This window comes from Paenibacillus thiaminolyticus, assembly GCF_007066085.1.
Taxonomy (GTDB): domain Bacteria; phylum Bacillota; class Bacilli; order Paenibacillales; family Paenibacillaceae; genus Paenibacillus_B; species Paenibacillus_B thiaminolyticus.
Genome location: NZ_CP041405.1, coordinates 5602843 through 5833528 on the forward strand (window position 1 = coordinate 5602843; position 230686 = coordinate 5833528).

Annotated in this window: 161 protein-coding genes, 1 pseudogene, 2 CRISPR repeat arrays and 1 other annotated feature (2 of these 165 running past the window's edge); of the genes and pseudogenes, 135 read left to right on the plus strand and 27 right to left on the minus strand. The window is 55.1% G+C overall.

Annotated features, from left to right (window positions below; all coding sequences use genetic code 11):
- Together FLT43_RS24890 and ilvD are read right to left on the minus strand one after the other, a co-directional pair.
- Positions 1-21, minus strand: partial view of a hypothetical protein gene (locus tag FLT43_RS24890; RefSeq protein ID WP_127510916.1) — the beginning only. Its footprint begins 375 nt before the window's first position; only the first 21 of its 396 coding nucleotides appear in the window; the start codon lies at positions 19-21; its stop codon lies off the left edge, out of view.
- Between the two features lie 193 nt (positions 22-214).
- Entirely contained in the window at positions 215-1903 is a 1689-nt protein-coding gene (gene ilvD / locus FLT43_RS24895; protein WP_087441585.1) for a dihydroxy-acid dehydratase, read from the minus strand.
- Between the two features lie 293 nt (positions 1904-2196).
- Between ilvD and FLT43_RS24900 the strand changes: the two genes are divergently transcribed.
- Positions 2197-3414 carry an alanine racemase gene (locus FLT43_RS24900; protein WP_087441584.1) on the plus strand — a complete coding sequence of 406 codons (1218 nt, stop codon included), beginning with the start codon at positions 2197-2199 and terminating at the stop codon, positions 3412-3414.
- Positions 3411-4721, plus strand: coding sequence for a D-arabinono-1,4-lactone oxidase (locus FLT43_RS24905; protein ID WP_087441583.1), 1311 nt, complete (start codon positions 3411-3413; stop codon positions 4719-4721). Before FLT43_RS24900 ends, FLT43_RS24905 begins: the two co-directional genes overlap by 4 nt.
- Before the next feature lie 50 nt (positions 4722-4771).
- On the opposite strand, the gene FLT43_RS24910 is transcribed toward FLT43_RS24905, so the two are convergent.
- The gene (locus FLT43_RS24910) at positions 4772-5866 is read right to left on the minus strand and encodes an acyltransferase family protein (RefSeq protein ID WP_087441582.1); all 1095 of its coding nucleotides are present in this window, start codon (positions 5864-5866) and stop codon (positions 4772-4774) included.
- Between the two features lie 258 nt (positions 5867-6124).
- Between FLT43_RS24910 and FLT43_RS24915 the strand changes: the two genes are divergently transcribed.
- The 7 genes from FLT43_RS24915 to FLT43_RS24945 all read left to right on the plus strand — a co-directional run bounded on the left by FLT43_RS24915 (position 6125) and on the right by FLT43_RS24945 (position 15198).
- The gene (locus FLT43_RS24915) at positions 6125-6880 is read left to right on the plus strand and encodes a YwiC-like family protein (protein WP_087441581.1); all 756 of its coding nucleotides are present in this window, start codon (positions 6125-6127) and stop codon (positions 6878-6880) included.
- Positions 6881-7012: 132 nt separating this feature from the next.
- A complete protein-coding gene (locus FLT43_RS24920; RefSeq protein WP_087441580.1) occupies positions 7013-7978 on the plus strand; it encodes a sugar kinase in 966 nt (321 codons plus the stop codon).
- 95 nt (positions 7979-8073) lie between these two features.
- Positions 8074-8751 (plus strand): bifunctional 2-keto-4-hydroxyglutarate aldolase/2-keto-3-deoxy-6-phosphogluconate aldolase, encoded by a 678-nt coding sequence (locus FLT43_RS24925; protein WP_087441680.1) that lies wholly within the window; start codon positions 8074-8076, stop codon positions 8749-8751.
- A gap of 479 nt (positions 8752-9230) precedes the next feature.
- Positions 9231-10247, plus strand: a complete 1017-nt coding sequence (locus tag FLT43_RS24930; protein WP_087441578.1) for a 2-oxoacid:acceptor oxidoreductase family protein — start codon at positions 9231-9233, stop codon at positions 10245-10247.
- A gap of 172 nt (positions 10248-10419) precedes the next feature.
- Positions 10420-12699, plus strand: a complete 2280-nt coding sequence (locus FLT43_RS24935) for a thiamine pyrophosphate-dependent enzyme (protein WP_174818178.1) — start codon at positions 10420-10422, stop codon at positions 12697-12699.
- A gap of 213 nt (positions 12700-12912) precedes the next feature.
- A complete protein-coding gene (locus FLT43_RS24940; protein ID WP_087441576.1) occupies positions 12913-13701 on the plus strand; it encodes an NAD-dependent protein deacylase in 789 nt (262 codons plus the stop codon).
- 6 nt (positions 13702-13707) lie between these two features.
- Positions 13708-15198 carry an FGGY-family carbohydrate kinase gene (locus FLT43_RS24945; RefSeq protein ID WP_087441575.1) on the plus strand — a complete coding sequence of 497 codons (1491 nt, stop codon included), beginning with the start codon at positions 13708-13710 and terminating at the stop codon, positions 15196-15198.
- Between the two features lie 405 nt (positions 15199-15603).
- Here FLT43_RS24945 and FLT43_RS24950 read toward each other — a convergent pair whose 3' ends face one another.
- The gene (locus FLT43_RS24950) at positions 15604-16554 is read right to left on the minus strand and encodes an AraC family transcriptional regulator (protein ID WP_087441573.1); all 951 of its coding nucleotides are present in this window, start codon (positions 16552-16554) and stop codon (positions 15604-15606) included.
- A gap of 241 nt (positions 16555-16795) precedes the next feature.
- On the opposite strand from FLT43_RS24950, the gene FLT43_RS24955 reads away from it, so the two are divergent.
- The 11 genes from FLT43_RS24955 to FLT43_RS25000 all read left to right on the plus strand — a co-directional run bounded on the left by FLT43_RS24955 (position 16796) and on the right by FLT43_RS25000 (position 29212).
- Positions 16796-17995, plus strand: a complete 1200-nt coding sequence (locus FLT43_RS24955; protein ID WP_087441572.1) for a galactokinase — start codon at positions 16796-16798, stop codon at positions 17993-17995.
- Between the two features lie 3 nt (positions 17996-17998).
- Positions 17999-18985 carry a UDP-glucose 4-epimerase GalE gene (gene galE, locus FLT43_RS24960; RefSeq protein WP_087441571.1) on the plus strand — a complete coding sequence of 329 codons (987 nt, stop codon included), beginning with the start codon at positions 17999-18001 and terminating at the stop codon, positions 18983-18985.
- 14 nt (positions 18986-18999) lie between these two features.
- Positions 19000-20688: a UDP-glucose--hexose-1-phosphate uridylyltransferase gene (locus FLT43_RS24965; protein ID WP_087441570.1), complete on the plus strand. Its 1689-nt coding sequence runs from the start codon at positions 19000-19002 to the stop codon at positions 20686-20688.
- Positions 20689-20878: 190 nt separating this feature from the next.
- On the plus strand, positions 20879-21790 hold the full coding sequence (locus FLT43_RS24970) for a hypothetical protein (protein ID WP_087441569.1): 912 nt from the start codon (positions 20879-20881) through the stop codon (positions 21788-21790).
- 354 nt (positions 21791-22144) lie between these two features.
- Positions 22145-23578, plus strand: a complete 1434-nt coding sequence (locus tag FLT43_RS24975; protein WP_087441567.1) for an NAD-dependent malic enzyme — start codon at positions 22145-22147, stop codon at positions 23576-23578.
- Positions 23579-23999: 421 nt separating this feature from the next.
- A complete protein-coding gene (locus FLT43_RS24980; protein ID WP_087441566.1) occupies positions 24000-25034 on the plus strand; it encodes an ABC transporter substrate-binding protein in 1035 nt (344 codons plus the stop codon).
- 42 nt (positions 25035-25076) lie between these two features.
- On the plus strand, positions 25077-26012 hold the full coding sequence (locus FLT43_RS24985; protein ID WP_244194114.1) for an ABC transporter permease: 936 nt from the start codon (positions 25077-25079) through the stop codon (positions 26010-26012).
- Positions 25987-26784, plus strand: a complete 798-nt coding sequence (locus tag FLT43_RS24990) for an ABC transporter ATP-binding protein (RefSeq protein WP_087441565.1) — start codon at positions 25987-25989, stop codon at positions 26782-26784. The genes FLT43_RS24985 and FLT43_RS24990 overlap by 26 nt, the downstream gene beginning before the upstream one ends.
- Before the next feature lie 100 nt (positions 26785-26884).
- Entirely contained in the window at positions 26885-28654 is a 1770-nt protein-coding gene (locus FLT43_RS24995) for a methyl-accepting chemotaxis protein (protein WP_087441564.1), read from the plus strand.
- Positions 28655-28721: 67 nt separating this feature from the next.
- On the plus strand, positions 28722-28850 hold the full coding sequence (locus FLT43_RS30600; RefSeq protein ID WP_255321578.1) for a hypothetical protein: 129 nt from the start codon (positions 28722-28724) through the stop codon (positions 28848-28850).
- 176 nt (positions 28851-29026) lie between these two features.
- Entirely contained in the window at positions 29027-29212 is a 186-nt protein-coding gene (locus tag FLT43_RS25000; protein ID WP_087441562.1) for a DUF2524 domain-containing protein, read from the plus strand.
- Positions 29213-29275: 63 nt separating this feature from the next.
- On the opposite strand, the gene FLT43_RS25005 is transcribed toward FLT43_RS25000, so the two are convergent.
- From FLT43_RS25005 to FLT43_RS25015, 3 genes are all read right to left on the minus strand, one after another.
- Positions 29276-31390 (minus strand): ABC transporter ATP-binding protein, encoded by a 2115-nt coding sequence (locus FLT43_RS25005; RefSeq protein WP_087441561.1) that lies wholly within the window; start codon positions 31388-31390, stop codon positions 29276-29278.
- Between the two features lie 56 nt (positions 31391-31446).
- Positions 31447-33183 (minus strand): ABC transporter ATP-binding protein, encoded by a 1737-nt coding sequence (locus FLT43_RS25010; protein WP_087441560.1) that lies wholly within the window; start codon positions 33181-33183, stop codon positions 31447-31449.
- 636 nt (positions 33184-33819) lie between these two features.
- Positions 33820-34263 carry a DUF441 domain-containing protein gene (locus FLT43_RS25015; protein ID WP_087441678.1) on the minus strand — a complete coding sequence of 148 codons (444 nt, stop codon included), beginning with the start codon at positions 34261-34263 and terminating at the stop codon, positions 33820-33822.
- A gap of 116 nt (positions 34264-34379) precedes the next feature.
- Here FLT43_RS25015 and pcp point away from each other — a divergent pair, with 116 nt between their 5' ends.
- Positions 34380-35036, plus strand: coding sequence for a pyroglutamyl-peptidase I (gene pcp / locus FLT43_RS25020; protein ID WP_087441559.1), 657 nt, complete (start codon positions 34380-34382; stop codon positions 35034-35036).
- 115 nt (positions 35037-35151) lie between these two features.
- Here pcp and FLT43_RS25025 read toward each other — a convergent pair whose 3' ends face one another.
- From FLT43_RS25025 to FLT43_RS25035, 3 genes are read right to left on the minus strand one after another with little or no spacing between them, the layout of a single operon-like run.
- Positions 35152-36087, minus strand: coding sequence for a glycine betaine ABC transporter substrate-binding protein (locus tag FLT43_RS25025; RefSeq protein ID WP_164776368.1), 936 nt, complete (start codon positions 36085-36087; stop codon positions 35152-35154).
- Between the two features lie 5 nt (positions 36088-36092).
- On the minus strand, positions 36093-36932 hold the full coding sequence (locus FLT43_RS25030) for an ABC transporter permease (protein ID WP_087441558.1): 840 nt from the start codon (positions 36930-36932) through the stop codon (positions 36093-36095).
- Positions 36913-38184, minus strand: coding sequence for a quaternary amine ABC transporter ATP-binding protein (locus FLT43_RS25035; RefSeq protein WP_087441557.1), 1272 nt, complete (start codon positions 38182-38184; stop codon positions 36913-36915). Before FLT43_RS25035 ends, FLT43_RS25030 begins: the two co-directional genes overlap by 20 nt.
- A 359-nt stretch (positions 38185-38543) precedes the next feature.
- On the opposite strand from FLT43_RS25035, the gene FLT43_RS25040 reads away from it, so the two are divergent.
- The 8 genes from FLT43_RS25040 (at position 38544) to FLT43_RS25085 (ending at position 48984) form a co-directional block, all read left to right on the plus strand.
- Positions 38544-39110 (plus strand): GbsR/MarR family transcriptional regulator, encoded by a 567-nt coding sequence (locus tag FLT43_RS25040; RefSeq protein ID WP_087441556.1) that lies wholly within the window; start codon positions 38544-38546, stop codon positions 39108-39110.
- Positions 39111-40113: 1003 nt separating this feature from the next.
- Complete coding sequence (locus FLT43_RS25055) at positions 40114-42552, plus strand: helix-turn-helix domain-containing protein (RefSeq protein ID WP_244194113.1); 2439 nt, start codon at positions 40114-40116, stop codon at positions 42550-42552.
- 188 nt (positions 42553-42740) lie between these two features.
- Positions 42741-43661 carry an ABC transporter permease gene (locus FLT43_RS25060; protein ID WP_087441555.1) on the plus strand — a complete coding sequence of 307 codons (921 nt, stop codon included), beginning with the start codon at positions 42741-42743 and terminating at the stop codon, positions 43659-43661.
- 14 nt (positions 43662-43675) lie between these two features.
- Positions 43676-44536, plus strand: a complete 861-nt coding sequence (locus FLT43_RS25065; protein WP_087441554.1) for a carbohydrate ABC transporter permease — start codon at positions 43676-43678, stop codon at positions 44534-44536.
- A 102-nt stretch (positions 44537-44638) separates the two neighbouring features.
- Complete coding sequence (locus FLT43_RS25070; protein WP_087441553.1) at positions 44639-46201, plus strand: extracellular solute-binding protein; 1563 nt, start codon at positions 44639-44641, stop codon at positions 46199-46201.
- A gap of 41 nt (positions 46202-46242) precedes the next feature.
- Positions 46243-47307, plus strand: coding sequence for an amidohydrolase family protein (locus FLT43_RS25075; RefSeq protein ID WP_087441552.1), 1065 nt, complete (start codon positions 46243-46245; stop codon positions 47305-47307).
- 16 nt (positions 47308-47323) lie between these two features.
- A complete protein-coding gene (locus FLT43_RS25080) occupies positions 47324-47680 on the plus strand; it encodes a Rieske (2Fe-2S) protein (RefSeq protein WP_087441551.1) in 357 nt (118 codons plus the stop codon).
- Positions 47681-47793: 113 nt separating this feature from the next.
- Positions 47794-48984 carry a GntR family transcriptional regulator gene (locus tag FLT43_RS25085; protein WP_087441550.1) on the plus strand — a complete coding sequence of 397 codons (1191 nt, stop codon included), beginning with the start codon at positions 47794-47796 and terminating at the stop codon, positions 48982-48984.
- 66 nt (positions 48985-49050) lie between these two features.
- Here FLT43_RS25085 and trhA read toward each other — a convergent pair whose 3' ends face one another.
- Positions 49051-49692: a PAQR family membrane homeostasis protein TrhA gene (gene trhA, locus FLT43_RS25090; RefSeq protein ID WP_087441549.1), complete on the minus strand. Its 642-nt coding sequence runs from the start codon at positions 49690-49692 to the stop codon at positions 49051-49053.
- A 173-nt stretch (positions 49693-49865) separates the two neighbouring features.
- Between trhA and FLT43_RS25095 the strand changes: the two genes are divergently transcribed.
- Positions 49866-50108, plus strand: a complete 243-nt coding sequence (locus FLT43_RS25095; protein WP_143797165.1) for a hypothetical protein — start codon at positions 49866-49868, stop codon at positions 50106-50108.
- 294 nt (positions 50109-50402) lie between these two features.
- On the plus strand, positions 50403-51167 hold the full coding sequence (locus tag FLT43_RS25105) for a DUF3891 family protein (protein WP_087441547.1): 765 nt from the start codon (positions 50403-50405) through the stop codon (positions 51165-51167).
- A gap of 139 nt (positions 51168-51306) precedes the next feature.
- On the opposite strand, the gene FLT43_RS25110 is transcribed toward FLT43_RS25105, so the two are convergent.
- A complete protein-coding gene (locus FLT43_RS25110) occupies positions 51307-51930 on the minus strand; it encodes a hypothetical protein (protein ID WP_087441546.1) in 624 nt (207 codons plus the stop codon).
- A gap of 412 nt (positions 51931-52342) precedes the next feature.
- On the opposite strand from FLT43_RS25110, the gene FLT43_RS25115 reads away from it, so the two are divergent.
- The 3 genes from FLT43_RS25115 to FLT43_RS25125 all read left to right on the plus strand — a co-directional run bounded on the left by FLT43_RS25115 (position 52343) and on the right by FLT43_RS25125 (position 56418).
- Positions 52343-53230: a fructose bisphosphate aldolase gene (locus tag FLT43_RS25115; protein ID WP_087441545.1), complete on the plus strand. Its 888-nt coding sequence runs from the start codon at positions 52343-52345 to the stop codon at positions 53228-53230.
- 418 nt (positions 53231-53648) lie between these two features.
- Entirely contained in the window at positions 53649-55133 is a 1485-nt protein-coding gene (locus FLT43_RS25120; protein ID WP_087441544.1) for an Lsa family ABC-F type ribosomal protection protein, read from the plus strand.
- Between the two features lie 253 nt (positions 55134-55386).
- Positions 55387-56418, plus strand: a complete 1032-nt coding sequence (locus FLT43_RS25125; protein ID WP_087441543.1) for a Cfr family 23S rRNA (adenine(2503)-C(8))-methyltransferase — start codon at positions 55387-55389, stop codon at positions 56416-56418.
- A gap of 87 nt (positions 56419-56505) precedes the next feature.
- Here the strand turns inward: FLT43_RS25125 and FLT43_RS30925 are convergent, their stop codons facing one another.
- The gene (locus tag FLT43_RS30925) at positions 56506-56631 is read right to left on the minus strand and encodes an Arm DNA-binding domain-containing protein (RefSeq protein ID WP_087441675.1); all 126 of its coding nucleotides are present in this window, start codon (positions 56629-56631) and stop codon (positions 56506-56508) included.
- A 408-nt stretch (positions 56632-57039) separates the two neighbouring features.
- On the opposite strand from FLT43_RS30925, the gene FLT43_RS25135 reads away from it, so the two are divergent.
- The 4 genes from FLT43_RS25135 to FLT43_RS25150 all read left to right on the plus strand — a co-directional run bounded on the left by FLT43_RS25135 (position 57040) and on the right by FLT43_RS25150 (position 59829).
- Positions 57040-57993, plus strand: a complete 954-nt coding sequence (locus tag FLT43_RS25135; RefSeq protein ID WP_244194112.1) for an ABC transporter ATP-binding protein — start codon at positions 57040-57042, stop codon at positions 57991-57993.
- Positions 57974-58732 carry an ABC transporter permease subunit gene (locus FLT43_RS25140; protein ID WP_087441542.1) on the plus strand — a complete coding sequence of 253 codons (759 nt, stop codon included), beginning with the start codon at positions 57974-57976 and terminating at the stop codon, positions 58730-58732. Before FLT43_RS25135 ends, FLT43_RS25140 begins: the two co-directional genes overlap by 20 nt.
- A gap of 105 nt (positions 58733-58837) precedes the next feature.
- A complete protein-coding gene (locus tag FLT43_RS25145; protein WP_087441541.1) occupies positions 58838-59437 on the plus strand; it encodes an acyl-CoA-like ligand-binding transcription factor in 600 nt (199 codons plus the stop codon).
- Positions 59438-59586: 149 nt separating this feature from the next.
- On the plus strand, positions 59587-59829 hold the full coding sequence (locus FLT43_RS25150) for a DUF4318 domain-containing protein (protein WP_087441540.1): 243 nt from the start codon (positions 59587-59589) through the stop codon (positions 59827-59829).
- A gap of 78 nt (positions 59830-59907) precedes the next feature.
- On the opposite strand, the gene FLT43_RS25155 is transcribed toward FLT43_RS25150, so the two are convergent.
- Positions 59908-60879, minus strand: a complete 972-nt coding sequence (locus FLT43_RS25155) for an alpha/beta fold hydrolase (RefSeq protein WP_087441539.1) — start codon at positions 60877-60879, stop codon at positions 59908-59910.
- Positions 60880-60998: 119 nt separating this feature from the next.
- Here FLT43_RS25155 and FLT43_RS25160 point away from each other — a divergent pair, with 119 nt between their 5' ends.
- The 16 genes from FLT43_RS25160 (at position 60999) to FLT43_RS30605 (ending at position 78785) form a co-directional block, all read left to right on the plus strand.
- Positions 60999-61421, plus strand: a complete 423-nt coding sequence (locus FLT43_RS25160; RefSeq protein ID WP_087441673.1) for a VOC family protein — start codon at positions 60999-61001, stop codon at positions 61419-61421.
- On the plus strand, positions 61418-61705 hold the full coding sequence (locus FLT43_RS25165) for a hypothetical protein (protein WP_087441538.1): 288 nt from the start codon (positions 61418-61420) through the stop codon (positions 61703-61705). Before FLT43_RS25160 ends, FLT43_RS25165 begins: the two co-directional genes overlap by 4 nt.
- 367 nt (positions 61706-62072) lie before the next feature.
- A complete protein-coding gene (locus FLT43_RS25170) occupies positions 62073-63275 on the plus strand; it encodes an IS256 family transposase (protein WP_115057717.1) in 1203 nt (400 codons plus the stop codon).
- A 685-nt stretch (positions 63276-63960) separates the two neighbouring features.
- Complete coding sequence (locus FLT43_RS25175; RefSeq protein WP_087440155.1) at positions 63961-64698, plus strand: hypothetical protein; 738 nt, start codon at positions 63961-63963, stop codon at positions 64696-64698.
- A gap of 12 nt (positions 64699-64710) precedes the next feature.
- Entirely contained in the window at positions 64711-66399 is a 1689-nt protein-coding gene (locus FLT43_RS25180) for a substrate-binding and vWA domain-containing protein (protein ID WP_244193992.1), read from the plus strand.
- A 22-nt stretch (positions 66400-66421) separates the two neighbouring features.
- The gene (locus FLT43_RS25185; RefSeq protein WP_087440156.1) at positions 66422-67561 is read left to right on the plus strand and encodes a toxic anion resistance protein; all 1140 of its coding nucleotides are present in this window, start codon (positions 66422-66424) and stop codon (positions 67559-67561) included.
- A gap of 237 nt (positions 67562-67798) precedes the next feature.
- Positions 67799-69394, plus strand: a complete 1596-nt coding sequence (gene pckA / locus FLT43_RS25190; RefSeq protein WP_373994914.1) for a phosphoenolpyruvate carboxykinase (ATP) — start codon at positions 67799-67801, stop codon at positions 69392-69394.
- 213 nt (positions 69395-69607) lie between these two features.
- Positions 69608-71152: a hypothetical protein gene (locus tag FLT43_RS25195; RefSeq protein WP_087440157.1), complete on the plus strand. Its 1545-nt coding sequence runs from the start codon at positions 69608-69610 to the stop codon at positions 71150-71152.
- Positions 71149-73086, plus strand: a complete 1938-nt coding sequence (locus tag FLT43_RS25200) for a TOMM precursor leader peptide-binding protein (RefSeq protein ID WP_174818244.1) — start codon at positions 71149-71151, stop codon at positions 73084-73086. Before FLT43_RS25195 ends, FLT43_RS25200 begins: the two co-directional genes overlap by 4 nt.
- A 536-nt stretch (positions 73087-73622) precedes the next feature.
- Entirely contained in the window at positions 73623-74252 is a 630-nt protein-coding gene (locus FLT43_RS25210) for a pyridoxamine 5'-phosphate oxidase family protein (RefSeq protein WP_087440159.1), read from the plus strand.
- A gap of 241 nt (positions 74253-74493) precedes the next feature.
- Positions 74494-75606 (plus strand): HAMP domain-containing sensor histidine kinase, encoded by a 1113-nt coding sequence (locus FLT43_RS25215; protein ID WP_164776679.1) that lies wholly within the window; start codon positions 74494-74496, stop codon positions 75604-75606.
- A 139-nt stretch (positions 75607-75745) separates the two neighbouring features.
- Entirely contained in the window at positions 75746-76408 is a 663-nt protein-coding gene (locus FLT43_RS25220; RefSeq protein ID WP_087440160.1) for a TetR/AcrR family transcriptional regulator, read from the plus strand.
- A gap of 136 nt (positions 76409-76544) precedes the next feature.
- Positions 76545-77291, plus strand: a complete 747-nt coding sequence (locus tag FLT43_RS25225; protein WP_087440161.1) for an SDR family NAD(P)-dependent oxidoreductase — start codon at positions 76545-76547, stop codon at positions 77289-77291.
- A gap of 174 nt (positions 77292-77465) precedes the next feature.
- Complete coding sequence (locus tag FLT43_RS29795; protein WP_221936163.1) at positions 77466-77672, plus strand: hypothetical protein; 207 nt, start codon at positions 77466-77468, stop codon at positions 77670-77672.
- On the plus strand, positions 77648-78223 hold the full coding sequence (locus FLT43_RS29800) for a transposase (RefSeq protein WP_221936167.1): 576 nt from the start codon (positions 77648-77650) through the stop codon (positions 78221-78223). Before FLT43_RS29795 ends, FLT43_RS29800 begins: the two co-directional genes overlap by 25 nt.
- Before the next feature lie 52 nt (positions 78224-78275).
- Positions 78276-78785, plus strand: a complete 510-nt coding sequence (locus FLT43_RS30605) for a transposase (protein WP_340162468.1) — start codon at positions 78276-78278, stop codon at positions 78783-78785.
- A 220-nt stretch (positions 78786-79005) separates the two neighbouring features.
- Here FLT43_RS30605 and FLT43_RS25235 read toward each other — a convergent pair whose 3' ends face one another.
- On the minus strand, positions 79006-80001 hold the full coding sequence (locus FLT43_RS25235; protein ID WP_087441997.1) for a linear amide C-N hydrolase: 996 nt from the start codon (positions 79999-80001) through the stop codon (positions 79006-79008).
- A complete protein-coding gene (locus tag FLT43_RS25240; protein WP_087441998.1) occupies positions 80001-80492 on the minus strand; it encodes a hypothetical protein in 492 nt (163 codons plus the stop codon). Before FLT43_RS25240 ends, FLT43_RS25235 begins: the two co-directional genes overlap by 1 nt.
- Before the next feature lie 221 nt (positions 80493-80713).
- Here FLT43_RS25240 and FLT43_RS25245 point away from each other — a divergent pair, with 221 nt between their 5' ends.
- From FLT43_RS25245 to FLT43_RS25265, 5 genes are all read left to right on the plus strand, one after another.
- On the plus strand, positions 80714-81238 hold the full coding sequence (locus tag FLT43_RS25245) for a hypothetical protein (RefSeq protein ID WP_087441999.1): 525 nt from the start codon (positions 80714-80716) through the stop codon (positions 81236-81238).
- Positions 81239-81352: 114 nt separating this feature from the next.
- A complete protein-coding gene (locus tag FLT43_RS25250) occupies positions 81353-81793 on the plus strand; it encodes an Rrf2 family transcriptional regulator (RefSeq protein WP_087442000.1) in 441 nt (146 codons plus the stop codon).
- 280 nt (positions 81794-82073) lie between these two features.
- Positions 82074-83819, plus strand: a complete 1746-nt coding sequence (locus tag FLT43_RS25255) for a methyl-accepting chemotaxis protein (protein WP_087442001.1) — start codon at positions 82074-82076, stop codon at positions 83817-83819.
- Between the two features lie 206 nt (positions 83820-84025).
- A complete protein-coding gene (locus FLT43_RS25260) occupies positions 84026-84814 on the plus strand; it encodes an alpha/beta hydrolase (RefSeq protein ID WP_087442002.1) in 789 nt (262 codons plus the stop codon).
- 69 nt (positions 84815-84883) lie between these two features.
- The gene (locus FLT43_RS25265; RefSeq protein WP_255321649.1) at positions 84884-85033 is read left to right on the plus strand and encodes an EAL domain-containing protein; all 150 of its coding nucleotides are present in this window, start codon (positions 84884-84886) and stop codon (positions 85031-85033) included.
- 95 nt (positions 85034-85128) lie between these two features.
- Here FLT43_RS25265 and FLT43_RS25270 read toward each other — a convergent pair whose 3' ends face one another.
- Complete coding sequence (locus FLT43_RS25270) at positions 85129-88161, minus strand: TPM domain-containing protein (RefSeq protein WP_087442003.1); 3033 nt, start codon at positions 88159-88161, stop codon at positions 85129-85131.
- Positions 88162-88357: 196 nt separating this feature from the next.
- Between FLT43_RS25270 and FLT43_RS25275 the strand changes: the two genes are divergently transcribed.
- The 4 genes from FLT43_RS25275 to FLT43_RS25290 all read left to right on the plus strand — a co-directional run bounded on the left by FLT43_RS25275 (position 88358) and on the right by FLT43_RS25290 (position 93489).
- The gene (locus FLT43_RS25275; protein ID WP_087442004.1) at positions 88358-89461 is read left to right on the plus strand and encodes a C45 family autoproteolytic acyltransferase/hydrolase; all 1104 of its coding nucleotides are present in this window, start codon (positions 88358-88360) and stop codon (positions 89459-89461) included.
- Between the two features lie 192 nt (positions 89462-89653).
- Complete coding sequence (locus FLT43_RS25280; protein ID WP_087442005.1) at positions 89654-90550, plus strand: GyrI-like domain-containing protein; 897 nt, start codon at positions 89654-89656, stop codon at positions 90548-90550.
- A 559-nt stretch (positions 90551-91109) separates the two neighbouring features.
- On the plus strand, positions 91110-92066 hold the full coding sequence (locus FLT43_RS25285) for a 3'-5' exoribonuclease YhaM family protein (protein WP_087442006.1): 957 nt from the start codon (positions 91110-91112) through the stop codon (positions 92064-92066).
- Between the two features lie 172 nt (positions 92067-92238).
- Entirely contained in the window at positions 92239-93489 is a 1251-nt protein-coding gene (locus FLT43_RS25290; RefSeq protein WP_244194157.1) for an NRAMP family divalent metal transporter, read from the plus strand.
- Between the two features lie 1189 nt (positions 93490-94678).
- Here FLT43_RS25290 and FLT43_RS25295 read toward each other — a convergent pair.
- Both FLT43_RS25295 and FLT43_RS25300 read right to left on the minus strand, forming a co-directional pair.
- Positions 94679-95094, minus strand: a pseudogene (locus FLT43_RS25295) (transposase); the annotation flags it as partial.
- A 731-nt stretch (positions 95095-95825) separates the two neighbouring features.
- Entirely contained in the window at positions 95826-96578 is a 753-nt protein-coding gene (locus FLT43_RS25300; protein ID WP_087442007.1) for an IclR family transcriptional regulator, read from the minus strand.
- A gap of 235 nt (positions 96579-96813) precedes the next feature.
- On the opposite strand from FLT43_RS25300, the gene FLT43_RS25305 reads away from it, so the two are divergent.
- The 8 genes from FLT43_RS25305 (at position 96814) to FLT43_RS25340 (ending at position 146212) form a co-directional block, all read left to right on the plus strand.
- Positions 96814-97908 (plus strand): ABC transporter substrate-binding protein, encoded by a 1095-nt coding sequence (locus FLT43_RS25305; protein WP_087442207.1) that lies wholly within the window; start codon positions 96814-96816, stop codon positions 97906-97908.
- Between the two features lie 33 nt (positions 97909-97941).
- Complete coding sequence (locus FLT43_RS25310) at positions 97942-99051, plus strand: ABC transporter ATP-binding protein (RefSeq protein WP_087442008.1); 1110 nt, start codon at positions 97942-97944, stop codon at positions 99049-99051.
- Positions 99052-99054: 3 nt separating this feature from the next.
- Positions 99055-99915 carry an ABC transporter permease gene (locus FLT43_RS25315; RefSeq protein ID WP_087442009.1) on the plus strand — a complete coding sequence of 287 codons (861 nt, stop codon included), beginning with the start codon at positions 99055-99057 and terminating at the stop codon, positions 99913-99915.
- A complete protein-coding gene (locus FLT43_RS25320; RefSeq protein WP_087442010.1) occupies positions 99912-100730 on the plus strand; it encodes an ABC transporter permease in 819 nt (272 codons plus the stop codon). The genes FLT43_RS25315 and FLT43_RS25320 overlap by 4 nt, the downstream gene beginning before the upstream one ends.
- 16 nt (positions 100731-100746) lie before the next feature.
- The gene (locus FLT43_RS25325) at positions 100747-101883 is read left to right on the plus strand and encodes a M20 family metallopeptidase (RefSeq protein ID WP_087442011.1); all 1137 of its coding nucleotides are present in this window, start codon (positions 100747-100749) and stop codon (positions 101881-101883) included.
- 400 nt (positions 101884-102283) lie between these two features.
- Positions 102284-103339 carry a monodechloroaminopyrrolnitrin synthase PrnB family protein gene (locus FLT43_RS25330; RefSeq protein WP_087442012.1) on the plus strand — a complete coding sequence of 352 codons (1056 nt, stop codon included), beginning with the start codon at positions 102284-102286 and terminating at the stop codon, positions 103337-103339.
- Positions 103340-103528: 189 nt separating this feature from the next.
- Entirely contained in the window at positions 103529-145060 is a 41532-nt protein-coding gene (locus FLT43_RS25335) for a non-ribosomal peptide synthetase (protein ID WP_143797166.1), read from the plus strand.
- A gap of 252 nt (positions 145061-145312) precedes the next feature.
- Complete coding sequence (locus tag FLT43_RS25340) at positions 145313-146212, plus strand: chitosanase (protein WP_087442015.1); 900 nt, start codon at positions 145313-145315, stop codon at positions 146210-146212.
- Positions 146213-146285: 73 nt separating this feature from the next.
- Here the strand turns inward: FLT43_RS25340 and FLT43_RS25345 are convergent, their stop codons facing one another.
- On the minus strand, positions 146286-147197 hold the full coding sequence (locus FLT43_RS25345; protein WP_087442016.1) for an SDR family oxidoreductase: 912 nt from the start codon (positions 147195-147197) through the stop codon (positions 146286-146288).
- Between the two features lie 292 nt (positions 147198-147489).
- Between FLT43_RS25345 and FLT43_RS25350 the strand changes: the two genes are divergently transcribed.
- Entirely contained in the window at positions 147490-148113 is a 624-nt protein-coding gene (locus tag FLT43_RS25350) for an RDD family protein (RefSeq protein ID WP_244194150.1), read from the plus strand.
- Positions 148114-148213: 100 nt separating this feature from the next.
- The gene (locus tag FLT43_RS25355; RefSeq protein ID WP_087442017.1) at positions 148214-149323 is read left to right on the plus strand and encodes a DUF6155 family protein; all 1110 of its coding nucleotides are present in this window, start codon (positions 148214-148216) and stop codon (positions 149321-149323) included.
- 404 nt (positions 149324-149727) lie between these two features.
- Here FLT43_RS25355 and FLT43_RS25360 read toward each other — a convergent pair whose 3' ends face one another.
- Both FLT43_RS25360 and FLT43_RS25365 read right to left on the minus strand, forming a co-directional pair.
- Positions 149728-150120 carry a hypothetical protein gene (locus FLT43_RS25360; RefSeq protein WP_087442018.1) on the minus strand — a complete coding sequence of 131 codons (393 nt, stop codon included), beginning with the start codon at positions 150118-150120 and terminating at the stop codon, positions 149728-149730.
- 714 nt (positions 150121-150834) lie between these two features.
- A complete protein-coding gene (locus tag FLT43_RS25365; protein ID WP_087442209.1) occupies positions 150835-151620 on the minus strand; it encodes a DeoR/GlpR family DNA-binding transcription regulator in 786 nt (261 codons plus the stop codon).
- A gap of 336 nt (positions 151621-151956) precedes the next feature.
- On the opposite strand from FLT43_RS25365, the gene FLT43_RS25370 reads away from it, so the two are divergent.
- The 25 genes from FLT43_RS25370 to sigK all read left to right on the plus strand — a co-directional run bounded on the left by FLT43_RS25370 (position 151957) and on the right by sigK (position 183785).
- Complete coding sequence (locus tag FLT43_RS25370; protein WP_244194159.1) at positions 151957-153378, plus strand: ABC transporter substrate-binding protein; 1422 nt, start codon at positions 151957-151959, stop codon at positions 153376-153378.
- Positions 153379-153448: 70 nt separating this feature from the next.
- Positions 153449-154414, plus strand: coding sequence for a carbohydrate ABC transporter permease (locus FLT43_RS25375; protein ID WP_087442020.1), 966 nt, complete (start codon positions 153449-153451; stop codon positions 154412-154414).
- Between the two features lie 10 nt (positions 154415-154424).
- Positions 154425-155246 (plus strand): carbohydrate ABC transporter permease, encoded by an 822-nt coding sequence (locus FLT43_RS25380; protein ID WP_087442021.1) that lies wholly within the window; start codon positions 154425-154427, stop codon positions 155244-155246.
- A gap of 23 nt (positions 155247-155269) precedes the next feature.
- The gene (locus FLT43_RS25385) at positions 155270-156418 is read left to right on the plus strand and encodes an ABC transporter ATP-binding protein (RefSeq protein WP_087442022.1); all 1149 of its coding nucleotides are present in this window, start codon (positions 155270-155272) and stop codon (positions 156416-156418) included.
- Positions 156399-157496, plus strand: coding sequence for an ABC transporter ATP-binding protein (locus FLT43_RS25390; protein ID WP_087442023.1), 1098 nt, complete (start codon positions 156399-156401; stop codon positions 157494-157496). The genes FLT43_RS25385 and FLT43_RS25390 overlap by 20 nt, the downstream gene beginning before the upstream one ends.
- 49 nt (positions 157497-157545) lie before the next feature.
- Positions 157546-158652, plus strand: coding sequence for an MDR/zinc-dependent alcohol dehydrogenase-like family protein (locus FLT43_RS25395; protein WP_087442210.1), 1107 nt, complete (start codon positions 157546-157548; stop codon positions 158650-158652).
- A gap of 55 nt (positions 158653-158707) precedes the next feature.
- Positions 158708-159172, plus strand: a complete 465-nt coding sequence (gene rpiB, locus FLT43_RS25400) for a ribose 5-phosphate isomerase B (protein ID WP_087442024.1) — start codon at positions 158708-158710, stop codon at positions 159170-159172.
- Positions 159169-160173 (plus strand): dihydroxyacetone kinase subunit DhaK, encoded by a 1005-nt coding sequence (locus tag FLT43_RS25405; RefSeq protein WP_087442025.1) that lies wholly within the window; start codon positions 159169-159171, stop codon positions 160171-160173. The genes rpiB and FLT43_RS25405 overlap by 4 nt, the downstream gene beginning before the upstream one ends.
- A 12-nt stretch (positions 160174-160185) precedes the next feature.
- Positions 160186-160836 carry a dihydroxyacetone kinase subunit DhaL gene (gene dhaL / locus FLT43_RS25410; RefSeq protein WP_087442026.1) on the plus strand — a complete coding sequence of 217 codons (651 nt, stop codon included), beginning with the start codon at positions 160186-160188 and terminating at the stop codon, positions 160834-160836.
- Between the two features lie 33 nt (positions 160837-160869).
- Positions 160870-161832, plus strand: coding sequence for a class II fructose-bisphosphatase (gene glpX, locus FLT43_RS25415; RefSeq protein ID WP_087442027.1), 963 nt, complete (start codon positions 160870-160872; stop codon positions 161830-161832).
- 56 nt (positions 161833-161888) lie between these two features.
- Positions 161889-163913, plus strand: coding sequence for a transketolase (tkt, locus tag FLT43_RS25420; RefSeq protein ID WP_244194151.1), 2025 nt, complete (start codon positions 161889-161891; stop codon positions 163911-163913).
- Positions 163914-164065: 152 nt separating this feature from the next.
- A complete protein-coding gene (pxpB, locus tag FLT43_RS25425) occupies positions 164066-164773 on the plus strand; it encodes a 5-oxoprolinase subunit PxpB (RefSeq protein ID WP_164776323.1) in 708 nt (235 codons plus the stop codon).
- Positions 164770-165747 carry a 5-oxoprolinase subunit C family protein gene (locus FLT43_RS25430; protein WP_087442030.1) on the plus strand — a complete coding sequence of 326 codons (978 nt, stop codon included), beginning with the start codon at positions 164770-164772 and terminating at the stop codon, positions 165745-165747. Before pxpB ends, FLT43_RS25430 begins: the two co-directional genes overlap by 4 nt.
- A gap of 11 nt (positions 165748-165758) precedes the next feature.
- Entirely contained in the window at positions 165759-166517 is a 759-nt protein-coding gene (gene pxpA, locus FLT43_RS25435; protein ID WP_087442031.1) for a 5-oxoprolinase subunit PxpA, read from the plus strand.
- Positions 166518-167033: 516 nt separating this feature from the next.
- A CRISPR array of direct repeats spans positions 167034-168720; the repeat unit is 32 nt; unit sequence GTCGCATCCTACGCGGATGCGTGGATTGAAAT.
- Positions 168721-168950: 230 nt separating this feature from the next.
- Complete coding sequence (locus FLT43_RS25440; protein WP_164776315.1) at positions 168951-169460, plus strand: PH domain-containing protein; 510 nt, start codon at positions 168951-168953, stop codon at positions 169458-169460.
- Positions 169444-170922 (plus strand): PH domain-containing protein, encoded by a 1479-nt coding sequence (locus FLT43_RS25445; RefSeq protein WP_087442033.1) that lies wholly within the window; start codon positions 169444-169446, stop codon positions 170920-170922. The genes FLT43_RS25440 and FLT43_RS25445 overlap by 17 nt, the downstream gene beginning before the upstream one ends.
- Positions 170923-171021: 99 nt before the next feature.
- Positions 171022-171978, plus strand: a complete 957-nt coding sequence (locus FLT43_RS25450; protein ID WP_087442034.1) for a helix-turn-helix transcriptional regulator — start codon at positions 171022-171024, stop codon at positions 171976-171978.
- Between the two features lie 90 nt (positions 171979-172068).
- A complete protein-coding gene (locus FLT43_RS25455) occupies positions 172069-174549 on the plus strand; it encodes a CRISPR-associated helicase/endonuclease Cas3 (protein WP_087442035.1) in 2481 nt (826 codons plus the stop codon).
- 252 nt (positions 174550-174801) lie between these two features.
- Entirely contained in the window at positions 174802-175521 is a 720-nt protein-coding gene (gene cas5c / locus FLT43_RS25460; protein WP_087442211.1) for a type I-C CRISPR-associated protein Cas5c, read from the plus strand.
- Positions 175518-177437, plus strand: a complete 1920-nt coding sequence (cas8c, locus tag FLT43_RS25465; RefSeq protein WP_087442036.1) for a type I-C CRISPR-associated protein Cas8c/Csd1 — start codon at positions 175518-175520, stop codon at positions 177435-177437. Before cas5c ends, cas8c begins: the two co-directional genes overlap by 4 nt.
- Positions 177434-178297 (plus strand): type I-C CRISPR-associated protein Cas7/Csd2, encoded by an 864-nt coding sequence (gene cas7c, locus FLT43_RS25470; protein WP_087442037.1) that lies wholly within the window; start codon positions 177434-177436, stop codon positions 178295-178297. Before cas8c ends, cas7c begins: the two co-directional genes overlap by 4 nt.
- Entirely contained in the window at positions 178287-178958 is a 672-nt protein-coding gene (cas4, locus tag FLT43_RS25475; protein WP_087442038.1) for a CRISPR-associated protein Cas4, read from the plus strand. The genes cas7c and cas4 overlap by 11 nt, the downstream gene beginning before the upstream one ends.
- Positions 178942-179973 (plus strand): type I-C CRISPR-associated endonuclease Cas1c, encoded by a 1032-nt coding sequence (gene cas1c / locus FLT43_RS25480; protein ID WP_087442039.1) that lies wholly within the window; start codon positions 178942-178944, stop codon positions 179971-179973. Before cas4 ends, cas1c begins: the two co-directional genes overlap by 17 nt.
- 9 nt (positions 179974-179982) lie before the next feature.
- Positions 179983-180273 (plus strand): CRISPR-associated endonuclease Cas2, encoded by a 291-nt coding sequence (cas2, locus tag FLT43_RS25485; protein WP_087442040.1) that lies wholly within the window; start codon positions 179983-179985, stop codon positions 180271-180273.
- Positions 180274-180461: 188 nt separating this feature from the next.
- Positions 180462-182733: direct repeats of the CRISPR family, unit length 32 nt; unit sequence GTCGCATCCTACGCGGATGCGTGGATTGAAAT.
- 344 nt (positions 182734-183077) lie between these two features.
- Positions 183078-183785, plus strand: coding sequence for an RNA polymerase sporulation sigma factor SigK (gene sigK / locus FLT43_RS25490; protein WP_087442041.1), 708 nt, complete (start codon positions 183078-183080; stop codon positions 183783-183785).
- A gap of 113 nt (positions 183786-183898) precedes the next feature.
- Here the strand turns inward: sigK and FLT43_RS25495 are convergent, their stop codons facing one another.
- Positions 183899-184096 (minus strand): DUF2188 domain-containing protein, encoded by a 198-nt coding sequence (locus tag FLT43_RS25495; protein WP_244194152.1) that lies wholly within the window; start codon positions 184094-184096, stop codon positions 183899-183901.
- Between the two features lie 148 nt (positions 184097-184244).
- Between FLT43_RS25495 and FLT43_RS25500 the strand changes: the two genes are divergently transcribed.
- The 17 genes from FLT43_RS25500 to leuS all read left to right on the plus strand — a co-directional run bounded on the left by FLT43_RS25500 (position 184245) and on the right by leuS (position 201451).
- Positions 184245-184907, plus strand: coding sequence for a carbohydrate-binding family 9-like protein (locus tag FLT43_RS25500; protein ID WP_244194153.1), 663 nt, complete (start codon positions 184245-184247; stop codon positions 184905-184907).
- Between the two features lie 410 nt (positions 184908-185317).
- Positions 185318-185830 (plus strand): stage V sporulation protein AC, encoded by a 513-nt coding sequence (gene spoVAC / locus FLT43_RS25505; protein WP_087442043.1) that lies wholly within the window; start codon positions 185318-185320, stop codon positions 185828-185830.
- A gap of 36 nt (positions 185831-185866) precedes the next feature.
- Positions 185867-186892, plus strand: a complete 1026-nt coding sequence (gene spoVAD / locus FLT43_RS25510) for a stage V sporulation protein AD (protein ID WP_087442044.1) — start codon at positions 185867-185869, stop codon at positions 186890-186892.
- Positions 186889-187239 carry a stage V sporulation protein AE gene (gene spoVAE / locus FLT43_RS25515; protein WP_087442045.1) on the plus strand — a complete coding sequence of 117 codons (351 nt, stop codon included), beginning with the start codon at positions 186889-186891 and terminating at the stop codon, positions 187237-187239. The genes spoVAD and spoVAE overlap by 4 nt, the downstream gene beginning before the upstream one ends.
- Positions 187240-187459: 220 nt before the next feature.
- Positions 187460-188416, plus strand: a complete 957-nt coding sequence (locus tag FLT43_RS25520) for an AAA family ATPase (RefSeq protein WP_087442046.1) — start codon at positions 187460-187462, stop codon at positions 188414-188416.
- A gap of 1 nt (position 188417) precedes the next feature.
- A complete protein-coding gene (locus FLT43_RS25525; protein WP_087442047.1) occupies positions 188418-189677 on the plus strand; it encodes a DUF58 domain-containing protein in 1260 nt (419 codons plus the stop codon).
- Positions 189668-191926: a transglutaminase TgpA family protein gene (locus FLT43_RS25530; protein ID WP_087442048.1), complete on the plus strand. Its 2259-nt coding sequence runs from the start codon at positions 189668-189670 to the stop codon at positions 191924-191926. The genes FLT43_RS25525 and FLT43_RS25530 overlap by 10 nt, the downstream gene beginning before the upstream one ends.
- Before the next feature lie 144 nt (positions 191927-192070).
- Positions 192071-192595 (plus strand): YqeG family HAD IIIA-type phosphatase, encoded by a 525-nt coding sequence (locus FLT43_RS25535; protein ID WP_174818163.1) that lies wholly within the window; start codon positions 192071-192073, stop codon positions 192593-192595.
- A complete protein-coding gene (yqeH, locus tag FLT43_RS25540; protein WP_087442050.1) occupies positions 192592-193710 on the plus strand; it encodes a ribosome biogenesis GTPase YqeH in 1119 nt (372 codons plus the stop codon). The genes FLT43_RS25535 and yqeH overlap by 4 nt, the downstream gene beginning before the upstream one ends.
- A 27-nt stretch (positions 193711-193737) precedes the next feature.
- Positions 193738-194631: a shikimate dehydrogenase gene (gene aroE, locus FLT43_RS25545; protein WP_087442051.1), complete on the plus strand. Its 894-nt coding sequence runs from the start codon at positions 193738-193740 to the stop codon at positions 194629-194631.
- A gap of 51 nt (positions 194632-194682) precedes the next feature.
- Entirely contained in the window at positions 194683-194973 is a 291-nt protein-coding gene (gene yhbY / locus FLT43_RS25550) for a ribosome assembly RNA-binding protein YhbY (protein ID WP_087442052.1), read from the plus strand.
- Between the two features lie 17 nt (positions 194974-194990).
- Positions 194991-195599, plus strand: coding sequence for a nicotinate-nucleotide adenylyltransferase (locus tag FLT43_RS25555; protein ID WP_087442053.1), 609 nt, complete (start codon positions 194991-194993; stop codon positions 195597-195599).
- Positions 195571-196146 (plus strand): bis(5'-nucleosyl)-tetraphosphatase (symmetrical) YqeK, encoded by a 576-nt coding sequence (yqeK, locus tag FLT43_RS25560; RefSeq protein WP_087442054.1) that lies wholly within the window; start codon positions 195571-195573, stop codon positions 196144-196146. The genes FLT43_RS25555 and yqeK overlap by 29 nt, the downstream gene beginning before the upstream one ends.
- Before the next feature lie 87 nt (positions 196147-196233).
- Positions 196234-196581, plus strand: a complete 348-nt coding sequence (gene rsfS / locus FLT43_RS25565) for a ribosome silencing factor (protein ID WP_087442055.1) — start codon at positions 196234-196236, stop codon at positions 196579-196581.
- Entirely contained in the window at positions 196578-197534 is a 957-nt protein-coding gene (locus FLT43_RS25570; RefSeq protein ID WP_087442056.1) for a CvfB family protein, read from the plus strand. Before rsfS ends, FLT43_RS25570 begins: the two co-directional genes overlap by 4 nt.
- 86 nt (positions 197535-197620) lie before the next feature.
- A complete protein-coding gene (locus tag FLT43_RS25575; protein WP_087442212.1) occupies positions 197621-198382 on the plus strand; it encodes a class I SAM-dependent DNA methyltransferase in 762 nt (253 codons plus the stop codon).
- Between the two features lie 110 nt (positions 198383-198492).
- Positions 198493-198721: a binding site (T-box leader), on the plus strand.
- 288 nt (positions 198722-199009) lie between these two features.
- Entirely contained in the window at positions 199010-201451 is a 2442-nt protein-coding gene (leuS, locus tag FLT43_RS25580; protein ID WP_087442057.1) for a leucine--tRNA ligase, read from the plus strand.
- 4 nt (positions 201452-201455) lie between these two features.
- On the opposite strand, the gene comER is transcribed toward leuS, so the two are convergent.
- Positions 201456-202301 (minus strand): late competence protein ComER, encoded by an 846-nt coding sequence (comER, locus tag FLT43_RS25585; RefSeq protein ID WP_255321571.1) that lies wholly within the window; start codon positions 202299-202301, stop codon positions 201456-201458.
- Between the two features lie 114 nt (positions 202302-202415).
- Between comER and FLT43_RS25590 the strand changes: the two genes are divergently transcribed.
- The 6 genes from FLT43_RS25590 (at position 202416) to holA (ending at position 209937) form a co-directional block, all read left to right on the plus strand.
- Entirely contained in the window at positions 202416-203066 is a 651-nt protein-coding gene (locus tag FLT43_RS25590; RefSeq protein ID WP_087442059.1) for a ComEA family DNA-binding protein, read from the plus strand.
- A 113-nt stretch (positions 203067-203179) separates the two neighbouring features.
- A complete protein-coding gene (locus FLT43_RS25595; protein WP_087442060.1) occupies positions 203180-203698 on the plus strand; it encodes a deoxycytidylate deaminase in 519 nt (172 codons plus the stop codon).
- 224 nt (positions 203699-203922) lie between these two features.
- Entirely contained in the window at positions 203923-206535 is a 2613-nt protein-coding gene (locus tag FLT43_RS25600; protein WP_087442061.1) for a ComEC/Rec2 family competence protein, read from the plus strand.
- Positions 206536-206749: 214 nt separating this feature from the next.
- Positions 206750-207295: an RNA polymerase sigma factor gene (locus FLT43_RS25605; RefSeq protein WP_006676277.1), complete on the plus strand. Its 546-nt coding sequence runs from the start codon at positions 206750-206752 to the stop codon at positions 207293-207295.
- Positions 207292-208590, plus strand: coding sequence for an anti-sigma factor family protein (locus tag FLT43_RS25610; RefSeq protein WP_087442062.1), 1299 nt, complete (start codon positions 207292-207294; stop codon positions 208588-208590). The genes FLT43_RS25605 and FLT43_RS25610 overlap by 4 nt, the downstream gene beginning before the upstream one ends.
- Before the next feature lie 300 nt (positions 208591-208890).
- Positions 208891-209937 (plus strand): DNA polymerase III subunit delta, encoded by a 1047-nt coding sequence (holA, locus tag FLT43_RS25615; protein WP_087442063.1) that lies wholly within the window; start codon positions 208891-208893, stop codon positions 209935-209937.
- A gap of 88 nt (positions 209938-210025) precedes the next feature.
- Here holA and rpsT read toward each other — a convergent pair whose 3' ends face one another.
- Positions 210026-210298 carry a 30S ribosomal protein S20 gene (rpsT, locus tag FLT43_RS25620; protein ID WP_087442064.1) on the minus strand — a complete coding sequence of 91 codons (273 nt, stop codon included), beginning with the start codon at positions 210296-210298 and terminating at the stop codon, positions 210026-210028.
- Positions 210299-210540: 242 nt separating this feature from the next.
- Between rpsT and gpr the strand changes: the two genes are divergently transcribed.
- Complete coding sequence (gene gpr / locus FLT43_RS25625; RefSeq protein WP_087442065.1) at positions 210541-211542, plus strand: GPR endopeptidase; 1002 nt, start codon at positions 210541-210543, stop codon at positions 211540-211542.
- 987 nt (positions 211543-212529) lie between these two features.
- Here the strand turns inward: gpr and FLT43_RS25630 are convergent.
- On the minus strand, positions 212530-213600 hold the full coding sequence (locus tag FLT43_RS25630) for a M23 family metallopeptidase (RefSeq protein WP_087442066.1): 1071 nt from the start codon (positions 213598-213600) through the stop codon (positions 212530-212532).
- 238 nt (positions 213601-213838) lie between these two features.
- Here FLT43_RS25630 and FLT43_RS25635 point away from each other — a divergent pair, with 238 nt between their 5' ends.
- The 6 genes from FLT43_RS25635 (at position 213839) to hemW (ending at position 221475) form a co-directional block, all read left to right on the plus strand.
- Positions 213839-214603, plus strand: coding sequence for a response regulator transcription factor (locus tag FLT43_RS25635; protein WP_174818162.1), 765 nt, complete (start codon positions 213839-213841; stop codon positions 214601-214603).
- A complete protein-coding gene (locus FLT43_RS25640; RefSeq protein ID WP_087442067.1) occupies positions 214600-216363 on the plus strand; it encodes a sensor histidine kinase in 1764 nt (587 codons plus the stop codon). Before FLT43_RS25635 ends, FLT43_RS25640 begins: the two co-directional genes overlap by 4 nt.
- Positions 216364-216456: 93 nt before the next feature.
- Positions 216457-217764, plus strand: a complete 1308-nt coding sequence (locus FLT43_RS25645; RefSeq protein WP_087442068.1) for a stage II sporulation protein P — start codon at positions 216457-216459, stop codon at positions 217762-217764.
- Between the two features lie 60 nt (positions 217765-217824).
- Complete coding sequence (locus FLT43_RS25650; RefSeq protein WP_087442069.1) at positions 217825-218235, plus strand: translation initiation factor 2; 411 nt, start codon at positions 217825-217827, stop codon at positions 218233-218235.
- A 132-nt stretch (positions 218236-218367) separates the two neighbouring features.
- Positions 218368-220188, plus strand: a complete 1821-nt coding sequence (gene lepA / locus FLT43_RS25655) for a translation elongation factor 4 (protein WP_087442070.1) — start codon at positions 218368-218370, stop codon at positions 220186-220188.
- A gap of 75 nt (positions 220189-220263) precedes the next feature.
- On the plus strand, positions 220264-221475 hold the full coding sequence (gene hemW, locus FLT43_RS25660) for a radical SAM family heme chaperone HemW (RefSeq protein WP_087442071.1): 1212 nt from the start codon (positions 220264-220266) through the stop codon (positions 221473-221475).
- Between the two features lie 119 nt (positions 221476-221594).
- Here the strand turns inward: hemW and FLT43_RS25665 are convergent, their stop codons facing one another.
- A complete protein-coding gene (locus FLT43_RS25665; RefSeq protein ID WP_087442072.1) occupies positions 221595-221777 on the minus strand; it encodes a hypothetical protein in 183 nt (60 codons plus the stop codon).
- A gap of 261 nt (positions 221778-222038) precedes the next feature.
- On the opposite strand from FLT43_RS25665, the gene FLT43_RS25670 reads away from it, so the two are divergent.
- From FLT43_RS25670 to FLT43_RS25700, 7 genes are all read left to right on the plus strand, one after another.
- The gene (locus FLT43_RS25670; RefSeq protein WP_087442073.1) at positions 222039-222500 is read left to right on the plus strand and encodes an N-acetyltransferase; all 462 of its coding nucleotides are present in this window, start codon (positions 222039-222041) and stop codon (positions 222498-222500) included.
- Between the two features lie 102 nt (positions 222501-222602).
- Entirely contained in the window at positions 222603-223631 is a 1029-nt protein-coding gene (hrcA, locus tag FLT43_RS25675; RefSeq protein WP_087442074.1) for a heat-inducible transcriptional repressor HrcA, read from the plus strand.
- A 17-nt stretch (positions 223632-223648) separates the two neighbouring features.
- The gene (locus FLT43_RS25680) at positions 223649-225232 is read left to right on the plus strand and encodes a TCP-1/cpn60 chaperonin family protein (RefSeq protein WP_087442075.1); all 1584 of its coding nucleotides are present in this window, start codon (positions 223649-223651) and stop codon (positions 225230-225232) included.
- An 82-nt stretch (positions 225233-225314) separates the two neighbouring features.
- Entirely contained in the window at positions 225315-225884 is a 570-nt protein-coding gene (grpE, locus tag FLT43_RS25685) for a nucleotide exchange factor GrpE (RefSeq protein ID WP_255321565.1), read from the plus strand.
- Positions 225885-225959: 75 nt separating this feature from the next.
- Complete coding sequence (dnaK, locus tag FLT43_RS25690; RefSeq protein ID WP_087442076.1) at positions 225960-227795, plus strand: molecular chaperone DnaK; 1836 nt, start codon at positions 225960-225962, stop codon at positions 227793-227795.
- A 185-nt stretch (positions 227796-227980) separates the two neighbouring features.
- Positions 227981-229105 (plus strand): molecular chaperone DnaJ, encoded by a 1125-nt coding sequence (dnaJ, locus tag FLT43_RS25695; protein WP_087442077.1) that lies wholly within the window; start codon positions 227981-227983, stop codon positions 229103-229105.
- 243 nt (positions 229106-229348) lie between these two features.
- Positions 229349-230686, plus strand: the 5' portion of a protein-coding gene (locus FLT43_RS25700) for an ABC transporter ATP-binding protein (RefSeq protein WP_087442078.1). The gene runs 432 nt beyond the window's last position; only the first 1338 of its 1770 coding nucleotides appear in the window; the start codon lies at positions 229349-229351; the stop codon falls past the right edge of the window.

A 230686-nucleotide genomic window follows, 5' to 3' on the forward strand; every position in this document is an offset into this window, starting at 1 on the left:
AAGTACATTATTTTCAGCCATTCTTATCTTTAATCTATTGGAAAGTCTGAAATTGATGCAGTTTTGCAGGAACTCCTGTAACGGAGTCCACGTCAGAAAGGAAAACTGTATATTTACAGTATTTTCACAACGCTGAGGCGTGAGAAGCAGGCATGTGGGGCTGTCTCGCTGCAGCTAAAAACTGCTTATAAGACAGCCCCTCGATTTCTAGGGATTAAATTTTGAGAATGCCGCCTTGGCTGGCATTCGTTACGAGCTTGGAGTAGCGGGCCAGATAGCCGGTCTTCACCTTCGGCTCGAACGGCTTCCATGCCGCGCGGCGCTGCTCGAGCACCTCGTCCGGCACCTGCAGCTCGATTTTGCGGTTCGTCAGATCGAGCTCAATGATGTCGCCGTCTTCCACGAACGCAATCGGACCTCCTTCGGCTGCTTCCGGCGAGATATGGCCGATGCTGATGCCGCGGGACGCTCCGGAGAAGCGGCCGTCGGTGATGAGGCCGACCTTGGCGCCGAGACCCATGCCGACGATCTGCGATGTCGGGGCGAGCATCTCCGGCATGCCGGGACCACCCTTCGGCCCTTCGTAGCGGATAACGACGACATGGCCTTCCTTCACCTTGCCGTTCGCGATTCCGGCCAGGGCCTCGTCCTGGGAATCGAAGCAGATAGCCGGGCCGACATGGCGTCCGCCTACCGATGGATCGACGGCGCCGACCTTGACGATAGCGCCTTCCGGTGCCAGATTGCCGAACAATACGGCCAATCCGCCTTGTTCGCTGTGAGGATTGGCCAAGGTGTGGATGACATCGGTATCCACGATATCGCAGCCGGCGACATTCTCGCGCAGCGTCTGGCCAGTCACGGTGATGCACTCGCCGTGAAGGGCGCCTTCCTTCTTGAACAGTTCATTCAAGACAGCACTGACGCCGCCTGCGTTGTGCACATCTTCAATATGATAATCGGAAGCCGGCGCTACCTTGGCCAGATGAGGCACCCGGGCCGCCACTTCGTTAATCCGCTCGATCGGGTATTCGAATCCGGCTTCCCGCGCGATAGCGAGCGTATGCAGGACCGTATTGGTCGAGCCGCCCATCGCCATGTCGAGCGCGAAGGCGTTATCGATAGCTTCCATCGTGACGATATCACGCGGCTTGATGTCCTGCTCGATAATGCTCATCAGCTGACGCGCCGACTGACGTACGAATTCCCGGCGTTCCGGGGATACGGCGAGAATGGTGCCGTTGCCCGGCAAGGCGATGCCAAGCGCTTCCGCCAGGCAGTTCATCGAGTTCGCGGTGAACATGCCCGAACAGGAGCCGCAGGTTGGGCAGCCGTACTGCTCCAGCTCCATCAATCCCTTGTCGTCAATCTTGCCTGCTTGATAGGCGCCGACGCCCTCGAACACACTGGACAAGGAGATCGAACGGCCGGAAGAGTCCTTGCCCGCCTTCATCGGACCGCCGCTGACGAACATCGTCGGAATGTTGACGCGCAGCGCGCCCATAATCATACCCGGCGTAATCTTGTCGCAGTTCGGAATGCAGACCATGCCGTCGAACCAGTGGGCGGAGACGACCGTCTCTACCGAATCGGCGATAATCTCGCGGCTTGGCAGCGAGTACCGCATGCCGATATGGCCCATCGCAATCCCGTCGTCGACCCCGATTGTATTGAATTCGAACGGCACGCCGCCCGCTTCCCGGATCGCTTCCTTGACAATCTTGCCGAATTCCTGCAAATGGACGTGGCCGGGAATGATGTCGATATACGAATTGCATACTGCAATGAACGGCTTGTCAAAATCCTCTTCCTTCACGCCCGCTGCACGCAGCAGACTGCGGTGAGGCGCACGATCGAAGCCTTTCTTAATCATGTCTGAGCGCATTTTCTTTTTGGCTGTCATTCTGTGTGAACCTCCATCTCTTGCTACCCGACTGCCGGGATTGGAATGATACCTCTCATAAGTGCTTGAGTATTTCTATAGAGTCTATCACAACTGCCTTTCTTTTTCTAGCGGTTTAAAGCGTCACTGATCGTTAGCGGCCGAGCCGGAGCGGGTTCGGGATGAAGCGCCGTCGCTGCCGGAAAACCTCTTACAAAGAGAAAAAAAAGAGAGAATCGTTGGCCGTCTCCCGGAATATATTAGCGGTAACTTGAGTTGGCCCGGCGGCAAGCTGAGGAAAAGGGGGAGAGAGCATGGACCGTTCCGTACGCGCCGGCAGCTATCGCGACGGGAACCGGGAAGCGGCCCGAGCGGCCGCCTCCGGCACGCCGTTGGCCTGCCTCGATCTGGATGCGCTGGAGCATAATGCGGGCCTGGTGCTTGACCTGAGCGGACAGAAGCCGATACGTCTGGCGACCAAATCGCTGCGCTGCGTTCAGGCGGTCAAGCATCTATTGGCGCTGCATCCCTGCTTCCAGGGCGTCATGTGCTACCATCCGCGGGAAGCCGCCGCTCTCCTGGAGGCGGGCATCTCCGACGTGCTGATGGGATACCCGACGCTAGACCGGCCGGCCTTGGCCCGCTTGGCCGGATTGCGCCGCCAAGGGAAGGAGATCGTCCTGATGGCGGATGACGACAGCCAACTGCGGGCCGCCGAGCAAGCCGCCCGCGAGCAGCAGATCTGCTTCGATATCTGTCTCGATATCGACATGTCCTCCGCGTTCGGCGGCCTGCACTTCGGCGTGCGCCGTTCGCCGCTGCGGAGCGAAGCTTCCGTGCTGGAGCTGGCGGACGCGATCCGCCGTTCCCCGCATCTGCAGCTGTCCGGCGTGATGGGCTATGAAGCGCAGCTGGCGGGCTTTCCCGATGCGAAGCCCGGGCAGAAGCTGATGAGTGCCGCCATCCGCTACCTGAAGCGGCGGTCCGAGGCGGAGGTGGCGGCGCGCCGGGCGGCGATCGTCCGCGTGCTTCGCCGTGAAGGCCACGAGCTCCGCTTCGTGAACGGGGGAGGCAGCGGCAGCCTGCGCTTCACGGCGTCCGATGAGTCCGTGACGGAGCTGACGGCTGGCTCGGCGTTCTATGCGCCGGCGTTGTTCGACGGCTATGCGGATCTGCCGTTGCAGCCGGCAGCCGTCTTCGCCCTGCCGGTGGTGAGGGTGGCTGCGCCCGGCATTTATACCTGCTTCGGCGGAGGCTATCCCGCATCCGGCGAAGCAGGGGCGGACCGGCTGCCGCAGCCGTTCTGGCCCCCCGGCGGGCAGCTCCTGCCGCGGGAAGGCGCGGGGGAGGTGCAGACGCCCGTCCGCTACCCGGAAGGTGCCGAGCCGCTCCGGCCGGGCGATCTGATCTGGTTCCGGCATGCGAAGGCTGGGGAGCTGGCGGAGCGGTTCCGCGAGTTCATCGCCGTCAAGCAGGGAGCCTGCCTCGGGACATGGGCTACATATCGCGGAGAAGGGTGGTGCTTCGGATGAAGCCGTGGCGCAATTGGGCAGGCAATGTCCGTTGCGAGCCGGAACGGTGGTGGGAGCCGGAGGGAGAAGCGGATGTGGCGGAGCTGCTCAGGGAAGCGCAGCGGCAAGGCCGCAGGGTGCGTATCGTCGGCTCCGGCCATTCGTTCACTCCGCTCGGGGAGACGGAGGAATGGATCGTGCGGCTGCCGCGGATGACCGGTCTGGTGCAGCTGGACGAGAGCGCCCGCACGGTGACGGTGCGGGCCGGCATGACGCTGCGCGAATTAGGCGGACGGCTGCTTGAGCGGGGCTGGGCGATGGAGAATCTAGGCGACATCGACCGGCAGACGATCGGGGGCGCGGTTGGGACGGGGACGCATGGAACGGGAAGCGGCTTCGGAAGCCTGTCCACCCAGGTGACCGCGATCCGTGCCGTTCTGGGGAACGGCAGCATCGCCGAAGTTAGCGAAGGAGATACGGGAGAGAAAAGGGAGCTTTTCAAGGCGATGCAGGTCTCCTTCGGGACGATCGGCATCATGACCGAGCTGACACTGCGGATCGTTCCCGCGGAGCGGATGCGGCTCGCCAGCTTCCGCTCGACCTTGGAAGAGACGCTGGAGAGGCTGGAGGAATACCGGGGCGGGAACCGCCATTTTGAATTTTTCTGGTTCCCTTATTCCAGCGGGACGCAGGTGAAGACGATTAATCCGACCGACGCGCCGGCATCGAAGCGCGGCCGATGGAAGGAGTGGAGCGCCTACGCTGTGGAGAACGGCCTGTTCTGGGGGATGTCGGAAGCATGCCGCATCGCTCCGCGGCTCAGCGGCGGCATCAGCCGCCTGTCGGCGCGCTTCGTGCCGGTCAGCGACGAGGTCGGCCGGGGAGCTCGCTTGTTCGTGACGCCAAGGCATGTCAAGTTCATGGAAATGGAGTACAGCGTGCCGGCCGCCGCGATGCGGCCCGTCCTGCTGGAGATGAAGCGGCTGTTGGAGCGGCGGCGGCATTCCGTCCATTTTCCGATCGAATGCCGATATGTCAAGGGGGATGATATTTGGCTGTCGCCCGCCTACGGCCGGGACTCGGCCTACATCGCGCTTCATATGTATAAAGGGATGCCTTACGAGCCGTATTTCCGCGATATGGAGCAGATTCTGCTCGCTTATGACGGGCGGCCGCATTGGGGCAAATGGCATTCCCGGACCGCTTCGCAGCTCGTTGGCATGTATCCGAAGTGGAAGGATGCCGCCCGCATCAGAGAAGCGGCGGATCCGCGCGGCGTGCTGCTGAACCGGTATGTGGCGCGCCTGATCTCGCCAAGCGCCCGGTAACATGAGAACAGCGCCCCGCTTCAAGCGTACGGGGCGCTGTTGATAAAAGGTTAACCCTGCTTCATGCCGCGATGGAACACCGACATGCGGTGCCATCCGCCGAGACCGTTCCAATGCGGTTCGATAATCGGGCGGCATAGCGACCGTACGGCGGGCTGCGCCAGCAGCACGGTGCAGGCAAGCGAAGCCGCAATCAGCAGAACGGCCTGCGGGCCGGTCGTAATATAATGGTACAGTCCGGAGACGACAAGCAGCCGGATAATGAGGCCATGGAGCAAGAACACGTACAGCGTTCGCCGCCCCAATCCGGTAATCCAACCGGTATGGAGAGGCACCCAGGCCAAAAATGCGACCGATGCGACAATCTCCAGCGCGTATATGAACAGGCGCATCCCGATGGCATACCATGGGGATTGCTCCAGCCATCCGAGCTCGCGGAACGTCATATGGTTCATCAGCCATTCCGGATGGAGCACGTTCGGCCATAGAAGAAGCACAATCAGCAATCCGACGGACAAGCCTGCGGCCAGCTTCCGGTAGCGGGAAGCGGCGAACCGCTGAATGGCGTCGTCGCGGAAGACGTATCCGAACGCGAAGAATGGTAGATAGACCAGCGTCCGGGATAGACCGAGCCACGCTCCGTCTATTGGCAGAAATCCCGCGGCAATACCGATGATGGCCGCCAGGATGACCGGATGGCGAACCTGCCAGCGGTTGAACAGCATCAGGATGGCGCGCCAGATCAAATGTCCGATCAAGAACCACAACAGCAGGTACGGAATAAAGAACGAGTGCTTCATTCCCGGAACGTGGAACAGCGTGACATCGAGCAGCGAATATAATGATTGAAAAATGACATACTGGATGCCGATTTGCTTCATCACGGCCCAGCCTGCACGGCCGTTCAGATTGCTGCGGGCGAAATAGCCCGTGACGAAGACAAACAACGGCATATGAAACGTAAAAATCCAAACGAACAAGCTTTTCAACTCGGGCATGGTGCCGATGAGCGGCTCAATCGCATTGGCGATAAACACGCATACAATGAGCATGAACCGCAAATTCAATCCGAAGGTCTCTCCACTCCTTAAGGACACGGCCGACTTCAACCCGGAGGAGGCTTGATTCCACCTGCGCTCCTGCATTGTCCTTCCCTCCTACAACTCCTGCCGCGCATCGATTTGTCTATGTTGGCTGCGGCTTTATATTTACGATGTAAACGTACCATAGCGCCGTTTTCGGGATTGTGATTTACGTCACATAAAACAGGATGAAAGCGTCGTCCACTTTTGACAGAATGGCGAAAGTTCCTGCCCAAGCTTAGACAGCGCCCGTCAATTCAAGTAACATACAGTACAGATGCAGATTGAAGCAACATTTCTTTCAAGGGGGAGACAGGAACGATGTCGAAGGAACATCCCAACCGCAGAGCGAAGCTTCTGCGGGCTTATATTCCGAATCAGCACGGAGCGTGGGCGATGCTCATCATTCCGTTCGCGGCGGGCATGTTCGCCAGCAAGCCGCAAGCCATTCACGCCTGGATCGGAATCGCCTGGCTGGCCGCCTATTGCGGATCGTTCGCCGGCCTGCAGTGGATCAAGACCGGACGGGCCAGCGTATATCGAGGCCCGGTGATTATATACGGAGCCGCATGCGCGCTCGCCGGGAGCGCCGTATTGGTGATGCGGCCGGATATATGGTGGATGGGCGCCGTCATGGTTCCGCTGCTGCTGCTGAACGCGGCGTTCGCCAAGCGCAATCGGGAACGCCATCTCCTCAATGATTTTTTGGCCGTCCTCCAATTTTGCTGGATGCTCCCGATTGCTTACGAGGCAGGCGGGGGAACGGATTGGAGCCTGGCCTGGCGGGCCTTTGCCGCTTGCTTGCTCTATTTCGCCGGAACGATTTTTTATGTAAAGACGATGATTCGCGAGAAAGGGAGCCGGCTGTACTACGGCTTGTCTGTCGGCGTCCATATCGTGGCTGCGGCAGCCGTGGGCCTCATGCTTCCCCTCTGGGCGGGCCTCCCGTTCGTGGCGCTGTTCCTGCGCGCGGTCTGGATGCCTGGCCAGAAGGTAACGATCAAGCAGGTCGGTATTGCGGAGATCGTCTTCAGCATCGTGACGGCGATTCCGCTAATCGCTGTCATCACTCCGTAGCCTGTCATATCCGTTCCTTAATTAATGGTTCATGGCAGGTTTGCCATACCGTCGGCCGTTGACGGTATGGCAGACAACGGATTAAGATAGAGGACAAAGCTTCATGGCAGACCAGAAGGAGGAAACGGCAGAATGAAAGCGTTGTCAGGAAATGCCCCGGAGGTTGTCACGTTCGGCGAAGCGATGGCCTTGTTCAGCTCCGCAGACACGAGGGGCTTGGAATATGCGCAGACGGTAATGAAATCGTTCGGGGGAGCGGAGAGCAATGTGGCCATCGGGCTGGCCCGCCTCGGACACCGGGCCGGCTGGTGCGGCCGCCTGGGCCGGGATCCGCTCGGCCGGCATATCGTCAAGGCGATTCGCGGCGAAGGTGTGGATGTCTCCCGTGTCGAGATGGCGCCGGATGCGCCGACCGGACTGATGATGCGCGAGCTGATCGCCGGGAAATCATCCGTCTATTATTACCGCGCCGGCTCCGCGGCAAGCCGCATGACGCCGGGGCATCTGGACAAGGACTATATCCGCTCGGCCCGGCTGCTTCATGTAACCGGGATTACTTGCGCCTTGAGCGACAGCTGCGCCGAGACCGTCTATGAAGCGGTCGCCATCGCGAAGGCCGCCGGGGTGAAGGTAAGCTTCGATCCGAATCTGCGGCTGAAGCTGTGGACGATTGAAGCCGCCCGGGAGAAGCTGCTGCCGCTGGCGCGCCAGGCGGACTATTTCCTGCCGGGCCTGGACGAATTGAAGCTGCTGTACGGCACAGAGGATGAGCAAGGCATCTTCCGGTGCTTGTCCGAATTGCCCGGAGTCAGTATCGTCAAGGGCGGACCGGGCAAGAATTATGTAGTGCAGGGCAGTCTGATAGACAAGGTTCCGTACGAGCTGGTGGAGCATGCCGTCGATACGGTCGGCGCCGGCGATGCCTTCTGTGCCGGATTCCTGTCTGGCATGCTGCAGGGGGCTGATGCCGTGGAGGCGGTTCGTCTCGGCAATATTACCGGCGCGATGGTCGTGCAGGCGTTCGGAGATTGGGAGGCTTTGCCGACGGCCGAGCAGCTGCAGGCGGTATTGAACCAGGCGGTGCATATCGAACGGTAGAGGGCCGCCGCGGGACCGCAGTCCGTGATCGCCATGCGGGCTCATGTCCCGGAAGCATAGACGCCGTAGAGGGCGAAGAAGGGAGAATCATCATGATGGATAAGATTAGAGTGATTCAGCAAATTCAAGAGCATGGCGTCGTCGCCGTACTGCGGGGAGACTCTCCGGATGAAGTGGTGGAGATGGCTGGACAAGCCATCGAGGGCGGCATCCGCATTATCGAGGTGACGATGACCGTTCCCCATGCGCTTCATGCGATAGAGCAGCTGCGGAGAATGTATTCCTCGAAGTCCTCCAGCAGCGACCGCTTCGCGGTCATCGGCGCTGGCACTGTGCTGGAGCCGGTTACGGCCCGTTCCAGTATTTTGGCTGGGGCCGAGTTCGTCGTCGGTCCGTCGCTCCATCCCGAGACGATCACGATGTGCAATCTGTATCGCGTGCCCGTGCTGCCGGGCGTCATGACGATCGCGGAGGTGCAGCGCGCGCTCGAGCTGGGGGTTGACGTGGTGAAGCTGTTCCCGGGCAACCTGTATGATCCGTCCATCATTAAGACGATCAGAGGCCCGCTGCCGCAGGCGAACCTGATGCCGACCGGCGGCGTCGATGTTAACAATCTGGGCGATTGGATCCGGGCGGGCGCGTTTGCCGTCGGGATCGGATCGGATTTGACCAAGGAAGCGAAGGCGTCGGGCGATCTTGCTCTCGTTCGCCGCAAAGCAGAACAGTATATGGAGGCATTCCGCCGCGCGAAGGAGCAGATCGCCCGCGGATAAGCGAATCCCCTGTCTGTCCGGTACCGTTGGAATCCGGGCGGAGAGGGGTTTTTTATGTATGGCTTCGGCTCCCCATTCCCCCTCTTGGCAAGCGCCTCTCATCCGGCTCAGTCATAGAACGTTCATCGCCTGGAGGCATATGGCGTCCGCCTGCCGCATACAATATGACACCCGCGATATATCAGTCTGCATGTACATACGGAAGAGGGCATCAATGTGTCGGATGCGCCTCTCTTCTGTGTACTTTTTTCCTGTCACAAGATGTCCATTCGGCTTCCGGCCGCCTGTGATCAATATCATACCTGCCGGCCGGCTTCCCATATAACCTGTATTCAACCACGTCATATTCAGACCGGTTACGAGATTAGCCAGCAGGAGGTCTGTCCCGCAAGACAGGCCGTCCTCATCCGATTCTGGCCCCGTCCCCTGGCGTGTTTCGCCTAGCAGCTGGAGCGGGGGAAAGGAGATGAAGCATTTCAATGGTCAACCTGCCCAAAGTCAATGAGCTCGGATTTTATGAAATTCGCTTGGAATCGATTGGAGGCCTGGGCGCGAATCTGGCCGGCAAAATGCTGGCCGAAGCCGGCGTCACGGGAAGCGGCTTGAATGGCGTCAGCTTTTCCTCCTACGGCTCCGAGAAGAAAGGATCTCCCGTTAAAGCGCATATCCGCTTCTGCCAGCCCGAGACCCGCATCCGGGATACGACTCCTGTCGAACGGCCTCATATTGTCGGCATATTCCACGAAGCCCTTGCGAAAACGGTCCATGTCACGAACGGAATCTACCCTGACAGCCTGGTGCTGGTCAATTCCTCGTCCGATCCGGCGCGTCTGAAGGAAAAGCTTCGCCTTCCTTGCGGCACGATCGCGGTAGTCGACGCGATCGGCATCGCCTTGGAGGAAGGGAACCGGGTCAACATGGCGATGCTGGGCGCCCTGTTCCGCCTGTGCGACTTCCTGGATGCGGAGCATATGAAGGGCGTCATCCGCAAATCGCTGGAATCGAAGTACCCGCAAGCGGTTCAGCCTGCGCTTAATACGTTCCAGCGCGGGTACGACGAGGTCGTCTTCCAGACATTCGCGCTGCCGGAAGGAGAGACTCTCCCCGGGCCGGTCCGCTGGGATACGCCGACGCTGGGGTATGAGACTCAGCCGATCGGCGGGACGGTCATCAATCCGGGCAACTCCGTGCTGAAGGATCTGAGCATTTCCCGCGCGGGAATGATGCCGCATTTCTTCGAGGATAAATGCATTCATTGCGCCGCCTGCGACAATGTATGCCCCGACTTTTGCTTCGTCTGGGAGGAGAAGCCGGACAAAAAAGGCCGGCTCCATATGTTCCTGCAAGGAATCGATTATCAATATTGCAAGGGCTGCCTGAAGTGCGTCTACGCGTGTCCGACCGAAGCGCTGTCAAGCGAACGGGAAGAGGAAGGGTATGCGGACGCCCATCGAATGCCGCACCGGTTCGCGTTCGTGGATACAGCACAGCAGTAACCGGCAGGACGGCGTGCAGGCAGGCGATTCGCATCGGGCGCGCCTGCTTCCGCCGGAGCGGGCGGCTTCCAGAATGGCCATGCCGATGGTAGACGCTTGCTGGAGCCGCCCACGACAGTATGAATGGTAAGGGGGAAGAGAATCCGTGGCAATCGAGTATGATAAGGACGCCATGCCATCCCGCGTGGAGCAGCGCATGGTATACGAATCGGGCAATGAGATGGCCGCTTATGCCGCCCATCAGATCAACTATCACATCATGGGATATTATCCGATCTCGCCGTCTACGGAGGTCGCCCAGTTCCTGGACTTAATGAAGGCGGGCGGGAAGCATGATATTAAGCTGATCCCGGCCGACGGCGAGCATGGCTCCGCCGGGATCTGCTATGGCGCGTCGACGGCCGGAGGACGGGTATTCAACGCGACGAGCGCCAACGGCTACCTGTACATGCTGGAGCAGATGCCCGTCCAATCGGGGACGCGCTTCCCGATGGTATTGAATCTGGTCTGCCGTTCGGTCTCCGGACCGCTTAACATCCACGGCGACCATTCCGATCTGTATTTCGCCCTCAACACAGGCTGGCCGATCCTGCTCTGCCGGGATCCGCAGGCTGTCTATGATATGAATATTATGGCGATTAAGCTGGCCGAGGATCCGGAGGTGCGGCTGCCGGTGATGGTCGCGTTCGACGGGTATTTCACTTCGCATCAGAAGCGGCGCGTTCAGACCTTCGCCCGCCGCGAGGACGTGCAGCGGTTCATCGGCGAGCAGCCGGTGAGGGGGTTCGCCGATACGCTGGATCGGAACCATCCGATCACCGTCGGCCCGTATATGAACGAGCCGGATTATATCAATAACTGCTATCAGCAGTCGATGGCGATGTACAAGGCCGGAGAGGTGTTCGATCGCATCCGCCGGGAATATGCGGAGCTGACCGGACGCGATTATCCGGTGCTCGATCTGTACCGGATGGAAGACGCGGAGGTTGCCGTCTTCCTGCTCAATTCCGCGGCCGAGATTATTAAGGACGTCGTCGATCAACTGCGGGAGCAGGGCATCAAGGCGGGCGCCGTCTCGCCGAATATGATCCGCCCGTTCCCGGCGAAGGAGATCGCCGCCGCACTGGCCGGCGTCAAGGCGGTGACTGTCGGCGACCGCGCCGATTCGTACGGCGGCCATGGCGGCAATATGGTGAACGAGGTGAAGGCGGCGCTCTTCACGCACGGCAACCGCGATACGCTCGTCATCAGCCGCATTTACGGCCTGGGCGGCAAAGATTTCTATGCCGAGGACGGGCAGGCGATGTTCCAATGCGCGATGGACGCGGCTGCGGCCGGCGCGGTCGCGCAGCCATTCGATTATATCGGCCATACGCCGGGCGACCCGGACGCCGCGCCGAAGCGCGTGCTGGAGCCGATGAAGTATGAGGAGTTGAATTCCGGCCTCATTACGGTGAAGCAGGATGAGGAGACGCGCAAGCTGAACGTACGGATTCCGCCGCTGCGGCAGCTGACGAAGAAGCCGAAGCGGATTGCGCCGGGTCACGGGGCATGTCCGGGCTGCGGCATCTTTTCGGGGCTGGAGCTCTTTTTCAAAGGGATCGAAGGGGACATTGTCGCTCTCTTCCATACCGGCTGCGCGATGGTCGTAACGACGGGCTATCCGTATTCCTCGCATAAAGCGACCTATATTCATAACCTGTTCCAGAACGGGGCTGCTACGCTGTCCGGGGTCGTCGAGATGTTCTGGGAGCGCAAGCGCCGCGGCGAGCTGGACGAATTGAATCTGCCGGACGACTTCACGTTCGTCATGATCACCGGGGACGGCGGTATGGATATCGGCATGGGGCCGGCCATCGGAGCCGCGCTGCGCAATCATAAAATGATCATTCTCGAATATGACAATGAAGGCTACATGAATACCGGAGCCCAGCTGTCCTATTCGACGCCGATCGGGCACCGGACCTCTACCTCCAATGTCGGCAAGGCGCAGACGGGGAAGATGTTCCACCACAAAGATACGGCGCAAATTATGGCCGCGACCCATATTCCTTATGTGTTCACGGGAAGCGAGGCTTTCCCTCAGGACCTGCTGAAGAAAGCGGCCAAAGCCCAGTGGTACGCCCGCAACGAAGGGCTCGTGTACGGGAAGATTCTCATTACGTGCCCGCTCAACTGGCTGTCCGAGGATCGGATGGGCGCGCAGATCGTCCAGGCGGCCGTCGATTCCTGCTTCTTCCCGTTGTATGAAGTGGAGCGGGGCGTCACGACGCTTACGTACGACCCGGAGGAGAAGAACAAAAAAATTCCGCTCCTCGACTGGCTCACGATGATGGGCAAGACGAAGCATCTGGCGAAGCCGGAGAACGAGGAGCTGCTGGGCGTGTTCGAGCGGGAGGTCGAACGGCGCTGGAGCGTGCTGCGGGCGAAGCATGCGCATCCTGATTTGTAAGCAGGAAGAAGGTTAGGTTGGGCGACAGAAATATAGATACAGAGACAGGGCGGGCTTCCGGAAGGAGGCTTCGCCCTGTTGCGGTTGGTCCGCCTTTCCCGTTCAGAAGGGCGGAGGCCTCTCTTGGTTCGGGGAGACCCGTTCCTTTTCCTCCCGTCTTCGTTCAGCTATACTGGAGAGGATGAAGAATACGTGAGGGGGGCCGATGCAAAAATGAAGATGGACATGTTGGATGCGGACGGCCAAGCCCATGCCGCCGAGCTGGCAGACCGGCTGGGCCGCAGCCGTTATACTGTATTTTTTGGCGGGGCCGGGACTTCGACGGAGAGCGGAATCCCTGATTTTCGCTCTGACCGGGGGCTGTTCTCGGCAGGAGAAGCGGAAGCGTTCGCGTATCCGCCGGAAATGATATTAAGCCGCTCCTTCTTTGAGCGGGATCCGGTGACCTTTTACCGCTATTACCGGGCGAAGATGCTGCACCCCGGCGCAGAGCCGAACGGCGCGCACCGGACGCTGGCCAAGCTGGAAGAGGACGGGATCGTCAAGGCGGTCGTCACGCAAAATATTGACGGGCTTCACCAAGCGGCAGGCAGCCGCGAGGTGCTCGAGCTGCACGGTTCGGTGCACCGGAACCGCTGCATGGCATGCGGGGCGGAGCATGATCTCCCCCTCGTCGCGGAGAGCCAGGATCCGATTCCGCATTGTCCGGGCTGCGGGGGCATGGTGAAGCCGGATGTGGTGTTGTATGAAGAGGCGCTGGATGAAGAGGTTATCAACCGCGCCGTGGAGCATATCCGGCGGGCCGACCTGCTGATCGTGGGCGGCACCTCGCTGAATGTCATGCCGGCGGCCAGCTTCGTCCGGCTCGCCTCCGGGGCGGATATCGTCATTGCGAACCGGACGCCGACGAGCATGGACTATCGCGCGGCCGCCGTGTACCGGGAGCCGATGGGTGCGTTGTTCGAGGCCGCATACGACATCCTGTCTCAACGAAAGGGGTAAGGCATCATGTGGATGATGGGAATCGACCTGGGCACGACGAACCGCAAGGTCGGCCTATATGAAGATAACGGACGGCTTGTCGCCAAGACGAGCCGTCCGACCTTGACGGAGGACAGCGGGGAAGGCTATGTCGTCTATCAGCCGGAGGCGATGTGGAACGATGTCGCCGAGATGATTCGCGAGCTGACGGACGTGCATGCGGACAAGCCGGTATCCTACATCGGCATCACGAGCATGGCGGAGAGCGGTCTGCTCGTCAACCGGCGCACCGGGGAGGTACAATCCCCGCTGCTGCCTTGGTTCGAGACATGCTCGGCGCCGCAAGCGGAGCGCATCCGGAAGGAGGGCACCCCGTTGGAGCTGTTCCAGCGGACCGGGCTGCATCTGTCGTTCAAGCACGGTCTCGCGAAGCTGCTCTGGCTTCAGGACCGGGACCCGGCGATGCTGCAGGACGCGGTCTGGCTGTCCGTCTCCGGCTATGTCGCTTACCGGCTGGCCGGGGCGATGGCCTTCGATCCGTCGCTCGCCACGCGCACCTTCGCCTACGATATGCGGCAGAATAGCTGGGACGAGCACTGGATTCGCGGCTTCGGCCTCGATCCGGCGATCTTCCCGGACGTGCTGCCGAGCGGCGCGACGCTCGGAACGGTCCATCCGGATCTGGCTGACCGGCTCGGGCTGAGCGGCGGCACGAAGGTCGCCATCGGCGGGCATGACCATGTCTGTGCGGCGCTGGCGGTAGGAGCCATCGAGCCGGGCGATGTGTATGTCTCGATGGGGACGGCCGAGACCCTGGTCGGCACGATGGCGATGCAGCCGCTCGGCCAGGCGGAGTTCGAGACCGGCCTCTCGTACGGCTGTCACGTCGTGCCGGGCTGCGGCTTCTGGATGGGCGGCAACGCCTCCTCCGGCGGGGCGGTCGAATGGATTCGCCGTCTGCTGGCTGATGAGGCGCTTGCCTATGAGCAGATTCAGGAGCTGACCGCCGGCATTAACGACGGGCCGGGCGAAGTCATGTTCTTCCCGTATTTGTCGGGCAGCGGAGCGCCGCATCCGAATTCGAAGACGAGGGCGGCCTTCATCGGCCTGGAGAAATCGCACGGCAAGGCGGAGCTGCTGCGGGCCGTGCTGGAAGGGACCGCCTATCAGCTCGAAATGATCCGGCAGAGCGCCGAGCGCACATCTGCCCATCCGATTCGGCGGATGAACGCGGTCGGCGGCGGCACGCAGCTGCCGGCCTGGCTGCAGATGAAGGCGGACATCGCGCACAGCACGCTGCTCGTGCCGCCGATTGAGGAAGCGACGATGCTGGGGGCGGCCTGCGCGGCGGCGCTGGGCGGCGGTCACTTCGGGAGCGCGGCCGAGGTGCGCCAGGCGCTGCAGAGCCGCGGCTTGAAGGCGTACGAGCCGGACGCTGAGCGGCATGAGCGGTACCGTCAGGCCTATGAAGGGTTGTATGTGCCGATGGCGGCGCATTTGCGCAGTCTGAATAGATAATGCGTTATGGAACGAGAGCCGCAGCCGCGGAGGATGATTTTGCCGCGGGCTGCGGCGTTTTTGCGCGTGGACAAGCGTTGGGGAGCAGGCCAGGCTTGGGAGAAGGTTCGATGCGGGATCTGAACGGGAGGATGGAAGGTACGGGATTGGAGATTAGGTGTGCGGCAGACAAGTCTTTTTATTACATTCTCCTCCTCAGTCAGGCAAGCAGGCACAGGGTTGCCGCTTTTTGCATGACTATCCCCTCTGGTCAGGGGCCGCGAGTTGGCCAGTGGATTCCTGACGGAGCGGGGGAGTGAGGATGGAACGCAGGGGGAAGGCAGTTCAAGCAGGGGCACGGGGAACATGGTGTCTGGGACAAGTGGAGCCGACGGCTTACGGCTTGTCCCTGGACACTGACGGAGCCTACCCCCGCGAGCTGTTCCCGGAGTCTCCCGGCGGGGAGAACTTGGACCGGTACGCCGTTGGCGATTGGTCATAGAAGCGGCGGAACTGCCGGGAGAAATAGAGCGCATCCGGGATGCCGACGGAGGCGGCAATCTGTTCGATAGTCAGATCCGCGCGCTCGCGCAGAAGCTGGCGGCCTTTGTCGATCCGCAGCTTCAGCAGGTAGGTCACCGGCGTCATCTCGGTCACGCGCTTGAAGATGCGGGACAGATACGCCCGGCTGTAGCCGAGGCTGTCCGCGATCTGCTCGATGGACAGCGGATAGGCGTATTGGGTGGACATCATGTGAATCATCTGCCGCACGGTATGCTCGATCTCGGACTCGGGCTTCAGCCGCTGCCCGGCTTCAGGTCCGGCCTGGCGGTCCGCATAAGCCGACAGGATGAGATGGAGGCAGCCGAGGGCCGTCAGATGGGCGGAGGGCCGCCGCAGCTGGAACGACGCGCGGATGCGCTCCATCCATTCCGGCGCCTCCGAGTCAGGCCCGGCATGGACGATCGGATTCGCGGAGGCGAACCCGGCGGCGCTCACCAGATCGGCCGCCCCTTCTCCCTGGAACGCAATCCAGCGGTAGTGCCAGGGCTTATCCGCATCGGAAGCGTAGCTGATGAGGCGGTTCGGCGTGATGAGGAAGGCGTCGCCCGGTCCCAGCTCGTACGTAACGCCTTCGCTCGTGAACGTTCCGTACCCGCCCATTACGTGATGAAGCAAATAGTAATCGACCAGCTTCGGGCCGAGCTTATGAGACGGCCGGGTCTGGCTCTCGCCGGAAAACAAAACATGAAGGCCTCCGCAACCGGCTAACATCGGGTTAGAGGCGACGGTGTATGTCTCTGGCGCGGCCGCTCCCGTCACCTCCGCGGCGGAGACCGGTTGACCCGATCGGTCTGGGGCAGCATGGTCTGTCATGACATGTCCTCCTTCTTGAAGTTCATCCAACCTTCTCGGCGCTGACAACCAACCTTTGTGAACACGTGCTATAAGCATTATATCACAGTCCATGATGGAGGTCATATTTATCCATATCATGCGCACATCATTATATTACATGCCCGGCTCGGATTGAGTATGCTTGTAACAGAACGGCATATTGTCCACAAGCGAAGCAAAACGCAAATAAAAATGCAAACATATGGAGGAGGTCGTCGTCATGGACGCTCGGCAATTGGCGGCTCATTTTGAGGTACAATATGGAAGTGGTGAGGGAGAGGTTCGTTTTTTCCATGCTCCAGGTCGTGTAAACCTTATCGGCGAGCATATTGATTATAACGGAGGGTATGTGCTTCCGGCAGCGCTGGAGTTCGGCACGACACTGCTGATCCGTCCGCGGTCCGATCGGATGATCCGGCTGTCTTCCACGAATTTCCCATATCAATTGACGGTAGCGGCCGATGAGGCGGCCAATGCCAAGACCGGGGAATGGACCGATTATCCCGTCGGGGTCATGGTGGAGCTGGCGAAGGCGGGACGGGCGTTGAGCCGGGGCTATGATATTTTGGTGCATGGCGATATTCCGAACGGAGCGGGGTTATCCTCCTCGGCATCGCTCGAGGTCGCCGCGGCCTATGCGCTGCTGACGCTGGAAGGCCACTCGATCGACCGGACGGATATCGCGAAGCTGTCGCAGCGGGCGGAGAACCGGTTCGTCGGTGTCAACTGCGGCATTATGGACCAGTTCGCCGTCGCGAACGGCAAGCAGGACCATGCGATTCTGCTGATGTGCGACACGCTTGAATTCAAGCATGTTCCGTTCCGGACGGAAGGCTACAAGCTGGTTATCGGCAATACGAACAAGCGGCGCGGGCTCGTCGATTCCAAATATAATGAACGCAGGGCGCAATGCGATGAGGCCGTGCGGGAGCTGCGGCAGGCGTTCCCTGAACTGGAGCTGCTCGCTCAGCTGGACGCCGCGCGCTATGAAGCGAATAAGCATTTCATTCAGGATGAGGCGGTACGCAAGCGGGCCGCGCATGTCATCGCGGAGAACGAGCGGGTGCTGCAGTCGGTCGAGGCGCTGCAGCAGCATGAATTGGAGCGGTTCGGCCAGCTTATGATCGCATCGCATGAATCATTGCGGGATCTGTACGAGGTCAGCTGCGAAGAGCTGGATGTAATGGTTGAGGAGGCGCTTCGCATCGAAGGCACGGCCGGCTCGCGGATGACGGGGGCCGGATTCGGCGGCTGCACCGTCTCGCTCGTGAAGGAGAGCGCCGTCCCGCGCTTCATCGAGCAGGTCGGAGAGGCGTATCAGCGGCGCATCGGCTTGACGGCGGAATTCTATGTATGCAGCGTCGGCGACGGCGTGAAGGAACAGGACTGCAGCAACAAGCTGGCAGCGGAGGGGGAATAAGCGATGGCAGTACTGGTTACAGGCGGGGCAGGTTATATTGGCTCCCATACGGTGGCGGAATTGCTGGATCGCGGCGAAGAGGTCGTCGTCGTCGATTCATTGGAGACGGGTCATGCGGACGCGGTTCTCGGCGGCACGCTCCATGTCGGGGATATTCGAGATAAGGCCTTCTTGGAAGGCGTGTTCCAACAGCATAAGTTCGATGCGGTCATTCATTTCGCCGCGTACTCGCTCGTCGGAGAGAGCATGAGCAATCCGGCCAAATATTATGATAACAATGTGCACGGCACGCTGGTGCTGCTGGAGGTGATGCAGCAGTTCGGCGTGAAGCGGATTGTCTTTTCTTCCACGGCCGCCACGTATGGCGAGCCCGAACGGACGCCAATCGAGGAGACCTTCGCGACGAATCCGACGAATGTGTACGGAGAGACGAAGCTGACGATGGAGCGCATGATGCGCTGGTTCGACGAGGTGCATGGCATCCGCTACGTCTCGCTGCGCTACTTCAATGCCGCTGGCGCACATGAGAGCGGACGCATCGGGGAAGACCACCAGCCGGAGACGCATCTCGTGCCGATTGTGCTGGAGACGGCCCTGGGCAAGCGCAGTGAGATTGCGGTCTTCGGCAGCGATTATCCGACGCATGACGGCACATGTATTCGCGACTATATTCACGTCAGCGATTTGGCGGACGCGCATTTGCTTGCTGTCGGCTATTTGCGCAAGGACGGGGCGAGCGAGATTTTCAATCTGGGCAGCGGCAACGGCTTCTCGGTTCTCGAGGTGATCCGGACGGCGCAGCGGGTGACCGGTCTGACGATTCCGACGGCGCTGCGCGATCGCCGGGCAGGCGATCCGGCAGTCTTGATCGCGTCCGCCGGCAAGGCGAAGGCCGTGCTCGGCTGGCAGCCGAAGCGGGATAATATGGAGATGATTATTGAGAGCGCCTGGCGCTGGCATCAGGCTCATCCGGACGGATACGCCAAATAGAGGGGGAGGACATCATGGCGAACGATCAACGAGCAGGGAAGGCAGCATCGGAGCAACTGGATGAAGGACGCACGGCACTACGGCCGGATGCGCCGACGCTTCCGGATGGATGGCGAACGGCAGAACGTACGGATACGGCGCGCATGGCGGAGCTGATCGAGAAGCTGGTTCGCTACGCGCGGAACCGGAATATGCTCGGAACGTTGGACATGACGTATGCGCGCAATCAGTTGCTGGAGCTGTTCCGGTTAGACGAGCCATGTGAAGGATATTTGGCCCCGGAGTGGAGCGGTGTTCCGGATGAACCGCAGGAGCTGCTGGAGGCGCTGCTGGATATGGCGGCCGCAAGCGGACTGCTGCCGGACAATACGACGACCTGGCGGGATCTGCTGGACGCCAAGGTGATGGGGTTGCTTATGCCGCGCCCGTCGGAGACGGAGGCCCGGTTCCGGAAGCTGTGGGCCGAGCAGGGGATTGCCGCCGCGACGGACGACTTCTATGCCTTGAACAAGGACAGCAATTATATACGGATGGATCGCATTCGGAAAAATGAGTATTGGCTGCATCCGAGCGAATTCGGCGAGATGGAGATGACGATCAACCTGTCCAAGCCGGAGAAGACGCCCCAGGAGATCGCTCAGGCCGGGCAGGCCGCGGCCGCCGATTATCCGAAATGTCTGCTGTGCGCGGACAATGTCGGCTATGCGGGCCGGGTCAATCATCCGGCGCGCCAAAATTTGCGGATTATTCCGCTGGAACTGAACGGTGAAGCATGGTTTTTCCAATACTCTCCTTATGTTTACTATAATGAGCACAGCATCGTGTTCCGAAGAGAGCATGTGCCGATGAAGCTGACCCGGGACACGTTCGCGCGGCTGCTGGCGTTCACCGAGCAGTTCCCGCATTATTTCATCGGCTCGAACGCCGACCTTCCGATCGTGGGCGGATCGATTCTGAGCCATGATCATTTCCAGGCGGGGCGGCATACGTTCCCGATCGAGAAGGCGCCGACAGGACAAGCGCATGTTCATGCGGCGCATCCGGGTGTCCGCGTCGGGGTGGTCGACTGGCCGATGTCCGTTCTCCGCCTGACGGCGGACGATCGCGAAGCGCTGCTGAATACTGCCGACGATCTGTACCGGTTCTGGCAAGGCTACAGTGATGAGCAAGCCGGGATCCTCGCCTGGACGGAAGGCCCCGGCGGACAGACGCGGCATAATACGGTTACGCCAATCGTCCGCCGCCGGGGGGAGCGGTATGAGATGGATCTCGTACTGCGCAATAACCGGACGGATGAGACGCATCCGGAAGGCATTTTCCATCCGCATCGCCATCTTCATCATATCAAGAAAGAAAATATCGGTCTGATTGAAGTCATGGGATTGGCGATTCTTCCCGGACGGCTGCTGGCGGAGACCGGAGCGATTGCCAGGCTGCTGGCCGGGCGGGAAGATCGGGAGGCGGAGCGCGCAAGCTTGACGGATCAGGATCCGCTCAAGCCGCATGCCGCATGGATTGACGAGCTGGTCGGCCGGTATGGAACCCGGCTGGACGAAGCGGAAGCGAACCGGGTGATCCGCCATGATATCGGCTGCAAGTTCGCAGAAATTCTTGGCCATGCCGGCGTCTTCAAGCGGGATCGCGCGGGGCGCGAGGCTTGCGCCCGCTTCCTCGCGCAGGCTGGGTTCAAGGCGCAGGGCTGAGACGGCTCTGCCGTCTGGCCGGAACGGAGCACGCGCTTCCAAGCGTGCCGGAATAGGTGCGGATATGTGCGACATAGAGAGATATATTTGCTATAGGGATGTATGGTGATATGGAGATGTATGGTGATATAGAGATGTACGGTGATATAGAGATATAGTCGAGATATAGAACAGGCCAGGAGGTCCATCGATGACACAAGTGCAGATCGGCGTCATTTCCCATGAGCGGTGGGGAGAGAGCTTGAAGCTGGAGAACGGGATGTATACCGTTATCGTTCCGCTCGGCTTCGGCATCCGGATTATGCATCTAAGCCTTATGGGCGGCGAGAACGTCTTTTTCGAGGATACGGAAGGAGCGGTTCAGCAACAGGGCGAGGAATTCGCGGCGCTGGGCGGGGAAGGCTGGAAGCTGCGCGGCGGGCATCGGCTGTGGGCGAGCCCGGAGGTATACCCGCGCACCTATGGCCCGGATGATAAGCCGATTCAATATGTCCTTACCGGGCACGGAGTGAAGCTGCTCGCTCCCGTGGAGCCGTGGACGCAGACGGCCAAGGAAATCGAGATCCAATTCCGCGATGATCAGATTGAGGTCATTCACCGGATAGTCAATCATGGACCATGGCCGATTGAACTGGCACCGTGGGCGCTGTCTGTCATGGCTCCGGGCGGAACCGCCTATGTGCCGCAGACGAAGCGGGAGACCGGATTTCTCCCGAACCGGAACTTCGCGCTGTGGCCGTACACGAAGATGAATGACGAGCGTGTCGATTGGGGCGGTGATGTCATTCAGGTCCGCCAATGCGCCGATATCGAGCGGGCATTCAAGTTCGGCATACACAACGAGGAAGGCTGGGCGGCCTATGCCGTGAACGGCACCGTGTTCGAAAAACGCTATGAACCGCAGCAAGAAGCGGTTTATCCCGACTTCGGATGCTCCTTCGAGCTGTATACGAACGACAAAATTTTGGAGCTGGAGACGCTGGGCCCGCTTGCAGTGTTGGCGCCTGGCGGACAGGCCGTTCACAAGGAGATATGGAAGCTTGCGCCATGCACGGATATCGAACAATATCTCCACACGAAATTGATAGAATCGAAATCTTAAATTTTTCATAATCTTAGGGTCTCTGCCAAAAGAAAGCCCTGTCCTGCACGACTCAAAGCCGCTGCGGGGCAGGGTTTTTGCCTATTTATGAACGGCTAGCGGATATTTCGCGTCCGCCGATGGAAAGGGTTTCACAAGTGAGCGGGTTTATGTTATTAATAGAGAGGGACGTCAAAATGGAAAACCCTCTCAATGCGGCGGGATGCCGATGGGAGCCGATTGTGGACGTTCCGGGGGATGGTGCGCTGTCCGGCGGGCTGGGCGGAACAAAGACTTTGCCTTGGCCGGGGCCCGATGGGACAAGCTGTATCGAGAACCCGCCAATAACGCAGCACTTTCAGGGAGTGTGGATGAATGGCTAAATCGTTAGGATCCAGTACGAACATTATTATTCGCTTGGAAATTGACAAAAATGTGTGCACCTTCGCGCAAATTGCCGCCGCCATTGGCGAGAGCGGCGGCGATATCGTCGCCATCGACGTCATTCGCGGCACGCCGGTATCCACAGTCCGAGATATTACAGTCAATGTATATGACGGCAGTGTCGGCGATCGGGTCGTGAAGCGTCTGAAGCAGCTGCAAGGCGTGAAAGTCGTGAACGTCTCCGATCAGACGTTCCTGCTCCACCTCGGGGGCAAAATCGAGATGCAGCCCAAGGTCCCGATCCGGAACCGCGACGACTTGTCCCGGGTCTATACGCCGGGCGTGGCGCGGGTATGCATGGCCATCCATGAAGATCCGTCCAGCGCGTTCACGCTGACAATCAAACGGGATACCGTGGCGGTTGTCTCCGATGGAACCGCTGTGCTCGGTCTGGGCGATATCGGACCGATGGCGGCGATGCCGGTCATGGAAGGCAAGGCGATGCTGTTCAAGCAATTGGCGAACGTCGACGCGTTCCCGATCTGTCTGGACACGCAGGATACGGATGAGATCGTGCGGACGATTCAGGCGATTGCCCCGGCCTTCGGCGGCATTAATCTGGAGGACATCTCGGCGCCGCGCTGCTTCGAGATCGAACAGCGGCTGAAGGAGAATCTCGATATTCCGGTCTTCCATGACGATCAGCATGGAACCGCTGTCGTCCTGCTGGCCGGTCTGCTTAATGCGCTGAAGATTGTGAACAAGAAGCTGGAGGATTGCAAAATCGTCCTGTGCGGGATCGGCGCGGCGGGCATGGCCTGCACCGATATATTGCTCGCGGCAGGCGCGAAGAATATTATCGGCGTCGATCGCCACGGAGCGCTGGTCCGCGGCGTGCAGTACGAGAACGAGGCATGGAACGGCTACGCCGCCAAGACGAATCCGAACGGAGAGGAGGGCGGCATTCAGGATGTCATCACAGGGGCGGATGTGTTCATCGGCGTCTCGGGTCCTGGCGTGCTGAAGCGGGAGCATGTGGAGACGATGAACGCAGATCCCATTATCTTCGCGATGGCGAACCCGATGCCGGAGATCGATCCGGACGAGATCGAGGATATTGCCCGCATCATTGCAACGGGCCGTTCCGATTATCCGAACCAGATTAACAACGTGCTCTGCTTCCCGGGCCTGTTCCGCGGACTGCTGGATTGCCGCGCATCCAAAGTGACTTATAACATGAAGCTGGCGGCCGCTCAGGCGATTGCCGAGGTCGTCTCTGAAGAAGAACTCAATGAAATGTATATTATTCCGAGCGTATTCAACCCGCTTGTCGTGACGAAGGTACGGGACGCCGTTGTCAATGCCGCCTATGAGGACGGCGTGGCGCGCCGCCGCGATTATCGGGAAAATACAGTTAAGCAGTAGCCGCTGACAGATGTTGGTGGACGGTGAGCTAGCCTCCCTCGCCCGATCGTCTGCGATTGTAAGCCTGGCAGACAGCCATCTTCTCTTCGTTTACGGAGAAGGTGGCTTTTTTGGATCTAGTCGATGAAATGGTTTCCAACCGCGTTTTATTTGCGAAAAGTATTGACGTCGGCGAATAACCAGTTAAAATATGCCTAAGGCACTTTGCTGTTTTCTCGCTTTTATGCAGTAAACAGTCTATGCACTAATCAGTTTATACGTTAACGAAATATCAGACAAGCGCATAAACGCATTCCATGGGTGAACTTTCTTTTCGAAGAAAGACGAATCGCAAAAACGAAAAAAGTGAACGAGCAAAACGAAAAAAGTGAACGAGCAAAACAAAGAAAGTAAACAAGCAAAACGAGAGGGGATCGAACAGATGAGAGCAAAACGTCATGTCATGCTGGCATGTGCGCTGGCATTGGTGCTGCTGATGCTGAACGCATGCGGAAATCAGGCGCCGGGGGAAGGCACAGCAGAGCAAGGAGATACGGGCAGCGCGGGGAAAAAGGTGAAGATCGGGGTGACCCAGGTCGTGAACCATGCCTCTCTCGATGAAGCGTACAAAGGCTTCGTGCAAGCGTTGAAGGACAATGGCTATACGGAAGGGGACAACCTGGTCATCGATTATCAGAATGCCCAGGGCGATAATACGAACGCGGCGACCATCGCGCAGAAGTTCGCCACGAGCGGGGTCGATCTTGTGCTGGGCATCGGCACGTCTGTCTCCCAGGCTGCAGCGAAGGAAGTGAAGGACGTGCCTGTCCTGTTCACCGCAGTGACCGATCCGGTCGGCGCCGGTCTGGTCCAGAGCATGGAGAAGCCGGGCGCAAATGTAACCGGGACGACGGATCTGCATCCGGAGGCCGTCTCGCGTTTGATGGAATTTATTAAGGAGCAGGTGAATGGCGTTACGGCGGTGGGTATTTTGGCCAATGAAGGCGAACAGAACACGGTCGTGAACGTGCAGAAGGCGGAAGAGGCGTTGACCGCTCTCGGCTTGAAGGCCGTTAAGGCACCCGTGACGAACAGCTCGGAAGTGAAGCAGGCGGCTGAATCGCTTATCGGCAAGGTGCAGGCCATCTATGTTCCGTCCGACAATACGGTTGTAAGCGGCCTCGGGGCTGTCGTCGGCGTGGCGAATGAGAATAAGATTCCGCTATTCGTCGCGGAGAAGGATTCGGTCAAGAACGGCGGTGTCGCTTCCTTCGGCTTCGAATATTACGATCTTGGTTACACGACCGGCAAAATGGCCGTCGATATGCTGAAGAACGGCAAGAAGCCGGAAGACACGCCGGTGCAAATTCCGGAATCTCTTGATCTGGCGCTGAATGTGAAGGCGGCGGAAGCGCAAGGCTTCGCCGTAACCGATGATCTGAAGAAGCAAGTGAAGCCGGACAACCTCTTCGAATAGAGAAGTGAAGGAACAAGACTAAACAGAAGAGGAGGAGTCATAGTGAGCGGATTTATGCTGGCGATGCAAAAATCGGTAGAGCTCGGCGTGCTGTACGCCTTGATGGCGCTCGGCGTCTACTTGACGTTTCGCATTTTGGATTTCCCTGACTTGACCGTAGACGGAAGCTTCACGACAGGCGCAGCGATAGCGGCCCTGTGCATTACATCGGATATCTCGCCTTGGATAGGAACGGCACTGGCCTTCCTCGGCGGCGGGCTCGCCGGCATGATGACCGGCATCATTCATACGAAAGGGAAGATTAATCCGCTGTTATCGGGCATTCTGATGATGATCGCCCTCCACTCTATCAATTTGCGGATTATGGGCAAGGCGAACATCGGCTTAATGAACAGCGATACGCTGCTTACGCCGATTACCGGAGGCTTCCTGTTCCTGATCGTCATGGGGCTGTTCGCGGTGCTGGTGAAGCTGGCCCTGGACTGGTTCCTGCGGACGGAGGTCGGCCTATCCTTGCGCGCTACCGGCAACAATCCGCGCATGATTCGCAGCTTCGGCGTGCACACCGATACGACGATTGTCGCCGGGGTCAGCCTTTCGAACGCGCTCGTCGCGTTATCCGGCGCGCTGGTCGCCCAGTATCAGGGCTTCGCCGATATTCAATCGGGCGTCGGGATGATTGTCGTCGGACTGGCGTCGGTTATTATCGGGGAAGCGATTTTCGGCCACCGCACAATCGCCCGCGCGACGTTCGCGGTGCTGCTGGGCGCCGTGCTGTACCGGGTTATCGTCGCTATCGCGCTGCAGCTGCAAATGAATGCGACGGATCTGAAGCTGTTTACCGCTCTCATCGTCATTGTGGCGCTAACCGTGCCGAAGATGCGGCGCTCCGCGAATCAGCGCACAATGAGCCGCCAGCGGGCGATGCAATTGGCGAAAGGAGGACAGAGCGATGCTGCAAGTGAATCAGGTCAGTAAATATTTCAATCTGAATACCCCTGACGAGAAAGCGGCGCTTACCGATATCCGGCTGCATCTGAATCCTGGAGACTTCGTGACCGTTATCGGAAGCAACGGTGCCGGTAAATCGACGCTGATGAACATCATCTCCGGCATGCTGATCCCGGATGCCGGCACGGTTCACATTGAAGAGCATGATGTCACGCTGATGTCTGAGCATCGCCGCAGCCGCTGGATTGGCCGCGTATTCCAGGACCCGATGGCCGGCACGGCTCCGGATATGACCATCGAGGAGAATCTGGCCATTGCGGCGAAGCGGATGGGAGGCCGCGGGCTGAGACCCGGGGTGAACCGGAAGCGCAAGGCATGGTTCGCAGAAGAGCTGTCCCGGCTGGGCATCGGGCTTGAGAACCGGCTGAACGCGAAGGTCGGCCTGCTCTCGGGCGGCGAACGGCAAGCGTTGAGCCTGCTAATGGCCACCTTCACGAAGCCGAGCATTCTGCTGCTCGATGAGCATACGGCGGCGCTCGATCCGTCCCGGGCGGAATGGATTACCCGCCTGACGGACGAGATCGTGCGGGAGAATTCGCTAACCACCCTGATGGTGACCCACAATATGGAGCAGGCGATCCGGCTGGGCAACCGGCTCATCATGATGGACAAAGGCAGCATCGTGCTGGATGTCCCGGCTGCATCCAAGCAGTCGCTCACGGTAGATAAGCTGCTGCGGGAGTTCGAACGGATTCGCGGAGAGAAATTTGTCGATGATCGCGTTGTTTTAGGAGGATAATTTCCTGTAATTCCATCACGAAATGCCAAAAATATGATACAATCCATGAGGGTTCTTAGAAACGACAACAAGAACAAATTGTCGAAAAGAGGGGAACGTCATGAATTGGTTCAATCGCAGTATGATTCCGAGAATGATCGCTGTATTGTTTGTATTGATTATGACAATCAGCGGCCTTTTCATTTTCCGCGAGTATTACAGCGAGAAGTCGCTCTATATGGATTTCCTGCATCAACGGCAGGAGCTCATCGCAGAAATGAAGCTCGATGACATGATGGGCGCGATCAAACAGGCATCGAGCATGGTCCAAAACAAACCGATCAACGAGGAAATGACAGACTCGCTTTTCCGAATGCTGCGCGGCCGCATGAATAAGATCGCGGGCGACGACGTTATTAATGCTTTTCTGATCATTAAGGAGAATGAGGCGAAGGACGGAGCGCCAGCCTTCCGTATTCTACAAGCGAATGATAACCTGGAGTCGCTGGGGTACAAGCCGAACACGGCATACGACATGCCAGCGGCTATCCAGGACGCCTTTCTTAAGCTGACCACAGAAGACAATACGATAATGACCGATGAATTCGATATGGGCGATGCGGTCTATATTACCGGCTTAACGGAGATTAGAGACGATCTTGGCCATAGCATGGCCTACTTGGTTACCGATTATGATTATTCCATCATCAAAGGAACGTTGATAGGCTTCTTGGTCGAAGCCATTGTCATCGGAGGAATAATCGGATTGATTGGCATCTTACTGGTGGCCGTGTATGTGCAGCGCCGCTTGAAGCCGCTGAATGATATCCACAAGCTGGCGGAACAAGCGGCTAACGGGGACTTGACCGTGAAGCTCGCTTCGAAGCGGCAGGATGAGATCGGGCGGCTGGCCGATGTGTTCAACCGGATGACGGAGAGGTTGAGCGGGCTGCTGGCGGAAGTGCAGCGGGCGGCGAAGGACGTCTCCACCTCATCGCTCGAGCTGCAGCGGGGCGCCGAGGAGACGGCGATTGCCGCGCAGGAAGTGGCGAGCGCCATGTCCGAGGTGGCGAACGGATCGCTGGAGCAGCAGCACAGCACCGAGCAGACCAAGTCGGCCATGAGCGAGATTACGGCCGGCGCGGAGCAGATCGCCACCACCTCGGAGCAAGTTGCCGAATGGATGCGGGAAGCGGCCGCCCAGGCCGGCGAAGGCCGTGTCATTGTCGATGAGACGGTCGTGCAGATGGAGCGCATCGAAGCGGCTTCGGCCGACACGAATCAGGCTATCGCCGCTTGGACGGAGGCGGTCCAGCAGATTTCGGGCGCGGTCGTGTTCATCCAGAATACAGTGAAGCAGACGGAATTGCTGGCGCTGAATGCCTCGATTGAAGCGTCCCGCGCCGGAGAGCATGGACGCGGCTTCCAGGTCGTCGCGACGGAAGTCCGCAAATTGGCCGAGCATTCAAAGCAATCGCTACAGTCTATTATGCAGCTGATTGATGTGATTCATACGAAGCGCGAACTGACTGAACGGGCAACGGCGCATCAGCAGGAGGCCGTCCAGAAAGGGATGGCAACGGTCAAGACGGCGGACGAGACGTTCACGGTTATCGCCGGTTCGATTGGACAAGCCAGCTCCCGCATGGAGGAATACCGCAGCATCGCTCAGCAGATGTCGGCCTCCTGCGAAGAAGTCTTTGAACTGATTCGCCAATTGAACGATATTGCGGAGCAATCCAATGATCATACGGCACGTGTCGCGGCCACGACGGAGCAGCAGTCGGCATTGACCGAGGAGATATCGGCTTCCGTGGACAGTCTGCTCTCCTTAAGCCGGGATTTGCAGAAGATGCTGGAGCAATTCAAGGTGAACGTGAAGGAGCAGTAATTACCTGCCGCAGGGTATGATGGAAGGGAAGGTGCCGGGGCAAGCTAATGATCGGGAGGTGAGCGGCATGCCGCATAACAAAGCAGAGCGTATTCACCATCAGCAGAACCGTTCCCGTATCATGGAAAAGATCACGCCGCTGCGGCCGGATAAACAAGCCGGGCGCGCGCCGAGTCTGAACCGCATTCCGAAATAGAACGGCAAACCCGAACCAACCGGACTTATCTCCATCATATCTTGCACAGGAAGGAAGTGTTCATTATGGCACATAAGCAGCAGGGACATTCCAGACAAAATACAACGACCCGGACGTCCGACGCCAACAACGCAAAAGGCAAAAAGAAATAACGGCTTGCCAGCGGAGGGATAAAGATGCATAATCTGGACAGCAGCTATGATTGTTCCTTGACGGCGGAGGATGTTCCGAGGCTCAAGTCCGAGCTGGCGTCTTTGAAGCGGCAAGCGCACACGGAGACTTCATCGAAGGAACTCCAAGAGGCCATAAATCGGGTCGAGAATCAGCTTCATTTCATCAAAAACAAATGCTCTCTTCGTTAAAAATAAGGTATATAGAAGCGCCGCTTCCCGTTATAGGGATAGCGGCGCTTGCTGTTGGATCAGTTATGGCATTGACGGGATGGCCGCGGCCGTCTGGCTCTGCGGCGCCGCAGCCTGGGCCTCGGATGGAGCTTGACCGGGCCCCCCGGAGCCTTGCTGCAGCTGGTACATCTTGTAGTAGCGGCCCTTCAGCCGCATCAATTCATCATGCGTTCCTTGCTCGACGATCTCGCCGCGATGCAGCACGAGAATCAGATCGGCGCTTCGAATCGTCGACAGCCGGTGCGCGATAATGAAGGTCGTCCGTCCCCGCTTCAGCACTTCCAGCGCTTCTTGAATGAGGGCTTCCGTCTCTGTATCGATATTGGCCGTCGCCTCGTCCAGAATCAGTATCGCCGGTTCGAAGGCGAGAGCTCGGGCGAACGAAATCAACTGTCTCTGCCCGGCCGACAAGGTGCTTCCTTTTTCAATCACCGGCTCGTCGATTCCTTGCGGCAAATGCTTGAGCACCCGATCGGCGCCCACCGCGTTCAGCGCTTGCTCTACCATCTCTCGCGTGATGCGCGGATCGTTCAGGCTGACGTTGCTTGCAATCGTTCCGGTGAACAGATAAGGATCCTGCAGCACGATGCCCATATGCTCGCGAATCCATTGCTTCGGCACCGAGGTGGTCGGCGTGCCGTCGATTCGAATCTCGCCGCGCTGCGGGTCATAGAACCGGAACAGCAGATTCATAATGGAGCTCTTCCCGGAACCGGTATGGCCGACGAGAGCCACCGTCTGGCCCGGCTTCGCCTCGAAGTAGATGTCGCGCAGCACATAATCTTCCTTGTAGGCGAAGGAGACCCGATCGAACTCGACATGTCCCTTGTACCGGGGCATCGAGCCTTCGTCCAGCGGCTCGCCCGGTTCGTCCATCAGCTCGAATACCCGTCCTGCGGACACGAGGGAGGAGTCGAGATTCGCTAATTGGTTCACCATGCCGGTAATCGGCTGGAAGAGGCGGTTCAGCAGATCGGCGAAAGCATACAGTACGCCGAGGGTGATGACGCCGCTCGCGCTCAGCGACGCTCCGCCAAAATACCAGAGCACGACCGCGAAAGCGATATTCCGCAGCACGTTCACCAGGTTATGGGACGTGAATGCGTTCAAATTGAGCATTTTGTTCTGATAGGATAAGTACTCCTCGTTCAGCTCCTCGAATTCCTTCATCGTATCCTTCTGGCGGCGGAAGGAACGAATGACCGGAATCCCTTGGATGGATTCGTTAATCATGGCATTGATAGAACTGAGCCGCGAACGTATCACTTTGTTATATTTCGTCGCGAATTTCCGGTACAGCACAACCCATAGATAGATAAGCGGCAAAATGAACATGCAGATGAGTGCAAGCTTCACATCCAAAATGAATAAGGCGACATAAATGCCGGTAATCGTAATGATCCCGGACGTGAAGCTTTCCAGCACGGACAAGAACAGATCTTTGACCGCTTCGGTGTCATTGGTGACCCGGGAGACGACTTTGCCGGCAGGCAAATTATCGAAGTACGGAATCGGCAGACGCTGCACATGGGCATACACATCGCCGCGCAGCTTGCGGATGACCCGGTTCGCCGCCGTCTGGAGCCCCATAATCTGGCCATAGCTCGCCGCCACGCTGACCAGCAGCAGACCGATATAAAGCGCCATATTTTGAATAATGCTAACGATCTCCGGCTTGTAGAACGTGAGCAGCTGGCTCAGGCTCATTGACGACGCCGGAACGGACCAGGTATCCGACCCGGCGCGGATCGTCAGCATGCCGTCCTCGAACTGGCGCTCTCCCGTCTCGGAAGGGATCGGTCCATCCACGAAGACGAACTCCGTCCCGATCTGGAGAATGCGGACCTGCTCTCCCTTCGCTTCTGCCTCCGCGAAGCGATCCTCCCGCTTGAAGTGGCGTCCTTCATACAGAATGGCGCCCTTCGCTTCCGCGGATGTCTCGTAGTACGGCTTTTCGATGCCGAGTATATGCTTATCTATTATATTTTTCGCAATGAACGGCCCGGACAGCTCGGCGGCGACAGCCACGGTGAGCATAAGCAGACCGATGATGAAGCTCTTTTTGAACTGCAGGGCGTATTGCCACAGGCGCTTGCCGACATGTCTCGGGTTCGCCGTCTGTTGTTCTGCTTCCATATATGAAATCCTCCTGTAATCGTAAATGCCAGTGTGCAGGGATAGAGCAGCCGGGCCTACAGCCCGGATTCCAGCTGCTGGCGCTCGTACTGTTCCTTGTACCAGCCGTCCTGCTTCAGCAAGTCGTCATGCGTGCCTTCTTCGATGATCTTGCCGTCATCGAGCACGATGATCCAGTCGGCATGCTCAATAGCCGACAACCGGTGCGTCGTAATCAGGGTCGTCTTGCCTGAGCGCTGCTCGCGTATGTTGCTGATAATATTGGCTTCGGTGCGCGCATCAACGGCAGAGAGCGCATCATCGAGAATCAATATTTCCGGATCCTTGATGAAGGCCCGCGCCAGCGAGACCCGCTGCTTCTGGCCTCCGGACAGGGCGACGCCCCGCTCGCCAACCAATGTCTCCACCCCGTGCACAAGCGTAGGCACATCATGGGTGAAGGAGGCGGTCTCGATCGCGTTCATCACGTCCTCATCACCAGCCCCGGAGCGGCCGAATAAGATGTTCTGCTTGACAGTCTTGGAGAACAAAATCTGCTCCTGTGGCACATATCCGATCCAGTTGTGCAACCGATCAATCGGAATCTGCTCCGCCGGGATGCCGTTAATGCAGAAGCCGCCTTCTCCGACCGGATATTCCCGCAGCAGCTGCTTGACGAAGGTCGACTTGCCGCTTCCGGTCCGGCCGACGATGCCGAGCGTCTGCCCCTTGCGAAGCGTGAGGGCGCCGAGATTCAGGTTGTCTGTCGTCGAAGTCGGGTAGCGGAACTTGTAGTCGCTCCACGTCAGCGTCTCCGGCACGGCGACATCCTTCGTATGCTCGCCGTCCTGTACGTCCGGCGTATAGTTCAGCACTTCGTTGACCCGATCGAGCGAGGCATTGCCGCGCTGCATGACGTTAATCAGGTTGCCGATGGCGAACATCGGCCAGATCATCATGCCAAGGTACATATTGAACGCGAGCAGCTCCCCGAGGGAGAGCTCGTTATGAATAATCAGATAGGCGCCGTAACCGAGCCCGATTACGTAGCTCAGCCCGATGAACAGCCGGATCGTCGGATCGAACAGGGCGTCGACCCTCGCGACGGCAAGGTTCTTGTTATAGACGTCATGGGTAATGTCGCGGAAGCGGGCTTCATCCGAACCCTCCTGCACGTAGGCGCGGATGACCCGCACGCCGCCGACCGACTCCAGCACTTGATCGTTCATGCCTCCGAACGCATCTTGAGCGATCATGTAGCGTTCGTGAATCTTTTTGCCGAACACACTCATGGCGATGGCGATGAACGGGAGCGGCAGTAGCGCGGCCAGCGTCAGCTTCCATTGAATCATGAACATGGCGAACAGTACGATGAGCAGGAACGCAGTCGAATCCGTCAAGGTGAGCATGCCGAACCCGGCTGTCTGCGACACGGAACGGAGATCATTGGTTGCCCGGGCCATCAGGTCCCCGGTGCGGTTTTTCTCGAAGAACGGCGGCGTCATTTTGAGGAAATGACGCATCAGCTTGGAGCGAAGCTTGCGCTCTACCAGGTTCGCTCCACCGAATATTTGATACATCCACACATACGTGATGGCGTAAATGACGACCATCGTGCCCAGTATGAGGAGGAGATAGAACGTCAATCTGTCCCATGTAATGGCCCCCCGGACGATGTCATCGATGGCTTGCCCCAGGATGCGAGGGGGGACGAGCTCGATGATGCCGACTACGATCAGCATCACGACACCTACAATATACCTCGTCTTATGTTCTTTGAAGAACCAGCCGAGCTTGAATAAAACCGATAGCATCTTGTCACTTCCTTGTCTCTTTTGCAAAATGGGAAAACAAAAAAGGTATACCGTTCGTGAACGATATACCTTGGGTTGCGTAAGGCGATATGTACGAGCGACGTGGCGCCCGCATGTACAGGGAAGCGGAATCGGCTTGCACATTATCGGCAAGTTCGAAGGGACAGCGAGTGATCGGATCACTTCGCCGCGCTTCCCGCTTCAGAATTGCGCTCTTCTCCTCAGCAAGGAGGGGCGCAGCTTCCGGCAGGGCTCCTGCGATATGAAGTTCGAGTCCGCGCCGCATGCGCCGCGTGCGCCATAACAATTGTATTACGCATTGGATTTACCTGCCTTTCTGAAGTAGTATGGATAGGCCGAGCGCATCACCGCGCTACCTTATCTGATTGTAGATTCTAGCATCGAGCTTCCGGCATTGTCAACCATTATTTTGAAATGAACGGCTGCGTGCCGTATTCGTGTACGTCCCGGAGCCCTCACCATTGCCGGATCGTCCGCTTTCGTCGTATGATGGATGGTGGCGAAGCAAGCGGACGATATCTCATCCGGTCAAGGAGGGACAGACGATTCCCGTGGTACGGACCAGAGCGTCCGAACGGTCATCCGGGAACGGTGGATCGGCCGTGCCAGGTCTCTTCAGGAGCGGCCCAGCAGCAGCGACAAAATGCCCGCCGCGATCAGCGGCCCGACCGGGACGCCGCGGAACAGTGCGACGCCGAGCACGGTCCCGATGAGCAGTCCGGCGACGACGGTTGGCGATTGCGTCATCAGATGCGCGCCACGGCCGCCCAGGTAGGCCACCAGCATCCCGACCGCGACGGCCAGGAGCGACTTCCAATGCAGGAACGATTGCAGAATCGTTTCCATGGACATGGATCCGCTGGCGATTGGGGCCATAACCCCGACGGTAAGAATGATAATTCCGATCGTGAGGCCATATTTCTCTATCCAGGGGAACAGGCTCTGCAGATGGGTGACGCGCAGCAGCAGCAGGATGACCATCGCGATCGTGACGGTGGAGTTGCCGCTGATGATGCCCAGTCCGGCCAGCCCCAATAAAATAAGCGAAGAAATATCGATTTGCGCCATTAGAATCGCAGCTCCTTTCAGTTCATGTGACGACCTCTTTCAGACAGCACAAGGATAGCATATTTATACCAACTTGAAAATGAAGCACGCCATCGGAGGTGGAGGTTATGAGTAACACATTATTGCTGACCGGCTTCGATCCGTTCGGAGGCGAGTCGATCAATCCGTCCTGGGAGGCGGTGCGCGCGCTCGACGGCGCGGCGTTGGGACGGTATCGGGTGCAGGCGGCGCAGTTGCCGACTTCGTTCGCGCGGGCCGGGACGACGCTGCGCGAAGCGATGGCCGGCTGCAATCCCGCCGCCGTCATCTGTGTCGGACAAGCCGGCGGCCGACCGGACATCACGCTGGAGCGGGTAGCGATCAATTTGGCGGATGCCCGCATTGCGGACAATGACGGCGATCAGCCGACGGATGACGAGGTCGTGCCGGGAGGTCCTGCCGCCTATTGGACGACGCTGCCGGTGAAGGCCTTACGGCGCGCCGTGCTGGAAACAGGAATCCCGTGCTCGGTGTCGTATACAGCCGGGACGTTCGTCTGCAACGCCATCTTCTATACGCTGATGCATGAGCTGGCCGCCCGGCAGGAGGCGGGGCGCATCCCGGCAGGATTTATCCATATTCCATTTTTGCCGCAACAGGCAGCGACTTATGCGGGCAAGCCGAGCATGTCGCTGGAGGCGATCGTGCAAGCGCTGCGAACCGTTATCATTTACGCGGATGCGGAGGAGGAGCGGGGGAGCAGCGCCGGGACTTTGCACGGCTGAGCCCGTAAGGGAAGCGAAGCTGCACACCTCGCATCTCCGCACGTTGACGGAATAGGGACGCATGTCTCGTTGAGGGAATAGGCAAGCTAAAAGGGGCCCGCTCGGGCCCCTTTCTTTATTTCAGATCTTCGATGGAGTTGATGTCCATATATGCTGGAACGACAAGACCGATTTTGGTGCCGTCCAGGTTCGGACCGAGATCATCGATTTGATCCTTGAATTTGTCGTAATAGTCTTTGTGCGTCGTTGGGAGCCAGGCAGCCACAATCGCATCGACATCCCCGTTGGCGACACCCGTCCACATCGGGCCGGCTTCGACCTGGAGCAGATCGACCTTATAGCCGAGCTTCTCCTGCAGCACGTACGCGATGACGTTCGTGCTCGCAATTTCCGAATCCCAGGCCACATAGCCCAGCTTCAGCTTTTTGCCGTCTGCAGGTTGTGCGCCTTCGATCCACTTGTCAGCCTTGTCCGCATTCGCATCGACCCATTCTTTGGCGGCTTCTTCCGGGTTTTTGCCGTCATGAACGGCAACCATCACCTGCGCCATATCATCTGCCGTCCATTCGAACTGGTCGAGCACCTTATGCGCGTTCGGATCGTCTTCCTTTAATCCTTTGCGAGCAATCGTATGGATCTGCTCATCTCCGCCGTAGACCCCTTTCGGATCCTCTAAATATTTCAGATCGTATTTGGCGAATTTCCAATGCGGCGTCCAGCCTGTAATAATAATTGGCTCCTGCTTCTTGATCGCTTTATCCAAGGCAGCGGTCATGGCGGCGCCGGAGCCCTCGATGAGCTTCCATTTGTCGAGGCCGTATTCCTGGATCGCTTGCTCTGTCGCCTGCATAATCCCCGCACCGGCGTCGATGCCGACGATCTTGTAATCGACGGACGCGCCTACGCTTGCCGACTGGCTGTCACCGGAGGAAGCCCCGTCGCTATCCGCTCCTCCAGATGGGCTGGAGGAACCGGAACAGCCTGCCAGCGTCCATCCGATCATCGCGATAAGTCCCAACAACATCCAACGTCTCGTTCGATTATGCTTCATGCACATCACGCTCCTTGTTTTTTTGATTTATTTTTTTTGAAACTATGCTGAGAGAACCGGTCCAAAATAATAGCCAGCAGCACGACAGCGAGGCCAGCCTCGAAGCCCTGGCCGATCTTCAGCTGGGTAACGGAACGATAGACTTCGGCTCCAATCCCTTGGGCGCCGATCATGGAGGCGATAACGACCATGGACAGCGACAGCATAATCGTCTGGTTCACGCCGGCCATCAAGGTTGGCATGGCGACCGGAAGCTGCACCTTCCACAAGGTCTGCATCGGCGTGGAGCCGAAGGCGGAAGCGGCCTCCATCATGTCTTCAGGCACTTGGCGGATGCCAAGCTCGGTCAACCGGATCGTCGGCGGCACGGCGAAAATGACGGATGCAATGACGCCAGGCACGATGCCGAGTCCGAACAGAAATACGGCCGGAAGCAAATAGACAAAGGCGGGCATCGTCTGCATGAAGTCGAGCACCGGCCGCACAATCCGGGATACGTTGTCCGAACGGCCGCAGGCAATGCCAAGCGGAATGCCGATCACGATAGACAATAATGTCGATACGATGACGAGGGCCAGCGTGCTCATCGTCGGCTCCCAATAGCCGAGCGCTTCGATGATGAACAGTCCGATCAAGGTCAATAAGGACAAGGACCAGCGTCCGATCAGAAATGCGAGCACGGTGAAGATCGCAATGAAAATGTAGGCAGACGGCCAGGTGAGCAGATCGGTGATGCTCTCTACGCTGCGTTCGATTACTTTGGACAGAAATTGGAAGAATCCATCGGCATTCGTTCCGAGCCAATTCACTCCCTCTTCAACCCAATTACCTATCGGCAGTCGCATGCGACATCACCATCCCTTCCGTGTCTGTAGCGGCAGTATCCGTTCCAGTCGTGTCATTCGCTCCATTCGTTCCATTTGGCACATTGCCCGCCAGCGCGCCGAGAACCGCTCCACGCACGATCGCACCCATCAGCTTGCCATCCGGCTGGACGACAGCGATTGGAAGCTTGGCTTCGCCTGACAATGCGAACAGATCGTTCAACACCACATCCGGCGATACGGCAGGGACGTCGGTGAACATGACTTCCTGCAATGACTTGCCGCCGCGTGCCGCCTCACTGGCCTGCTCGGCTGTAACGACCCCTTGAAGAGACTTATCTTTGCCCACGACGAACAGGGTTGAGATGCCGATATCCCGCATGAGCTGCAGGGCGACGCGCGGTCCCCGATCAAGGGATACTGTCTCCGGCCGGCGCATGATGTGCGCTGCCGTCAGCACTTTCGATAAGTCCACTCCTTCAACGAATCGCTCCACGTATTCGTCTGCCGGATCCATCAGCATTTGTTCCGGGGTGCCGATTTGAACCAGCTTCCCGTCTTTTAATAACGCGATTCGATCTCCGATGCGGAGAGCTTCGTCCAAATCATGGGTAATAAAAATGATGGTTTTATGCATTTTTTGCTGCAATGCGAGGAGTTCGTCCTGCATATCCCGCCGGATAAGCGGATCAAGAGCACTGAATGCTTCGTCCATCAGCAGAACATCCGGATCATTAGCCAGCGCTCTGGCCAGTCCGACTCGCTGCTGCATGCCGCCGCTCAATTCGTCAGGATATTTCTGCTCCCAGCCGTCGAGTCCGACCAATCCGAGAGCTTCCCGCGCTTTGCGGTAGCGTTCTTCCTTCGTCATTCCTTGAATTTCGAGGCCGTATGCGGCATTGTCGAGGACGGTGCGATGAGGGAAGAGTGCGAACTTCTGGAACACCATGCCGATCGTCTTGCGGCGAACTTCCCGCAACTCCGACTCGCTTAGCTTGGAGATGTTCCGATCTTTCAACCAGATGTCTCCGTCCGTCGGTTCGATAAGACGATTCAGCATTCGCACCAGCGTGGACTTTCCGCTGCCGGAGAGGCCCATGATAACGAAGATTTCGCCTGGCTCGACGGAGAAAGAGACCTGATTGACGGCAACAGTCGCTTGTTTTTCTGTGGCGAGCCGTTCCCGGGACCACCCTTGCTTCAGCAGAGTGAGCGAGCGTTGCGCTTGCGGACCGAAGATTTTGGTCACTCCGTTGACTTTAATGATAGACAATCGTTTCACCTCTCTTGGTCTTGCCCGAATTCGTTTTTCCAACGCTTTCTATTGTAACCTTTGAAAATTTTCAATAACAACCTTTAAAACTGTTTGTAAATTACGTTCAGTAAAAACTGTACAAACTTATGCTGTCATATGCTCATCTTTCCTAAAGAATGCTGACCTATCCGGTACTTTACTTTTGAATCCATCTCTCATACAATGTTCGATGACGCCTTATACCGTTAGGAGATGCGGGATTCCCGAGCCGTCCCGAGTCGACCTCATCTTCCACTATATAATCAATGACTACGGTATCATTCAAAAGGAGTCGAATAACTAGCAGCAGCCAGGTTCGGCACAGGAGGAATTAGCACATGGCAACGTTCGCGCAGTTGACGCAGGAACAACAAGGGGCGGTGGAAAAAGCTCGCAATCGTGTCATAGAAGCGATCGGTCAAAATATGGACCTATACGGAATGACTCAATCCACAGGCCATTTGTACGGTTTGCTATTTTTCAGCGATCATCCGATGACGCTGGATGAGATGGGCAAGGAAATGGAAATGAGTAAGACGAGCATGAGCACAGGGGTCCGTACGCTGGTGGATATGAAGATGGTGCACAAGGTATGGGGCAAAGGCACGCGGAAAGACTTGTATCAAGTGGAGCCGGACTGGTACCAGACATTTGCCGATTACTTCGGCATTAAGTGGCGCAAGGCCATCGAAGTGAACTTATCCGCCATCCGGCGTTCCAAGCGAGAACTGGAGAACCTGCTCGCAGCGAATAGCGAGGACGAGACGCTGAGCGGCATCGTTCAGGCGGACATTGCCAAGATGCGGGAAGCGGAGCAGTATTACCACTGGCTGGATCAATTAATAGATGCACTGGAGAGCGGCGAAATTTTTCACTTTGTCCCGAAGCCGGGAACTCCTGAATAAACATAATGTTCGCTCCAAAAGACGGCCCCAAGCCGTCTTTTTTTTATGAATAAGCTCCTCTTTGTTTCTTATGATCGCTATCCCCATGGCTTAGGAGAGTTGGGTGTCCTCGTTCGCGCTTGTGGTCGCTATCCCCGTCTCGTACGTGGATATAGTCGATATCCCCGTCGTACAGGAAAGTGAAGTATCTTCGTCCGTACATATAGCTGGTATCCCCGTCGCACAGGAAAGTGGAGTATCCTCGTTCCCGCTTTTGATCGGTATCCCGATGGCGGGTAGAGTAAGTAGATAAAGCTGACGGCCTGAGCAGGTGGGATATTGAGAATAAGGCACAAAAGTGGAGTTGTCTGCCCCTGAGCGGTCGGCATATTGGCATAGGGCGCAAAAGTGGAGCTGTCCGTCTGACCAGATGGGATATTGAGGATAAGGCACAAAGAGAAGCGGACCGCCCTGACCAGATGGGATATTGAGGATAAGGCACAAAGAGAAGCGGACCGCCCTGACCAGATGGGATATTGAGGATAAGGCACAAAGAGAAGCGGACCGCCCTGACCAGACGGGATATTGGGCATAAGGCACAAAGAGAAGCGGACCGCCCTGACCAGATGGGATATTGAGGATAAGGCACAAAGAGAAGCGGACCGCCCTGACCAGACGGGATATTGAGGATAAGGCACAAAGAGAAGCGGACCCGCCCTGACCAGACGGGATATTGAGGATAAGGCACAAAGAGAAGCGGACCCGCCCTGACCAGACGGGATATTGGGCATAAGGCACAAAAAGTGGAGCGAGCTACCCTGACCAGACGGGATATTGAGCATAAGGACATGAAAGGATATGGTTTGACCTGAACTCACGGAGCGGTTGAGAGGAAATTGGTATGAACCCGGTTGGAGGGGGAGATGTGATGTATAATACATCTAACGAAGGGGTTCCTGCTTGGTCTTGACCTTCCTCCTCTGTTCCCTTCGTATAACGATGAAGATCTAGGGGGTAGGCGGCCATGAACCCGATTCGCAAGCCTCGTTCTTTTCAAATCGCTTTGTTTTGGCGGCATTTTGCCAACTACTTCGTCATCATTCTCATTCCTGTCATTGTCGCCTGCTTGTTGGCCCACTTCCTGATCGTATCTCTGATTGAGAAGGATGCGCAGAAGCTGAATAACGTTGTCTTGAGTCATTTTTCCGAACAGACGGACACCGCCCTGAATGCCTTGAAAACGAATATGATCAATATGCTCAGCACCTCCAATATCCGGAGTCTGTTGAAAGAGGCGGAGGATGATTCCTGGGACAGCCAGCGGCGCATGGAGCTGATTCACTCTCTGCGGGAGCAGTTAATTAAGCTTCAGTCCGACGAACTGGTGACGAGAGCATATTTGTATTTTGTTCATCATGATTTGGTCATTGACGCAGATACGTACACGGATAAGGCGTATTATTTCGATTTCCGCTATCCGATGAATGAGGCGGAGAAGACGGCTTATTTGGCCCAGTTTACTAATAAAAAAATGATGGAGTTTACGATACCGGGCAGCAGAAACGGCAGCAATAGCAGCAACGGCAGCAACGGCAACAACGGCAACAACGGCAACAACGGCAACAACGGCAACAACGGCAACAACGGCAACAACGGCAACAACGGCAACAACAGCAGCAATAGCAACAACGGCAACAACGGCAGTAACGGCAGCAACAGCAGCAACAGCAGCTTGTCGGCCCTGATGAGCTACCCCTTCAATACGCCGCTTCCCGATGTATATCTGGTCGTGGATGTGAATAGGGACAAACTGAAAGACCTGATTCATATCCGCGAGAATTGGGTTGCCGGTACTGCGATCCTGGGGAGCGGGGGAGATATCCTTAGCCAGAACGGGCTTGTTACGGACGGGATCCGCCACCTTCCGATGCCGTCGACGGCCGGAACATCCCATTTTCTGATTGCGGAGGACAAGGCCATTTCCTTGGTGAAATCCCGGTTCGACGATTCTTCCTATTACTTGAGTCTCGTGGATCTGCCTACTCTGATGAAGCCTGCTCATATGACGCGCCTCATTAGCTGGATCTTCCTTGCTTTTTTTGCTGTTGTGGGAAGCTTCGTCTCGTACTATTTCAGCCGGCGGATTTACCAGCCTATCGCGGAGATTAAGGAAGGTCTGAAATCCCACCGGGCGACTGAATCGCTGCAGTTAGGCGAGGGGAACGATTATGATGTGATCAAGCGCTATTCCCGGCTCATCATCTCGGAAAATAAAGAGCTGTCCCAAAGGGTGAGCGGGATGCTCCCGATTGTGCAGGAGTATTTTGTCACGAAAATTGTGCAAGGCGAGTATAGAGACGCTCTGTCCATCGAGACGTATGCCACAGAAATTGATTTCCCCTATGCGAAAAAAGCGGCGCGGACCGTGCTCGTCATTGCCTTGCATTTCGATCCGGGGGTATATGGACCGCTGTCGGAGACATCCAAATCATTTCTGATGGCGGAACTGAAGGAGCGCATGATGCAGCTCGTGCCTTCAACGACGTGGATCTGTCAGATGAAGCCCGATCTGTTGGCCTGCGTCATTCACAAGGATCCGCTCCTGAACCTGAGCCCGGAGGAGGATGCGAACATTATTAAGGTGGCTCTCCAGTTGTATGCCAGCTATTTCAAAGCCACGATCGGCATCGGGAGCACGGTGCACGGGATGGAGGAGCTGCATCTGTCTTATGAGCATGCGGTCTCGATGCTGCAGCGCCGGGGGCTGTATGCCGATGTGGAAATATGCAGCGGACAAAGCTCGTGGGATGCGCCCCCGTTCGATACGTTTTTGAGTGTACAGGAAGTGAACCGGATTCTGAACCAGTACAAAACACGGGAATATGACAGGCTGCTGCAATCGGCCTATGAGTTGGTGGAGGAAGGCGTCTGCCAACACGCTACGGCCAGTCAGATCAAATTTTTGTGCACGGATATTTTGAATACATGGGTGCGTGCCGTAGAGACGGAGCGCAAAGATTTCAATGTGCCTTTTTATGCGGGATGGTTCGAGAGAGTGAATGCCTGCATGACGGTGGAAGAGGTCAAGCGCTGCTTCCGGGAGTTCCACGGACTGCTGTTCGAGTCGGCCCGGCCGGATGAACGATCCCGCAAGTTGAACGATATTTTGGCCTACATTCATGACCATTATGATGAAGAATTATCGATCGAGCAGTTCGCTACGACGATGAACATGTCGGCCGGCCATTTTAGCCGCATTTTTAAGGAGGAAGTCGGGGAGAAGTATGTGGAGTATATTGCGAAACATCGGTTAGCCAAAGCGAAAGAGCTGCTCCTGCAAACGGATCTGAAAATTGACGACATCGCCGCCAAAGTCGGCTACTGGGGCCGGAACTCGTTCATCCGCGTGTTCCGTAAATATGAAGGCATTACCCCGGCAAAGTACCGGGCGCTCCATCAGTAACACGCAAGCGGGACTCCTTTTTTTCCGGAGTCTCTTTTTTTGCGCAAAAGAACGTGGAAAGCCCAACTGGCGCGGCATCCGGGAAAATGAACCCCGATACAAATACGGGCGCTTTACGGCGGCGGGTCCGGTTCCTTATAGTTAGGCCATCGCTTTTTTGCAAGCGCTTACTTAAAAGGAGGGAGGCCATGACGAAGAAAGCCCGATTCTGGCATCTCGTCAAGAAGCATAAAGTGCTCTACCTGCTGATGCTTCCGGGGATTTTATACTACATTATCTTCAAGTATGTGCCCATGTACGGCATCATTATCGCTTTTCAGGATTTCTCTATCGGCAAGGGGATTATCGGCAGCAAGTTCGTGGGGCTGAAGCATTTCATTGAATTTTTCTACGTCACGCCGGACTCCTGGAAGCTGATTCGGAACACGATCATGCTGAATGTGTACGATCTGCTGTTTCATTTTCCGTCTCCGATTATTTTGGCCATTTTGTTCCATGAGCTGCGCAACAAATGGTTCAAAGGGTTTGTCCAAAGTGTCAGCTATATGCCTCACTTTCTCTCTACCGTCGTTATCGCGGGTATTCTCGTTACCTTTTTGTCGCCGACGACCGGGGTGGTCAATCACCTGCTCGTGAAGGTGTTCGGGATGGAGCCAATTATGTTCCTCGGTCTGCCCGAATGGTTCCGGACGATCTATGTCGGCTCCGAGATCTGGCAGAAGATAGGCTGGGGCACGATTCTGTATCTGGCTGCGATCGCCGGCATTGATCCTACGCTTTATGAAGCGGCCAAAATGGACGGAGCGAACCGGTTCCAGCAAATCCGGCATATTACGCTGGTCGGCATGCTGCCGGTCATGATCATTTTGTTCGTGCTGACGCTCGGCCATTTTATGGAGACGGGATTCCAGAAGATTCTGCTGCTGTACAACTCCATGAACTATGAGACATCGGATGTCATTAATACCTTTGTCTACCGTCGGGGAATTCTTGATGCCGATTTCAGCTTCGCGACGGCCGTCGGGCTGTTCCAGTCCGTGATTGGGCTCATTCTGGTCGTGACGGCGAACCGGATCGTCCGCAAATATTCCGAGACGAGTCTGTGGTAGGAGGGGGGGATTTCGTGAAAATCAGAGCCAGTCTAGGTTCCCGGATCTTCGACGCCATCAACATCATGCTGATGATTCTGCTGGTCATGATGATGATGTATCCGATGGTCTATGTGTTCTCGGCTTCGATCTCCGACAACGCGCTGGTGGCCAGCGGAGAGGTGCTCCTGTTCCCGAAGCAGGTGACGCTGGTGGCGTATGAGCGGCTGATCACCAATCCTGATCTGTGGATCAGCTATTGGAACACGATCCGCTACACCGTGCTGCATGTGGCGCTTACGCTTATCGTGACGGCGGCCATGGCCTTTCCGCTATCGAAAAAATGGCTGCCGGGCCGGCGGACGATTCTGCTGTTGGCCGCCTTCACGCTCCTGTTCAGCGGGGGGATGATTCCGACGTTCCTGGTCGTGCAAAAGCTGGGCATGCTCGATACGATCTGGGCGATCGTGCTTCCGTCTCTCATCTCGACGTGGTACTTGTTCATCATGCGGACGTTCTTCGAGGCGCTGCCCGAAGAGCTGGAGGACGCCGCCACGATTGACGGCTGCAATTCCCTGCAGGTGCTGCTGCGGATCGTGCTGCCGCTGTCGATGCCGGTCATGGTCACCATCGGCTTGTTCACCGCCGTGAACCAGTGGAACGCGTTCTTCGACGCGCTGATCTATCTGAATGACAGGAGCATGTACCCGCTGCAGATTATGCTCCGGAATATTCTCATTGCCGGAACGACCGTGCAAGGGGAAGGGGATATGAATCATCTGGAGACGCTCAAGTACGCGATGATCATCATCGCTACGTTGCCGATTCTGTGCGTATATCCGTTTATCCAGAAATATTTTGTGCAGGGCAGCATGATTGGCGGCATTAAGGGTTGATTGTGCAGGACAGCATGATTGGCGGCATTAAGGGCTGGACAGATCTGGCCGTTCCGAAGGTAATGAGAAATCTGAAGCGATGAAGATGAAGGAGGTTCAGACATGAAGAAAAGATCGTTCGCAATGATGTTAGCCGCCGCTCTGCTTGTTATCGTGGCTGCGGCAGGATGCTCTACCAAGGACAAAGGAGCTTCGCCGGGCGAATCCGGGGGCTCGGATGGCAAGAGCCCGATCCAATTTTCCTGGCTGGCGTATGACCGGGTGGAGGGGAAGGTGCGGCAGGATTGGGAGATTTTCAAGGAGATCGAGGCAAAGACCGGCGTCAGTGTCGATTTTCAAATCGTCAGCCAGGAAGGGCTCATCGAGAAAAGACAGATTATGATTGCGACCAACTCGGTCACCGATTTCATTCAGGTTACGACCCAGGAGGGCCGGGATCATGGACCTGACAACATATTTCTGAATTTGAAGGACTATTTGGATCAAGCTCCGAATTTGAAAGCTTTTTATGAAAAATATCCGGAAGCCGCAGCCGTCGCCACCGGCGCGGACGGGGGCATCTATACGGTGCCCGTCATTGAAGGGGATGCCGAAGGAAAAGGGTTCAACTTCATCTGGTATGCCCGCAAAGACGTGATGGATCAGCACGGGCTGAAGGCGCCGGAGACGATGGATGAATTTTACCAGTTCCTGAAGACGCTCAAAGAAAAAGAACCGGACTCCTACCCGCTTATTTCGAACGGGATTGTAGGCGATACGGGACTGTACACGGTATTCGGCCGGGCGTTCACCGGCATTCAGGGCTTCTTCAACATCGACCCGGCCACCGATAAATATGCCTTTGCGCCGTACCGCGACGGCTATAAAGAGTCGCTGATCTTTTTGAATAAGCTGTATGCGGAAAAGCTGCTTGACCCGGAATATTCCTTGCTGACACAGGCACAGTGGGAGGAGCGCATGCTGAAGGGTAGGTCGTTCGTGACGTATTTCTGGAAAGCGGACCTGGAATCTCTGACGGAGAAGGGACGCAAGGCAAGCACCGCCTCATTCGAACTGGATGCGATTCCGCAGGTCGCCGCAGACGGCATCAAGAACTACCAGTTCTCCCGTCCGGTCATCGGGGCTATGGGGCGCGCGATATCCGCCAAGGTCAAGGATAAGGACAGGGCGGTCCAGTTCCTGGATTATCTCGTCGGCGAGGAAGGCTCGAACTATTTGTCGCTCGGCATTGAAGGCAAGACGTACACGATTGAGAACGGCAAGCCGGTATATATGAAGGAATTCGGCACTTCTCCGTTCAATACGCTGCGCAAGGAGTGGGGCGTATGGTACGACCTGATTACGCTGGACAATGCCAAGTCGCGCGAGGTCTGGGAGCGCGGGTTGAGCGACAAGAGCCAAGAGATCAACAAGAAGTATGAGCCGTACATCGTGCCGGCACCGAAGCAAATCGTGAAGACGGAGGAGGAGTTGGAGCTGGAAAAATCGAAGCTGAACAATCTCAATAAATATTTGGAGCAAAAATTAACGGAGTTCGTCACCGGCAAAACGCCAATCAATGACGAGACGTACCAGCAATTCCTCGATCAGGCGAAGAAGCTCGGCGCCGATGACCTGCTCCATATGTATGATGCCGCGTATACCCGGACATACGGTAAGAAATAAGTTCGCGCCTTGTAAATCGCGGGGACGAAGGAGGAAGCGCTGTGGGAGCAGGAGAAGCATTCAAGGTCATTGACACGGATGTTCACAATGAGCAGGACGATTCGGCCCTGGTGCCGTATTTGCCGGAGCCGTGGAAGTCGAGGGTAGCGTCATCAGGCATCGGGTATGCAGGCTCTGGCTATTATTCGCCGATCGGCGTCATGAAGAAGGACTCGATCCCGCCGGGGGGCGGCAAAGCCGGCTCCGATCCCGGCCTCCTGATCAATCAGTTGATCGAGGGATACAATATCGAGTATGCCATTTTGACGGGCGTCGTCTACAACATCTCGACGACGCATGACCCGGATTATGCGGCGGCCATCTGCTCCGCCTACAATGACTTCCTGATTGCCGAATGGCTGGGCAAGCATCCGGCGTTCAAAGGCGCGATCGCGGTGTCCACGCTGGACCCGCATCTCGCCGCCAAGGAAATCGACCGTGTCGGGGATCATCCCGACATCGTCGAAGTGATTATTTCCAGCGCCGCGCGTTGGCCGCTGGGGCACCGCTTCTATCATCCGATCTACGAAGCGGCCGAACGGCACGGGCTGCCCGTCGCGATTCATCCGGGGGCGGAAGGCGGAGGAAGCTCCACCGCTCCGACGGCAGCCGGGTACCCGGCGAGATACATCGAGTGGCACACCTGTCTCTCCCAAATGTTCATGGCCCACCTGGTCAGCCTCGTATGCGAGGGGGTATTCGTCAAGTTCCCCCAGCTGAAGGTGGTGCTCGTCGAGGGCGGCATTGCCTGGCTTCCGCCCTTGATGTGGCGGCTCGACAAAAATTACAAGGCGCTCCGCTCCACCGTGCCGTGGCTGACGAAGATGCCGAGCCAGTATGTCGCGGAGCATTGCTTCCTGACGACGCAGCCGATCGAGGAGCCGGACAACCCGCAGCATCTGGTTGACCTGTTCAATATGTTCGATGCGGAGAACATGATTCTCTACTCCAGCGATTATCCGCATTGGGATTTCGATGCGCCGGATATGATTCTGCGCAAGCTGAAGCCGGAGGCCCGGCGCAAGATCTTTTACGAGAACGCGAAAAAGCTCTATAACTTACCGTAAACGGAGGCCACTTATTATGGCGGTACATGTTGTGCTGGATGCGGCGGATGTTCCCGAAGGCGGTCATGTCGTCGTTCAAGTGGAAGGGCGCGAAATCGGAATTTTCCGGATCGATGGGGAGTTCTATGCGCTCCATAATTATTGTCCGCATCAAGGGGCGCCGATGTGCGCCGGTCTTGTCTCCGGCACGAATCTTCCATCGGGCGTCTATGAGTACGAATACAGCCGGAAGGGCGAAATCTTGCGCTGTCCGTGGCACGGGTGGGAGTTCGATATCAAGACCGGGAAGTCGCTGTTCAGCGACCGGACGCGGGTGAAGAAGTATGAATTGGAGATTGCGAATGGAAAAATCGGCGTCGTGCTGGGGAAGTAAGCAGGCGTACACGACGTCTCGCTTGGAGCCTGGCGCTCCGGGGCAGTCATTGCCAGACAGCTACAAATGATATAACATATATGTTATATCAAAACAAGTAAGGATGGATTGGAATGGGTTATGACTCTCGTTCACCATTGTATGTTCAGGTACACCGCTACATCGAGGATCGAATTCGTCAAGGCGATTTGAAGCCGAATGACCGGATTCCGACGGAAAAGGAACTGATGGAGCAATTCAAGGTCAGCCGGATCACGGTGGTGAATGCGCTGTCGGCCCTGGTGAAGGAAGGCTGGATATACCGCGTCCCCGGCAGAGGAAGCTTTGTCGCCAGTGAACTGCCGGCCGGGCTGTATGGGGAAGCTTCCGAACCGGCGGCCTTGGCCGTTCCGGCGGTGGGCCCGGGTCAGCCGAATCGGACTGAGCCTGCGCCGGGCCGAACGATCGGCTTTGTGATGCCGACGTTGGAGGATTATTTCGCGATGCGTCTTATCAATGCGATTCAAGATACGCTGCGGGCGCATGGTTATTCGCTGGTTATCGCGTTCAGCGGCGGCTCCAAGGAGCGGGAGGAGCAGCAGATCCGCGATTTTATCGCGATGGGCGTCCGAGGCCTGCTGCTGTTCCCGGCCGATGAAGAGACTTATAATGAAGAAATTCTGTCGTTGAAGGTCAACGGATTTCCGTTTGTGCTTATCGATCGGTATTTACGGGGCGTCGAGACTCATTTTGTCTGCTCGGACAACCGGGCCGGAGCCCGGATGGCGGTCGATCATCTGTGGGAGAACGGCCACCGCCATATTGCGCTCTGCACGAATGCGTATCGGGAATGCGTCAGCGTGCATGATCGGATCTCCGGATATATGAGTGCATTCGAGCAGCATGGCGGCATGATCAATCCGTCGCTCATCGTCACCGGCTTCTCGCTCCCTGCCGGGGAAGAAGCGGATGATTCGGAGCTGGCGCGCCATATGAAGAGCGGGATCGCGAGCGCGTATATCGCGCTGGACGGGAAGCTGGGCCTGCGGATGGTGCAGATGGCGAAGCGGCTCGGCTTGCGGGTGCCTGAAGATATGTCGATTCTCACCTTCGACAATCCGGAGAATGACGAGGGCGAGGAGAGCTTTTTCACTTATATTTATCAAAATGAGATGGAAATCGGGCGGCGGGCAGCGACGATTCTGACCGAGATCATCGAGCGGCAGGAGACAGACACCGAGTACCGCAAAGTCATTCTCGAGCCTAAGCTGATCATCGGCCGTTCGACCGGGCCCTGCCTGCATTCGAACCATACGCACGCCTAAAAAAATCGCCAATCCCGTGAACGGAGATTGGCGAATCTTTTACCATCAATGGCATTCAAGCCGTCTTCATATTTGCACCAAGGTCAGCACGGCGAAGAAATGAGCGACCGATCCGGCAAGCACGAATAAATGCCAGATCATATGATGAAACGGAAATCCCCGCCACACATAAAATACGGTGCCTACGGTATAGAGCAGCCCTCCCGTAACAAGCAGGATTAATCCGGTTCCAGGCATCGCCGCCGACAACGGGTTCCAGGCCCATACGATGAGCCAGCCCATGGCGATATAGAGGATGGTCGACATGAAGAGAAAGCGCTTCGTGAAGAAGGCCTTGAATACGATCCCGGCCACGGCCAGCGTCCAGATGACCGCGAACAGGCTCCACCCCAGCATCTTCGGCAGTGCGATAAGGACAAACGGAGTATACGTTCCGGCGATAAAGACATAGATCGAGGCGTGATCGAACGTCTCGAACAGATCCTTCACTCTGCCTTCGGGGAAGCTGTGCACCAAGGTCGACGACGTATAGAGCAGCAGCATGGAAATGCCGTAAATCGTAAAGCTGACAACGTGGATCGGTTCGCCATACAATGCGGCGAAGACGATAAGCAGGGTCAAAGCGGCAACGCTGAGAATGGCGCCGATGCCGTGGGTAATGGCGTTGGCGATCTCTTCACCCCGCGAATAAGTATGGGTATTGGCCATAGCGAATCTTCCTCTCTGCCCGCTGGTATTCGATACCTTCATTGTATAAGACGATGGGGGCGTCTGCAAATCCTTGCGCACGGCTTTACCTATTTTTTAACGAGCTCAAGACGGATATGTATGTTGTTGCCGGGAACGAAGCGGAGTTCAGGACTCTGGAGAGGAGGACAGAGATGAACAGACTGATGATAGGTACGGCAATCGGCTGTGCCGCGGCGATGGCGCTAATAATCATGTATTCGTACATCGGAGAGTTCGCTTACTTCATTGGAATCGGAGCGATGATCGGAATGATTAGCGTTGTGCTAATGAATCAGCGGGGGGAGGTCAATGCGAAGGAGCGTCAAGCATTGCGGAGGCGGGAGTGGATGGAACGGAACCGGAACCGAGTGGAGCAAGAAGCGGCAGAAAAATAAGGAACAGCGCCCCCGCCCTTCCGGCAGGCCATCCGGCGCTGTTCGGCTTTCTTATTCGGCACAATCTGGGTGTGCGGCTTGCGTGTCCAGGTGTTGCGGACGATGTCGGGGTTGATGCCGCCGGAACGCTCGATTTTGCGGCGTTGGCGTTTGGCTTTGCTCATTGGAGCAGCCTCCTTTACACTATACATAGAATAGGAAGAGCGAAAAAGATCCTCCATACATCAGAGTAGCTCAACTTGAACGGCAATTCAAGCGAAATGGCATTCAGATTCGCAAAAGGAGCGTTAAGCCATGATAATGCGTACACGGAATGGGGAACGGGTTCTTATTCAACAGCATGACCACGGATTTATTTCCGGAGAAGCGGCCAAGCATTTCGATCCTGCCCGCGTCGGGGGAACGGATCGTTGGGAGGAGGTCGTATTGGCTGCCTACGAGCATGATCGCAGTTGGATCGGACTCGATCATACACCGATATGGAACGATGCGGATGCGGAGCCATTTACTTTTATGGATTACCCGATTGTGCCGAAGCTTGCCTTTTATCGCATTGGGCTGGATGAGATCGAACAAATGAATGCGTATGCGGCGCTGCTGTGCAGCCTGCATTTCGTTTCCTTCTTCCGGACGGAGGAGCAGCCCGAGATCATTCAATTTTTGCGGCATGAACGGGCGCGTCAGGCGCGGATTCGCGCGCAGTTGGGCGGTCTTGACGATCAAGCGGTCATGGAGCATTTTCGGCTGCTGCAGTTCTGCGATGATCTCTCCTTATATGTCTGCCTGAATGAGCCCGGGGCAGCCAAGGAAGACGAATTCCCGTGGTACCAGGACGGGTTCGAACGGACAGAGGCGTTCAATCCGGAGACGGGCACCCAGCTTATCGCGGAGTGGGCGAGCGAGACGGAGGTGCGGGTCACGCCCTTCCCATTCATCGCGCCGTTCACGACGAAGCTGCGTTCCAAGGTGGTGCCGGACTCGCTGGTTGAAGCGACAGGCATCGGCAAGGCGTATCGCCAGACTGAATGGAGCGAGCAGACGTTGACTTTTGTGAGGTAAGAGGGAAGTCTCTTAACGGAATGATTGTCTACTTATGAGTATGGCTTGATGATGGGAAGAACCCGCTGCGACGGAAGGACGGCAGGGGGTTCTTTTGTGTTCCGTGTTGTCTGTCTATCATGGGGTAGTCCGTTGACGGTCAGGTGTAAAACTCCACATTAGCATAAAACATTAAGCCAGCCGGGTTGCCAGGTGTTATTGGCGGGGTAGGACCCAAGTAATTTACAACCGTGAAGGAAACGATAATTCCATATATGCCTCCTGCAGGAAGCGGACTGCTTTGCTTATTATAAATGCGAATGTCCTGCCAGTTATAAGGAGGAGTCTCTATCAGGCCAGTATTGGCGTCCAGACTTCCATCCGTAAGAACGGGAGGAGTCAGGGTTTCGACAAAAGCGGGAGAGGATCCGGAGAAATCGTAAACATCGATGCGCGCAATATGAGCGTTATCTGCAAAAACAGTGAGACTTACACTCATCGTTACTGGGCTCACCTGACTGCCAACCCCGCCGCTTAGTGCTGCAAACGCCCTTACCTGATTATCGGTAGTCGTTGAATCCCAAATATACTCTGGGACCACATCACTAAATCCTCCGTTATCATTAACGTACTTCGTGATACTGGGCCATGCGGGAAATCGCGGAATGACGGTTGCCTTATGGTCTGGATCGACTGTCGCGGCAAGGTTAATAGCTGTCAGCTGGTCAGCTGCAATATAAGTGCTTGCACCACTAGCAACAACGGTCTGTCCCAAAAAGGGCATGAATCACACCTCCCTTTAGCAGAGTATGTTTTCTTGACACCTCTAGGATATGCGAACGGGCAGGAAGCGGGTTGGACGAGTAAACAGAGCAGTGATGAATTTAGCCTGCAGCGCAGCCTGACACGCCTCCGTTCATCCTGCGGCTTATACTCTGACATAAGCGCCTGCCGCGGCTTCGACCGATCACCGTGCTTCGCTCGTGAATTTATTGTACAATATAGGAAACTCTACCTGACGTACGGGCATGCCGAACCTGATCGCCGGCTACTCTTGTATTCGGCCCGATACGGTGAGCGCGTCCGAGGCTAGTGTGAAGCGTCAAGTTCTGTTTCTATTGTGACCGACGGGTTTGGTTAACGAGCTTTCCGGATTTAGAGGTCATCCATTCCACGGAAAGGAAGGAGAAACACTGATGAAAAAAGAACAAATGGAGCGAATTCATACGGGAGAGGGTTTTATAGCGGCGTTGGATCAGAGCGGCGGAAGCACGCCAAAGGCGCTGCTGCAGTATGGCATTAAGGAAGACAGCTATTCCAATGACGAAGAGATGTTCGAGCTGGTTCACGCCATGAGAACGCGGATTATTAAGAGTCCGGCATTTGATTCGAACTATATTTTGGGCGCCATCTTGTTCGAGAATACGATGGATCGCAAGATTGATGATGAATTTACCGCCGATTATTTGTGGGAGAAGAAAGGCATTGTTCCTTTTTTGAAGGTTGATAAAGGACTGGCCGATCTGGAGAATGGCGTTCAAATGATGAAGCCAATCCCGGATTTGAACGACCTGTTGAAGCGGGCGGTGGATAAGCATATATTTGGTACAAAAATGCGTTCGGTGATTAAAGAAGCCAACCCGGAAGGAATTCGTAAAGCGGTCGAGCAGCAGTTCGAAATCGGCAAACAGATTTTGTCGATGGGGCTCGTTCCGATTATTGAGCCTGAGGTTGATATTTATAGCAAGGATAAGCAGCAATCGGAACAAATCTTGAAGGATGAGCTTCTCAAGCAATTGTCCGCTCTGGATAAGGACGTACGAGTGATGCTGAAGCTGTCCATACCGACCGAAGAGAATTTCTATCGCGAGTTGATCGAGGAGCCGCATGTGCTCCGAGTTGTCGCTTTGTCGGGCGGATACGAACGAAGGGAAGCGAATGAAAAACTGGCCCGGAATCACGGCTTAATCGCCAGCTTTTCACGCGCCTTGTCGGAGGGATTGACTGCTCAGCAGACAGACGAAGAATTCAATGCGACACTGTCCCGCTCCATTCAATCCATCTACGAAGCATCTATCAACTGAGATGTAACAAAATCATTGTTTCTTTATGTCATCAACACGCCTATCAAGGGCGTGTTTTTTTCACTGGCAGAGATGACGCCGGCTTATCGAGCAAGATCGAAGGCTTAGTAATCAATGGTGTCTTCATCGAAGAGTTAGTTGCAATGAAATATCGGGTATGTTACTATTGCGCTAACGCTTACGATAGGAGTTGAAGAGGATAATGTAAAATTTCTTGCTTAATTTTAAAGAATAAAACAAGTTCTGTTTGCTCTGTTTTGTTCTTTATTGGCAAGAAAGTTACCTTATTCTTTTCACTCAAAAAATAGTTCCTTATCTGACTCTGTCTAGGGTTGGATTTGCTTTATTTTTTTGAGCTGTAAGAAAGGTCAACTTTCTTGCGGCTCTTTTTTATTTGTGAACCAAGGAGGTTTCTGGAATGTCATTGATCAAGGTAACTAACCTGACGTTTGCCTATGACGGCAGTTACGACAACATTTTTGAGCATGTAAGTTTACAAATCGATACCAACTGGAAATTGGGCTTTACGGGGAGGAACGGCCGGGGCAAGACTACGTTTCTCAATCTGCTGCTTGACAGGTATGAATACAGCGGAACGATTTCCTCTAACGTCAGCTTCGAGTATTTCCCGTTCCACGTCGAACACAAGGAAAATTATACATTCGATGTGGTAGCCGACATCTATCCGGACTACGAGCACTGGCAACTCATGCGCGAGTTTTCGCTGCTGAAGTTGTCAGAGGATGTGTTGTACCGACCGTTCGACTCGTTGTCCAATGGAGAACAGACGAAGGTAATGCTGGCGGTCCTGTTTTTGAAGGAAAACAGCTTTTTGTTGATCGACGAGCCGACAAATCATCTGGATCTGCATGCTCGGAAGCTAGTAAGTGATTATTTGAACGACAAGAGCGGTTTTATTTTGGTGTCACACGATCGGGCGTTTCTCGACAATTGTGTGGATCACATTATTTCGATCAATAAGACCAATATCGAAATCCAGAACGGAAATTTTTCAGACTGGTGGGAGAATAAACAAAGACAGGACAATTTCGAACTGGCCGAGAACGAAAAGCTGAGGAAGGACATCAAGAGGCTGTCCGAAGCGGCCAAGCGAACAAGCAACTGGTCGCACGAAGTAGAAAAAACGAAAAACGGCACCCGTAACTCCGGCTCCAAGGTCGACAAAGGATACATCGGTCACAAGGCCGCCAAAATGATGAAGCGATCCAAATCAATCGAGCAAAGACAGCATTCCGCGATCGAGGAAAGATCCCAGCTTCTGCGAAACGTCGATAGCTCGGAAAGCCTGAAAATATCGCAGATGACTTATCATAAACACCAATTGGTCGAGCTTGACCGCATTTCGATTCATTATGGAGAGAAGAACGTTTGCCGCGACATCAGCTTTACTGTCGAGCAAGGGGACCGCATCGTGCTTTCCGGTCCGAACGGGTCAGGCAAATCCAGTTTGCTCAAACTGATTTGCGGCGAGGAGATTCCTCATTCAGGCGTGTTTCGAAAAGGGAGCCAGTTGAAAATTTCCTACGTTTCACAAGATACCTCGCAGTTGCGGGGCAATTTGTCGGAATTCGCCAGATCCAGCGAGATTGACGAAAGCTTGTTCAAAGCGATTTTGAGAAAACTCGATTTTTCGCGCTTGCAATTCGAAAAGGACATCGCTTCTTTTAGCGGGGGTCAGAAGAAGAAGGTTCTGATCGCGAAAAGCCTCTGTGAACGCGCTCATTTGCATGTTTGGGATGAACCGCTTAATTTTGTCGACGTCATTTCCAGGATGCAAATCGAAGAACTGCTGCTGGAGCATTCGCCGACTATCCTTTTTGTGGAGCACGACAGCGAGTTTTGTAAACATATCGCGACAAAAATTGTGGAACTGAAAGTTTAACACACTCTAGGAGGATGAAAGCGATGATCATTGAGGTTGAGGTTGTAGATGATTATGTGGACCGGTTCCTTCCGGTTGACCCGGTTCACAAAAAAATAAATCTGTTGCCGGAGGTTTACCAATCTATCGACAGATGCACGTAGCGATTATGTCCGCAAGCGCATCGTGTTTATTCCTGCGTAGTTGGTTAATGACGCATTAAGCGCCGTTCGACGGTTCTTTTTTGCATTTTCTCCGGCGGTAAGGAGAACACATGAAACCAACCTCGAAATATGAAACGATTGGACAGATCTTGTCCGACTTCAAGCAGCCTGCGTACCGGTATGGGCAAATTATGGATGCTATTTTCAAACAAAAAATTGCTGAATACGAACGGATCACCATCCTGCCGAAATTTTTGCGAGAAGAGTTGACCCGGTCGCTTGGTCCGTACGTCTCCAGCGTTATTCCAGTAAAGGAACTCACATCGCAGCAGGTCAGCAAGGTGCTGTTTGCCATCGGGGGTGGCGAACGCGTAGAGGCCGTACGACTTACCTACGAACGGGGGTGGAAATCGTATTGTATTTCCACTCAGTGCGGCTGCGGGTTCGGGTGCCGCTTTTGCGCCACGGGTACCATCGGCCTGAAACGAAATCTGACCGCCGACGAAATTACCGACCAATTGCTTCACTTTCACTTGAACGGCCACGCCTTGGACAGCGTGTCCTTCATGGGCATGGGGGAGGCGCTCGCCAACCCGCACCTTTTCGATGCGCTGGCGATTTTGACCAACCCGCATCTCTTCGGTTTAGGACATCGAAGAATTACGATTTCCACCATCGGCCTGTTGCCAGGAATTGATAGGTTGACGCGGGAGTTTCCCCAGGTCAATCTTACCTTCTCGATGCATTCGCCGTTCGACGATCAACGGAGCGAACTGATGCCGATCAATAAGCGGTTTCCGCTCCGCGACGTGCTGAATGCATTGGATCGCCATATCCGGCATACGGGGAGAAAGGTGTATATCGCGTATATTCTTCTTCAAGGGTTCAACGATTCGACGGAGCATGCGAAAGCGGTTGCCGCTCTGTTGAGGGGAAGGGGATCTTGGGAACATCTCTACCACGTGAACCTAATTCCCTACAATTCGACAGAAGTGACGCCTCAAAGCTACTTGCCATCTGACCCCGAAAGGATCAAAGCGTTCGTTCGGACGTTGAAGATACATGGTGTGAACGTTACGGTCCGAACTCAATTCGGATCGGACATTAATGCGGCATGCGGTCAGTTATACCGAACCGATTAGTCTGAAATTTAACATACAATGCCTGCCGCAATGTATTTGCGACAGTTAAGAGAAGCGGCTGCCGTGAAGAGGGCAGCCGCTTTAGAACTATTTAAATTTGCCCGATACCAACGTAGCGAGCAAGCTTATCTCTCTGGCAGCTTCCTTCTCCGTTCGAAAGCCACGACATTTGATTTGTCTTCGCTTACCCTGTTCATCCTTCCCAGCGCTGATAACGAACCAAAAGGTTCTTTGCTTCGCTTCGGTTTGTCATTCGATAAATGGAATATTGACAGTAAGACTAAAAAGATATAGATTGTTAAATGAAAGCTTATGTCAAAATAAAATTGCTTTCAGCTTGAATTCGCAATGGTAAAGAAGGTGGGTACTGGCTTCGCTTCCGTTCGGAATTCTATTATGTTTGTTGTATATCAGACTCGAACCCTTCACCCGTTGGTTGATCCTCGATTCGGCGTCTTGTTGGAAATGGGTTGGCAATGGGTCACCGATATATCGGCCGGATGGATTTACTTCTATTTGGATTTTTGCAGCGGCATTTTTATGGTGAAAACGACACGAGAGTCTTGAAGCTAAGGAATAGTTTCGTTGTGTCTTATCAATTGCGGAAAGGAAGTGATCGCGTTGGAGCGCCAAAAGACGTTAGCCATTCATATGAACAATGTACATAAATCTTATGGCTTGAAACGAGGGGTGACGGATTTAAATCTAGCCGTAAAAAAAGGTGAAATCGTTGGATTTATTGGGCCAAATGGCGCAGGAAAATCGACTACAATCCGTTTGCTCATGCAGCTGATCAGCCCTACGTCCGGGGATATCTCGGTTCTTGGCGAACGAATAAAGAAGGATAATCCACTGATACGCAGCCGAATCGGGTATCTGCCTTCCGAGATTAGACTTTACCCGGATGTAACCGGAAAACAGATGCTGGAGCTTGCAGCAGGCATTCATGGAATTGATGTGAAAAAAACCAGGATTCCCGAATATGCGCAGAGACTGCAATGGGAGATGAAACCCCGGATCCGAACCTACTCCTTAGGAAATCGCAAGAAACTAGGCATACTGCTAGCACTTCTGCATGAGCCTGAATTGCTTATCCTGGATGAACCTACCTCCGGGCTTGATCCCCTCGCTCAGCAAAGCTTCTTCGAAATTGTTCGGGAATTAAATGAGTCAAACGGTACAACGGTTTTCTTGTCGACTCACATATTAACCGAGGTGGATAAGCTCTGCCACAGGGTCGCATTTATACGAGATGGAAAGATCATTCAAGATTCTTCTGTTCCCGATCTATCCAGAGGAGGGGCTCATCTTTACGAGGTGATCTTTAAAGAATCAGGTGATCTAAGGCAAACATATGGCCTGCTAAATATAGATCCCAATTCGAAATATATCGATGGGGTTTGTAGCGGAAGGGTAGAGGATCATTGCCTGAATGGATTGCTTTCCCTTCTTGCTGATAAGCCCATTAAAGATTTGAACCTTAGAAAATTGTCTCTTGAGGAGAGATTTATGGAAAAGTACAGCCAAAACAAAGAAAAGAAAGTTGAGGGGCCCAATGATGAGCAAGTTGTTTGAGTTGGAGTGGCGTCAAAATAAACGGAGTTTTTGGATCGCTCTTTGTGTGATTGCAGCGCTTCAAGCAATCCCGGCCGCCGCATCTAAGGCTTATTTAGATAGCCAAATCTCCAGCGGAACAGATCATACGGGTTCCACTGCACTTTCAACTTTTGAAGGATGGATGGCCGGTCAACCGTTTATGTTTTTCGTGCTTCTTCTAGGATGCTTCGCAATAAACTGGTCAATCGGATCCATTGTAAAGGAGCGGGATCGTCATACTGCCGAATTTCTGTTCGCAACCCCCCGCAGTAGAACGGATATCTATCTGGCAAAATGTGCGGCTCATGTTGCAAAAGTCGTGATTATCGCTGGTGTATCCACTGGTATTGTGCTGCTGATTGGCAAAGGTTTAGGCGTGATGAATGACGTTGCAGTTGTAAGCAGCGTCATGGCGGCTGGTCTGTTGATCATTCTCGGATTTATGGGAATAGGTTATGCGCTAACGTCTTGGCTTACTTCCGAACGCGGTGCGTTATCGCTTGGAATCGGAATAGTATTTCTCATGTTCTTGCTCTACATGCTTTCTGATTTGACAGCATTAGAATGGCTGGGGGCCGTGTCGCTCTTTAACCTGTTTGATGTGTACGCAATAAGCCAGGGGGCCGGGCTTGCAGGGGGCTCTGTGATTGGAGCGCTCGCCGTATTTGTGATCGGCGGTTGCGTGGGCTGGAGGAGGTTAGTTCATAGAGATTTGTAAAATATGAATTTGAGTGTAAGTTGACATTGACTCTAATGTAAGTGACAATATGCTTGAAGTCACCGTTTCGGGGTTTGAGTTGAACTTGGTTAGGAGTGCAAAAGGATGTCTGAAGGTGCGAAACAAAAAGTCGGATTGCGTGAGCGAAAAAAAGCGAAAACGATGGCCAATGTTCAGATGCATGCATTAAGGCTTTTTCGGGAAAATGGTTATCATGCGACAACGGTGGAACAAATTGCAGAAGCTGCAGAGATCTCCCCGAGTACATTTTTTCGTTATTTTGCAACAAAAGAGGCCGTAGTGTTAACCGATAATTATGATCCTCTTCTCGTCGCCGCATTTGAAAATCAACCGTCAGAGTTGAGTTCCTTACAAGCCGTTCGAAATGCAATGATTTCGGGAATTGCCGGGATGACTGACGATGAGTGGGAGACAACACGTCAGCGAAATGAACTGATCTTGATGGTCCCGGAGCTTCGCGCGGCAGCGATGAATAACTTAACTCAGATGATGCAGCTGTTAACACAGCTTGTCGCCACACGAACAGGCAGAAATTCCGATGATCTGGCAGTACGAACCTTTGCCGGGGTGGTCGTTGGGGTAAATATATCGTTAATGGATTATAATGCCGAGGCTACCAAATCAGAGTTTGCCAAATTATTGGATGAAGCTCTAGAAGTCGTTGAGAAAGGTCTACGGCTATGATAAAACCCTACAGGAATAACCAGCAGCAGAACAATGGAGCCGTAAACGCCGATTGTGTGGCGGGATATTGGTTTGGCCTTTTATGAGGAATTTGTATTAGGCGGTACCAAAAGCAATGATCGTTTAATTATGAAGGCGGGGAAGGACTCATGTCAGAACGTCTTTGGAAGAAGTTAATGAAAAAGGGGTTCTCGGTTGAATTAGATCAACTCCCCAAAAATACGCAAGAGTTTTTAAATGAAATTGAGCGCTATTGCATAAAGGAAAAGGTGACCTACGAATTTATCGAACGTGATAGACCTGCAATTATCTCAATAGATCATGTCGTGTATCAATGTCAGGTTGAAAACGCAGGACGCCCCGGTTTTGTGCTCCATTTCAAAGAAGTTTAAAATAAGACGCAGCCCGCTACGGCTGCGTTTTTTTGTGCCTGAGAGGATGCAATCGCAGCTCAAACCGACGCGCCGGTGCTAGTGTCTTTGTTCTCCTTTGCCGTGAATATCCGCTAGGGCCTCAAAGCACAATTGAGGCTGATCCATCATGAGTGAATGTCCGGCACCCGGAATGATATATAAATTTTTATCGGGAGCGCTTATCTCTGCAAAATATTTCTCGGCTATGATAAATGGGGCCTGCCAGTCGCATTCACCCAATACATAGTAGACGGGCACCTGGTACTCTGCGGATTCCGAGGTCAGATCAAAGTCGGATAAATAATCCAACACTTGTTGATTGGCTTGGAATGCTTTTTTAAATGAAGAGATATCAGACAGCTGAAAAATCGGACTTGTCACAGCGGCTAGCCAGATCGCGAGATCGATTTTTAGCGCCAAGTTGTACTGGCCCTGAAGCTTGCGTACGGCTTCGCATTTTTGCAGAAAAGCACGGTCAAAAACGATTTTGCCGCCGGGATATTCCCCTATTTTCTCCAGCTTCTTCAGCGATTTTTTGTCGCCGGCCTGTTCGATCAATTCTTTCACCTTGTTGTACCCTACCTGCTCATTGTGAAGCATATTCACAACCTGCGCAGCACCGATATAATAGGCTACGTCTTCGGGATGCTGCTTAATAAATACGGACCCCAACACACTTCCCCAGGAGTGGCCGAATAACACGATCTTTGGCATGTGATATTGACGCTTCAAATATTGGATAACCTCGAACAAATCCTGAAGCATCAAAGCAATGGAAGGAAGCTTATCGGGATTTCGAGTCAAGGTCTTTCCCGTCCCGCGCTGATCCCAATGGACTACCGTATAGATTTCTTCCCATTTTTGTTGAAAGACCCGCGTGAACAATGATTTCGCTGCTCCGGGCCCCCCGTGCAAAAATAGCATTACCGGGTTATCGCAGCTTGTTCCCGAGTGAAACAGGAATTGATCGATACCATTGATCGATACATATTCGGTAAAAAAAATTTCCCTGTTCAACCTGTTTTTCATAACCTCACCTCATAAATGACATTATACTGTCTATTATGAAGGTAAAATTTGGAATGGTCAAGTGGAATAAGCTATGATATACCTTAAGAAAAAAATGACTGGAGGCAAACGACGGAATGATGAAGCCACGGATTACGGTACTTACGTTAGGTGTAGATGATTTGGAAAGAGCGGTGACTTTCTATCGCGATGGGCTGGGTTTGCCGACACAAGGAATTATAGGCCAAGAATTTGAACATGGAGCGGTGGCCTTTTTCGACTTGCAAGCAGGTGTAAAGCTGGCCATCTGGAATCGCAAGGATCTGTCCCATGAAGCAAAGGTTCCATTGTCACCGCCGAGCTCGACCGAAATGACCATTGGCCATAATGTCAGCAGCAAAGAAGAAGTGGATGCGATTATGGAACTGGCCCGGTTGGCCGGGGCTGCGATAACGGATCCGGCCCATGAAACATTTTGGGGAGGTTACTCGGGGCATTTCATGGATCCAGACGGTCATCTGTGGGAAATCGTCTGGAATCCCGCGTGGGAAATCGAGGATTGAGCTTCGTTCGCAAAGACGGCAGAAATGCCGTTTTTTTGTATATTATAGAATTTATAAATTTTTTAACGGGGGAAGCAGGTCTTCCGCCTCAGCGTGAATCGTGGCCGGCGCTGAAGAAGCAGAACGCTGAAGAGAAGCAGCACATTGAATTAGCAAAACAGCGCGCTATGTATTTTTCGGCACTTCATTTGGACTCGTCATCAGTAGAAAAAAATCGATTTCAACGCTACGGGTGCCAAATTTTGAGTATAGAAATGGACAATCTCCACGATTTCGTAAAATAAGGAGTTTCCAACGTCCTGAAACCTGCACACTTTCCCTAGACACGCCTATCCAGTAGGCGAAATCCGCAAAACTGTACAATTTGTCCAGATACGTCTATCTGGTAGGTGAAATCCTGCGCAAATACAGCAATTCGATATGGATGAGTTCACCAGAAAGGGAATCCTGCAAAACTGCAGGAATTTCACCCGTTTCGCTACGACTTGGAGCCAAAAGGCCTAAAATGATGTAGCTGTGCAGCAATTCCTCGGGACGTGAGCTAAGTCCATATAATTGTGTAAAAAGCAAATGGCAAAAAAGAAGAGCCATAGCAAGGATCCTCGTATAGAATGAGGTTGTCGAGACAACATTCCGAAGGAGGATCTAGCTATGACTCAATACCAGATTACCCTAGATTCACAACTTTTGCATCAACTGTTTTTATCCGAATCAAGAGATGCCGGGATTGCGGCCCTATTAGAGTCCATCTTGAATCAAGTGTTGCAGGCACAAGCAACGGAACAGCTGAAGGCGGGGCACTATGAGCGCTCAGAAGAACGTGCAGGTTACCGTAATGGATCATACCCTCATCGGCTGACAACACGGGTGGGCCAATTAACCCTGCAAGTACCGCGTTTCCGCAACGGTCAGTTCTCTACGGAACTTTTTTCTCGGTACCAACGCAGTGAGCAAGCCCTTGTCTTAGCCATGATGGAGATGGTGCTCAATGGGGTGTCAACGCGAAAAGTAAGCAATATTACCGAAGAACTGTGCGGGACGGAGTTCTCTAAATCGACCGTTAGTGAGCTATGCAAACAACTGGATCCCCTCGTAGAGGAGTGGAATAACCGAAAACTGGACAAGGCCTATCCCTTTCTTATTGTCGACGCCCTGTACGTCAAAGTCCGGGAAGACGGTCGTGTGCGCTCACGTGGCGTAATGATTGCAACAGGGATTAATGCGGAGGGCTACCGGGAAGTGCTTGGACTTACCGTAGATGATACCGAGTCAGCTGCAACGTGGGGAGCTTTCTTTACGCACCTCAAAAGTCGCGGGTTGCACGGTGTTGATGTCATTACCAGCGACCATCACGGTGGTTTGGTAAGTGCGATACGGCAACATTTCCAAGGCGTAACCTGGCAACGGTGTCAAACCCACTTTATGCGTAATATTCTGGACGCTGCTCCTAAAGCATGCCGTGATGAATTGAAGGCCCATGTGAGGGCCATCTACGAAGCCGCGGACGAGACCAGTGCCCGTACACTGCTGAAGCGGACACAAGAAGCATTTGAAGACAAAGCTCCAAAGGCCATGAGGGTCTTGGAAGAGGGTTTTGACGATGCGACAGCGATCTTGGCACTTCCGGCTGCCTGTCGGATACGTACGCGCACCACAAATGCTGTAGAACGTCTAAATGGCGAGTTGCGGCGTCGAGAACGCGTCATTCGCATTTTTCCCAACCGAGCCTCTGTCCTTCGTCTTTTTGGAGCCTTGTTAATGGAGCAGGACGAAAAGTGGTCCGCCGGGAAAAAGTATATCGAGATGAAAGAGTACCATGAGTGGCGGAAGAAGCTCAACAGGCCTGCAGCTTAGGCATCTTTTTGCTCTGGCAATCTCATCGAGGATTTTACACATAAATTTGGACTTGACCGGGACGTGGACTCATTGAGCCAAAACTCCTGTAAAATAGCAGCAATTTCCGCCACTCGTTCAAGCCCCGGAAGACAAGGATGCTTCCAGCAGGCAACGATGCCTCCAGTAAACAAGGATGCCTCCAAAAGGCGGCGATGCCCCCAGGATCCGACGCGTCTCTTGGATCCCGTAAATCAGGCTGTTGAGAAAGTCCAAGGGATTTTTTTGTTTTTATTTTTCCAAAACACAGCTTCCAATATCATTTCGCGTCACTAATCCATAACTAAAATCACAAAAATGAAGTTACAAAAAGGAAATTGAGGAAATTTGTCGAATAGTACATTAAATTTTTTTAATGTTTCGAAGCCTCCATTTCGAAGTGATGCGGCAGGAGGGGGCACGAGAGGATAGCTACGCCGATAAGAAAGAGTGCACTCGCCCCTTTCTTTTGCATATCGTAGGCATGAAGGGCAAGCGTTCATGAACGCTGCGGACTCGTATGTGCACAAGCGGCCGGGCAATAAGCGGAGGCCTGCCGTCGTGAATCGTCGATGCGTTATTGGACTCTGACGAATTTGCATTGAAAAAATGTGACTTATTTAACAGCTGAGCGTACTTCTTATGAGAACAGAGGAGGTGTAGCCCGTTGATTGACACCAAGTACATAAAGCTGTTGGGACTTATTTTCGCTGTTGTGATCATAAATATCCTCGTGTTCTCGCCCGGAATTATCGGGGTGGAGATCGGCGGAGACGCGCTTCAGTCCGCGTTCGGGGTAACGCTGCTGCTAGCCAGTGTGCTGGCGCTGCTGTACGGAAGCTATATCTGGCTGTTCAGACCGCCTGACGTGCGGCCTGTGCGGCACATCACCACACATGAAGAGTATGTGGAAGCGCTCGCCCGCTACCGGCAGGTCAGATCGCTGGAAGGGGATGTTGTGACTGGGCTGGAGCAGTTGGAGCGGTTAACCAAAAAGAACGACACGCTCTACCGGGTGCTGAATGAGCGCTTCGATCCGGCGGAGTTAAGCTACAAGAAATTCGCCTCCGTCATTCAGGAGGTAGCGAAGCTGTTCTACCTCAACGTCAGAAGTATTTTGAACCGGCTCCACGTCTTTGACGAAGCGGAGTTCGAGCGTGTCATGAGTCAGAAAACGCCGCGTTTCTCTCAGAGGCTTCTCCAGGAAAAGAGAATGCTGTATCAGGATTTTCTGTCTTTTATGGCCGATTCTCTAGGCACGAATGAGGAAATCTTGTTGAAGCTGGATAAGCTGCTGCTGGAGATTTCCCGCTTGGATAGCTTCGATCCGGGTGACATTGAAAATATGCCTTGCATGCAGGAAATTGATTCACTGATTAAGCAGACAAAATATTATAAACAGTGAGAGGTGCTTGGTTTGGCAAAGAAGAACAAGTTTTTTCTTGTATCTGGTGTAATATTGGCCGTTGTGTTCGGGCTGGTGTACTTCGGGATTAACATGACCTCGAACTGGGGGAAGCCGCAGGTCCAGGTCAGCTCGGAAAAGGCGGCGAAGCAATTAAGCAAGCTGTACTCCAATATCCCGGTAACGACCGAGGCTCCGGTGAAGGGGCAGATCGATCTGGACCCGATCGACCTGGCCGCGTCGCTGCCCGATATTTCGAAATTCCCGATTACCGTTAAAAACACGACGAATCAGTATGTGGAGATCTTTTCTTCGATTGAAAAAGCGGGCACCGGCATTGACGGTTGGCTGACTGAGGCGGCGACCGACTTCAATAAGGCCAACATTATGGTGAACGGGAAGCCTGTCTCGGTCAAGATTCGCAATATCGCTTCCGGCACGGCCACTGACTATATCAAATCCGGCAAATACGTACCGGACGCCTTCACCCCTTCCAACGAGTTCTGGGGCGAAATGGTCAAGGCGAGCGGCGTCAAGACGAAGCAGGTGTCCGAACGGCTTGTCGGCAACGTTCCCGGCATCGTCATCGCCAAGCCGAAGTATGATGCCCTGATAGACAAGTACGGTGCCGTGAATGTCAACACGATAACGGAAGCGATAGCCAATAATGAGTTTTCGATGGGATATACCGATCCGTTTGCCAGCTCTACCGGCCTCAATTTTCTCGTAACGGCGCTGTCGGCATTCGACAGTTCCAATATGCTCGGGGAGAAGGCGGTCCGGGGGTTCGAGCAATTCCAGGCGAATGTGCCGTTTATTGCGTCCACGACGCTTCAGATGCGGGATGCTGCCAAGTCGGGCGTGCTGGACGGCTTTGTGCTGGAGTATCAAGTATATGCCAATGCGCCGGACTTGAAGGGGGGATATGTATTCACTCCTTTTGGCGTACGGCATGACAGTCCGCTCTATGCGCTGGGCGATCTGCCGCAGGGCAAGCAGGATATTATTCAAAAGTTCGCGGACTTCGTTACGCAGGATAAATATCAGAAGCTGGGGAAGGAGAAGGGCTTTAATGAGCTCGAAGATTACAAGTCGGAGCTTGATGCCGTAGACGGCAACCTTCTGTCCGCTGCCCAAAAATTATGGAAAGAAAAGAAAAACGTCAATAAGCCGATTGCCGCGGTGTTCGTAACCGATGTGTCCGGCAGCATGGCGGGCGAACCTCTGAACCGTTTGAAAGAATCGTTGTTGAAGGGCCAGAAATATTTAGGGAAAGAGAATAGCATCGGCCTTGTCTCTTATTCAAGCTCTGTCTCCATCAATCTGCCTATCGGCAAGTACGACGCGAACCACCAGTCCATGTTCGTAGGCGCGGTGAACAGCCTCCAAGCCGGCGGGGGCACGGCGACCTTCGATGCGATCGTTGTGGCGTTGAAGATGCTTCAGGATGAATTGGCGGCGAATCCAAATCAGAAGCCTCTTATTTTTGTCTTGAGCGACGGAGAGACGAATGAGGGCTATTCGTTGAAGGATACCAAGGAATTAATCGAGGTCTATCAGGTCCCGATCTATACGATCGGATATAACGCCAACATTGACGCGCTGGAGACGATTTCAAGCATCAATGAAGCGGCCAGCATTAACGCGGATACAGATGATGTCGTCTATAAGCTCGGCAACCTGTTCAACGTGCAAATGTAAGGGAAACCAAAGGGGGATTACGATGTCATTTTCAATGGAAGTAGCCAGTCCGGAAGAAATTCAAGCGGCGATTGAACAGGAGGTTAAGCCGGTCCCCGAGGAAGTGGCGAAGCTCAAAGAAATGGCGGATGCCAATGTCGCCACCATTATGACGCTCGATATCGAGTCGCTGGAGAACCGCAAAGAGATTTTGCAATCGATTGACGCCTTTGGTATGAACACGATGCGGTCATCATCCGAGAAAAATGCGCTGCTCCAGGTGTCGATCGGAAGGCTGTCCAAGACCGGCGATGAAGGCGGGGACGTGGCCAAGGGGCTGGCCGAGCTTCACACGCAGCTAAGAGATCTGGACCCGGGCGTAGTCGATTTCGCGAAGACCGGGTTCCTGGGCAAATTGTTCAATCCGCTGCGAGCCTACTTCCTCAAGTACCAAAAAGCCGATTCCGTCATCGCGGATATCGTCGTCTCCTTGGAGAAGGGCAAGACCACGCTCAAAAACGATAACACGACGTTGGAGATCGAGCAGCAGACGCTGCGGGATCTGACCAAAAAGCTGCAAAAGGAAATACAGCTGGGGACAATGATGGATGAATCGATCGAAGCCCAAATCGAGTTGGCGAAGCTGCGCAATGAAGACCCTGACAAAATCCGGTTTATTACCGAGGAAGTGCTGTTCCCGCTGCGTCAACGGGTGATGGATCTGCAGCAGATGCTGGTCGTCAACCAGCAGGGGATTATGGCGATCGAGGTCGTCGTCCGGAATAATAAAGAATTGATTCGCGGCGTAGACAGAGCGAAAAACGTGACGATATCGGCGCTGAAAATCTCTGTAACCGTCGCGAGCGCGCTTTACAATCAAAAGATCGTCTTGAAAAAAATCGAGCTGTTAAATCAAACAACGAACAACCTCATCGCCAGCACGTCGCGCATGCTGAAAAACCAAGGGGCCGAAATCCAGAAGCAATCGCTTGAAGCCAATATTTCGGTCGATACGCTCAAGCAGGCCTTCTCCGATGTCATGTCGGCTCTGGATTCGATTAGCGCCTATAAGCAGGATGCGCTGCCTAAGATGCGCCACACTATCAACCAGTTCCGGGAGTTGGCCGATGACGGCGAGAAGCAGATTCAACGCCTGGAAAGAGGGCATAAGTTGGGATTGTAGGTTCGACCAACATCAACCAATTATTCAAGTCCACGACAATTCGTGGACTTTTTTGGACTTTTCTATGTGACAATTATGAAAACAATTTCAAAATGACGTCATAAATAATTAGATATCGCTAATACGCTTTTATATATTGCGTATTATTTAGTTATATTATACATTAATTCGTAAGGATAAAATATACATCTTCTATTTGGGGGAGTCGAGATGAATCAAGAACCCGGTAGTAGTGGAATGGGGAGGATAACCGTGATCACGCAAAACAATGAAAAAACTCAATTAGCTAGTTTTCATGTGGATGAATCTTGCCGAAATATGGCGGTTGCCAAGCTGGTGGAGTCCGCTGTCCTGAACGGAGAAGGACATCTCACCTCGACAGGCGCGCTGCAAGTGACGACAGGCAAATATACGGGACGTTCCCCGAAGGATAAGTTCATCGTCAGGGATCCGAGCGCAGCAGACCATATTGCTTGGGGAGAAGTGAATCAGGCTCTTACTCCCGAACAGTTCGACTCGCTGTATAACAAAACGATCCATTATATGAAGAGCCGCAAGCTCTTCGTATTCGATGGCTATGCAGGGGCAGATCGGGCCTATCGGCTTCCTGTCCGCTTTATTAATGAATATGCGTGGCAAAATCTATTCGTTCACCAGTTGTTCATCCGCCCTGCGGCAGATGAATTGCCGTACCATAAACCTGAATTTACCGTGATTGCGATGCCTGGCATGAAGGCGGATCCGGCTGTGGACGGGACAAATTCCGAGACCTTCATTGCCATTTCCTTCGAAAGAAAGACCGTCCTGATCGGCGGAACCCACTATGCGGGGGAGATGAAGAAATCGATATTCAGCGTGCTGAACTATTTGCTTCCCTTCCGCGGCGTCATGCCGATGCACTGTTCGGCGAATGTAGGGGAGGCTGGAGATACGGCGTTGTTCTTCGGATTATCGGGGACAGGCAAGACGACGCTGTCGGCCGACCCGGAACGCCGCTTAATCGGCGATGATGAGCATGGCTGGTCCGATGCGGGCGTATTCAACTTCGAAGGCGGCTGCTATGCCAAATGCATTGGGCTGTCGCAGGAGAAAGAGCCGCAAATCTGGAATGCGATCCGATTCGGATCCGTCCTGGAAAACGTGTGGATTAAAGCCGGAACCGGCGAGGCGGACTACCATAATAATGCACTGACGGAGAACACGCGGGCCGCTTATCCGATTGATTATATTCAAGGCTCGATCATACCTGGAACCGCCGGCCATCCGAACGTCATTATCTTTTTAACCGCAGATGCCTTTGGCGTGCTCCCTCCAGTGTCCAAGCTGACGAAGGAGCAGGCGATGTATCACTTTCTGTCCGGCTATACGTCCAAGCTGGCGGGTACGGAACGCGGCGTCGCCGCACCGGAAGCAACCTTCTCGACATGCTTCGGAGGTCCCTTCCTTCCGTTGAGACCGAATGTGTACGCGGAAATGCTCGGCGACAAAATCACGCAGCACGGCGTAAAGGTTTATTTGGTCAATACCGGGTGGAGCGGCGGTCCTTACGGGATTGGCGAGCGGATGAATCTGTCGTATACAAGAGCGATGGTCAAGGCGATTATGAATGGGAGTATCGAGAAGGCATCCTTCACTCCTCATCTTGTATTCGGCATGCTTATCCCTGATGCGGTGCCGTTCGTCCCCCATGAACTGCTCGATCCGAGGAACGTATGGGCAGATAAAGCGGCCTATGATCGGAAGGCGAGGCAGCTGGCGCAGCTCTTTGCTCTAAATTTCGAAAAATTCAGCGGTGTAGCGGATACTATCAAGCTTGCCGGCCCGCGGCTGTAGCTGCCGTGAGAAGGGGCTGTCTCCGGCGTCATGAACTGACGCAGAGGCAGCCCCGACTTATGTCTATGCGAAGAAACTCAGGCGGCGGGAATATGTCATAGGGAACAGGGCGGCGACATATCTTGAAAATGATGTTTTGGTCGGGAAAACGATGAATTTGACGGCTTGAACAGCTGCATTACGGTGTAACCGCCGAGGAAGGAGGTTGTCAAGATGTCTTGTCAGGAAGAAGGTGTGCTCGCCGTCGGTTCCGGTCCATTTCTGCACTCCCTTGTTGAAGCATGGTATGAATCCGGATTATCCAAGCTCACGGTATTTGTAACCAGCCCGGAGCCTGCAGACACGGCTGAACTCGTGAAGCTGCGGGAATATGCGCTTCGCAGCGGCCCGGAAGCTTCGCTGCATATTTTAACCGCGGCCCAAGACGAGGATCTGAAGTGGAGGACGATCATTCAGCCGTTTTCATTTATTTTGTATGTGTCGCGGCATGGCAATATGGAGGAGCTTCGGAAGCTTCAGCATGCTTGTATAGCTGAGCGTAAACCGATGCTTCCTGCCGTAGCCTTACAAGGAAGAGGGATGGCAGGCCCGCTCCTTCATCCCGGCGGGGACGGGCGGTGGGATTCGGCATGGCGGGGGCTCCATGCGTCCGTGTTCCCCGAGGTGCGGGAGCCGCACAGGTTCTCCGCTGCGGCCGCAGCCGTGTTATCGAATCTTATCGTGCATGAATGGCAGAAAGCGGTGGCAGAAGAGAAAGAAACGGACTGCATAAATCAATGTTATATCCTGGACCCGAATACGTTAACCGGAATCTGGCATCCAATCCGCCCGCATCCTCTTGTCTCCGGGGTGGAGACTGCCTGTCTGGTGGAAAATATCGAGCTTAAGCTGGAAACAAGTCATGAACCTGTGGAACCGGAGGAATGGTTCTCTTGTTTCAACCGTTTGACTTCTGCGGCAACAGGCATTTTGCATGCATGGGAGGAGGCGGATTTAATCCAGCTTCCGCTGGCGCAATGTCTTGCTCAACCGGTCGACCCGCTGTCGGAAGGGCCTGCACAGCTTTTGCCGGCGATCATCCGCAGCGGACTGACGCATGAAGAGGCGCGGAGGGAGGCGGGACTGGCGGGACTGGAAGCCTATGCCGCCCGTCTGATGCCGCTGCTGTTCCCTGGCTTGGCCTCCTCTCAGCGGGAGGACATCGGCATCGGGGCAGGCTGCTCCATCGCGGAAGCGGTTGAACGGGGAGTCAGAGCGTGTCTAACCACAGCATGGGGCAAGCGGATGCGAATGCTTCCTGACAAGCTGGCCGTGACACACATCGCATGCGGGCAGATCGAGGATGTGCGATGCCGATATTATTTACAGGCGCTGCGCATTGCAGAGGGGGAACCTCAGCTTGCCGTAGGCGAGCCGCTGCTCGGCTGTCCGGTCGTGTGGGTCCATTCCGGTTCCTCATGGTATGGCAGCGCAGACCTTGACCTCACCCTTGCTCTTCGCCAATCGTTGCAGAAGGCGTTGACGAAGACGGAGGGCGTGGCCTCTTCTTCTGTCATATGGAAGGCGGAGAAGGCGCGAGACATCGCAGTATCCAATAGCGATCCGCTCAAGCATGAGTCATCGATGTTAGCGGCCGTTCAGAGATTGAAGCAGCGCCATCAACGCCTTGAGGTGTTCGATATGCGGAGCGAATCTTTTCTGGGAACGGGACCGTTCGTGATATATGGAGTGCGACTCGGAGAGGAGGATTCCCCTTGAGTACTGTCGTTATCATTGGGGAGGGGATGCTTGCGGACATGGTGTGCCGACGATTGTCCGGCTTCTCCGTAGCCCGCAGATCGGATTTCAGTGAAGGTATTCCAGACGGCGCAGAGCTGGTGCTGGTCCTTCAGGAACAAGATAACTCCGACTTGCATCTTGAAGCGGATGCGGCGCTGCGGCCGCTCGGCATTCCTTGGTTATGCGCTTATGTATTTTTGGGAGAAGGGGTGGTCGGGCCGCTCATGCGCCCGGGAACGACCGGATGCTTCCAATGTGCAGAAACGCGGCTCTCATTGGCGGGAAGCAACCGCAAAGAGGTAGAGGAGATGCTGATGAAGCTGGTCACGCCGGATTATGTTCCTGATTTTGCGGCAGAGATATCCCCGGCGGGATTTCGGTATATGGCGCATATCATCGCGGAGGACACGGAGAAAGTGCTGCGGGGCGTCACAGCGAATGCGGAAGGACACATCTATATAATCAACTTCAGCAATTTGAGCGGCAGCCTCCATTATGTGCTGCCCAATGGGACTTGTCCGGTCTGCGGCCGCCTGCCGGATGATTCGCCGGAAGCGGCAGAAATAACGCTAAGGCCGTCCCCTAAGCTTCATAACAGCTACCGCTGCCGATCGATGAGCGAGTTACGGGAGAGCTTGTTCCAGGATTATTGGGACAGCCGCATCGGAATCTTGAATGATAAGAAGTTCGATCTCGTATCTGCCTTTGCCGGGGCGGCCGTCAATCTTCCACTAGGCTATTATGATGAGGTGACGGGAGGCCGCTCGCATTCGTATGCGGATAGCCAGCTCGCCGCGATATTGGAGGGGTTGGAGCGATTTTGCGGCACGACGCCCCGCGGCAAGCGAACGGTGGTCTTCGACAGCTATTCCCGGCTTAAGGATACGGCGATGGATCCGTCCAAGGCAGGGTTTCATGCGAGGGAGCAATTCGAGCTTCCGGACTTTTCGTTCACGCCGTTCGATCCTGAAGCTCCGATGGAGTGGGTGTGGGGATATTCGTTCCTGCAGGAACGTCCCATCCTCGTTCCCCATCTGTTAGCCTATTACAGCTTGGGCTACGGAGGGGGCTTTGTCTATGAGACCTCCAACGGGTGCGCCGTAGGAGGAAGCCTGGAAGAGGCGATTTTGTACGGGATTTTCGAGGTGGTCGAGCGAGATTCCTTCCTGATGACCTGGTATGCGAGGCTGCCTGTTCCGCGGCTCGATCCTGACTCGTCGGGAGACCGGGAACTGTCGATAATGCTTCATCGCTTGCGGGCGGTCACGGGATATGAGGTGTTGTTATACAATACGACGATGGAGAACGGTATTCCGAGCATATGGGCGATAGCGAAGGGAGGAGCGGAGCATCAAGTGAACCTGGTCTGTGCCGCAGGAGCTCATCTCGACCCGGTTCGGGCGGCCAAGGGGGCCATACATGAGCTCTCCGGCATCATCTCGATGACGGAAGAGCGATGGAGAAGGCGCAAGCCGGAAGCGGAATCCATGTTCAAGGATTCCTTCCAGGTGCAGCAAATGGAGGATCATGCCCTGCTGTACAGCCTGCCGCAAGCGGAGGAAAGACTCCGATTTTTGCTGGACGAACGGCGCCCTGTCCGAACCTTCGCTGAGGAGTTCCCCTCCGTGCCGATGCATACCGATTTGACGGATGATTTGCAACAGGTTCTTCAGGTGTTCCACAGCCTTGAGCTGGATGTTATTGTCGTCGATCAGTCGTCAAGCGAGACGCTCCGCAACGGGCTGCGCTGCGTGAAAGTGCTGATTCCGGGAATGCTGCCGATGACGTTCGGACATCATCTGCGCCGGTTGGAGGGCCTTGACAGGATCCTGGAAGTGCCGATGAGGCTTGGGTATGCCAATCGCCGGCTGACGCCGCAGGAGCTTAATCCTTATCCGCATCCGTTCCCGTAAGCGATGGTGGAAGCCCCACCGGATAGCGGGCAATGTGAGCTGATGCGGCACACACTCTCTTGACTCCTCCGTTGACAAGCGATTGAGCTATGGACAACGGTGGGGATTCCGCCTCCCTGACCGCGGTCAGGGAGGCGCCTACTCCCAATTTGGGCAACGATCGGAACATGCCAGCCATGGCATGTTTTTGGCGTGTGGACGATGCCGCTTAGGCCGATGCTCACCGCTGTGTCTCCATCGCCAGCCCAATGTCCCGCATCGGATTGACACCATGCACCATTTCCTCCTCCGATAGGCGTGGGAAATAAAAGTATGCGCCGTAACGGATGGAGCCGGAGGGGCCGCTATTTCCCGGCTCGACGGCAGTCTCTTGTCTATCACGAGCACGCCCGAGGCAATACAGTCGCGAATGGCATAATAGAGCGCGAGGCGCTTGGTAGGATACTTTTGGGTGTAGATATGGTAAGGTATATGAAATTGCATGTCGGGATCCTAAATAAAGAGATGTCAGGGCGAAGCCGGAGGGAGAAGAGCGTATGCGCAGACAAGAATTTGAAATGATGGACAGGGAGGAGACGGAACAATTTTTACAGGAGATGAGCTTCGGCATACTGGGAACGATCCATCCGGATGGCTGGCCTGAGCTTACTCCGCTTAATTTTGTTTATCATAAGGAGTGTTTGTATTTCCATGGCAGCGTGGCCGGACAAAAAATGAAAAATATAAAAGCCGACCAGAGAGTGACGTTTGCCGTAGCCAAAGAATACGCCATCGTTCCGTCCTATTTCACGGATCCGGAGCTGGCCTGCCCGGCGACCGCTTTTTTTAAGTCCGTGCTTATTAAGGGGCATGCGGAAATTTTGACGGATCTTACGGAAAAAGCGGAGGCGTTATCAGCATTTATGCGCAAGCTTCAGCCGGAAGGGGGCTATGTGCCGATCGATCCGGAAGACCCGGCTTATACCGGGCGGATCAAAAGCACCTCCGTTGTTCGGATCACGGTTCATGACCTGTCAGCCAAGTATAAATTCGGGCAAAACATGAAGCCGTCCGCTTACGAAAAAGTCACCGCGGGCTTGCTTGAGCGGGATAAGGGGCTGGACCGGGATACGGTGGTCCTGATGGAAGCCTTGTGTCCGCATCATCGAAAAAATGGCGGCGACTAAGAAATAAGCAAGGCGGAGGGAAACGGATAAACCGATACAAAGATGCCTACTACCCGGCAGATAATCCGCTACGGACGGATTGGTCTTGCCGGGTACGTGCGTTGCACACTCATCCGTATGCGAACCTGCAGTAGAATCGTAGAACAAATCTTAATTATTCCGTCCGTCGAACCAGAAAGAGATTCAATCTGTTACAATAGGAGTATTGTTAAAGTTATACAGGGAGTGGGATACATATTCAATGACGAATACAATCCGAAGTTTTCGATTTAAAATGGTTTTATTTTTTGGGTTGAGCATGCTTTTATCCGGCGTGCTTTCCTTTATGCTCTATAAAATCCTCCAACTCTATTATCTTTCGGTCAAATTTGAATACCCGCGATTGACCCGGATTCGGTACTTCATGAGAGAGATTGGGGATTTCAACTGCTTTTTGCTTGTTTTTATTCCGCTCTCGTTGTTGTTGTTCTTTCTCCTGACCCGACGTTATATTGCTTATTTTCGCGTCATTTCCAACGGAATCAATCAGCTGGCGAAGGGCGACTTCAACAGCCGCATCGAGATTCCATCCAAGGATGAGCTCGGGGGTCTTGCGCGAGACGTCAATCTGGCAAGCGCAAAGCTGCAGCAAGCTTTGGAAAGGGGAGATTTCGCGGAAAACAGCAAGGAGCAAGCGGTTTTGAATTTGATCAATGATTTGCGTACGCCGCTGACCTCTGCGATGAGCCATTTGGACTTGATTCTTCAGGACGAACAGATGTCTGGCGCACAAATGAGACATTATGCGACCAATGCGATGACGAAGTCTCAACGGCTGGATAAGCTCATTGATGAATTAGACGAAATTATGAGATTGACTTACGGCAAGGTTATAATCGACGAAAAAACAGTCGATCTGAGCGAGCTTCTCATCCGATCGAATGAGCAATTATCACCGTTGTTCCAGAAAAACCGGCTCAAAATGCGCATGAATGTGACTCCTCATGTCATGGTACAGGGGGATGGAGAACTGTTGGCGCGTGTATTTGAAAACGTGCTGACGAATGCTGCCCGGTATGGCAAAAAGGGCGTGTTCATCGATATTCATTGCGGTATTGATGCAAGCGATGCTGTTGTTCAAGTGGTTACTTATGGAGACGGCATTCCCCCGGAGGAGCTGCCGCATATTTTCGATATCTCTTACAACCGCGATAAAGCGCAAACGGATTCGGAGGAGGATACCGGTCTTGGCTTATACATTGCTAAAAATATTGTGACCCAGCATCAAGGCACCATTGCAGCCCAGAGCAATGTCATTCGTACGCTTATTGAAGTCCGTCTTCCGCTGACAGACGCGCCTGAGGCTCCTCATTAATGTTCCTTTTTACAGACGTTCTGCAAGCTGCCCATAGAAACCCTCGCAGGCGGGTTCCGGGTTGCGGCTTGACAAGAACGCCGCTCCATTCTATAATCTAACCAGTTAGTTACTTTTGGCTGAATGGAGTTTTTTGGTCATGACGGAAAGAAAGAAAAGGACGTATGATGCGGCAAGAACGAAGGAGATCATTTTGGACGCCGCAGAACAAATATTTGCCGAGCTTGGATATTCTGCTACGCGAATCGATGCGATCGCAAGTGCGGCTGGATATAATAAGAGCCTTATTTATCAATATTTTCAGGATAAGCTGGGGCTTTATACTGAAGTCGTCAAACGGGCCGATCGGCTGGGAAATCAAATGTTCCAAGAGGCAGCGGGTGATTTGCTGTCGGATGAGACTACGCTCTCGGATCCTGCCAAATTCAAGCGGTTGCTTGAAGAAGTGATCACCAGTTCATATCAGTTCATGTCCGAGCACCCCAGTTACTTAAAAATCTACTCCTGGGAAGCCGCGGAGGAGTGGAAGACATGGAAAAAAATCTCGTACTCCCCGGACGATATTTTTCAATTTTATAAGCTGGCGCAAAGGGCAAAAGAGAACGGCATCATTCGTCAGGATTTGGATGCGATGATGGTTCCGATCGTGATGATGAATGCAGTCATTCCATTTGTGCAGTCCTATAGAAGACTCAACAATATGCTGGATGATGACCTGGAATGGACGATGTCGCAGGAACGCTTCCGAGAACAGATTGTAACATTCGTGACGCATGGAGTAATGGAGCCGTCCCTAATCTAGGGGCGTCCTTTTATCCCTATTTCTAACCAACTGGTTAGTTAAAAGCTCGGCGAAAGGAGTGATGCTTGGCATCAAGTCGCGTACATTCATGTCGGAAGCAGAATGATAACTATCATATCGATCAAAGGAGATTATTATGAAGAGATTTGAGCAGAAAGTTGTCATCGTCACCGGCGGAGCCAGCGGGATTGGGGCTGCGGCAGTCAGACTATTTGCCGAAGAGGGAGCGAAGGTTGTTATCGCGGATTGTTCCGAACAAGGGCAAGGATTGTCCAATGAATTACATGCAGACGGCTTTGATTCCTATTTTATTCATACGGACGTATCCAAAGAAGTTGACGTAATCCGAATGGTCGATCAGACCGTTCAGAGATATGGCAGGCTGGACGTATTGTTTGCATGCGCCGGCATCGCAAGTGATGGACCCACGGATCAGGTCGATTATGAGGATTGGCAGCGTACGATTGATATTAACTTGTCCGGCGTGTTTCTCTGCAACAAGCATGCCATCCAGCAAATGTTGAAGCAGGACAGCAAAGGCGCTATCGTCAATTGCGGATCTGTCAACAGTCATGTCGGCAAAGCGAGAGTCTCTGCCTATGCTTCGGCGAAAGGCGGCGTGAAGCTGTTGACCAAATCGACGGCCGTCGCTTATGCAGCGAGAGGCATTCGCGTCAATGCGGTATGTCCCGGATATATCGATACGCCTATGATGCGGGGGCTTGGCGAGGAGGTGACCAATTATTTGGTCGGACTTCATCCGATGGGAAGAGCGGGTCGGCCGGAAGAGGTGGCGAAAGCGGTTCTGTTCTTAGCCAGCGACGACGCCTCCTTCATTACGGGCACAACTTTGCTCGTGGATGGAGGATATACAGCGGTATAAGGTAAAAAGCACCCTGGAGGGCAATGTCATTAAGATAAGGCGTGGAAACCATAATCAAGCACAAGAGCAGGTTATCGAAAAGATAGCCCGCTCTTTTTTTGAAAGAAAATCAAGACTTAACAGGTAGATGGATATGTGTGGCGAAGACCCTTGAAACACGAGGAGGCCACGTCCATGAATGAGTATGCGAATTCGCTAAAAAAAACGCTGACATCCCTCATACGAGAAATGGCAGCCGCACCAGCTCCTTATGTCAAAAACCCTGAAAAAGATTTTACCCGAAAGAAAAAGCTGCCCTTTGAAACGGTGATGCAACTCCTGATCTCCATGGGAGGGAACAGCCTATATAAGGAACTTTGGAATCACAAGGCTATGACGTAAACACCGCAACCACTTCCGCTTTTGTCCAACAGAGGAATAAAGTGCTGCCGTCTGCTGTGGAATTCTTGTTTCACGCATTTACGCAATCGGTTACGGATATCAAGGACTACCGAGGGTATCGGCTACTTGCCGTTGACGGTTCGGATTTGCATATCGCAACTGACTCTGCGGACACGGACACCTATTTTCAAAGTCAACCGAACACGAAAGGCTATAACCTTCTGCATTTGAACGCTGCCTATGACTTGTGCAACAGACTGTACGTGGATGCCATTGTTCAGCCACGAAGGTTATGCAACGAGGGAAGGGCGCTGGCTGCTATGGTTCACCGTTCTCCAATCAAGGGCAAAACCATTGTGATTGCCGATAGAGGTTATGAAAGTTACAACAATTTCGCGCATCTTGAACGCAAAGGGTGGAACTATGTCATACGGGTAAAGGATTTGGATTCCAATGGTATTCTTTCGGGCTTGCGTTTGCCCTCTAGCGGAGAGTTTGATAGGAACGTTCATCTGACACTCACCAAAACAAACCAAAGAGGTCAAGGCTAATCCCGAGATTTACAAGTTCGTTCCTTCCACGTCAACCTTTGATTTTTTGGATTTGCATGAGAACTTGTTTTACCCGATTTCCTTTCGGGTGGTTCGTTTCGTCCTGCCGAGTGGCGCTTTTGAGACCGTCATTACGAATCTTACCGCCACGGATTTCCCACCGGGTGAAATCATGTCAATGTATAACATGCGATGGGGCATTGAAACCTCATTCCGGGCATTAAAGTACACTGTCGGTCTGACGAATTTTCATGCAAAGAAACGAGAGTCCATCACCCAGGAGATATTCGCAAGAATGATCCTGTACAATTTCGCTGAAATGATAACCTCGCACGTCGTCATTTCCCAAATGGAGAAACGGCACCCCTATCAAGTTAACTTCACGGTTGCCGTTCACGTGTGTAGACACTTCCTGCGCTCAAGGGACGATGAACCCCCGCCTGATGTTGAAGCGCTGATTCGCAAAAACATTTTGCCGATTCGACCCATTCGCCCAGGGCAGCAGAATACGCGCAAAATACGCTACAAATCAGTGGTTAGCTTCGTCTATAGAGTAGCATAATTTGTTTCATATGAACATTTTTTTAAGCGGATCATCCCTCCGCTTTGTTTGCTGTACACTTTTTTCCTTGCTTGTATACAAAAAAGAAACGGCACAGGGCTTTTTCCCATGCCGTTTCGGATTCCATTTTTATTTCCGCTCTTGTCTTGGAGCTAAACTTAATGACATTGCCCTGGAGGGTGCTTTTTTGCATGATGCATGCTTCGGGAAAGAACGGGCATTAACCGAACGATTCGGGGTATTGCGCCAAAAAGCGGATTACTTCATCTGAGATGTCCCAATGAAATATAGAAGTCATGTTTTCGTCTCTAAAGAAAGAATGTACGACGTTGTGATTAAACTGTGTAGTATAGGCCACGAACTGTTCCCTCGCGTTGGGGCCTTGAAGCTTTTGCAGGTCGGCTGCTAAGGATGGCGATTCTTTAGAAAAATCGAACTCGGCTATCCGAATCTTCCTTCTTTCACGGTTCCGGTTGGTATTTGCATGGAGCTCCATGTTTGCTAGATCATAAACGATGCTAAAGACTGTGTCTTCCCGCTTTGCCTTCTCCAACGTCTCAAATCCAAAATCGACCATCTCCGAATGAAGTGTTTTTTTCTTTGTCCGCTCCCACACGGCAAGAACGCGCTTCATGGAGTTTTGCTCGTATTCGTCCCGGCCTGTCCAATCGGTAATCCCGGACATGATTTCATCCCGTGCCTGTGCATAAGGGGAATTGGCCATAATCGGAGCGGATAGATGATCTTCATAAATTTGCATATTTCCGTTCAAAAATTCGATAATCGTACAGTCGCCGCTTCGATCCGCAATCAGGTAGTGCAATTTGGATGTGCTCTGGTCAATCCGAAGCGTTGCCGCTGCTTGCAGCACTTCCCTGACCGTAGCGCAAGTATCGAGCATATATTGAATCCATTGCAATTCATTCACAGTATGCTTGTCATCCGCCGGGGGATGTTCCGTTGTCCACAGCGTAGTCTGCTCCACGACGAGGCCCTGTTCATTCATTCCGCCATTAGGGCTTTCCTTGCCGTTCTGGGAGACGGTTAGACTGCCATAGCGGGATACCCATGTTGCAGGAAGGGCCGGCGGCAGCATAAGTGCGGTTTTGCGGATGCCTCTATGATTTGTAAATAAGAACACACCATCGTAAATAACATCTTGATTTTTGCATACAACTATTTTTCCATCCTGATGAAGTTGAAACACAGTGCTCATCACTCAGACTCCTTTAACATTGTGTTGAGGCCGGTTACGTCTCCGCCCTCGATATGATCTAAAAAAGCATGGCACAGGCGAAGGGTGCTGGCATCCGCTCCTTTCACAATGGCAGCAAACCGGCTGATGATCATTTGGTGTTCTTTTTCTGTCTGAAGCTGCTTCAGCTTCTCGCGATAGGCTTCCATATCCGTTCCATCTTCCGCATGTTCTAATAATCGGGTGAGGAACAGAATTTGAATATTTATTTTCATATCGACCGTCAAGTCTTTCAAATAATAATCATCATCGACGAGGATTGCGGCATCCATGTTGAAATAATTTCCTAAGGCATGAAGCCGCTCTTTTGGCACAGGCCGTCTCTTTTTGATCCAATCGGAAAATTGTTGAGGGGTTATTGCTGCCTCCTTGCATACACTGGTGTATGAAACTTGATGAAGGAGAGCAAGGTATTGCAACGTTGTCATCATTGGAACAGATTCCATATTCATTGTTCACTCCTTTGACATAAAATATGTCGTTCATATACTTTCTATTATACACAAGACATATTTTATGTCAATATGCGCAAAGATTTTGGTCCTGTGCCAAAAATATAACTTTTTATATTGGAAAAAGAAGTAGTATCCCCGGGAGCCATCGTCTAATCCGGAGTATAGCTGCGATGCAATTTGAGTACATAAAAATAGATGAAGGAAAGTAGGGGATCGCATTGCAAAAGCAAAGCTTCGGCGGCATACTGCTTATTGCCGGAGGCTCACTGATCATTCTGATGCATATGCTCCAGAACGGCGAAATCAGGCTGAGTAGTCCGGGAAATGTGTTCATGTATTTTTGGCCCGCCATTTTTGTCATTCCGCTTGGCATTTTATTTCACGTCATGTATTTCGGCATGACCCGGGGAAGGGCTCCGGGACTGCTCATACCCGGCGGCGTTCTGTGCATGGCTGGAGTCGTCTGCCAGATCTCGATGCTGTTCGACGCCTGGTCCTGGATGTGGCCGGGCTTCCCGTTAGCCGTAGCCTTCGGCCTGTTCGAATTCTATCTGTTCAGCGGCCGCAATAAATGGCTGCTTGTTCCGGTTTATATTTTGGGCAGCATGTCTGTCATCTTCTTCCTGCTATTCAGCATCGGAACGGTGATCGGGGCTTCCGGCGGCAGTTCTCTCGCCGCGTTGCTGCTTATCGGAGCGGGATTGTATGTTATTTTGCGCCGCAATAATAGCGTAGTCGGATGATGACATTCCGAAGGGCCGCCACGGGGCGGCCTTTGGTCTGCCTGCAAGGGGGCTGGCTGCATTGACAAGGGACATTAGTTGTAACTATAATGGTTGCATGAAAGGGTGAGCAAGATGAAGATAAGCAGCCGGTTTAGTGTGGCCGTTCATATATTGTCCTTGCTGACGTTGGAGCCGCAAGCTCATCATACCTCCGAATGGCTGGCCGGTAGCGTGAACACGAATCCGGTAGTTATTCGCAGAGTGACATCCCAACTGAAGAAGGCAGGCCTCGTGGCGGTCCGCACCGGTACGGGAGGGGCCTCCTTGGTGCATCCTGCGAGCGAGATTACGCTCCTCGATGTGTACCGCGCTGTTGAAGCGGTAGAGGAAGGGGAATTGTTCGGCATGCATGAGCATCCGAATCCACAATGCCCGGTCGGCGCCAATATCGAAGCGGTGCTGCAGATCATCACGGCCCAGGCGCAGTCCGCGATGGAGCGTGTGCTGGAAGAGATTACGCTGGAACAGGTTGCCCTGAATCTGAAAATGCACATCAATGCGGAAGAAAAGTAAAGCTTGAGACATCGACTGTTAGCGGACATGCATGGCGGCATCGGATGCCCCATGCATGTTTTTTTGGATTATTTTGCAATGGTAAATTATAGGCCTAAATACCCATTTGTTTGTCTTATGAGCATAATGATATAAATTTTTTGTCGAATCATCACGATATATATTTATGGATTTTCACGAGGCAGAAATACGGAATTAGCAAAAGCGGTTTTCAAACCGCCGGTTCGAAATGGATGAAGAAACCCGTATTTTTCCTGCTTACATCTAAGGGGTGAACGAAATGAGAAACAAGAGTTTAGTATTTAAATCGGTGTTGGTGCTGTCCGTGCTGATTACGGTCATGTCGGTTGTGTTTACCAGCTTTTCTTATATGTCCGAACGAGGCATCTATTACGATGAGCTATTAAATGTACATACTTCGCTTGATCAGCAAATTAGCTTGGAGATAGAAGGCATTGCCAAGGCAGAGGCAAAAATGAAAACGATGAGTTATGACCAGTATATGGAAGATCAAGAAATGGACTGGATCCAGACGAATTTGCAGGCTATGACTCGCGAAGGGTATATTTCCAACAGCTATCTGATCAAGCCGGATCTGATCGAGAAAGACGGAAAAGTGTATATGTCGGTCATTCAGGCCAACGATAATATGATCGAGCATGGCAGCAAGCCGCTTAGTGACGTGGAGATGACGGAAGCGTTCCGCCAGGCCTATTATGATATGAAGAAGGATGGTATCGGTATCTCTGCGGTCTATGCCGATTCGATGGGCGAATGGCTTACCGTATTATCTCCGATTCAAGATGATCAAGATAACACGATTGCGCTTTTGGGCATCGATTTTAATTATTCGAAAATTAACCACGATCTGAATCAGTTGATGTGGAGAAATATAGCTGTCGGAGCCGTGACCGGCATTGCTTTTATCCTTCTTATCATGTGGCTCATCCGCAAGACAATCCGTCCGCTGCATGAGTTGGCGGAATTGGCCAAGCGGGCGGCCAAGGGAGATTTGACGGTCCGCATTCCGGTCAATTCGCGGGATGAGATCGGCGTGCTGTCATCCAGCTTCAATGAAATGATAACCGATATCCGCGAGCTGATTGGCAGCATGAAGGAGACGACGAGCCATGTCACGGAGGCTTCGAACCATCTGACCGTCATCTCGCAGCAGACGGCGCAATCGACGCACGAGATCTCGAGCGCCATTCAAGAGGTGGCTTCCGGATCGGAGACGCAGCTGACGGGAACGGAAGAAAGCAAGATCGCGATGGGCGAGATGGCCGTCGGCATCCAGCGGATTGCGGAATCCTCGTCGAACGTGTCCGAGTACAGTGTAGCGGCCGCTCAAGCGGCGAAGCAAGGGAATGAAGTCGTTCAGCAGACGGTTGCGCAGATGAACAGCATCCACTCCTCTGTGAACGAGTCGGTCACGATGGTGCGGAAGCTGGCGCAGCAATCGAATGAGATCGAGCAAATCGTAGCGGTCATTGGCAACATCGCCACCCAGACGAATCTGCTGGCATTGAACGCCTCGATCGAAGCGGCACGCGCCGGCGAGCATGGCCGGGGCTTCGGGGTCGTCGCGAAGGAAGTGCGATCGCTGGCCGAGCAAGCGAAGGTATCGACGGAGCAGATTGCGGAACTGCTGCAATCCGTCGTCGCCAGCACGAGGCATATGGCCGGTGCGATGGAATCGGCGGCAGAGGAAGTGCAGGAAGGGACGCAGATCGTGCAGGTAGCCGGGGAGACCTTCCAGAAGGTATGGAATTCGATCCAGGAGGTATCCGATCAGATCCAGGAAGTGTCCGCGGCTTCGGAAGAAATGTCTGCCGGCAGCGAGCAGGTCGCCGCTGTGCTTGATAACTTGGCCGAGATCGCCAAGAATGCCTCAGAGAGCTCGCAAAGCGTGGCAGCCTCCTCCGAGGAGCAGCTGGCCATTGTTGAGGAGATTGCCGATTCCGCAGCGGTAATGAGCGGTAAAATGAAAGAGCTGGATCAGGAAATGAAGAAATTTATCATCTAAATCAGATCGCTCGCAATAAGGAAGCAAATGAGCACAAACCTCCGTGAGAGAAGAAATGTATTTTGCGGAGGTTTGTGTTTTATTGTCGAATTAGGAGCACAGCCGCTTGCCAAGAACGGTGCCTCGTGACATGCTCTTACTAGCGCATCGTGCGCCATCCTTGGCACAGGATGCGAATTCGACAGGCATCATAAGGAGGACGAACGATGAATCGGATGTTGCTATGGCCGCAAGGCGCGCCGTTATCTATGGGGGAGCCGGCGGAAGCGGGACCGGCGCTGCACCTCTTCCCGGCAGACGGCCCGGAGCCTGCCGGAGCCGTGATTGTCTGCCCCGGCGGCGGATATGGCTTCAGGGCGGAGCATGAAGGGGCCCCGGTCGCGGAATGGTTGAACTCGCTCGGAATACACGCCTTCGTGCTCGATTACCGGGTGCACCCTTACCGCCACCCGGCACCGCTGCTCGACGCCCAACGCGCCATTCGCCTCGTGCGCAGCCAAGCCCGGGCGTGGAACGTCCGGCCGGACCGGGTCGGTATACTCGGCTTCTCGGCGGGCGGGCATCTTGCCTCTACGGCGGGAACGCGCTATGACCTCGGAGTGCCGCATGCTGCAGACCCGATCGACCGGGAGAGCTGCCGGCCCGATGCGATGGTGCTCTGCTACCCGGTCATTACGATGGGAGAGAGCGGGCACCTCCATTCGCGCGAGAATCTGCTCGGACCCGATGCGGATCCGCAGCTGATCGAGGCGCTGTCCAGCGAGCGCCATGTGACGGAGGATACGCCGCCGGCCTTCCTGTGGCATACGTCGGAGGATGATGTGAAGGTGGAGCACAGTCTCCAGTTCGCCTTGTCACTTAGCCGGAAGGCGATCCCTTTTGATCTGCATGTCTACGATAAGGGGCCGCATGGATTAGGCTTGGCCACGTCCGACCCGTACGTCGGAGGGTGGACAACCCAATGCGGCAAATGGCTGAAGAAGCTGGGCTTCTAGCCGGCAGGAAGGGGAGTTCGAGAAGCATTAGGAAGCGGAAGTAAACGGAAGGAAGAGAAGGCCCATCATTTGAACATGCGCGTGATCGCCGAAGGCGTCGAGACAGAGGAGCAGCTGCATTACTTAAGCGAGAACGGCTGCGATGACATTCAGGGCTTCTTTTTCAGCCCGCCGGTGACCGCCGAGCAGTTGCAGAGCACCATTCTGAGTGGAAAATAGACCGAGTTGACCGCGTCTCCCCGCGCAAAAAGGCTGTGCATCCGGATCTTGCTGCCGGTGCACAGCCTTGCTTATTCGTCGGACCGCTCCGACCTCTACCAGTTCGAGCCGCCGGAGGAATTCTTGTTCTTGTTCCAGCTGGATCCGCCGGAGGAGGAGCTGCCGCTTCCCCAGCTGGAGCCGCCCGACGAATTCGACGACCTGCGCTCCTGAGCTCGCTTGACTTCCTCCCGGCGGCGTTCCTCCGCCCGCTTGGCTTCCTCTCTGCTGCGCGCTTCCGCCCGTCTTGCTTCTTCTCTCCGGCGCGCTTCTGCCCGCCTCGCTTCTTCCTCTCGCCGCTCTTCCTGCAGGACATCGTTATACGCCGACTCCATGGCCCCAATAATCCCGCTCAAGGCCGATATGGTGCGCGTGGCCTCGTCATAGGCCCCGCGCCGCATCAGATCGCTGGCCTCGCGATGGATCGAAGTGAAGCGGGAATCGAATGGCGAGACGTTGATTTTTCTTCTCGCCCTGGAATACGCGCGCCGGTATTGGCTGGCCGCCCGGTCGAGCTCCCGTTCCGCATTGCGCTTCTGTACGGCGGCCCGTTCGATGACGCCCAAGTATTCATTGGCTTCATCGGCGAATTCCCCGCTCAGTTCGTTCATCAGATCGACATCATAGGGCGGATCGGCGACGAGGTTCCGGAGCCCGGACTGCAGCCGCTCCAGACGATGCTCCTGCTGCCCCCACAGCTGGGCGAGATGTTGGCGGGCCAGGATGCGCTGGGCTGTGGCGAAGGCGGACTCGCCCGCCGCCTGCTTCCGCAGCGCCTCCTGGTGCGCGCTGTCCAGATCTCTTATCTGACGCTCATACCGCTCAATGGCATGATCCAGCTCGGCCAGCTGCAGCAGCATCCGATCCAGCGCCTCCCGCGCCGTGTCGTATTCCTGAACATCGATGCCGGACCAATACTCGGCCTGGCCCAGCGCCGGCGCGATATCCGACAGGTACTGGTATTTGCCGCGATATAGATGCCACAGCTGCTCCCAATGCTTCGTCCGGTAGGTGGCCTGGACGCGCATGGTCACCTCGGACAGATCCTGATCCCGCCGGCGGTACCCCTCCAGTCTCGACTTGATCTGGGCGATATCACTCACATTCTTGACCTGCAAATCTGCTTGCCGCTGCGTCATGTTCACCGCGTCGGCCAGCAGCTGCCTCATCAGCTCGACGCGCTGGATGGCCGCCGGGATATCCCCATGGCGCAGCAGCTCGTGCATCTGCTCGTTGACCTGTCCGCTCTCCTCGATATTGCCGTACGGATCTATCCGCACGAGCTTCAGACGGAACTCCTGGGCGATGGACCGGACGCGCTCCCGGCTCTCCGCCATCTGCTGGGGGGTGCGGCGGTAGATCTCCGCCAGCTCGGCGATGCTTGCGACGTCGTTCTCCAGCCGCCGCAGTTCCTCATTCGCGTGCACGACGCGGTGCTCGGCGCCTAGCGGGTCGAAAATCTCGAGCTGCTTGCTCTCCGCCAGCTCGGCCTTGACTGCATGATAGCGCCGCTGCAGCTCATCAAGCGGCCAGCCTCGCGCTTGAATTTCCGCCGCGATGTCCCTATCGGCGGCCAGCAGCCGTTCCTCCGCATCCGCAATCGTCTGCTTCAACGTCCGGTCGAGCGCTTCGATATGGTCGATCACAGCGACAAGCCGTTCCGCATCCGCTGTGCGCTCCTTCAATTCGGCGGCCGCACCGGCAACCTGCTTCCGCAGCGCCGGCATGAGCCATTGCCGCTTCGGAATGGTCTCAAGCTCCTGCTGTCTGGCGCTCAGCCAGATAAGAATGTCCGCCAATTCCCGATCTGCGGTCCTGGCGGCATGCTGCGTCTCGCCCTGGGACAGATCGAGATAGGTCTTGTTCTTCTCCAGCGCCTGGTTCACCCGCACCATCAATGCGGGCTGGCGCCGGAGGAGCAGCCGCAGCCGGATCCACAGTTCCCCGCGCTCGCCGGCGACGGCGAGGACGAGCAGTCCGCCAGCGCACAGCAGCACAAGCTGCCAGTCAATAGCGAGCGGCAGCGCGGAAGTGTTCCCCCTCCTGGTGGGAGGCGGCTCCTGCAGCGGCCCATCTTGCTTCACCGCGTCCGGCTCCGTCTTGCCGGCGGCGGGCGCCAGCGGCTTCAAGGCATGCGTCGCCTTCATCAACGCGATGGACGCCGCGGCGAAATCGCCTTCCTTCGCCTTCGGGATGAAGTGAGCGTCCAGCCATGCCTTCAGGCTGCCCGGGACGTCACCGCGGATGCCGGTCTCGGCATCGATTTGGTCCTGGAGGGCGGGGTTGTTGAAATTCATCTCGACCCGCCGTTCCTTCTTCGAGAGTAGAAGCAGAATATCATCGGATCCTAATCCGAGGTCCTGATAGAGCTTGTTCGCGTACTCTTCCGGTGCCGCTCCCTTGAAGCTGTCGACGGTCACCAGGCGGAATGTGTACAGCTTCCCCTGCGCCGCCTTCTTCACGGAGGGCAGCGCCTCCTTCGTGATCATGCGCGCCTTGTCCTGGACAAGGGCGGCCTTCGCGGAGTTCCCTCCTGTCTGAGCGGCTCCGTCTGCCTTTGCGCCCGGCTTCGCGGCCGGCTTGCTGCCGGCGGACGTCTGCGGCTTCAAGGCATGCGTCGATTTCATGACCGAGACCGAAGCCGCGGCGAAATCTCCCTCCTTCGCCTTCGGAATGAAATGCGTATCCAGCCACGACGTCAGACTGCCTGCCGCGTCGCCGCGAATGCCGACCTTGGCGTCGATTGCGGCCTGGAGAGAAGGATTGTTGAAGTTCATCTCGACCCGCCGCTCCTGCTTGGAGATGAGGAGGAGGATATCGTCCGCTCCCAGTTCCCAATGTTCGTACACGTCGTTGGCGTAGGTGGCCGGCGCCTTGCCATTCAAGCTGTCCACGGTCAGCAGGTAGAAGGTGTACAGCTTCCCCTTGGCCGCCTTCTCAATGGAGGCGATCGACTTCTTCGACAGCATCTGCGCCGTATCCTGAACCAGTCCGTCCTTGGCCGGAATTCCTTCCGCCCTCGCCGTTCCCGGGCCGGCGGACATCATAATGACAAGCAAAAGCATAACTATGCGCAGCGCATATTGCATGTTGAACCCTCCCGTTGTATCCCGACGCTAGTCTATTTCCAGTATAACGGAAGTACGGCCGACTTGGGGAAAAGTTCCTGCAAAGTTCGCGTGCGGGTCTGTGCGGTGAAAAGCGCAATAAGTATCAAATTTTTTCCGCTGCCGCTTGGTATGATGAATGGGAACGAGTCACGATACGTAAAGGAGAGGGTAGTTGATGCAAGAGAGAACGGGGTATTTTGCACACTTGGAGGGCACGAGCCGGGAGGCGGGCCGGCAGCAGGGGCGATTCGCGGCCGAGCATCCGGGATGGATGCCGATGCTCGTCCTTCCGGAACCGCTGCCGGATGCACGGCTGCGGGAGACGATGCGGCTGCTGGACGATTACTGCCCCGGCATGAATGACGAACTGCTCGGGGCGGCCGAGCAGTTGGGCGTCGAGCCGGGCCGGATGGTTTATTATGCGGGGACCGACATTCAGGCGGGCTGCAGCCACTGCGCCGTCCTCCCCGGGAAGACGGCAGACGGGCGGACTTATGTGCTGCGCAATTATGATCTGTCGCCGGAGATTGCCGATATGCGGCTCTGCGATACCGCGATTCACGGGCGGTACCGGCATATCGGGTTCTCGACCGTCCTGTTCGGACGAACGGAAGGAATGAACGAGCACGGGCTGTGCGTCACCTTCTCGGCGTGCGGCCAACCGGTCGGGAATATTGAGGGCATGCGGGCGGCGAAGGTGAGCGGCCTGCAATTCTGGGCGGTCGTGCGCATGGTGCTGGAACGCTGCCGGACGGCCGCGGAGGCCGTCGCCGCCATACGCGAGATGCCGATCGCCTCGAACATGAATCTGATTATCGCGGATGCGTCCGGGCATGCCGCGCTGTTGGGGACGTTCGACGGAGAGATTGCGGTCAAGGAAGCGGACGGAACGGCAGAGACTTATATTACGGCGACGAACCATCCGCTCTTCCCGGAAGTCGCCCGGCTGGAGCCGCGCCGGCTGAATCACTCCGTCGTGCGCCACGAGCTGTTGAATGAGGCGCTCGGAGGAAGCGCGCCGGTCGGCAAGGACGATTTGCGCGGGCTGGTCCAGCAGGAATATCCGCATGGATTGACCGTGCATAATTACCGGCAATGGTTCGGGACGCTCTATTCGATGCTGTTCGATCTGAACGAACGCGCGCTGGATGTTTGCTTCGGCTCGCCGCTCCAGAATCCATGGTATACTGTCCGTATCGGAGAACGCTTCCCGATTGAGCAGGTGAAGGTGCGGATGGAGCATCGCGATCCCGAGCCCGGCTTCTGGCAGCTGGTCTGACGCGATGCGGAAGCCTTCGGCAACTTCAGCTGCCTTCAGCACCTCAGCACCTCAGCAGCCTTCGGCAGCGAGTGCAGGCTCCCGGCACGTACGTTCCGGCTGGAGCGGCGCTGGGTGAGATAGCAGAGTGAGATGGCTGAGTGTTATGAAGAAGATGGAAGGAACCAATGAACGGATGACGGGGGATAGGAAATGAGACGTTCCATCATCGAAAGCGCGGTCCAATATATCGAGACCCATCTGAAGGGACCGCTGCACGCGGACGAGGTCGCCCGGCATGTGCATATCTCCTACTACCACTTCCACCGTATGTTCCATGCGATGACGGGGGAGACGCTCGGAGACTATATCCGCAAGCGGAGACTGACGGAAGCGTCGCTGGAGCTGATGGGAACACAGCGGCCGATACTGGACATCGCCGTCGATTATCAGTTCGAGTCGCATGAAGCCTTCACCCGCGCATTCAAAAAAATGTTCGGCCTGTCCCCGTACGCATTCCGCCGCAAGGGGATCCGTCCGGTTGTCAACAGCAAAGGAGCGCTTATCGGCCCGCGGCTGCGCCATCGCGTCAGCAGTATCAGCCTCGAGCCGGAGATCGTTGAGCTGGAGCGGAGCATCACGGTCATCGGGCTGCAGGGCCACAGCAATCTGCGCGACAATCATATCCCGGACATGTGGTCCGAATTGCTCCGGCAGCGCCGGGAGGCCCCGTCCGGGAGCTTGGGGTCGACGGCTTACGGCATCTGTCAGGCGATGGGGGCGATGCCCTTGCATGATCTGAGCGAGGAGACGATATTCGGCCAATTCATCGGCTTCGAGGCGGCCGGGGACGGGGCGCCTCCGCCAGGGATGGCGGCTTATGTGATTCGCCCGGGCAAGTACGCGGTCTTCCGCCACCGGGGCCCAACCTCCTTGCTGCGCAGCAGCTATGAGTACATTTGGGGAACGTGGATGCAAGCCGCCTCCTGGGAACTGGACGATCGCGACGATTTCGAACAGTATGGAGAAGATTTTTACGGAACGGAGCATGAGGACTCCATCATTCGGATCTTTATCCCGGTCAAGCCGGAGACCGGCGCATCCGGTTGAGGGCAGAAGCCAAGAGACATGACGCAGAAAACAGAACGTAGTGTGCAGGACGTAGAAGTGGCATAACAAACGCAGAATATAGAACGCATAACACATGCATAATACAGAACGCTTGAATGCAGAACGCTTGAATGCAGGACACGGAACGCAGAACGCATAACGCTCAACAGAGTGCGCCAACGGCAGAACAGATATCACAGAAGATATCAGAGAAGGCAGAACGCGGGGCATAACACAGAGAAGGTAGAACGTGGAGCATGATACAGAATGCAGAACATAGAATGCAGAACATAGAATGTAGAACGCTGAACGTCAAATGCTAAATGCTAAATGCTAAATGCTAAATGCTAAACGCTAATTGCTAAATGCTAAATGCTAAATGCATAATGCGCACGCTGCCAACAGAGGACGATCTTTTCCGGCACGCACGGAAAAGGTCGTTTTTTGTGCTGGAGGCCCCCAGACCGCAACAAGGATAGAAGCGTGTTCCATTTGATCCCGCCCTCCGCCGCGAACTCGTTGTATAATATAGGTATCATGGCAAGGAGGAACTTATCACGTGACATTAATCAAGCAACTGACGAATCAGGACGACTTTATCGGCTTTTATTTGCTGAAGGAGCTGGAGGTCAAGCAGACGAACGGCAATCCGCCGAAGGACTATTTGGACATCGTCCTGTGCGATGCGACCGGGCAGCTTCCAGCAAAATATTGGGATGCATCCCCGACCGATAAGGAGACATTTTTCCCGATGGGGCTCGTGAAGGTGCGCGGCATCGTGCAGACCTACCGGGAACGGCTGCAGGTGAAAATTCTGCAAATCCGTCCGGCCAAGGAGGAGGACGGGGTGACATTGACCGATTTCATTCGTTCGGCCCCGATTCGTCCCATCGACCTGATTCATGCAATCAAACAGGCCATCTCCAGCATTTCCGATAAGGAGATTCGCGCGCTTGTCTCCTTCTGCGTAGAGAAGGTGGAGGAGAAGCTGATGCACTACCCGGCGGCGAAAACTCATCACCATGCCTATTTCGCAGGCTTGGCCTACCATATGGTGCGCATGCTGGAAATCGGGGACTTTCTGTGCCGGCAGCGGCCGTTCCTGAACCCGGATCTGCTGAAGGCGGGCATCATTCTTCACGATATTGCGAAGCCGGAGGAAATGGTGGCCCAACTCGGCATCGTATCGGAATATAGCGTTCAAGGCAAGCTGGTCGGCCATATTTCGATGGCATCGAACTGGATTACGGAGGCAGCCCTGCGCCTCGACATCGATCTTGATTCGCCGAAGGTGCTCGGCCTGCAGCATCTCGTGTTGTCTCATCATAATCTGGGTGAATGGGGCAGCCCCGTGCAGCCGCAGACGCCGGAGGCGGTGGCGCTCCATCATATCGACGCGCTTGACGCGAAGCTCCAGATGGTCGAGGATGCGCTGGACACGACGCCGGAGACGGAGGAGTGGACGCCGTTCATCCGCGGCTTGGAGAACAAGGCGATCTATCGGATGAAGCTGTAGTACATAAGTTTAACCAGCGTACAGGCCGGAAGGCAGCGGGTTCATGTTCATTCATGGATCGGCTGCTTTTTTTGGCGGCTGTTCTTGAGGGATCAATTTAGAGACATTTTAAAGTCAAATGATTGGAAAATCTCCCGAGTATAATGAATGTAAGCGCTTTATATTTTGGGAGGTGGACCTGTTGAGCAACTTCGACACGGAGCTGAATCCAGCCCGCAATCCAAGCAGTCTATGGAGGAAATGCTTGCTCCTTCTCGGCCCGGGCTTCATTACTGCCGCAACTGTCCTCGGTCCGGGGAGCATTACGGTCAGCAGCAGCGCCGGGGCGCTTATGGAGTACTCGGTGCTGTGGGTGCTTGTCATCGCTGCCGTATTTATGTCCGCGTTCACCGCCATTGCCGGCAAGATCGGCTGCCTGAACCGCGATTCGCTGCTCTTCATCGTTCAGCAGCAGTACGGGCGCTGGCTGGCCATTCTCATCGGGCTAAGCGTGTTCCTGATCACGGCGGGCTTCCAGACCGGGAACAACATTGGCGTCGGCCTGGCCTTCGACGCCGCATTTGGCGGAGGCATTGCCCTGTGGGCAGGCGTCTTTCTCGTTATCGCCCTCGTATTTATATGGACTTCTAGCAACTTTTACAAGCTATTGGAAAAGGTAATGATGCTGATGGTCATTCTGATGATCATCGCCTTCATTGGGAATCTGTTCCGCATATCGCCGGACCTGGGCGCGCTGGCCGCCGGCTTCGTCCCTTCGCCGCCCGCGATCTGGGGGCTGGTCATTGCCATCTCGGCGACAAGCTTCAGCATTGCCGGGGCTGCCGGGCAAGCCTATATGGTTCAGGGCAAGGGATGGCAGCCGCAGGATCTGCGCAAGAGCAACGCCAGCGCCATTGTCGGGATCGTGGTCCTGTGCGGTCTGACGCTCATTATTATGATTACGTCGGCAGCCGTGCTCGCCCCCCAAGGCATTCAAGTACACAGCGCCCTTGACATGGCTGTACAGCTGGAGCCGCTGCTTGGCCCGCTAGCGAAATGGCTGTTCCTTCTCGGGCTGTTCGCGGCTTCCTTCTCCTCCTTCGTCGCCAACGCCGTCTTAGGGGGAATGCTGCTGTCGGATGGCTTCGGCTGGGGCCGCACCTTGAACGACAAGAGCGTCAAAATCTTCACTTCCCTGCTGTTGGCGGGGAGCACGCTGATCGCGATTCTGGCCGAGGCCAATCCGATTCAATTGATTATTATGGCGCAGGCATCGACAGTTCTCGGAGCGCCGCTCATCGCCATCGTGCTGCTGCTGCTCGGCAACAACAAAAAGGTCCTCGGCAGCCGCACGAACGGCTGGTTCACGAATGTCACCGCGGGACTAGCCTCTCTCTGGCTCCTCTATTTATCTGTAAATCAGTTGCTGACCTTCTTGCAGTAGGAGCGAGTAGGAGCGAGTAGGAGTGAGTAGGAGTGAGTAGGAGCGGCAAAAGCAGGAAAGAGCAATTGGAAGGGGGGCTCATAGGCAGGCATTGCATAATGAGTGGGGTAACGGGTCAACAGAGAATAGGGAGGCGGGAAAAATGGCGGCGGGCAAAGCGGCGGAAGGTGGGGGATAGGCCGCCTGCTTTTGTGGAAGATGGATGATAGGCCGCCGCCTGCCTTCTGGTGGAAGACGGATGAAAGACCGCCTGCCTTCTTGTGGAAGACGGAGATTAGGCCTCTGCCTTCCTGCGGCATACGGTCGAGGCTGATGTGAAGATGGGTGAGAGAATGAATCCTGCGTGAATAAGGCTGATGAGAAAGTCCGAGGGATTTTGTAGCACTTCATTTTTGTGTGGTGGACTCGTCTCTCCGTAGAAAAAATCGATTTAAAACGCTATGGGTGCCAAGTTTTGAGTAGGAAAATGGACAATCTCCACCCCTTCGTAAAAAACAGGGGGTTTCCAACGGCATGAAAACTGCACCATTTCCCTAGACACGTTTGTCCGGGAGGCGAAATCCGCAAAACTGCACGATTTCTCCAGACACGCCTGTTCGGTAAGCGAAATCTGCAAAACTGCATGATTTCAACACCTATTCAATAAGCGAAATCCTGCGTAAATACAGCAATTCGATATGGACGACTTTACTAGAAAGGGAATCCTGCAAAACTGCAGGAATTTCACCCGTTTCGCTTCGACTTGAAGCAAAAGGGCCCAAAATGATGTAGATTTGCAGCAATTCCTCGGGATGTGGACTGATTGAGCCGAAATTCCTGTAAAATAGCAGCAATTCCCTCCACACGTTCAAGCCCCAGGAGGCAACGATGCTTCCTGAAGGAGATGATGCCCTGAAGGCGATGATGCCCCCAGGATCCGACGCGGTCTCTTTTATCCCGTAAAATCAGGCCGTTGAGAAGTTAATGGGAATTTTCGCCACTTTATTTTTTATTTAGTGGATCTCGTCTCTCCGTAGAAAAAATCGACCTAAAACGCTCTGAGTGCCAAGTTCTGATTAGGTAAATTAACATCTCCAGCCCTTCGTAAAAAACAAGGGTTTTCCAACAGCCTGGTGAATGCAGCAATTTATGCTGTTTGAGCCGCTATTTGGTGGAATTCCTGCAAAAGCACCTTATTTTCACCTCTTTGTATCTTGAGGGGAGCCAGTTGCTTGCATAGCTCACTAACGGTCGATTTGGAGAACTCCGTCCCGCACAGTTCTTCGGTGATATTGCTTACTTTTCGCGTTGAGACACCATTAAGCACCATCTCCATCATGGCTAAGACAAGGGCTTGCTCACTGCGGTGGTACCGAGAAAAAAGTTCCGTGGAGAACTGACCGTTGCGGAAACGCGGCACTTGCAGGGTTAATTGCCCCACCCGTGCTGTCAGCCGATGCCGATGCGGATATGATCCATTACGGTAACCTGCACGTTCTTCTGAGCGCTCATAGTGCCCCGCCTTCAGCTGTTCCGTTGCTTGTGCCTGCAATACTTGATTCAAGATGGACCCTAATAGGGCCGCAATCCCCGCATCTCTTGATTCGGATAAAACAGTTGATGCAAAAGTTGTGAATCTAGGGTATTCTGGTATTAAGTCATAGCTAGATCCTCCTTCGGAATGTTGTCTCGACAACCTCATTCTATACGAGGATTCTTGCTATGGCTCTTCTTTTTTGCCATTTGCTTTTTACACAATTATATGGACTTAGCTTTTAGTCCAATGGATAGCCGGGAATTGATGCAGTTTTTTCAGTCACTTCGCTGCGCACTTACACCTTTACAGCGCTTGTAACAGGCATCCCTGCGCCAATGGAAGCGGCGAACCATCGTCTGATCATGATGACAACTCCTATTCTCTCCGCGTAAACTAAAAACACAAGGGCAGTATTTCCCTATTCCGTCTAGGGATATTTCCATTCTTCTATGCTAAAAGGAGCTGGAACGCAAAGCCCCGGATCGCGGCGTTGCCTGCGCATGGGCCGGGGCGGAATCCGTTTCCAATTGCCTGCTGAACAAGGTACGCTGCCGCCGCCAGCGAACCCTGAATTATTGCCTTTACACAGTTCTCTTCGGTCGTCATAATGAGAACGGAATAATATTTTCCTGATGGGCTGCGGCTGCAGACGGATGAGTTTTACGATTCGAAATGGATTGATTTGATTCGGAAACGAATCAGCACGGAGCGGGGGGCGGCATCGGAAGGGATGGTGTACGCCCCGGCTGCTCCGTGCAGCGGAAGAAGCCGGAACGGGTATGGGAGCCCGAGTTCCGGCTTTTTCGCGCTGGAAGGCGCTTCACAGAAATCCGTTCAGCCGCGACATCTCCCGCGTCGTCTGAAGAAGCAGGGCGAGCCAGCGATCCACATGCTGCTCCATCCGCTCGCTTGGCCCGATCAGACTGATGGAGGCGAGAACGCTGCCGTCGCTCTGGAAGATAGGCGCCGCAATGCCGGTGACGCCGATATTGCGCATATTGGAGCTGATCTCATAGCCCTGGCTCCGGATATGTTCCAGACGGAGACGCAGCTGCTCCGGTTCGGTGATGGAATGGCTGGTGAAGGCCGTCATCGGCTCGTTCAGCACCGCCTCCTGAAGCGCCTCTGGCCCGTAGGCGAGAATGACGCGCGAAGCGCTGGTCGCATAAAGCGGGAAGCGCCGGTAACCGTCAATAATGAAGCGAATCGGCAGGGGGGAGTCCAGCTTGTCCACGTAGATGGCATCCATATGATCACGAATGCACAGGCAGACCGATTCCTTCGTGGCGTCGGCCAACTGCTGTAAATATGGCCGGGCGAAGCCGACCACATCATCGTCATTCTTCACTTTGTTGCCCAGCTCCAGCAAGGTGTAGCCGAGCGAATACAGTTTGTTTCGCGGGTTCTGCTTGATGAATCCTTCGCTTTCCAGCGTGGACAGCATCTTGTGAACGGCGCCCTTGGACCATGTCAATTCCCGGCTCAGATCCGTCACTCCCCACTCTTTGCCGCCACGAAGAAATAATTTCAGCAGCGTACAGCATTTCTGTACGGAGGTCAGATAATGCTCCATATTTTCTCTCCTACTTCTGCTAGCCTAGCCATTGCACTTGCCGGATTCCGGCAGGCCAGCGCGCTAGATATCGCCAATCATTTTGTCGAATAATACCCTATTATCAAGTGTTAAAAAGTGACAAATATCATTGTTATATATTGAACATACCATGCCCCTGTGCTAAAATCAAACCAAGTTTCACTAATTATGAACAATGTTCACTAATGGTGAACAAAATGGAGGGGGAATGATGATGAAAAGACAATGGGTGCCGCTGCTTCTGCTGTGCGCGTTAGTGGCGTCGCTGTTGACCGCTTGCGGGGAGTCCAAATCCGCTGCCGGGGATGGAAGCGGTTCCAACTCGCAGGGGCTCGGGGGAGAACTGGTCGTAGCGGGCAATGGCGCCACCGTGGAGGCGTTGATGAAGGATGAGATTTTCAAAAAGTTCAATGCCAAGTATCCGGACGTAAAGCTCTCCTACGTGTCCGGGGTATCAACGGATATTGTCGCCAAGGTGACCGCGCAGCAAGGTTCGCCGCAGATCGATGTCGTCGTCATCGAGGGCGGCGAGCAGGAGGCGGGCCGGGGGAAAGGTCTATGGGAGCCGCTTGATCCTTCCGCCGTGCCGAACATGTCCAAGGTGGACGGAGCGTTAGCCGTGGCGGAGAACAGCGGCGTGACGGTGAATTATACGCCGATGGGCATCTCGTACAATGCGAAGCTGGCCCAGGAGAGAGGGCTTCCCGTGCCGGAATCGTGGAATGATCTGGCCCGTCCCGAGATGAAGGGCCAGATTACATTAACAGAGATGTCCAGCAATTTCGGCCGTTCGGCGACGATTATGCTTGCTTACGCGAACGGCGGATCGGAGCGGGAGATGGCGCCGGGGTTCGAGAAGCTGAAGCAGATTGCCGGATATATGCCGACCTTCGCCAAGACGGCGGCGCAGCTGCAGCAGAATCTGCAGAACCATACGTCCGTGTATACCGCCTGGACGATGGCCCGCAGCATCGTGCAGAAGGATCAGGGCGTGGAATTGGAATTCGTCATTCCGAAGGAAGGGGCCAATATCGTCCCGAACGTTGCTTCGCTGGTGAAGGGCGCGAAGCATCCGAAGGCTGCCGCGGCATTCATTGATTTCTTATTGACGGATGAGGTGCAGACGCTGTATGCGACGAAGCTGTATTACAACACGGCCGTCGATGTAGAGCTGCCGGAAGAGACGGCGAAGCTGCTGAACTTCGACAAGAGCCTCATCGTCCCGTTCGATTACGGGACGATCAGCGACAACACGAAGCAATGGCTCGACACGTTCAACAAAGAGGTCGCGCCTCTGGTAGGCAAATAGTAAGCAAACCGATGACAGGACGGAGGCAGGCTCATGACGATCACGTATGATGTAGAATTGCAGAATATCCATAAGCGGTTCGGCGGGACGGTCGTCGTTGACCGGTTCGACTTGGCGGTGGAGCGGGGAGAATGCGTCACCTTCCTCGGCCCGTCGGGCTGCGGGAAGACGACAACCTTGAACATGATTGCCGGCTTCCTCGAGCCGGACGGCGGAGAGCTTCGCATCAAGGGCCGCTCGATGCGGGGGGTTCCGGCGAACAAGCGCGATCTCGGCATGGTGTTCCAGACCTATTCGCTGTTCCCGCATATGCCGGTCGGCGAGAATGTCGCTTACGGCCTCAAACTGAGAAAGACGCCGAAGGGAGAGACAGCGGATCGCGTGCGGAGGGTGCTTGATCTCGTCAAGCTGCCGCATGTGGCGGACCGCTATCCGAAGCAGCTGTCCGGGGGACAGCGGCAGCGCATCGCGATTGCCCGGGCGCTGGTCACCGAGCCGTCCCTGCTGCTGCTCGACGAGCCCCTCAGCAATCTGGATGCGAAGCTGAGGGAGGAGCTGCGGGAGGAATTGAAGCGGCTCCAGCAGGACATCGGCGTGACGACCATCTTCGTCACCCATGATCAGGAAGAGGCGATGTACTTGTCTGATCGGATTGTCGTACTGAATCATGGCGCCGTGGAGCAGATCGGCACGCCTGATCAGATATACGAGGCGCCGGCCACCGCCTTCGTGCATGAATTCATCGGCAAGTCGAACCGGTTCGCGGCCGAGGTTATCTCCACTGGCGAGCAAGGGGGCGAGCTAAGGACGGCGGGCGGACTGCGGTTCCGAGCCGGGCGGCAGCGTTACCCGTTCCGGGAGGGAGAGCCTGTGCACGCTTATGTGCGGCCGGAGCATATCCGGGTCGAATTCGGGCAGGAGGCCGGCGGGCCGGCGAGCGAGGAGCCGAATACGGTATCGGGAACAATAAGCTTGCTGTCCTATCTGGGCGCCTATGGCGAGATGGTTGTCCATACGGCGGGCGGCGCCATCACGGTGCGGACGCACTCGCCGCGCCGGGCCATGGCTGCGGCCCAGGGACAGGCCGTCAAGCTAACGTGGGACGAGGCGGATGTGCTCGTCTTCCCGCGAGGGGAGGCGTGACGGATGGAGCAGGGCCGACGGAAGTCATGGATTGCGCTGCTGCTTCTTGCGCCGAGTCTTATCCTCATCCTGGGCGTATTCCTCCTGCCGATGCTGTATATGTTCCTCATCAGCGTCCGGGAGGACGGGGGAACGGGAGCCTGGACGATCGCGCAGTACCGGTTGTTTTTCGTGGATGTGTACTATGCGGAGGTGCTGTGGCGAACGGTCAAGCTGAGCGCGTATACCGTCCTGGCTTGTCTTGTCCTCGGCTACCCGGTCGCCATGTATATGGCCCGGGCCACGCCGAAGATTAGGGGGCTGATTACCTTCCTTATCATCTCGCCGCATCTGATTAGCGTCGTGATTCGGAATTTCGGCTGGGTCGTCATTCTAAGCGACAATGGCTTCATTAACAACAGCCTGCTCGCGCTGGGGCTGATCGAGAGCCCGCTGCGCCTGCTGTACAACGAGCTCGGCGTCGTTATCGGCTTGACGGACTCCCTGATCGTCTATATGGTGCTGGCTATCGCCACCAGCCTCTATGCCGTAGACGCCTCGCTGTATAAAGCGGCCGGCATTCTCGGCGCGTCGCGTCTGCGCATGTTCTTCAGCGTTACTTTGCCGCTCAGCATGCCTGGAGTATTCGCCGGAACGACGCTGGTGTTCAGCCTGGCGATGAGCGCCTTCGTCACGCCGGCCTTGATGGGCGGCACGTCGGTGAAGGTGATGCCTGTCATCGCCTACGAGCAGATGATGGCCGCTTATGATTGGTCGCTTGGCGCGGCGCTGGCCTTCCTGTTGCTCGGATCGACGCTTGGGCTGGTGTCGGTATTTACGAAATTGGTGGAGACGAAGCGATATAAGGAGGTGTTCTCGTCATGACGAACCGAACGGGGCGGTTTCGCATTTCCCCCCTAGGCATCATTGCGTTTCTCGTCGTCTTCTTCGTGGTCTCGCCGCTTCTTATTATTGTGCCGACCTCCTTCACGGCGACAGGGGTGCTTCGCTTTCCGCCAGAGGGCTTCTCCTTGCAATGGTATGCGAAAATCCTGGAACGGCCGGAGTTCATCGAATCGTTCTGGGTCAGCTTGAAGCTAGCCGCGGTGACGGCAGTCCTGGCGACGCTTATCGGCACGCTGGCCGCCTTCGCGCTGCACAAGTACAAGCCGCCCGGGAGCGGGGCGCTGAACGCGCTGCTCCTGTCGCCGCTTACCGTGCCGTCGCTTATTATCGGCATCTCGGCGCTGCTGTTCTTCACCCGCATCGGGCTGGCGGGAACGTTCGCCGGGCTGCTGCTGTCCCACATCCTGATCTCGGTGCCTTATGTCGTCCGGCTCGTGCTGACGGGGCTCAGTTCCTTCGATTACACGCTGGAGAGGGCAGCGGCCATATTGGGGGCGCATCCGGTGCGGACGTTTTGGGATATTACGCTGCCGGTTATCCGGCCGGCGATTTTTTCCGGAATGGTGTTCGCGTTCCTGACGTCCTTCGATAATGTGACGGTGTCCTTGTTCTTGATCTCGCCTTCGACGACGACGCTGCCGATGGCGATCTTCAATTATATGCAGGAGTCCTTGACGCCGCTGGTCGCTTCGATCTCTTCGATTATGATCTTGCTGAGTCTGGTCTTCATTTTCCTTTTGGAACGGGTATACGGCCTTGATCGGTTGTTCGGCTCCCATTCCCACTCTCATTAAGGCAGGTTGAACGGATATGAACTACTTACCACGGTTGGAACGGCGGCTGCCCGAGATGATGGCGCTGCTCGAGCAAAGCGTGAACATGGATTCCCCGTCGGCGGACAAGGCGTTGACGGATCGGTTGATCGGCTGGTATGAGGAGCGGTTCCGCGAGCAATTGCAGGCCGAAGTCGAGCGGGTACCGAACGAATTATATGGCGATCGGCTTGCCGTCCGCATAGGCAGCGGTCCCCGCCGCATCTTGCTCGTCGCCCATGCCGATACGGTATGGACCGCCGGGGAAGCGGGCAGACGCCCGTTCCGCGCAGACAGCAAGCGGGCCTACGGGCCTGGCGTGTATGATATGAAGGCCAGCTTGATCCAGGCCTTGTATGCGATGAAGCTGCTGCAGGCGGAGGGGCGGCTGCGCGACTCGCTGTCGATCGTGCTGCTCATCAACAGCGACGAAGAGATCGGCAGCCCGACGTCGCGGGCATGGATCGAGGCTTACGCGAAGGAGAGCGAAGCGGCTCTTGTGCTTGAGCCTCCGCTGGAGCCGAACGGGGCCTTGAAGACGGCCCGCAAAGGCAGCGGCCGCTTCCTGCTGGCGGTGCAAGGGCAAGCCGCCCATGCGGGGGTGAATCCCGAGGCGGGCATCTCGGCGGTGGAGGAGCTGGCCCGGCAGATTATCCGGCTGCACTCGTGGTCTGATGCGGACCGCGGCATCCAGATCAATGTGGGCAAGATCGCCGGAGGCATCGGCGCCAACGTGGTTGCGGATTATGCCGAGGCCGAGATCGATGTGCGCGTAGATACGATGGACAACTTCCGGAGCTTCCCGGGGAGGCTGAAAGGGCTTGCTCCCAGTCTGCCCGGCACCCGCCTGCGCATCGGCGGCGGTATGAACCGGCCGCCGATGGAGCGGACCGCGTCAAGCGCCCGGCTGTATGAGATTGCCCGCTTGGCAGCCCGGGAGGAGCTGAGCTTGGAGCTGGAGGAGGCCGGCACTGGCGGCGTCAGCGACGGCAACTTCATCGCCGCCTGCGGCACGCCGACACTCGACGGGCTCGGCGTCGGCGGGGGCGGCGCGCATTCGCCGTCCGAATTCATCTGGGTGCATGAGCTGACCCGCCGCACGGCTTTATTGGCCGGCATTTTGGAGCGGATTTAGCTCTTCTCAGGCCGCCGGGGCATGTGGACGGGCAGTGCTGGCAATTGGATACGGCAGGGGAACAGATCACGATCAGCGTTAGAATACTCATGAACCTTTTGGCAGATTCGTATTCAACTAACTTTATAATAAGAGAAGAGGCTGTCCCATAAGTAGCTTTTACTTACCTGTGGGATGACCGTTAGATTCGAGAAAAGGTCGAGTTAGGGTTTGCATTTATTCCCGTACTCGACTTTTTTTGCTTCATCGCCGCCCTTGAAAGGATAAATTTGACTTAACAACCTTTTTATGATACTTTTCATAATTATAGTTTTTCTTTCAGCGAAGTCGTTTGCTTTCCAACAAGAATGATAGTTTGAAATCTTTCTCGTTACTAACTTCGATAGAAGGAGAGAGTGATATGACTACAGTGAATTGCATGCGCGAAGATCTGCATTATCCATTGGGTGCCTTTAGTCGATTTGTGGTAAATGAACTTCCTCCCCTGAATAAGACGGGCTCCCCGGCTGACCTGTTGAGGCTCGGCCTTTCTCATCTGCCAGATGATGATCAGCAACTCATCGAGTTCGCATATCATCGTCCATACAATGAAAAGGTGCTGGCAATGGGGGATTTGGGCATCTACCTCATTTCGTGCTTGAAGCAAGGGATCCTTGCTCCTGAACTGCACAGGGTGTACTCGATTTTGGACCTTTTTTCCTTGCTGACTGGTTTAATTCCACGGGATACGTATGCTTCGTATATTGCCTACAATCCTGCAGATTCTCTGCGAACGTTTACGGGGGATGCCAGTGAAGTCGCTTTTATCACTCGGCACCAACAATCGGAACTGGCGCTTAAGCCGGCGGTTGAGGAATTGGTGAAGCTTCAGTCGGCTCCGGACATGCCGGAGCGCCTGGAGATTCTTGGGGCAGTAAAGGCGGCTATGAGGCAGGTGCGCAAGGAAAACGCCGAGGTGCACAAAGGGGTGGATCCCGTCTTTTTTATTACCTTTTTCAGAGATTATTTTTTTCCCGTCGAGGTGAATGGGATTAGCTACAATGCGCCTAGCGGCGTGCACATCGCGGGCGTGATCCTGACTGATCTGATTACAGGTACCGCAGATGATGGCTATATGGCAACGACTCATGATCTTTTACCGTATTTGGAGCCATGCGAGCAATTCCGCATCAAAAATGTGATGGCTGCTCCTTCTTTAAAGCAAACCTATTCCGCCGATTTGAAAGCCGGGAGAGATCGATCTTCCGAATTGACCCTTCTAGTCGATATCTACGATGAAATCATCAAATTCCGCAATGTTCATCAGGGACTAGTCAGCAGATATATCCGCAATCAAGATGCTTCCGTTGCGAGAGGTACGGGAGGATTCGCATTCGATATCTTTTTACAAGAGCGCATTGACGTCGTCGCTCAAGCGAAGCGTACCGTAACGGATAAGCTAGAACCTCGGGTGTGATTCCGCCAAACCATAAGTCTGATCCGAAGCCAAAGAATTAATGGGCTATACGCGTTCCTCACCAGGGCTATACGTCTCTCACCATGCAAGCCGCACTGCTAATGACATCCAAGAACCCCAATCAGGCTGTACAGAGTCTTTCCAAGAACGCCCGTGCACACTTCATTTAAAATAGGGAGAAGGATGAATATGTCAAATAACCGAAAAGAATCACAGTTAACCTTGAAAAATACTTGGACATTGACAGAAGCGCAGCGAAGAGTGTGGTATATGGAACTGCTCAATCCCAATACGACCGTTGCCGCGTTGAACAGTTTACTCACCTTGCAGGGAACGATTGTCGAAGAGAAGATCATACAGTCTATACAGATGCTGGCTTCCCGGCATGATTCCCTTCGAGTGCGCTTAAAACAGATGGATGGTCAAGAGCCGCAAATTTATGTCGTTCCGTTCGAGCCTTTCCATGTTGATGTATTAGACGTCAGTGGGGAAGGAGCCGAAGCATGGCAAGAAATCGTCGATTTGCGTTCGCGCCAGCCCTTCGCTCTCTTTGATTCTCCATTGTTTGAATTCACGTTGTTCCGCACAGGAGAGCTGGAGGCCCGCTTGTTTTTGAAAATTCACCATGTGATTGCTGACGGTTATTCCTTGAACCTGCTTGGCAACGAAATCATTCAAACTTATATGTCCTTGTTGCGCAATGAGGAACCTCCGATGGAACCAGCACCTTCTTTTACAGAACTGCTTGCTAGCGAGGACACCTATCTTGCATCTTCCCGCTTCCTCAAAGATAAGGCATACTGGGACAAAGAATTCAGTACGCTGCCGCCAATCACAAGCTTGGCTTTTTCCGAACGGGCAGCCCAGACTGCCACCAGCGCAGCCTCTTACAGCCAACATCAGCTTCCCTTATCCGCATGCAAAGACATTCATCAATTCTGCGAAAAACATCAAGTCTCTGCCTTCAATTTGTTGGTAACCGCTCTATGTCTGTATCTCGCGCGAATATGCGGAGAAGAAGAAGTTGTGCTGGGAACCATGTATGCCAACAGAACGTCCGTTGATCAGAAAACGATGGTAGGCATGCTCGTCAGCACAACGCCTTTTCGCTTGCGCGTGGATGCTTCTTTGTCTTTCGCCGATCTCTTGAAGCAGGTGAAAATGAAGCAGGGCGAGCTGATTCGGCATCAGAAATATCCTTACAACCGAATCATTCCGGAGCTGCGCGAGCGCTTTGGTTTTACGGGAGCTTTGCTGCCCATTTTTTTTAATTATCATCCGTTGGCATGGGACACTGTTCCGGAAGATGCTCCGATACAGTATGACACGATGCCTCTCGGAAATGGACACCAGGATAATGAATTAACGGTCCATATCCGCGAAAATGTAAAAACCGGCGAGATGGCTGTTCAAATCGATTATTTAACCGATTTGTTCGCAGCGGAGGACATGGATCGCCTGTTTGCGAGATTGATGCATGTCCTTCGGGAAGGAATGGCCGCGCCGATGCAGGCGGTAGAACAAGTTAATGTGATGCCGCCGGAGGAATGTCACGAGATCCTTCAAGCCTTTAGCATAGGACGAAATATCGGCCGTCAGCCTGACGGTCTGCTGCACGAGCTGTTCGAGGAACAGGCCGCGAAGACGCCGGAACGGATGGCTGTTCTATCGGGACTGGACGGAACGTCGCTGACCTACGGCCAATTGAATGAACGCGCGAATAAGCTGGCCCGTACCCTGTGCAATCTGGGGATTGGGATGGGCCAACCCGTGGCGATTCTCGGGGAACGGTCGCCGGCAATCGTAACGGCCGTTCTTGCTGTCCTTAAGGCGGGAGGAGCCTTCGTGCCTCTGGATCACGCTTTGCCTTCCGATCGGCTTGCTTATATGGTGGCGGATAGCGGAGCCAACATTTTGTTGATGGTTGATTCTGTTGGATTTGCTCTGCCCGACGGATGCAGGGTCTTGGATTTGCGGCAGGAGGAATGCTATGCCGGCGACGCCTCGAATTTACGCCTTCCGTGCCGTCCGGAGCAGCTTGCTTATCTCATTTATACGTCAGGGACAACGGGAACGCCAAAAGGAGTTATGGTGGAACACCAGAGCTGGATGCAGACGGCTTGGGCATGGCGCCAAGAGTACAAGCTCGAAGAGATGGAGATCCGGCTGCTGCAGCTGGCCAGCTTCTCCTTTGATGTATTTGCCGGCGATCTGGCCAGAACACTGCCGAATGGGGGAATGATGGTGTTCTGCCCGGATGAGGTTCGGCTCCAGCTGCCTCGGCTTCATCGGATGATCGTCGAATGCGGCATTACGCTGTTGGAGTCGACACCTGCCCTGCTAGTACCGCTAATGGACTATATTTACGAACATCGCTTGGGCACCGGCAGGTTAGAACTGCTCATCCTGGGCTCGGATCGTCTCGCGGCCACAGACTTCCGTCGGCTGCACAGCCGGTTTGGCTCCGACATGCGCATCCTCAATAGCTATGGGGTGACGGAGGCGTGCATCGATGCATCTTATTATGAAGTGGAACAGGGGGAGCAGCCGCCTGGAGAAGGGAATGTGCCGATTGGCAAGCCGCTTCCCCATGTCAAGCTGTACGTACTGGGGCGGGGAGGAACCCTGCAGCCTGTAGGCGTGCCAGGAGAACTGTGCATCGGAGGGGAAGGAGTAGCCCGGGGCTACCTGAATCGGCCGGAGTTGACGAGCGAGCGTTTTGTCGAAGATCCTTATGCCGCAGGCGGACGGATTTACCTCACCGGAGACCAGGCCCGCTGGCTGCCGGATGGCAATTTGGAGTTTCTCGGCCGATTGGACGATCAACTCAGTATCCGCGGCTACCGGGTCGAGCCGGGAGAGATTGAGGCGCAGTTGATGCAGTTCGGGGGCATCCGTGAGGCAGTGGTTGCCGTAATGCCCGATCGGCAGGGAGAGCCTGTGCTGTGTGCATATTACACGGGCGAGACCGAGCTGGAGATCACAGAAACGCGGTCCGTCCTATCTTCGATGCTGCCGGACTACATGGTGCCAGCCATATATATGAGGCTCGAGCGGCTCCCCTTGACGCCAAATAGCAAGGTAGACCGTAAAGCTTTGCCGAAACCCGATGCGATTGCATCCCGCAAAGAATACGTTCGTCCAACGACAGACGCCGAGCAGAAAATGGCGTTACTGTGGCAAGAGGTCCTGAATAAAGAGTTCGTGGGACTCCATGATAATTTTTTTGAGCTCGGAGGCCATTCGCTGAAAGCGATGACGCTGCTAACGCGCATTCATCAGGAGTTCCGGTCTGAGATCGGCTTGCGCGACATTTTTCAGACAACCAACCTGAAGACATTGACCCAAGCCGTCACTTCGGCAGCCGAACGGGCCTACGAGGATCTGCTTCCCGCACCGAAGCAGGCTTATTATCCGCTATCGTCGGCGCAGACACGATTGTATGTGCTCCACCAGCTGGATGAGGCAGGCCTCGGTTACAATATGCCGGCGGCGTTCCAACTGGCAGGTCCATTGGATAAGGAGCGTCTCGAAGCGGCATTCCAGTCGCTTATTAATCGCCATGAGGCGCTGCGTACCTCGTTTACGGTCGTGGACGGCGAGCCGATGCAGGAGATCCATGACGAAGTCTCTTTCTCCGTATCCTGCGAGGACACGGACGAAGGCCGGGCGGACGAGCAGATCCGGACATTCATCCGCCCGTTTGATCTTGGCGCGGCCCCGCTGCTGCGCACGAAGGTGATTCAACTCGGGGAAGAACGCCATCTGCTCTTGTTCGATATGCATCATATTATTTCGGACGGAATTTCCGTTCAAATTCTAACGGAAGAATTGGCCGCCTTGTATGCCGGAGAAGAACTGAATCCGCTGCGGCTGCAGTATAAGGACTATGCGGTATGGCAGCAAGAATACAGGCAGTCGCAGGCCTATGCGAAGCAGGAAGCGTATTGGCTCAAGGAGATGGCGGGCGAGCTGCCGGTGCTGAGCCTGCCGGCTGATTATCCGCGCCCGGCGATGCGCAGCATCGAGGGTGGCCGGGCGGATTTCGAACTGAAAGGCGAATTGGCGGAGGGTGTCCGCAAGCTGGCACAGGAGAGCGGCAGTACGGTATACATGGTGCTGCTGGCGGCATATAGCACGCTGCTGTCCCGTCTTAGCGGGCAGGAGGAGATCATTGTCGGCACGCCGGTGGCGGGCCGCCCGCATGCTGATCTGGCAAGCATGCTCGGTATGTTTGTAAATACACTGGCGCTGCGTACGCATCCAGCGGGGGACAAACGTTTTTCCGTTCATTTGCAGGAGATTCGCCAGACGGCGTTATCTGCTTTTGACCATGGTGATTTTCCGTTTGAGGAGCTGGTGGATCAGGTCGTGCGGGAGCGCGACACGAGCCGCAATCCGATCTTCGACGCGATGCTCGTGCTGCAAAATACCGAACATGAGGTGTTGCAGCTTCCGGGTCTGCGCCTTTCTTCCTATCCATTCGACTACATTGCGTCTAAGTTCGATTTGACGCTCACCGTTACGGAAGAGGCCGGGGGCTTTTCCTTCACCTGGGAATATGCCGCAGCCTTGTTCAGTCACGACACGATAGAGCGGTGGACAGGTTGTTTCCTAGAACTCCTGCGCCAAGCGGTAGCATCGCCACACGCTCGATTGGACGAATATATTTTGGTAACCGGTCAGGAAAGACAATTATTGCTTGAACACTTTGCCGGAACCAAGGCAGAATATCGCCCTGAGGCTACGGTGCTCACTCTGTTCGAGGAGCAGGTTGCCCTCACTCCTGACCTGCCGGCGGTTATTTTTGGAGACGAGGAGCTGAGTTACCGTGAACTGAATGAGCGGGCGGAGCAGCGGGGAGCTGTGCTTTGCGCGCAAGGAGTAGGGGCGGAGACGATTGCCGCCGTCATGATGCACCGCTCTTGCGACATGGCGGTGGGTTTAATTGCCGTTTTGAAGGCAGGAGGAGCCTACCTTCCGATCGATCCGCAATTCCCGATGGAGCGGATTCGTTATATGCTGAGCGACAGTCGTCCCAAGGTTCTGTTGACTTCGATAGAACACAAGTCTCTGGCGGAGGAGATCGGCAGTGATATTCCCGTTATTTATTTCGAAGACAACGAGTGCCAGGATAGGGCTGCAGAGAGTCTGAAAAGAACCGTCGCGCCCGCGCATTTGGCATACGTTATTTATACATCAGGCACGACGGGGGCCTCGAAGGGCGTCATGATCGAACATGGCAGCCTTGCCAATACCATTCAATGGAAAGCGGACCACTACCGGTTCAGCGCCGGTGACAAAGCGCTGATGTTGAATCCTTTTATTTTCGACTCCTTCGTGACTCACTTTTTTGGACCTCTCGTGTCGGGAGCGGCGGTTGTCTTGTTAAATGATCATGACAGCAAAGAACCGTCGGCCATTCGCGAAGTCATCGCGAAGCGCCGAATTACCCATATGCAGAGTCCGCCGAGCTTCTATTCCGCCTTGCTGGAGAGCATGGATCCCGATGATTGGCATACGGTGCGCAGCGCGGTACTGGCTGGCGAAGCCGTCGGAATGGCGCTCATCCGCCGTTTGAAGGCGATGAATCGCGACATGGAACTGATGAATGAGTACGGTCCGACTGAAAATACTGTAGTGACGACTGCAACTGAGCTCGTGGAAGAGAAGGCGGTTACCATCGGACGGCCGATTCCCAACACACGGGTATATATTCTTACCTCGCAAGGGCTGCTCACTCCCCTCGGCGTACCGGGCGAGCTGTGCATTGCCGGTTCCGGCGTGGCGCGCGGTTATATCAACCAGCCGCAGTTAACGGCAGATAAGTTCACCTCCGATCCGTTCGTGCCGGGTGAGCGAATGTACCGAACTGGCGACTGGGCCCGCTGGTTGCCGGATGGAACTTTGGAATATTTGGGAAGAATCGATCATCAGGTCAAAATCCGCGGCAACCGGATTGAGCTAGGGGATATCGAGGCCCATCTAATGACGCTTCCCGGCATTCGAGAGGCAGCCGTTACGGTTGTGGGAGAAGCGGGGGACAACCTCAGTCTGTGCGCTTACTTTGTAGCGGAGCGGGATTATCCGGTAAAAGAACTGCGGGCGGCGCTTGGCCACACGCTGCCGTCTTATATGATTCCGGCTTATTTTATTCCGATGGAGCAGATGCCTCTCACAGCCAACGGCAAATTGGATCGGCGGGCATTGCCTTTGCCGGACGGCCGATTGGAGAAAGACAGCAGTTATATCGCCCCGCGGAATCCGGCCGAACAGGAGATGGCAGAGGTGTGGCAGGAGGTGCTGGGCGTCCGTCCGTTAGGCGTGCGGGATGACTTTTTTGAACGAGGCGGACATTCGTTAAAAGGAGCCGTCTTGGTTTCGCGCATCCAAAAGCGATTGCAAGCCGACATCACGCTTCGGGATCTATTCCAGCATCCGACCGTGGAGACATTGGCCGAAGTGATAGCATCCCGGAAGAATAAAGCATTTCACGGGATTGAACAGGCTGATTCCCGGGAACATTATCCGCTTACCTCTGCACAGAAGCGAATGTATGTGCTCCAGCAGCTTGATGGAGCGGAGCTTAGTTACAACATGCCCGCGGTTCTTCGAATGGAGGGCAAGTTGAACAGGTTGCTTTTAGAATCGTCCCTGCAGCAGCTGGTCGCTCGTCATGATTCGCTGCGCACTTCCTTCATCATGGCAGACGGAGAGCCGGTACAGAGAATACACGAAAAAATGAAGCTTGCCGTTGACTATTGTGAAGCGGGGGAAGAGCAGCTTCATTCGATTATTGCAGCATTCATACATCCATTCGATCTCAGTCAAGCGCCGCTGTTGCGCGTGAAAATTGTACGTGCGGCAAACAGGCTTCACTATGTTCTGTTGGACATGCACCATATTATCTCGGACGGCGTGTCGATGGACATTTTCGTAGAGGAGTTTACGAAGCTGTACGCGGGCGAAGCATTGGTACCGCTGAAGCTGCAGTACAAAGACTATGCGGTATGGCAGCAGGAATACGTGCTCAGCGATGCTTACCGGCAGCAGGAGAAATATTGGCTCGATCAGTTAGCGGGCGAGCTGCCGGTCCTGCAGCTGCCAACCGATTTCGCGCGTCCCGCCTTGCGAAGCTTTGCAGGCGACCGGGTTGATTTCAAGCTGGGGAGAACATTGTCGGAAGCGGTACAGCAATTGGCCCTGGACACAGGAGTCACCGTTTATATGGTGTTCTTGGCTGCGTACAGCACACTGCTGTCTCGTCTCTCCGGCGACGAGGAGGTTATTGTCGGCTCGCCGGTAGCCGGGCGTCCGCATGCGGATCTCGCGGACATGATGGGGATGTTTGTCAACACGCTGGCCTTGCGCACATTCCCTTCCGGACAAAAAGCTTTTACTGAATACCTTGAGGAAATCAAACAAACGGCGCTCGATGCGTTTGAGCATGGCGAGTATCCTTTCGAGGAACTGGTGGACCGCATTGTCACCCAGCGGGACATGAGCCGCAATCCGCTTTTCGATGCGGTATTCGTGCTTCAAAACGCGGAGAACTCGCAGCTGGATCTCCCTGATTTGACCGTCGAGTCTTATCCGTTTGCCGATGCGCAGGCCAAGTTTGACCTCACCTTAATGATATCGGAGGGCGCGGAAGGTTATCACGGCTCGCTGGAGTTCGCTACCGCCTTGTTCACGCGGGACACGGTCGAACGGTGGGCGGGCCATTTGACGGAGCTGCTGGATCATGTGACGTCTGAGCCGGATACAACCCTTGCCGAAGCCAGATTAATGAGCGGATCCGCCGAGCTCAATCAGCTGATCACATACAGCGGCTTGCCTGTCCAAGACAAGCCTCGAATGACAATTCATCAGCGTTTTGAGGAAATAGCCCGTCTCTATCCGGAACGGACGGCGATTGTGTGCGGCGAGCGGCATCTCACTTATGCGGAGCTGCAGCTTCAAGCGCGCCTTGCAGCCGCCAGACTGCGGAGGGAAGGAATCCGGCCGCGGGCAGCCGTTGCCATTCTGGCGGAGCGCTCGATCGAATTCGTGGTGGCGGTGCTGGGAATTGTGCAGGCCGGCGGAGTCTATGTGCCGCTGGATCCGGACGCGCCCGCGGAGCGTCACCTGTATATTTTGGGCGACTGCGGCGCGGAGTTCCTGTTGGCCGTACCGAATTCCAGAGTGCCGGCGTCATATCCGGGGAAGGTTATCATGCTTGATGACGGAGCTCTTGTGAATGGTGCATTAGAAGCATTAGAAGAGCTAGAAGAGTTAGAAGCATTAGAAGCGTCAGCAGCGTCAGAAGCGTTAGAGGCATTGGAACGTGGAGAAGCGAATGGCTGCAGTTGCGATGATCCGGCTTATATCCTGTATACCTCGGGCACAACGGGAAGACCGAAAGGAGTGCTGGTGACGCATGGAAATGTAATCAACCTGGTGAACAACGCTGGATACGTGCGGTTCCATGCCGATCACCGCTTCGCGCAGACCGGTGCGGTAAGCTTTGATGCGGCTACATTCGAAATATTCGGAGCCCTGCTGCATGGAAGCTCCTTGCATCCGGTTGAGAAGGACGTGCTGCTGGACGCGCGCCGGATGGGGGCGTTTATGGCAGAGCACGGGATTACGGTCATGTTCTTGACGACCTCGCTGTTCCATCAGCTGGCCGATGAGGAAGCGGGCCTGTTTGCCGGCGTAGAGCATCTGATTATGGGCGGGGAGGTTCTCTCGCCGAAGCATGCTTACGCCGTGAAGGAGGCATGTCCGGGACTTACGATCTGGAACGGATACGGGCCTACCGAGAACACGACCTTCTCGACTGCATTCGCGGTCGAGGAGCCCCATAACAAACACAACATTCCGATCGGCCGGCCGATCGAAGGGACGACAGCCTATGTGCTGAGCGCTCGGGGGCAGCTGCTTCCGGTCGGCGTGCCTGGGGAATTGTGCCTTGGCGGGGGAGGCGTCGCTGCGGGATATTGGAATCTGCCTGAGCTTACAGAGGAAAAATTCGTTCCGGATCCATGGATTGAAGGCGGACGCATGTACAGAACAGGGGATTTGGCCCGCTGGCTGCCGGACGGAACGCTCGAATATTGGGGCAGAATCGATCAGCAGGTCAAAATACGGGGTTACCGGATTGAACTCGGCGAAATCGAAGCGCGGCTGCTGCTTCACGCGGATATTCGCCAAGCGGCTGTCGTGACTTGGGCAGAGCGGCCGGGAAGCGAGGGTCTGTGCGCTTATTACGTAAGCAGCAAGCGCCTGGAGCCGGCCGAATTGAGACATTTCCTGAGCATCGCTTTGCCTGAGTATATGGTTCCTGCGCATTTCGTGCATTTATCGGAACTTCCGCTCACTAGAAACGGCAAGCTGGATCGGAAGGCGCTGCCGGAGCCTGCAGAGGATATGGCAACAGCTTCCCGGTATATAGCTCCCCGAACCGCCACGGAAGCCCGGCTTGCGGAGCTGTGGCAGGAGGTATTGCACGTATCTCAAGTGGGGATCCGCGACAACTTCTTTGAACTCGGAGGCCACTCCCTGAGAGCGATGATACTCGTATCCCGCATTCATCAGAGCTTGGGCATCCCCATCGCCATTCGGGACGTATTCCGGTCCCCGACCGTTGAAGCCATGGCGCTGACCGTGGACGGAACGGCTAGAGACGCGCAGGAAGCCCTGCGGCCTGCCGGGCAGCGGGAATACTATCCCCTGTCCTCTGCACAGAGAAGACTCTATGTTCTGCAGCAGCTCGAAGGAGCGGAACGGAGCTATAATATGCCCGCGGCGATGCTTCTCGAGGGACAATTGGATCGGGCAAGATTGGAATTTGCTTTACAGGAACTGGCGGCACGTCATGAAGTCCTTCGTACACGTTTTGATTTCGTAAATGGCGAGCCCGTTCAGATCATTTGCCCAGAGGTTGACTTCTCGCTGTCTTTCCGCGATGCCGAAGAGGATCAGCTTCAAGAGATCCTTCAGAACTTCATTCGGCCATTCGATCTGGGACAAGCGCCGCTTCTGCGCATCCAATTGATAAAGCTGGCGGATATGCGGCATCTGTTGTTGTTCGATATGCATCATATCATTTCAGACGGCACGTCCATGGAGATTCTCATCAAGGAAATGACAAGTCTGTATATGAGAGAGAGCTTGCCGCAGCTTTCCCTTCATTATAAGGACTATGCAGTATGGCAGAACGCGAAGGAACATTCCGAGGAGTACGCCCGGCACAAGGAATACTGGCTCGAACAGCTTGCAGGAGAACTTCCGATCCTTTCCTTGCCGTCTGATTTTGTTCGTCCGCCAGTACAGAGCTTTGAAGGAAGCCGCCTGGATTTCAACATTGATGCGGAGCTGACCGGAAAATTGCGCAAGCTTGCGCAAAGCACGGGGACAACCTTATTCATGGTGCTGCTATCTGCTTATAGCGCGTTTCTGTCAAGAATATCCGGCCAGGAAGATATGATTGTCGGCACGCCTATTGCCGGACGGCCTCATGCCGATCTGTCCAATATTTTAGGAATGTTCGTGAACACATTGGCCATCAGATCGATGCCGTCCAGGGAAAAAACATTTGCGGCTTATCTGGAAGAAGTCAAACAAATTGCCATTGAAGCTTTTGAACACGCGGATTACCCGTTTGAGGAGCTTGTCGATCAGGTGGTTCAACAGCGGGATATCAGCCGGAACCCGATCTTTGACGTCATGTTTGCTCTGCAAAATATGGAACAATCCGAACTCCGGATGGAGGAGGTCGAGGTATCTCGCTATGAGCTGGAGAATTCCACTGCGAAATTCGATTTGTCCTTGTTCATCAGCGAACAGGGAGATCAGCTTCACTGCAGTCTGGAATACGCCACAGCCCTGTTTGAATCTGGCACCATCGGGCGTTGGCAAGAAAATTTCATCCAACTGCTGCGGCATGCGGTTGATGAACCGGGGATTGCGCTCGGTAAAGTAACGTTGCTGAGTGAACAAGAACGGAATACGCTGGCGGCATGGCATGACGGACCTGCCACGGAGCTGCCGGATACAACGATACACCAATTGTTCAGGGAACAGGCGGCTAAGACTCCGGACGGTATTGCTTTGGTAGTGGGCGATACTATGCTGACTTATCGAGAGCTGGATCAGCTATCCGATCAACTCTCGCTTGCTTTGCAGCATCGCAACATAGGGGCAGGCAGCATTGTCGGCCTCATGGCCGGCCGTTCTCCTTATATGACGATCGGGTTGTTAGGGATTCTTAAAGCGGGGGCGGCCTTCCTTCCTGTGGATCCGTCCTATCCTGCCGAACGCATTGCTTACATGCTGGAGGATTCCCAGGCAGCCTGCCTGCTCATCGATTCGGCACGGACGGGCCAACGCCTTGCGTATGACGGAGAAACGCTAATTATTAGTGATTTGTTCGCCGCGAACCATAATGTCAGGGGGGACCGCGAGCCGGCTGAGATCTCATTGGGCGAACAGAATGGGCTGCCGCTGTACGTCATTTATACTTCAGGGACTACGGGCAACCCCAAAGGCGTCATTCTGAAGCATAGAAACCTTATCAACCTTGTCCTTTATCAGCATAAGCATACCTCCATACCTTTTCATAAAAATGTGCTTCAGTATGCTTCCTACAGCTTCGATGTCAGCTACCAGGAGATCTTCACGACGCTGCTTGCGGGCGGAACGCTCCATGTCGTCGATGAGGAGATGCGTCGGGATCCCATTGCGCTTTTCCGATATATCGAGGATCAGGGCATTGAGACGATTTATTTGCCTGCTTTCTTTGTAAAGTTTGCATGGAATGACCCAGCTTATGAATTCGCGTGGCCTAGCAGCGTGCGTCACATCATAACGGCAGGCGAGGCGCTAGTCGCTGGCAAGCCGCTGCAGCGTTATTTGCGCGAGCGAGGGGTGACCCTCCATAATCACTACGGGCCTTCCGAGACGCATGTTGCTACTACGTACACGGTTACGCCGAATGATGTCGTGACAGAGCTTCCTCCAATCGGCAGACCGATCAGCAACTCTTCCGTTTATATTTTGGATCCGTTGGGCTGCCCGCAGCCGATAGGTGTTGCAGGTGAGTTGTGCATCGGGGGAGCATGCGTCGGAGAGGGTTATTTGAAGCAGCCTGAACGTACTCGCGAGAGGTTCATCTCCAATCCCTTCTCTTCCGGAGAACGGATGTACAGGACAGGTGAGTGGGCTCGTTGGTTGGCGGATGGGAATATCGAGTATTTGGGCCGCATGGATCACCAAGTGAAGATAAGGGGATACCGAATTGAGCTGGGCGAGATCGAAACTCGGCTTCTCGGGGTGAAAGGAATTCGGGAAGCAGCCGTTCTCGTTCATCGGGACGAGTACGGAAGCAATGAGCTGTGCGCCTATATCGCAGGTGAACGCGAGTTTTCTTATACCGAGCTGCGGGAGGCTCTCGGGACGGTCATGCCGGATTATATGATACCTTCATCCTTCGTCCAGCTTGGGCAACTGCCTGTAACGCGGAATGGGAAGGTGGATCGCCGGGCGCTGCCGAAGCCGGATGGAGCCAAGGCAGGCAAAGCATATGAGGCGCCGCGAACAAATATGGAAGCCAAGCTCGCGCTGTTGTGGCAGGATGTGCTGGGTGTCGAGCGCGTAGGCATCCATGACAATTTCTTTGAATTGGGCGGTCATTCTCTGAGGGCGATGACCCTTGCATCGCGCATTCACCAGACGCTGGATGTGGAAGTTCCATTGCGATTGTTATTCCAGGCTCCTACGGTCGCAGGTCTGGCAGCGGCTCTGGAAGCCGTAGCATGTCAATCGTACGAAGCGCTGCTGCCTGTGGCAAAGCAGGCGTATTATCCGGTATCCTCTGCTCAAAAACGGCTGTACTTGCTGCAGCAATTGGAGGGGGCGGGACTCAGCTACAATATGCCGGTGGCGCTGCAGCTCGAAGGAACGCTGGATAAGGTTCGGCTGGAAGACGCGCTGCAGGCGATGATCGAGCGCCATGAGCCGCTGCGCACTTCGTTCATGGTCGTGGATGGCGAGCCGGTGCAGCGGGTGGAGGAAGATCCGGCATTGCGCGTGATCTATGAGAAGTCGGAGGAAGCGGACGCCGAGAAGCGAATCCAGGCATTTCTCCGTCCGTTTGACCTAAGCGAGGCCCCGCTGCTGCGCATGACCGTCGTTCGTCTCGCCGAAGATCGGCACCTGCTGCTGTTCGATATGCATCATATTATCTCGGACGGCACGTCAATGAATATTTTTATCGAAGAATTTATGAAGCTGTACGCCGGTGAACCATTAGAGCCGCTGCGGCTGCAGTATAAAGATTATGCCGTATGGCAGCGGAATTATACTCAGATGCCTTCGTACCGCGAGCTGGAAGCTTACTGGCGGGAACAGTTTGCAGGCGAATTGCCGGTGCTCACCCTGCCGGCCGATCATCCGCGCCGGGCCGTGCGCAGCTTTGAAGGCGGCCAAGTGGACTTCGAGCTGGACAGCGAGCTCGCGACGGCAATGCGCGAGTTGGCCCGAGCGAACGGTGCAACGGTGTACATGGTGCTGCTGGCAGCTTATAGCACGCTGTTGTCGCGTCTTAGCGGGCAGGAGGAGATTATCGTCGGATCGCCGGTGGCGGGACGGCCGCACGCCGATCTGGAAAGCATGCTCGGGATGTTCGTGAATACGTTGGCGCTGCGCATGTATCCGGCCAGAGACAAAAGCTTCGCGGCCTATTTGCAGGAAGTGAAGCAGACGGCGATCGGAGCTTTCGAGCACGGGAACTATCCGTTCGAGGAACTGGTGGAACAGGTCGTTCGCCGGCGCGACACGAGCCGCAATCCGCTCTTCGATGCGATGCTCGTATTGCAGAACACAGAGCAGGTGGAGCTGGAGCTTTCCGGCCTGCGCTTATCCTCCTATCCGTTCGACTACAACGCGGCTAAATTCGACGTGACGCTATCGGTGCGCGAACATGAGGAAGGGATACGCTGCTCGCTCGAATACAGTTCCATGCTGTTTGATCGCGAGACGATCGAACGTTGGGCGGATCACTTTACGGAGCTTCTGCGGCAAGTTTCCGCCAATCCGCAGGTAAAGTTGGGAAGCGCCTGCTTGCTGACGGCGGCCGAACAAGAACAGCTATTGGTCCGGTTCAACGACACGAAGGCGCCGATTCCGGAAGGGGCAAGCATTTCCTCTCTGTTCGAACGGCAGGCGGCGAAGACGCCGGATCGTCCGGCGGTCGTCTGCGCAGGGCGGGGACTGACCTACCGGGAGCTGGAGGAGCAGGCTAACCGCATCGCCCGATGGCTGCATGCGCACGGCGTGACGGAGGAAGAACGCGTAGGCGTGCTGATGAACCGTTCGCCGCAGCTCATCGCCGGGCTGTTGGGGATTTTGAAAGCCGGTGCCGCTTACGTGCCGATTGACCCTATGCTGCCTAAAGAGCGCATGGAGGGAATGATTCGGGATTCCGGGATGCAGGTAATGCTGACGGATTCGGCACAGCTTGGGATGGTGACTGGCCTGCAGGATACATCGCTGCGTCATGTATTGTGCCAGGATGATGCGTTGACGGAAGAACTGGTCGGGTGGACGAATCACGTCGTTGATCAGGCAGGGGGGCATGAAGGCAACAAAATAAGCCTCGGTGGGGAAAGCATCTCGTTGTCCTCCGCCGAGGAACTGGCCGAGTATTCTTCTGCGTCTATTGATGTGAATATAAAACCATCCGGCAGCGCATACGTCATCTACACCTCTGGAACGACCGGCATGCCGAAAGGGGTCGTCGTGGAGCACCGGAACGCGGTCAATTTCATCTCGGGAATGATTCGCGAGCTTCCGTTCGGGACGCATGATTCGATGCTGTGCATTACGACAGTGTCCTTCGATATCTTCGCCGCGGAGAGCTGGGTACCGCTGAGCTGCGGGATGCAGATCGTCCTCGCAAGCGAGGCGGCGCAGCAGGATCCGGCCGTGCTGGCGGAACTGCTGGCTCAGCACCCGGTTCAGATGGCGCAGCTGACGCCTTCGCGTCTCATGCTATTGCTTGCGGATGCGCGAAGTGCGGCGCAGTTGCGGAGCCTCACAACGCTGCTGGTCGGCGGGGAAGCCTTCCCTTCCACCCTGTATGGGCAGTTGAGGAAATATACGGATGCGGCGCTGTACAACATGTACGGGCCGACGGAAACGACGGTTTGGTCCACATTTGACCGCTTAGAAGGGGAAGAACAGATCACCATTGGCCGGCCGATGGCGAATACGCAGGCGTACGTGCTGAACGAGGCGCTGCAGCCGCAGCCGATCGGCGTGGCAGGAGAACTGTGCATCGGCGGTATGGGAGTCGCCCGCGGATATTGGGCGCGTCCGGAACTGACGGCCGAGAAATTTGTAGACAGCCCGTTTGTTGCCGGGGAGCGGCTGTACCGAACCGGGGATTTGGCGCGCTGGCTGCCTGACGGCCGGCTGGAGCATCTGGGACGGAGCGACCATCAGGTGAAGATCCGGGGGTACCGGATTGAACTGGGCGAAATCGAAGCACGGCTGCTGCGCATTCCGGGCGTAAGCGAAGCCGTCGTAACTGCCGTAGAAATGCAAGAGCATGGGCAGGACTTGTGCGCTTATCTAACGGGCGAGTATCCGCTCGCGGCAGCCGAGCTGCGCGCCGCCTTGGCCGCATCGCTGCCGTCGTACATGATGCCGGCGCACTACATGCAGCTGGAAAAGCTTCCGCTGACGCCGAACGGCAAGGTGGATCGCCGTGCGCTGCCGAAGCCGGCGGGAAGCGGAGCGGCAGCAGGATATGTAGTGCCGCGAACGGATGTGGAGACGAAGCTGGCGCAGTTGTGGCAGGAGGTGCTGGGCGTTGAACGCGTAGGCATCCATGACGACTTTTTCGAGCTGGGCGGCCATTCCTTGAAGGCGATGACGCTCGTATCGAAGATTCATCCGTCGCTCGGGGTAGAACTGCCGTTAAGACAAATATTCCTCTCGCCGACGGTTGAAGGGTTAGCGGCTGCACTGATGACGATGGATGGCAGCACGGCGTATCAAGCGTTGGCCCCGGCAGGCGAACGGGCGCATTACCCGTTGTCTTCGGCTCAAAAGCGGCTGTACGTCCTGCAGCAGTTAGAGGGAGCCGAGCTGAGCTACAACATGCCGGTGGCGCTGCGGCTTGAAGGAAGATTGGATCGGGCACGGCTGGAAGCGGCGCTGCAGGCGCTCATCGCCCGCCATGAAGCGCTTCGCACTTCCTTTGCCGTCGTGGATGGCGAGCCGGTGCAGCGGGTACAGGACGAGTGGGCCTTCTCTGTGTCCTATGAGGAGGCTGAGGAAGAGGAGGTCGAGGAGCGCATCCGGGCATTCCTCCGTCCGTTTGACCTCAGCGAGGCGCCGCTGCTGCGAGCAACCGTCGTTCGCTTCGATGACACGAGTCACATGCTGCTGTTCGATATGCACCATATTATTTCGGACGGCACGTCGATCAGCATTTTGGTAGATGAATTTGCGAAGCTGTACGCGGGTGAAGCGTTGGAGCCGCTGCCGCTGCAGTACAAAGACTATGCGGTATGGCAGCGGGAGCACTACGCCGATAGCCAAGCGTACGAGCAGTTGGAAGCGTACTGGGTCGAGCAGTTAGCGGGCGAATTGCCGGTGCTGAGCCTGCCGGCCGATCATCCGCGTCCGGCCGTACGCAGCTTCGAGGGCGGCCGGGTGGACGTTGAGCTGGACGGCGATCTTGCGCACGCTGTACGCGAGCTGGCCCGCATGAGCGGAGCAACGGTGTACATGGTGCTGCTTGCTGCCTACAGCACGCTGCTAGCGCGGCTTGGGGGGCAAGAAGAAGTCATTGTCGGTTCTCCGGTGGCGGGACGGCCGCATGCAGATCTGGAAGGCATGCTGGGGATGTTCGTGAACACTCTGGCACTGCGGACGCACCCGTCCGGGGAGAAGAGCTTTGCGGCCTTTTTGCAGGAAGTGAAGCTTACGACGATCGATGCCTTCGAGCATGGAGAGTATCCTTTCGAAGAACTGGTGGAACGGGTAGTTCGCCAGCGCGACACGAGCCGCAATCCGCTCTTCGATGCGATGCTCGTGCTGCAAAACATGGATCAGGCGGAGCTTGCGCTTCCCGATCTTCGGTTGACCCCGTATCTTCTGGAGGACACGGTTGCCAAATTTGACTTAACCCTGATCGTATCCGAGCAAGGGGAGGGATTCTCTTGCCGTTGGGAATATTCGTCGGCATTATTTACGGAAGAGACGATCAGACGCTGGGCGGAACATTTTGCAGAGCTTTTGCGCCATGTAGCGAGACAGCCTGACACGGCGTTAGGAGCAGTCTCTCTGCTGACAGCGGCGCAGGAGCGCCAATTGATGCAGGAGTTTAATCCGCCTCGGATAGAGCCTGTCGGCAGCAAGACAATACTCGAGTTGTTCGAAGAACAAGTGTTGCTGAATCCGAACCGTACGGCAGTCGTGTTCAACAACCGTGACATGAGTTACGCCGAGCTGAATGATCGTGCCAGCCGTCTAGCTCAGGCACTGAGGCAGCGTGGCGCCGGATCCGAGGATATCGTCGGCGTTCTTGTGACTCGTTCCGCTTGGTTGGTTGTGGCCGTATTGGCGGTCTGGAAAGCGGGCGCTGCCTATTTGCCGCTGGATGCCGATTATCCAGCCGAACGGATTGCATATATGCTTGAAGAAAGCAGAGCCCGGCTGCTGCTGACAGAGCGGGAGTACGGCGAGGAATGGGGAGCGTCCTATGACGTTCTATGTCTGGAAGACGATGACGCTGCCGTTGCGGAAGGTATTTCACTGCAACTGCCTGAGCCCGGACATTTGGCCTATATTATTTTCACTTCGGGCACGACCGGCAAGCCGAAGGGCGTCATGATCGAGCATGGGCATTTAATAGAACGAATTTTTGCTTGGAACCAAGCTTATGGTCTGGACTCACAGGAAATCCGGCTGCTGCAGATGGCCAGCTTCTCGTTTGATGTCTTTGTCGAAGATATGGCCCGTACGCTTCCTTTCGGAGGAACGATGGTCATTTGTCCAAGCGAGCTGCGGCTGCAGCCTGCGGCCATAGCGGGATTGATCCGCACGCATGCGATCACGCTGCTCAACTCGACACCGTCCTTCGTGATGTCCATTATGAAATACATCGATGAGCGGAAGGTAGATATTCCGTCATTGCGGTTGCTGATTTTAGGCGGCGACCGTTGTCTCCACCCTGATTTCCACTGGCTGCTTGAACGGTTCGGTCACACGATGCGGATTATCAACTGCTACGGTGTAACCGAGGCGACCGTTGACTCTTCCTTCTATGAGTGGACAGGGGCCCCGGAACAGTATCCGTTAACGCCGTCGGGGTACGTACCGATCGGAAGACCGTTTCCAAATGTAAGGCTCTATGTCGTGAATCCGCAATATGGAAATTTGCAGCCGATCGGAGTATATGGAGAGCTGTATATCGGCGGTGCAGGCGTAGGACGCGGGTATATGAACAGACCTCGGCTGTCCGAGGAGAAATTCATCCCAAGCTTCTTTATGGAAGGGGAACGGCTGTATAAAACCGGGGATCTGGTGCGCTGGCTGCCTGATGGCAGTCTGGAATTTGCCGGCCGCAATGACCACCAAGTAAAAATTCGAGGATACCGGATCGAATTGGGCGAGATTGAACAGCACCTGACCGAGCTGGAAGGCGTTGCAGATTCGGCAGTCGTCGCTTGCGAGTTGAAGCAGGGGGATCTCGAATTATGCGCCTATGTGGTTGCGAGCAAAGAAACGGAGATTTCATCACTGCGTAAGGCATTGTCTGCACGGCTTCCGGGATTTATGGTTCCAGCGTATTTCGTAAGACTAGAAGAGCTTCCGCTGACGCCGAACGGCAAGGTGGACCGCCGGGCGCTGCCGCTGCCTTCGAAACATGGGATGGCTGAGGGCATTACGGCGCCACGAACCAAAGTCCAGGAGAAGCTGGCGGCTCTGTTCGAGGAGGTGTTAGGCGTCGGGCGCGTAGGCATCCACGACAACTTCTTCGAGCTAGGCGGCCATTCCTTGAAGGCGATGACGCTCGTCTCGAAGATTCATCAGGCGCTGGGAGTAGAGCTGCCGCTAAGACAGCTGTTCCTCTCGCCGACGGTTGAAGGGTTAGCGGCTGAGCTGATAGCGACGGGTGGCAGCGCAGCGTATCAAGCGTTGGCCCCGGCAGGCGAACGGGCGCATTATCCGCTATCCTCGGCCCAAAAACGGCTGTACGTATTGCAGCAGTTAGAGGGAGCCGAACTAAGCTACAACATGCCGGTGGCGCTGCGGCTTGAAGGACAATTGGATCGTGAGCGGTTGGAAGCAGCTCTGCAAGGGCTCATTGCCCGGCATGAATCGCTGCGCACTTCGTTTGCCGTCGTGGATGGCGAGCCGGTGCAGATAGTGTCGGATAAGGTTCTATGTGACATGTCGTATAGGGAAGCGCAGGAAGAAGAGGTCGAGGAACTCATCCAGGCATTCCTCCGTCCGTTTGACCTAAGCGAAGCGCCGCTGCTGCGTACGACCGTCATTCGTCTCGAAGCAACGCGTCACGTGCTGTTGTTCGATATGCACCATATCATCTCAGACGGCACCTCGATCAGCATTTTGGTAGACGAATTTGCGAAGCTGTACGCGGGCGAAGCGTTGGAGCCGTTGAAGCTGCAGTACAAAGATTATGCGGTATGGCAGCGGGAGCACTACGCCGATAGCCAAGCGTACGAGCAGTTGGAAGCGTACTGGGTGGAACAGTTAGGTGGCGAATTGCCGGTGCTGAGCCTGCCGGCCGATTATCCGCGTCCGGTCGTACGCAGCTTCGAGGGCAGCCGGGTGGACGTTGAGCTGGACGGCGATCTTGCGCACGCTGTGCGCGAGCTGGCCCGTACGAGCGGAACTACGGTGTACATGGTGCTGCTTGCCGCCTACAGCGCGCTGCTGGCGCGACTTGGGGGACAAAAAGAAGTCGTTGTCGGATCGCCAGTGGCGGGACGGCCGCATGCAGATATGGAAGGCATGCTGGGGATGTTCGTCAATACGTTGGCACTGCGGACATACCCGTCCGGAGAGAAGAGCTTCGCGACCTATCTGCAGGAAGTGAAGCAGACATCGCTCGATGCCTTCGAGCATGGGGACTATCCGTTCGAGGAACTGGTGGAACGGGTGGTGCGGCAGCGCGACACGAGCCGCAATCCGCTCTTCGATGCGATGCTCGTGCTGCAAAACATGGATCAGGCGGAGCTTGAGCTCCCTGGGCTTCAGCTCACCTCGTATCCGTTCGAATCCAATGTGGCCAAGTTCGATCTGACGCTGTCGGTGAGTGAACAAGAGAACGGCCTGCGCTGCTCGTGGGAATATGCCGCCATGTTGTTCGAACGATCTACGATCGAACGATGGGCCGGTCACTTTGCGGAGCTTTTGCGGCAGAGTACCATGAATCCTCAGGTGACACTGGGAAGCGTCGGCTTCCTGACGGCAGCGGAGCAGGAACAATTGCTGACGCAGTTCAATGAGTCGCAGCAATTCAATCACGATAACGGAACAGCTGCTGTGTTGTCGCGAGGCATGGACATGACGCTGCACGCGATGTTCGAGGATCAGGCGGCAAAAACGCCGGAGCGGTTGGCCGTGGAATGCGGCGAAGACGCCCTGACGTACCGGGAGCTGAACGAACGGGCGAATCGGCTGGCCCGAGTCGTGCGCCGTTATGGAGCAGGTCCCGAAAGCCTTGTTGCCGTGCAGCTCGAACGCTCCGTGAATATGGCTATCGCGCTGCTTGCCGTGTTGAAGGCCGGGGCAGCCTATCTGCCGATATCGCCGCAGGATCCGGCCGAGCGCGTGCGGTTCCTGCTGGAGAACAGCGGTGCAACCCTGCTGCTGTCCGGAACGGCACAGGAGGCGGCTTCTTGTCCGGTGCTAGGCTTGGATGATGACCGTATTGAGTTGGAATCGCCGGAAGATCTTCCGAGCTCTGCGAATGGCGACAATTTGGCCTATGTGATCTACACCTCCGGGACATCCGGTCAGCCGAAAGGCGTTATGGTGGAGCATGGGAGCATCGTTCATACGCTGCAGTGGAAGGCAGAAACCTACGACTTCGACGGAGGCCGGGTGCTGCATGCCAGCCCGTTCGTGTTCGATGCGTTCATCTCGCACTTCTTCGGCCCTCTCGTTGCGGGCGCGACCGTCGTGATGCTGCGCGATGAAGACCTAAGCGATCCGGCAGTCATTATTCGTACGCTTGCCGAGCAGAAGATTACCCATGCGCAATTCCCAACCGGTCTGCTCGCGGCACTGCTCGAAATGCTCGAGCCGGAACAGCTGGCCACCGTACGGAGCGTGGTCACCGGCGGGGAGAAGATCAGCGCGGCGTTGATTGAAAAAATGCTTGTATATAACCACATTAAGTTTGTCAGTGAGTATGGGCCGACGGAGAACAGCGTGGTGACGGCTGCTTTGCCGGTCAGCGATCCGCGGCAGTCTCATATGCTCGGCAGAGCCATTGGCCAGACGAAAATGTATGTGCTGGAGGCGAATGGACAACTGCAGCCGATCGGGGTACCGGGCGAGCTGTGCATTAGCGGGCCGGGATTGGCTCGCGGATACCTCAATCAGCCGGAGCTGACGGCGGAGCGGTTCGCTGCCAGTCCGTTTGCGCCCGGCGAGCGCATCTACCGGACAGGGGACTTGGCGCGCTGGCTGCCGGACGGCAATCTCGAGTATATGGGACGGATGGATGCACAAGTGAAGATTCGAGGCTATCGGATCGAACCGGGCGAGATCGAAGCCGAGCTGCTGCGGTCGGCTCAAGTAAGCGAAGCCGTCGTGGCCGCGCTGCCGGATGCTTCGGGAAGCATGCAGCTGTGCGCCTATGTTGTCGGCGGCGAACTGGAGCCTTCTGAGCTGCGCAGCTTGCTGTCCACAACGCTGCCAGCGTATATGGTTCCTTCCTTCTTCGTGAGGCTGGAGCAATTGCCGCTGACCATCAACGGCAAAATTGATCCCAAAGCGCTGCCGAAGCCGGATGCAGCCATGGCCCATGTGCCGTATGCCGCCCCTCGCACGTCGGCGGAGCAGGCGCTGGTGACGGTATGGCAGCAGGTGCTCGGGGTGCCGCGTATCGGCATCCATGACAGCTTCTTCGAATTGGGAGGCGACTCGATCAAGGCGATTCAAGCCGTGTCCCGGCTCATGCAGGCCGGTTATAAGCTTAACATGAAGGATCTGTTCCGGTATCCGGCTGCGGCCCAACTGAGCGATCATATCGTGCCGGTTAGCCGCATTGCGGAACAGGGAGAGATTCAAGGAGCGGTGCCGCTCACGCCGATTCAGCACTGGTTTGCCGAGCGGGATCTGGCCGATGCGCATCACTTCAACCAAGCCGTGATGCTGTACCGGGAGGAGCGGTTTGACGTGCAGGCGCTGCACCTGGCGATGAAGAAGATCACGGTTCACCATGACGCGCTGCGAATGGTGTTCACGCCTACAGCGGATGGCAGTTATGCCGCTTGGAACCGTGCCGTAGATGAAGGAGAATGCTACGGCTTGGAAGTATTCGACTTCCGGCAAGAGTACGAATTGCAGGAAGAGCGGGCAGAGCCGGCGTGGAGCCGGTCAGTCGAAGCGAAGGCCAGGGAGCTGCAGGCCGGCATCAGCTTAGAGACTGGTCCGCTCGTGAAGCTGGGCTTATTCCAGTGCGGTGACGGCGATCATTTGCTCATCGTGATTCACCACCTCGTCGTGGATGGCATTTCCTGGCGGATCTTGCTGGAAGACCTCGCCATAGCGTACGAGCAGGCTGCACAAGGGCAGGACATTCGTCTGCCGTTGAAAACCGACTCGTTCCAACTCTGGTCGCAACAGTTGACTGCTTATGCTTCAAGTCCGGCTATGGAGACGGAACGCGACTATTGGAGCCAGATGGCGGGTCGGGAACAAATGCCATTACCGAAGGATAACGATCAAGGCGGAGACGCGGTCGAAAATAGCGCAACGTTGACCTTGCAATGGTCCCGGCGCGAAACACAGCAGCTGTTAACCGAGGCGAACCGGGCATACGGGACGGAGATTAACGATCTGCTGCTGACCGCATTGGGGATGGCGATTCAAGAATGGACGGGCAGCGAGCAGGTGGCCGTCCTGCTGGAAGGGCACGGCAGGGAATCCATCCTGCCGGATGTGGACGTCAGCCGGACGGTGGGCTGGTTCACGAGTGCGTATCCGGTCATGCTGGACATGAAAGCGGATCTGGAGCTGCCGCGGCGCATCAAGCTGGTCAAGGAAACACTAAGAAGCATCCCGCATAAAGGCGTCGGCTACGGCATTTTACGTTATTTGACCTCATCGAACATTCAAGCAGCCGACCCTGAAATCGCGTTTAACTATTTGGGGCAGTTCGACCAGGATTTGCAGAACAGCGCTCTTCAGATCTCGCCGCTTTCGTCTGGGGATGCGGCAAGCCGCAGGCAAAAAAGGGCAGCCACGCTCGATTTCAACGGCCTGATCGCCGAAGGGACGTTAACCCTGAATCTGAGCTATAGCGCCGAGCAGTACCGCAAGAAAACGATGCAGCGGTTGGCCAAGCGGCTGAAGCATCATTTGCAGGAAGTGATTCGTCACTGTGCGGCAAAAGAAAGTGTGGAGCTGACGCCTAGCGATGTGCTGCAGCAGGGCATGACCATTGAGGAACTGGAAGCGCTGGTTCAGCGGAATCGGTCTGTGGGGGATGTCGAGAATGTATATGCCCTGACGCCTATGCAGCAGGGGATGCTGTTCCACAGCCGTCTGGATCCTCAGTCGGGCGCTTACGTGAACCAAATGCTCATTTCGCTGCAGGGAGAACTAGATCCAGCCGCATTGGAACGCAGCTGGAATACGGTCATCCAGCGGCATGCAGTACTGCGGACGAGCGTCGATAGCGGTTGGCGGAATCAGCCGCTGCAGGTCGTCTATCGCAGCCGTACCTTGAAGATTGCCTATACAGATCTATCGATGAAGAGTGCGGCAGAGCAGGAGCGGGAACTGGCCTTGCTCAAGGAAGAAGACCGCAAGAGAGGGTTTAGGGTCGAGTCGGACGGCTTGATGCGCGTAACGATCGTGCGTACGGGGCCGGACTCGCACCAGCTGTTGTGGAGCTTCCATCATATTCTCATGGATGGATGGTGCCTGCCTCTGGTGGTCAAGGAAGTCCTCGAAGCGTACGCGGCCTTGTGCAAGGAAGAGGAGCCGCAATTGCCGCGCGTGAGCGAGTATAGCGAATATATTCGCTGGCTGTCCGAGCAGGACGGGCAAGCGGCCTCGGAGTATTGGGCAGACATGCTTGCGGGCTTCGAACAAGCAGCAGAGCTTCCAGGACGGCAGCGCCAAGCGCAGGGATATGAAGCGAGGCGCGCGACCTGCTCGCTGGATCGGAAGTTGACCGAACGGATCAGCCAAGCAGCGCGAGAGCAGGGAGTGACGGTGAATACCTTGCTGCAGACGGCATGGGGACTGCTGCTGCACAAATACAGCGGGACGCACGATGCGGTATTCGGCAGCGTGGTGTCCGGCAGACCGGCGGATCTTCCCGGCGTGGAAGGGATGATCGGGCTGTTCATCAATACGATTCCGGTACGGGTGAAGAGCGAGGCTGGAGACGCGGTAGCCCGCGTGCTGCAGCAGGTTCAAGAGCAAGCGCTGGCGTCCCAAGCCTATGACTATTATCCGCTGCATGAAATCCAGGCTCAAAGCTCAAAAAACCGGGAGCTATTCGATCACATTCTAGTGTTCGAGAATTACCCGGTGGAGGAGCAAACCGGCTCAATAGGAGATGCATCCGGGCTGAACATTACCGGAGTTCAAGCGGAAGAGCAAACCAACTATGACTTGAATGTGATGATTTTACCTGGGGAAGAGATGACGCTTCATTTCGACTACAATGCGCAGGTGTACGAACGAGATGGTATAGAGCGTCTGCAAAGGCATCTGCTGCACATCGTGGAGCAGATTGCAGCGGAATCGAGCATTCCGGTGCAGGAGTTGGAGCTGCTGACAATGGTCGAGAGAGAGCAACTGCTCGTGCAGTTCAATGATACGCAGGCAGCGATTCCGGAAGAGGCAAGCATTCCTTCCCTGTTCGAACGGCAGGCGGCGCAGACGCCGGATCGTCCGGCGGTAGTGTTCGCGGACCAGTGTCTGACCTACCGGGAGCTGGAGGAGCAGGCCAACCGCATCGCCCAATGGCTGCGGGCGCACGGTGTGTCGGCGGAAGACCGCGTAGGCGTTCTGATGAACCGTTCGCCGCGGCTCATCGCCGGGCTGCTGGGGATTTTGAAAGCCGGGGCCGCTTATGTGCCGATCGACCCTATTTTGCCTAAAAAGCGTATGGTGGCCATGATCCGAGATTCCGGGATGAAGGTAATGCTGACGGATTCGGTGCAGCTTGGGATGGTAACAGATCTGCATAAGACATCGCTGCGTCATGTACTGTGCCCGGATGATGCGCTGACGGAAGAACTGGTCGGACGGACGGGGCAAGTCGACCAGGCAGGAGAGAATGAAGGCAACAAGATAAGCCTCGGTGGGGAAAGGATTTCGTTATCCTTCGCGAAGCAACTAGCCGAGCACTCATCTGCACCCGTTGGGGTAGAAATAAAACCAACCGGCAGCGCATATGTCATCTACACCTCCGGAACGACTGGCACGCCGAAAGGGGTCGTCGTGGAGCACGGGAACGCGGTGAATTTCATCTCGGGAATGATTCGCGAGCTTCCGTTCGGGACACATGATTCGATGCTGTGTATCACGACGGTGTCCTTCGATATCTTCGCCGCGGAGAGCTGGGTGCCGCTTAGCTGCGGCATGCAGGTCGTCCTCGCAGGCGAGGAAGCGCAGCAGGATGCGGCCGTGCTGGCGGAACTGCTCGCTCAGCACCCGGTGCAGATGATGCAATTGACGCCATCGCGTCTCATGCTGCTGCTCGGCGATGCACGGAGCGCGGCGCAGCTGCGGAGCATCGAGACGCTGCTGGTCGGTGGGGAAGCCTTCCCTTCCACGTTGTATGAGCAATTGAGGGAACATACGGATGCGGCGGTGTACAACATGTACGGGCCGACGGAAACGACCGTATGGTCCACGTTCGACCGCTTAGAAGGGGAGGAACGAATCAGCATCGGACGTCCGATGGCGAACACGCAGGCGTATGTGCTGAACGAGGTGCTGCAGCCGCAGCCGATCGGCGTGGCAGGAGAGCTGTGCATCGGCGGTGCGGGAGTCGCCCGCGGATATTGGGCGCGTCCGGAGCTGACGGCCGAGAAATTTGTGGACAGCCCGTTCGTTCCCGGAGAACGGCTGTACCGAACCGGCGATTTGGCGCGCTGGCTGCCTGACGGGCGGCTGCAGCATCTGGGACGGATCGACCATCAGGTGAAGATTCGGGGATACCGGATTGAATTGGGCGAAATCGAAGCCAGGCTGCTGCGCATTCCGGGCGTAAGCGAAGCCGTCGTAACTGTCGTAGAAGCAAAAGATACTAAAGAGAATGCGCAGGAATTGTGCGCTTATGTAACGGGCGGGCATCCGCTTGAAGCAGCCGAGCTGCGCGCCGCCTTGGCCGAATCGCTGCCGTCATACATGATGCCGTCACACTTCGTGCAGCTGGAGGAGCTTCCGCTGACGCCGAACGGCAAGGTGGATCGCCGGGCACTGCCGAAGCCGGCGGGAAGCGCTGGAAGCGGAGCGGCAGCGGAATATACAGCGCCGCGAACCGATGTTGAGGCGAAGCTGGCGCAGTTGTGGCAGGAGGTGCTGGGCGTTGAGCGCGTAGGCATCTACGACAATTTCTTCGAGTTGGGCGGCCATTCCTTAAAGGCGATGACGCTCGTATCGAAGATTCATCAGGCGCTGGAAATAGAGCTGCCGCTAAGACAGTTGTTCCTCTCGCCGACGGTTGAAGGGTTAGCGGCTGAACTGATGGCGACGGGTGGCAGCGCGGCGTATCAAGCGTTGGCCCCGGCAGGCGAACGGATGCATTACCCGTTGTCTTCGGCTCAAAAACGGCTGTACGTTTTGCAGCAGTTAGAGGGAGCCGAGCTAAGCTATAACATGCCGGTGGCGCTGCGGCTTGAAGGACAATTGGATCGTGAGCGGTTGGAAGCAGCTCTGCAAGGGCTCATTGCCCGGCATGAATCGCTGCGCACTTCGTTTGCCGTCGTGGATGGCGAGCCGGTGCAGATAGTGTCGGATAAGGTTCTATGTGACATGTCGTATAGGGAAGCGCAGGAAGAAGAGGTCGAGGAACTCATCCAGGCATTCCTCCGTCCGTTTGACCTAAGCGAAGCGCCGCTGCTGCGTACGACCGTCATTCGTCTCGAAGCAACGCGTCACGTGCTGTTGTTCGATATGCACCATATTATTTCGGACGGCACCTCGATCAGTATTTTGGTAGACGAATTTGCGAAGCTGTACGCGGGTGCAGCGTTGGAGCCGCTGAAGCTCCAGTACAAAGATTATGCGGTATGGCAGCGGGAGCACTACGCCGATAGCCAAGCGTACGAGCAGTTGGAAGCGTACTGGGTGGAACAGTTAGGTGGCGAATTGCCGGTGCTGAGCCTGCCGGCCGATTATCCGCGTCCGGTCGTACGCAGCTTCGAGGGCAGCCGGGTGGACGTTGAGCTGGACGGCGATCTTGCGCACGCTGTGCGCGAGCTGGCCCGTACGAGCGGAACTACGGTGTACATGGTGCTGCTTGCCGCCTACAGCGCGCTGCTGGCGCGACTTGGGGGACAAAAAGAAGTCGTTGTCGGATCGCCAGTGGCGGGACGGCCGCATGCAGATATGGAAGGCATGCTGGGGATGTTCGTCAATACGTTGGCACTGCGGACGCACCCGTCCGGAGAGAAGAGCTTCGCGACCTATCTGCAGGAAGTGAAACAGACATCGCTCGACGCCTTCGAGCACGGGGACTATCCGTTCGAGGAACTGGTGGAACGGGTGGTGCGGCAGCGCGACACGAGCCGCAATCCGCTCTTCGATGCGATGCTCGTGCTGCAAAACATGGATCAGGCAGAGCTTGAGCTCCCTGGGCTTCAGCTCACCTCGTATCCGTTCGAATCCAACGTGGCCAAGTTCGATCTGACGCTGTCGGTGAGTGAACAAGAGAACGGCATGCGCTGCTCGTGGGAATATGCCGCCATGTTGTTCGAACGATCTACGATCGAACGATGGGCCGGTCACTTTGCGGAGCTTTTGCGGCAGAGTACCATGAATCCTCAGGTGACACTGGGAAGCGTCGGCTTCCTGACGGCAGCGGAGCAGGAACAATTGCTGACGCAGTTCAATGAGTCGCAGCAATTCAATCACGATAACGGAACAGCTGCTGTGTTGTCGCGAGGCATGGACATGACGCTGCACGCGATGTTCGAGGATCAGGCGGCAAAAACGCCGGAGCGGTTGGCCGTGGAATGCGGCGAAGACGCCCTGACGTACCGGGAGCTGAACGAACGGGCGAATCGGCTGGCCCGAGTCGTGCGCCGTTATGGAGCAGGTCCCGAAAGCCTTGTTGCCGTGCAGCTCGAACGCTCCGTGAATATGGCTATCGCGCTGCTTGCCGTGTTGAAGGCCGGGGCAGCCTATCTGCCGATATCGCCGCAGGATCCGGCCGATCGCGTGCGGTTCCTGCTGGAGAACAGCGGCGCAACCCTGCTGCTGTCCGGAACGGCACAGGAGGCGGCTTCTTGTCCGGTGCTAGGCTTGGATGATGACCGTATTGAGTTGGAATCGCCGGAAGCTCTTCCGAGCTCTGCGAATGGCGACAATTTGGCCTATGTGATCTACACCTCCGGGACATCCGGTCAGCCGAAAGGCGTTATGGTGGAGCATGGGAGCATCGTTCATACGCTGCAGTGGAAGACAGCAACCTACGGCTTCAACGGAGGCCGGGTGCTGCATGCCAGCCCGTTCGTATTCGACGCGTCCATCACGCACTTTTTTGGTCCCTTCGTTGCGGGGGCGACCGTCGTGATGCTGCGCGATGAAGAATTAAGCGATCCGGCAGCCATTATCAGCACGCTTGCCGAGCAGAAGATTACCCATGCGCAATTCACAACCGGTCTGCTCGCGGCACTGCTCGAAATGATCGGGCCGGAACAGCTGGCCACCGTTCGGAGCGTGGTCACCGGCGGAGAAAAAATCAGCGCTGCATTGATTAGAAAAATGCTGACCCACCGTCAGATTAAGTTTGTCAGCGAGTATGGGCCGACGGAAAACAGTGTGGTGACAGCCGCTTTACCGGTCAGCGATCCACGGCAGTCTCATATGCTTGGCACAGCGATTGGCCAGACGAAAATGTATGTGCTGGATGCGAATGGACAACTGCAGCCGATCGGCGTACCTGGCGAGCTGTGCATTAGCGGGCCGGGATTGGCCCGGGGGTACCTCAATCAGACGGAGTTAACGGCGGAGCGGTTCGCTGCTAGTCCGTTTGCGCTGGGCGAGCGTATCTACCGAACCGGGGACTTGGCGCGCTGGCTGCCGGATGGCAATCTCGAGTATATGGGACGGATGGATGCACAAGTGAAGATTCGAGGCTATCGGATCGAACCGGGCGAGATCGAAGCCGAGCTGCTGCGGTCGGCTCAGGTAAGCGAAGCCGTCGTGGCCGCGCTGCCGGATGCTGCGGGAAGCATGCAGCTGTGCGCCTATGTTGTTGGCGGCGAGCTGGAGCCTTCTGAGCTGCGCAGCTTGCTGTCCACAACGCTGCCAGCGTATATGGTTCCTTCCTTCTTCGTGAGGCTGGAGCAATTGCCGCTGACCGCCAACGGCAAAATCGATCTCAAAGGGCTGCCGAAGCCGGATGCAGCCATGGCCCATGCGCCATACGTCTCGCCCCGCACGCCGGCGGAGCAAGCGCTGGTGACGGTATGGCAGCAGGTGCTCGGGGTGCCGCGTATCGGCATCCATGACAGCTTCTTCGAATTGGGAGGCGACTCGATCAAGGCGATTCAAGCCATGTCCCGGCTCATGCAGGCCGGGTATAAGCTGGACATGAAGGATCTGTTCCGGTATCCGGCTGCGGCCCAACTGAGCGATCATATCGCCCCGGTTAGCCGCATTGCGGAACAGGGAGAGATTCAAGGAGCGGTGCCGCTTACGCCGATTCAGCACTGGTTTGCCGAGCGGGATCTGGCCGATGCGCATCATTTCAACCAAGCCGTGATGCTGTACCGGGAGAGCCGGTTTGAGGTGGAGGCGCTGCACCTGACGATGAAGGGGATTACAGAACACCATGACGCGCTGCGAATGGTGTTCACGCCTACAGCGGATGGCAGTTATGCCGCTTGGAACCGTGCCGTGGATGAAGGGGAATGTTACGCCTTGGAAGTCTTCGACTTCCGGCAAGACCAGATTCGGCAAAATCATGATCGGCAGGATCCTGATTTGCAGGAAGAGCGGGAAGAGCAGGCGTGGAGCCGGTCAGTCGAAGCGAAGGCCCGCGAGCTGCAGGCCGGCATCAGCTTAGAGACTGGTCCGCTCGTGAAGCTGGGCTTATTCCAGTGCGGTGACGGTGATCATTTGCTCATCGTGATTCACCATTTGGTAATTGACGGTATATCCTGGCGGATCTTGCTGGAGGACCTCGCCATAGCGTACGAGCAGGCTGCAGAAGGACAGGACATTCGTCTGCCGCTGAAAACCGATTCGTTCCAACTCTGGTCGCAACAGCTGACTGCTTATGCTTCAAGTCCGGCTATGGAGGCGGAACGTGAATATTGGAGCCAGATGGCGGGACGGGAACAAATGCCATTGCCGAAGGATAACGATCAAGGCGGAGACGCGGTCGAAAATAGCGCAACGTTGACCTTGCAATGGTCCCGGCGCGAAACGCAGCAGTTATTAACTCAAGCGAACCGGGCATACGGGACGGAGATTAACGATCTGCTGCTGACCGCGCTTGGAATGGCGATTCAAGAATGGACGGGTAGCGAGCAGGTTGCCGTCAATCTGGAAGGGCACGGCAGGGAATCTATCCTGCCGGATGTGGACGTCAGCCGTACGGTGGGTTGGTTCACGAGTGCGTATCCGGTCATGCTGGACATGAAAGCGGATCTGGATCTGCCGCGGCGCATTAAGCTGGTCAAGGAAACACTAAGAAGCATCCCGCATAAAGGCGTCGGCTACGGCATTTTGCACTATCTGGCCTCGCCGGGTGAGGATAATATCCGGGCGTTGGCGCCTGAGATCTCGTTTAACTACTTGGGACAGTTCGACCAGGATTTGCAGAACAGCGGGCTGCGGATCTCGCCGCTTTCGTCCGGGGATGCGGCAAGCCGCAGGCAAAAAAGAGCAGCAACACTCGATTTCAACGGCATGATCGCCGGGGGAACGTTAACTTTGAATCTGAGCTATAGCGCCGAGCAGTACCGCAAGAAAACGATGCAGCGGTTGGCCAAACGGCTGAAGCATCATTTGCAGGAAGTGATTCGTCATTGTGCGGCAAAAGAAAGTGTGGAGCTGACGCCTAGCGATGTGCTGCAGCAGGGCATGACGATTGAGGAGCTGGAGGCGCTGGTTCGGCGGAACCGGCCTGTCGGGGACATCGAGAATGTATACGCCCTGACGCCTATGCAGCAGGGGATGCTGTTCCACAGCCGCCTGGATCCTCAGTCAGGCGCTTACGTGAACCAAATGCTCATTGCGCTGCAGGGAGAGCCGGATCCAGCCGCATTGGAACACAGTTGGAATACGGTCATCCAGCGGCATGCAGTACTGCGGACGAGCGTCGACAGCGGTTGGCGAGATCAGCCGCTGCAGGTCGTCTATCGCAGCCGTACCTTGAAGATTGCCTATGCAGATCTTTCGATGAAGAGTGCGGCAGAGCAGGAGCGGGAACTGGCCTTGCTCAAGGAAGAAGACCGCAAGAGAGGATTTAGGGCAGAGTCGGACAGCTTAATGCGCGTAGCGGTCGTGCGTACGGGGCCGGAGTCGCATCAACTGCTGTGGAGCTTCCACCATATTCTCATGGATGGATGGTGCCTGCCGCTGGTGGTCAAGGAAGTCCTCGAAATATACACGGCCTTGTGCAAGGAAGAGGAGCCGCAATTGCCGCGCGTAACCGAGTATAGCGAGTATATTCGCTGGCTGTCCGAGCAGGACGGGCAAGCGGCCGCGAAGTATTGGGCGGACCTGCTTGCGGATTTCGAACAAGCGGGAGAGCTTCCAAGACGGCAGCGCCAAGCGCAGGGATATGAAGCAAGGCGCGTGACCTGCTCGCTGGGTCGAAAGTTGACCGAACGGATCAGCCAAGCAGCGCGAGAGCAGGGAGTGACCGTGAATACCTTGCTGCAGACGGCATGGGGACTGCTGCTGCACAAATACAGCGGGACGCACGATGCGGTATTCGGCAGCGTGGTATCCGGCAGACCGGCGGATCTTCCCGGCGTGGAAGGGATGATCGGGCTGTTCATCAATACGATTCCAGTCAGGGTAAAATGCGAGGCTGGGGATACGGTAGCCCGCGTGCTGCAGCAGGTTCAAGAGCAAGCGCTCGCGTCCCAAGCCCACGACTATTATCCGCTGCATGAAATCCAAGCCCAAAGCTGGAAGAACCGGGAGCTGTTCAACCACATTCTAGTGTTCGAGAACTACCCAGTGGAGGAGCAAGCGGGCTCGCTGGGGGATGCGGCCGGACTGAACATTACCGGAGTTCAAGCGGAAGAGCAAACCAACTATGACTTGAATGTGATGATTTTGCCTAGGGAAGAGATAACGCTTCATTTTGACTACAATGCGCAGGTGTATGAACGAGATGGGATAGAGCGTCTGCAAAGGCATCTCCTGCACATCGTGGAGCAGATTGCAGCGGAATCGAGCATTCCGGTGCAGGAGTTGGAGCTGCTGACAACGGCCGAGAGAGAGCAACTTCTCGTGCAGTTCAACGATACGCAGGCAGCGATTGCGGAAGAGGCAAGCATTCCTTCCCTGTTCGAACGGCAGGCGGCGCAGACGCCGGATCGTCCGGCGGTCGTGTGCGCGGACCAGTGTCTGACCTACCGGGAGCTGGAGGAGCAGGCCAACCGCATCGCCCAATGGCTGCGGGCGCACGGTGTGTCGGCGGAAGACCGCGTAGGCGTTCTGATGAACCGTTCGCCGAGGCTCATCGCCGGGCTGCTGGGGATTGTGAAAGCCGGTGCCGCTTATGTTCCGATCGACCCTATTCTACCTAAGGAACGCATGGAGGCGATGCTCCGGGATTCCGGGATGCAAGTAATGCTTACAGACACTGCATATGCGGAGGCATTATCCATCTTTCAAGAGACATCGCTGCGTCATGCATTATGTGTGGACGATCATGAATTGCTGGCAGGGTATCCTTCCGAACCCGTTGGCGTGGAAATACAACCAACCGGCAGCGCATATGTCATCTATACCTCCGGAACGACCGGCACGCCGAAAGGGGTCGTCGTGGAGCACGGGAACGTGGTGAATTTCATCTCGGGAATGATTCGCGAGCTTCCGTTCGGGACACATGATTCGATGCTGTGTATTACGACGGTGTCCTTCGACATCTTTGCCGCGGAGAGTTGGGTGCCGCTTAGCTGCGGCATGCAGGTCGTCCTCGCAAGCGAGGAAGCGCAGCAGGATGCGGCCGTGCTGGCGGAACTGCTCGCTCAGCACCCGGTGCAGATGATGCAAATGACGCCATCGCGTCTCATGCTGCTGCTCGGCGATGCGCGAAGCGCGGCGCACCTGCGGAGCATCGAGACGCTGCTGGTCGGCGGGGAAGCCTTCCCTTACACCTTATATGAGCAGCTAAGGGAACATACGGATGCGGCGGTGTACAACATGTACGGGCCGACGGAAACGACCGTGTGGTCCACGTTCGACCGCTTAGAAGGGGAGGAACGGATCAGCATCGGACGGCCGATGGCGAACACGCAGGCGTATGTGCTGAACGAGGCGCTGCAGCCGCAGCCGATCGGCGTGGCAGGAGAGCTGTGCATTGGCGGTGCGGGAGTCGCCCGCGGATATTGGACGCGTCCGGAGCTGACGGCCGAGAAATTTGTGGACAGCCCGTTTGTTTCCGGAGAACGACTGTACCGAACCGGCGATTTGGCACGCTGGCTGCCTGACGGGCGGCTGGAGCATTTGGGACGGATCGATCATCAGGTGAAGATTCGGGGATACCGGATCGAACTGGGCGAAATCGAAGCCAGGTTGCTGCGCATTCCGGGCGTAAACGAAGCAGTTGTGACTGCCGTGGAAATGATAAACCATGCGCAGGAATTGTGCGCTTATGTAACGGGCGGGCATCCGCTAGAGGCAGCCGAGCTGCGCGCCGCCTTGGCCCTATCGCTGCCGTCATACATGATGCCGGCGCACTTCGTGCAGCTGGAGGAGCTTCCGCTGACGCCGAACGGCAAGGTGGATCGCCGGGGACTTCCGAAGCCGGCGGGAAGCCCGGGAAGCGGAGCGGCAGTCGAATATACAGCGCCGCGAACCGATGTTGAGGCGAAGCTGGCGCAGTTGTGGCAGGAGGTGCTGGGCGTTGAACGCGCAGGCATTCACGACAACTTCTTCGAGCTTGGCGGACATTCCCTGAAGGCGATGACGCTCGTATCGAAGATTCATCAGGCGCTGGAAATCGAGCTGCCGCTAAAACAGCTGTTCCTCTCGCCGACGGTCGAAGGGCTGGCAGCTGCACTGAATGCTGCAGATGGCAGCACGGCGTATCATTCGTTATCCCCGGCAGGCGAACGGGCACATTACCCGATGTCTTCGGCTCAAAAACGGCTGTATTTCCTGCAGCAGCTAGAGGGAGCCGAGCGGAGCTACAACATGCCGGTGGCGCTGCGGCTTGAAGGAGAACTGGATCGTGAGCGGTTGGAGGAAGCTCTGCAAGCGTTCATCGCCCGCCATGAATCGCTGCACACCTCTTTTGCCGTCGTGGATGGCGAGCCAGTGCAGCAGGTACAGGACGAGTGGAGCTTCTCTGTATCCTATGAAGAAGCGGAGGAAAGGGAAGTCGAGGATCTTATCCAGGCATTTCTTCGTCCGTTTGTCCTGAACGAAGCGCCGCTGCTGCGTGCAACCGTCTTGCGTCTCGAAGAAACGCAGCACTTGCTGTTGATGGATATGCACCATATCATTTCAGACGGCACGTCAATGAACATTTTGGTAGCCGAATTTGTGAAGCTGTACGCGGGCGAAGCATTGGTTCCGCTGAAGCTGCAGTACAAAGACTATGCGGTGTGGCAGCAGGAATACGTGCTCAGCGATGCTTACCGGGAGCAGGAGAAATATTGGCTCGATCAGTTATCAGGCGAGCTGCCGGTCCTGCAGCTGCCAACCGATTTCGCACGTCCTACCTTGCGCAATTTTGCAGGCGACCGGGTTGATTTCAAGCTGGGAAGAACATTATCGGAAGCGGTACAGCAATTGGCCCTGGACACAGGAGTTACCGTCTATATGGTGTTCTTGGCCGCGTACAGCACACTGCTGTCCCGTCTCTCCGGCGACGAGGAGGTTATTGTCGGCTCGCCGGTAGCCGGGCGTCCACATGCGGATCTCGCGGACATAATGGGGATGTTTGTCAACACGCTGGCCTTGCGCACGTTCCCTTCCGGACAAAAAGCTTTTGCCGAATACCTTGAGGAAATCAAGCAAACGGCGCTCGATGCGTTTGAGCATGGCGAGTATCCTTTCGAGGAGCTGGTCGACCACGTTGTCACCCAGCGGGACATGAGCCGCAATCCGCTCTTCGATGCGGTATTCGTGCTTCAAAATGCGGAGAACTCGCAGCTGAATCTCCCTGATTTGACCGTCGAGTCTTATCCGTTTGCCGATGCGCAGGCCAAGTTCGACCTCACCTTGATGATATCCGAGGGCGCGGAGGGGTACTACGGTTCGCTGGAGTTCGCTACCGCCTTGTTCACGCGGGACACGGTCGAACGGTGGGCGGGCCATTTGACGGAGCTGCTGGATCATGTGACGTCTGAGCCGGATACAACCCTTGCCGAAGCCAGATTAGTGAGCGGATCCGCCGAGCTCAATCAGTTGATGACCTACAGCGGCTTGCCTGTCCAAGACAAGCCTCGAACGACGATTCATCGACGCTTCGAGGAAATAGCCGGTCTCTATCCGGAGCGAACGGCCATCGTGTGCGGCGATCGGCATCTCACTTATGCGGAGCTGCAGCTTCAAGCGCGCCTTGTAGCCGCCAGACTGCGGAGGGAAGGAATGCGGCCGCGCGCAGCCGTTGCTATTTTGGCGGAGCGCTCGATCGAATTCGTCGTGGCGGTGCTGGGAATTGTGCAGGCCGGCGGAGTCTATGTGCCGCTGGATCCGGACGCGCCCGCGGAGCGTCACCTGTATATATTGAACGACTGCGGCGCGGAGTTCCTGTTGGCCGTACCGGATTCCAGTGTTCCGGCGTCTTACCCGGGAACGGTCATCTTGCTTGATGACGGAGCTCTTGTGAATGGAGCATTAGAAGCATTCGAAGAGTTAGAAGCATTAGAAGAGCTAGAAGCGTTAGAGACATTAGAGGCATTGGAACGTGGAGAAGCGAATGGCTGCAGTTGCGATGATCCGGCTTATATCCTGTATACCTCGGGCACAACGGGTAGACCAAAGGGAGTGCTGGTAACGCATGGAAATGTACTCAATCTGGTGAACAACAATGGGTATGTACCTTTCCATGCCGATCACCGCTTTGCGCAGACCGGTGCGGTAAGCTTTGATGCGGCTACATTCGAAATATTCGGAGCCCTGCTGCATGGAAGCTCCTTGCATCCGGTTGAAAAAGACGTACTGTTGGACGCGCGCCGGATGGGAGCGTTTATGGCAGAGCACGGAATTACGGTCATGTTCTTGACGACCTCGCTCTTCCATCAGCTGGCCGATGAGGATGCGGGCCTGTTTGCCGGCGTAGAGCATCTAATTATGGGCGGGGAGGTTCTCTCGCCGAAGCATGCTTATGCCGCGAAGGAGGCATGTCCGGGACTTACGATCTGGAACGGATACGGTCCTACCGAGAACACGACCTTCTCGACTGCATTCGCGGTCGAGGAGACCCGTAACAAACACAACATCCCGATCGGCAGGCCGATCGAAGGGACGACAGCCTATGTGCTGAGCGCTCGGGGGCAGCTGCTTCCGGTCGGCGTGCCTGGGGAATTGTGCCTTGGCGGGGCAGGCGTCGCTGCGGGATATTGGAATCTGCCTGAGCTTACGCAGGAAAACTTCGTGCCGGATCCATGGATTGAAGGCGGACGCATGTACAGAACAGGGGATTTGGCCCGCTGGTTGCCGGACGGAACGCTCGAATATTTGGGCAGAATCGATCAGCAGGTCAAAATACGGGGCTACCGGATTGAACTCGGCGAAATCGAAACGCGGCTGCTGCTTCACGCGGACATTCGCCAAGCGGCTGTCATGACTTGGGCAGAGCGGCCGGGAAGCGAGGGTTTGTGCGCTTATTACGTAAGCAGCAAGCGCCTGGAGCCGGCCGAATTGAGACATCATCTGAGCATCGCTTTGCCTGAGTATATGGTTCCGGCGCATTTCGTGCATTTGTCGGAACTTCCGCTCACAAGAAATGGCAAGCTAGACCGCAAGGCGCTGCCGGAACCGGAAGAGACCGCTGTATCGTGCAATGAATTCCTGCCGCCGCGGTCATTAACGGAAATTAGGCTCGCGATGCTATGGCAGGATGTGTTAGGGGTTCAGCGGGTGGGCCTGAATGACGATTTCTTTGAACTTGGCGGCCATTCCTTGCGAGCAATGACGCTAGTATCGCGGATTCACCAAAAGCTGAATGCGCAAATCAAGCTGCACGATGTGTTTCAGTCGCCTACTCTCGAACGGATGAGTCAAGTCATCGAATCATCGGCGGGTTCACCGTATGAAGGTTTGCTTCCTGCGCCGCATCAGGATTGCTATCCATTGTCCTCTGCCCAAAAGCGGATGTATGTATTGCAGCAGCTTCAAGGAGAAGAACAGACCTACAACATGCCGAACATCTTCCGGTTGGAGGGGCCGGTGAATCGGGATCGTATTAATGAGGCGCTTCAGGGCTTGATTAGGCGGCATGAGGTGCTGCGTACATCTTTCGAGATGATGGAAGGCAGTCCCGTTCAGATCATCCATGATACGGTGGAATTCGCGGTTTCATATACCGAAGCAAAGGACGAGGAGGATGCGAGCAAAGCGATTCGCGCGTTCTACTTCCCGTTCGATCTGACCCGTGCTCCGCTGCTCCGCGTGGGACTGATACGCTTGCAAGAGGAGCGGCACCTGCTGCTGTTCGACATGCATCACATTATTTCGGATGGCGTATCGATGAGCATATTGATCAAGGAGTTCGGGAAGCTGTACTCCGGCGAGTCCATGCCGTCCCCACGACTTCAATATAAAGATTACAGCACTTGGCAAAGCAGCTATGTAACGATGGATGGTTACAAAAAACAGGAAGTGTATTGGTTGGGGAAATATGCAGGAGAACTTCCGGTATTGGAATTGCCGTTGGATTTCCCGAGACCGCCGGTACGCAGCTATGCCGGAGGCAGGGTACACTTGGAATTGGACTCCCGTCTGACCGGAGAAATAACACAGCTGGCGCAACATTCAGGGACTACCTTATATATGCTGCTGTTGGCGGCGTACAGTACGCTGCTGTCGCGTCTCAGCGGTCAGGACGATATCATTGTCGGCTCGCCGACTGCTGGCAGACCGCATGCAGATCTTGCCGATATGCTGGGCATGTTCGTCAATACACTGGCACTTCGCACCTACCCGGCCGGCGAAAAAGAATTTGTAAGCTATTTGCAGGAAGTGAAGGAGAGCACGCTTGATGCGTTCGTCCATCAAGACTATCCATTCGAAGATCTGGTGGAGAAGGCCGTCACCCGGCGGGACATGAGCCGCAGCCCTCTCTTCGATGTCATGCTCGTCCTGCAAAATACAGAGCAAGAACCAATGGAGTTGGAGCATGTCAGGTTGTCCGCCTATCCGTACGAAGGGCTCGCGGCGAAGTTCGATCTCACGCTAACCGTCATTGAGCATGAAAAAGGCATGAGCCTCACTTTCGCATACGCTGCGGATCTGTTCGCCCGCGCAACGATTGAACAATGGGCATCGTATTTTAAAGTGCTTTTGGAAGCGGTCGTCTCGGATCCAAAGCAGCGGCTCGCGGATTTGCCTTTGCTGAACGAAGAGGAACGGCAGCGGATGCAAGCCTATTCGCAAGGCGCATGGCTGGATATGAGTGCCGGGCGCACTTTGGATCGGTGGTATGCAGAGCAGGCTGCCAGAACGCCAGATCGGTACGCCGTCATCTCCGGGGAGCGACGGTTGACTTATAAGGAGTTGGACGAACAAGCAGAGCATGTCGCGGAGTTGTTACGGGACAGAGGCGTAGGCCCGGATCGGATCGTCGGACTCGTCCTGCCGCCATCGCCGGAAATGATCGTCGGGATGCTCGCGATATGGAAAGCCGGCGGAGCCTATCTTCCGATCGATCCCGACACGAATTCAGATCGGGTGACATATATGCTGGAGAATTCGGAAGCTGCCCTGCTGTTGACGATGAGCGAATGGGAGTCTCGTCTGCATTTTCCGGTCGAGTGTCTGAGTCTGGATCGGATTCCTGCAAGATCGCCGGATACCGGCACGGGTCGGATGGAAGCAAGCCGGAGCCTGGACAATTTGGCTTACGTGATTTATACATCGGGAAGCACCGGGAAGCCCAAGGGCGTTAAAGTCATGCATCGCAATGTGGCGGCCTATGCGGAATGGTTTATCGAAGAGGCTGGCATTGTGGAGGAGGATCGCACGGCCCTTGTTTCCTCCTTCGCCTTTGACCTGGGATATACGGCCGTATTTTCAGCTTTATTGTCCGGGGCGGCGCTGCACTTGCCGGGCAAAGATACCTACATGGATCCGGAAAAGTTGCTGGAGTACCTTATCCGGGAAAGAATCACTTACGTCAAAATGACGCCGTCCCTGTTCGGCCTGCTTGTGAGAAGTCAGCGTTTTGCCGGGCATTCGGTCAACGACTGTATCCGCTTGGTCGTGCTCGGCGGGGAATCAATCAACTGCGCGGATGTGGAGCTTTTCTTTGCCAAGTATGGGCGAGCCCAAGTGATGCAGCATTATGGGCCGACAGAGACGACGATCGGATCCATTGCCTTGAGGATGGATTTCGAGCAGTTCCACTTCTTCCGGAACCGGCCGGTGTTAGGACGGCCGATAGCGGGTGAACAGGTTTATATCGTCGACTCTGCAGCAAGACCGGTTCCGATGGGGGTTGCAGGAGAAATCGCGATTGGCGGACACGGAGTGAGCCGGGGCTATGTGAACCTGCCGAATGAGACGGAGGAGAGATTCGCGAGCCAACCGTGTGCCTCGAACCAGCGGTTGTACCTGACAAGAGATCGGGGCCGCGTACTGGCGGATGGAACGATCGAGTACTTGGGCCGCAGCGATCATCAAGTGAAGATCCGGGGTTACCGGGTTGAGCTGGGAGAGATCGAATCGAGGCTGATGCAAATTGAAAAAATCGCGGAGGCGGCTGTATTGGCCATACCGGATGCCCAGGGTGTACTGGATTTGTGCGCTTTTGTCGCGGCCGAAGGTCAAATGGACATGACAGGCTTGCGGGAACAATTGCGTTGGCAGCTGCCGGACTATATGATTCCGTCCCGCTTCCATCAGCTTGCAAAGCTTCCGCTGACAGCCAACGGCAAGGTGGATCGCGCGACGCTGGCAAAGCAGCAGATCACGATGCCTGTCGTTCAACAAGCTAGTTATGCGGCTCCTAGGAATGCGTTGGAGCAAGCGCTTGCTGACCTGTGGCAGGAGGTGTTAGGCATAGAGCGCGTTGGAATTGAGGATGATTTCTTCGAGATTGGCGGGCAGTCGTTGAAGCTGATTCAGGTGATCGGGAAGATTCGGCGAAACCTGAAGCTGGACATTTCCCTTCGCGATGCTTTTGCCTATACGACCGTGTCGGAATTGGCGCAATATTTTGAAGCACGGGGAAGCAAGGTTGAAGACAATGAAGTATCCGTGTGGAATCCGGACAACGGATTATCCTTGTTCTGCTTCCCGCCGATTGTAGGGTATGGGCAAGTGTTCATGAGAATGGCGGAGGAGCTGCAAGAGACTGCCGCGATTTATGCATTTGACTTTATCGAAGCGGAAGACGTGATCCGGCATTATACGAACAAAATCCAGACTCTGCAGCCTCAAGGAGCGCTCCATCTGTTGGGCTACTCGGCAGGAGGAAATTTGGCGTTCGAAGTGGCGAAACAACTGGAGAGCGAAGGGCGGGAAGTCGCTCATCTCATTCTGCTGGACTCTTATCCGAGGAAGAGCGCGCTCCAAGCTGCGGATCAGGCAGCGTATGCAGAGTCGCTGCAGGACGAAATCTCGCGCTTTATCGCTCATGTGCCCGAAGCGGATGTAGAGGAAGTGCTTCACAATATTACTCAATATAAATCATGGGTTGACAGCATCGCGACGGATGGGCGAATTCAGGCCCGCATTCATTTGATTCAATCGGAAAATGTTGAAGAGTCGCCGGAGCAATATTACTGGAAGCCATGGACTGCCGGAGACCAAATACTGTACCAAGGCAGCGGGAAGCACGAACAGATGCTGGAAGGCGAAGAAGCAAGCAAGAACGGATCTGTTGTCAGAGCTATATTACATGAAGAGGTGCAGTGAAAATGAACGGGCTCATCCATTCCTGAATTCTGGTTCTTATTCATCAATTCTGCGGAAGCCGGGGGATTATACTCTCCCGGTTTTTCCCATATTTCACAAAATAAGAATCAACCCCATCGTAATTTCATAATATTCAGAGGGTGGCATGCCGTAGGCTTACCTGCAGCCGGATTCACACAGATTCAATTGTCTATCTGGCGGAAAGGAGATGAAGCTTCGCAATAACCCCATTATTCAGGAGGTGCTTTTGGTATGACAAATGCTAAACCAGCCAAAAAAATGACAAAACTATTGGTCGTTCTGCTCTCATTTTCTTTTCTTGTTTCCTTGTCCGGAATAAGTGCTCTGCTTCCAACGAAAGCTTATGCCGCAAACTCTCACGACGAAAACTTTTCACCGGAGACGCTTAAGTTCCTTCGTGCCAATACGGGGCTTGATGGCGAGCAGTGGGACAATATTATGAAGCTCATCAACAAACCTGAGCAGGACTCGCTCGATTGGACCAAGTACTATGGTTATTGTGAGGACATTGGCGATAACCGCGGCTATACGATCGGCATATTCGGAGCCACTACAGGGGGATCCAACGACAAACATCCGGATGGCCCGGCTTTGTTCAAGGAATTCGATGCTGCCAGCGGAGCGGCCAATCCTTCGGTGGAAGGCGGTCTGGCACGCATTGGCGTTAACGGGTCGATGAACGGTTCGATTTTAAAAATAAAGGATAGCGAAAAAGTGTTTTGCGGCAAAATCAATAAATTGCAAAACAATGACGCATGGAGAGAGGCAATCTGGCAAACCTTCTACAAAGTTTACATCAAATACAGCGTCCAACAAGCGCGTCAACGCGGCTTCAATTCCGCTCTGACCATCGGTTCCTTTGTCGATACGGCATTGAATCAGGGCGCTACAGGCGGTTCCGGAACGCTTGAAGGCGTTTTGTCCCGCTCAGGCAAAAGTAGCGACGAGAAGACATTTATGAAGAAATTTTATGCCGAGCGCACAAAAATCGTAGACACCAATGACTACAATCAGCCGCCAAATGGGAAGAACCGCGTGAAGCAATGGAGCCAGCTGTGGGATATGGGGAAGGCGGATCTCAAGAACGCCGACGACGCGATTATTAAAGTCACTAGTTGGAAAATGAAGTGAGTCATAATTCCCGCGTCCGCATTGCGTCGGACACGGGATTTTCTGCTGAACGCTTAAATTCGGTCTGTATTATTTAACGGTAACCGGAAGCATTAGCTGGTCGGCCCGCATCTTGCACTTCGACGAGATACCTCCAGCAGTCAGGCTGTGAGCCGTCAAGATCATAAAAACCATACTCTTGTGCGAGCTGGCCGCTTGACACAGACTGACCGTTCCATCGGGCAGCTTCCGGATCTCCAGCCAGCGCGGCAACGGCACGACCTACAAAGCGGGGCGATTCCGAGATGATGAAATGAGGCTCCTTCACCGCGGCGTCACGCCAGTTTTCTTCTGTAACACCATAGTGATCAAGCATGATTTCAGAACGCATCCAGCCCGGAGTGACTGCTACTGCGGTGCATTGATAGGGTGAAAGCTCATGGGCTAAAGACTGAGCCATACGAATGATCGACGTTTTGGCCAGATCGTAGAACAGGGATAAACGGTAGTTTTTCTCGTTGTATTCTGCCGTGCCGTCCGTTACCTCAATAACCAGCCCATTCTTATTGCGGATTAACAGAGGCAGTGCAAAGTGGCTTGTAATCAAATGCGTATCAACCGCAAGCTGGAGCATGCGAAGCCCGCGTTCCAGGGAGTGCTCCCACACGGGCACATTCCACTGTGTCAAATATTCTCCACCCCACACATCGTTGACCAGGATGTCCAGCCTCCCCTGTTCATCCTCAATGCGGGCGATTAGTGCCCGAACCTGATCGGGATCCAGATGATCCACCTGAACCGCAATTCCTCGGCCCCCCGCCTTACTTACTAGCTCAGCGGTTTCTTCGATCGTTTCAGGGCGATTGTACTCAGAGCGTTGAGATCGTGTCGTTCGTCCTGTCACATAAACCGTAGCCCCGGCCGCTCCTAATTCGATAGCAATTCCTCGACCGGCGCCGCGTGTTGCCCCTGCCACCACAGCCACTTTTCCATTTAGAGGTTTCATGAACGGGTACTCCTCTCCTTTCGTTGATCTACCACTCATTATAGACCTCAAATATGTCATCTTATGTCATATTAATAACGGCGAAGGTATCTGTTCCATCTTTTCAACTCCGCCGTCCGTTAGGTAAGCAAGAAAAAGTTGTACTGCGTGTCCGATTCAGGCATCGCTTATGGAGAGAGGCAGCGGGCTGCTTTTGCTGCTCCTTTCGGACTAAAATGGGTCTGGAGAACTAATTTAGAAGGTCCCGATTATTCCGATGACATCCTATGTAAAAAACAGGGTATGAAGGGGAATGGCGGAAACGAATAATGTGCCAGGAGATGAGGACTGGACGAATACGGCGCACCCCGAACAATTTTATGAAAAAGACGGAGGTTCTTTCATGCACGCAGGTTTTTGGAAACGATTTTTTGCAAATCTTATTGATAGCTTCATTATGTTTATTCTTGCTCGTCTTATTGTACTGATACTTGCCCTTCTCATAACATCATTAATGTTTGAGACTATTTTTATTCCACTTATAACTACGTTTGAACACAGAACGATGGAAATTTTAGTTGGCATTTTCTCTCTGACAATAGTCTGGGGAAGCGTGCTATGCGTCGTCTGGCTGTTTTACGCCATCATGGAATCCTCTCGCTTCCAAGGAACCCTCGGGAAGCTGGCCTTGGGAATTGCCGTAGTAGATGAACGCTTTGAGAAGGTGTCCTTCGGCCGGGCAAGCGCCAGGTATTGGAGCAAGTGCGTCTCGGTCGTGACGCTCTATATCGGATTTCTCATGGCGGGGTTTACGGAGAAGAAGCAAGCGCTTCATGATAAGATTGCCAATACCTATGTAGTCAACAAAAATAGAGCTCTACTGAGGGTCAAGAGCCGTAAGATGGTCTTGGCTCGGCCTGCTGACATATCGCAATAAGTATATGAACGTTCCTTCTGCTATACTAGAGCTACTAATTTTTTATCTGCTGCAACGATTGCCCTACACTTTGCGACAACATTCAAGGAGGAACGGTTCGATGATGTACATATGCCAGATTGAATTAAATGACATCACCCCGAAAATATGGCGTCAGTTTCAGTTTCATGCAGACGTCACGTTTGACCAGTTGCACAATATCATTCAAACTGTCATGGGCTGGGAAAATTATCATTTGTATGAGTTCCGGCTCGGTTCAACACGCATCAGCCTGCCGGACCCGAATTTACCGGATGAAGGAAGACAGCTCAATGCGCGAAAAGAGACGGTCGAACAGCATGTGAATCGGGAGAAGACGGCTTTTTCCTATTTGTATGATTTCGGCGACGGATGGGAACATACGATTACGGTGATGAGCATACAGACAGAGGAGTGCTTGCTCCCGCTCTGTCTGGAAGGAGAGCGCAGCTGTCCGCCGGAAGATGTGGGCGGTGTGCCGGGTTATTGTCATATGGCGGAGGCATTGTCAGACCCCAGACATGATCAGCATGCTATGTTCAAGGACTGGTTGACGGAAGGATACGATCCTGAGCATTTTTCCTGTGATGAGGTGAATGTGGAGTTGCGGGAGCAGGGCAGCAAGCTGGTTCCCCAATCACGCCGGAAGCAGCCGGTGAAGCTTACGAAGGCCGGCTTGAACAAGCATTTGAAGCAGTTGAGCCGGGAAGAGCTGATGGAGCTGGTAAAGGACGGCTATGGCGCGAGCAAAGATATGCAGCGTTTTCTCGCTGCCCGGTTGATCGGAAAAGAGGCGGTGGAGTCGCTTTTTCACGAATATCGGGATAAGATCAAGCAGGAGTTTTTCCCTGAACGCGGTCACGCGAAGCTGCGGCTTCAAGAAGCTAAGAACGCGATTGCCGAGTTCAAGAAATTGACCGGCAGCGTCAAGCATACGCTGGAGTTGAAGCTCGTCTATGTGGAACTATCCGTCTTGTTCTCGAATACGTATGGTGATATCGATGCACGGTTCTATGACCAGCTGATGTCGATGTATGAAGATGTCATCGATATCTTGAATGAACATGAGACCGCCGAGCTGTTCCATGAATATAAGGAGCGGATAGAGGCCGCGGCATGGAACGCAGCGGGCTTCGGCTGGGGCGTTCATGAAGTGATGATGGATCTGTATGACGACATAAGATGGAAATAATCGAAACAGGAAGCAAGACAGGGCCCGCCTCGCTCGTGAAGAGGGATACGGGCTTATTTGTGCGCGCGGACATCAGGCCGCATGGGATGCAATCGGGACATGACCGGCAGGTAAGGGGGCAATCAAGAAAGTGAATTGTTCTCAAGGAAATACCCTCCGGCATAGCGAATGTATCCACATGATAATGACCCGCCCACTCCCCGATAGGCAGCAACACGCCGTCCTCCCGCGCAATCACACGAAAGGAATGATTGGATGTCAATCTTGATTATTGTTGTAAAAAAGATAAGAGAGGACCAGAAAAACAATTAGTTTTTAGGATTAGAAGGAATCTGCCAAGTATTATTGTTAGGCTCCTCTCCTTCCGGTAGTAGATAAGCATGAGTTGTTGATTGTAGCACGGCTTAGTCTTCTTCCACCTTTATTCTTTGGATCTTGAAGTTTTTCTTCTTGATGTGCCTAATGATCATGAACAGCGCGACAGGTACCGCAATCAGGGATGTCACTAGCTCTCTAACTGAATCTTCCAGTCCAAGGTCCTTGATTGCAAGGGCGGTTATGAAGTAAAAGAGCAGATAAAAAAGTAGAAAACCGACAAGTAGATCAATGACTTGAAAAACCGAAAATAGCAATCCTTTTTGATTTAATTTTAGCGCGACGAGAGAAAACAGGGTGCTCAAAAAACAGCTGATGAAAGCTGACCACATGATGCTGTATTGACCTGTAGAATATATAATCCCATTACCTAAAAGTAAACCGAATGAAGAAAAAATAGTAATTAAACTTGGCTTTTCCAAAGCAGAGTGTTCCCCCTTGTTGAATTAACCACATTAATACTTATCGGCAAAGGAAGGGAATTTGTTACAGCCTGCAAATCTGCTCGTAGAGGAAAGGCCAAGACGGGACAACAGAAGGTAGACGCGGGAAAGGGCGGTGCGGGACGAACTGCGGGATGAGCGGCGGAACGAGTCGGGATACGCTGTAGGATGAGCTGGGATGAGCGGCGGAACCAGTGGGGATAGCTGCGGGATGAGCTGTGGGATAAGCTGTTGGATGCCGGTGGAAGCTGGCTAAGGCAGCGAATCCTGCATTTGTGCAGGAATTTACGCTGTTTAAGCCGCAATCTGATGCAATTCCTGCAAAAGTACATCATTTTTGCCCATTTTTACCTTTCGTTCATTGAAATGGCTTCAATTCCTGCAGTTTCGCAGCAATTTCGGCAGCGGCGGAAACGTCATAAAGGAAAGCTGTAGTTTCGCAGTATTGTCGGCAAGTCACCAAGTCGTGCTGCGAGAAGCGGGGCGGGGCTGTCTCCAAGCAGGTAAATCTGCTTATGGGACAGCCCCTTGTCGCGATCTGGGCAACGGAGCGGAGCTGCTGAATGCAAAAGGCACGCCTGGACGGATAGAGGACCAGAGGAATAAGCGGACCGATAGGTAATCGATGTCCGGGGCAGGGAAGGCCGAGCGAAGCGCGCACCCGCAGGGGAAGACGGCAGCCGCCGTTTCATTTTAGTTCATATATATAGCCGGCGGAGCGATGTCTACTTTTATTTTGCGCTGCTGTAATTGATCGATAAAGCTTTGCGGCGCGTCGGAATCCGTGATAATCATTTCAACGTCCCGGGCGCTTGCGAATGAAGATATCGAGCGCTTCCCAAGCTTCGTGTGATCCAGAAGCCCGACGACTTGAGAGGAAGCCTGTACCATGGCCCGCTTCAGGTCAACTTCATAGACGTTGAAATCCATCATTCCATCTTCCAATGTAAACCCGTGAGCGGAAGCATACATGGTATCAATATGGATCTGATTTAAAACGGAACTCCCCAACATGCCTTCCAGACCAACGGAACCGGCCCGGATGACACCGCCAACTACAATAACCGTGAAATTCGGATTTTCTTTCAGTTCGAGAGCCGCATAAATTCCATTGGTTACGACAGTAAGGCGGATCTGCCTGCTTTTGAGAGCTTTGGCCATCTCCAGCGCAGTAGAACTTGCATCGAGCAAAATACACTGACCGTCTTGCGGCAGCATGGCCGCTGTGCTTCCGATGGCCGATTTTTCTTCGTTATTTCGCTTCTCTCGTACGGCGAAGGCGATGTCAGTCTGCATTTCTTCTGCAATCATGGCGCCGCCATGGGTGCGTTGCAGCAAGCCTTCCTCTTCCATTAGTTGAAGATCACTTCGCAGCGTTGCCTCCGACACGCCAACGAGGCTCGACAATTCCTTCACCGTAGCGCGTTGCTTCTTTCTCAGGTATTCTAAAATTTTGCTTTTTCTTTCCGCAGGAAACATCTTCTCCAATTGAGATCACCTTTTCAAGGTTGTTGTATTCGCTTGTGCCCATCATAACAAACAAAGCCAAATTGTTCAAATAAAACTGCGCTAAAATGAAAATCGAAAACAAAAATAATCAATAAAAAATAAAATACGAAAATAATAACGAAAATAAAATTGACAAAACGAAAATAAATGATAGGATATGTGTAAATAAAACAAGAAATGAAGGTGAGGCTTCGGAAGAAAAGTTCAGGAAAACATGTCGATGTTCTGCAGCTTATTCTTATTTCTCGTCAATGAAAGTTGGACAACGGTTTCATTTCCAAGATCGGGGGAGTAGTCGTGAACAAAATGTTAAGAATGATGGGGCTCTGGTTGTTGGTGCTTGTCTTGTTCATGTCTGCCGCATGCTCTTCGGCGGGAGATAACGCAGGAACCACGACGGACAAGCCCCCTGAGGCCGGGCAGCGACCCTCTGGCACAGAGTTCAGTTGGAAGCAATTCGAAGGCCATGAGATTCAAGTGATGCTGAACCAGCATCCGTACGCCGAAGCGATCATACAGAGACTATCTGAATTTGAAGCCAAGACGGGCATCACCGTGAAGTATTCCGTTACGCCGGAGGAGAACTATTTCGACAAGCTCACGACGGCATTGAATTCCCGCAACGGCAACCCGGATGTCTTCATGACGGGATCCTACCAATTGTGGGAATACGCTCCGGCCGATTATGTTCAGCCCCTGGATGAATATGTGGAAGATAAGGAACTGACGGACCCGGACTACGATCTCGATGATATCTACAAGGGAATATTGGATGGCGTCCGCTGGGACCGGAAGCCGGGGCATCCTGTCGGAACAGGCAGCTTGTGGGCGCTGCCGCTCGGGTTCGAAGCGAGTGTTCTGCTGTATAACAAGAAAGCGCTTGCTCATCAAAATGTGAAGCCGCCCGCAACATTCGATGAATTGATCGACACCGCCTCGCAATTGAACGGTTGGAACGGAGAAGGCTCATATGGCATCGCTGTCCGGGGAACACGGTCCTGGGCCACGATTCATCCCGGCTATATGACCGCATTCAGCCTGAACGGCGCGCAAGACTTCGCGGTTGAATCCGGGAAGCTGGTGTCCAGGCTGGACAGTCCCGAATCGATTGAGGTAACGAAGAAATTTGCGGAATTGGTGAACAAAGCCGGGCCAAAGGATTGGACGAACTATACATGGTATCAAGTGTCCACCGATATCGGGGCGGGGAAAGCAGCCATGGCATTTGACGCGGATATTTTCGGTATATTCCAGGGCCAGGAAGGCGCATCCGCGGAATCAGGCAATATCGCGTTCGCCCCGCCGCCCGCCATGAAGATCGGGCAGGATGTGGGGTCGAATGAATGGATCTGGTCCATTGCCATGAACAGTTCCTCGAAGCGGAAGGAGGCGGCATGGCTCTTCATGCAGTATTTCTCCGGCAAAGAACATACACTGTGGGGCGCGACCCAGGCGAGCGTCGTCAATCCGGTCCGTCAATCCGTATGGGATAATCCGGAATTCATTGATCGTCTTTCTATATTCGAAGGTTATGAGGACACGTTCAAGACCATTATTGATCACACATCGATTAAATTTACGCCGCAACCGGAATTTTTCAACACGACGACCGAATGGGCGGCTGCGCTTCAGGATATCGTCACGGGGCAAGCGCCGGCGGAAGAGCGGATGAAGAAGCTGGCTGAAGACATCAATAAGCGCGTAGCGAGGATTCGAACGGCAGAGTAAGCGGAGGGCCTCAGATCAGAGGGAACATCAACTGTCTTGCTTCTGATGTCTTAATGAAAGGAGGGCTCTCATGAGCTCGGTCGACAAGTATCGGGAGGCCCCTGCGGTGCCGCATGCCGATTCGGCAGAACGCAACAACGCTGCCGATGCGATCAACGTACCATGGAGAAGAAAGGCGCGCCCGTATCTCATTCTGGCGCCGGCGCTGCTTCTGACCATCGGCATACTCATCCCTTTTTTTACTTCCGTGTATTATTCGCTGACGAATTATTCTTTTAAATACCCGGATGCTTCCTTCGTAGGATTGGAGAACTGGACGAGAATGTTCCGTGATCCGTCGTTCTGGCACAGCGTATCGGTGACCGGGCAGTATGCGTTTTTTGCCACCGCGATTGAAATGCTTCTTGGACTGGCGATTGCGCTGATGTTGAATCGGGACAATATGTTGTCGCGGGCGTTGCGGATGGTTCTTATCTTCCCGTTAATGATTGCGCCGGTCGTGGCCACGCTCATCTGGCAGCTGATGACGAACTCTTCCGTAGGCGTGATCAGCCGCTGGCTCCGTGCCATTGGAGTGACCGATTTTTTGTGGGGGGCCGATCCGGCTACAGCCATGTTCTCTGTCGTCTTGATTGACGTATGGGTATATACGCCGTTCGTTATCATTCTCGTATTGGCAGGTCTTCGTTCCTTGCCCAAGGCGCCATTTGAGTCAGCGATGATAGACGGAGGTTCAGCGTGGTTCACCTTCAAGACATTGACATTGCCGATGATTAAGCCACTGCTCTTCATTGCGCTGTTGTTCCGCATGATGATATCGCTTCAGGAGTTCTCGATTATTTTCGCCTTAACCCGAGGCGGACCCGGCGATACGCTCATGACGCTGCCGCTTGCGGCTTACAATGAAGCGTTTATCTATAAGGAAATGGGGAGTTCCCTGCCTTATATGGTGATTCTATGGATCTTCGTCTATGTGGCGAGCCATTACATGATCCGTTATTGGAGCCGCGCGCAGCAACGGGCCTCTGGCAATTAGGAGGGTGACGATGGTAGTAACAAATAAACTGACAAGCTTGTTGAAAAATGTAGCGCTCGTTCTCTATGCGGCATTTGCCCTGTTCCCCTTGTTGTGGATGCTGCTGATCTCGTTCAAGTTCGATCGGGAAATGTACGATACCGTCTTCGTGTTTACGCCCACATTGGAAAATTACCGGATGCTTTTTTCAACGGGGGAGTACCTGGGTTACTTCGTGAATAACGTAATCGTCAGCGTAGGGGCGGTGCTGCTGTCCATCGCCGTCGGCGTACCGGCGGCATACGCTCTGGCGCGATTCGATTTCAGAGGCAAGGAGAATTTGGCTTTCACTTTTTTGTCCTTCCGCTTCGCGCCTGAACTGTTGGTCATTCTGCCGCTGTTCCTTATTTATCAGAAAATAGGACTGTATGATTCGTATTTCGGATTGATATGGGTGTATCAACTCATCTCGCTTCCGTTCATCATCTGGATTCTCAGAGGGTATTTCGAGGATATCTCGCCCGAGATCGAGCATGCGGGGAGAGTGGACGGGTATTCTTGGGGGCATGTGTTCATGAAGATCATGATGCCGCTAGTCAAGCCGGGGATGGTAGCTGCTGGACTCCTGTCATTCATTTTTGTCTGGAATAACTTCACATTCGCGTTGCTTCTCGCGGGCCAAGGAATCGTCACTTCGACGGTCGCTTCATTAAAGTATATTTCTTCGGATACGGTTCACTACGGACAAATGGCGGCCGCCGTTACCTTGTCCGCATTGCCTGAGGTGATTCTGGCGCTGCTCATTCAGAAGCATCTGGTTCGCGGGTTGAGCATGGGAGCCGTCAAGGGATAGGAAGCTTGCGAGGAGGGAAACGGATGGCGGATATTTCACTAGCAAATATTACGATGAATTATAAAGGGAAGGCGGCTTTGAACAATGTATCGCTTGAGGTGAAGGATAAAGAGTTCTTTGTCGTATTCGGCCCGGCCGGAGCAGGCAAGACGACATTATTAAATGTGATCGCCGGGATTGTCTTGCCGAGCGAAGGGGTGGTCCGCATGAACGGCAACGTTATTAATGCGATGGAGCCGGAAGAACGCAATGTAGCCATGGTATTCGAGAACTATGCATTGTATCCGCACTTGACGGTGTTCGATAATATGGCTTCTCCCTTGCGCAGCCCCACATACCGCGAGCCGGATAGCGTCATCCTGGAGGAGGTTCGGCGCGTGGCGCGTATTCTGCGCATCGACGGGCTGCTGGAGAGGCTTCCGTCGGAGCTGTCGAACGGTCAACAGCAGCGGGTGTCGTTGGGACGGGCCCTGGTAAGGAAGCCGGAGGTGTTCTTGATGGACGAGCCGTTGACGCATCTGGACGCCAAGCTGCGCCATCAGATGCGGGCCGAGTTCAAGGAGATGCAGCAAAGCTTGAATACAACCACCATTTACGTAACGCATGACTATCTCGAAGCGCTTAGTCTGGGCGATCGGATAGCGGTCATTCATCAGGGCCGAATCGAACAAGTCGGCAAGCCTGATGATATCTATTACCGGCCGGCCACGGAATATGTAGCGGAGGCATTCGGCGAGCCGGAGATCAATCTGTTCGATGCGGATATTATACGGAGACCCGAAGCTGCTTATCTGAATCTCCTGGGGGACAGCGGCCACTTCTCCGTTCCGGGTGACGTGTTAGAGCGGATAGATCAGGCGGGTTGCCCGGCTGTCCGCGTAGGCTTCCGCCCCAGAGATATCTCCTATTCCTTCGAAGAAGATCCGGAAGGATCGCTTGAAGCCCGAATCTACAGCTTCGAACCTCTAGGTGCCAAGGCGATACTCACCGTGGAACGGAACGGCCGGCAGATTCGACTGACAGCCCCGGCGGATCTGGAATGTTCGATGGATGAGCCGATCTATCTGACATTCAACACAGCGGAGGCTCTGTTCTTCGATTCCAGTACGAGACGCTTCCTGGGACGCTCTGGCGAGAAAGGGGACCGTAAGGATGGCGGAGCTCATCATTAAAGATTTGTGCAAGGCGTACACCAAAAATAAAAAGCAGGTGCACGCGGTCCGAGCGCTCAATCTCATCTGCCGCGACGGAGAATTTATTGCCCTCCTCGGTCCGTCAGGCTGCGGCAAATCAACGACATTACGTATGATTGCAGGCTTGGAGAACATCTCGTCGGGGGACATTATGATCGGAGGCAAGTCGGTCAGCCGACTGCATCCAAGCAGGCGCAATGTCGGTCTGGCGTTCGAAAATTATGCGTTATATCCGCCATTGACCATTTACGAGAATATTGCCTTTAATCTGCGGGCCCGCAAAATACCGGATAGTCAAATCAAGCAGGAGGTTAGCCAGATCGCGGAGCTGCTCCATATTACGGAGCTCCTGCCCATGAAGCCATCCGCATTATCCGGCGGCCAGAAGCAGCGGGTCAATATCGCCAGGGCCATCGTCAGACGTCCCGGAGTACTGCTGCTGGACGAGCCATTATCTCATCTCGACGGCAAGATGCGTCAGACGATGCGGACGGAAATCAAGCGGCTGCATACCGAAATGAAGACAACGAGCATCATTGTCACTCACGATCAGTCGGAGGCGATGGCCTTGGCTGATCGGATCGCCATTATTAATGAGGGCGTGCTTCAGCAGTACGGCACCCCGCTGGAAGTATACAACCACCCCGTCAACGAATTTGTTGCCGGATTTATCGGGGAGCCGCCGATGAACTTGTTCCATGTGAAGACGGTGCAGTCGCAGGATAGGCTTCAATTCCAGATCGAAGATTCGGAGCTGGTCTTTCCTGTTCCTGACAAGTACATCCAGCGGGTGAGAGCGTCCGAGACCTATCGCCTCGGTATTCGTCCGACAGATATCTACCCGGTTGACGGGAACTCTCCTTGCACGTTGTCAGCCCGTGTAAGCATCTTCGAGCATCTGGGCGAGGAGAACCGCATTCATATCCGCATTCACGAGCAACTGCTCAGTCTGATTACCATGCAGGATACCGTGTACCGGCCAGGGGACGAGATCCGGCTGTTATTCCGGGAGGATCGCATGCATCTGTTCGATCCGCAATCGGGTAACCGGATCTGAAGCGGGTCTTTTGACGGCGGATCATTCGAATCTAAGGGGGAGAACCATGATGACGAACGAATGGGTTCAGACGTTGGAAGGGAAAGCCATCATTCCGAAGACCATGAGAGCCATTGTCGCTTATGCGCCTGGCGATTATCGGCTGGAAGAAGTGCCGGTTCCCGAGATCGGAGAAGGCGAGATTCTGCTCAAAGTAGAAGGCTGCGGGATATGCGCGGGGGATCTGAAGGCATTTGAAGGGGCTCCGAGCTTCTGGGGGGACGAGACTCAGCCCGCTTACATCAAAGCGCCGATGATACCAGGGCATGAATTCATTGGCCATGTGGCAGCGCTTGGACCCGGGGTAGAGGGGTTCGCCATTGGCAACAGAGTCATATCCGAACAGATCGTGCCTTGCTGGAAGTGCCGCTTCTGTAATCGGGGGCAGTATTGGATGTGCGAGAAGCATGACTTGTACGGCTTCCAGAACAATGTGAATGGCGGCATGGCCGAATATATGAAGCTCCCGAAGGAAGCGATCAATTACAAGGTGCCTGCCAATCTTCCTTTGGAGAAGGCGATTCTGATCGAACCTTTTGCCTGCTCGTACCATGCGGTGCAGCGCGCACAGATTCAGTTGGGGGATATCGTCGTGTTGGCCGGAGCCGGAACGCTTGGGTTAGGAATGATCGGCGCGATTAAGCAATCGGGTCCGGGGAAGCTGATCGTTCTTGATTTGTTCGAGGAGCGGCTGCGATTGGCCAAGCAGTTCGGGGCCGATCTCGTGTTGAATCCGAGCAAGGACGATGTTGCGTACATCGTTAAGGAACTGACCGGCGGGTATGGCTGTGATATCTATATTGAAGCGACCGGCGCCCAAAAGTCGGTAGAGCAAGGGCTTGCCCTGATTCGCAAGCTTGGCCGCTTCGTGGAATTCAGCGTGTTCACTGACCCCGTAACCGTAGATTGGAGCATTATCAGCGATCGCAAAGAACTGGATGTGCTCGGTTCGCATCTGGGGCCGTACTGCTACGAGCCTGTCATTAAGGGCATTGCCAGCGGGGAGCTTCCCACGGAGGGCATCGTCACGCATCAACTGCCGCTGGACCAGTTCAAGCGCGGATTCCAGCTGGTGAAGAGCGGATCACAATCGTTGAAAGTCGTACTTATCCCCTAGTCAGCGAAGAAAGCCGAATTCCCATCATGAATCCTGAACAGAAAGGAACATGGCCATGAAAATCGGATTAGGTTCTGACCATAATGCGTATGTGATGAAAGAAGAGATCAAGGCGTATGTGCAAACGCTCGGTTACGAAGTGCATGATTACGGCTGCAGTTCCTGCACGGAGGTGGATTACCCGGACGTTGCCTTCCGGGTTGCCGGCGATATCCTCTCCAACAAGATCGCCAGAGGAATCTTGATATGCGGGACAGGTATCGGCGTGGCTATCGCCGCAGGCAAAGTCCCGGGTATTCGCGCTGCCTTGTGTCATGACACTTATTCAGCGGAACGGGCACAGAAGAGTAACGATGCGCAGATCATGACGATGGGCGCGAAGGTGATCGGCGTTGAGCTGGCCAAGCAGATCGTCAAAGTATATCTGCAAGCGGAGTTTACCGGCGGCAATTCGGCGAGAAAGGTTCAGCAGATTAATGATAAAGAGCAGGATTTCTTGAAAGGGGCTGCATACCATTGAAGAAATTGATTAATGCTCCGAATGATGTCGTGGAGGAAATGATAGCAGGCTTCGCAGCGGCTCATCCGCAACATGTTCGACGGCTTCCGGAACATAATCGTTCGCTCGTCACGGCGAAGGATACCGCGGAAGGCAAGGTTGGCATACTCATTGGCGGGGGAGCCGGCCATGAACCTGCATTCATGGGCTATGTTGGGGCCGGGATGGCGGATGGCGTGGCGGTAGGCAATATTTTTGCTTCTCCGCCGCCCGATCCGATTCTGGAGGCGACCAAGGCGATTGATAAAGGTGAAGGGGTCGTATTTATTTACGGGAACTATGCGGGCGATGTGATGAACTTCGGCATGGCGGCGGAATTGGCCGCCCTCGATTACGGTATTCCGGTGGGGGTGGTGATCGTAACGGATGATGTCGCCTCCGCCCCGGCGGAAGAACGCGATAATCGCCGCGGCATTGCGGGGGAGTTCTTGGTGACGAAGGTGGCAGGGGCTGCTGCGGCACAAGGATATTCATTGAGTGAAGTCGTCCGCGTGTCGAATAAGGCGAATGCACGGACTCGAAGCATGGGAGTGGGTCTGACTCCGTGTTCCTTGCCCCAGACGGGACAGCCCAGCTTCGAGCTGGAAGCGGATGAGATGGAGATTGGCCTTGGCCATCACGGGGAACCGGGAATCGAGAAAGGGCCGCTGCAGACGGCCGATCGGGTAGCTGAACGTCTCGTGCATGATATTTTGGCGGATATGCCGCTCGAGCCAGGATCCCGGACTGCCGTTCTTGTGAATGGACTTGGTTCAACGACGCGAATGGAGTTGTATATTGTGTTCCGGAGAGTCGAGCAATTGATGTCGGACAGAGGAATTATCATTCATCGTTCTTACGTAGGCGAGTACAGCACATCTCTGGAGATGGGAGGGTGTTCGGTTACCGTGTTGCATCTGGATGATGAGCTGGAAGAGTTGATCGATTACCCTGCCGACTGCCCCATGTATGTGCAGAAGTGAGGAGGCTCGGTCATGAACATGACAGCGGATGATCTGAAGATGTATTTGACCCATGTTATCGCTGTAATAGAAGAGAATAAAGATTACTTATCCGAGTTAGATCGGAAGCTGGGCGACGGCGATCATGGGGTAACCATGTCGATCGGTTGGCAGGCCATCGGCGAACAATTGCGCGGTGCATTGAAGGACGAACAGGATTGCGCCAAGATTTGTACCGTTGCGGGACGCGCGTTCCTCTCCGCGGCAGGTTCTTCCGTGGGACCGCTCTATGCTATGGGGTTTCTGCGGGGCGCGAAGGCCATCCAGAACGTTGCGGTGCTGCGTAACGAGGATCTGGTGCGTTTTTGGGTTGCTTTCATGGAAGGAATCAAGGAGCGAGGGAAGGCGGAGATCGGCGACAAGACGATGATCGATACGCTGGAGCCAGCGGTCACCGTGCTCCAGATTCGTTACCGGATGACGGGCGAGTTCAGGGTTGCATTCGCCGACGCGGTAGCGGCGGGCAGACGCGGGATGGAGGCGACCAAGGATATAATGTCGAGAAAAGGAAGGTCGAGCCGGCTTGGGGAGCGTTCCCTGGGTATTCAAGATCCGGGAGCAACATCCGCTTTTCTGATTCTTCGCGCGTTCCTGGACACGATAAATGCCCAGGTCGAATCGTAAGCGGTTATTCCCATACGTGAGGGAGTGTGTATCATGATAACGAATGCGGAACGCAATGATGTGGCAGGCCAAATGCACATGGATTTTCTAGCGGTTACACAACAGGCAGCCATCGCCGCCTACCCCTGGATAGGCAAGGGATGCAAGCAGGAAGCAGACGAAGCGGGCACGACAGCGATGAGGGAGAACATGAACCGGATCGGCATGTGCGGACGGATCGTGATCGGCGAAGGGGAGATGGACGAGGCGCCGATGCTCTATATTGGGGAACTGCTTGGCACTGGGCAAGGGCCTCGAGTCGATATTGCCGTAGATCCTGTCGAAGGCACAAGCTTGATGGCGACGGGGCAAGACAACGCCATTGCCGTCATCGCCGCGTCTTCCGAAGGCAGTCTGCTCCATGCTCCCGATATGTATATGAAGAAATTGGCGGTGGGGCCGCAGGCGGCAGGCCGCATTCATTTGGACTGGCCCATGTCGGAGAATGTGCTCTCCGTAGCCGATGCTCTTGGCAAAAAGGTGTCCGATGTCACGGTCATGATTCAAGACCGTCCCAGACATAAGCAGTTGATTCGCGATGTGTTGGATACAGGAGCCAGAGTCCGCTTATTTTCCGATGGCGATGTGACAGGCGCCATTGCGACAGCGATTGAAGAATACAATGTGGACATGCTGGCGGGAACGGGAGGAGCGCCGGAAGGTGTGCTTGCCGCTGTGGCGTTGAGATGCCTCGGAGGTGATATTCAGGCTCAACTCCTTCCGCAGCATGACGGAGAGTATGAGCGATGTATACAGATGGGGCTGCCTCAACCCGGCACAATCCTGACTCTCGACGATATGGTACAATCGGACGACTGTCTGTTCGTTGCTACAGGCATTACGGATGGCATGCTTTTGCAAGGGGTGCGACAGAGGAACGGAACCGCGCTAACTCATTCTTTTATCGCTTACGGGGGCAGCTATGCGAAGTTCCAGTTCATTGAATCCTATCATTAAGCCGGATGCGGCCTCGCGATTCACAGAGATCACAGACCGGTAAGGAGGAGGAGCGTGTGCGACAGAGAGGAATAGACATTGACGAGCGGTGCGTGAACACGATTCGAACAATATCGATTGATGCGATCGAGAAGGCGGGATCGGGACATCCCGGCATGCCGATGGGGGCGGCCCCGATGGCTTATACGCTGTGGAGCAGGTTCATGAGCGTCAGTCCTGCGAATCCGGGATGGTGGAATCGGGATCGCTTCATTTTATCCGCTGGACATGGTTCGATGCTCTTATACAGTATGTTGCATTTATTCGGCTATGACTTATCCCTGGAGGAAGTAAGACAGTTCCGCCAATGGGGAAGCAGGACGCCCGGGCACCCCGAATATGGACATACCCCTGGAGTGGAGGCGACAACGGGACCTCTGGGCCAAGGCATTGCGATGGCAGTGGGCATGGCCATGACTGAGCGGCATCTGGCGGCTGTGTACAATCGGGACGGATTTCCGGTCATTGAACACGATACGTACAGCATCTGCGGAGATGGCGATCTGATGGAGGGCGTGGCGGCGGAAGCGGCTTCGCTGGCTGGACACCTGAAGCTAGGCCGACTTATTGTCATGTATGACTCCAACGATATATCGCTGGACGGCGAACTCTCGAAGTCGTTCACCGAGGATGTGGCGGCCCGCTTCCGTGCCTGCGGCTGGCAGGTGATTCGGGTCGATGACGGGAACGATCTCGAAGCGATTGCCCAAGCTCTGGCCGAAGCCAGAGCCAACGCGGAGCAGCCATCATTAATCGAGGTGAAGACGGTTATTGGCTACGGATCGCCTAATAAGGGAGGCAAGTCGGATGCGCATGGCGCCCCTTTAGGGCCGGATGAGGTCAGGTTGGTCAAGCAGCAGTATGACTGGCCTGCAGATGCCGAGTTTTATATTCCAGAAGAGGTGAAGGCCCATTTCCTTGAGCTGCAATTGAAGGGAGAACGCGCGGAACGGCAATGGAACGAGCTGTTCGTCCGATATGCGAATGCGTATCCGTCCCTCGCGGCACAGCTGCAATTGGCGATGGATGGTGACCTGCCGCCGGAGTGGGATTCCTTGGTTCCGGTGTATCGTGCAGGGGAAGACAAGCTGGCGACGCGCGCTTCCGGAAGCGAGACGCTGCAAGCACTGGCCAGCCGCGTTCCTCAGCTCCTGGGCGGATCCGCCGACCTGGCTTCGTCGAACAAGACGTTGCTGCAAGGCGAGGCGGACTTCAGCCCGACAGACTACAGCGGCCGCAACATCTGGTTCGGCGTGCGCGAATTTGCAATGGGCGCCGCGTTGAATGGCATGGCTTTACATGGCGGCGTCAAAGTGTTCGGAGCTACGTTCTTCGTCTTCTCCGATTACTTGCGCCCGGCGATTCGCTTGTCCGCGCTCATGAAGCTGCCTGTCGTGTATGTGTTCACCCACGACAGTATCGCGGTCGGCGAAGATGGGCCGACTCACGAACCGATCGAGCACCTGGCTTCCTTGCGTGCCATGCCGGATCTGTCTGTCTACCGTCCTGCGGATGGCAATGAGACGGCTGCCGCTTGGAAGCTGGCGCTGAGCAGCAAGAATCGTCCCTCTGTGCTCGTGCTTACACGGCAGGAGTTGCCTACGGTCGTTGATCAAGCGACTGCCGATGAAGGAGTAAGGCGCGGAGCTTACATCGTGGCTCAAGCGGCGGGGGAGCCTCACGGCCTATTATTGGCTTCGGGTTCCGAGGTGAGTCTGGCGCTTGATGCCCGGAAGGCGTTGGCGGCCAGAGGATGGCAGGTGGCGGTCGTCAGCATGCCGAGTTGGGACCGATTCGAGCAGCAACCGGACGATTACAAAGAAACGGTGCTGCCCGCCCAGGTCACGGCTCGGCTGGCAATAGAAATGGGCAGTTCCTTGGGCTGGAGCCGCTATACCGGTCTCGAGGGGAGCGTGCTCGCTATCGATCGATTCGGCGCATCGGCTCCTGCAGGCCGATTACTTCAGGAATATGGATTTACCGTCGATAATGTGGTGTCCGAATTCGAGAAGCTGCTTCCAAAAAGCGTCCCGGATCTTTGACCATACGGGCATTTTTATCAAGATGAATGAGTACGTAATAGAAAGACGAGGGTCTAGCGTAAATTGCACCTTCGTCTTTTTTTTGGTATGACATAGTTGAGAGATGTACGGATTGGGTATTCATATTCACGGCATTCATGGGAGATGAGAGAATGCACGTCGAGGAGGGAGCAGGGATGCATTTTTATCCGCTCGGAGATGCCGCGGTCGTGGTGGAATTCGATACGGTCATCGGACCGGCATCTCATGAACAAGTCCGATTGTTGTCGCTATATCTCGATCATCATCCGATCCCTGGAATGATCGAATATGTCCCCGCTTTTACCACGGTGACGGTATTTTACGATCCAGTGGCGATGCGATATGCAGAGGCGCAAGCGAAGCTGGAGCGGGCCGTAGCGCAGACGGCAGAGATGCGGTTGGACAAGCAAGTGCGCACCGTCGAAATTCCGGTATGCTACGGCGGCGCATTCGGTCCCGATCTGGACGATGTCGCCGCGCATAACCGGTTGACGGCCGACGAGGTTGTGCGCATTCACAGCAGCGCCGAGTACCTGGTATATATGATCGGGTTTGCACCTGGATTTCCATATCTCGGCGGTATGCCGGAGCGGATTGCCACGCCGAGGCGCTCTTCCCCGCGTCTGGCGATTCCGGCGGGATCGGTCGGGATTGCCGGGATGCAGACGGGGGTCTATCCCATTGTCACGCCAGGCGGCTGGCAGTTGATCGGCCGGACGCCGGTTCCGTTATTTCGCCTGGACATAACCCCTCCGACCTTGCTAAGGGCGGGGGATACGATACGCTTCGTCCCGATATCCGAGAAGGAATACGAGGGCTGGGAGGGGGACGCGATATGAGCATCCGGGTTGAGACGGCAGGCCTGCTTACGACGGTACAGGATAGCGGACGCTTCGGATTCCAGAAATACGGCGTGCTGGCGAGCGGCGCCATGGATACGGTGGCGCTCAGACTGGCCAATCTTCTGGCTGGCAATCAGGAAGGGGCTGCGGCTCTGGAGATTACGCTATTAGGGCCCAAGCTTGTATTTGACAAGGCGGCCGTCATTGCCCTGGCGGGCGGGAATTTGTCCCCGGCCGTGGACGGTGTGTCCCTTCCGCTATGGCGGCCAGTCTATATACCTGCCGGCAAGACGCTCACCTTCGGCAGGGCGGTGTCCGGCTGCCGGATCTATCTTGCGGTCGCAGGCGGGATTCATGTCCCGGAGGTGATGGGCAGCCGCAGCACGTATTTGCGGGCCGGTATGGGCGGGTTCTGCGGACGGGCGCTTCAGGCGGGGGATGTGCTGGAGACGGGAGCGTCTATGTTATGGCGGGGCATGGCTTCGGACGAAGCCGTCGTGCTCCCGTGGGGGGCCAGTCATGAGCTTCGGCCGCCATATCAGGACGATCCGGTGCTGCGCGTGGTGAGAGGGCCGGAATATTATCGTTTCGATGAAGAGAGCAGACGGAAGCTCTGGACGGAGCGATTCCGCGTCACGCCTCAATCTGACCGGATGGGATACCGGCTGGAAGGCGTGCCGTTGGCATTGACAGAACCGCTGGACATGGTCTCGTCAGCCGTTGGCGCGGGCACGATTCAGGTGCCGCCGGAAGGCAACCCGATCGTGCTGCTGGCCGACCGGCAGACGGCAGGCGGATATCCGCGCATCGCGCATGTGATTAGCGTCGATTTACCGCTCATTGCCCAGGTGAAGCCGGGTGGGCAGATACGGTTCGAAGAGGTTGCTCTGGAGGAAGCACAGGAGTTATATGTGATGCGGGAGCACAGCATCGCTCAATTCAGGCAGGGACTGGCCCTGCAAGCCCGTTAGGAGGGATTCGCATGTATAAGATAGACATCAACTGCGATATGGGAGAAAGCTTCGGCGCCTATCGGATGGGAACGGATGAGGAGATTTTGCCGTTCGTCACCTCGGCGAATATTGCCTGCGGCTTCCATGCCGGCGATCCGTCGGTCATGAGGAAGACGGTGGCCGCGGCGCTTGCGCACGGGGCCGCCATCGGGGCGCATCCGGGATTGCCTGATCTGGCGGGCTTCGGCCGCCGCAATCTCGATATCACTCCGGAGGAAGCCTATGGCATTATCGTGTATCAGGTTGGCGCTTTATCCGGATTCGTCAAGGCGACAGGCGGGAACATGCGGCATGTCAAGCCGCACGGCGCCCTGTACAACATGGCTGCCGCCCGTCGGCCGTTGGCTGATGCAATCGCTCGCGCGATCTATGACATTGACCCGAAGCTCATCCTGTTCGGCCTGTCGGGCAGCGAATTGGTCCGGGCGGGGGAGGCCATAGGGCTTCGAACTGCGCATGAAGTATTTGCCGACCGGACGTACCAGGCGGACGGTTCATTGACCTCGCGCCGGGAAGCCCATGCGTTGATTACGGACACAGAGCAAGCGGTGCAGCAGGTTGTTCGCATGGTGCGGGAAGGCGTAGTCCGCTCTATGCAGGGCCATGACGTGGCGATACAGGCCGATACGGTCTGCATTCACGGCGACGGCGCTCATGCGCTGGCCTTTGCCCGCAGCCTTCGGGAGCGGTTGGAAGAGGCGGAGATTGCGGTTCAGCCTGTGAAGTAGAGAAGAAGCATAGTTGGATTGGGGGAGTTGCGGTGACCTCGTTCGAACGGGTGGAGCCTTGGGACAGGAGTCCTTTTCCGATCCTGGCGGCATGGTTCGAGGATGAGGAAGCGAGTGCGGGAACGAATGGACGGGATATTTCGGGTCGAAATGGTTCGGTAACACGTTGAGCAATGACGTTGAGCAATGAAACCCTGTACGATGTGAATGAATGCACGAAGTGATGGAGCGTTGCATATACGGACTCAACAAGCACTATATTATGAAACTGCAAAATGTGGTAACTTATAGATATAGATTTAACGATAGAGAAGCCCCTCATGTTCTAGTGCGAATGTATAGTGCACATGAATTTCCCGGGGGATTCGCACCATAGAATTTCTATATTTTAGGCAAAGTCCATTTTATGGTTTGTTGTAAAGTGAGAAATGACCTTCTTTAAATTGATTCTATAGCTAATTTGATTTGTTTACTCATAAGAAGAGCGAAAAATGATTGGAACAATCATTTTTCGCTGTCGCATCCTACGCGGATGCGTGGATTGAAATCCTTTCGGGAATACGATCCTTCCCCCTGCAGCTGCGTCGCATCCTACGCGGATGCGTGGATTGAAATGGTCATGTATCTTTTTTCGATGATCAACCTTTCGTCGCATCCTACGCGGATGCGTGGATTGAAATCTAGTGTTTATGATTACAGTGCGAGGAGGAAGAGGTCGCATCCTACGCGGATGCGTGGATTGAAATGATCATAACTTCCTGTGCTGTTTGGCTCATTTTGGTCGCATCCTACGCGGATGCGTGGATTGAAATATATAAACAACTCGCAAACAAGACCGCGTTGTTGTCGCATCCTACGCGGATGCGTGGATTGAAATGATAATGATAAAGCCTTGGAGTAATCCGGGGCTTGTCGCATCCTACGCGGATGCGTGGATTGAAATATCAACGTGGACATCGGGACCGGCCAAAACCATTGTCGCATCCTACGCGGATGCGTGGATTGAAATAAGATGGTCGGTTGGAAAAATAAAAGGGGGGTCGGGTCGCATCCTACGCGGATGCGTGGATTGAAATCTTGCCTTGTTTGTGATAGTAGCCATCCAGCAGGTCGCATCCTACGCGGATGCGTGGATTGAAATCTGCTTGAAGCTGACATATCCTTTCCCGCAGAGCCGTCGCATCCTACGCGGATGCGTGGATTGAAATGAAGTATGCCGAACGTTATAAAATTCTCCAGGAGTCGCATCCTACGCGGATGCGTGGATTGAAATACTTGAAAGGTATATGGCAGGCTCAGGTAATAAGTCGCATCCTACGCGGATGCGTGGATTGAAATCGTCAAGAAATAAAAGTGCCGCCCCCGAAGGAGCGTCGCATCCTACGCGGATGCGTGGATTGAAATTATTACCTTAACTCTGATGCGTTTTTGTATTGCCGTCGCATCCTACGCGGATGCGTGGATTGAAATATCCAGAGGTTTAGGCTGTCCGTGATGGCCTGAGTCGCATCCTACGCGGATGCGTGGATTGAAATGCATCTTCGTTAGGGTGGTCGGCCGGAGCTCCAGCGTCGCATCCTACGCGGATGCGTGGATTGAAATCCATCCGGACAAACTGGTTATCGAACGGGTTCGGTCGCATCCTACGCGGATGCGTGGATTGAAATTACGCGGACGGTAGCCGCGCACTGTGGTTCGATGGTCGCATCCTACGCGGATGCGTGGATTGAAATCCGGGCGTGAGCATCAAACGTGGCGATGGGGCAATGTCGCATCCTACGCGGATGCGTGGATTGAAATCTGCGAGGGAGATTGAAATTTGGAGGTGCCAAGCACGTCGCATCCTACGCGGATGCGTGGATTGAAATTTGCGATCGTGTGGCTGCTGTTTATTGTCCGTGTGTCGCATCCTACACGGATGCGTGGATTGAAATGGAAATGAATGGAGTGAAGAATATGGACAGTAGAAGTCGCATCCTACACGGATGCGTGGATTGAAATACCAGCGGTGGCCGGGATGACATCAGCGCAACTCAAAGTCGCATCCCACACGGATGCGTGGATTGAAATCCCATAACCCAATGCCATTTGCCGTGCTTCGTCTTGTCGCATCCTATTCGGATGCGTGGATTGAAATCGTGAACTGTAACCTGCACGGGTCTGAATTCCTTGTCGCTTTCTACGCAGATGCGCGGATTGAAATGTGGACCTCTCTAAGCAGTCAAGCTCACATTGAGCGTCGCATCTTGCACCGACGCATAAAAACCATTATGAAACCAAAAAAGCATCTACCCCCTTATCAAAAGATGACGTGGGGGTGGGATGCTTGTCTTTTTTATAGAACATACGTTCCCTGACAGGTTGTTGTCACTTTCTTCAATCATAATAGAATTTAGAGTATCAATACGTAGGAAGGTGAGGATGTACGCAGCTATGAATACGACAGTTAGCGAGCAGCAACAATTGCATCCCAATGTGGTGCCATATTGGCGAATTTATCGTCTTTTCTCTGCATTGAAGCGGACTGCACTGACAAGCATTCCTATCATTGTTTGTTTGATGTGGTTGCCCCAATGGAAGTGGATTATATATGCTTCTGCGGCTTATCTTTTGCTTCATTGGAGCAAGGACTTATTCTATATCATATATGGAGTTCGCTTCAGCTATGCCCGAAGAAGTTACGTTCTGACAAGGGAAGAAATTGTGATTCGATGGGGCAGCATATGGACCGTTAATTCATCGGTTATTCCACTTAGCCGTGTTCAGCATGTAGATATTGAACAGGACGTCATTCAGAAAAAGCTGGGCATATCTGAAGTCGTTATCGTAACGGCAGGTGATGCGACTGGCATCGTCGGTTTATTGGAAGATGATGCGAATAAACTGCGGCGGCAGGTCATTGAACTGGCGAAGATAGGTGAAACTGATGCGTACAATCCATAGACAACATCCGATCAAGATTGCCGTACATTTGTATCGAACGATCCGCTATATGATCATCCCCTATACTCTCTTGTTATTCAAGGAGATCAAGGCCGGCACAGGTCAACAGCCTTATTGGGTATATGGGGTGGCTGTCGTCATTGGTCTATCTATCTTGCTGTGGTCTATTATTTCCTGGTGGAAAGACACTTATCAGATTGGGGAATCTGAGATCGTCATTCAAAGAGGAGTGCTTATCACCACCCAACGAACAATTCCGCTGGAGCGAATAACGAATATATCGATAGAACAGACTTGGACCGATCGATTAGTAGGTTCGGCTACTTCCGAATTGCACACTTCAGATTCGAACGAAGAAGCTGATGCTAGGTTCGTGTTGACTCAACGCAACGCAGACATGCTCATTGCCAGAATTAATCGACCGATGTCGCGTGTCTCGAATCAAGCGAAGCCGAATTGGGTCCTTCAACCCAAGGATATTTTGATGAGGGCGATTAGTTCCAATTCGTTCTGGCTGGGGGTTCCCCTATGTCTCACTATCGTAACTTATGTATGGGATTGGGTTGAACCAAGCACGGAAGAAGAAGTAAGCATGGTCCGTTTTTTTCAAGATGAAAGATGGAATGAATTATTGACGACGGAGCTTATACCCGTTCTGCTTGCGCTTCTTGGCATTATTGCCTTGTGCGTATTCACGTCCTGGTTGTTTTCCTTGGTCATGATGCAAATTCGTTATCACAAATGGTCCGTTATCCGAGACAGTTCCTATATTCATATCCAGTACGGATGGTATGAGAGGAAATCAACCTCCCTCCATACTGTGAAGATTCAGTCGATCCGGGTCAAGGAGCAGTTGTTTAGTCGTTATTTTGGTTATGTGTCCATCTGGATGGATTGCGTTGGGTATGCAGGGGAGAGGAAGGTGAAACTGCTGCTGCCCGCGGTCCACAGGTCAGAGATGCATGCTGCATTGAAGCTGCTGTTGCCCGAATTTACAATCGTGCAGCCTCAGCGTCATTTACCGGCGGGAAAGGCGATATATTTTGTATGGCTGCCGGTAATTGCTGTATGCCTTGTCATATTAGTCGCCGCAATTTTGACTCCGTGGGCATGGTTGACAATTCCGTTCGCGGCAGCAGTATATTGGCGAGGAAGCCGAAAATATTCGGGAACGCTATGGGAAGTTCATGGGAATCAATGTGTGATCGCGAAGCCGGGTCTTACGCGAACTACAGTCTATGTACAGCGCCAAGCGCTCCAATCGATAACCTGTCGTCAAACTTGGATCCAACGTATATTTGGCATTTTCCAGATTGAACTCGTGATAGATTCGCCATCCAAAGCGAAGGAATACGTATTTACCGGCGCATCCCAAGAGGATGTACAGCAGCTTTTACATTGGTATAAAAATAGAGGAGCTTCCAAATGCCCATTCATTGGTAACGAGGAAAAGGTTGTTTAGTCTGATTTTTTTGTGGAAGTAGGCAGGTGGACCTATATATGATGTCGAATATCCAATATTTATAGGATATTATGAGAGCATCTGGAGGAGAGTACAACGATGTCAGATAGAATGATTCGGCTCATGAAAATGGTCATAATCATACAGGCGAATCCTGGCATATCGGTGCAGGAACTGGCTGACAAATGTGAAACTTCCGAGCGAACTATATATCGGGATTTGAGAACACTAGATCTTGTCGTGCCTATAACGAATGATGGATACGGAACAGGGTATCGCTTTATAGGCAATTTTGCGATGTATCCGCTTAATTTTACAGAAGAAGAGGAGATGGTCTTCTCTATCCTCCCTTCCATGTTGGACAAAAGCAAGCTTTCACCCCTGTTCGATTCGGTCTACGACAAAGTCATGGCGACGCATGTCAAGGAGAAGCAAAAACGCAGGGAAGCAATGGAGAACTTTACGAATCTAATTCAGATGGGGATACCTGCTTACAAGGCAGATGATGATAGTCCCAATTACCTACTCCCTGTGATGGAAGCGATTATAGCCGAGAAGACACTCCGTGCAGTATACCATACCCAAAGCCGCAATACAGTGACAGAGCGCGAGATCGATCCGTACTGTCTTGTTCCTCGCGAGCAACGCTTCTACTTAATCGGGTATTGTCATCGGAAGCAGGACATTTTAATGTTCCGCATGAGCCGGTTTCATCGCGTTGAAATAACGACTAAAAACTTCGACAAAGGCGACTTCGACATCCACCACTATATGAAACATACTTGGTCGGTACATCGGGGCGAATCGCTCATTACGTTCAAGGTCAAATTTCAACCCGATGTGGCGAGATACATCAAGGAGGAGGAAATGTTTGTGCGCCCCAAAATGACGGACTTGCCCGATGGAAGCTTATTGTTCGAAGCTACAGTCAACCATGAGCAAGGCTTCTTGAATTGGCTCGCCCAGTATGGCCCGTCTGCCGAAATTCTGGAACCGCTATCAATAAGGAAGCAGTTCATCGAGCGGTTACAGCGTTGGATGGAGATGTATAACTAATGCATCATCTGGAATATATAAGTTCCCTGTCATTTAGTTGTTACCTGTGCGGGGTACGTAAATACGAGCGGTGTAGAAAGGAGTGTTGAAATGCAATCAATTGCCCATATTCGCATAAGCGATGAGAAGGTGCAGACCGTGGAACGGCATTTGCTGGAAGTGAAGACGTTGGCGGAAGAGTACGGTAAGAAATTGAATATTCCTCATGTCACCGGGCTGGCGGGCATGCTTCATGATATGGGGAAATATACGGAGAAGTTCAGGACATACATATTGGCGGCTGTGAGCGGAGCCGAGGATCGGCTGCGCCGGGGAGATGTTGATCATTCTACGGCCGGAGGACGGTTGCTTTATGATCGTTGTCATGCGGATGCGAAAGCGCCTTATAAAGTGATTTTGGCTGAGGTTGTAGGCAATGCGATTATTTCGCATCATTCCTATTTGCATGATTTTCTGGATCCGGATTTGGAATCTCCTTACTTGAGACGGGTTGCTTGCAAAAAGTTAGAGGAGTTTGATCAGAGCGTCGAAGCCTTTTTTACACTTGTCATGAGCGAGCAGGAATTCCAGGGATATGTGGATCAGGCGACTGCGGAAGTGGAACAATTTCTGGCCGGAGTGCCTGCCAAGAGTCTGGAACTGAAGCTGATGTTCCTGACCAAGTTCGTATTTAGCGCATTAATTGACGCTGATCGAACGAACACGAGATGGTTTGAAATGGGCGAGCCTGACGAGCCAGAACGGAACACCAAGGAATTGTTTTCAAGTTATTATGAAAGGCTGATGGCGCAACTTCATTCTTTTAAGAAAAAGAAGGACGCCCATACCCCGATTGCACTGTTGCGAAGCGAAATGTCCGAGTTATGCGAACGTTTTGCCGCGAAGCCGTCTTCTATTTATACGTTGTCGATTCCAACAGGGGGCGGCAAGACGCTGGCCAGCTTGAGATATGCCTTGAAGCATGCATTAACCTTTGACAAAAAGCGGATTATTTATGTCGTCCCTTTTACGACGATTATTGAGCAGAACGCTGCCACGGTGCGGGAAATATTGCAGGATGAAGTGAATATTCTGGAGCATCATTCCAATGTCGTAGAAGTGGAGGTGGAGGAAGACGACGAGGATCAGGATGGACTGGCTCTGACTGCGCGGCAAAAGGCGAACCTGGCTAAGGACAACTGGGATGCGCCGATTATTTTTACGACGATGGTGCAATTTCTGAACGTGTTTTTTGCGCACGGGAGCCGGAACATACGCAGACTCCATAACTTGTGTGATGCAGTCATTATATTTGACGAAGTGCAGAAGGTGCCTACACATTGCATTTCTCTATTTAACCAGGCGCTGAACTTCTTGAAGGAGTACGGAGGCTCCAGTATCGTGCTGTGCACGGCGACGCAACCGGCGCTGCAGTTCGTGGAGCAGAAGCTGGAATTGGCAGAGGATGCTGAGATGATAAGTAATCTCGATGAGGTAATTGATGCGTTCAAGCGTGTTGATTTGATCGATAAAGCTACCGAGCGGGCCTGGAGTACGGAAGAATTGGCATGCTTTGTCCAAGACACCATTCAGGAAGCAGGCAATATTCTGGTCATCTTGAATACGAAATCGGTCGTTAAGTCGTTGTATGAGCGGTTGCAGGCGATGCGGGAACAGCATCAGTTCGGCGAGGACGAGGAAATCTTTTTGTATCATTTGAGTACGTCGATGTGTGCCGCCCACCGGTCTGCCATTTTAGAAACAGTAAGGGCGCATCTTGAAGCAGAGGAAAAAGTGATTTGCGTCAGCACGCAGTTGATTGAAGCCGGAGTAGATGTCAGCTTCAAGTGCGTTATACGCTCCCTTGCCGGATTGGATTCGATCGCGCAAGCGGCGGGACGATGCAATCGGCATGGCAAGGATGAGATCCGGAATGTCTACATTATCGACCACGCGGAAGAGAATCTGAAGCATTTGAAGGAGATTCAAATTGGCAAGGAACTGACACGCACGATGCTTGTCGATATGAAGCGGGATGCGAAGGCGCATGGCGGCCAGTTGCTGTCGCAGCAGGCGATGGAATTTAATTTTCAGAAGTTCTATATGAGGCTGGAAGCGGATTTGAATAATTTTGTGCCTAAGCTGCGCAAAAATATGACGGACTTGCTATATGCCGGACGGTATGAAACGGACAGCTATTTCCAGGCCTATCACAGGAAGAAGGAAGAGGAGCAGGCGAAGGACACATGGTTGCCGCTAGTTCTCGCCAATAGCTATGGCACCGCCGCGAAATATTTTCATGTTATTGACGATTATACTCGCGCTGTGATTGTTCCCTATGGAGGAGGCGCAGAAGTGATTGCCGACCTGAACGGAAGCGGCACGATCGATGATTTGACGCGTCTGCTGAAGCGGGCGCAGCAGTTCACGGTTAACCTGTATGAACACGATCTTCGCCAGTTGGATCGTAGCGGCGGATTGGACAGCTGTCTGGACGGAAAGGTGCTCGTATTGAAAGATGGGGCTTACAGCGAGCATTTTGGCGTGGATCTGAACAGCGACAGCGCGATGGGATTTTTAGGTTGTTTCTAGAAGAGTGAAGCCTATCTTTTACAGATAGGCTCCTAATAAAATACTATATTTTTCAATCCGCGCTATTCTAGCGACAACTTAAGCTATTATAGCACAAATAAGGTATTTGAGAATGCGAACATTTTTTGATTTTCTGTTCAGGTATGAAACAAAAAGTTCATATAATATTTTATTAGATTATCATTGACCCTGTTAAGAAGAGAGTATAGTATAAAAGATGTAAGAAAATTATGGAAAGGGGGCGGCGCGTTGATACGCAACAGCATTGAGTTCGAAGTGTTCGGGACTTACGCGTTGTTTACAGATCCGTTAACGAAACTGGGCGGGGAGAAGATGTCATATCCAGTCCCGACCTTTCAGGCGCTAAAAGGAATAGTAGAATCCATTTACTGGAAACCTACAATATTATTTGTTGTGGATGCCGTTCGCGTTATGAATCCGATTCGAATGGAGTCCAAAGGGGTTCGCCCGCTGGATTACGGCGGCGGCAACACACTGGCATATTACTCCTATTTGAAAGATGTTCGTTACCAATGCCGGGCTCATTTCGTGTTCAACCCGAACCGGTCGGACTTGGAGTATGATCGCAACGAACATAAGCACCACAATATTTTGAAGCGCGCGTTGCGGGCGGGAGGACGCCGGGATATTTTCCTCGGAGCAAGAGAATGCCAAGGTTATGTGGAGCCATGCGAGTTTGGCGAAGGAAAAGGCTTCTACGATGATTATGGCGATCTCCACTTTGGCACGATGGTACATGGCATTAATTATCCGGATGAGACGGGCAGGAAGCAGATGGAGACGCGGCTGTGGAATCCGGTTATGAAGAACGGCTACATTTACTTTATAACGCCGGAAGAGTGTCAGATGGTTCGTCCCGTGGCTGAGATGGAACCGAAGACGTTCGCGGCCGGGGAGATCGAGGCGGTTGAGGAACTGGAGGTCCGGCTGGAAGCGGAGGGAAGCCGATGAGCTGGTTGCAGCAATTATATGAGACGTATGAATCGAACCTGGATCGGGTCGGGGTTGTCGAGAAGAAGCATAACGGGCAGGAATTCACGCTGCTTCCGATTTCTCATACGACACAGACGGCACATATTGAAGTTCGGGTCACGGAAGACGGGGAATTCCATTCAGCCATCGTCGTTGACAAGAGCGATGCCAGTACTTTGATTCCGTGCACAGAGGACTCCTCGAGCCGTTCGGGGACTGCCGTATTTCCTTATCCGCTGCATGATAAGTTAAGCTATGTGGCTGGAGACTACATTGACTATGGCGGACAAGCCAAGAAAGCGGATCAGTTCAAAGCCTATATCGAAAAGCTGGAAGAATGGGCTTTGTCGCCATTTCGCCATGCTCATGTCGCCAGTATTTTTAAGTACCTGAATAAAAAAAGGCTCGTTCGCGATCTGGTTGAAAAAGAGAACCTGTTGTCCCTGGATGGCAACGGTTGTCTGCTTGGCAAATGGGATAAAAAATACGGTGACGAGAAACCCCCGTTGTTTGGCGTGCTCAATGGCGAACAAGAAAGCGCATTCATTCGTTTTACGGTCTACTCCCCGGTTCGGCCGCTTAAGGAAGTGTGGAAAGATCCGGAGGTCTATGATTCGTTCATCCGCTACTATAACAGCAAGCTGGGCAACACCAAGCTGTGTTATGTGACGGGGCAATTGGTGCCAGGTACGGACAAGCATGCGAACAAAATACGAAATCCGGCAGACAAAGCGAAGTTGATCTCGGCCAGCGATACAAGCGGCTTTACGTTCCGGGGCCGGTTCAGCAGCAGCCAGGAAGCGGCGGGCATTAGCTATGAGGTATCGCAAAAAGCCCATAATGCGCTGAAATGGCTTATTCACCGCCAAGGGAAAATCATTGATGGGCGCGTATTTCTCGTATGGTCGAACGATGCGGTTGACGTGCCGGCTCCCGGAGAGGATACCTTTGCCCTATTTCCGGAACAGAGCGCGGCGCATAAAAGGGAGTCTTTTACGAACGAAGGGCTGGCGCGGGACATTGGCAGTGCTTTGGCTGGATATGGAACGGAACAGAAGGTGTCGCTTCCGAATCCCGCTGTAAATCTGCTTATCCTTGATTCTGCCACGACCGGGCGCATGGCGGTGCTCTATTATCGCAATCTGGACAAGAAGCATTATTTTGAGAAGCTGGTGGAATGGCATTCCAGTTGTGTATGGCTGCACCGTTATCGCAAAGATGAGAATGGTGATTATGTTCAATTTTTCGGCACACCGGCGACGAAAGATATTGCTTATGCCGCTTACGGAACATCAGCCAGCGACAAGCTCATAAAAGGGCTGATGGAACGCATGCTGCCGTGCATGGTAGACGGCGTCAAAATTCCGGCGGATATTGTGAATAGCGTTGTTCGCCGCGCGTCCAATCCGGTGGCGATGGAGAAGTGGGAATGGGAGAAGACGCTGAGCATTGCTTGCGCGTTAGTCAATAAAGTTTATGAGAAGGAGGGGTTCCAGGTGGCACTGGACAAGGAGAATACGGACCGAAGCTATTTGTTTGGGAGATTGCTGGCGGTGGCTGATATTTTGGAACGGCGTGCGCTAGGTTCGGAAGAGACGCGCGCAACGAATGCCATTCGCTATATGAACTCGTTTGCGCAGCATCCGGAGCGGACGTGGAGGGTGATTCAAGCGGGCTTGCAGCCGTATCAGGCGCGATTGGGCGCGAAAGGCACGGATCTGACGAAATTGATGGATGAGATTCTATCAAAATTCAAATATGAAGACTTTAATGACAAGCCATTATCCGGAAAGTACTTGCTGGGACTCTCCAGCCAAAGACATGACTTTTTCCAAGGGAAGAAGAAGGAAGAAAATAAAACCAAACAATCCACCGAAGGAGAGAATCAATCATGACAATCCTCGATCATAAAATTGATTTTGCTGTTGTATTTTCTGTGACCAAAGCCAATCCGAACGGTGATCCGTTGAATGGCAACCGGCCGCGTCAAAACTATGACGGTCATGGTGAAGTGTCGGATGTGGCGCTGAAACGGAAAATTCGAAACCGGCTGCAAGATCTCGGCGAGCCTATTTTTGTCCAGTCCAATGATAGAAATGATGATCAGCTAAAAAGTTTGCGCGAGCGGGCGGAAGCAAACGAGGCACTGGCAAAAATATTAAAACAAAAAGACGGTTCCGGCGAAGAGTTCGCGAAAATCGCTTGCGAACAGTGGATCGATGTCCGTAGCTTCGGACAGGTATTTGCCTTCAAGGGCAGTGGAGATAAAGGGGTGTCTGTTGGCGTGCGCGGTCCGGTATCGATACATACGGCAACGAGCGTCGATCCGATTGATATTACGAGTATGCAGATTACGAAGAGCGTCAATTCGGAGCCGAGCGAGAAAAGAGGATCGGACACAATGGGCATGAAGCACCGCGTAGATTTCGGCGTTTATGTCTTCTATGGCAGTATCAATACGCAGTTAGCGGAGAAGACGGGCTTCACTGTGGAGGATGCGGAGAAAATCAAGCAGGCGCTCGTTACGCTGTTCGAAAACGACGCGTCTTCCGCCAGACCGGAAGGAAGCATGGAAGTGCACAAGGTATATTGGTGGGAGCATAGCTCCAAGTTGGGTCAATATTCATCCGCCAAGGTGCACCGCTCCTTGCATGTCAGCAAAAATAAGGAAGAACCAAAATCGTTCGAAGAAGACTATGACGTTACACTGAACGAACTGGAAGGTCTGAAGGTTGAGATCATCGATGGGCTATAATGATGAGGATAGTTATTTAATGCTATCGGGCATCCAGCATTTTCAATTTTGCAAGCGACAATGGGCATTGATTCATATTGAACAGCAGTGGGAAGAGAATGTGAAGACGATTGAAGGGCAGCATCTTCATCGTAATGCGGATCAACCGTTCACAAGAGAAAAGCGCGGCGACAGACTTGTCGTCCGCGCTATGTCTGTGAAGTCGCATGAATTGAAGCTGACAGGCGTCTGTGATGTGGTAGAGTTCGTGCAGGATAGCCGCGGAGTGCCGATTAACGGAGCTGAGGGCAAGTACATGGCTTATCCGGTGGAGTATAAACGCGGCAAGCCGAAGACCGATGAATCGGATGTGCTGCAACTAGCGGCCCAGGCGGTCTGTCTGGAAGAAATGTTGTTGTGCGATGTGCAGACCGGATATATTTTCTATCAAGAATTGAAGCGCCGTATCGAGGTGCCGCTTACAGATGAGGTGAAACGAAGGGTCAGAGCGGTTGCGGCGGAGATGCAAAAGTATTTTAAGCGCAACCATACGCCGAAAGTAAAAACCGGGCCCTTTTGCAAAAACTGCTCGCTGCAATCTATCTGCCTGCCGGCCTTGATGAACAAACGGACGGTAAAAAGCTATATTGAGGGGAAGATGAAAGATGAAGCGTCTCCTTAACACGTTATATGTAAACCAGCCGGACGTTTATATGGCATTGGACGGGGACAATATTGTACTGCTTAAGGGAGAAGAAAAGCTGGGCCGTCTTCCGTTGCATAATCTGGAGGCTATCGTCGCTTTCGGTTATACAGGAGCAAGTCCTGCGTTGATGGGGTATTGTGCGGATCGGAATATCGCGATCACCTTTATGACGATGACCGGCAGATTTCTGGCCAGGGTCATTGGACAGAGCAAAGGCAATGTAGTGCTGCGGAAGAAGCAATACATTGTGTCTGAGGATGAAAGCTTGTCCGCGCAAATTGCACGCAATTTTATTGTCGGCAAAATTTATAACCATAAGTGGATGATTGAGCGGATGACGCGAGACTACCCGCTGCGGATCAATGTCGATCAGTTCAAGGAGCTTTCCGCGCAGTTATCGTCCCTTATGCTGGAAGTACGGGCTTGTGAAGATCTGGAACGTCTGCGAGGTTTAGAAGGACAAGCTGCAGTCAGTTACAATAAGGCTTTTGGCCAAATGATTCTGCAACAGACAGACGATTTTTACTTTCATTCCCGTTCACGCAGGCCCCCCTTGGACAATGTAAATGCGATGTTGTCGCTTGCGTACACATTGCTGGCGAATGATATGGCCTCCGCATTGGAAGCGGTCGGACTGGATGCTTACGTCGGATTTTTGCATCGCGATCGTCCGGGGCGAGCATCACTTGCTCTGGACGTGATGGAAGAGCTGCGGGGAATCTATGCGGACAGATTTGTTCTCACCTTGATTAATAAAAAGATTGTGAACAAAGATGATTTTTACAAGAAGGAAAACGGCGCCATCTTGATGACAGATGAGGCGAGAAAAAGATTTTTACACGCATGGCAAGATAGGAAACAAGAAAAGATTATGCATCCCTATCTGGGAGAGAAAATCAGTTGGGGGCTTGTCCCGCACGCCCAGGCCCTGTTGCTAGCTCGTCATTTACGTGATGATCTAGATGAATACCCTCCATTTCTCTGGAAGTAGGTGGTATAATTGTTGGTACTAATCACTTATGATGTCAGCACGACCAGCATTGCCGGGCAGCGCAGGTTACGTAAAGTCGCAAAGTTATGCCAAAATTATGGTCAGAGAGTGCAAAACTCTGTTTTTGAATGCAATGTAGACGCAGCTCAATTCGCCAGCTTGAAGATCCAACTTATCGATATGATTGATGAAAAGGAAGACAGCCTGCGATTTTATCAATTAGGAAATAACTACAAAAGCAAGTTGGAGCATGTCGGCGTGAAGGCATCGATCGATATGGAAGGGACGCTAATCTTTTAGTGCGAATGTGTAGTGCACATGAAATCCCTGGGGGATTCGCACCATGTTTTTTCTGTATTATGGGTAATAACCATTTTGTGGTTCGTTGCGGGAGTGAAAAATGACCTAGTTTATATTGATTCTAGAGCTAATTTGATTAATTGAATCATAGTAAGAACGAAAAATGATTGTAACAATCATTTTTCGCTGTCGCATCCTACGCGGATGCGTGGATTGAAATATAAATGGCGCGGACAACTTCCTCTTTGTCGTACGTCGCATCCTACGCGGATGCGTGGATTGAAATTTCGGTCGTCAGGCCCTCCATCGGGTTGTTTACGTCGCATCCTACGCGGATGCGTGGATTGAAATACGTTAAGCCCTCCTTATTAAGAATATTTGGCTTGTCGCATCCTACGCGGATGCGTGGATTGAAATACGTCCATGCTGCCGCTGTGCTGGATGTCTTGCTGTCGCATCCTACGCGGATGCGTGGATTGAAATAACGCTGGAGTACGCACGCCAACTGGTCAAAGAAAAGTCGCATCCTACGCGGATGCGTGGATTGAAATATTATTCGGAATTACATCCCGAGCCACTAACTGAGTCGCATCCTACGCGGATGCGTGGATTGAAATTCGTGGTTAAGACCACACGAAAAAAAGAAGGGGACAGTCGCATCCTACGCGGATGCGTGGATTGAAATCTCTGGCGTCATTTGCCGCTCTACAACCTTGCGTCGCATCCTACGCGGATGCGTGGATTGAAATCGTCGATGCTCTTTGTGTCGCTGGGCATTGTGTAGTCGCATCCTACGCGGATGCGTGGATTGAAATTTCCGGCAGGCGATCCGCCTGATGCAAAAATTAGTCGCATCCTACGCGGATGCGTGGATTGAAATATCTACGCGATGACACCCATTTCATTTCTATTCCGTCGCATCCTACGCGGATGCGTGGATTGAAATGCTACGCCACACCCACGCCGTCATGTTGCTAGGTCGCATCCTACGCGGATGCGTGGATTGAAATAGAATTTGCCACAGAACAAAATCGAAGACCTGGCACGTCGCATCCTACGCGGATGCGTGGATTGAAATATTTAAAAGTGGGTGAGGGAAGACAACTAGCTGGAGTCGCATCCTACGCGGATGCGTGGATTGAAATGTTGATAACGCTGAATCTATTATCAAGTATCAGGTCGCATCCTACGCGGATGCGTGGATTGAAATTTAACATGGCCGAAAGGGCCGGTACCTCAATTAGTCGCATCCTACGCGGATGCGTGGATTGAAATACAGTTAACACAAAAGCTCAAAGGCGGGAATCATGTCGCATCCTACGCGGATGCGTGGATTGAAATCAGCAAGTGTAGGCATTTACGTCATCCTTCACGAGTCGCATCCTACGCGGATGCGTGGATTGAAATTCGCGGTATATGCGGATTAGATAATCGATCGCGGTCGCATCCTACGCGGATGCGTGGATTGAAATTGGTACTTTGATGCGCTGATCACATACATGACATTGTCGCATCCTACGCGGATGCGTGGATTGAAATACCATATTCTAACGATTGATACCGCAAGATACCGTCGCATCCTACGCGGATGCGTGGATTGAAATTCTTTTGGTTTCGCCATTCCAACCACCTCGACTTTGTCGCATCCTACGCGGATGCGTGGATTGAAATACTTGCTGTTCATCTTGATGATCGCAAAATCGCGTCGCATCCTACGCGGATGCGTGGATTGAAATTTGCAATCTGAAAACATACAGTGTTGGCTTACCCCGTCGCATCCTACGCGGATGCGTGGATTGAAATATTTATATGATGCTTGTTAGAATTATTGCGGACAGGTCGCATCCTACGCGGATGCGTGGATTGAAATTTTATTAATTGAATCATTAATGGCAGAGGGTATTGTCGCATCCTACGCGGATGCGTGGATTGAAATAGAATCGGATGAGCAGCTTAGAGTGCTTCCAACGTCGCATCCTACGCGGATGCGTGGATTGAAATCCCATGCGTGGGGCGTACATCTTCGACCACTATGTCGCATCCTACGCGGATGCGTGGATTGAAATAGTCCCCTGGATGGACTTTATGTAAGGGGTTTTTGTCGCATCCTACGCGGATGCGTGGATTGAAATTTGACACAACGGTTCCCGCTACTGACACCTCTAAGTCGCATCCTACGCGGATGCGTGGATTGAAATTCGATGCTGCTGCTTACAATCCCACGCAAGGCCTGTCGCATCCTACGCGGATGCGTGGATTGAAATAATGCGGCGCAAAATATCAGCCATCATCATCAACGTCGCATCCTACGCGGATGCGTGGATTGAAATGCTAGATGCTCGTATTGATGATCAGGCAGCTTGGTCGCATCCTACGCGGATGCGTGGATTGAAATTTCCGGCAGCCGTACGATAAGCGCAGGATGATTGTCGCATCCTACGCGGATGCGTGGATTGAAATGAAATGCTCCGGCCAGACCTTGAGTTGATGTTCGGTCGCATCCTACGCGGATGCATACCGTAATAAAAGCCCGCTTGCGAGAAAATTAACTCACAAAGTCAGCGGAGCCGCATCCCCCTATTACTGCGCCTCTGCCGCAGATTTTCCCTCTATCCTCATGCCTAACGATCACCTCCCACCTCCCTCCACCCAAAAATACAACGACAGCTTTCTCCGTACATGCACTTCTGGGCCATTGCCTACATACAATGTATCACTGCGCCGGGATTCGGCTTGCTGCGAGGAGATACCGCTAGGCGCAAGACGCAGAATAGAACGTTGTCAGACTCCTGGAGGTGGCTAGCATGACGGGTTTATTTGCTGCAATCGCCGTGTTCATCAAGCAATTGACGCTACTTGTATCCTACGTCAAGAACAATGCGTTTCCGCAACCGTTGGCGGAAGAGGATGAGATGAAGCATTTGCAGCGGATGGCGGAAGGCAATGCACAGTCGCGGAATACGCTCATTGAGCACAATCTCCGCCTGGTTGCGCACATCGTGAAGAAATTCGACAACACGGGAGAAGACTTGGAGGATTTGATTTCCATCGGCACGATCGGGCTCATCAAAGCGATTGAGAGCTTCCAGCCAAACAAGGGAACGAAGCTGGCGACCTTCGCCGCACGCTGCATCGAGAACGAAATCTTGATGCATCTGCGCTCCTTGAAAAAGACGCGCAAAGATGTCTCGCTTCACGATCCAATCGGAACGGACAAGGAAGGCAATGAGATTACGTTGATCGATATTCTGGGCACGGACGGCGATGAAGTGGTCGATAAAGTGCAGCTCAAGATTGAGAAAAGCAAAATTTACCGGAATCTGGACATTCTCGATGAGCGGGAGCAGGAAGTGATTCGCGGCCGCTTCGGGCTGGATGGGGGCGGAGAGGAACGGACCCAGCGGGAGATCGCCAAGGAGTTGGGCATCTCGCGCAGCTACGTTTCCCGGATAGAGAAGCGGGCATTAATGAAGCTCTATCATGAATTCTACAAAAATAAAGGTCACATGTAGCAGCCGCATCACGAAATGGCCAGCCCGGTCCTGGTCCAGTACGCCCCACCGCTGTCCCGTGCAACACGGCCGCAGAGCCGTGCTGCGCGGGCATTCGCGATCGGCGGGACCCATCACGTCGTGCGGCGGCTCTGAATGGTGCCGTCCTGCCTGTGAATGACAATATCGGCGCCGTCAGACGCCTTCCGATGCTGAGCGTATTGGACGGCCTCCTGCTTCGTCTGCGCCGTCATGAGCGGATGCTCCCGCCCTTCGGCTGTAACGGCCCAGTCCTCCCCGGCCGGGACGACATGGAGGATAGTTGTGCTCATTCCACGGCATTCGGCTTCCCTCCTTGCTGCATAGGGTTGTCCATACTTTACCCGAATGCGCCTTCCGGCAAACCGGGCACCTGCTCCGACCGGGCGAATTTGCTATAATGAACGAGCCGGAACAACGAGATGGACGAGAGGAAGGAAGATGGCAATGACATCAGAGGCGAACACAGCAGAAGTACTCAGCAAGGGAACGGACAGCCCGGTGCCCCGTTACATATGCCGCCGCGTGCCGGACGGCAATCCGAATTGGATGGAGGCGGAGGCGGCCGTTCTGGCCGATGTCGTCACCGGGGAAGCTCCGCGCTATCGCACGCAGGTTCAGGCCTGCTGGTCAGAGCACACCTTATATCTTCGCTTCGAATGCGAGGATGAGCGGGTTGTGAGCCCCTATACGAAGCGGGATGATCCGCTGTTCGAAGCTGACGTGGTGGAATGCTTCATCCAGCCGGGTGAAGACGGAGCCGTCTATTATGAATTCAACATCAGCCCGCATAATATCGTCTTCGACTCGCGAATCGTATGTGAGCCCGGTAAGGAGAAGCTGTTCCAGCCTGAATGGGATGCCCGACAGCTGCGGACAGCGGTAACCTATGTCGCCGAGCCGAAGCGGCTCCTTGTCTATGAGGCGGCGATCGCGTTCGACGATCTGGAGCGGGCGCCCCAGCCCGGGGACTGTTGGCGCATCAACTGGTTCCGGATCGACGAGGGGGAGGACGGAATACGGACCTTCGATGCCTGGTCGCCGACGGGAGCGGTCAATTTCCATGTGCCGGAACGGTTCGGACGGTTCATGTTCGAAGCATAGATAAGCGTCCACGATAAGCTATTCCAATGAAGAAGGCTTCTCGCAAGCGGCTGGTACCAGCCGAAGCGGGAAGCCTTTGTCATGAAGCAGGCGCCGCACGCGCGAAGCAGCAGGAGACTGCTGCTCTTCCTTCATAAATCGTGTCATTATGATGTGTGCCCGAATCAGGCCCAACTGCATACGTTAGAAGCAAAGGATAACCGGAAAGGATGATGAGCTTATGGTAAGGAAGCTGCGAGCATGGGATATCATCTTGGTGTTGTTCGTGCTTTTGGTCATCGTGTGCCTTCTGCTGTTCGGACTAGGGCTGTAACTTGGCTCTACCCTAAAAACAGGACATATTTTTTTCACAAATGGCAAATACTGAACGCATATAACTGAAAATCAGACTGGATGCAGGAGGTGAATCAATGGCGACTTCGGCCAAATCCGGGTCATCCGGGTCCTCAACTTGGACTTCCGGAGGAACGACCATCTCGGAGAAAGAGTATAAGCAGATCGCCAAGCAGCGTGAACCCTCCCGCCCCGTATGGAAAAATTGCGTACGGGCTTTTTTGGTGGGAGGAACGATCTGCCTGATTGGACAAGCCATTGAACAAATATTAATCACGTTTTTCGATATGACGAAAAAAGACGCAGCAGGCCCGACGGTCGTGATTCTTGTGCTGGCTTCCGTTATTCTGACAAGCCTAGGCGTCTATGACAAACTCGCGCAATGGGCTGGCGCGGGCACGGCGGTTCCCGTGACCGGGTTCGCCAATTCGATGTGCTCCGCGGCGCTGGAGCATCGCAGCGAAGGGCTCGTGCTTGGGGTCGGCGGCAATATGTTCAAGCTGGCCGGCTCTGTCATCGTGTTCGGAACGGTGGCGGCCTTTTTCATTGCGCTCATCTATTTCATTTTCGGGATACAGTTCCAGCATTGATGCCGGACATTCCCAGATGGTAAAGGAGGCAATCCGATGCGTACAGGACGCCATACATGGCGGTTCGCCAATCAACCGGTTATTATCGGCACCTCGACCGTAGTAGGCCCCGAAGAAGGAAAGGGGCCTCTGGCCGCAGACTTTGACTTTGTTCACGAAGATTTGGATTTGAAGGAGCCAAGCTGGGAAAAGGCGGAACGCAAGCTGCTGGAGCAGGCCTCCCAACTTGCCATCGTCAATGCGAACATTACGCAGGATGACCTGGATTATTTCGTCGGCGGAGACCTGATGAACCAGATTATCAGCAACACCTTCGCCGCTCGCGGGCTGGGAGTGCCTTACATTGGGGTATTCGGGGCATGCTCCACCTCGATGGAGGCGCTGGCCCTCGGATCGCTGCTAGTCGATTCCGGCAACGCGAATATCGTCATGGCCGGGACGTGCAGTCACAACTGCTCTGCAGAGAAGCAGTTCCGATATCCGACGGAATACGGTTCCCAGAAGCCGCCTACGGCGCAATATACCGTGACCGGAGCCGGTGTGGCGATTGTCGGCAAAAAAGGCAACGGACCGAAAGTTACGGCCGCGACTATCGGCAAGATTGTCGATCTGGGCATCAAAGATCCGTTCAATATGGGAGCGGCCATGGCGCCGGCCGCTGTCGACACGATTCAGACCCATTTGACCGACTTGAAGCGCAGTCCCGGCTATTACGACATGATTGTGACCGGAGATTTATCTACTGTCGGTTACGGGATCGCCAAAGATTTGTTCAAAAAACACGATATCAACATTCAGACGACGAACTACCAGGATTGCGGGCTGATGATGTACGACATGGTCAAGCAGAAGCAGGATGTGCAAGCGGGAGGAAGCGGGGCGGCTTGCTCGGCCGTCGTCACCTACGGCCACATTCTGAAGCGGATGAGGCAGGGCGAACTGAAGAAGGTGATGATCGTGGCGACCGGAGCCCTTATGTCCCCGCTGTCCTACCAGCAGGGAGAGAGCATTCCTTGCATCGCTCATGCCGTGACGATTGAGATGGGAGGAGACGAATCATGATCTTTGTGTGGGCATTTATCGTAGGAGGGCTGATCTGCGTCATTGGGCAGCTAATGTTCGATGTCGCGAAGCTGACCCCGGCGCATACGATGGCGCTGCTGGTCGTCACCGGCGCGATCGTTGACGGCTTGGGCTGGTACGAGCCGTTGATCGAATTCGCCGGTGCAGGCGTGACGGTCCCGATCACGAGCTTCGGCAACTCCCTGGTGCACGGGGCGCTTACCGATCTGAAATCGGATGGATGGATTGGCGCCGTCAGCGGCATATTCAAGACGACAAGCGCGGGAATATTGGCGGCGATCGTGTTCTCCTTCCTGGCATCGCTCCTCGTGCGTCCCAAAGGCTAAGCGCGGATTGAGCAGACAAGCTCCGCAACCTGAACAGGTGCGGGGCTTCTTTTATGGGATTAATTAGCTTGAGGGCGAAATGAGTTGTTGATGTACCTTCACCATAGAATGGTGTAAAATGAGGAAATGTAAGGCAACTGAGCTTAGGATCCCCATACTTAATAAATTATAAATTTTAGGTAAATTTCCTTGTATTGACATTATTGAAGGAGGTTTTTCCTTGCATTCGCAATCATCGCTGCATTCGATTATGGAACAGATCCAGTCTACGTTGGATCAATGCATATTAGGGAAGTCATTCGAGATTGAATTAATGCTTACCGCCATGGTGGCTGGCGGCCATGTGCTTATCGAGGATGTTCCGGGAACGGGCAAGACGCAGCTGGTCAAATCATTGGCGCGCACGATGGACGGGGTGTTCCGCCGGGTCCAATGCAATCCTGACCTGCTGCCGACCGATATTACCGGCGTTTTTATTTTCCATCCCAAAGACCAGCAGTTCGTGTTCCGTCCCGGACCGGTCATGTGCAACGTGCTTCTTGTGGACGAGATCAACCGGGCGACGACGAAGACACAATCCGCCCTGCTGGAGGCGATGGAGGAGCACCATATTACGGTGGACGGCGAAACTTTTGAGCTGCCCGTTCCGTTCATGCTCTTCGCCACTCAGAACCCAATCGAGTTCGAAGGAACGTTCCAGTTGCCCGAAGCTCAGCTTGATCGCTTCATGTTCAAGATCAACCTGGGCTACCCTGATGAAGCGATGGAGCGGGCGATGCTGACTCGCCATGTGCTGGGACAGCCATCCGAGCGGGTCCAGCCGATTACGGATATTTCGGTGATTGAGCAGATGCGGGAAGCTGCTCGCGGCATTCATATCGACGATGCCGTCGCTTCCTATATTATTGATGTGGTCCGTGCGACGAGGATTCACCCGCACATCGTGCTGGGCGCAAGCCCGCGCGCTTCCGTAGCGCTCATGCAGGCGGTCAAAGCCCGCGCATGGATTCAAGGCCGGCGATATGTCACTCCCGATGATGTCAAGGCGCTGCTTCCGTTCGTCCTGGCTCACCGCCTCGTGCTCGATATGGAAGCGAAGATGGAGGGTCTGACCGCGGAGCAAGTGCTTATGGATGCGGTCCGAGGCGTGCCGGTACCGGTCCGGATGGAGCTGTAGCATGAATTCGCCGCAGCTGGTGCCCCGCCGTCCGCGTTCGCGGAGACGGATATTTTTTATTGCGTTCGTCATTTATGTCAGTTGTGTTTTCTATTTTCTGTTCCAGGGCGGCAAGACATCCTTCATGCTGCTGTCGATGGCCACCGTGCTTGCCGTCTATTGGACATGCGGGTGGTTCGGGGGCGTGAATAAGGTGCAGGGACAGCGTATGGTCCGCAGAGGGACAAGCCAGTTCCTCCCCGCCCAATCCCGCATCCTGGTCTCGGTGGAGCTGCGCGTTCCGGGATGGATTCCGCTACCTTATGTTATCGTGCAGGACGGGCTGTACCGCTTCGATGAACTGTACAGTCAAGCGGAGTCAGCCGTTACCCTGAACGCCGGGAGGCAGGCCGTCTGGACGTACCGGACGCCGCCGCTTCCGCGCGGAGCATACCATTTGGATGCGACCACATGCTTGTCCAAAGATTTATTCGGCATTTTCGAGCAGCGCGGACAGTTCCATACGCCGTCCTCCTTCTCCATCTTGCCGGCCACGGTTCCGATCCCTGCCTGGAGCCAAGCCGGCCATCAAGCGGTCCAGCCCGGACAGACGCAAGCGATGGATAAGAGGAAGCGGGAGTCAACCCAATTGAACGGCATACGGGAATACGTGCCTGGCGATCGTCTCTCGCGCATTCATTGGAACGCCACCGCCAAGACCGGAAGCTTGAAATCGAAGCAGTTCGATCAGGAAGTGCAAGCTCCAATCCTGATCGTGCTCGATATCAGGACCGCCTCCTATGAGAGTCCGGCTAGCTTCGAATTGGCGCTCTCGGCAGCGGCATCGATTGCGCAATATGCGAAGGCGAACAGGCATCCGGCCTATTTGGCCGGAATCGGCGGCTCACTTCATTGGTGGGACGCCATGGCGCTCGCACGCGAACCGGTAGCTTACAAGCAGTGGCTGTCCACCATTGAGCCGGAGATCCCCAATCCGCAAGTGAATGACCGGATTGGCACGATGCTGGCGCAGCGCGCCTCACTGCTGCGCGGGGCGTCCGTCGCCTGGATCAGCGGGACGATGACATCCGGCGATATGGCGGCTATCGGCGGCCTTCGCTCCCTTGGCGGCAGCGGCACGTTCATTCATGCCGCTCCCGGCAGAGGCCCTGATGAAGCCAGCCTGCTTCGCGACTTGGCGAAGCAGGGCTTTGACTATAAATGGCTGGATGAACTGAACCATCTTCCTAAGCTGCTTGGAGGTGGGATGACATGGAAGTGAACCGGCAGCCGGAGTTCGCTTACTCGGCAAGCTCCGTTCAACCGGCAGGGCCCGGAATGATGAAGCGCTGGCTGCTTGGCGGTTGGAGTGAGCGCCTGTTCTGGACTTGCCTCGCCGTTATGGTATGGCAATGGATTGTGATGCTGGAGCCGTATTGGTATGACGAGACAATCGCGATGTCCAAGGACGCGCTCCTAATGATATGGGGAGTTTCTGTATTATTTCCCCGGCAATTTTTTGGCCGGCTGCTTATCGGGCTGCCGCTTGTAATGCGTGTCATATATATGGAGCTGATTCGCAATCATCTCTGGATTGAGGACGGAACGCGATGGGAGAGGCTGCAAGCCTTTCATCCTTATATATGGTTCGTTATCGGCATCTGGCTCTGCTATGAAGCGATCAACCAGATTGTCCGCGGGCCGGGCCGCATCATAATGTGGCTGCTCGTTCAAGTTGCCGTTTTCGGCATCCTGGATTCTTTTACCGAGGATATATTATGGGATCAGGTCGCATGGATCGTTGGGGCGGCGCTCGTATGGCTCATCGGGCTTCATTTCTCCCAGATGAAGCACAGCTATCCCGAGATGAAGCGAACGTCGCTGCGGTATCTGCTTCAGATGGCCGTAAGCGCCATCGTCGTTATTGCGCTGATCATCACGGTCGGGGTGAGCGTGCCCGGATTGGAGCCGATTCTGACGGATCCGTATACGGCCTGGACGAACCGGAACGGGACCGGCGGCACCTTCGTCGACCGTATCGTCTCGAACGTAACCGGTACCGGAGCGACGAGCCCCACCACTTCCGGCTACAGCAACCATGACAGCCAGCTTGGGGATGGCTTCCAGATGGATTATCAGCCGGTGATGACGGTAACCTCCGAAGCCCGCGGCTATTGGCGGGGGGAAGCCAAGGATATCTACACCGGTCAGGGCTGGGTCGATGCGAGGCGGGAAGAGAGGCTGGAGCCGATGAGTCTAGGCGAGCGGTTCGAGGCCGACGACGCCCCTTCGAAGCGGATTCAGACGAAGGAGATTATCCAGACGGTGCAGATTCAGAGCGATCAGGTATATCCGGTCCTGTTCGGCATGTATTCGGTAGCGGCCGTAGAGGAGCTGGAAGGCGTCGAGCCGGACGGACTCTCCTGGAACGGGAGAGAGAGCGAGGTCCGGTACGTGGGGAGAGGCGCTGCCCGCTATCCGATAAGCTATACGATTGTGTCCCATGTCCCGATCGTCTCGGAACAGGAACTGCGAGCCGCGCCCCCGTCCGAAGCGCCGGACAGCGCCTACCTGCAGCTGCCGGATCGCCTTCCGGCCCGAGTCGTCGACCTCGCGAGGAGCCTGACCGAAGGGGAGACGAACAACTACGACAAGGCCAAAAAAATCGAACAGTATTTACGGACCCAGTTCACTTATACGAATGTTCCAAATATTTCGAAGCGGACCAGCGACGATTTCGTCGACGGGTTTCTGTTTGAAATCAAAGAAGGTTACTGCGACTATTTCTCCACCTCGATGGCCGTCATGCTCCGCAGCGTGGGCGTGCCGACGCGCTGGGTGAAGGGCTATGCGCCCGGAGCCCGCGAAGGAGCGGATCGTCCGATGATGACGGGCTCCTTCGATCCCGATGAAGGCGGCCGCTTCCGCGTCACGAATGCGGATGCGCATTCTTGGGTAGAGGTATATATGGGGGAATACGGCTGGGTGTCCTTCGAGCCGACCCCGGGCTTCAGCATGCCGAGCCCGGAGCAGGCGGAGGAGCAAGAGCCCGACACGCCGGCCGAGCAGGAAGAAGAGACACAGCCTGAAGTGAAGGAAGAGAAGAAGGCCAGCATGCCGGAAGAAGAGACCGCGCTTCCCGCTTGGGTGATTACGGCAGCCCGAACGATCGTCGGCGCTGCGCTGCTCGGTGCCATTGCATGGCTTGTCCGGCAATGGGGCCAGGCCGGATTCTCGCTGCGTTGGCTGCGCACCTTCCGCCGGCGGATATCGCCGAATGATCGGGTCGTGCTCGAGACGGAGCTCTGGCTGAGCTACTGCCGGCTTCGCGGGCTGCGCAAGGAACCGCACGAGACGGTGCGCGAAGCGGCCTTCCGCTGGAGCGAGGGCCAGCAGGAGCTGGAGGCTTCCCTCCAGGTGATCGTGCCGATGTTCGAGCAAGCGAAATACAGCGGCGAACCGCTGGAGCAAGCCGATGTGGCCCGGTTCCGGGAAGCGGTAAGACAGTTCCGGCGCGTCCGCAAACGTTAATCTCCGCTTCCATGTCACGCAGGAAGCGGGAGACAGGGAGCCGGAATGTGACGAAATGAAGCCGTTCCGCACGGGAACGGCTTTTTTTTGCACGAAAATCAAAGAATATGGTATAGTTTTTCGTATGAAAACGAGGTGACTGTTTTGTTGGAAAGGCTTATTCCCCGTCTTCGGGTAAGCTCCGTATACGATATTGATTTGGACAAGTTGGCGGAACAAGGCATTCGCGGCATCATTACCGATCTGGATAACACGCTCGTCGGCGCCAAGGTGCCGGAAGCGACCCCGGAATTGGCGGCCTGGCTGAAGGAAGTCGACCGCCGCGGATTCAAGGTCGTCATCGTATCGAATAATGATCATACGCGCGTATCCCGGTTCGCCGTCCCGCTCGATCTTCCGTTTATTCATGCGGCCCGCAAGCCGGCGCAGCGAGCTTTTCGCCAAGCGCTGTCGCTGATGGGGCTGAAGCCGGATCAGACAGCTGTCATCGGCGATCAGATGCTGACGGATGTCCTGGGAGGCAACCGGCTCGGCATATTTACGATATTGGTGCAGCCTATCGCCATTCAGGACGAAGGCTGGGGAACCCGCATCAATCGGCGCATTGAGCGTTATGCCACGGCACGGTTGAAGCGAAGAGGATTGTGGCACGAGGAGGAGAAAAGGTGAAGGACAATCAAGAAAAGCAAGTATGCAGCGGCTGCGGTGTCACGGTGCAGACCGGGCAGGCCGATCAGATCGGCTATGTCCCGGCGTCCGCGCTGAATCGCTCGCCGCTGATTTGCCAGCGCTGCTTCCGGATCAAGCATTATAACGAGGCGGCTTCTGTTGCGCTGGATCAGGATGATTTTTTGCGTTTGCTGGGGCGAATCGGCCAGGAGGACGCGCTGGTCATCCATATCGTCGATTTGTTCGATTTTGACGGCAGCGTCATCTCCGGGCTGCAGCGGTTCGTTGGGAACAATCCGGTGCTGCTCGTCGTGAACAAGATCGACCTGCTGCCCCGTTCGACGAACTGGAACCGCTTGACGAACTGGGTACAGCGGCAGGCGAAGGAGCATGGCCTCCGCATCTTGGACGTCATTCTCGTCAGCGCCAAGCGCAATGCCGGCTTCGAACGGCTTGTGGAGCAGATGAGCCATTGGCGCCGCGGCCGCGACGTCTATGTCGTCGGGGCGACGAACGTAGGCAAGTCCACGCTGATTAACCGCCTGATTGGCGATTACAGCGATATGGATCGGGAGCTGACGACATCCCGTTACCCGGGAACGACTCTGGATCTCGTACATATTCCGCTGGATGACGGCAAGCATATCATTGATACGCCAGGCATCGTCTACACGAGCCGCTTGACGGAATTGGCCAGCCGGCAAGATCTGGGGGCCCTCCTGCCAGACAAGCCGCTCAAGCCGGCGGTCTACCAATTGAACGAAGGCCAGACGCTGTTTTTCGGAGCGTTTGCGCGCTTTGATTTTGTGGAAGGCGAACGCCAATCCTTTACATGCTATATCGCAAATGGGCTTCCGATCCACCGGACGAAGCTGGAGCGGGCAGACGCTTTGTACGAAGAGCACCGCGGGGAGCTGCTGGCGCCGCCGACACGGGAGCGACTGGATGAGCTTCCGGGCTGGACGAAGCATCAGTATCGGATCGGGACAGGCTCCGAGACCGATATATTCATCTCAGGGCTCGGCTGGATCAAATGCAACGGCAAGGAAGGGGCGCTCGTGGAGATTCACGCGCCCAAGGGGGTCAAGGTGCTGACCCGCCGCGCGATGATCTAGCACAATATACCGGGGGGAGCGGTTACCATGGTACGGAACGAACAGGCAGGGACGATTCGGCCTCCGGCGGCCATCGACAGCTCGACCGCTGTGTTCGCGGTCATCGGTGATCCGATCAAGCATTCCAAATCGCCGCTGATGCATAATGCCGCCCTGCGGGAGCTGGGGCTGAACGCCGTATATACGGCGTTCCATGTCGCGCCCGAGCGGCTTGAGCAGGCTGTGCAGGGCATGCGCGCTCTGGGCATCGGCGGAATGAACGTGACTATTCCGCACAAGGAAGCGGTCATGGCGCATCTGGACGAAGTGGATGAGAGCGCGACTGTCATCGGCGCCGTCAATACGATCGTCAACCGGAATGGCCGGCTGATCGGCTACAATACGGACGGGCTCGGGTTCGTCCGTTCGCTGCAGGAGGAGATGATCTCCGATCTCCGCCAGTCCCGGATCTTGCTGATTGGGGCCGGCGGGGCCGCGCGCGGCATCGCTTATGCGCTGCTGAAGGCGGGTTGCCGCAGCTTGCATATCGCCAACCGCACGCTGGGACGGGCCGAAGCGCTGGCAAGCGATCTGTCCGCCTTCGGAACGGTATCTGCCGTCCAGCTTGGCGAGCGGCCCGCGATCGATGCGCGCGAGGTGGATATCGTCATTCATACGACCTCGGTCGGCATGCATCCGGACGTGAATGCGCTGCCGTTCGATCCGGACTGGCTGCGGCCGGATATGATCGTAAGCGACATTGTCTACAATCCGCTGGAGACGGCCTTGCTGCGGGAAGCGAGCAAGCGCGGCTGCCGCACGCATAGCGGGCTCGGCATGTTCGTCTATCAGGGCGCGATCGCGCTGGAGCTGTGGACGGGAGCCGCTGCGCCAGCCGCCCTGATGCGGGAGCAGGTATGGAATACATTGCGTCACGACTAAATCATTTGAATACACCAATTTTGATATCAGACATATAAGGCAGGGACAAACATGTTAACAGGAAAACAAAAGCGCTATTTGCGCTCGCTCGCACATCATGTGCAGCCTATTTTTCAAGTAGGCAAAGGGGGAACCAATGATCAGCTTATCCGTCATATCGAGGAAGCGCTGGAGGTGCGCGAGCTGATCAAAGTATCGATCTTGAACAACTGCATGGACGATCGCTTCGAGGTGGCGGACGAATTGGCAAGCCGCTCGGGCGCCGAGCTGGTCCAAGTCATCGGGAAGACGATCGTGCTCTACAAGGAATCGGCTGAACATAAGCAGATTGAACTGCCATAACCGGCGGAGGTGCAGACGTGAGACAAATCGGGATTATGGGCGGGACGTTCAATCCGATCCACCTGGGGCATCTGGTGGCCGCCGAATGCGCCCGCGAAGCCGCAAATCTTGATGAGGTGTGGTTCATGCCCGCTCACGTGCCGCCGCACAAGACGAATCATCCTCAGGCGGACGGCAAGCATCGCCTGGAGATGACCCGGCTGGCTATCGCGGGCAACCCGTCGTTCCGGGCAAGTGATTGGGAGCTGGCCCGGGGCGGGGTGTCCTATACGTATGATACCGTCCTCTCGCTGCGGGCCGTCTACCCGGATGTAAGCTGGCATTGGATTATCGGCGCCGATATGGTTGCTTACTTGCCGAAGTGGCACCGGATCGACGAATTGATGCGTCTGATCCGCTTCGTCGGACTGCACCGGCCGGGCATTCTCTGGAACGAGGAGAAGCTGCCGCAGGCATGGCAAGGCCGCATCCTGGCCGCTGACATGCCCCAGATGGATATCTCTTCGACGGATATCCGGCAGAGAAGAGCGGCGGGACGCTCGATCCGCTATCTTGTTCCGGAAGCCGTCGAACATTATATGGCAAGGTGGGGATTGTATGAAGCTGACGCGCCAGCAATTGATTGAATCCGTCCAGGCGCAGATGCCGGCCGCGCGCTGGAAGCATACCCAGGGCGTCATGGATACGGCCGTTATTTTGGCCCGCCGCTTCGGAGCGGATCCGGAGAAGGCGGATCTGGCGGCGATTCTTCATGATGTTGCCAAATACTGGCCAACCGACCGGATGGAACGCGTCATTCGCGAAGAGAATTTGCCGCCTGTGCTGCTGGAATACGACAAGCAGCTGTGGCACGCGCCCGTCGGCGCGGTCGTTGCCGCACGGGACTACGGCGTGCAGGACGAGGAGGTGCTGGATGCGATCCGGTACCATACATCGGGCCGGGCGCCGATGACATTGCTCGACAAAATTGTCTGTCTGGCGGATTATATCGAACCCGGGCGCGATTTCCCGGGCGTGGAGCGAATCCGGGAACTGGCCGGTCAGGATGTCAATCTTGCGCTCATCGCCGGCTTCGATTCAACGATCGGCTTTTTGCTCTCCCAGCGCCGGCGTATTTTTCCGCTAACGGTCACAGCGCGGAACCGGCTGATTGAAGAATTAGAGCAATATTAGGGAAGCCTAAACGGCATAAGGGAAACGGAGCTGCGTGCAATTCCGTTGCCGGAGTGCCAGTATATGAGGATTAATGGAGGTTACGGTATGACCATTCAACCAAGAGAGCTGCTCGACATCGTCGTCGCGGCAGCGGAAGATAAAAAAGCGATGGATCTCGTCGTGCTCGATTTGCAGGGCATTTCTCTCGTCGCAGATTATTTCGTTATTTGCCACGGGAATTCCGATACCCAGGTACAGGCGATTACGAATGAGGTGCGCAAAAAGGTTCACGAGGCGGGCGTAGCGGTCCGGGGGATGGAAGGCTTGGATTCCTCGCGCTGGGTCCTGCTCGATCTGGGCGATGTCGTTGTCCACATCTTCCATCGCGAGGAGCGCGAATACTATAATATCGAGAAGCTGTGGTCTGACGCGAAAGTTGTGGAGATGGCATGACGCTGACCGCGGGCACGATAACACGGCTGCAGGTGGCGCGGGAGGTGTCGCCTTACGGCTACTTCCTGACAGACGGGGAACAGGACGTCATTCTTCATTATTCCGAACTGACAGGTTCCGTGAAGCCAGGGGACGAGGTCGACGTCTTTCTATTCTATGATACGGAGGATCGGCTTGCATCGACGATGAAGCGGCCGTATCTCACTCTCGATCAGATTGCGCCGCTCCAGGTGGCGGACGTTCATCCGCGATATGGCTGCTTCCTGGAAATGGGCATCGGGCGCCAGCTGTTGCTCCCGAAGGGCGAACTGCCCGATTACGAGCCGCTTCATCCCCAAGTCGGGGACACGGTCTATGTTAAGATGATCCACGACCGGGTAGGCCGGCTCGTGGCGCGGGCGGCGCTGGAACAGGACCTCGTTCCGCTGGCCTTCCATGCGCCGGATGCTTGGCGCAACACCTGGCACGAGGCCGTCGTCTACCGGGCGCTGAAGATGGGGACCTTCCTCGTGCTGGATGGCGGTCCGATCGGCTTCGGCGCCATCGGATTCCTGCACGAGTCGCTTCGGCCGCGGCCGCTCCGGCTCGGGGAGAAGGTGCGCGTGCGCGTCACTCATATTCGCGAGGACGGCCGCGTGAACGTGACGATGGCCGAACGCAAGGAGATTGGCATGGATATGGATGCGGATCGTCTGTTCTCGTTTCTGCGGGATCGTCCGAACGGGGCGATGCCGTATTCCGACGAGACGCCGGCTGATATTGTGAAGCAGCGGTTCGGCATGAGCAAGTCGGCATTCAAGCGTGCGGTCGGGCGGCTGATGAGAGCCGGGCTCGTCAAGCAGCAAGGAAGCTGGACGGAGCTGTCGGAGAAGGGCGCCACGATTGGCGCGGATGAGCTGCAGCAGATCCTCCAGACCGAGAAGCCGGCTCCGCCGCGGCCGAAGAAGCGCTGACACGCGGCAGGCGAAGAAGCGCTGGCAACGGCGCAGGTGAAGAAGCGCTAACCATGCCGCAGCGCGAGGGAAGGACGGAGAGGCTGATGGAATCTTATGGCCGCTTTGCCGCGGTCTATGACCGCTTGATGGAAGATATGCCTTATGACGCCTGGGTGGAATTCGCCGAGCAGGCATGGAGACGCTATATGCCGTCGAAGCCGGAGCGGATCGTCGACCTGGGCTGCGGAACGGGCAATATTACGCTTCCGCTCGCCGTCAGAGGATATGCGCTGACCGGCATCGACCTGTCAGAGACGATGCTGGCCGTCGCCGAGCAGAAGGCCGCCTCCGCGCCCGCGAAGTCGGGCAGCATCCGTTGGCTGTGCCAGGATATGCGGGAATGGAATGGCGGCGAGCCGGCTGACGCAGTCGTGTCGTTCTGCGATTGCCTGAATTACATTACCGAAGAGGCGGATGTGAAGCGGGTGTTCGCCGCCACGTTCCGGCAGCTGCGCGCCGGCGGCGTCTTCTTGTTCGATGTGCATCATAGGCGCCAGTTCGAGTCGTACGCAGACACGCAGCCTTTTGCGTATGACGACGACGACCTGGCATACATTTGGTTCTGCGATTATGATGAGGAGAGACGGGAGATCGAGCATCAGCTGACTTTTTTCATCCGGCAAGAGGCAGGAGCCCTGTTCGAACGGATCGACGAAGCCCATGTTCAGCGCGCCTATGAGACGGAAGCGATGGCGTCCTGGCTGCGCGAGGCCGGATTTGCCCGAGTGGAGATGTACGCTGACTTCGGATGGTCTCCGCCGGACGGCCAGTCCGCGCGCATTTTCTATGCGGCATTGAAGGAATAGCCGGCCGTGAAGCAGCGGCTAGGCGACAATCGTTGACAATATCCTTACTTTTCATTATGATATAACTACTTGCGTAAGCTGGGTAAGGTTATGCATAATTGAAGAAGTGCAATAAGACTGTGATGAGGATTAGTAGCTTGATGCGCGCATCGCACAGAGAGCCGGCGGTTGGTGGAAGCCGGTGATGGGCAGGAGCGAACTCGCCTCGGAGTCTCACAGCCGATCGGCAGGGAGGCTGTGACGATTCACCGGCGTTAACGGTGCAGAGGGAGTGGAAGGCAAAGCATGCCTTTCGCTAACTAGGGTGGTACCACGGGAATTGAACCTCTCGTCCCTAGCGTTTTTCGCTAAGGGCGAGAGGTTTTTTGCTGTATCGGAATAGATAAGCGGCGGGCACGCGTGACGTTTCGGTTGCAGCACCATGAACCTGGCCCGGTACCGGGCCGTGTCCCGCGGATACGGAACGGAAGCGGGAGGTTCCCGCACGAATCGGGCGGACTGGTGCCTGATTCCTTGAGAGGGCAGGAAGGGCCCGTCTCTTGCGGGTTCAAGCAGGATGATATTCGCATAAGGTGCGGGGCGGGCTGCGCGCGCAGCCTTCACCGGGCACGGCAAGGAGGATAACGGATGAGTCAAGAAGTCAATCAGCCGCATGGCTATCAACCGCAAATTTTGGAGAAAAAGTGGCAGCAGTACTGGGAGGAGCGCAAGACATTCGCTACGGAGGAGAACTCCAGCAAGCCGAAGTTCTACGCGCTCGACATGTTCCCGTATCCTTCAGGTGCAGGGCTGCACGTCGGCCACCCGGAAGGATATACAGCGACCGACATCATTTCCCGATTCAAGCGCATGAAGGGGTACAATGTGCTTCATCCGATGGGTTGGGATGCGTTCGGCCTTCCGGCCGAGCAGCACGCGCTCGACACGGGCGAGCATCCGCGCGACATTACGGTGAAGAATATCAACAATTTCCGCCGCCAGATTAAGTCGCTCGGCTTCTCTTATGATTGGGACAGGGAGATCAGTACGACCGATCCCGACTATTACAAATGGACTCAGTGGATCTTCATCCAGCTCTACAAGCGCGGACTCGCGTATGAAGCGGAGATTCCGGTGAACTGGTGCCCGGCGCTCGGAACCGTGCTGGCCAACGAGGAAGTGATCGACGGCAAGTCGGAACGCGGCGGCCATCCGGTCATCCGCAAGCCGATGCGGCAATGGGTGCTGAAGATTACCGAGTATGCGGAGCGGCTGCTCGAAGATCTGGATGAGCTGGATTGGCCGGAGAGCCTGAAGGATATGCAGCGCAATTGGATCGGACGCTCCGAAGGGGCAGAGGTCCGCTTCGCGATCGACGGACGTGAGGACTACATCACCGTGTTCACGACGCGGCCGGACACGCTGTTCGGTGCGACATACTGCGTATTGGCGCCGGAGCATGAGCTGGTTGGCCGGATCACGACTTCCGGGCAGCAAGCGGCGGTTCAAGCTTACCAGGAGCAGGCTGCGCGCAAGAGCGACCTGGAGCGGACCGATCTCGCGAAGGATAAGACAGGAGTGTTCACCGGCGCGTATGCGATCAACCCGGTGAACGGAGCGAAGCTTCCGATCTGGATTGCCGACTATGTGCTGGCCGGTTATGGAACCGGGGCCATCATGGCCGTTCCGGGCCATGACCAGCGGGACTGGGAATTCGCGAAGCAATTCGAGCTGCCGATCGTGGAAGTCGTCTCCGGAGGAGATGTGGCGAAGGAAGCGTTCAGCGGCGACGGGCCGCACGTGAACTCGGACTTCCTGAACGGGCTAGGGACTGCCCAGGCGATTGCCCGCATGAATGAGTGGCTGACTGCGGAAGGCGTCGGCCAGCCTAAGGTTACGTACCGTCTGCGCGATTGGCTGTTCAGCCGCCAGCGGTATTGGGGAGAGCCGATTCCGATTCTTCATCTGGAAGACGGCACGATGAAGCCGGTTCCGGAGTCGGAGCTGCCGCTGATGCTGCCGGATGTCGATCACATTCAGCCTTCGGGTACCGGAGAATCGCCGCTCGCGAACGTCACGGAGTGGGTGAATACAGTTGATCCGGAGACCGGGATGCGTGCGCGCCGCGAGACGAACACGATGCCGCAGTGGGCCGGAAGCTGCTGGTACTATCTGCGCTTCATCGATCCGAAGAACGGAGACGCACTGTGCTCCAAGGAGAAGCAGGCGGAATGGCTGCCGGTCGATCTGTATATCGGCGGGGTTGAACATGCGGTCCTTCACTTGCTGTATGCCCGCTTCTGGCATAAGGTGCTCTACGATATCGGCGTCGTCGAGACGAAGGAGCCGTTCCAGAAGCTGGTCAACCAAGGGATGATTCTTGGCACGAACGGCGAGAAAATGTCCAAATCCCGCGGCAATGTCATCAATCCGGATGACATCGTGAACGAATTCGGTGCGGATACGCTGCGGATGTATGAAATGTTCATGGGGCCGCTCGAGATTACGAAGCCATGGAACGAGAAGGGCGTCGAAGGCATGTTCCGCTTCTTGAACCGGATCTGGCGCCTGTTCATTACGGAGGACGGCCAGCTGAACAGCAAGATTACGGACGGGACTGGAGAAGACAGCTTCATCCGCACCTGGCACAAGACCGTGAAGAAAGTGACCGAGGATATGGAGGCGATGCGCTTCAATACGGCCATCAGCCAGTTGATGATCTTCATTAATGACGCGTACAAGGCCGAGACGCTGCCGCGCCAGGCGATGGAGAACTTCGTGCAGCTGCTGTCGCCGCTCGCTCCTCATATCGCCGAGGAATTGTGGCAGCGCTTGGGGCATAGCGGATCCATCACGTATGTATCGTGGCCATCGTATGACGAAGCATTGACGGTTGACGCCGAAGTAGAGATCGTCATTCAAGTGAACGGCAAGATAGCGGATCGGATTCGAATTGCTGCCGATGCGGACGAAGCGGCCATGCAGGAAAAAGCGATGTCTCTGCCGAACGTTCAGGACGCCATTTCTGGCAAGACCGTCCGTAAAGTCATCGCTGTCAAAGGCCGGCTCGTCAATATTGTTGTCGGTTAGCCTCCTACCCGGCGAACTGGGACTGAACCTTTTCCAGATCCTCTTCATATTTCGCGTGGGTAACCTGAATGAGCTGGTGGAACATATCTGCCAGCTCTTCATTCATTAGCCGAAGCGCCTCGGCGGTGATCCCGCCGGGGACAGCTACGCGCTGCTGCAGCTGTTCCGGAGTAAAGCCTCCTTCCGTCAGGAGCTTGCCGGTGCCCAGCAGCATCTCGCTGGCGAGGCGCGACGCTTCGTCCCGGCCGATTCCGGTCGCTTCCGCGGCGGCATCAATCCACCGCTGCAGGAAGAAGGCGATGAACGCCGGACCGCAGCTGGACAAGTCGGAAGAGATGCGGGTGTATTTCTCATCAATGCGCAGCGGTTGGCTGATTGACGACATCAGCCTCTCCAGGAGCTCCCGATCCTCCCTCTGAATCCGGCTGCCGTACATACAGAGCGAAGCGCCGCTTCGGACGTAGCTCGTGATGCTCGGGATAATTTTCGCCACCTTGCAGGGCAGCTTCCGCTCCAGGTGCTCCAGCAGCACCGGGCTCGTAATCGACACCAGGATGAGATCCGGGTGCGCCGCATGCTGAATCTCCTCCAGGACCGTCTTGAATTCCAGCGGCTTGACACACAGAAAGACAATGTCGCTCAGCCGGACCGTCTCCGCATTGCTTGGCGAGACTTGAAGCCCGGGGTGTTGAGAAGCCAGGAACTGTACTTTATCCCTCGTACGGTTGCTCGCGATGACCTGCTCCGGTGACACAGCGCCGGATTGAATCAATGCATCGATCAGCGTTGTCCCCATACTTCCCGTACCGATAAATCCGACCTTCACGGATGTTCCCTCCTCTGTTTGCACATTTGCATACCCTGACGCAGAACGCCCAATATATACGAATGGCTATACTATGTTTATTACCTATATGTAAGACGGGTTGGCCAATATACGTGTTCTATCGAAAGGAGCATATGGATGAAGAAGAGCCGTCATGTGTTATCCTTGCGCGCTTGGATTGGTTTGACGGGCATGGCCATTGCCGGGCTTGCCATCTTCATGGGCTTATGGCTGAAGCCGCAATGGGAGGAAGCCGCGGGCGGATGGACGCCGCTCAATGACGCGATTGCCGGCCGGCTCGCGGCTGGAGAAGAGGGCCGGGACATGGGGGAACGAAGCGGAAGCCCGAATCCGGCGTCCGCTTCGACCTTCCCGGCCACGAAGTCCGGGAGAGAGGCAGGTCCCGATCTGGCCTCGAGTGCAGGTCAGAGTGTCAATCATGCCTCAGGAGACCCAAATCAGCTGCTAACGATGCAGCCGGATAAGAAGCGGCCAGAGCCCGGTTCGGGCGAACAAGGGAGCGATGCTCCCGCCTCGGCTGAAGCTTCTGCCGCGGGGCCATCGGCGGGCGCGAAGGCAAAGGACGCCGCCAGCGGGCGCATCAATATTAATGAGGCGGATGCAGAAGCTCTAATGAAGCTTCCGGGCATCGGGCCGAGCAAATCGCAAGCCATCGTGACATATCGGGAGAGTCACGGCCCGTTCCAGCGGCTGGAGGATCTGAAGAAGGTCAAAGGGATTGGCCCTGCCATCTTCGCCAAGCTACGCGATCAGGCCTCGATTAAGTAGCGGGACGAACATCCGGTGAGGGATCTGGTTGCGCAGCGAAGGTATCGTGCTTAGAATGAAGGTAGAACGATGGCAGCGGTCATCAGCCTACTACAGACAGGAGAATGAATCGGATGACAACAAGTGTACGCAAAGATTGGGACACCTACTTCATGGATATCGCCTATATGGTGTCTACACGTTCACGCTGTCCTAGGCGGCATGTCGGCGCTGTGCTGGTGCAGGGCAAGAAGCTTCTCGGAACGGCCTATAACGGAGCGCCGATGGGCGTGCCGGATTGCAGCGAAGCCGGATGCATGATTGTGGAGCAGTATGAGAAGATCGTCGCTGACGGCGAGGAGCAGATGGTGAAGAAGGAACGGTGCATCCGTACCATTCATGCAGAGCAGAATCTGCTGCTGTTCACGGATCGGATCGACAGAGAGGGCTCTACGGTGTACGTAACGGACGAGCCGTGCTGGACCTGCGCCAATATGCTGGCGAACAGCGGCGTGACGGAGATCGTCTACCACCGCCCTTATCCGAAGGATAGCGAGAAGGTAGCGGCGATGATGAAGCAGAAGGGAATTGCGTTCCGGACGCTGGCCTCCTATCAGCCGCCGCAGGAAACGATAATGGATACGACAAATTAATGATGTGGGGAAGAACCTCCATGCCGGAATTCCGGGTACGCCATGAACAATGGGCCGCGGAACGATGGCGTGGAGGTTTTTTGCGTTCGGCGAACCTTGACTGGGGGCTTCCTGAATAGCCTTACAAGCCGAGCCAACAACAATGAAATCCAAACACCATGTCACACCAAACCATGCCAAGAACCATGTCACACCAAACAAAAACCCAGGAGGTGAGCGTAACATTGCTGTCGCGCAGACCGATTGTTGCCGTGGCCGGCTGCTTCGTCATCGGGATTCACGCCGCGGCTTCATTATCCGCTGTTCACGCCGTACTGGCCGTGGCGGGACTGCTGCTGCTGCTTCCGCTAGGATGCGCGCTTCGCTGGTGCAGCGTGAGGCAGGCAGCACTATATGGAGCGGCGCTTCTATGTTCGGCATCGCTATACATTGTAACGGAACACCGCAACGCCAGCCGCTGGACGATGCCTGCCGATGCTAGCCCTAGCCAGCCGGCCGCAGAGGGAAGCTGGGACGGATATATCCTGTCTCCGGCGGAGCGTGACGGGGACCGGGTGCAGTTCCAATTCCGGGCCCTCTCATGGCAGCCGAACGAAGGAACTGAGCCGGAGCCCGTGGACGAGAAGCTGCTTGTCCAGATCCGCCTCTCGTCGCCATCGGAGCTGGATACGGTCGAACGGTGGAAGCGAGGTCAGGCCATACGCCTGCATGGCCAGCTGTCTGCGCCGGGAGAGGCGTCGAACTTCGGGGCGTTCAGCTATCGGGAATATCTTCGGCCGCAGCGCATTCATTGGATTATCCAGGTTGCAGGAGCGGAGCAGGCCGTCATGATTGACCGGTTGAGCCGGAACGGATACCAGCGGGCGGAACAGGCCGTGCACCAGGCGCTTGCCCGGGTCGACCGGGTTCGCGGCGCGCTGCTGGAGCTGATGGAGCGGCTGTATAAGCAGCCGCATAGCGGATATATGCAAGGGCTGGTACTTGGAAGCCGGACGGAATTGGATCCGGAAACATACCGCCAGTTCTCGGAGCTAGGTCTGACGCATGTGCTGGCCATCTCGGGACTTCATGTCGGCGTCTTCGCGGGGGCGCTGCTCGGCCTGCTCCGGCTGCTCCGCTTATCGAAGGAAAAAGGGATGTCGATCGTTCAATGCTGCCTCCCGGTGTATATGCTGCTCACGGGAGCGGCTCCTTCGGTGATCCGGGCCGGATTGATGTCGATGCTTGCCTTGTACTGCTTGCGCAAGGGCTGGCTGAAGGACGGACTCCACATCTTGGCCCTCGTCCTGGTGGCGATGCTGCTGTGGGACCCGTATTATGCGCTTCAGATCGGCTTTCAGCTATCGTTCGCCGTGACCGCCGGCTTGATTATCGGGGTGCCCCGTGTCATGCGGCTGCTGCCGGACTGGCCGCCGTGGCTGTCCTCTTCCGCCGGCGTGACCTTGGTCGCCCAGGCCGTATCTTTTCCGTTGACCGTCTATTATTTCCATCAATTTTCGATCTTGTCGTTCGCGGCCAACTTCCTCCTCGTCCCGTTCATCAGTCTCGGCGTGCTCCCTGCAGGAACGCTCTCGCTCCTCGCAGGCCTTCTCTATGAGCCGGCGGCCCGGCCGCTAGCCTGGATCGTGGCGCAGATGAACGAGCTGACGTTCCGGATCGTCGAATGGCTGGCAGCCATCGAAGGCACGAGCTTCATTTGGCCGCAGCTCCCGCTATGGTGGATTGGGGCCTACTACGGGAGTCTCTGTCTCGTCTTCGCTTCATGGCGCCGGACGGCTGAAGGCGGAAGCTCCTCGCTGCGGAGCAGGGAGGCGACAGAGGATGGCGATACACAGCCGCTCGGATCATTCGTGGAGGTGCGCCCCTCTTCACCGGGGATCCGCCGCATCGGCTTCGTCTTGGCATCTGTTCCGCTCGTTGCGGTTCTTGTGTGGGGCTATGGGGATGGCCTCGGGAGGGATGCGCTGGTCAGCTTCATTGATGTCGGCCAAGGCGACAGTATTTTGATTCGTACGGCTTCCGGCAAGCATGTGCTGGTTGACGGAGGAGGGACGGCAGCATTCCGCAGGCCGGGGGATCAGTGGAGGGAACGCCGCGTGCCGTTCGAGATCGGCGGGAAGGTGATCGTCCCCTTGTTGAAGCAGCGGGGCGTACGGCAGCTGGACGCGGTCATGCTGACGCATGCGGATCAAGATCATGCCGGCGGACTCTTGGCGGTTCTGCGGCATCTGCCGGTAAGCCGCTTCATTACGAACGGCACGTGGAAGTCCTCGGCGACGATGACTGCGCTCTACCGGACGGCTCTGGAGAAGCGGATCCCGATTAGCGGCGGGCAGGCAGGCAATTCGTGGATGGTCGACGAATGGACCCGGATAGATGTCCTCTATCCGATCATGGATAGCGAAGCGGGTCTCCTCCCGGACGAGGAGAATCAAAATCGCGCCTCCCTCGTCTTGCTACTGACGTTGACCCATCCGCGAAGCGAGGCGCGGGCGACGATGCTGCTGGCGGGGGATGTGGAAGCCGGCGGAGAACGGCGCATGCTGGCCGGCGCCGCAGGCCCAGATCGGCTGCCGCCCGTCGATGTATACAAGGTGGCGCATCACGGAAGCCGGACATCATCCACCCCGGAATGGGTAGAAGCGATTCGGCCGGCGGCAGGCGTTATCTCGCTCGGACGCAATAACCGTTACGGGCATCCGCATCCGAACGTGCTGGCCACGCTGGAGCGGGCGCGGGTGCATGTGCTGCGGACCGATTGGGACGGGGAGATCCAGTTCAGGCTGACGGCGCAGGGTTTGAAGGTGCGGACAAAGCGTGATAGGATAGTTCCATAGAGTTAGAGAGCAGCTTCGAAGCACGTCGGCTTGACGTGCTTTTTGCGGCTTGTCACCTTGTTGTATCATGCAATGCAAAACAAGGCATCTTTTGCTATGCTAAGTGATGAATTTATGCGAATGAGAGAATAAACTACAAATTGGAAGCTAACCACTGCAACCATTTGCGGCTTAGGCACGTCAATGGATATGCAAGAGAGGGGGATAACAGGTAGTGGATTCGGGACTAATACGAGCCGCTCAATCCGGCGATCGCGACGCTTTAATCACTCTTTTGCGGGAAATAGAACAATATGTGTATCGGACAGCTTATTATATTCTCAATAATGAGCAGGATGCACTGGACGCGTCCCAAGAAGCCTTAATTCGGATTTATTCCAAAATTGAATCTTATGAGGAAAAAGCTCAGTTCAAAACATGGGTGCAGCGGATTGTAACGAATATTTGCATTGACAAGTTCCGTCGCAATCGCCCGACTGTCTCGATTGATGAGCATGACCTCGTATTTGTCGGGGAAGAAAGTGTAGAGAAGGAAGTAATGTCCGCATACGTGGCTCAGGACATACGTGAGGCAATAGATCGGCTGCCTGAACATCATCGTGCGGTCGTCGTTCTGCGATATCTGCAAGATTTCTCATACAACGAGATTGCGGAGAGCTTGAATTTGCCGTTGAACACGGTTAAATCCTATCTATTTCGCGCCCGGCAACAACTGCAGACGATGCTGCAAGATTATGAGAAAGGTGGTGTACGAGGATGAACTGTGCAGAGGTGATGGAACTGAAGCAACGCAGCTTGGACGGTGAGTTGAAGCAGTCGGAAGAGAGCCTGCTGACAGAGCATATCCGCCGATGCCCCGCCTGCGCCGAGATGGCAGAACGGTTAGAGAACATTCATCAAGAACTGGTTCAGCTGCCGAAGGTCGCTCCGCCTTACAGCTTAGTGGATGCGATACTGCCTTCATTGCAGCAGATAGATAAGCAGCAGGCCGCAGCCGCTGGCGCATCGCCTTCTCCGGCTTCGGGTTCCATGGAGCGGCAGGGAAGCGATGTGACGGAATCTCGCAAGCCGGAGCAGAAGCCGCAGGTTGTAACGGCGGTTCAGAAATGGTATAGCAAGCGGCAATGGCGTGCTGCAGGTGCAGTGGTGGCCGCAGGTCTCGTCTTCGGATTATTCATGGTGATGTTCAAGCCGCCGACCGCAACGGAACAGGCAGGCGACTTCGCGGAATTGATGCAGTCGGCGCAGGAGTCTGGCGCCCCACCGGGTTCGAGCCAATCTCTCCGGAGCAATCAACCGGACGGGAAGCCGGTGCCGCAGGAAGGCAGTGCCGGAATGGACAACGAAGGCAGTGTATCTTACAAGGATCAACAACAGGATGCCCAACCGTCAGGCGACGCTGAACAGAAGAGCGAGGATGCGCAGGATACGGCGCCGCCGAAGCCAGCGGCAGACGACCGTGCAGCAGACCGGCAGCAGAGCAAGGGGGAGAAACCGGATCAGGATCGGAAGCCGGTGGCATCGCCTGCTGAGAAGCAAGAGAAGACAGGCAATCAAGACAAGAAGGCCGAGGAGCCGGCGGCCGGCAAGGAGAATACCGGTACGGAGCAAGACGAACCGCAGGACAGCAAGGTGCCGCCATCCATTGCTGCCGTTCCGGGACATGAAACCCCTGAGAACGGTTCAAGCGCCGATGCCGGGAGCATGGGGTTGGCGGATAAGGAGCTCGAGCGTCATTCTCTGTTCGCGGCGTCGAAGGAAGCGACATCGCCGGACGGTAAATGGATGGTCGTATGGGAGAATGGCCAGCTCATGTTGTACGGTGTCACCGACACGGAACAGACGAAGCTGCAGACGCTGGCATTCGCCGACAGACCGGAGGAGCTGATCTGGTCATCGGACAGCAGCCGGCTGGAGGTGAAGGTGCGGACGGCGGACGGCCAGCGGCAGATCCAATACGATGTATCTTCGAACGGACTGACGGAAGCGGCTGCCGAGGAGGCCGCTAAGAAGGAGCCTATCGTGGTTCCTGGCACGACCAAGCCGGCCACGTAGGCGCTGCGAAAGGAGCGGGCTTAACCAAAAATGGGCTGCGCCACCGCCCGGGAAGCGGCACACATTCGGTGCGGCTCGCGTATGATGAGGTATCAATGAAATGATGCAAGTGACGTTCCCGTACGTCGTATGACCGTTTGCACGGAGTTTCTAGAGCTTCGTTGCAGGCGTTTATCATAGATGGTATGGGACAGAGGGACTTGCGCCGCCCGTTCAGGGTTGCGCCGGTCCCTTTGTTTTTTGCGGCGGTCCGTAATTTTTGCTATCATGAAGTGCAGAGACAAGGGGAGGCATAAGGCATTGGATATAAAAGCGGCGATTAAAGAAATCCAGCGCGGGCAGCCGCGCCCGATATATGTACTGTATGGTACGGAAAAATACAGAATGCAGGAGTTCGTTACCTTTTTACTGGAGCATGCCTTCGAGCCCGAGAACCGGGAATTGGCGGTAATGAAGATGGACACGTCCGAAGCTCCGATCGAGGCCGTAATTGAGGAAGCGGAGACGCTGCCGTTTCTTGTGCCCCGCAAGTGCATCCTGGTCAAGGATCAATCGATTTTTGCCTCCGGCAAAGACAAAATGGAGCATCGTACCGAGCGGCTGCTTGAATATATGGAACAGCCGATGGAGACAAGCATCATCGTCTTCCTGGTGCAGGCGGACAAGCTGGATGAGCGCAAGAAGACGGTCAAGACGGCCAAGGCGAAGGCTGCGGTGCTTGCCTTTCAGCCGTTAGGGGCCGAGGAGCTGGCACAGTGGGTGAAGCGGGAGACGGACAAGCATCGCTGCTCCATCGGGGAGGAAGCGGTAACGGCTCTGTTGAATGCAGTAGGAACGAATCTGCAAGCGCTGGCGGGCGAGATTGAGAAATGCTGCTTGTTCGCCGGGGAAGGCGGCGTCATTGATACGGCGACGATCGAAGGGCTCATCGCCAAAAACACGGAGCAGAACGTATTTCAATTGGTCGAGGATGTCGTCCGCCATCGCGCGGGCAAGGCATTGGCGACCCTGCACGAGCTGCTGAAGCAGAAGGAGGAGCCGATTAAGATTATGGCGCTCATCGTCAGGCAGCTTCGGATTATGCTTCAGGTTAAGGAGCTGACGAATCAGAGCTTCACGCAGCAACAGGCGGCCTCTCAGCTCGGAATCCATCCTTATGCGGCGAAGATGGCGGCTGAACAGGCGCGCGCCTACGGAACCGATGTATTGGCCGGTTGGCTGGCCGAAGCGGCGGAGCTCGATTATGAGATGAAGTCGGGGCGGGTGGACAAGACGCTCGGTCTGGAGATGTTCATCATGCGGATGGCAGCGGGCAGCAAGCGGAGCGGAACGGCCGCTTCCCGCTAGACCGCTATCAAAAAAAGCCCGAAGACAGACGCGCAAGCGTTCATATCTTCGGGCTTTTTTGCTGCATTTAAGTATGAAAGGCTGCCGCTTACGCTTGCGCAAGCAGAGCGTTCAATTTTTGTGCCAAGCGGGACTTCTTGCGGGCAGCCGCATTTTTGTGGATCAAGCCTTTTGTAACGGCTTTGTCCAATTTTTTCGAAGCCAGAGCGACAGCTCCTTTGGCGTTGTCCGCTTCATTGTTAGCCAATGCAGCGTCAGCTGCTTTGACAGCCGTACGAAGTGCAGACTTCTGAGAAGCGTTCAACAGACGGCGCTTGTCGTTCGTTTTTACGCGTTTCACAGCGGATTTAATGTTAGGCATTGCATTCACCTCCGTTGCATCGTAGTGCGACAAATCGAATCTATACCATTTCCATATCAGCATGAGATAGATTCACAACTTAAAATATTCTAGCATGACATACCCTAAAAAGCAATATGTTTGCCATGGTCTCCCGATAGCCAAGACAGGCATCGACAGCCAATATTTCCGATTCTGCCGCATAAAGTTGCCCTCCATCACACACAATATCTGCAAAATGGAACTTTTGGGAGGTAGAACTCATGTCGGCGGATTTGCGCAATTATTCGGTTCGTACCGATTTAGCTTTGGAATCCAGGGAGATGGCATCCCCTGATCAGGCAGTGTCCATACCAGGTGTGGAGGAGCATGTCGAGGAGGATCGCGGCGTCAAAATAACGCGGATTCACGTGCAGACAGAGGAAGGATCGCGTGCGATCGGCCGCATGCCGGGGCGCTACATTACGTTCGAGGTGCCGGGCTTGCGGCGCAAAGATTCCGACCTCCAGGATCGCGTCGCTACATCGTTCGCGCAGCTGTTCGCTTCTTTTCTCGAAGAAATCGGGATCGGGACTTCCGCCAAAGTGCTTATCGTCGGCCTGGGGAACTGGAATGTGACACCCGATGCGCTCGGGCCGCTCGTCGTCGAGAATGTGCTGGTCACCCGCCATTACTTCGAGATTATGCCGGATCAGGTCAGCCCCGGCTATCGGGAGGTCAGCGCTGTTGCCCCAGGCGTGCTCGGCGTGACGGGGATCGAGTCAAGCGATATTGTGCAAGGCATCGTCGATCGAATCCGCCCCGATCTCATCATCGCGATCGACGCCCTCGCCTCCAAGGCGCTGGAGCGTGTCAATACGACGATCCAGATTGCCGATATCGGGATTCATCCCGGTTCCGGTATCGGCAACAAGCGGCGCGGGCTGACCCGGGAGATTCTCGGGGTGCCGTGCATCGCCATCGGCGTGCCGACCGTATGCTATGCTTCGACCATCGTCAACAACACGTTCGAAATGATGCGGGAGCACTTCAAGCAGGAGACGAACCAGACCCGGCAGATTCTCGGCATTCTCGATGAGATCGGCGAGCAGGACCGCCTGATGCTGGTAAAAGAAGTGCTGGAGCCGCTTGGCCATGATCTGATCGTAACGCCGAAGGAAGTCGACGAGTTCATGGAGGATATGGCCAACATTATTGCCAGCGGCCTGAACGCGGCGCTGCACGAAGCGGTCGACAGCAGCAACGTGTCCGCCTATACGCACTGATGATGGACGAAGGCCGGAGACCGGATTACGGAGGTCGGGCCGGTAGCCTGGCTTCGCAAGGTAGTAGAAATGGGGGGAGCTTGAAGCTCCCCGGGATTGACTTGCACGGAGTTGAGCGACCGGATTGCGATTGAATTTACGGAATGTCAGTTGATTGCGTCGCTTGAGGTTGATTTAGATTGACTTGACTTGATTGAGTCGACTCCGATGACTTACTGATTGATTTAGTGAACTGATTGAACTGAGTAAATTGAGCGCGGCAAGTAAATTGAGCGTGCTAAGTAAATTGGATGGACTATGTAAATTAGAGCGTGCTAAGTAAATTGGGTGGACTATGTAAATTAGAGCGTGCTAAGTAAATTGGGTGACTACGTAAATAAAGCGTACTAAGTAAATTGGGTAGACTAAGTAAATAGAGCGTAGTAAGTAAACTGGGTGGAAAAAAGTAACTAGAGCGTACTAAGTAAAGTGGATGGACTAAGTAACTAGAGTTTACTAAGTAACTAGCGTGTGTTAAGTGAACCGAATTAAACAAGTTGGTTACAGTTGCTGAATCTGCCTAGCTGCCCAAACTGTCCCCCAAAACTGCAAAAGTGCAGCATTTTTATGGACTTAGCTATGGCGCAATGGGATTCCTGCAAAAGTGCAGGAATTTCAGCCATCCCGTTCTAAAAATAGATATAACTTGTGGAAATGATGTACTTTTGCAGCAATTTCAACCCAGGACAGCCCAACTGTCGCAAATTACTGTAGCCATGCAGCAATTTTCACCCCGGAGTTGGACAAACCGACCCAACCGCTCCAACCGGCCCAATAAATGGAGTCCATTTCGGCGCGCGCACCCCGGGGCATAGCAAATATAAATCCGCTTAGCCTCCCAGCAAAAAAACACCCTTAACGGGTGTTTTTTGATCGGGCCTGGCCCGGACGTGGCTTACCGCGAACGTAACCTGCGCCCAATGCCCCGAACGAAGCATGCGTAGCTCGTTACCGCTTGTTTTGCCCCTGCACCTGGTCTCCCCGAACCGGCTCGCTTCCATCCTCGAACCGGATCCGAAGCGACGCCCCTTCCTCCAGGGAAGGGCTGTCGGACACCTGGAAGTGGATATGGGCATCCGATGATTTGCCGGAATTGCCGCACAGGCCAAGCCGATCGCCCTGCTTCACCGTATCGCCTTCCTTCACAACAATGGAGTCCTTTTTGAAATGGGCCAGCACGCTGTATTCGCCGTTGCCGTGATCGATGACGACGTGATTGCCTGCTGCTTCCTCCGTTAGCGGCTTGTCGAACGGCACATTGTCCGGATGCCCGTCCATTACCTTGACTACCTTGCCGCCAAGCGGTGCCACGACGGGCTGCCCGAACGCGAAGTAGCTGGCGTTGTCCTTCGGATCTCCTTCCAGGCTGGCCCCGCCGCGCACGATGAACAAATCATACGCATACCGCTGCGCTGGATATTCATAATGATAGTTCAGCATCGTGTTGATTCCTCCCCAGGCGACCGTCCACTCCCCTTCGAACGGCATTCGGTAGACATGGCGCGTATACTTCTCATCCGTAGCCCGGGGGTCGGACGGTAGCAGGAGCAGGCCGTGAATCCGGCCTTCGTGCAGGATGGCGGTCAAGTACATCTTGCCGTCCTCGCTGCTCCATACGTATGTGTCCGTGCCGTTTGCCGCAAGCCGTGAGATTTGAACCGGAGTCTCTCCCTTTTTCCAGGCTCGGCGAAGCAGCTTATCGATATCCTCCGCGGTTACTTTCTCCTGGAACTCCGGCGAGAAATGCTCATACAGCTTGGAACCCTCATGAGCGGCGATCCAGCCGCTGACATCATCGCCGTTCAACGCCTCTTGGACCTGCGTCTCTAGCCCCTCTGTTTTTTGCTGCGGCTGTTCGTGAGCTTTTCGGTTCTCACCGGAATCCGGTTCCTTTTCCTTGACAATGCCGGCCTCCTCCGCCGGATTCTCCTTCTGACTGCCTGTATTCCCCGCGCAACCGCTCATGGCGGTTACGGACAAGAAGGCTAACATGCATACGGCGAGAGATCGTTTCTTCATCGGTCATCTTCCTTTCTTGGTCTGTCCCCTGCTTACATCATAGATCTCCGGATTGAACTCCACCGTAACGCCAGTTCATTTTTAGCTTAACTATGATGTCCATCCTGCCGGAAAGCGGGAGTCCGTTAAGATTGCGTTAAGGTTGCGTTCGAACCGGAGACAGGCGGGCATGGTACAATGAAATGAAAGCAAAACAGGGAGTCGCGGATACATAGCTGCTAAGGAGGAATACGGCAAGATGAATATATATGAAGGCCGAATTTTGATCGTGGAAGACGACTCCGCCATTGGCAAAATGGTGAGAACGGTCCTTGGGAAGGAGGGGTTTACGGATGTGGTATGCGTAGCAAGTGGAGAAGAGGCTGTCCGGTATTGCGCCAGCCACCCCGTCCATTTGATCGTGCTGGATGTGATGCTTCCCGGAAAAAGCGGCTTCGAGCTGGCTCCGTTCCTGCGTGAGGCGACCGATGCCCCGATTATATTCGTGACGGCCCGGACGACGGATTTGGACAAGTTGACCGGCTTTGCGCTAGGCGGGGACGATTATATGACGAAGCCGTTCAACCCGTTGGAACTGGCGGCGCGGGTCAAGGCGCAGCTCAAGCGTTATCTGGCATCGGCGGGGAAGCCGGCTCCGGAACCGAAGGCGGCTCCGGCCGCCCGCTATGTCTATGGAAGATTCTCGGTCGACGAGGCGGCTGGCGAGCTCCGGGTCGACGGAATCCCGGTGGAATGTCCGGCGATGGTGTTCCAGCTGCTGCTGTTCTTCTGCCGGCATCCGAACCGGATGTTCACGAGGCAGGAGCTGTATGAACGGGTATGGGGCTGCGACGCGATGAGCGATGACAATACCGTCATGGTCCATATCCACCGCATCCGCGAACGGATCGAAGAAGTGCCGGGGAGGCCCCGCCTCCTCGTCACGGTGCGCGGCATGGGCTACAAGCTGGTGCCGCCGGAGCAGGACGGCGGCGGACGGTCAAGCGGGAGGCCCGGCCTATGAAATCGGGCAGACGGCTGGCTTGGCATTACGCATCGCAATGGCTCTTAATCGGCGCGATGCTGCTCGGCTGCATGTTTGCGGCTTTCCTATGGGTCGCCGATCGGATGAGCGCGTTAGATATGAGCCGCAATCTGCCAACCAGCCAACTGACCCGGATTGTCGAATCGGTGGAGGTGACTCAGCAGGGGCGGGTTGTCTGGCCTGACGAGGTGCTCCAGCGGCTGACCTCGAGCGGGGGCTGGCTGCAGGTGCTGAATGAGGACGGCAAGGTAATCGATTCCTTCAATGCGCCCAGCGACATGCCGGCCCAGTATGCGCCGGGAGAAGCTGTCGCCTACGTGCATAGGGAGCTGCCTAGCAAGTACGGCATCTTTATTTATATTCGTTCCGTCGGCGGCCGCAACATTACGCTATTATACGGGGCTTACCCGCCGCAATCGCAGCTGCTGGATGAATGGCTGGCCTCACGGGAGGAAGGGGTTCCGTCCGTGGAATCCGTCCGCAAGCTCCTGGTGCCGCATGATGCATGGGTGACCCGCCTGAATGCCGCCGGCCGCACACTAGAATCCTGGAACAAGCCCGCAGACGTTGCCGAGCGGCTGACGCTGCAGGAGATTGCGCTGCGGTCGCTGCAGCCGGAGCATTATGCCCATTTGCTTGCGTACCGGTACAATCCGGCAACAGGCGACACGTGGGTGCTGCAAATGCCCCATCAGACGGAGGGAGCGCCGCTGACTGCAGCCGGCTTCCGTATCGCTTCCTATCAGGATATTTTTCTGCTTGCCATCGGGGGCGTTGTCGCGACGATGATCTTTGTGTTTCTGTTCATGGCCTGGTGGCAGAGCACCCGGCTTGCCCGGCCCCAGCTACATGTCATGCGTTGGACGGAGCGAATCGCGGACGGCATCTATGAAGAGCCGGCCGACCATCGCGGGCTTCCGCGTTCGGAGCGGCGCAGCGGCAAGTTGAAGCGGAATTACCGCATTTATGAAGACGTCATGCAGGCCCTCCGCCAGCTTGCTTCCCGGCTCCGCTCCGCCGAGGAGGAGCGCCGGCAGCATGACCGGCAGCGCGAGGAGTGGCTTGCGGGTCTGTCCCATGATCTGAAGACGCCGCTTGCCTCTATCGTAGGCTACGCACGCATGCTGGAGGCGAAGCAGTACGATTGGTCGCGGGAAGAGGTGGCCGAATTCGCCAGCGTCATGACCGAGAAGGCCGAATGGATGGATCAACTGCTGCAGGACTTGAATCTCACCTACCGGCTGCAGAGCGGAAGTCTGCCGCTGCAGAGAGAGCGTCTATGTCTCGATGCATGGCTGGAGGAGACGCTGGACGACATTCTCGATCTGCGGCAGCATCCGAAGGCGCTCATACACTATCAGCGGCCGGATATTCCGGTATGGTTCTCGTTCGATCCGAGATATTTTCGCAGAATTATAGAAAATATTTGCATGAATGCTTTTCTCCACAATCCGCCTGGTACAGCGTTGGCAATCTCTTTTCTTGCCCGCGATGGCGTGGAGGCGTTGGAATTCCGGGACGACGGCGCGGGCATGGATGCGGAGACGCTTCGTCATTTGTTCACGCGCTATTACCGCGGCCTGTCTACCGATCGGGCGGCCGAAGGCAGCGGCTTGGGGATGGCGATCTCGAGACAATTGGCCGAAGCGCATGGCTGCACTCTGGAGGCAAGCAGCGAGCCGGGCGGAGGAACGGTCATTCTATTATCTCTTCCTGGTGCGGAGCATCGAAAAATATAGTTCTATCTCATAGAATGCCCTCATAGATTCTACTAAATGCACTCTCGCAATGGATTGAGAGAGTGAGACAGCAGGATAAAGGAGGGCATTTCTATGTTCCGCACGGTCAATATTGCCAAATGGAAGCAGAAGTGGATGCAGACGCTGCTCATGGGACGCACATTTCTGCTATTATCGATTGCTTCTGCCATGTTTTTTATCGTGCTTGGGCTGGGAGGATTGCTGGAACAGAAGCTGGATTCATCGCCGCTTGCTTCGATGAAGGGAGTCGCGGCGCAGCTGTCCAGCCGCCTGTTTGTCGATATGCTTGCGATGGAAATGCCGAATCTGCCCTCTGGAGAGGGGGAATCTTCCCTTACCCGGACACAGATTGCCCAATTCCTCGTACAGATGGCAACCAATGTGAATCCGCTTGATCCGAAATCGCTGCTCGCCGGAGAGGTTCCGGGACTGAACCGCGAACAAGCGATTCCGCTCCGGTTAGGCGTCGGGAACCAATCGGCCAAGGGTCCGGTTGATTATCCTTCGCTTCCGGCGGAATCAACCTTGCCGGAGCACGGGGGAGAGCCGACAGACGATTCGGGCGGAGGGGCTCCGCCGCAGACGGAGACCGTGCAGCCGCAGGCCCCGTCGAATACGGAACGAAGCGGGTCAAGCTCTAATTTGAAAGATTACGTTTTTATCTATCATTCCCATAACCGGGAATCGTGGAACCCGGAATTGAAGAAGGAGAGCGCGAATCCGAACGACCCCAAAATCAACGTGACGCTGGTCGGGAAGCATTTGCAGAAGGAGCTCCAGAAGCGGGGGATCGGAGCCGTTCATTCCAACCAGGACTATTCGTCGACGATCAAAGGGTATAGCTGGAACTATTCCTACAAATACTCGAAGCAAACGGTAAAGCAGGCGATGGCAGAGCATCAGGATCTCCAATTTTTCTTCGACATCCACCGGGACGCGCTGCGCCGTAAAGATTCGACGGTCGAGATTGACGGGACCTCTTATGCCCAAGTTTATTTTGTCATCGGCCGCGGCAATCCCGATTGGAGAGATAACGAGAAGTTCGCCAAGGAGATTCATGACCGGCTGGAGAACAAGTATCCCGGCATTTCAAGGGGAATCTGGGGCAAGTCGACGGCGCAAGGGAACGGAGAATACAACCAATCGTTGTCGCCGAACAGCGTAATTATGGAGATCGGGGGCATCGACAATACGCTGGAGGAAAATTACCGCACCGCAGAGGTGTTGGCGGAGCTGATTACCGAGATCGTGCGCGAGAAGACGAACGCGAAGCCGGTGATGAAGCCCGAGCAGAAGGAACAGCAGCGTCAGGCGCCGGGCCAAGCGCCCGAACGGAATACGGCAAGCCGGAAGAACGCTCAGCCGGGGGCCAATGGGTAAGGAACTGGAACGGCTTGAACGGATGGGCCGATGGAACAATGAGATAAGGAGGCTACCGCTATGTCCCGCTTCGCGAAGCAGGTTGTAGGCATGATGGTTCTGTTGGTTGTCGGCGTCTTCATCGGAATGGAGGTGACCTCCGTCAGCATCGAGCGGATATACGGTCCGGTCGATACGAACCGGAGCTCCGTCCCTGCCGATTCGGCATGGTCTGAACGGCCTGCTCAAGAGCCGCTTGCGAGCCCGGACGAACCGGCCCCCGTGCAGGCTGTGCAGGAGCGGGAAGCAGCGGTTCCGGCCATTCCGCCCCGGGAATGGCCGGCAGAAGCCGAACTGCCGCCGGCGCAAGGGCTTCCCCCTGTCCAGGATGCGGCGGTCAACAAGCTGGCCGATCAGACCGCGGGTTTGCTGCAGACTTTATCGCAGGCGGGCATCCGCGCCGTCGTCGGCTTATTCGATGGATTATTTTGACGAACCCGGGCCCGGAACCGGCTGTTTTTCGACGCTGCGGCCCTATAATCGCCTTTTTATTGCTGTTGCCCCCTCAATCCGTTATAATGAATGAATTGAAACTTGGCTTAGTGGTGGGGGTATGGAATACGAATGACGGAATTGCTGTCACGACAAAAGAAGATTCGGAATTTTTGTATCATTGCGCATATTGACCACGGCAAGTCAACCCTTGCTGACCGGATTCTTGAATATACGGGAGCGCTGGCCGCCCGGGAAATGCAGTCACAGGTCCTTGACAAAATGGATCTGGAGCGGGAGCGGGGAATTACGATCAAGCTCCAGGCAGTCCGCCTGACCTACAAGGCAGATGACGGAGAAGAGTATATTCTGAACCTGATCGATACTCCGGGCCACGTGGACTTCACGTATGAAGTGTCACGGAGCTTGGCAGCCTGCGAAGGCGCCCTGCTGGTCGTCGATGCGGCGCAAGGCATTGAAGCGCAGACACTGGCGAATGTCTATCTCGCGCTGGACAACAACCTGGAGATTCTCCCGGTCATCAACAAGATTGACCTGCCAAGCGCCGAACCGGACCGCGTCAAGCAGGAGATCGAGGACGTAATCGGGCTCGATTGCTCGAATGCGGTGCTGGCGTCCGCCAAGTCGGGCATCGGCATCCGCGAGATCCTCGAGCAGATTGTAAGGGAAGTGCCGGCGCCGACCGGGGATCCGGAGGAGCCGCTGAAGGCGCTTATCTTCGATTCCCATTATGATCCGTACAAAGGCGTCATCGTCTATGTCCGGGTCGTCAACGGCTCCATCCGCGCGGGCAGCAAGATTAAGATGATGGCAACGAACAAGACGTTCGAAGTTATTGAGGTGGGTGCGTTCAAGCCCCGCATGACCATCATCGACGAGCTGAACGTGGGCGATGTCGGCTTCGTCGTCGCCGGGATCAAAAACGTAGGCGATACGCGCGTCGGGGATACGGTCACCGATGCGAAGCGTCCGACCGCCGAACCGCTCCCGGGGTACCGCCGCATCAACCCGATGGTATTCTGCGGGCTGTATCCGATTGATACGTCGGACTACAATGATTTGCGTGAAGCATTGGAGAAGCTGCAGCTGAATGACGCTTCGCTCTCCTTCGAGCCGGAGACCTCATCGGCGCTCGGCTTCGGCTTCCGCTGCGGCTTCCTCGGCTTGCTCCACATGGAGATTATTCAGGAGCGCATCGAGCGCGAATTCAATATTCCGCTCATTACGACGGCGCCAAGCGTTATCTACCATGTGACGCTGACGAGCGGGGAGCAGCTGACGATCGATAACCCGTCGAACTACCCGGATCAGAGCAAGCTCGACTATGTCGAGGAGCCATACGTCAAGGCGTCCATCATCGTCCCGAACGATTTCGTCGGCGCGATTATGGAGCTATGCCAGGGCAAGCGCGGCGAATTCGTGGATATGCAATATCTCGACACGACCCGGGTTACGATTACGTACCAGATTCCGTTGTCCGAGATCGTATACGATTTCTTCGATCAGCTGAAGTCCAGCACACGCGGCTATGCTTCGTTCGACTACGAGCTATCAGGCTACCGCAAATCGAACCTTGTTAAGATGGACATTTTGCTCAACAACGAGCAGGTCGATGCCTTGTCGGTCATCGTGCATAAGGATCGGGCGTACCATCGGGGCAAGCTGCTGTGCGAGAAGCTGCGCGAGCTGATACCGCGCCAGATGTTCGAAGTGCCGGTCCAAGCGGCCATCGGAACGAAGATCGTCGCCCGCGAGACGGTCAAGGCGATGCGCAAGAATGTCTTGGCCAAATGTTACGGGGGGGACATCTCCCGGAAGCGGAAGCTGCTGGAGAAGCAGAAGGAAGGTAAGAAGCGCATGAAGCAGGTCGGCAGCGTGGAAGTGCCTCAGGAAGCGTTCATGGCCGTGCTTAAAATTGATGATAGTAAGTAGCGGGAGGGGGCGGATGCTCCCTCTTTTTTCAGAGAAGATACTTAAGATAGAAGCAGGAAATGGGAGGGACTATGCATGACACGGAACGAACGAAGCGAAGGGGCTCATCCTTCATCTGAAGGCCGCGCTCCGCGCGCGGTCTATATCCACATCCCGTTCTGCACGAATAAATGCCACTATTGCGATTTTAATTCCTATGTGCTTAAGGGGCAGCCGGTGATGGACTACCTGAGAGCGCTGGAGCACGAAATGGAGCATACCGTTCAACAACATCCCCCCGGGGTGATTGATTCGATATTCGTCGGCGGAGGGACGCCGACCGTATTGACGCCGGAGCAGATGGATTATTTTTTGACGTCGGTGCGGCGCGCCTTTCCGCAGTGGAGCCCGGATATCGAGTTCACGATGGAAGCCAATCCCGGCACAACCGATGCGGACAAGCTGCAGGTCATGCGGGAGGGCGGCGTGAACCGGATCAGCTTCGGAGTCCAATCCTTCAACAATGATCTATTGACCGGCATCGGCCGCATCCATAATACGGACGACGTCTACCGGAGCATCGACAACGCGAAGCGCGCCGGATTCGCCAATATGTCCATCGACCTGATGTTCGGCCTGCCCAACCAGACGGTCGAGATGGTAGGGCATAGCGTCGAGAAAGCGTTGGAGCTCGATCTCCCTCATCTGTCCATTTACAGCCTGAAGGTGGAAGAGAACACGCTGTTCCATGCGATGTACCACCGCAATGAGCTGCCGCTTCCGAGCGAAGAGGACGAGCTGGATATGTATATGCTCATCATGGATCGGATGAAGGCGGCCGGCTATGAGCAGTACGAGATCAGCAACTTCGCGCGGCCGGGCTACGCGAGCCGGCATAATGCGACCTATTGGCGCAATGAGGACTATTACGGCCTCGGCGCTGGCGCGCATGGATATGTCGGCCGGCAGCGGCATCTGAACATCAAGGGCGTCACTCCGTATAATGACGCCTGCAAGCAAGGCTTGCCGCGGCTGGATTCATTTCGGGTCGAGGAAGCGGAAGCGATGGAAGATTTCATGATGGTCGGCCTGCGGATGCTGGAAGGGATCTGCATTGAGCGCTTCTCGGAGCAATTCAATGGCGCACTGCTCGACAAAGTGTTCGCTCAGCCGATCAAGCGGCTGCTGAAGAAGGGGCTGCTGGAGCCGACGGAAGCGGGCTATCGGCTGACAGAGCAGGGGCTGTTGTTCGGCAATGATGTGTTCGCCGCCTTCGTCGGCGCGCTGGCTCAAGGAACGAAGCAATAAGGTAACCAAGCAATAAGATGACGATAAAAGAACGGCAGGCATACGGCCGCAGGCGACCGCCGCAACTTGAGCGAATCAGGTTGCGGCGGTTGTGTTATATGTACGGCTCGCAGCGGGGGCTAGCGCTTCAGCAGTAAACGCATGAAGAGGGAGACGGCGAATCCCATGAACAGCGAGCCGACAAGCACACCTGCGAATGTGAACACGATGTCGCCCATCGAAGGCTCGATCATTTGCGGAATCACGAACATGGAGCCAATGACCGCAAAGAACGCGGTAATGAACAACACTCTTTTTGTCATATCGATCTTACTCACCTGCCTTCTGATGACACGATGCGTTATTGCTAGTATGTCCCGGGCAAGCGGAGTCATGTACCGTATGCATAGGTTTCGCCTTGTGGCGTCCGTCTCAAGGCCGGCAGTAGGAATCAATGAGGGCGCAGGCGCTAGAGTGTGGCGGCTTGGAGGGAAGGGAAAATTCCCCTTGAAAAACTATGCATCATATTGTATATTCATACGTAAATCACAATGTGAGGCAGGTCACACTCGGAGGGACTCAACATGATACCCATCGTAAGAAAAGCTGTACCGGAAGACATTGACGCTTTAACTGAACTTATCCGTTTTTATGCAGAGCAAGGGATCATGCTTCCCCGTTCGCGCAAATTGCTGGAGGCGCAATTGGAGCACTTCGTTGTGGCGGAACTCGATGAGCAGCTGGTCGGCTGCGGTTCGCTGTGCCAGCTCGGGAGCGATCTGGTCGAGATCCGCTCGCTGGGCATCGTTCCCGAATGCAAGGGCCGGGGCATTGGTTCGCTCCTGGTTGACAAGCTCCTGGAAGAGGCGGAGGCCCGATCGATACCGAAGGTGATGGCCTTGACGTATGAAGCGCGTTTTTTTCAGAAGAATGGCTTCGAGATCGTGGAGAAGGAGATTTTCCCGGAAAAGGTATGGACCGACTGTGTCCATTGCAAAAAGCGGCACTGCTGCGATGAAATAGCTGTCCTGAAAGTACTGAACTGACTTGACAATCGTCTTGTCCGTTTGGTATTTTTGTAGTGACGGTTAGCACTCGACGATGATGAGTGCTAACGGATATCCTACTACATCTAAGGAGGGATGCGCATGTTGACGGAACGCCAGCGTATGATTTTGAATGCTATCATAGATGATTATATCCGTTCTGCGGAACCGGTCGGATCTCGCAGCATTTCGAAGCGGGGCGATGTGAATTTCAGCCCGGCTACGATTCGCAACGAGATGTCCGATCTGGAAGAGCTCGGTTATCTGGAGCAGCCGCACACGTCAGCAGGGCGCATTCCATCTCATAAAGGGTACCGTTATTATGTCGATCATCTCGTTCGTCTTGATCGTCTGTCCAGCGAAGACGTCTTGCGGTTGAAGTCGGTCTTCGCGGAGAAGATAACAGCGATGGAAGAGATTGTGCAGCATACGGCATCGATTTTGTCTCAATTGACCAATTATACGTCAATCGCGCTGGGGCCGGAAGTTTTCGACGCCTCGCTTCGTCATTTTCAGCTGCTTCCGCTGAATGAGAATACGGCGGTCGCGATTGTCGTGACGAGCACGGGCCATGTCGAGAACAAGACCGTCACGCTGCCGGAGGGCGTCTCCGCTTCCGAGTTGGAGACCGTGGTTAACCTGCTGAACGCCAAGCTTGTCGGCGTTCCTCTATATAAGCTGCGTGCGCAGCTGTATAACGAGATTGGACAGGAAATGAGCCAATATGTGTCGCATGTCCAGGAGCTGATGGCGCTCGTGGAAAGTGTTTTGGCCGACAATAACGACCATCGGCAAGTCTATTTGAGCGGGGCCACGAACATGCTGACCCAGCCTGAATTCCAGGATGTCGACAAGATTAAGACGATCTGGGAGCTGCTCGAAGAGACGCCGGCCTTGATCAAGGTCGTGGGCTCTGCCCCTTCCGGTATCCAGGTCCGCATCGGCCAAGAGAATGTGCATGCCGCGATTACGAATTGCAGCATGATTACTGCAACCTATTCGGTTGACGGACAGACGCTGGGTACGCTCGGCATTCTGGGACCGACCCGGATGGAGTATGCGAAGGTCATCAATCTGATGAACCATCTGTCCGGCCAAATGGCGGTATTCATGCATCAATGGTATAAATAAGCGGGAGGGGGCGGCTTGTGACTCAAGGACAAGGACAAGTACAGGAGACCGATGAGCGCTATGCGACGCTCCTGAATAATGCGAATGCCGTCCGGGCCCTCAGCTCGGCTGTCGAAGGCACGCTTGGCCCGAAGGGGCTGGATGTTATGCTGGTCGGCGCCAATGGCGACGTCGTCATTACCAATGACGGCGTCACCATTTTGGAGAAGATGGATGTGACCCATCCGGCCGCCCGGCTGCTCATCCAGGTGGCGCGCGCCCAGCAGAGCGAGGTCGGCGACGGCACGACGACGGCGACGGTACTGGCCGGTGCGCTTGTGCAGGAAGGCGTCGCCCAAGTGACGAGAGGCGTGCCCGCGGCGAAGGTCGTGAACGGGATGCTTGAGGGCATTCGTGTCGCGGCCGCCCGGCTGGCGGAACGCGCGCTGCGGCTCGAAGGCTGGAACGACCCGAAGCTGCACCGCGCGGTACATATCGCGGGCCGGGAGCAGGCCGACATCGTCCGGCTCGTGCTGGAGGCGGGACAGGCGGTAGGCTGGGAGCAGCTTCAGGATCCGGCCTACCGGCTCGCCGAACAGATTGTCGCGCACGAGAAGGCGAGCAATGAATGGTTCCACGGCGTGCTCCTGAAGCAGAAGCCGCTGCAGCGGGATTGGCTGCCGGAACGGACCGGATGCCGCGTCCTTATCCTGCAGGATGCGCTCGAACCGGACACGCTCGACGAGCAGCTGCTGACGACCGAAGCCGGCTTCCAGCAGTATATGGCTCACCGCTCCGCCTTCATGGAGCGGCTGCAGCGTCTTCACGAGCTGGGGGTCGGCTTCCTCGTGCTGGAGCGAGGCCTTCATCCGGAAGCGGAGCAATTTTGTCTCGACCATGATATGATGGTCGTGCAGCGGGTCAGCCGCGAAGATATTATGCGCGTCTGCCGCCTTACGGGCGGCAAGCCGTTGAAGCGGGCCGCCCTGGCCAAGGATGCGGCGGTGCTGGAGCCGCTGCTCGGCGGCACCGCCTGCGTGCGCTACGATGAGCGCCTGGAGCGCGTGCGGCTGTACGCCCCGCAGACGGCGCTCAGCTCAGACGGCCCGGGCGGCACGCCGGAGCCGGCGGGCATGCGCCGCGCGCAGGTGACGCTCATCGTGGGCGCGAGCACGCGCGAGGTCGTGGGCGAGCGGGCGCGCATCGCCCAGGATGCCGCCGCGGCGCTTCAAGCCGCGATCCAGAGCGGCGTTCTGCCGGGCGGCGGCACGACGGAGCTGGCGCTCTCCTACATGCTAGAGCGCTACAGGGAGACCGTCCGCGGCATGGAAGCCTTCGGCGTGGCCGCGGTAGCGCAGGCGCTGCGCAAGCCGATGGCCCAGATTGTGCTGAACGCCGGCTTCAACCCGCTGGAGAAGCTGGAGGAAGCGCGGGCGGCGCAGACCGCATCGGGATCCGATGCCATCGGCATTGACTGTGACAGCGGAGCGCTGCTTGATTATGGCGACGCAGGCATCGTCGACCCGGCTGCCGTGAAGCTCCATGCGCTGCGGGCGGCCGGCGAAGTGGCCGCCGCCGTGCTGCGGATTCACACGGTCATTAAGATGAAGCCGGAAGCGTAAGGCTCCGGCTTCCCGGAGCAGGAAGATAGAAGTTTGACTACATAAGGAGGTGCAAGGATTGAACCCGGAACAAGAAGAGAAGATCGAGAGAAACGATCAGGTGGACTCGGAGGCTGTGGATACAGCCGACGTTGAACATAACCAAGAGGCCGCGGAGACATCCGAAGCAGAAGGCAAGACAGCGGAGGAAGCACAGGCAGAGACGGCAGAGCTGAAGATGGCCCGCGCGCAAGCAGAGGAGCTTCAGCAGCGCCTGCTGCGTGCCCAAGCGGACTTCGATAATTTCCGCCGCCGCACGGTGAAGGAGAAGGAAGAACTGGCACAGTACGCATCGTCCAAGCTGGTGACCGAGCTGCTTCCGGTGCTCGATAACTTCGAGCGCGCCTTGGCCGCAGCCCAGACAGGCAGCGAGGAGCAATCGTTCGTCAAAGGCGTGGACATGATCTTCCGCCAATTCACGCAGGTGCTGGAGCAGGAAGGCGTGAAGGCGATGAACGCTGTAGGCGAGCCGTTCAACCCGGAATTCCACCAGGCGATTATGCAGGTGGAGTCGGAAGAGCATGAGGAAGGCATCGTTGTGGAAGAAGTCCAAAAAGGCTATATGCTCAAGGATCGGGTGCTTCGCCCGGCCATGGTCAAGGTAAGCGGCTGAGAGATGGCGTTCACATGCTATCCGCTTGGTTAATATGAAATAGATTGAGAGCCAGTTGAGGAGGTTACATTTGCAATGAGTAAAGTTATAGGTATTGACTTGGGAACAACCAACTCTTGTGTTGCGGTAATGGAGGGCGGTGAAGCCGTCGTCATTCCGAATCCGGAAGGCGCCCGCACAACCCCTTCGGTTGTCGGCTTCAAAAAAGACGGGGAGCGCATCGTCGGCGAGACGGCGAAGCGCCAGGCGATTACGAACCCGGATCGCACGATCAGCTCGATTAAGCGTCATATGGGCACGACTTTCCCGACGACGATTGATGGAAAAACCTATACGCCGCAAGAAATTTCTGCTATGATTCTGCAGAAGCTGAAATCCGACGCAGAGGCTTATCTGGGCCAGACCGTAACGCAGGCGGTTATTACCGTACCGGCGTACTTCAACGATTCCCAGCGCCAGGCGACGAAGGATGCCGGCAAGATTGCTGGTCTGGAAGTGCTGCGCATCGTGAACGAGCCGACAGCGGCTGCGCTTGCCTACGGTGCAGACAAAGAAGGCGACCATACCATTCTCGTCTACGATTTGGGCGGAGGCACATTTGACGTGTCGATCCTCGAATTGGGCGATGGCTTCTTCGAAGTTAAAGCGACGAGCGGCGATAACCAGTTGGGCGGAGATGACTTCGACCAAGTGATTATCGACTACTTGGTAGCGGAGTTCAAGAAAGACCAAGGCATTGACCTGAGCAAGGACAAGGCGGCTGTGCAGCGGCTGAAGGATGCGGCCGAGAAAGCGAAAAAAGAGCTGTCCGGCGTATTGACGACGACGATCAGCCTGCCGTTCATCACGGTCGTTGACGGCGTTCCTCAGCACTTGGAGCTGAACCTGACTCGCGCCAAGTTCGAGGAGCTGTCCGCGCATCTGGTTGAGCGTACGCTCGGCCCAACACGCCAAGCGATGCAGGATGCGGGCATGACCCCATCCGATATCGACAAAATCGTCCTTGTCGGCGGATCGACTCGGATCCCAGCTGTCCAGGAAGCCATCAAAAAACTGACCGGCAAAGATCCGCATAAAGGCGTGAACCCGGATGAGGTCGTCGCCTTGGGCGCAGCCGTGCAAGCGGGCGTATTGACAGGCGATGTGAAGGATGTTGTCCTGCTCGACGTCACTCCGCTCTCCCTCGGCATCGAGACTGCCGGCGGCGTATTCACGAAGATGATCGAACGCAATACGACGATCCCGACGAGCAAGTCGCAGATCTTCTCGACGTACGCGGACAATCAGACAAGCGTCGAGATCCATGTCCTGCAAGGGGAGCGCTCGATGGCGGCGGACAACAAGACGCTGGGACGCTTCATGCTGGGAGATATTCCTCCAGCGCCGCGCGGCGTGCCGCAGATCGAAGTTACGTTCGATATCGATGCGAACGGTATCGTCAAAGTATCCGCTCAGGATAAAGGAACCGGCAAGACGCAGAACATTACGATTACCTCCTCCAGCGGCTTGAATGACGAGGAGATCGACCGCATGATGAAGGAAGCGGAATTGCATGCGGAAGAAGATAAGAAGCGCAAAGAAATGGTCGAAGTGAAGAACAACGCCGATCAGTTAGTATATACGACAGAGAAAACGTTGAAGGACTTGGGTGACAAGGTCGACCAAGCCGAAATCGACAAGGCGAACGAAGCCAAGGAAAATGTGAAAAAGGCACTCGAAAGCGGCAATATCGACGAAATCAAAGCGGCAACCGAGAAGCTGTCCGAAGTCGTGCAGCAATTGTCCGTCAAGCTGTATGAGCAGGCGGCGCAAGCACAGCAGGCCGGTCAAGAGCAGGCGAATGACGGCGCGGCCAAAAAAGATAATGTAGTCGATGCTGATTACGAAGTCGTGGACGAAGACAAGAAATAAGCGCGGATAGACAGGGTCAAAGCCGGGTTTTACCCGGCTTTGGCTTTGCCTGTTTACGATGAAGAATGTGGGACAGCATGGCGTTCGCGCCGTGGTGCATCAACCCGGCAAGCGATCCGCTCTGACGGCACGCAGTAGAGCGGATGCATGGAACCGGGCTTTCAAGTTGCAATGGGGGTGGAAGAGTGGCGGAAAAGCGAGATTATTATGAAGTGCTCGGCGTAAGCAAAGGAGCAGGCGAGGATGAGATCAAGAAGGCCTACCGCAAGCTTGCGCGTCAATATCACCCTGACGTGAACAAGGCAGCGGACGCAGAAGAGAAGTTCAAGGAAGTCAAGGAAGCGTACGATGTGCTTGGAGACGATCAGAAGCGGGCGATGTATGACCAATACGGGCATGTAGATCCGAATCAAGGCATGGGCGGAGGCGGGTTCTCCGGCGATTTCAGCGGATTCGGCGACATATTCGATATGTTCTTCGGCGGAGGAGGACGCACCCGCGATCCGAATGCGCCGCAGCGAGGCAGCGATCTGCAGTATACGATGCAGATTGAATTCAAGGAAGCCGTCTTCGGCAAAGAGACGGATATTACGATTCCACGGACAGAGCAGTGCGACACCTGCTTCGGGACCGGGGCCAAGCCTGGCACGAAGCCGGATACGTGCTCGGCCTGCCATGGATCGGGACAGCAGGAAGTCGTTCAAAATACGGCGTTCGGCCGCATGGTCAACCGGCGTACTTGTACGGTATGTCAAGGCAAAGGCAAAATTATTCGCGAGAAATGCGGCACCTGCCATGGCAACGGGTCCGTGAAGAAGCAGCGTGTCATTCATGTGCGCATTCCGGCAGGCGTGGACGATGGAGCCCAGCTGCGCATGAGCGGAGAAGGCGAGAGCGGATTGCGCGGCGGTCCGAACGGCGACTTGTACATTGTCATCCGCGTGAAGTCGCATGAATTTTTCGAACGCGACGGCGACGACATCTACTGCGAGGTGCCGCTCACATTCGCTCAGGCGGCGCTCGGCGACGAGATTGAGATCCCGACGTTGACGGAGAAGGTCAAGCTCAAAATTCCGGCCGGCACGCAGACAGGGACCTTCTTCCGGCTGCGCGGCAAAGGCGTTCCGCGTCTGCGGGGTCATGGGCAAGGCGATCAGCATGTCAAGGTTGTCATCGTGACGCCGACGAAGCTGAATGACGAACAGAAAGAGCTGCTTCGACAGTTCGCAGCCAGCGGCGGCGAGCATACGAACGGCGGGCACGAGGAATCGTTCTTCGATCGGATGAAGCGGGCGTTCCGGGGGGACTAGACCTCGGGTTCACTTGCTCACATGGTCCATATCATTTATCATACTCGTATAAGTTCAACGCATGGGTCGGAGATACGGATCAGGACCACAACTGTGCATAGAGGACACTCTAGTGCGATGGTTGTGGTCCTTTTTTATTTCATGGATACAGCCACCGCTGCTAAGTTTACATTCCGTTTACATTCGTTGTATATGATAGATTCCATAAAATAGATGGGTGCAGATAGGGAAGGAGTGGATGTTATGGACAATGAAATCGAACAGACGAAAGGCGCGATAGGCAATTGGCGTCAATTTCTGAGGCTGATTAATGAGACCAAGCCATCCAAGCTCATGTTAGGCGTCGCTCTGCTGATGAGCATCGGCGGGGCGGCCGTCTCGCTCGTCATTCCGATGTTCACCAAGGGGATGGTCGACAATTTCTCCATGTCGCAGCTCGATACACTGCAGATAGGAGCATTGGCAATCGCGTTTATCGTTCAGGCGGTGGCCGCCGGCTTGTCCATCTATTTGCTCAATCTTGTCGGACAACGCGTCGTGGCCGGCTTGCGCGACCGGCTATGGAAAAAGATGCTCGTCCTGCCGGTGTCATACTATGACCGGAACAAGACGGGCGAGACAGTCAGCCGCATCACGAATGATACGGGAATTGTGAAAGGGTTCATTTCGGAGCATCTGTCAAGCTTCTTCACTGGCATCATCTCCGTCATTGGCTCGTTCATTGTATTGTTGTATCTCGATTGGCAAATGACGGCCATTATGCTCCTCGTTATACCGCTCGCCGCATTGGTGCTGTTCCCGCTTGGCAAGCAAATGTTCAACATATCCAAAGGATTGCAGGATGAGACGGCTTCCTTCACGGCCATATTAAGTCAGGTGTTGGCGGAAATACGATTGGTGAAGGCATCCAATGCCGAAGCGAGGGAATATGAGAACGGGCGCAAGGCCATTAGCAATCTGCTTCGGTTCGGCATTAAGGAAGGCGCTGTACAAGCGATGATCTCCCCAATTATGTCGTTCGTACTGATGGTGCTGCTTGTCGTCATTATTGGCTACGGCGGCATGCGCGTCTCGTCAGGAGCGCTGACTGCGGGCGAACTGGTCGCCTTCATTCTGTACTTGATCCAGATTGTGATGCCGATGAGCCAGTTATCCATGTTCTTCACGCAGCTTCAGAAGGCGATTGGAGCAACCGACCATATGCTCGCGATGTTACAAGCGCCGGAAGAAGATCATGTACAAGGGAAAGAGGCCGGTCAGGCGAATCTGCCGATTCATGCAGAGCATGTGCACTTTGCATATGCCGAAGGAGAGCCTATACTTGAAGATATCAGCTTCACTATCAGTCCGGGCAAGGTAACGGCGATTGTCGGGCCCAGCGGGGGCGGCAAGACGACGCTGTTCTCCCTTTTCGAGCGATTCTACTCGCCGACTTCCGGTGCCATCAAGGTGGGAGATGAAGATATTAACGAATTCTCGCTGCCTTCCTGGCGCGCTCTGATTGGATATGTGTCGCAGGAGAGTCCGCTGATTGACGGGACGATTCGGGATAATATTTGTTATGGAATGAATCGGGATGTG

Coding starts and splice junctions, on each gene's coding strand:
- ilvD (WP_087441585.1), bottom strand. CDS start 1,903: ATGACAGCCAAAAAGAAAATGCGCTCAGACATGATTAAGAAAGGCTTC.
- FLT43_RS24900 (WP_087441584.1), top strand. CDS start 2,197: ATGGACCGTTCCGTACGCGCCGGCAGCTATCGCGACGGGAACCGGGAA.
- FLT43_RS24905 (WP_087441583.1), top strand. CDS start 3,411: ATGAAGCCGTGGCGCAATTGGGCAGGCAATGTCCGTTGCGAGCCGGAA.
- FLT43_RS24910 (WP_087441582.1), bottom strand. CDS start 5,866: ATGCAGGAGCGCAGGTGGAATCAAGCCTCCTCCGGGTTGAAGTCGGCC.
- FLT43_RS24915 (WP_087441581.1), top strand. CDS start 6,125: ATGTCGAAGGAACATCCCAACCGCAGAGCGAAGCTTCTGCGGGCTTAT.
- FLT43_RS24920 (WP_087441580.1), top strand. CDS start 7,013: ATGAAAGCGTTGTCAGGAAATGCCCCGGAGGTTGTCACGTTCGGCGAA.
- FLT43_RS24925 (WP_087441680.1), top strand. CDS start 8,074: ATGGATAAGATTAGAGTGATTCAGCAAATTCAAGAGCATGGCGTCGTC.
- FLT43_RS24930 (WP_087441578.1), top strand. CDS start 9,231: ATGGTCAACCTGCCCAAAGTCAATGAGCTCGGATTTTATGAAATTCGC.
- FLT43_RS24935 (WP_174818178.1), top strand. CDS start 10,420: ATGCCATCCCGCGTGGAGCAGCGCATGGTATACGAATCGGGCAATGAG.
- FLT43_RS24940 (WP_087441576.1), top strand. CDS start 12,913: ATGAAGATGGACATGTTGGATGCGGACGGCCAAGCCCATGCCGCCGAG.
- FLT43_RS24945 (WP_087441575.1), top strand. CDS start 13,708: ATGTGGATGATGGGAATCGACCTGGGCACGACGAACCGCAAGGTCGGC.
- FLT43_RS24950 (WP_087441573.1), bottom strand. CDS start 16,554: ATGACAGACCATGCTGCCCCAGACCGATCGGGTCAACCGGTCTCCGCC.
- FLT43_RS24955 (WP_087441572.1), top strand. CDS start 16,796: ATGGACGCTCGGCAATTGGCGGCTCATTTTGAGGTACAATATGGAAGT.
- galE (WP_087441571.1), top strand. CDS start 17,999: ATGGCAGTACTGGTTACAGGCGGGGCAGGTTATATTGGCTCCCATACG.
- FLT43_RS24965 (WP_087441570.1), top strand. CDS start 19,000: ATGGCGAACGATCAACGAGCAGGGAAGGCAGCATCGGAGCAACTGGAT.
- FLT43_RS24970 (WP_087441569.1), top strand. CDS start 20,879: ATGACACAAGTGCAGATCGGCGTCATTTCCCATGAGCGGTGGGGAGAG.
- FLT43_RS24975 (WP_087441567.1), top strand. CDS start 22,145: ATGGCTAAATCGTTAGGATCCAGTACGAACATTATTATTCGCTTGGAA.
- FLT43_RS24980 (WP_087441566.1), top strand. CDS start 24,000: ATGAGAGCAAAACGTCATGTCATGCTGGCATGTGCGCTGGCATTGGTG.
- FLT43_RS24990 (WP_087441565.1), top strand. CDS start 25,987: ATGCTGCAAGTGAATCAGGTCAGTAAATATTTCAATCTGAATACCCCT.
- FLT43_RS24995 (WP_087441564.1), top strand. CDS start 26,885: ATGAATTGGTTCAATCGCAGTATGATTCCGAGAATGATCGCTGTATTG.
- FLT43_RS30600 (WP_255321578.1), top strand. CDS start 28,722: ATGCCGCATAACAAAGCAGAGCGTATTCACCATCAGCAGAACCGTTCC.
- FLT43_RS25000 (WP_087441562.1), top strand. CDS start 29,027: ATGCATAATCTGGACAGCAGCTATGATTGTTCCTTGACGGCGGAGGAT.
- FLT43_RS25005 (WP_087441561.1), bottom strand. CDS start 31,390: ATGGAAGCAGAACAACAGACGGCGAACCCGAGACATGTCGGCAAGCGC.
- FLT43_RS25010 (WP_087441560.1), bottom strand. CDS start 33,183: ATGCTATCGGTTTTATTCAAGCTCGGCTGGTTCTTCAAAGAACATAAG.
- pcp (WP_087441559.1), top strand. CDS start 34,380: ATGAGTAACACATTATTGCTGACCGGCTTCGATCCGTTCGGAGGCGAG.
- FLT43_RS25025 (WP_164776368.1), bottom strand. CDS start 36,087: ATGAAGCATAATCGAACGAGACGTTGGATGTTGTTGGGACTTATCGCG.
- FLT43_RS25030 (WP_087441558.1), bottom strand. CDS start 36,932: ATGCGACTGCCGATAGGTAATTGGGTTGAAGAGGGAGTGAATTGGCTC.
- FLT43_RS25040 (WP_087441556.1), top strand. CDS start 38,544: ATGGCAACGTTCGCGCAGTTGACGCAGGAACAACAAGGGGCGGTGGAA.
- FLT43_RS25055 (WP_244194113.1), top strand. CDS start 40,114: ATGAACCCGATTCGCAAGCCTCGTTCTTTTCAAATCGCTTTGTTTTGG.
- FLT43_RS25060 (WP_087441555.1), top strand. CDS start 42,741: ATGACGAAGAAAGCCCGATTCTGGCATCTCGTCAAGAAGCATAAAGTG.
- FLT43_RS25070 (WP_087441553.1), top strand. CDS start 44,639: ATGAAGAAAAGATCGTTCGCAATGATGTTAGCCGCCGCTCTGCTTGTT.
- FLT43_RS25080 (WP_087441551.1), top strand. CDS start 47,324: ATGGCGGTACATGTTGTGCTGGATGCGGCGGATGTTCCCGAAGGCGGT.
- FLT43_RS25085 (WP_087441550.1), top strand. CDS start 47,794: ATGGGTTATGACTCTCGTTCACCATTGTATGTTCAGGTACACCGCTAC.
- trhA (WP_087441549.1), bottom strand. CDS start 49,692: ATGGCCAATACCCATACTTATTCGCGGGGTGAAGAGATCGCCAACGCC.
- FLT43_RS25095 (WP_143797165.1), top strand. CDS start 49,866: ATGAACAGACTGATGATAGGTACGGCAATCGGCTGTGCCGCGGCGATG.
- FLT43_RS25105 (WP_087441547.1), top strand. CDS start 50,403: ATGATAATGCGTACACGGAATGGGGAACGGGTTCTTATTCAACAGCAT.
- FLT43_RS25110 (WP_087441546.1), bottom strand. CDS start 51,930: ATGCCCTTTTTGGGACAGACCGTTGTTGCTAGTGGTGCAAGCACTTAT.
- FLT43_RS25115 (WP_087441545.1), top strand. CDS start 52,343: ATGAAAAAAGAACAAATGGAGCGAATTCATACGGGAGAGGGTTTTATA.
- FLT43_RS25120 (WP_087441544.1), top strand. CDS start 53,649: ATGTCATTGATCAAGGTAACTAACCTGACGTTTGCCTATGACGGCAGT.
- FLT43_RS25125 (WP_087441543.1), top strand. CDS start 55,387: ATGAAACCAACCTCGAAATATGAAACGATTGGACAGATCTTGTCCGAC.
- FLT43_RS25140 (WP_087441542.1), top strand. CDS start 57,974: ATGATGAGCAAGTTGTTTGAGTTGGAGTGGCGTCAAAATAAACGGAGT.
- FLT43_RS25145 (WP_087441541.1), top strand. CDS start 58,838: ATGTCTGAAGGTGCGAAACAAAAAGTCGGATTGCGTGAGCGAAAAAAA.
- FLT43_RS25150 (WP_087441540.1), top strand. CDS start 59,587: ATGTCAGAACGTCTTTGGAAGAAGTTAATGAAAAAGGGGTTCTCGGTT.
- FLT43_RS25155 (WP_087441539.1), bottom strand. CDS start 60,879: ATGAAAAACAGGTTGAACAGGGAAATTTTTTTTACCGAATATGTATCG.
- FLT43_RS25160 (WP_087441673.1), top strand. CDS start 60,999: ATGAAGCCACGGATTACGGTACTTACGTTAGGTGTAGATGATTTGGAA.
- FLT43_RS25170 (WP_115057717.1), top strand. CDS start 62,073: ATGACTCAATACCAGATTACCCTAGATTCACAACTTTTGCATCAACTG.
- FLT43_RS25185 (WP_087440156.1), top strand. CDS start 66,422: ATGTCATTTTCAATGGAAGTAGCCAGTCCGGAAGAAATTCAAGCGGCG.
- pckA (WP_373994914.1), top strand. CDS start 67,799: ATGGGGAGGATAACCGTGATCACGCAAAACAATGAAAAAACTCAATTA.
- FLT43_RS25195 (WP_087440157.1), top strand. CDS start 69,608: ATGTCTTGTCAGGAAGAAGGTGTGCTCGCCGTCGGTTCCGGTCCATTT.
- FLT43_RS25210 (WP_087440159.1), top strand. CDS start 73,623: ATGCGCAGACAAGAATTTGAAATGATGGACAGGGAGGAGACGGAACAA.
- FLT43_RS25215 (WP_164776679.1), top strand. CDS start 74,494: ATGACGAATACAATCCGAAGTTTTCGATTTAAAATGGTTTTATTTTTT.
- FLT43_RS25220 (WP_087440160.1), top strand. CDS start 75,746: ATGACGGAAAGAAAGAAAAGGACGTATGATGCGGCAAGAACGAAGGAG.
- FLT43_RS25225 (WP_087440161.1), top strand. CDS start 76,545: ATGAAGAGATTTGAGCAGAAAGTTGTCATCGTCACCGGCGGAGCCAGC.
- FLT43_RS29795 (WP_221936163.1), top strand. CDS start 77,466: ATGAATGAGTATGCGAATTCGCTAAAAAAAACGCTGACATCCCTCATA.
- FLT43_RS25235 (WP_087441997.1), bottom strand. CDS start 80,001: ATGAGCACTGTGTTTCAACTTCATCAGGATGGAAAAATAGTTGTATGC.
- FLT43_RS25240 (WP_087441998.1), bottom strand. CDS start 80,492: ATGAATATGGAATCTGTTCCAATGATGACAACGTTGCAATACCTTGCT.
- FLT43_RS25250 (WP_087442000.1), top strand. CDS start 81,353: ATGAAGATAAGCAGCCGGTTTAGTGTGGCCGTTCATATATTGTCCTTG.
- FLT43_RS25255 (WP_087442001.1), top strand. CDS start 82,074: ATGAGAAACAAGAGTTTAGTATTTAAATCGGTGTTGGTGCTGTCCGTG.
- FLT43_RS25260 (WP_087442002.1), top strand. CDS start 84,026: ATGAATCGGATGTTGCTATGGCCGCAAGGCGCGCCGTTATCTATGGGG.
- FLT43_RS25270 (WP_087442003.1), bottom strand. CDS start 88,161: ATGCAATATGCGCTGCGCATAGTTATGCTTTTGCTTGTCATTATGATG.
- FLT43_RS25275 (WP_087442004.1), top strand. CDS start 88,358: ATGCAAGAGAGAACGGGGTATTTTGCACACTTGGAGGGCACGAGCCGG.
- FLT43_RS25280 (WP_087442005.1), top strand. CDS start 89,654: ATGAGACGTTCCATCATCGAAAGCGCGGTCCAATATATCGAGACCCAT.
- FLT43_RS25300 (WP_087442007.1), bottom strand. CDS start 96,578: ATGGAGCATTATCTGACCTCCGTACAGAAATGCTGTACGCTGCTGAAA.
- FLT43_RS25305 (WP_087442207.1), top strand. CDS start 96,814: ATGAAAAGACAATGGGTGCCGCTGCTTCTGCTGTGCGCGTTAGTGGCG.
- FLT43_RS25310 (WP_087442008.1), top strand. CDS start 97,942: ATGACGATCACGTATGATGTAGAATTGCAGAATATCCATAAGCGGTTC.
- FLT43_RS25315 (WP_087442009.1), top strand. CDS start 99,055: ATGGAGCAGGGCCGACGGAAGTCATGGATTGCGCTGCTGCTTCTTGCG.
- FLT43_RS25320 (WP_087442010.1), top strand. CDS start 99,912: ATGACGAACCGAACGGGGCGGTTTCGCATTTCCCCCCTAGGCATCATT.
- FLT43_RS25325 (WP_087442011.1), top strand. CDS start 100,747: ATGAACTACTTACCACGGTTGGAACGGCGGCTGCCCGAGATGATGGCG.
- FLT43_RS25330 (WP_087442012.1), top strand. CDS start 102,284: ATGACTACAGTGAATTGCATGCGCGAAGATCTGCATTATCCATTGGGT.
- FLT43_RS25335 (WP_143797166.1), top strand. CDS start 103,529: ATGTCAAATAACCGAAAAGAATCACAGTTAACCTTGAAAAATACTTGG.
- FLT43_RS25340 (WP_087442015.1), top strand. CDS start 145,313: ATGACAAATGCTAAACCAGCCAAAAAAATGACAAAACTATTGGTCGTT.
- FLT43_RS25345 (WP_087442016.1), bottom strand. CDS start 147,197: ATGAAACCTCTAAATGGAAAAGTGGCTGTGGTGGCAGGGGCAACACGC.
- FLT43_RS25350 (WP_244194150.1), top strand. CDS start 147,490: ATGGCGGAAACGAATAATGTGCCAGGAGATGAGGACTGGACGAATACG.
- FLT43_RS25355 (WP_087442017.1), top strand. CDS start 148,214: ATGATGTACATATGCCAGATTGAATTAAATGACATCACCCCGAAAATA.
- FLT43_RS25365 (WP_087442209.1), bottom strand. CDS start 151,620: ATGTTTCCTGCGGAAAGAAAAAGCAAAATTTTAGAATACCTGAGAAAG.
- FLT43_RS25370 (WP_244194159.1), top strand. CDS start 151,957: ATGTTAAGAATGATGGGGCTCTGGTTGTTGGTGCTTGTCTTGTTCATG.
- FLT43_RS25375 (WP_087442020.1), top strand. CDS start 153,449: ATGAGCTCGGTCGACAAGTATCGGGAGGCCCCTGCGGTGCCGCATGCC.
- FLT43_RS25380 (WP_087442021.1), top strand. CDS start 154,425: ATGGTAGTAACAAATAAACTGACAAGCTTGTTGAAAAATGTAGCGCTC.
- FLT43_RS25385 (WP_087442022.1), top strand. CDS start 155,270: ATGGCGGATATTTCACTAGCAAATATTACGATGAATTATAAAGGGAAG.
- FLT43_RS25390 (WP_087442023.1), top strand. CDS start 156,399: ATGGCGGAGCTCATCATTAAAGATTTGTGCAAGGCGTACACCAAAAAT.
- FLT43_RS25395 (WP_087442210.1), top strand. CDS start 157,546: ATGACGAACGAATGGGTTCAGACGTTGGAAGGGAAAGCCATCATTCCG.
- rpiB (WP_087442024.1), top strand. CDS start 158,708: ATGAAAATCGGATTAGGTTCTGACCATAATGCGTATGTGATGAAAGAA.
- dhaL (WP_087442026.1), top strand. CDS start 160,186: ATGAACATGACAGCGGATGATCTGAAGATGTATTTGACCCATGTTATC.
- glpX (WP_087442027.1), top strand. CDS start 160,870: ATGATAACGAATGCGGAACGCAATGATGTGGCAGGCCAAATGCACATG.
- pxpB (WP_164776323.1), top strand. CDS start 164,066: ATGCACGTCGAGGAGGGAGCAGGGATGCATTTTTATCCGCTCGGAGAT.
- FLT43_RS25430 (WP_087442030.1), top strand. CDS start 164,770: ATGAGCATCCGGGTTGAGACGGCAGGCCTGCTTACGACGGTACAGGAT.
- pxpA (WP_087442031.1), top strand. CDS start 165,759: ATGTATAAGATAGACATCAACTGCGATATGGGAGAAAGCTTCGGCGCC.
- FLT43_RS25440 (WP_164776315.1), top strand. CDS start 168,951: ATGAATACGACAGTTAGCGAGCAGCAACAATTGCATCCCAATGTGGTG.
- FLT43_RS25445 (WP_087442033.1), top strand. CDS start 169,444: ATGCGTACAATCCATAGACAACATCCGATCAAGATTGCCGTACATTTG.
- FLT43_RS25450 (WP_087442034.1), top strand. CDS start 171,022: ATGTCAGATAGAATGATTCGGCTCATGAAAATGGTCATAATCATACAG.
- FLT43_RS25455 (WP_087442035.1), top strand. CDS start 172,069: ATGCAATCAATTGCCCATATTCGCATAAGCGATGAGAAGGTGCAGACC.
- cas8c (WP_087442036.1), top strand. CDS start 175,518: ATGAGCTGGTTGCAGCAATTATATGAGACGTATGAATCGAACCTGGAT.
- cas7c (WP_087442037.1), top strand. CDS start 177,434: ATGACAATCCTCGATCATAAAATTGATTTTGCTGTTGTATTTTCTGTG.
- cas4 (WP_087442038.1), top strand. CDS start 178,287: ATGGGCTATAATGATGAGGATAGTTATTTAATGCTATCGGGCATCCAG.
- cas1c (WP_087442039.1), top strand. CDS start 178,942: ATGAAGCGTCTCCTTAACACGTTATATGTAAACCAGCCGGACGTTTAT.
- sigK (WP_087442041.1), top strand. CDS start 183,078: ATGACGGGTTTATTTGCTGCAATCGCCGTGTTCATCAAGCAATTGACG.
- FLT43_RS25495 (WP_244194152.1), bottom strand. CDS start 184,096: ATGAGCACAACTATCCTCCATGTCGTCCCGGCCGGGGAGGACTGGGCC.
- FLT43_RS25500 (WP_244194153.1), top strand. CDS start 184,245: ATGGCAATGACATCAGAGGCGAACACAGCAGAAGTACTCAGCAAGGGA.
- spoVAC (WP_087442043.1), top strand. CDS start 185,318: ATGGCGACTTCGGCCAAATCCGGGTCATCCGGGTCCTCAACTTGGACT.
- spoVAD (WP_087442044.1), top strand. CDS start 185,867: ATGCGTACAGGACGCCATACATGGCGGTTCGCCAATCAACCGGTTATT.
- spoVAE (WP_087442045.1), top strand. CDS start 186,889: ATGATCTTTGTGTGGGCATTTATCGTAGGAGGGCTGATCTGCGTCATT.
- FLT43_RS25525 (WP_087442047.1), top strand. CDS start 188,418: ATGAATTCGCCGCAGCTGGTGCCCCGCCGTCCGCGTTCGCGGAGACGG.
- FLT43_RS25530 (WP_087442048.1), top strand. CDS start 189,668: ATGGAAGTGAACCGGCAGCCGGAGTTCGCTTACTCGGCAAGCTCCGTT.
- aroE (WP_087442051.1), top strand. CDS start 193,738: ATGGTACGGAACGAACAGGCAGGGACGATTCGGCCTCCGGCGGCCATC.
- yhbY (WP_087442052.1), top strand. CDS start 194,683: ATGTTAACAGGAAAACAAAAGCGCTATTTGCGCTCGCTCGCACATCAT.
- yqeK (WP_087442054.1), top strand. CDS start 195,571: ATGAAGCTGACGCGCCAGCAATTGATTGAATCCGTCCAGGCGCAGATG.
- rsfS (WP_087442055.1), top strand. CDS start 196,234: ATGACCATTCAACCAAGAGAGCTGCTCGACATCGTCGTCGCGGCAGCG.
- FLT43_RS25570 (WP_087442056.1), top strand. CDS start 196,578: ATGACGCTGACCGCGGGCACGATAACACGGCTGCAGGTGGCGCGGGAG.
- FLT43_RS25575 (WP_087442212.1), top strand. CDS start 197,621: ATGGAATCTTATGGCCGCTTTGCCGCGGTCTATGACCGCTTGATGGAA.
- leuS (WP_087442057.1), top strand. CDS start 199,010: ATGAGTCAAGAAGTCAATCAGCCGCATGGCTATCAACCGCAAATTTTG.
- FLT43_RS25590 (WP_087442059.1), top strand. CDS start 202,416: ATGAAGAAGAGCCGTCATGTGTTATCCTTGCGCGCTTGGATTGGTTTG.
- FLT43_RS25595 (WP_087442060.1), top strand. CDS start 203,180: ATGACAACAAGTGTACGCAAAGATTGGGACACCTACTTCATGGATATC.
- FLT43_RS25610 (WP_087442062.1), top strand. CDS start 207,292: ATGAACTGTGCAGAGGTGATGGAACTGAAGCAACGCAGCTTGGACGGT.
- rpsT (WP_087442064.1), bottom strand. CDS start 210,298: ATGCCTAACATTAAATCCGCTGTGAAACGCGTAAAAACGAACGACAAG.
- gpr (WP_087442065.1), top strand. CDS start 210,541: ATGTCGGCGGATTTGCGCAATTATTCGGTTCGTACCGATTTAGCTTTG.
- FLT43_RS25630 (WP_087442066.1), bottom strand. CDS start 213,600: ATGAAGAAACGATCTCTCGCCGTATGCATGTTAGCCTTCTTGTCCGTA.
- FLT43_RS25635 (WP_174818162.1), top strand. CDS start 213,839: ATGAATATATATGAAGGCCGAATTTTGATCGTGGAAGACGACTCCGCC.
- FLT43_RS25640 (WP_087442067.1), top strand. CDS start 214,600: ATGAAATCGGGCAGACGGCTGGCTTGGCATTACGCATCGCAATGGCTC.
- FLT43_RS25645 (WP_087442068.1), top strand. CDS start 216,457: ATGTTCCGCACGGTCAATATTGCCAAATGGAAGCAGAAGTGGATGCAG.
- FLT43_RS25650 (WP_087442069.1), top strand. CDS start 217,825: ATGTCCCGCTTCGCGAAGCAGGTTGTAGGCATGATGGTTCTGTTGGTT.
- lepA (WP_087442070.1), top strand. CDS start 218,368: ATGACGGAATTGCTGTCACGACAAAAGAAGATTCGGAATTTTTGTATC.
- hemW (WP_087442071.1), top strand. CDS start 220,264: ATGACACGGAACGAACGAAGCGAAGGGGCTCATCCTTCATCTGAAGGC.
- FLT43_RS25665 (WP_087442072.1), bottom strand. CDS start 221,777: ATGACAAAAAGAGTGTTGTTCATTACCGCGTTCTTTGCGGTCATTGGC.
- FLT43_RS25670 (WP_087442073.1), top strand. CDS start 222,039: ATGATACCCATCGTAAGAAAAGCTGTACCGGAAGACATTGACGCTTTA.
- hrcA (WP_087442074.1), top strand. CDS start 222,603: ATGTTGACGGAACGCCAGCGTATGATTTTGAATGCTATCATAGATGAT.
- dnaK (WP_087442076.1), top strand. CDS start 225,960: ATGAGTAAAGTTATAGGTATTGACTTGGGAACAACCAACTCTTGTGTT.